222 protein-coding genes and 3 pseudogenes are annotated in these 225,872 nt (G+C 64.2%); 128 read left to right on the top strand and 97 right to left on the bottom strand.

Annotated features, from left to right (window positions below):
* Positions 1-78: 78 nt before the first annotated feature.
* The 5 genes from LHJ54_RS01115 to mutM all read right to left on the bottom strand — a co-directional run bounded on the left by LHJ54_RS01115 (position 79) and on the right by mutM (position 5,137).
* Positions 79-1,071, bottom strand: a complete 993-nt coding sequence (locus LHJ54_RS01115; RefSeq protein ID WP_373457062.1) for an isoaspartyl peptidase/L-asparaginase family protein — start codon at positions 1,069-1,071, stop codon at positions 79-81.
* A gap of 62 nt (positions 1,072-1,133) precedes the next feature.
* Entirely contained in the window at positions 1,134-1,907 is a 774-nt protein-coding gene (locus LHJ54_RS01110; protein WP_228241815.1) for a HesA/MoeB/ThiF family protein, read from the bottom strand.
* 112 nt (positions 1,908-2,019) lie between these two features.
* On the bottom strand, positions 2,020-3,477 hold the full coding sequence (dnaA, locus tag LHJ54_RS01105; RefSeq protein WP_228241814.1) for a chromosomal replication initiator protein DnaA: 1,458 nt from the start codon (positions 3,475-3,477) through the stop codon (positions 2,020-2,022).
* Positions 3,478-3,907: 430 nt separating this feature from the next.
* A complete protein-coding gene (gene rpsT / locus LHJ54_RS01100) occupies positions 3,908-4,168 on the bottom strand; it encodes a 30S ribosomal protein S20 (RefSeq protein WP_228241813.1) in 261 nt (86 codons plus the stop codon).
* A gap of 153 nt (positions 4,169-4,321) precedes the next feature.
* Positions 4,322-5,137 carry a bifunctional DNA-formamidopyrimidine glycosylase/DNA-(apurinic or apyrimidinic site) lyase gene (gene mutM / locus LHJ54_RS01095; protein WP_228241810.1) on the bottom strand — a complete coding sequence of 272 codons (816 nt, stop codon included), beginning with the start codon at positions 5,135-5,137 and terminating at the stop codon, positions 4,322-4,324.
* Between the two features lie 54 nt (positions 5,138-5,191).
* On the opposite strand from mutM, the gene LHJ54_RS01090 reads away from it, so the two are divergent.
* The 5 genes from LHJ54_RS01090 (at position 5,192) to LHJ54_RS01070 (ending at position 10,256) form a co-directional block, all read left to right on the top strand.
* On the top strand, positions 5,192-5,923 hold the full coding sequence (locus tag LHJ54_RS01090; protein WP_228241808.1) for a class I SAM-dependent methyltransferase: 732 nt from the start codon (positions 5,192-5,194) through the stop codon (positions 5,921-5,923).
* Positions 5,924-5,960: 37 nt separating this feature from the next.
* Positions 5,961-7,517, top strand: a complete 1,557-nt coding sequence (gene ubiB / locus LHJ54_RS01085; RefSeq protein WP_228241807.1) for a 2-polyprenylphenol 6-hydroxylase — start codon at positions 5,961-5,963, stop codon at positions 7,515-7,517.
* A gap of 153 nt (positions 7,518-7,670) precedes the next feature.
* Positions 7,671-9,485: a phosphopantothenate--cysteine ligase family flavoprotein gene (locus tag LHJ54_RS01080; RefSeq protein WP_228241806.1), complete on the top strand. Its 1,815-nt coding sequence runs from the start codon at positions 7,671-7,673 to the stop codon at positions 9,483-9,485.
* Positions 9,478-9,924: a dUTP diphosphatase gene (gene dut, locus LHJ54_RS01075; RefSeq protein WP_228241805.1), complete on the top strand. Its 447-nt coding sequence runs from the start codon at positions 9,478-9,480 to the stop codon at positions 9,922-9,924. The genes LHJ54_RS01080 and dut overlap by 8 nt, the downstream gene beginning before the upstream one ends.
* 2 nt (positions 9,925-9,926) lie before the next feature.
* Positions 9,927-10,256: a hypothetical protein gene (locus LHJ54_RS01070; RefSeq protein WP_228241804.1), complete on the top strand. Its 330-nt coding sequence runs from the start codon at positions 9,927-9,929 to the stop codon at positions 10,254-10,256.
* 53 nt (positions 10,257-10,309) lie between these two features.
* Here the strand turns inward: LHJ54_RS01070 and LHJ54_RS01065 are convergent, their stop codons facing one another.
* From LHJ54_RS01065 to secB, 4 genes are all read right to left on the bottom strand, one after another.
* Complete coding sequence (locus LHJ54_RS01065) at positions 10,310-10,990, bottom strand: DUF4136 domain-containing protein (RefSeq protein WP_241721415.1); 681 nt, start codon at positions 10,988-10,990, stop codon at positions 10,310-10,312.
* Positions 10,991-11,265: 275 nt separating this feature from the next.
* The gene (gene trpS, locus LHJ54_RS01060; RefSeq protein WP_228244252.1) at positions 11,266-12,288 is read right to left on the bottom strand and encodes a tryptophan--tRNA ligase; all 1,023 of its coding nucleotides are present in this window, start codon (positions 12,286-12,288) and stop codon (positions 11,266-11,268) included.
* A gap of 17 nt (positions 12,289-12,305) precedes the next feature.
* A complete protein-coding gene (murJ, locus tag LHJ54_RS01055) occupies positions 12,306-13,877 on the bottom strand; it encodes a murein biosynthesis integral membrane protein MurJ (RefSeq protein ID WP_228241802.1) in 1,572 nt (523 codons plus the stop codon).
* 24 nt (positions 13,878-13,901) lie between these two features.
* A complete protein-coding gene (gene secB / locus LHJ54_RS01050) occupies positions 13,902-14,423 on the bottom strand; it encodes a protein-export chaperone SecB (RefSeq protein ID WP_228241796.1) in 522 nt (173 codons plus the stop codon).
* Between the two features lie 208 nt (positions 14,424-14,631).
* Here secB and LHJ54_RS01045 point away from each other — a divergent pair, with 208 nt between their 5' ends.
* The 3 genes from LHJ54_RS01045 to LHJ54_RS01035 are packed head-to-tail and all read left to right on the top strand — an operon-like array spanning position 14,632 to position 17,172.
* Positions 14,632-15,291 carry a Tim44/TimA family putative adaptor protein gene (locus tag LHJ54_RS01045; RefSeq protein WP_228241793.1) on the top strand — a complete coding sequence of 220 codons (660 nt, stop codon included), beginning with the start codon at positions 14,632-14,634 and terminating at the stop codon, positions 15,289-15,291.
* Between the two features lie 34 nt (positions 15,292-15,325).
* A complete protein-coding gene (locus LHJ54_RS01040) occupies positions 15,326-16,543 on the top strand; it encodes a murein transglycosylase A (RefSeq protein ID WP_228241792.1) in 1,218 nt (405 codons plus the stop codon).
* Positions 16,540-17,172 (top strand): Smr/MutS family protein, encoded by a 633-nt coding sequence (locus tag LHJ54_RS01035; protein WP_228241791.1) that lies wholly within the window; start codon positions 16,540-16,542, stop codon positions 17,170-17,172. Before LHJ54_RS01040 ends, LHJ54_RS01035 begins: the two co-directional genes overlap by 4 nt.
* Positions 17,173-17,192: 20 nt before the next feature.
* Here LHJ54_RS01035 and LHJ54_RS01030 read toward each other — a convergent pair whose 3' ends face one another.
* From LHJ54_RS01030 to aroC, 5 genes are all read right to left on the bottom strand, one after another.
* The gene (locus tag LHJ54_RS01030) at positions 17,193-17,645 is read right to left on the bottom strand and encodes a GNAT family N-acetyltransferase (protein WP_228241790.1); all 453 of its coding nucleotides are present in this window, start codon (positions 17,643-17,645) and stop codon (positions 17,193-17,195) included.
* 108 nt (positions 17,646-17,753) lie between these two features.
* A complete protein-coding gene (gene katG / locus LHJ54_RS01025; RefSeq protein ID WP_228244251.1) occupies positions 17,754-19,994 on the bottom strand; it encodes a catalase/peroxidase HPI in 2,241 nt (746 codons plus the stop codon).
* A gap of 126 nt (positions 19,995-20,120) precedes the next feature.
* Complete coding sequence (ahpF, locus tag LHJ54_RS01020; protein WP_228241788.1) at positions 20,121-21,710, bottom strand: alkyl hydroperoxide reductase subunit F; 1,590 nt, start codon at positions 21,708-21,710, stop codon at positions 20,121-20,123.
* Between the two features lie 147 nt (positions 21,711-21,857).
* The gene (gene ahpC / locus LHJ54_RS01015) at positions 21,858-22,424 is read right to left on the bottom strand and encodes an alkyl hydroperoxide reductase subunit C (protein ID WP_228241787.1); all 567 of its coding nucleotides are present in this window, start codon (positions 22,422-22,424) and stop codon (positions 21,858-21,860) included.
* Between the two features lie 134 nt (positions 22,425-22,558).
* Positions 22,559-23,626, bottom strand: a complete 1,068-nt coding sequence (gene aroC / locus LHJ54_RS01010) for a chorismate synthase (protein ID WP_228241786.1) — start codon at positions 23,624-23,626, stop codon at positions 22,559-22,561.
* A gap of 213 nt (positions 23,627-23,839) precedes the next feature.
* Between aroC and ruvA the strand changes: the two genes are divergently transcribed.
* From ruvA to ruvB, 3 genes are read left to right on the top strand one after another with little or no spacing between them, the layout of a single operon-like run.
* Entirely contained in the window at positions 23,840-24,445 is a 606-nt protein-coding gene (ruvA, locus tag LHJ54_RS01005; RefSeq protein WP_228241785.1) for a Holliday junction branch migration protein RuvA, read from the top strand.
* Complete coding sequence (locus LHJ54_RS01000) at positions 24,442-24,801, top strand: hypothetical protein (RefSeq protein WP_228241784.1); 360 nt, start codon at positions 24,442-24,444, stop codon at positions 24,799-24,801. The genes ruvA and LHJ54_RS01000 overlap by 4 nt, the downstream gene beginning before the upstream one ends.
* A complete protein-coding gene (gene ruvB / locus LHJ54_RS00995; RefSeq protein ID WP_228241782.1) occupies positions 24,798-25,826 on the top strand; it encodes a Holliday junction branch migration DNA helicase RuvB in 1,029 nt (342 codons plus the stop codon). Before LHJ54_RS01000 ends, ruvB begins: the two co-directional genes overlap by 4 nt.
* Here ruvB and fghA read toward each other — a convergent pair.
* The 4 genes from fghA to LHJ54_RS00975 form a co-directional block, all read right to left on the bottom strand.
* The gene (gene fghA / locus LHJ54_RS00990; RefSeq protein WP_228241780.1) at positions 25,823-26,665 is read right to left on the bottom strand and encodes an S-formylglutathione hydrolase; all 843 of its coding nucleotides are present in this window, start codon (positions 26,663-26,665) and stop codon (positions 25,823-25,825) included. The two genes, ruvB and fghA, sit on opposite strands and share 4 nt — an antisense overlap.
* Positions 26,666-26,672: 7 nt before the next feature.
* The gene (locus LHJ54_RS00985) at positions 26,673-27,056 is read right to left on the bottom strand and encodes a VOC family protein (protein ID WP_228241778.1); all 384 of its coding nucleotides are present in this window, start codon (positions 27,054-27,056) and stop codon (positions 26,673-26,675) included.
* Between the two features lie 95 nt (positions 27,057-27,151).
* On the bottom strand, positions 27,152-28,255 hold the full coding sequence (locus LHJ54_RS00980) for an S-(hydroxymethyl)glutathione dehydrogenase/class III alcohol dehydrogenase (protein ID WP_228241776.1): 1,104 nt from the start codon (positions 28,253-28,255) through the stop codon (positions 27,152-27,154).
* 6 nt (positions 28,256-28,261) lie between these two features.
* A complete protein-coding gene (locus tag LHJ54_RS00975; RefSeq protein WP_228241774.1) occupies positions 28,262-31,459 on the bottom strand; it encodes a PAS domain-containing protein in 3,198 nt (1,065 codons plus the stop codon).
* A 295-nt stretch (positions 31,460-31,754) separates the two neighbouring features.
* On the opposite strand from LHJ54_RS00975, the gene LHJ54_RS00970 reads away from it, so the two are divergent.
* From LHJ54_RS00970 to LHJ54_RS00945, 6 genes are all read left to right on the top strand, one after another.
* Positions 31,755-32,291 (top strand): hypothetical protein, encoded by a 537-nt coding sequence (locus LHJ54_RS00970; protein ID WP_228241772.1) that lies wholly within the window; start codon positions 31,755-31,757, stop codon positions 32,289-32,291.
* Positions 32,288-32,728 carry a DUF11 domain-containing protein gene (locus LHJ54_RS12740; protein WP_228241770.1) on the top strand — a complete coding sequence of 147 codons (441 nt, stop codon included), beginning with the start codon at positions 32,288-32,290 and terminating at the stop codon, positions 32,726-32,728. Before LHJ54_RS00970 ends, LHJ54_RS12740 begins: the two co-directional genes overlap by 4 nt.
* A gap of 8 nt (positions 32,729-32,736) precedes the next feature.
* The gene (locus LHJ54_RS00960) at positions 32,737-33,183 is read left to right on the top strand and encodes a hypothetical protein (protein ID WP_228241769.1); all 447 of its coding nucleotides are present in this window, start codon (positions 32,737-32,739) and stop codon (positions 33,181-33,183) included.
* Positions 33,184-33,260: 77 nt separating this feature from the next.
* Positions 33,261-34,364, top strand: a complete 1,104-nt coding sequence (locus LHJ54_RS00955; protein ID WP_228241768.1) for a hypothetical protein — start codon at positions 33,261-33,263, stop codon at positions 34,362-34,364.
* Between the two features lie 64 nt (positions 34,365-34,428).
* A complete protein-coding gene (locus LHJ54_RS00950) occupies positions 34,429-39,438 on the top strand; it encodes a DUF11 domain-containing protein (protein WP_228241767.1) in 5,010 nt (1,669 codons plus the stop codon).
* Entirely contained in the window at positions 39,438-40,601 is a 1,164-nt protein-coding gene (locus LHJ54_RS00945; protein ID WP_228244250.1) for a hypothetical protein, read from the top strand. The genes LHJ54_RS00950 and LHJ54_RS00945 overlap by 1 nt, the downstream gene beginning before the upstream one ends.
* 10 nt (positions 40,602-40,611) lie before the next feature.
* Here the strand turns inward: LHJ54_RS00945 and LHJ54_RS00940 are convergent, their stop codons facing one another.
* On the bottom strand, positions 40,612-42,825 hold the full coding sequence (locus LHJ54_RS00940; protein WP_228241761.1) for a S8 family serine peptidase: 2,214 nt from the start codon (positions 42,823-42,825) through the stop codon (positions 40,612-40,614).
* Positions 42,826-43,032: 207 nt separating this feature from the next.
* On the opposite strand from LHJ54_RS00940, the gene LHJ54_RS00935 reads away from it, so the two are divergent.
* The 5 genes from LHJ54_RS00935 (at position 43,033) to LHJ54_RS00915 (ending at position 49,642) form a co-directional block, all read left to right on the top strand.
* Positions 43,033-46,413, top strand: a complete 3,381-nt coding sequence (locus LHJ54_RS00935; protein WP_228241759.1) for an amidohydrolase family protein — start codon at positions 43,033-43,035, stop codon at positions 46,411-46,413.
* Between the two features lie 283 nt (positions 46,414-46,696).
* Positions 46,697-48,013, top strand: a complete 1,317-nt coding sequence (locus tag LHJ54_RS00930; RefSeq protein WP_228241758.1) for an alkaline phosphatase PhoX — start codon at positions 46,697-46,699, stop codon at positions 48,011-48,013.
* A gap of 74 nt (positions 48,014-48,087) precedes the next feature.
* On the top strand, positions 48,088-48,549 hold the full coding sequence (locus LHJ54_RS00925; RefSeq protein WP_228241756.1) for a Dps family protein: 462 nt from the start codon (positions 48,088-48,090) through the stop codon (positions 48,547-48,549).
* Positions 48,546-49,169, top strand: coding sequence for a 6-phosphogluconolactonase (locus tag LHJ54_RS00920; RefSeq protein WP_228241754.1), 624 nt, complete (start codon positions 48,546-48,548; stop codon positions 49,167-49,169). Before LHJ54_RS00925 ends, LHJ54_RS00920 begins: the two co-directional genes overlap by 4 nt.
* Entirely contained in the window at positions 49,157-49,642 is a 486-nt protein-coding gene (locus LHJ54_RS00915) for an NUDIX hydrolase (RefSeq protein ID WP_228241752.1), read from the top strand. The genes LHJ54_RS00920 and LHJ54_RS00915 overlap by 13 nt, the downstream gene beginning before the upstream one ends.
* On the opposite strand, the gene dinB is transcribed toward LHJ54_RS00915, so the two are convergent.
* Positions 49,639-50,760 carry a DNA polymerase IV gene (gene dinB / locus LHJ54_RS00910; RefSeq protein WP_228241751.1) on the bottom strand — a complete coding sequence of 374 codons (1,122 nt, stop codon included), beginning with the start codon at positions 50,758-50,760 and terminating at the stop codon, positions 49,639-49,641. The genes LHJ54_RS00915 and dinB overlap by 4 nt on opposite strands.
* 68 nt (positions 50,761-50,828) lie before the next feature.
* Between dinB and LHJ54_RS00905 the strand changes: the two genes are divergently transcribed.
* A complete protein-coding gene (locus LHJ54_RS00905; protein ID WP_228244249.1) occupies positions 50,829-52,118 on the top strand; it encodes a multidrug effflux MFS transporter in 1,290 nt (429 codons plus the stop codon).
* Positions 52,119-52,138: 20 nt separating this feature from the next.
* On the opposite strand, the gene LHJ54_RS00900 is transcribed toward LHJ54_RS00905, so the two are convergent.
* The 5 genes from LHJ54_RS00900 to crtY form a co-directional block, all read right to left on the bottom strand.
* The gene (locus LHJ54_RS00900) at positions 52,139-54,046 is read right to left on the bottom strand and encodes an acetyl/propionyl/methylcrotonyl-CoA carboxylase subunit alpha (RefSeq protein ID WP_228241750.1); all 1,908 of its coding nucleotides are present in this window, start codon (positions 54,044-54,046) and stop codon (positions 52,139-52,141) included.
* Positions 54,047-54,190: 144 nt separating this feature from the next.
* Positions 54,191-55,189 carry a phytoene/squalene synthase family protein gene (locus LHJ54_RS00895; protein WP_228244248.1) on the bottom strand — a complete coding sequence of 333 codons (999 nt, stop codon included), beginning with the start codon at positions 55,187-55,189 and terminating at the stop codon, positions 54,191-54,193.
* 23 nt (positions 55,190-55,212) lie between these two features.
* Positions 55,213-55,794, bottom strand: coding sequence for a TIGR00730 family Rossman fold protein (locus LHJ54_RS00890; protein ID WP_228244247.1), 582 nt, complete (start codon positions 55,792-55,794; stop codon positions 55,213-55,215).
* 2 nt (positions 55,795-55,796) lie between these two features.
* Positions 55,797-57,353 carry a phytoene desaturase gene (locus LHJ54_RS00885; protein ID WP_228241749.1) on the bottom strand — a complete coding sequence of 519 codons (1,557 nt, stop codon included), beginning with the start codon at positions 57,351-57,353 and terminating at the stop codon, positions 55,797-55,799.
* Entirely contained in the window at positions 57,346-58,557 is a 1,212-nt protein-coding gene (crtY, locus tag LHJ54_RS00880) for a lycopene beta-cyclase CrtY (protein ID WP_228241748.1), read from the bottom strand. Before crtY ends, LHJ54_RS00885 begins: the two co-directional genes overlap by 8 nt.
* A gap of 115 nt (positions 58,558-58,672) precedes the next feature.
* On the opposite strand from crtY, the gene LHJ54_RS00875 reads away from it, so the two are divergent.
* Positions 58,673-59,587: a MipA/OmpV family protein gene (locus tag LHJ54_RS00875; protein ID WP_228241747.1), complete on the top strand. Its 915-nt coding sequence runs from the start codon at positions 58,673-58,675 to the stop codon at positions 59,585-59,587.
* A 6-nt stretch (positions 59,588-59,593) separates the two neighbouring features.
* Here LHJ54_RS00875 and LHJ54_RS00870 read toward each other — a convergent pair whose 3' ends face one another.
* Entirely contained in the window at positions 59,594-61,651 is a 2,058-nt protein-coding gene (locus LHJ54_RS00870) for a S9 family peptidase (protein ID WP_228241746.1), read from the bottom strand.
* A gap of 83 nt (positions 61,652-61,734) precedes the next feature.
* Between LHJ54_RS00870 and LHJ54_RS00865 the strand changes: the two genes are divergently transcribed.
* The 6 genes from LHJ54_RS00865 (at position 61,735) to LHJ54_RS00840 (ending at position 68,770) form a co-directional block, all read left to right on the top strand.
* Positions 61,735-63,018 (top strand): amidohydrolase family protein, encoded by a 1,284-nt coding sequence (locus LHJ54_RS00865; RefSeq protein ID WP_241721414.1) that lies wholly within the window; start codon positions 61,735-61,737, stop codon positions 63,016-63,018.
* 132 nt (positions 63,019-63,150) lie between these two features.
* The gene (locus LHJ54_RS00860) at positions 63,151-63,414 is read left to right on the top strand and encodes an XrtV sorting system accessory protein (protein WP_228241744.1); all 264 of its coding nucleotides are present in this window, start codon (positions 63,151-63,153) and stop codon (positions 63,412-63,414) included.
* Between the two features lie 89 nt (positions 63,415-63,503).
* Complete coding sequence (locus LHJ54_RS00855; RefSeq protein ID WP_228241742.1) at positions 63,504-64,901, top strand: exopolysaccharide biosynthesis polyprenyl glycosylphosphotransferase; 1,398 nt, start codon at positions 63,504-63,506, stop codon at positions 64,899-64,901.
* A 46-nt stretch (positions 64,902-64,947) separates the two neighbouring features.
* Positions 64,948-66,315 (top strand): O-antigen ligase, encoded by a 1,368-nt coding sequence (locus LHJ54_RS00850; protein ID WP_228241741.1) that lies wholly within the window; start codon positions 64,948-64,950, stop codon positions 66,313-66,315.
* A 211-nt stretch (positions 66,316-66,526) separates the two neighbouring features.
* Positions 66,527-67,501, top strand: coding sequence for a glycosyltransferase family 2 protein (locus LHJ54_RS00845; protein WP_228241740.1), 975 nt, complete (start codon positions 66,527-66,529; stop codon positions 67,499-67,501).
* Positions 67,502-67,537: 36 nt separating this feature from the next.
* Entirely contained in the window at positions 67,538-68,770 is a 1,233-nt protein-coding gene (locus tag LHJ54_RS00840) for a glycosyltransferase family 4 protein (RefSeq protein WP_228241737.1), read from the top strand.
* Positions 68,771-68,884: 114 nt separating this feature from the next.
* On the opposite strand, the gene LHJ54_RS00835 is transcribed toward LHJ54_RS00840, so the two are convergent.
* From LHJ54_RS00835 to LHJ54_RS00820, 4 genes are read right to left on the bottom strand one after another with little or no spacing between them, the layout of a single operon-like run.
* The gene (locus LHJ54_RS00835) at positions 68,885-69,769 is read right to left on the bottom strand and encodes a CpsD/CapB family tyrosine-protein kinase (RefSeq protein ID WP_228241736.1); all 885 of its coding nucleotides are present in this window, start codon (positions 69,767-69,769) and stop codon (positions 68,885-68,887) included.
* Complete coding sequence (locus LHJ54_RS00830) at positions 69,769-71,238, bottom strand: Wzz/FepE/Etk N-terminal domain-containing protein (protein WP_228241735.1); 1,470 nt, start codon at positions 71,236-71,238, stop codon at positions 69,769-69,771. Before LHJ54_RS00830 ends, LHJ54_RS00835 begins: the two co-directional genes overlap by 1 nt.
* Positions 71,238-72,488, bottom strand: a complete 1,251-nt coding sequence (locus tag LHJ54_RS00825) for a hypothetical protein (RefSeq protein ID WP_228241734.1) — start codon at positions 72,486-72,488, stop codon at positions 71,238-71,240. Before LHJ54_RS00825 ends, LHJ54_RS00830 begins: the two co-directional genes overlap by 1 nt.
* Positions 72,485-73,111 carry a polysaccharide biosynthesis/export family protein gene (locus LHJ54_RS00820; protein WP_228241732.1) on the bottom strand — a complete coding sequence of 209 codons (627 nt, stop codon included), beginning with the start codon at positions 73,109-73,111 and terminating at the stop codon, positions 72,485-72,487. The genes LHJ54_RS00825 and LHJ54_RS00820 overlap by 4 nt, the downstream gene beginning before the upstream one ends.
* A gap of 130 nt (positions 73,112-73,241) precedes the next feature.
* On the opposite strand from LHJ54_RS00820, the gene LHJ54_RS00815 reads away from it, so the two are divergent.
* Positions 73,242-74,777, top strand: a complete 1,536-nt coding sequence (locus tag LHJ54_RS00815; protein WP_228241730.1) for a tetratricopeptide repeat protein — start codon at positions 73,242-73,244, stop codon at positions 74,775-74,777.
* A 10-nt stretch (positions 74,778-74,787) separates the two neighbouring features.
* Positions 74,788-75,582, top strand: coding sequence for a WecB/TagA/CpsF family glycosyltransferase (locus LHJ54_RS00810; RefSeq protein ID WP_228241728.1), 795 nt, complete (start codon positions 74,788-74,790; stop codon positions 75,580-75,582).
* On the opposite strand, the gene LHJ54_RS00805 is transcribed toward LHJ54_RS00810, so the two are convergent.
* From LHJ54_RS00805 to LHJ54_RS00745, 13 genes are all read right to left on the bottom strand, one after another.
* Positions 75,527-76,717 (bottom strand): glycosyltransferase family 2 protein, encoded by a 1,191-nt coding sequence (locus tag LHJ54_RS00805; RefSeq protein WP_228241726.1) that lies wholly within the window; start codon positions 76,715-76,717, stop codon positions 75,527-75,529. The two genes, LHJ54_RS00810 and LHJ54_RS00805, sit on opposite strands and share 56 nt — an antisense overlap.
* Positions 76,710-77,840: a glycosyltransferase family 4 protein gene (locus tag LHJ54_RS00800; RefSeq protein WP_228241724.1), complete on the bottom strand. Its 1,131-nt coding sequence runs from the start codon at positions 77,838-77,840 to the stop codon at positions 76,710-76,712. The genes LHJ54_RS00805 and LHJ54_RS00800 overlap by 8 nt, the downstream gene beginning before the upstream one ends.
* A 31-nt stretch (positions 77,841-77,871) precedes the next feature.
* Entirely contained in the window at positions 77,872-78,759 is an 888-nt protein-coding gene (locus tag LHJ54_RS00795; protein ID WP_228241722.1) for an EpsD family peptidyl-prolyl cis-trans isomerase, read from the bottom strand.
* Between the two features lie 29 nt (positions 78,760-78,788).
* Complete coding sequence (gene epsI, locus LHJ54_RS00790) at positions 78,789-79,496, bottom strand: exosortase-associated protein EpsI, V-type (RefSeq protein WP_228241720.1); 708 nt, start codon at positions 79,494-79,496, stop codon at positions 78,789-78,791.
* Entirely contained in the window at positions 79,483-80,418 is a 936-nt protein-coding gene (xrtV, locus tag LHJ54_RS00785) for an exosortase V (protein WP_241721413.1), read from the bottom strand. The genes epsI and xrtV overlap by 14 nt, the downstream gene beginning before the upstream one ends.
* A gap of 180 nt (positions 80,419-80,598) precedes the next feature.
* Entirely contained in the window at positions 80,599-80,856 is a 258-nt protein-coding gene (locus LHJ54_RS00780; protein ID WP_228241708.1) for an ATP synthase F1 subunit epsilon, read from the bottom strand.
* A gap of 2 nt (positions 80,857-80,858) precedes the next feature.
* Positions 80,859-81,332, bottom strand: coding sequence for a hypothetical protein (locus tag LHJ54_RS00775; RefSeq protein WP_228241707.1), 474 nt, complete (start codon positions 81,330-81,332; stop codon positions 80,859-80,861).
* A gap of 3 nt (positions 81,333-81,335) precedes the next feature.
* Positions 81,336-82,808, bottom strand: coding sequence for a F0F1 ATP synthase subunit beta (gene atpD, locus LHJ54_RS00770; protein ID WP_228241706.1), 1,473 nt, complete (start codon positions 82,806-82,808; stop codon positions 81,336-81,338).
* Positions 82,809-82,829: 21 nt separating this feature from the next.
* Complete coding sequence (locus LHJ54_RS00765; RefSeq protein ID WP_228241704.1) at positions 82,830-83,171, bottom strand: hypothetical protein; 342 nt, start codon at positions 83,169-83,171, stop codon at positions 82,830-82,832.
* A gap of 22 nt (positions 83,172-83,193) precedes the next feature.
* Positions 83,194-84,096 (bottom strand): F0F1 ATP synthase subunit gamma, encoded by a 903-nt coding sequence (locus LHJ54_RS00760; RefSeq protein WP_228241702.1) that lies wholly within the window; start codon positions 84,094-84,096, stop codon positions 83,194-83,196.
* Between the two features lie 108 nt (positions 84,097-84,204).
* The gene (gene atpA / locus LHJ54_RS00755; protein WP_228241701.1) at positions 84,205-85,734 is read right to left on the bottom strand and encodes a F0F1 ATP synthase subunit alpha; all 1,530 of its coding nucleotides are present in this window, start codon (positions 85,732-85,734) and stop codon (positions 84,205-84,207) included.
* 26 nt (positions 85,735-85,760) lie between these two features.
* The gene (locus LHJ54_RS00750; RefSeq protein ID WP_228241698.1) at positions 85,761-86,318 is read right to left on the bottom strand and encodes a F0F1 ATP synthase subunit delta; all 558 of its coding nucleotides are present in this window, start codon (positions 86,316-86,318) and stop codon (positions 85,761-85,763) included.
* Between the two features lie 133 nt (positions 86,319-86,451).
* A complete protein-coding gene (locus LHJ54_RS00745) occupies positions 86,452-87,963 on the bottom strand; it encodes a serine protease (protein ID WP_228241697.1) in 1,512 nt (503 codons plus the stop codon).
* Positions 87,964-88,079: 116 nt separating this feature from the next.
* Here LHJ54_RS00745 and LHJ54_RS00740 point away from each other — a divergent pair, with 116 nt between their 5' ends.
* Positions 88,080-89,132 (top strand): bifunctional transcriptional activator/DNA repair enzyme AdaA, encoded by a 1,053-nt coding sequence (locus LHJ54_RS00740; RefSeq protein WP_228241696.1) that lies wholly within the window; start codon positions 88,080-88,082, stop codon positions 89,130-89,132.
* Between the two features lie 238 nt (positions 89,133-89,370).
* On the opposite strand, the gene LHJ54_RS00735 is transcribed toward LHJ54_RS00740, so the two are convergent.
* Positions 89,371-90,198, bottom strand: coding sequence for a flagellin (locus tag LHJ54_RS00735; protein ID WP_228241694.1), 828 nt, complete (start codon positions 90,196-90,198; stop codon positions 89,371-89,373).
* Between the two features lie 205 nt (positions 90,199-90,403).
* On the opposite strand from LHJ54_RS00735, the gene LHJ54_RS00730 reads away from it, so the two are divergent.
* The 11 genes from LHJ54_RS00730 to LHJ54_RS00680 all read left to right on the top strand — a co-directional run bounded on the left by LHJ54_RS00730 (position 90,404) and on the right by LHJ54_RS00680 (position 100,209).
* Positions 90,404-91,678 (top strand): sigma-54-dependent Fis family transcriptional regulator, encoded by a 1,275-nt coding sequence (locus LHJ54_RS00730; RefSeq protein ID WP_228241693.1) that lies wholly within the window; start codon positions 90,404-90,406, stop codon positions 91,676-91,678.
* Positions 91,675-92,037: a flagellar hook-basal body complex protein FliE gene (gene fliE / locus LHJ54_RS00725; RefSeq protein ID WP_228241690.1), complete on the top strand. Its 363-nt coding sequence runs from the start codon at positions 91,675-91,677 to the stop codon at positions 92,035-92,037. The genes LHJ54_RS00730 and fliE overlap by 4 nt, the downstream gene beginning before the upstream one ends.
* A 3-nt stretch (positions 92,038-92,040) precedes the next feature.
* Positions 92,041-93,609 (top strand): flagellar basal-body MS-ring/collar protein FliF, encoded by a 1,569-nt coding sequence (fliF, locus tag LHJ54_RS00720; protein WP_228241687.1) that lies wholly within the window; start codon positions 92,041-92,043, stop codon positions 93,607-93,609.
* Positions 93,610-93,621: 12 nt separating this feature from the next.
* Positions 93,622-94,620: a FliG C-terminal domain-containing protein gene (locus tag LHJ54_RS00715; RefSeq protein WP_228241686.1), complete on the top strand. Its 999-nt coding sequence runs from the start codon at positions 93,622-93,624 to the stop codon at positions 94,618-94,620.
* 190 nt (positions 94,621-94,810) lie between these two features.
* On the top strand, positions 94,811-95,380 hold the full coding sequence (locus LHJ54_RS00710; RefSeq protein WP_228241684.1) for a hypothetical protein: 570 nt from the start codon (positions 94,811-94,813) through the stop codon (positions 95,378-95,380).
* 100 nt (positions 95,381-95,480) lie between these two features.
* Positions 95,481-96,158: a flagellar type III secretion system pore protein FliP gene (gene fliP, locus LHJ54_RS00705; RefSeq protein ID WP_228241682.1), complete on the top strand. Its 678-nt coding sequence runs from the start codon at positions 95,481-95,483 to the stop codon at positions 96,156-96,158.
* Between the two features lie 14 nt (positions 96,159-96,172).
* Positions 96,173-96,445, top strand: a complete 273-nt coding sequence (locus LHJ54_RS00700; RefSeq protein WP_228241679.1) for a flagellar biosynthetic protein FliQ — start codon at positions 96,173-96,175, stop codon at positions 96,443-96,445.
* Positions 96,442-97,224 (top strand): flagellar biosynthetic protein FliR, encoded by a 783-nt coding sequence (fliR, locus tag LHJ54_RS00695; RefSeq protein ID WP_228241674.1) that lies wholly within the window; start codon positions 96,442-96,444, stop codon positions 97,222-97,224. Before LHJ54_RS00700 ends, fliR begins: the two co-directional genes overlap by 4 nt.
* Positions 97,221-98,351, top strand: coding sequence for a flagellar biosynthesis protein FlhB (locus LHJ54_RS00690; protein ID WP_228241672.1), 1,131 nt, complete (start codon positions 97,221-97,223; stop codon positions 98,349-98,351). Before fliR ends, LHJ54_RS00690 begins: the two co-directional genes overlap by 4 nt.
* 30 nt (positions 98,352-98,381) lie before the next feature.
* Positions 98,382-99,809 carry a flagellar filament capping protein FliD gene (fliD, locus tag LHJ54_RS00685; protein WP_228241671.1) on the top strand — a complete coding sequence of 476 codons (1,428 nt, stop codon included), beginning with the start codon at positions 98,382-98,384 and terminating at the stop codon, positions 99,807-99,809.
* A gap of 1 nt (position 99,810) precedes the next feature.
* Complete coding sequence (locus LHJ54_RS00680; protein ID WP_228241670.1) at positions 99,811-100,209, top strand: flagellar protein FliS; 399 nt, start codon at positions 99,811-99,813, stop codon at positions 100,207-100,209.
* Here LHJ54_RS00680 and LHJ54_RS00675 read toward each other — a convergent pair.
* The 6 genes from LHJ54_RS00675 to LHJ54_RS00650 all read right to left on the bottom strand — a co-directional run bounded on the left by LHJ54_RS00675 (position 100,206) and on the right by LHJ54_RS00650 (position 105,076).
* Positions 100,206-100,850 (bottom strand): sigma-70 family RNA polymerase sigma factor, encoded by a 645-nt coding sequence (locus tag LHJ54_RS00675; RefSeq protein WP_228241669.1) that lies wholly within the window; start codon positions 100,848-100,850, stop codon positions 100,206-100,208. The genes LHJ54_RS00680 and LHJ54_RS00675 overlap by 4 nt on opposite strands.
* Entirely contained in the window at positions 100,847-102,892 is a 2,046-nt protein-coding gene (locus tag LHJ54_RS00670; protein WP_241721430.1) for a flagellar biosynthesis protein FlhA, read from the bottom strand. The genes LHJ54_RS00675 and LHJ54_RS00670 overlap by 4 nt, the downstream gene beginning before the upstream one ends.
* A 53-nt stretch (positions 102,893-102,945) precedes the next feature.
* Positions 102,946-103,782, bottom strand: a complete 837-nt coding sequence (locus LHJ54_RS00665) for a transglycosylase SLT domain-containing protein (RefSeq protein ID WP_228241665.1) — start codon at positions 103,780-103,782, stop codon at positions 102,946-102,948.
* Between the two features lie 108 nt (positions 103,783-103,890).
* Entirely contained in the window at positions 103,891-104,226 is a 336-nt protein-coding gene (locus LHJ54_RS00660; protein ID WP_228241663.1) for a flagellar protein FlgN, read from the bottom strand.
* Complete coding sequence (locus tag LHJ54_RS00655) at positions 104,223-104,513, bottom strand: flagellar biosynthesis anti-sigma factor FlgM (protein WP_228241662.1); 291 nt, start codon at positions 104,511-104,513, stop codon at positions 104,223-104,225. The genes LHJ54_RS00660 and LHJ54_RS00655 overlap by 4 nt, the downstream gene beginning before the upstream one ends.
* Positions 104,514-104,575: 62 nt before the next feature.
* Positions 104,576-105,076, bottom strand: coding sequence for a flagella basal body P-ring formation protein FlgA (locus LHJ54_RS00650; RefSeq protein WP_228241660.1), 501 nt, complete (start codon positions 105,074-105,076; stop codon positions 104,576-104,578).
* Between the two features lie 181 nt (positions 105,077-105,257).
* Here LHJ54_RS00650 and flgB point away from each other — a divergent pair, with 181 nt between their 5' ends.
* The 16 genes from flgB (at position 105,258) to LHJ54_RS00570 (ending at position 118,769) form a co-directional block, all read left to right on the top strand.
* The gene (flgB, locus tag LHJ54_RS00645) at positions 105,258-105,611 is read left to right on the top strand and encodes a flagellar basal body rod protein FlgB (RefSeq protein ID WP_228241659.1); all 354 of its coding nucleotides are present in this window, start codon (positions 105,258-105,260) and stop codon (positions 105,609-105,611) included.
* Positions 105,612-105,613: 2 nt separating this feature from the next.
* A complete protein-coding gene (gene flgC / locus LHJ54_RS00640) occupies positions 105,614-106,015 on the top strand; it encodes a flagellar basal body rod protein FlgC (protein ID WP_228241657.1) in 402 nt (133 codons plus the stop codon).
* The gene (locus LHJ54_RS00635; RefSeq protein ID WP_228241655.1) at positions 106,012-106,287 is read left to right on the top strand and encodes a flagellar hook assembly protein FlgD; all 276 of its coding nucleotides are present in this window, start codon (positions 106,012-106,014) and stop codon (positions 106,285-106,287) included. The genes flgC and LHJ54_RS00635 overlap by 4 nt, the downstream gene beginning before the upstream one ends.
* Positions 106,288-106,306: 19 nt before the next feature.
* On the top strand, positions 106,307-107,122 hold the full coding sequence (locus LHJ54_RS12735) for a flagellar hook-basal body protein (protein WP_228241653.1): 816 nt from the start codon (positions 106,307-106,309) through the stop codon (positions 107,120-107,122).
* Positions 107,123-107,127: 5 nt separating this feature from the next.
* Complete coding sequence (locus LHJ54_RS00625; protein WP_228241651.1) at positions 107,128-107,871, top strand: flagellar basal body rod protein FlgF; 744 nt, start codon at positions 107,128-107,130, stop codon at positions 107,869-107,871.
* Positions 107,872-107,896: 25 nt separating this feature from the next.
* On the top strand, positions 107,897-108,685 hold the full coding sequence (gene flgG / locus LHJ54_RS00620) for a flagellar basal-body rod protein FlgG (protein ID WP_228241650.1): 789 nt from the start codon (positions 107,897-107,899) through the stop codon (positions 108,683-108,685).
* A 2-nt stretch (positions 108,686-108,687) separates the two neighbouring features.
* Positions 108,688-109,338 (top strand): flagellar basal body L-ring protein FlgH, encoded by a 651-nt coding sequence (locus LHJ54_RS00615; protein ID WP_228241646.1) that lies wholly within the window; start codon positions 108,688-108,690, stop codon positions 109,336-109,338.
* Positions 109,335-110,441: a flagellar basal body P-ring protein FlgI gene (locus LHJ54_RS00610; RefSeq protein ID WP_373457043.1), complete on the top strand. Its 1,107-nt coding sequence runs from the start codon at positions 109,335-109,337 to the stop codon at positions 110,439-110,441. The genes LHJ54_RS00615 and LHJ54_RS00610 overlap by 4 nt, the downstream gene beginning before the upstream one ends.
* Positions 110,438-110,737 carry a rod-binding protein gene (locus tag LHJ54_RS00605; protein WP_228241643.1) on the top strand — a complete coding sequence of 100 codons (300 nt, stop codon included), beginning with the start codon at positions 110,438-110,440 and terminating at the stop codon, positions 110,735-110,737. Before LHJ54_RS00610 ends, LHJ54_RS00605 begins: the two co-directional genes overlap by 4 nt.
* The gene (locus tag LHJ54_RS00600) at positions 110,737-112,071 is read left to right on the top strand and encodes a flagellar hook-associated protein FlgK (protein ID WP_228241642.1); all 1,335 of its coding nucleotides are present in this window, start codon (positions 110,737-110,739) and stop codon (positions 112,069-112,071) included. Before LHJ54_RS00605 ends, LHJ54_RS00600 begins: the two co-directional genes overlap by 1 nt.
* A complete protein-coding gene (locus LHJ54_RS00595) occupies positions 112,068-112,973 on the top strand; it encodes a flagellar biosynthesis protein FlgL (RefSeq protein WP_228241641.1) in 906 nt (301 codons plus the stop codon). Before LHJ54_RS00600 ends, LHJ54_RS00595 begins: the two co-directional genes overlap by 4 nt.
* Positions 112,974-112,994: 21 nt before the next feature.
* Positions 112,995-113,858 (top strand): flagellar motor stator protein MotA, encoded by an 864-nt coding sequence (gene motA, locus LHJ54_RS00590; RefSeq protein WP_228241639.1) that lies wholly within the window; start codon positions 112,995-112,997, stop codon positions 113,856-113,858.
* 3 nt (positions 113,859-113,861) lie between these two features.
* Positions 113,862-114,701: a flagellar motor protein MotB gene (locus LHJ54_RS00585; RefSeq protein WP_228241638.1), complete on the top strand. Its 840-nt coding sequence runs from the start codon at positions 113,862-113,864 to the stop codon at positions 114,699-114,701.
* A gap of 219 nt (positions 114,702-114,920) precedes the next feature.
* Positions 114,921-116,438 (top strand): oligosaccharide flippase family protein, encoded by a 1,518-nt coding sequence (locus tag LHJ54_RS00580; RefSeq protein ID WP_228241636.1) that lies wholly within the window; start codon positions 114,921-114,923, stop codon positions 116,436-116,438.
* Positions 116,439-116,518: 80 nt separating this feature from the next.
* Entirely contained in the window at positions 116,519-117,760 is a 1,242-nt protein-coding gene (locus LHJ54_RS00575) for a glycosyltransferase (RefSeq protein ID WP_228241634.1), read from the top strand.
* Between the two features lie 199 nt (positions 117,761-117,959).
* Entirely contained in the window at positions 117,960-118,769 is an 810-nt protein-coding gene (locus tag LHJ54_RS00570) for a hypothetical protein (protein ID WP_228241633.1), read from the top strand.
* A gap of 78 nt (positions 118,770-118,847) precedes the next feature.
* On the opposite strand, the gene LHJ54_RS00565 is transcribed toward LHJ54_RS00570, so the two are convergent.
* Positions 118,848-118,988, bottom strand: coding sequence for a hypothetical protein (locus LHJ54_RS00565; protein WP_228241630.1), 141 nt, complete (start codon positions 118,986-118,988; stop codon positions 118,848-118,850).
* Between the two features lie 95 nt (positions 118,989-119,083).
* Entirely contained in the window at positions 119,084-119,359 is a 276-nt protein-coding gene (locus LHJ54_RS00560) for a hypothetical protein (RefSeq protein ID WP_228241628.1), read from the bottom strand.
* A gap of 5 nt (positions 119,360-119,364) precedes the next feature.
* Here LHJ54_RS00560 and LHJ54_RS00555 point away from each other — a divergent pair, with 5 nt between their 5' ends.
* From LHJ54_RS00555 to LHJ54_RS00485, 15 genes and pseudogenes are all read left to right on the top strand, one after another.
* Complete coding sequence (locus LHJ54_RS00555; RefSeq protein WP_228241626.1) at positions 119,365-119,934, top strand: zinc ribbon domain-containing protein; 570 nt, start codon at positions 119,365-119,367, stop codon at positions 119,932-119,934.
* A 67-nt stretch (positions 119,935-120,001) separates the two neighbouring features.
* Positions 120,002-120,313: a hypothetical protein gene (locus LHJ54_RS00550; protein WP_228241624.1), complete on the top strand. Its 312-nt coding sequence runs from the start codon at positions 120,002-120,004 to the stop codon at positions 120,311-120,313.
* A gap of 197 nt (positions 120,314-120,510) precedes the next feature.
* Positions 120,511-121,986 carry an amidohydrolase family protein gene (locus LHJ54_RS00545; protein WP_228241616.1) on the top strand — a complete coding sequence of 492 codons (1,476 nt, stop codon included), beginning with the start codon at positions 120,511-120,513 and terminating at the stop codon, positions 121,984-121,986.
* On the top strand, positions 121,983-122,738 hold the full coding sequence (locus tag LHJ54_RS00540; RefSeq protein ID WP_228241615.1) for a hypothetical protein: 756 nt from the start codon (positions 121,983-121,985) through the stop codon (positions 122,736-122,738). The genes LHJ54_RS00545 and LHJ54_RS00540 overlap by 4 nt, the downstream gene beginning before the upstream one ends.
* Before the next feature lie 148 nt (positions 122,739-122,886).
* A complete protein-coding gene (locus LHJ54_RS00535; RefSeq protein ID WP_228241614.1) occupies positions 122,887-123,342 on the top strand; it encodes an META domain-containing protein in 456 nt (151 codons plus the stop codon).
* A gap of 44 nt (positions 123,343-123,386) precedes the next feature.
* Positions 123,387-123,608: pseudogene (locus LHJ54_RS00530) on the top strand (transposase); the annotation flags it as partial.
* A gap of 808 nt (positions 123,609-124,416) precedes the next feature.
* Positions 124,417-124,698, top strand: coding sequence for an ArsR/SmtB family transcription factor (locus tag LHJ54_RS00525; protein ID WP_373457042.1), 282 nt, complete (start codon positions 124,417-124,419; stop codon positions 124,696-124,698).
* Positions 124,695-125,164 (top strand): annotated as a pseudogene (locus tag LHJ54_RS00520) (ArsI/CadI family heavy metal resistance metalloenzyme). Before LHJ54_RS00525 ends, LHJ54_RS00520 begins: the two are co-directional and overlap by 4 nt.
* A complete protein-coding gene (gene arsC, locus LHJ54_RS00515) occupies positions 125,161-125,568 on the top strand; it encodes an arsenate reductase (glutaredoxin) (protein ID WP_228241613.1) in 408 nt (135 codons plus the stop codon). The pseudogene LHJ54_RS00520 and the gene arsC overlap by 4 nt, the downstream one beginning before the upstream one ends.
* Positions 125,569-125,593: 25 nt before the next feature.
* Positions 125,594-126,628 carry an ACR3 family arsenite efflux transporter gene (arsB, locus tag LHJ54_RS00510; RefSeq protein WP_373457041.1) on the top strand — a complete coding sequence of 345 codons (1,035 nt, stop codon included), beginning with the start codon at positions 125,594-125,596 and terminating at the stop codon, positions 126,626-126,628.
* A 152-nt stretch (positions 126,629-126,780) separates the two neighbouring features.
* The gene (locus LHJ54_RS00505) at positions 126,781-129,153 is read left to right on the top strand and encodes a heavy metal translocating P-type ATPase (RefSeq protein ID WP_373457040.1); all 2,373 of its coding nucleotides are present in this window, start codon (positions 126,781-126,783) and stop codon (positions 129,151-129,153) included.
* A complete protein-coding gene (gene cueR, locus LHJ54_RS00500; protein ID WP_228241609.1) occupies positions 129,150-129,542 on the top strand; it encodes a Cu(I)-responsive transcriptional regulator in 393 nt (130 codons plus the stop codon). The genes LHJ54_RS00505 and cueR overlap by 4 nt, the downstream gene beginning before the upstream one ends.
* Before the next feature lie 43 nt (positions 129,543-129,585).
* A complete protein-coding gene (locus LHJ54_RS00495; RefSeq protein ID WP_306437033.1) occupies positions 129,586-129,855 on the top strand; it encodes a hypothetical protein in 270 nt (89 codons plus the stop codon).
* Positions 129,856-130,152: 297 nt separating this feature from the next.
* Entirely contained in the window at positions 130,153-133,143 is a 2,991-nt protein-coding gene (locus tag LHJ54_RS00490; RefSeq protein ID WP_228241607.1) for a TonB-dependent receptor domain-containing protein, read from the top strand.
* 22 nt (positions 133,144-133,165) lie between these two features.
* On the top strand, positions 133,166-133,972 hold the full coding sequence (locus LHJ54_RS00485; protein WP_306437032.1) for a DUF4198 domain-containing protein: 807 nt from the start codon (positions 133,166-133,168) through the stop codon (positions 133,970-133,972).
* 486 nt (positions 133,973-134,458) lie between these two features.
* Here the strand turns inward: LHJ54_RS00485 and LHJ54_RS00480 are convergent, their stop codons facing one another.
* The 3 genes from LHJ54_RS00480 to LHJ54_RS00470 are packed head-to-tail and all read right to left on the bottom strand — an operon-like array spanning position 134,459 to position 135,719.
* Positions 134,459-135,031, bottom strand: a complete 573-nt coding sequence (locus LHJ54_RS00480) for an RNA polymerase sigma factor (RefSeq protein ID WP_228241605.1) — start codon at positions 135,029-135,031, stop codon at positions 134,459-134,461.
* Positions 135,028-135,465 carry a periplasmic heavy metal sensor gene (locus LHJ54_RS00475; protein ID WP_228241604.1) on the bottom strand — a complete coding sequence of 146 codons (438 nt, stop codon included), beginning with the start codon at positions 135,463-135,465 and terminating at the stop codon, positions 135,028-135,030. The genes LHJ54_RS00480 and LHJ54_RS00475 overlap by 4 nt, the downstream gene beginning before the upstream one ends.
* Positions 135,462-135,719, bottom strand: coding sequence for a hypothetical protein (locus LHJ54_RS00470; protein ID WP_228241603.1), 258 nt, complete (start codon positions 135,717-135,719; stop codon positions 135,462-135,464). Before LHJ54_RS00470 ends, LHJ54_RS00475 begins: the two co-directional genes overlap by 4 nt.
* 547 nt (positions 135,720-136,266) lie before the next feature.
* Here LHJ54_RS00470 and LHJ54_RS00465 point away from each other — a divergent pair.
* The 5 genes from LHJ54_RS00465 (at position 136,267) to LHJ54_RS00445 (ending at position 141,982) form a co-directional block, all read left to right on the top strand.
* Positions 136,267-138,186: a copper resistance system multicopper oxidase gene (locus LHJ54_RS00465; RefSeq protein ID WP_228241597.1), complete on the top strand. Its 1,920-nt coding sequence runs from the start codon at positions 136,267-136,269 to the stop codon at positions 138,184-138,186.
* A complete protein-coding gene (locus LHJ54_RS00460) occupies positions 138,183-139,277 on the top strand; it encodes a copper resistance protein B (RefSeq protein WP_228241596.1) in 1,095 nt (364 codons plus the stop codon). The genes LHJ54_RS00465 and LHJ54_RS00460 overlap by 4 nt, the downstream gene beginning before the upstream one ends.
* A gap of 16 nt (positions 139,278-139,293) precedes the next feature.
* A complete protein-coding gene (locus LHJ54_RS00455; RefSeq protein WP_228241595.1) occupies positions 139,294-139,683 on the top strand; it encodes a copper resistance protein CopC in 390 nt (129 codons plus the stop codon).
* 64 nt (positions 139,684-139,747) lie between these two features.
* The gene (locus tag LHJ54_RS00450; protein ID WP_228241593.1) at positions 139,748-140,647 is read left to right on the top strand and encodes a CopD family protein; all 900 of its coding nucleotides are present in this window, start codon (positions 139,748-139,750) and stop codon (positions 140,645-140,647) included.
* Between the two features lie 111 nt (positions 140,648-140,758).
* Positions 140,759-141,982 (top strand): DUF418 domain-containing protein, encoded by a 1,224-nt coding sequence (locus LHJ54_RS00445; protein WP_228241591.1) that lies wholly within the window; start codon positions 140,759-140,761, stop codon positions 141,980-141,982.
* 4 nt (positions 141,983-141,986) lie between these two features.
* On the opposite strand, the gene LHJ54_RS00440 is transcribed toward LHJ54_RS00445, so the two are convergent.
* Together LHJ54_RS00440 and LHJ54_RS00435 are read right to left on the bottom strand one after the other, a co-directional pair.
* Positions 141,987-142,475 carry a hypothetical protein gene (locus LHJ54_RS00440; protein ID WP_228241590.1) on the bottom strand — a complete coding sequence of 163 codons (489 nt, stop codon included), beginning with the start codon at positions 142,473-142,475 and terminating at the stop codon, positions 141,987-141,989.
* Between the two features lie 243 nt (positions 142,476-142,718).
* Entirely contained in the window at positions 142,719-143,051 is a 333-nt protein-coding gene (locus LHJ54_RS00435; protein ID WP_228241587.1) for a four-helix bundle copper-binding protein, read from the bottom strand.
* Positions 143,052-143,300: 249 nt separating this feature from the next.
* On the opposite strand from LHJ54_RS00435, the gene LHJ54_RS00430 reads away from it, so the two are divergent.
* From LHJ54_RS00430 to LHJ54_RS00420, 3 genes are all read left to right on the top strand, one after another.
* On the top strand, positions 143,301-145,823 hold the full coding sequence (locus LHJ54_RS00430; RefSeq protein ID WP_228241585.1) for a TonB-dependent siderophore receptor: 2,523 nt from the start codon (positions 143,301-143,303) through the stop codon (positions 145,821-145,823).
* Positions 145,824-146,187: 364 nt separating this feature from the next.
* A complete protein-coding gene (locus LHJ54_RS00425) occupies positions 146,188-147,201 on the top strand; it encodes a pyridoxal-phosphate dependent enzyme (protein WP_241721411.1) in 1,014 nt (337 codons plus the stop codon).
* Positions 147,198-148,511, top strand: a complete 1,314-nt coding sequence (locus LHJ54_RS00420; protein ID WP_228241583.1) for an APC family permease — start codon at positions 147,198-147,200, stop codon at positions 148,509-148,511. Before LHJ54_RS00425 ends, LHJ54_RS00420 begins: the two co-directional genes overlap by 4 nt.
* Before the next feature lie 53 nt (positions 148,512-148,564).
* On the opposite strand, the gene LHJ54_RS00415 is transcribed toward LHJ54_RS00420, so the two are convergent.
* Positions 148,565-149,524, bottom strand: a complete 960-nt coding sequence (locus LHJ54_RS00415) for a LysR substrate-binding domain-containing protein (protein ID WP_228241581.1) — start codon at positions 149,522-149,524, stop codon at positions 148,565-148,567.
* Positions 149,525-149,739: 215 nt separating this feature from the next.
* On the opposite strand from LHJ54_RS00415, the gene metC reads away from it, so the two are divergent.
* Positions 149,740-150,966: a cystathionine beta-lyase gene (gene metC, locus LHJ54_RS00410; protein ID WP_228241579.1), complete on the top strand. Its 1,227-nt coding sequence runs from the start codon at positions 149,740-149,742 to the stop codon at positions 150,964-150,966.
* 321 nt (positions 150,967-151,287) lie between these two features.
* Here the strand turns inward: metC and LHJ54_RS00405 are convergent, their stop codons facing one another.
* The 3 genes from LHJ54_RS00405 to LHJ54_RS00395 all read right to left on the bottom strand — a co-directional run bounded on the left by LHJ54_RS00405 (position 151,288) and on the right by LHJ54_RS00395 (position 154,343).
* A complete protein-coding gene (locus LHJ54_RS00405) occupies positions 151,288-152,580 on the bottom strand; it encodes a glycosyltransferase (RefSeq protein WP_228241577.1) in 1,293 nt (430 codons plus the stop codon).
* Between the two features lie 462 nt (positions 152,581-153,042).
* Complete coding sequence (locus LHJ54_RS00400; RefSeq protein ID WP_228241575.1) at positions 153,043-153,252, bottom strand: hypothetical protein; 210 nt, start codon at positions 153,250-153,252, stop codon at positions 153,043-153,045.
* Positions 153,253-153,578: 326 nt separating this feature from the next.
* Positions 153,579-154,343: a glutaredoxin gene (locus LHJ54_RS00395; RefSeq protein WP_228241574.1), complete on the bottom strand. Its 765-nt coding sequence runs from the start codon at positions 154,341-154,343 to the stop codon at positions 153,579-153,581.
* A gap of 71 nt (positions 154,344-154,414) precedes the next feature.
* Here LHJ54_RS00395 and LHJ54_RS00390 point away from each other — a divergent pair, with 71 nt between their 5' ends.
* The 15 genes from LHJ54_RS00390 (at position 154,415) to LHJ54_RS00320 (ending at position 166,201) form a co-directional block, all read left to right on the top strand.
* Positions 154,415-154,816, top strand: coding sequence for a MerR family transcriptional regulator (locus LHJ54_RS00390; RefSeq protein ID WP_228241573.1), 402 nt, complete (start codon positions 154,415-154,417; stop codon positions 154,814-154,816).
* A 202-nt stretch (positions 154,817-155,018) separates the two neighbouring features.
* Positions 155,019-155,309: a hypothetical protein gene (locus LHJ54_RS00385; RefSeq protein ID WP_228241571.1), complete on the top strand. Its 291-nt coding sequence runs from the start codon at positions 155,019-155,021 to the stop codon at positions 155,307-155,309.
* 322 nt (positions 155,310-155,631) lie between these two features.
* Positions 155,632-155,961, top strand: a complete 330-nt coding sequence (locus tag LHJ54_RS00380) for a hypothetical protein (protein WP_228241570.1) — start codon at positions 155,632-155,634, stop codon at positions 155,959-155,961.
* A 36-nt stretch (positions 155,962-155,997) separates the two neighbouring features.
* The gene (locus tag LHJ54_RS00375; RefSeq protein WP_228241568.1) at positions 155,998-156,234 is read left to right on the top strand and encodes a hypothetical protein; all 237 of its coding nucleotides are present in this window, start codon (positions 155,998-156,000) and stop codon (positions 156,232-156,234) included.
* A gap of 78 nt (positions 156,235-156,312) precedes the next feature.
* Positions 156,313-158,202 (top strand): copper resistance system multicopper oxidase, encoded by a 1,890-nt coding sequence (locus LHJ54_RS00370; RefSeq protein WP_228241566.1) that lies wholly within the window; start codon positions 156,313-156,315, stop codon positions 158,200-158,202.
* Positions 158,203-158,795: 593 nt separating this feature from the next.
* Positions 158,796-159,566: a copper resistance protein B gene (locus LHJ54_RS00365; RefSeq protein ID WP_306437031.1), complete on the top strand. Its 771-nt coding sequence runs from the start codon at positions 158,796-158,798 to the stop codon at positions 159,564-159,566.
* Positions 159,567-159,583: 17 nt separating this feature from the next.
* Positions 159,584-160,090: a DUF4440 domain-containing protein gene (locus LHJ54_RS00360; RefSeq protein WP_228241565.1), complete on the top strand. Its 507-nt coding sequence runs from the start codon at positions 159,584-159,586 to the stop codon at positions 160,088-160,090.
* Positions 160,087-160,740 (top strand): DUF2231 domain-containing protein, encoded by a 654-nt coding sequence (locus LHJ54_RS00355; protein ID WP_228241561.1) that lies wholly within the window; start codon positions 160,087-160,089, stop codon positions 160,738-160,740. The genes LHJ54_RS00360 and LHJ54_RS00355 overlap by 4 nt, the downstream gene beginning before the upstream one ends.
* Before the next feature lie 10 nt (positions 160,741-160,750).
* Complete coding sequence (locus tag LHJ54_RS00350; RefSeq protein ID WP_228241559.1) at positions 160,751-161,239, top strand: DUF305 domain-containing protein; 489 nt, start codon at positions 160,751-160,753, stop codon at positions 161,237-161,239.
* 2 nt (positions 161,240-161,241) lie between these two features.
* Positions 161,242-161,766, top strand: coding sequence for a DUF411 domain-containing protein (locus LHJ54_RS00345; protein WP_228241557.1), 525 nt, complete (start codon positions 161,242-161,244; stop codon positions 161,764-161,766).
* A 31-nt stretch (positions 161,767-161,797) separates the two neighbouring features.
* Entirely contained in the window at positions 161,798-162,568 is a 771-nt protein-coding gene (locus LHJ54_RS00340; protein WP_228241555.1) for a DUF4198 domain-containing protein, read from the top strand.
* Positions 162,569-162,615: 47 nt separating this feature from the next.
* Positions 162,616-163,395: a DUF305 domain-containing protein gene (locus tag LHJ54_RS00335; RefSeq protein ID WP_228241552.1), complete on the top strand. Its 780-nt coding sequence runs from the start codon at positions 162,616-162,618 to the stop codon at positions 163,393-163,395.
* Between the two features lie 383 nt (positions 163,396-163,778).
* Complete coding sequence (locus LHJ54_RS00330; protein WP_228241551.1) at positions 163,779-164,468, top strand: ferritin-like domain-containing protein; 690 nt, start codon at positions 163,779-163,781, stop codon at positions 164,466-164,468.
* A gap of 303 nt (positions 164,469-164,771) precedes the next feature.
* A complete protein-coding gene (locus tag LHJ54_RS00325; RefSeq protein ID WP_228241549.1) occupies positions 164,772-165,482 on the top strand; it encodes a PepSY domain-containing protein in 711 nt (236 codons plus the stop codon).
* Entirely contained in the window at positions 165,479-166,201 is a 723-nt protein-coding gene (locus LHJ54_RS00320; protein WP_228241547.1) for a PepSY domain-containing protein, read from the top strand. Before LHJ54_RS00325 ends, LHJ54_RS00320 begins: the two co-directional genes overlap by 4 nt.
* Positions 166,202-166,242: 41 nt before the next feature.
* Here LHJ54_RS00320 and LHJ54_RS00315 read toward each other — a convergent pair whose 3' ends face one another.
* Genes LHJ54_RS00315 through LHJ54_RS00285 form a run of 7 tightly spaced genes read right to left on the bottom strand, consistent with a single transcriptional unit; the run spans position 166,243 to position 175,036 of the window.
* Positions 166,243-167,577 carry an MFS transporter gene (locus LHJ54_RS00315; protein WP_228241545.1) on the bottom strand — a complete coding sequence of 445 codons (1,335 nt, stop codon included), beginning with the start codon at positions 167,575-167,577 and terminating at the stop codon, positions 166,243-166,245.
* 22 nt (positions 167,578-167,599) lie between these two features.
* Positions 167,600-168,049: a YqaA family protein gene (locus tag LHJ54_RS00310; protein WP_228241537.1), complete on the bottom strand. Its 450-nt coding sequence runs from the start codon at positions 168,047-168,049 to the stop codon at positions 167,600-167,602.
* A gap of 22 nt (positions 168,050-168,071) precedes the next feature.
* The gene (locus LHJ54_RS00305) at positions 168,072-168,695 is read right to left on the bottom strand and encodes a transmembrane anchor protein (protein WP_228241529.1); all 624 of its coding nucleotides are present in this window, start codon (positions 168,693-168,695) and stop codon (positions 168,072-168,074) included.
* Positions 168,696-168,727: 32 nt separating this feature from the next.
* Positions 168,728-169,450, bottom strand: coding sequence for a HupE/UreJ family protein (locus LHJ54_RS00300; protein WP_228241527.1), 723 nt, complete (start codon positions 169,448-169,450; stop codon positions 168,728-168,730).
* 17 nt (positions 169,451-169,467) lie between these two features.
* Positions 169,468-172,638, bottom strand: coding sequence for an efflux RND transporter permease subunit (locus tag LHJ54_RS00295; protein WP_228241524.1), 3,171 nt, complete (start codon positions 172,636-172,638; stop codon positions 169,468-169,470).
* A gap of 14 nt (positions 172,639-172,652) precedes the next feature.
* A complete protein-coding gene (locus tag LHJ54_RS00290) occupies positions 172,653-173,891 on the bottom strand; it encodes an efflux RND transporter periplasmic adaptor subunit (protein WP_228241518.1) in 1,239 nt (412 codons plus the stop codon).
* Positions 173,888-175,036: a TolC family protein gene (locus tag LHJ54_RS00285; protein ID WP_228241515.1), complete on the bottom strand. Its 1,149-nt coding sequence runs from the start codon at positions 175,034-175,036 to the stop codon at positions 173,888-173,890. Before LHJ54_RS00285 ends, LHJ54_RS00290 begins: the two co-directional genes overlap by 4 nt.
* Before the next feature lie 285 nt (positions 175,037-175,321).
* Here LHJ54_RS00285 and LHJ54_RS00280 point away from each other — a divergent pair, with 285 nt between their 5' ends.
* Positions 175,322-175,639, top strand: a complete 318-nt coding sequence (locus tag LHJ54_RS00280; RefSeq protein WP_228241513.1) for a hypothetical protein — start codon at positions 175,322-175,324, stop codon at positions 175,637-175,639.
* On the opposite strand, the gene LHJ54_RS00275 is transcribed toward LHJ54_RS00280, so the two are convergent.
* The 4 genes and pseudogenes from LHJ54_RS00275 to LHJ54_RS00260 all read right to left on the bottom strand — a co-directional run bounded on the left by LHJ54_RS00275 (position 175,618) and on the right by LHJ54_RS00260 (position 178,193).
* A complete protein-coding gene (locus tag LHJ54_RS00275; RefSeq protein ID WP_228244240.1) occupies positions 175,618-176,226 on the bottom strand; it encodes a cation transporter in 609 nt (202 codons plus the stop codon). The two genes, LHJ54_RS00280 and LHJ54_RS00275, sit on opposite strands and share 22 nt — an antisense overlap.
* Before the next feature lie 60 nt (positions 176,227-176,286).
* Positions 176,287-176,727, bottom strand: a pseudogene (locus LHJ54_RS00270) (c-type cytochrome); the annotation flags it as partial.
* Between the two features lie 182 nt (positions 176,728-176,909).
* Positions 176,910-177,545 (bottom strand): cation diffusion facilitator family transporter, encoded by a 636-nt coding sequence (locus LHJ54_RS00265; protein ID WP_120717221.1) that lies wholly within the window; start codon positions 177,543-177,545, stop codon positions 176,910-176,912.
* A 33-nt stretch (positions 177,546-177,578) separates the two neighbouring features.
* A complete protein-coding gene (locus tag LHJ54_RS00260; protein WP_228241512.1) occupies positions 177,579-178,193 on the bottom strand; it encodes a class I SAM-dependent methyltransferase in 615 nt (204 codons plus the stop codon).
* Positions 178,194-178,347: 154 nt separating this feature from the next.
* Between LHJ54_RS00260 and LHJ54_RS00255 the strand changes: the two genes are divergently transcribed.
* Positions 178,348-178,746: a helix-turn-helix domain-containing protein gene (locus tag LHJ54_RS00255; protein ID WP_120717219.1), complete on the top strand. Its 399-nt coding sequence runs from the start codon at positions 178,348-178,350 to the stop codon at positions 178,744-178,746.
* Positions 178,747-178,869: 123 nt separating this feature from the next.
* On the opposite strand, the gene LHJ54_RS00250 is transcribed toward LHJ54_RS00255, so the two are convergent.
* Positions 178,870-179,085: an AlpA family transcriptional regulator gene (locus tag LHJ54_RS00250; RefSeq protein ID WP_228241506.1), complete on the bottom strand. Its 216-nt coding sequence runs from the start codon at positions 179,083-179,085 to the stop codon at positions 178,870-178,872.
* Positions 179,078-179,569 (bottom strand): hypothetical protein, encoded by a 492-nt coding sequence (locus LHJ54_RS00245; RefSeq protein ID WP_228241503.1) that lies wholly within the window; start codon positions 179,567-179,569, stop codon positions 179,078-179,080. The genes LHJ54_RS00250 and LHJ54_RS00245 overlap by 8 nt, the downstream gene beginning before the upstream one ends.
* A gap of 370 nt (positions 179,570-179,939) precedes the next feature.
* Between LHJ54_RS00245 and LHJ54_RS00240 the strand changes: the two genes are divergently transcribed.
* The 18 genes from LHJ54_RS00240 to LHJ54_RS00155 are packed head-to-tail and all read left to right on the top strand — an operon-like array spanning position 179,940 to position 197,602.
* A complete protein-coding gene (locus tag LHJ54_RS00240) occupies positions 179,940-180,254 on the top strand; it encodes a hypothetical protein (RefSeq protein WP_228241501.1) in 315 nt (104 codons plus the stop codon).
* 29 nt (positions 180,255-180,283) lie between these two features.
* Positions 180,284-180,571, top strand: coding sequence for a type IV conjugative transfer system protein TraL (traL, locus tag LHJ54_RS00235; protein WP_057883310.1), 288 nt, complete (start codon positions 180,284-180,286; stop codon positions 180,569-180,571).
* Between the two features lie 13 nt (positions 180,572-180,584).
* Entirely contained in the window at positions 180,585-181,151 is a 567-nt protein-coding gene (locus tag LHJ54_RS00230; RefSeq protein WP_228241499.1) for a type IV conjugative transfer system protein TraE, read from the top strand.
* Positions 181,148-181,969 (top strand): type-F conjugative transfer system secretin TraK, encoded by an 822-nt coding sequence (locus tag LHJ54_RS00225; RefSeq protein WP_228241497.1) that lies wholly within the window; start codon positions 181,148-181,150, stop codon positions 181,967-181,969. The genes LHJ54_RS00230 and LHJ54_RS00225 overlap by 4 nt, the downstream gene beginning before the upstream one ends.
* Positions 181,969-183,276, top strand: a complete 1,308-nt coding sequence (locus LHJ54_RS00220) for a TraB/VirB10 family protein (protein WP_228241495.1) — start codon at positions 181,969-181,971, stop codon at positions 183,274-183,276. The genes LHJ54_RS00225 and LHJ54_RS00220 overlap by 1 nt, the downstream gene beginning before the upstream one ends.
* A 1-nt stretch (position 183,277) precedes the next feature.
* Entirely contained in the window at positions 183,278-184,138 is an 861-nt protein-coding gene (locus tag LHJ54_RS00215; protein WP_228241494.1) for a DsbC family protein, read from the top strand.
* On the top strand, positions 184,135-184,710 hold the full coding sequence (locus LHJ54_RS00210; RefSeq protein WP_228241493.1) for a hypothetical protein: 576 nt from the start codon (positions 184,135-184,137) through the stop codon (positions 184,708-184,710). The genes LHJ54_RS00215 and LHJ54_RS00210 overlap by 4 nt, the downstream gene beginning before the upstream one ends.
* Positions 184,707-187,268 carry a type IV secretion system protein TraC gene (gene traC, locus LHJ54_RS00205; RefSeq protein WP_228241489.1) on the top strand — a complete coding sequence of 854 codons (2,562 nt, stop codon included), beginning with the start codon at positions 184,707-184,709 and terminating at the stop codon, positions 187,266-187,268. Before LHJ54_RS00210 ends, traC begins: the two co-directional genes overlap by 4 nt.
* Entirely contained in the window at positions 187,265-187,657 is a 393-nt protein-coding gene (locus LHJ54_RS00200) for a hypothetical protein (protein WP_228241488.1), read from the top strand. The genes traC and LHJ54_RS00200 overlap by 4 nt, the downstream gene beginning before the upstream one ends.
* Complete coding sequence (locus LHJ54_RS00195) at positions 187,650-188,030, top strand: TrbI F-type domain-containing protein (protein ID WP_228241487.1); 381 nt, start codon at positions 187,650-187,652, stop codon at positions 188,028-188,030. The genes LHJ54_RS00200 and LHJ54_RS00195 overlap by 8 nt, the downstream gene beginning before the upstream one ends.
* Complete coding sequence (locus LHJ54_RS00190; protein ID WP_373457061.1) at positions 188,030-188,536, top strand: S26 family signal peptidase; 507 nt, start codon at positions 188,030-188,032, stop codon at positions 188,534-188,536. Before LHJ54_RS00195 ends, LHJ54_RS00190 begins: the two co-directional genes overlap by 1 nt.
* Positions 188,533-189,165 (top strand): type-F conjugative transfer system protein TraW, encoded by a 633-nt coding sequence (traW, locus tag LHJ54_RS00185; RefSeq protein ID WP_228241483.1) that lies wholly within the window; start codon positions 188,533-188,535, stop codon positions 189,163-189,165. Before LHJ54_RS00190 ends, traW begins: the two co-directional genes overlap by 4 nt.
* Positions 189,162-190,175, top strand: coding sequence for a conjugal transfer pilus assembly protein TraU (traU, locus tag LHJ54_RS00180; RefSeq protein WP_057883302.1), 1,014 nt, complete (start codon positions 189,162-189,164; stop codon positions 190,173-190,175). The genes traW and traU overlap by 4 nt, the downstream gene beginning before the upstream one ends.
* Positions 190,172-190,921: a type-F conjugative transfer system pilin assembly protein TrbC gene (gene trbC, locus LHJ54_RS00175; RefSeq protein ID WP_228241481.1), complete on the top strand. Its 750-nt coding sequence runs from the start codon at positions 190,172-190,174 to the stop codon at positions 190,919-190,921. The genes traU and trbC overlap by 4 nt, the downstream gene beginning before the upstream one ends.
* Positions 190,918-192,642 carry a conjugal transfer protein TraN gene (locus tag LHJ54_RS00170; RefSeq protein ID WP_228241476.1) on the top strand — a complete coding sequence of 575 codons (1,725 nt, stop codon included), beginning with the start codon at positions 190,918-190,920 and terminating at the stop codon, positions 192,640-192,642. Before trbC ends, LHJ54_RS00170 begins: the two co-directional genes overlap by 4 nt.
* Positions 192,643-192,689: 47 nt before the next feature.
* Positions 192,690-193,448: a conjugal transfer protein TraF gene (locus LHJ54_RS00165; protein ID WP_228244239.1), complete on the top strand. Its 759-nt coding sequence runs from the start codon at positions 192,690-192,692 to the stop codon at positions 193,446-193,448.
* The gene (locus tag LHJ54_RS00160; RefSeq protein ID WP_228241475.1) at positions 193,438-194,886 is read left to right on the top strand and encodes a conjugal transfer protein TraH; all 1,449 of its coding nucleotides are present in this window, start codon (positions 193,438-193,440) and stop codon (positions 194,884-194,886) included. The genes LHJ54_RS00165 and LHJ54_RS00160 overlap by 11 nt, the downstream gene beginning before the upstream one ends.
* Positions 194,887-194,899: 13 nt before the next feature.
* A complete protein-coding gene (locus LHJ54_RS00155) occupies positions 194,900-197,602 on the top strand; it encodes a conjugal transfer protein TraG N-terminal domain-containing protein (protein WP_228241474.1) in 2,703 nt (900 codons plus the stop codon).
* A 7-nt stretch (positions 197,603-197,609) separates the two neighbouring features.
* Here LHJ54_RS00155 and LHJ54_RS00150 read toward each other — a convergent pair whose 3' ends face one another.
* The gene (locus LHJ54_RS00150; RefSeq protein ID WP_228241473.1) at positions 197,610-197,819 is read right to left on the bottom strand and encodes a hypothetical protein; all 210 of its coding nucleotides are present in this window, start codon (positions 197,817-197,819) and stop codon (positions 197,610-197,612) included.
* A 130-nt stretch (positions 197,820-197,949) separates the two neighbouring features.
* On the opposite strand from LHJ54_RS00150, the gene LHJ54_RS00145 reads away from it, so the two are divergent.
* The 4 genes from LHJ54_RS00145 (at position 197,950) to LHJ54_RS00135 (ending at position 199,831) form a co-directional block, all read left to right on the top strand.
* A complete protein-coding gene (locus LHJ54_RS00145) occupies positions 197,950-198,558 on the top strand; it encodes a thermonuclease family protein (protein WP_228241472.1) in 609 nt (202 codons plus the stop codon).
* Positions 198,555-198,689: a hypothetical protein gene (locus LHJ54_RS00140; RefSeq protein ID WP_277754005.1), complete on the top strand. Its 135-nt coding sequence runs from the start codon at positions 198,555-198,557 to the stop codon at positions 198,687-198,689. Before LHJ54_RS00145 ends, LHJ54_RS00140 begins: the two co-directional genes overlap by 4 nt.
* The gene (locus tag LHJ54_RS12730; RefSeq protein ID WP_373457039.1) at positions 198,686-198,889 is read left to right on the top strand and encodes a hypothetical protein; all 204 of its coding nucleotides are present in this window, start codon (positions 198,686-198,688) and stop codon (positions 198,887-198,889) included. The genes LHJ54_RS00140 and LHJ54_RS12730 overlap by 4 nt, the downstream gene beginning before the upstream one ends.
* Positions 198,890-199,195: 306 nt before the next feature.
* Positions 199,196-199,831: a S24 family peptidase gene (locus LHJ54_RS00135; protein WP_228241471.1), complete on the top strand. Its 636-nt coding sequence runs from the start codon at positions 199,196-199,198 to the stop codon at positions 199,829-199,831.
* Positions 199,832-199,971: 140 nt separating this feature from the next.
* Here LHJ54_RS00135 and LHJ54_RS00130 read toward each other — a convergent pair whose 3' ends face one another.
* The 4 genes from LHJ54_RS00130 to LHJ54_RS00115 form a co-directional block, all read right to left on the bottom strand.
* Positions 199,972-203,436 (bottom strand): DNA methyltransferase, encoded by a 3,465-nt coding sequence (locus LHJ54_RS00130; protein ID WP_228241469.1) that lies wholly within the window; start codon positions 203,434-203,436, stop codon positions 199,972-199,974.
* Positions 203,437-203,775: 339 nt separating this feature from the next.
* The gene (locus tag LHJ54_RS00125) at positions 203,776-204,525 is read right to left on the bottom strand and encodes a hypothetical protein (protein WP_228241468.1); all 750 of its coding nucleotides are present in this window, start codon (positions 204,523-204,525) and stop codon (positions 203,776-203,778) included.
* A 141-nt stretch (positions 204,526-204,666) separates the two neighbouring features.
* A complete protein-coding gene (locus tag LHJ54_RS00120; RefSeq protein WP_228241467.1) occupies positions 204,667-205,089 on the bottom strand; it encodes a hypothetical protein in 423 nt (140 codons plus the stop codon).
* On the bottom strand, positions 205,090-205,926 hold the full coding sequence (locus LHJ54_RS00115; RefSeq protein WP_228241466.1) for a deoxycytidine triphosphate deaminase: 837 nt from the start codon (positions 205,924-205,926) through the stop codon (positions 205,090-205,092). It abuts the gene before it with no gap.
* A 98-nt stretch (positions 205,927-206,024) separates the two neighbouring features.
* On the opposite strand from LHJ54_RS00115, the gene LHJ54_RS00110 reads away from it, so the two are divergent.
* Genes LHJ54_RS00110 through acpS form a run of 3 tightly spaced genes read left to right on the top strand, consistent with a single transcriptional unit; the run spans position 206,025 to position 208,137 of the window.
* Entirely contained in the window at positions 206,025-206,681 is a 657-nt protein-coding gene (locus LHJ54_RS00110) for a DUF6088 family protein (RefSeq protein ID WP_228241465.1), read from the top strand.
* Positions 206,678-207,745: a nucleotidyl transferase AbiEii/AbiGii toxin family protein gene (locus tag LHJ54_RS00105; protein ID WP_241721410.1), complete on the top strand. Its 1,068-nt coding sequence runs from the start codon at positions 206,678-206,680 to the stop codon at positions 207,743-207,745. Before LHJ54_RS00110 ends, LHJ54_RS00105 begins: the two co-directional genes overlap by 4 nt.
* The gene (gene acpS, locus LHJ54_RS00100) at positions 207,742-208,137 is read left to right on the top strand and encodes a holo-ACP synthase (RefSeq protein ID WP_228241459.1); all 396 of its coding nucleotides are present in this window, start codon (positions 207,742-207,744) and stop codon (positions 208,135-208,137) included. The genes LHJ54_RS00105 and acpS overlap by 4 nt, the downstream gene beginning before the upstream one ends.
* Here acpS and LHJ54_RS00095 read toward each other — a convergent pair.
* The 6 genes from LHJ54_RS00095 to LHJ54_RS00070 are packed head-to-tail and all read right to left on the bottom strand — an operon-like array spanning position 208,119 to position 212,591.
* A complete protein-coding gene (locus LHJ54_RS00095) occupies positions 208,119-209,012 on the bottom strand; it encodes a nucleoside triphosphate pyrophosphohydrolase family protein (RefSeq protein ID WP_228241458.1) in 894 nt (297 codons plus the stop codon). The two genes, acpS and LHJ54_RS00095, sit on opposite strands and share 19 nt — an antisense overlap.
* 9 nt (positions 209,013-209,021) lie before the next feature.
* Positions 209,022-210,182, bottom strand: a complete 1,161-nt coding sequence (locus LHJ54_RS00090; RefSeq protein ID WP_228241457.1) for a nucleotide kinase domain-containing protein — start codon at positions 210,180-210,182, stop codon at positions 209,022-209,024.
* 7 nt (positions 210,183-210,189) lie between these two features.
* Positions 210,190-211,041 (bottom strand): thymidylate synthase, encoded by an 852-nt coding sequence (locus LHJ54_RS00085; RefSeq protein WP_228241456.1) that lies wholly within the window; start codon positions 211,039-211,041, stop codon positions 210,190-210,192.
* Positions 211,031-211,918, bottom strand: a complete 888-nt coding sequence (locus LHJ54_RS00080; protein WP_228241455.1) for an ImmA/IrrE family metallo-endopeptidase — start codon at positions 211,916-211,918, stop codon at positions 211,031-211,033. The genes LHJ54_RS00085 and LHJ54_RS00080 overlap by 11 nt, the downstream gene beginning before the upstream one ends.
* Positions 211,915-212,280, bottom strand: coding sequence for a helix-turn-helix domain-containing protein (locus LHJ54_RS00075; RefSeq protein WP_228241454.1), 366 nt, complete (start codon positions 212,278-212,280; stop codon positions 211,915-211,917). Before LHJ54_RS00075 ends, LHJ54_RS00080 begins: the two co-directional genes overlap by 4 nt.
* Positions 212,277-212,591 (bottom strand): hypothetical protein, encoded by a 315-nt coding sequence (locus LHJ54_RS00070; protein WP_228241452.1) that lies wholly within the window; start codon positions 212,589-212,591, stop codon positions 212,277-212,279. Before LHJ54_RS00070 ends, LHJ54_RS00075 begins: the two co-directional genes overlap by 4 nt.
* Before the next feature lie 48 nt (positions 212,592-212,639).
* Here LHJ54_RS00070 and LHJ54_RS12725 point away from each other — a divergent pair, with 48 nt between their 5' ends.
* Entirely contained in the window at positions 212,640-212,774 is a 135-nt protein-coding gene (locus LHJ54_RS12725) for an excalibur calcium-binding domain-containing protein (RefSeq protein WP_373457038.1), read from the top strand.
* A gap of 6 nt (positions 212,775-212,780) precedes the next feature.
* Here LHJ54_RS12725 and mobF read toward each other — a convergent pair whose 3' ends face one another.
* The 4 genes from mobF to LHJ54_RS00050 all read right to left on the bottom strand — a co-directional run bounded on the left by mobF (position 212,781) and on the right by LHJ54_RS00050 (position 219,285).
* The gene (gene mobF, locus LHJ54_RS00065) at positions 212,781-215,687 is read right to left on the bottom strand and encodes a MobF family relaxase (RefSeq protein WP_228241450.1); all 2,907 of its coding nucleotides are present in this window, start codon (positions 215,685-215,687) and stop codon (positions 212,781-212,783) included.
* A gap of 44 nt (positions 215,688-215,731) precedes the next feature.
* Positions 215,732-218,065 (bottom strand): type IV secretion system DNA-binding domain-containing protein, encoded by a 2,334-nt coding sequence (locus LHJ54_RS00060; protein WP_228241447.1) that lies wholly within the window; start codon positions 218,063-218,065, stop codon positions 215,732-215,734.
* Positions 218,055-218,384, bottom strand: coding sequence for a hypothetical protein (locus LHJ54_RS00055; RefSeq protein WP_228241445.1), 330 nt, complete (start codon positions 218,382-218,384; stop codon positions 218,055-218,057). The genes LHJ54_RS00060 and LHJ54_RS00055 overlap by 11 nt, the downstream gene beginning before the upstream one ends.
* Positions 218,385-219,063: 679 nt before the next feature.
* Complete coding sequence (locus tag LHJ54_RS00050; protein ID WP_120717187.1) at positions 219,064-219,285, bottom strand: hypothetical protein; 222 nt, start codon at positions 219,283-219,285, stop codon at positions 219,064-219,066.
* Positions 219,286-219,634: 349 nt separating this feature from the next.
* On the opposite strand from LHJ54_RS00050, the gene LHJ54_RS00045 reads away from it, so the two are divergent.
* Entirely contained in the window at positions 219,635-219,901 is a 267-nt protein-coding gene (locus LHJ54_RS00045) for a DUF6437 family protein (RefSeq protein ID WP_228241443.1), read from the top strand.
* 69 nt (positions 219,902-219,970) lie between these two features.
* Here LHJ54_RS00045 and LHJ54_RS00040 read toward each other — a convergent pair whose 3' ends face one another.
* The 8 genes from LHJ54_RS00040 to LHJ54_RS00005 all read right to left on the bottom strand — a co-directional run bounded on the left by LHJ54_RS00040 (position 219,971) and on the right by LHJ54_RS00005 (position 225,575).
* Positions 219,971-220,369, bottom strand: coding sequence for a single-stranded DNA-binding protein (locus LHJ54_RS00040; protein ID WP_228241442.1), 399 nt, complete (start codon positions 220,367-220,369; stop codon positions 219,971-219,973).
* A 270-nt stretch (positions 220,370-220,639) separates the two neighbouring features.
* Positions 220,640-220,912, bottom strand: coding sequence for a hypothetical protein (locus tag LHJ54_RS00035; RefSeq protein ID WP_228241440.1), 273 nt, complete (start codon positions 220,910-220,912; stop codon positions 220,640-220,642).
* 137 nt (positions 220,913-221,049) lie between these two features.
* A complete protein-coding gene (locus LHJ54_RS00030; protein ID WP_228241438.1) occupies positions 221,050-221,646 on the bottom strand; it encodes a hypothetical protein in 597 nt (198 codons plus the stop codon).
* A 227-nt stretch (positions 221,647-221,873) separates the two neighbouring features.
* Positions 221,874-222,812, bottom strand: coding sequence for a DUF2493 domain-containing protein (locus tag LHJ54_RS00025; RefSeq protein WP_228241437.1), 939 nt, complete (start codon positions 222,810-222,812; stop codon positions 221,874-221,876).
* Positions 222,813-223,085: 273 nt separating this feature from the next.
* The gene (locus LHJ54_RS00020) at positions 223,086-223,814 is read right to left on the bottom strand and encodes an RES family NAD+ phosphorylase (protein ID WP_228241435.1); all 729 of its coding nucleotides are present in this window, start codon (positions 223,812-223,814) and stop codon (positions 223,086-223,088) included.
* The gene (locus LHJ54_RS00015) at positions 223,786-224,163 is read right to left on the bottom strand and encodes an antitoxin Xre/MbcA/ParS toxin-binding domain-containing protein (protein WP_228241434.1); all 378 of its coding nucleotides are present in this window, start codon (positions 224,161-224,163) and stop codon (positions 223,786-223,788) included. The genes LHJ54_RS00020 and LHJ54_RS00015 overlap by 29 nt, the downstream gene beginning before the upstream one ends.
* 32 nt (positions 224,164-224,195) lie before the next feature.
* Entirely contained in the window at positions 224,196-224,630 is a 435-nt protein-coding gene (locus LHJ54_RS00010; protein ID WP_228241433.1) for a hypothetical protein, read from the bottom strand.
* A gap of 12 nt (positions 224,631-224,642) precedes the next feature.
* Complete coding sequence (locus LHJ54_RS00005; protein ID WP_228241432.1) at positions 224,643-225,575, bottom strand: ArdC family protein; 933 nt, start codon at positions 225,573-225,575, stop codon at positions 224,643-224,645.
* Positions 225,576-225,872: the final 297 nt, after the last annotated feature.

Raw genomic sequence — 225,872 nt, 5'->3', positions numbered from 1 at the left:
CGGGATGTCCACAATAGGTCGGAACCGGACTATCTGCGTTCATAACCGAGGCTGCAAGGAATAAGCAGCCGCCGCTCGTCACTCATCCCCATACACCGCCACCATCGCCGCATCGCCCTGCCGCGCCACGCCGCGGTACATGCCCGGCGTGTTGAACGAAAAGGCGGCCTCGCCATCCGCCGTCAGCCCAATGACCCCGCCGCTGCCGCCCAGCTGGAGCGTCTCCGCCTGCACGGCATCCGCCGCCTGCTGCACCGGTTCGCCCGACAGCCGCACCCGCGCACAGATCTCGTGCGCGACGTTCATGCGGATGTAGAACTCGCCCGCGCCGGTCGCCGATACGGCGCAGGTTGCATCGGCATAGGTGCCTGCGCCGATCAACGGGGCATCGCCGACCCGGCCCCAGCGTTTTCCCGTCACCCCGCCGGTGGAGGTCGCGGCGGCGAGGTTGCCGGCGCGGTCGCGCGCCACCGCGCCGACAGTGCCGAACTTGTGGTCGGGGTCGAACGCCAGACCCGATTGCGGCAGTCCAGCCTGCTGCGCCGCCCGCCAGCGTTCGAGCTGTTCCCGCCGTTCAGGGGTTGCGAACCACTCCGGCCCGGCCTGCTCCAGCCCTTGGCTCCGCGAGAACGCGTCGGCGCCATCGCCGATCAGCATCACGTGACCGCTGCGATCCATCACTGCGCGGGCGAGGCTGATCGGGTTACGGGTTGCCGTCACGCCGGCCACCGCGCCTGCTGCGCGGGTGCGCCCGTCCATGATCGCCGCGTCCAGCTCGTTCGCTCCCTCAGCGGTGAACACCGCGCCGCGCCCGGCGTTGAAGTTGGGGTCGTCTTCCAGCACACGCACCGCCGCCGCCACGGCGTCGAGCGAAGTGCCGCCGCGCTCCAGAATGGCAGAACCGGCGGCGAGTGCCTCGTGCAACGCCCGGCGCACGGCCCCGTCGCGTTCCGGCGTCATCCGCTCCCGCTCGATCACGCCAGCGCCGCCGTGGATCACAAGGGTCCAGTCCTCAGCCATCGCTGGCGTGGCGATTAACGCCGTCAGCAGCGCCAGCGCGCGGCGAAACATCTGCATCTGTCATTCTCCCCCAGCATCGGCGCGGCCATTGCAGCACAGGCGGGGGCAGGGCGCTAGCCCCTCCCGGCGCATCCCCGGCAAGCGGGATCCTTGGCAATGCGCACGCTGCGCATTCCGGGAGCGATTCCGTCAAGGATATGCAACCGGCCCCACTGCGGGTCGCCAAAGTTCATGCTGACGCCCGTCAACAGCACGCGAATCGCTTGAAGCGCGGCAAACGTCCCGGTCCAGCCGGCCATGGCGCCCAGCATCCCCTCGTCGGCGCAGGTGTCGCAATCCTCCGCGTCGAAGGCATCGCCCACGAAGCAGCGATAGCAGGGCTGGTCCGGCAGATGGCCGGCGAAGGCGCCTACCTGCCCCTGAAACCGTCCCACGGCGGCGGAAAGGAGCGGCGTGGCGGCGGCAACGCAGGCGTCGGCTACGGCCAGGCGCGTGGCGAAGTTGTCGGTCCCGTCCAGCACCAGGTCGGCACCGGCAAACACCGCGGCATCGTTCGGGCCGACCCGTGCGTCGCTCACCTCGGCCTCCAGCTTGGCATCGAAGTTGGCCAGCCAGCGCCGCGCCGCCACCACCTTGGAATAGCCCACGTCGCGTTCGGTGAAGATTGTCTGCCGCTGAAGGTTGGTGTGGTCGACCACATCGCTGTCGATCAGGGTGAATCGGCCCACGCCCGCGCCGGCGAGATATTGCAGCACGGGCGAACCGATGCCGCCCAGGCCGATCAGCGCGACATGCGCCTGCGCCAGCGCGAACTGCCCCGCGCCGCCGATCTCCGGCAGGACGATGTGACGGGCGAACCGGTCGAGGCGTTCGGGGGAAAAGCGCATGGGAAAACTGTTGGCAGCCTGTGGAGCGGCTGTCGACGGGTCTGTTGCCCGGTCGCGGCCATACTGTCGCGACACGGCGCGATTGGCAGGGATTGACGCGCCCTGTTCCCGGTCAGCTTTCCAGCTGCCGCAGCAGGCTCCTCACATCGCCATCCATGTCGGCATCGCGCACGCGCAGGTCTTCAATCAGGCGGACGGCGTGGATCACGGTGGAATGGTCCCGTCCGCCGAACTTGCGGCCGATTTCGGGATAGGAGCGGGGGGTCAGCACCTTGGCAAGATACATTGCCACCTGCCGCGGCCGGACAACCGCGCGGGCGCGGCGTTTCGACGACATCTCCGTACGGTCGATGCGGTAGAATTGGCACACGGTGCGCTGAATCTCGTCAATGGTGATCCGGCGGCGGTTGGCCGACAGAATGTCCGACAGCTGCTCGTCGGCAAGCTGCAGGGACACTTCCTGTCCGGTCAGCTGGGCATAGGCGATGAGCTTGTTCAATCCGCCCACCAGCTCGCGCACGTTGCGTGTGATCGTGCGTGCCAGGTAATCGATCACGTCGTCGGGAACGTTGAGCGGAGCAAAGCGGGTCAGCTTCGATTCGAGAATGGAGCGCCGCAATTCGATGTCGGCTTCCGCCATGTCGGCGACGAGGCCCATCGACAGGCGCGACAACAGGCGTGGTTCCACCCCGTCGAGCGCCTGGGGCGCGCGATCGGCGGCAAATACCAGCCGCTTGCCCTCAGCCAGCAGCGCGTCGATCGTGTAAAGCAGTTCTTCTTGTGCGGAAGCCTTGCCGATGATGAACTGGATATCGTCGACCAGCAGCAGGTCGAAAGAGCGCAGGCGGCTCTTGAATTCCAGCGTCTGGTTCGATTTCAGCGCCTGCACGAATTCGATCATGAACCGCTCTGCCGAACAGTAGAAGATGCGGGCGCGCGGGTTGGTCTGGAGAAAGGCATGGCCGATGGCGTGCATCAGGTGCGTCTTGCCCTGACCTGTGGCCGCTTTGAGATACAGCGGGGCGAACTGCGGCGGTTCGGGTGCGGCCATCCGCTGCGCCGCGTTGCAGGCTAGGATGTTCGCTTCGCCGGTTACGAACGCGGCAAACGTCAGCGACGGGTCGAGCCCGATGGCGAAGTTGAAGGCGCTTTCCCCGGCTGTGCCGCGAATCGGAACGACCCGCAGATCCCGTGGCGCGGTGTCCGATCCGGGGGTGGTGGATGCCAGCTGAAGTTCGGCCATCTGGCGCCGCTTGGGATGAACCCCGATCTTTACATGCCGCACCTCGCCCCGCGCGATCTTCCATGCGAGAGACAAGCGATCGTGAAACCGGTCCTGCACCCAGTTGGCGGAAAAGTCGGTCGGCAGGTACAGTTCAAGAGTACCGGTTTCGCGGCAGAAGCCGCCAATCTGGATGGGCTTGATCCATTGGGCGTGCAGCTGCTGGCCCAGATCCTTGCGCAGACCAAGGCTGATGTCCGCCCAATCCGCCGCCAGGCTTTCCGCGTCGGCCGCATCTGTGCTGGCGGGGTCCTGTCCAGCGGCCTCCTTCCAATGTTCGTTAGCCATCCTCATACATCCCCCACAAGCTGTCCTCACCGGCGCACCGTCATGCGCCGATTTCCATCAGGCGCGTTGAAGGGTCCAAAAAGCTTCGATTTTACCGAAGTTTCCAGCTGCCCGAATGATGTGCCGGACGCGTCATCTGCCGCGTTCCGAAGCTTGTTTTGGTCCGCTGTTTGATTCCCGGCAAGAGGCCAACCGGTAAAAAAACTGAAATAAACCGGCTTGACTCGGTGAGACCCGCGGCGATCAATTCAAGCACATATTTTTGTTCGATTTTCCACAAATCCGCACATGCGAATCGTTGCCGGCCGGGGGTATTTCGCGAGCAACCCCGGCTCGTCGAACCGTTAACCACCACAGCAAAAAAGCCGGCGCGCAGGCACCGGCTTTCAGGATCTCAGGAGCAATGCTGCGCGCTGCGCAGCCCCGCCGCTCAGAGCGCGGAGACGCGCTTGGACAGGCGCGACATCTTGCGCGATGCAGTGTTCTTGTGAAGCACGCCGCGGGCCACGCCGCGCGCGAGTTCGGGCTGCGCCGAACTGAGCGCTGCCTTAGCCTGTTCCTTGTCGCCCGAAGCGATCGCGGTTTCCACCTGCTTGAGGAAAGTGCGGATGCGGCTGACCCGTGCCGAGTTAATTGCGGCGCGGGTCTGGTTGCGGCGGATGCGCTTTTCGGCTTGCGGCGTATTGGCCATGTTGGTCCTTCGTCACGGGCCGCCGGCAGCGGCCGCTGTCATCTATGCTAAAATCTGGCTGACGTGGCGGGTTAGCGCCACAAAGCGCGCCCCTTACCCAGTCTGGTTACTGGCGTCAAGGATCGCCGCCGGCGATCGCGGCGCGGGTTTGCATCATCGCTGACACCGTGGGCAGTACCACGTGCTGCGCCCGCCCTGCGCAAAACGGCGGATCGCGCCGCCATCATCGCGGTGGCACGGCAGCCCGGTGCGTCCGTAAACATCGAACTGCTTGGCGAAGTAGCCGAGGCTCCCTTCAGGTCCGGCAAAGTCGCGCAGGGTCGAACCGCCTTCGCGAATCGATTGTTCCAGCACCTCCCTGATCGCGGGAACCAGTCGCCGCAAGCCGGCCAGCGACACCCTTCCGGCCGCGCGACCTGGATGAATGCGCGCCCGCCAGAGCGCCTCACAGACATAGATGTTGCCCAGGCCCGCCACGATCCGCTGGTCCAGCAGCAGCAGCTTAATCGCCTGCCGCCGTCCGGAGAAGGCCGCGTGGAGGTGTTGCGGGGTGAAATCCGCGCCCAGCGGTTCAGGACCCATCGCGGCGAAGGCGGGCCATGCCTGCAACTTGTCCGTAGGTACCAGATCGACGAACCCGAACCGACGCGGATCGTTCAGTGCGAACAACCGTCCCCCGGCGAACAGCAGCAGGTGATCGTGCCGGTCCGGCTCGGCCGGGTCGATCCGCCAGCGCCCGCTCATGCCCAGGTGAAAGATCAGCGTATCATCGCGGTCGGTGTGGATGAGGCCGTATTTGGCCCGCCGGTCCAGCGCAGTTATCCGAGCGCCGGTCAGCCGCTGGCCCAATCCGTGCGGAAATGGAAAGCGCATGTCGGGACGGTTCAGCACCAGCCGGTCCACCCGTTCCCCGTGCAACCGGCGGGCAAGGCCGCGGACCGTTGTTTCAACTTCGGGCAGTTCCGGCATGAAAGCGGCTCTATCACCCTTTGCCCGCGCCGCAATTGCCCGTAAGGCACCTGCATGAACGAAAAGGTATCCTTCGGCTATGCCGAGGTCGCGCCGGAGGAAAAGACAGCCCGCGTGGGCGCTGTGTTCTCCAGCGTGGCCAGCCGCTATGACCTGATGAACGATGCGATGTCGGGCGGAATGCACCGCCTGTGGAAGGATCGCTTCGTTCAGCGCGTGAAGCCGCGCGAAGGGGAACAGATCCTCGACATGGCGGGCGGCACGGGCGACATCGCCTTTCGCATGGCGCGGCGCGGGGCGCAGGTGACGGTCGCGGACATCAACCAGGAAATGCTGGATGTGGGCCTGGAACGCGCGGCGGAACGCGGGATGACCGGGCTTGTCTGGAGTCGCCAGAATGCCGAGGAGCTGAGCTTTCCGGCCGCCCATTTCGATGCCTACACCATCGCCTTCGGCATCCGCAACGTGACCCACATCGACCGCGCCCTGGCCGAAGCGTACCGGGTGCTGCGTTTTGGCGGCCGGTTCTTTTGCCTGGAGTTCTCGACCGTCACCTGGCCGGGGTTCAAGCAGGCGTACGACCTGTATTCGGACAAGGTCATCCCGCGGCTGGGCGGCGCGCTGGCCGGGGACGAGGCGAGCTATCGCTACCTTGTCGAATCGATTCGCCGCTTCCCGTCCATGCCCCGGTTCGAGCAAATGATCCGCTCGGCCGGTTTTACCCAGACGCGGGTGGAGCCGATCATGGGCGGCCTGGTCGCGATCCATTCAGGATGGAAGGCGTGAGAGTCGCCACCCCTGCCGCCGCAAGGGCGGTGAACCCGTGACACAGCCTGCGACCCACATCTGGCGGTTGCTGACATGGGGCCGGACCCTGGCCCGCCATGGCGCACTGCGCGGGATCGAGCGGGATCCCAACACGCCGGGGCCGGTCAAGCGGCTCGCCCGGGTTGCCCGGATCGGCACGCGGCAGCCCAAGGTGCCCGACTATGCCGGCGCGTTCCACGACATCGGCCCTGCGGCCATCAAGCTGGGCCAGACGCTGGCCACCCGGCCCGACCTTGTCGGAGATGAAGCGGCGCGCAATCTCCTCAGCCTGCAGGACAGCCTGCCGCCGGTGGATTTCGCGTTGATCCGCAAGAGCGTGGAGGAAAGCTTCAACCGGCCTCTCGACCAGCTCTATGCTGACTTCGATCCGCAGCCGGTGGGCGCCGCCTCCATCGCCCAGGTTCACCGGGCGGTGACGACCGACGGACGGCAGGTCGCGGTCAAGGTGCTGCGACCTCTGATTCGTGAACGATTCAAGCGCGACATCGGCACGTACCAATGGGCGGCCGCTCATCTGGAGGCGTTCGGCGGGGAAGCAGCCCGGCTGCGCCCGCAGCTGGTGATCGCCAATTTCAAGCGCTGGACCGAACGCGAACTGGACCTGCGCCGCGAAGCCGCCTCCGCCAGCGAATTGGCCACGGCGAGCCGGGCGATCGACGGCTTCCGCGTACCGGACATCGACTGGGACCGGACCACCGGCAAGGTGCTGACGATCGAGTGGATCGACGGCATCAAGATCAGCAATATCCCCGCGCTGCAGGCAGCCGGGCACGATCTCAAACTGCTGGCGAGCCGGATCGTCCTCACCTTCCTCAATCAGGCGATCACCGCCGGTTTCTTCCACGCCGACATGCACCAGGGCAATCTGTTCGTGGAGGCCGACGGCACCATTGTCGCGATCGACTTCGGCATCATGGGGCGGATCGACCGGCAGGCGCGGGTATGGCTGGCCGAGATCCTCTACGGCCTGACCACCGGCAATTACCGTCGGGTCGCCGAAATCCATTTCGAGGCGCAGTATGTGCCCTCCTATCACTCGGTGGATGAATTCGCGACCGCCCTGCGCGCCGTGGGCGAACCCATGCGGGGCAAGCCGGTCAGCGAACTGTCGGTCGGGCAGATGCTGGACGGGCTGTTCGCCATCACCCGCGATTTCGACATGCAGACGCAGCCACATCTGCTGCTCTTGCAAAAAACGATGGTGATGGTGGAAGGCATCGCGACCCAGCTGGACCCGCAGATCAACATGTGGGACGTGGCCGCGCCCTTCATCCGGGAATGGGTTCGCGACGAACTGGGGCCCGAAGCGGTGCTCGCCCGCCGCATCCGCGCGGATGCGGAAACGTTTCTGCGCCTCCCTGGCCTTCTGCGCCGGCTGGAAGAACGCTATCCACCCAAGGGCGGCGCGCCCGAACCGCCGCCGCTGCCCAAGATCGACCTGATCTGGGAGCGCAGGCGCGGCCGGGACCGGCGCTGGGGCGGTTATCTGCTCGCGGCCATCGGCGGCGGAGCGCTCGCCTGGCTGGCGGCGCTGCAAGGGGTGATCGGCTGATCAACGCGCAGGCAAGACCAGACAGTCACGCTCTTTGCGCTTAATTAACCCTGATCTGCCAAGACGGCACCTCGTTTCGCGTGCGCCGCCGACCGGCTGCGCAACGCGCTGGCATCGAGGGACAGGGGGCGCTAGCAAGCGTCGGATGGCTTTATGGGTTTCAACAACACGCCTGACGCGTTCAATGATGCGCAGCCCTACGGTGTCGGCTTGAGCGGGGATGCGCCTCGCATCCTGCTGGTAGTCGGCGGCGGGATCGCGGCCTACAAGGCGTGCGAGCTGGTCCGGTTGATGCGGCGCAGCGGAGTGGGGGTCACTTGCGTGGTGACCGCGGGCGGGCAGCAGTTCGTCACGCCAATGGCGCTTGCCGCATTGTCGGAAAACATGGTCTACACCAGCCTGTTCGACTTGAAGGACGAGAGCGAGATGGGCCACATCCAGCTTTCACGGCAGGCCGATCTGGTGGTCGTCTGCCCTGCCACCGCCGACCTTCTGGCCAAGATGGCTGCGGGCATCGCGGACGATCTGGCGACCACGCTGATCCTCGCCACGGACAAGCCGGTGATCGCGGTTCCGGCGATGAACGTGCGCATGTGGCAGCACGAGGCGACGCAGCGCAACGTCCGCTGGCTGGCAGAGGCCGGAGTCGAAGTGCTCGACCCCGACGAGGGCGCAATGGCCTGCGGCGAATTCGGGCCGGGCCGCCTGCCTGAACCGGCGGCGATCTGGTCCGTGCTGGCTGCGCGGCTAGGGCTGGAGGTGGACTGGCCCGGCGTCCCGGCAGTGCCTGAACAACCTGTCTGGGCGACGTCAGCGGGCAATGGCGCGATGCCGCAGACAGAGAGCGAGGCAGAGTACACGCTGGACGATCTGGCGGCGGAGGCTCTGGAGCCCGAACCCGAGCCGGAGGATGAGGAGCGGCCGCAGCGCAGCACGCTGACCAATCTTCTGTCCGCCATCATTCCTCGTTCGACACCCCGGCGACAGGCAGTCGCCTATGATGACGATGCCGCCTTGCCAGAGCTGGGGGAGGAGGCGGACGAATGGGCGGATGCCGTACCGCCTCAGGATTTCAGCGACGAGGCACCGGCTGAGCCCGACCTTTCCAGCCCGCTGCTGGCTCGCAAGGGGAAAGCGTCGGCCGCCCCGCCGACCGATCCCGCCGCGCTGAACCATCTTGTGAATACCGGTGCCGGACCAGCGATGCCGGAGCCGGTCGAAGGCTGGCAAGAATTCGCGCCGCGGCACCCTTCCGACCCGCTGGCCGGACAGGCGGAGTTCGACCCGGATCCCGACCACCGGCCCCTCTACGGCCGCCACGTGCTGGTCACGGCCGGCCCGACCTGGGAACCGATCGATCCTGTCCGCTATCTGGCCAACCGTTCTTCCGGGCGACAGGGCTTCGCCATTGCCGCAATGGCGGCTTCGGCGGGTGCGCGGGTGACGCTGGTTGCGGGACCGGTGGCTCTGCCGACGCCACTGGGGGTGGACCGGATCGACGTGGAATCGGCTGAAGAGATGGCCGCCGCCGTCAAGAAGGCATTGCCGGCCGACATCGCGTTCATGGTTGCGGCAGTGGCCGACTGGCGTCCCAAGACGGTGGAGCCACGAAAGATGAAAAAGCGCGGTTCAGCGCCGCCCGCGCTGATGTTGACGGAAAATCCGGATATCCTTGCCACCGTGGCTGCGTCCCGCGACCGGCCGCCGCTGTTGATCGGCTTCGCCGCCGAAACGGAAGAGGTTCTGAAGAACGCGCGCACCAAGCGCAAGCGCAAGGGCGCGGACTGGATCGTCGCCAATGACGTGTCCACCGACGTCATGGGCGGCTTGCGCAACACGGTTCACATCATCTCATCCGAAGAGGTGGAAAGCTTCGACGAGATGCCCAAGGAGGATGTCGCCCGCGAACTCGTCCGCCGCGCCGCCCAGGTATTGAACGAAGGCGGGGAATACGTGCACGATGACTGATGCGGTGCCGGTCAGGGTGCGGCGGCTGCCGCATGGGCAAGGCCTGGCGCTGCCCGCCTATGCCAGCACCGGAGCGGCCGGCATGGATGTGCTGTCGGCGGAAGAGCTGGTGCTGGCGCCCGGTGCCCGGCACGCGGTGGCGACCGGTCTCAGCATCGCCATTCCGGATGGCTACGAGGTACAGGTACGCCCCCGCTCCGGCCTCGCTCTGAAGCATGGCATCACGGTTCCCAACACGCCGGGTACCATCGATTCCGATTATCGCGGCGAGTTGAAGATAATCCTCATCAACCACTCGGCCGAACCGTTCGCGATCCGGCGCGGCGACCGGGTCGCGCAACTGATCCTTGCGCCGGTGACACGGTTGCGCTGGGAAGAAACGGACGATCTGGGAACCACCGCGCGAGGGGAGCGGGGCTTCGGCTCCACCGGCGTGTAGCGGTGGGGACGGGCGGCCTGGCTGGTGGCAGCCTCCTCCTGGGTGCCGTCCTGCTGGTGTTCTGGATCGTCATTCTCGTGTGGCTCAGCCAGCGGCTGCTGCGGATCGTGGCGCACGGCACCGGCTGGCGGCCGACCAGCTGGCGTTCCGTTCTGCTCACTTTCGTGACCCTGCTGGCAGCGGTTCACTTCGGCAACTGGATGATTACCCTGCTGGATGACCAGATTACCGGACAGCCGTTTGCAGCACCGGGGTTCCCGCCGGCATTCCTGATCGGTTCGATCGCCATCGGGGTGGGGGTGGCTGCGGCGCGGCTGCGCGGCCGCCCGTGACACCGGACGCGCGCGCTCTCACACCCGCCACCGCAGCGGGTGTGGGAACAGCGTCAGTTGACCCGGCGGACCGTCGTGCGTTCCGGCGCGATCGAGATGCGCAGCGTTTCCCCGGAGTTGCCCGGGAAGTCGGTGAACATAGCTTCGACCAGATTCGGGACGAGATAGGGCAGCCGATTCGAGCGTGATACGGCCTCGGCACGACCTTCGAAAAGGCGCTCTCCGCCCGGCCGCTCGATCTGCAACTCTATACCGCTGGTGAAGACGGTATAGCTGCGGATGTCGGGTCCGCCAAAGAACGGGTCATGGAACCCGAATGCCCACGGACTGCCATAGAACCCGAGCCGCGAGCGGTAGAAGGGCGAATAGCCGTACCACGGTCCATAGAACGGATCGCGGAAACCGGGTGTCGACTGAACCACCGTGCGGCCGTCGTTCACGCCGTAGTTGAACCGGACGAGCAGGCTGGCGTTTTCGGCAGAAGCGGCTTGCGTATAGCCAAGCTGGCGCATCTGCTGCGCGACGTACTGAGCGTATTGCGCAAATTCGAGGCCGCCGGCCAGCGCCGGATCGCCCGGTACCACGGCGAAGGTCTCACCCTGCGGAGCGGGCAGCTGTGTCTGGAAGCGTGACACGTCCGCGTTGAAGGGTGTCGCACAAGCAGCCAGGCTCGCCAGAAGCAGCGGCACGGAAGCCAGTTTCGCCGTGCGCATCAAAGATTGAAACTTCAACATCAGCTTTCTCCGCCAGATAATCCGTGCTGCCCATCTGCACGACGCACGCTCGCCATCGTTGTTCCGTTTACTACATGGGATGAGGTGAACCGCTTTTGAATAGCAGGCAAAGATTGTGCCATTTCCGTCGGATGGTCGGTTAGTCGCCGCTCACCACGCGCCTGGAGCCGCCCGTCCGCAACGCTGGTCTGCAGATCCAGCGCGGGGGACGGCCGGTGGCGTGCGCTGCCCATTCAGCAGAACCGCCGCGCGGCCTGTGTTCACCGGCGAACGCTTCAGGACGCGGTGCGCAGCAGCCCCAGCGCTTCGTAGGTGGCATCGAGCGTGGGGTGGGCGATTTCACGCGCCCGGCGCGCTCCGTCCGCCAGGATTTGGTCCAGCGCCCCCTGATCGTCCAGCAGGTCGCGCAGCCGGGCGGAGATCGGCGCAAGCGTGGCGACCAGCAGGTCGCCGAGGGCCGGCTTGAAGCTGCCGAACCCTTGCCCGGCAAACTCGCGGAGCACATCGTCTGCCGCGCGGTCGGCCAACGCGGCGTAGATGGTGACGAGATTCAGCGCCTCGGGCCGCTGCGCCAGCCCGGCGGGTTCTTCCGGCAGCGGGTCGGCATCGGTTTTCGCCTTCTTCACCTTGCGCATGATCGTGTCCGCATCGTCGGTCAGATTGATGCGGCTCATGTCCGAAGGGTCGGATTTCGACATCTTGGCGGCCCCGTCCCGCAGCGACATGATACGCGCGGCGGCAGGCGGGATTATCGGCTCGGGCAGGGTGAAGACCGGCGCCCCTTCCGCGGCGAAGTCGTTGTTGAACTTCTGCGCGATGTCGCGGGCCAGCTCCAGATGCTGTTTCTGGTCCTCGCCCACCGGAACATGGGTCGCCTGATACAGCAGCACGTCGGCGGCCTGCAGCACGGGATAGGTGAACAGCGCAACCGACTGGCCTTCGCGGTTCTTGCCGGCCTTGTCCTTCCACTGCGTCATGCGGCTGAGCCAGCCCATACGTGCGGTGCCACCCAGCAGCCATTGCAGTTCGGCGTGGTGGGGTACCTGCGCCTGGTTGAACAGGACCGACCGCGCGGGGTCGATTCCGCAGGCGAGCACGGCCGCCGCCATCTCTCGCGTGGCGCGGCGCAGCTGCGCCGGGTCGTGCGGCATGGAAATGGCGTGGAGATCGGCGAGGAAGAACAGGCACTGCCCATCCAGCCCGAGACTGTCCTGCATCCTGACCCAGTTGCGGATCGCGCCCAGATAATTGCCCAGATGAAGATTGCCTGTTGGCTGGATGCCGGAAACTACCCGCATGGAAAATGTGTCCTCTGTCATGCCTGGCGCTGCCTTAACTGGTTGATCGTCTGGCGGTTCAGTACGCCCAGCATTGCCGCCACCGCGCCGAAGGTCGCCGCCCCCGCGACGACGATCGCTGCAATCGCGAGCAGCCGCTGCGCCGTGGCGGCCGTGAACCAGGGGTCGAGCACCGGCATCAGCAGCCACAGCACCGCGCCCATCATCGCCGCGGCAATCAGGATGCGCGCCATGCGGCCCAGCACCACGGGCGGCAGGTGGAACAATCCGCGCCGCCGCAGAATGCCATACAGCAGCGCGGTGTTGACCCACGCGCCGAGTGATCCCGAAATCGCGAGCGCCACAACCCCGATGCGGGGGACCAGGATGAGGTTGAGCGCCACCGTCACCGTCAATGACGCGGCCGCGGTGTAAACGGGTGTGCGGGTGTCCCGCCGGGCAAAGAAATTGGGGGTCAGTACCTTGACCAGCACATAAGCGGGCAGGCCGATGACCAGTCCGCTGAGCACGGCGCCTGTCACGAGAGCGTCGCTGAGCGTGAAGGCACCGCCCACGAAGAACACGCGCGTGAATGCGCTGCCGCTGATGAACAGGGCGATGGCGGCGGGTACGGTCAGCAGCATGGCGAGTTCAACCGCGTTCGATTGCAGGCGGCTCGCGCCGTCAGCGTCACCGGCCGCGACAAGCCGCGACAGAGCCGGCAGGATGGCCGTGCCCAGTGCTATGCCGATGATGCTGAGGGGCAACTGGTTCCAGCGGTCGGCCATGGCCAGATAGGTGATGCTGCCTTCCGGAAGGGTGCCAAGGAAGAACAGGTCGATGAACCGGCTGATCTGGTACACGCCGGCGCCGAACACCGCTGGCAGAACCAGAATGCCGAATTCGCGCACGCTCTTGGTCAGCCGGGCGCGGCGCAAGGGGATCCGAAAACCCGCCCGCCGCATCCAGAACGACAACCAGACCAGTTGCAGCAGTCCGGACACCGCTACGGCCACCGCCAGCATCAGGCCGGTTGTTTGCCGCATCTCCTCGCTTTGCGCCTGCAACGCGCCCCACAACAGCGCGAGCAGGAGGCACAGGTTGAGCAGGATGGGTGCCGCCGCCGCCGCCGCGAAGCGCGAGAGGGAATTGAGCACCGCCGCCACCAACGTCGCCAGGCTCATGAACAGAAGGTACGGAAACGCGATCCGCGCCATCAGCACGGCGTGGGCAAAGGTGTCGCGGTCGGCCAGCAGATCGTCGCTCGCAAACATGGAGAGCACGCGAGGCATCGCGACCATCATCACCGCCCCGAACACCAGCAGGACCGGGAGCAGGATGGCGAGTATCTCGCCTGCGAACCGGCGCGCCGGTTCCTGGTTCTCTGGATCGGTCATGTGCCGGTTGAACAGCGGCACGAAAGCCGACGCGAACGCTCCTTCGGCGAACAGGCGGCGGAAGATGTTGGGCAGCTGAAACGCCAGCTGCCATGCATCCGCCACTCCTCCGGCGCCCAGCACCCGGGCCAGCAACACGTCGCGGGCAAAGCCGAACACCCGGCTGACTGCTGTGAGCCCGCCTATGGTGCCAACGTTCTTTAGAAGGCTCATCGCAGAGCCGTCACATGCTTGGCGTCAAGCGTGGCCGACCGGCTGATCGCCCTGCAGTCCCTGCTGCTGGCGCTGCTGCAGCTGCTGGATGTAAAGGCCGTTGAAGTCGATCGGCTCCAGGATCAGCGGCGGGAAGCCGGCGTTCTGCACTGCGTCCGCAATCACCTGCCGCGCGAACGGAAACAGCAGCCGCGGCGCTTCTGCGTAAAGGAAGGCGTGGGCCTGTTCATCGGGAATGTTGCGCAGTCCGACCAATCCGCAATAGGCTAGCTCGATCAGGTAGAACTCGCCGCTGTCCGCCTTGGCGGTGGCGTTCACCTTCAACTCCACCTCGTGCACTTCATCGCTGACCTTGTTGGCGGCGATGTTGAACTGCAGGTCCACCTGCGGCTGTTCCTGCCACTGGTAGCACGCCGGCGCGTTCGGATTTTCCACCGAAAGATCCTTCACATACTGCGAAATGATCCCGGCGGCCGGGCGGTTGTCCGCGCCATTGGCGGCAGTGTCGGTGTCCAGATCGGTGAGGACGTTGCCTTCTTCGGCCATACTTCGGATACTTCCTGACAAGCTGTTTGGATCTTGCGAGCAGCCCCTATGCGCGCCACCAGGCAAGGTCAATGGACCCGCGCACGCATCCGCCGGTCAGCAAGCTGTTGCTCAATCGCGATTCGCTCCTATTTAAAGAAAGAAACACCGGCAGCGCGGGAGTCGGCTCTTTGCTCCGCGGACCGGTGACGAACAGGTGCGCGCTTATATGATAATCGAAATCGTCATTCTCGCCATGATCGCAGCCTTTCTGGGCCTGCGCCTGTATTCCGTTCTGGGCCGCCGGGCGGAACATGAGGAAGAGGTCGTGCCGCGCCGGATGGATCAGGCGGATGCCGCGCCCTCAATGCGGGTGGCGCAGCCGCAGCAGGCGAAACCCGCTCCGCGCACCGTACTCGAGACGGAAAACGCCGCTCCGGCGGCGGAGGCCGGCATCCGCGCGATTGCCGCCGCCAGCCCGAACTTCGACCTGCTGGGCTTTCTGGAAGGAGCGAAAAGCGCATACGGCATGACGCTCGAGGCGTTCTGGGCCGGTGACAAGGACACGCTGCGCGACCTGTGCGCCGCGGATGTGTATCAGGGGTTCAGCGATGCGATCGACGCCCGTTCGCAAGCTGGCGAAACGCTTGATAACCGGCTCATCAGGATCGAGGATGCGATGGTCAAGGATGCCGAGCTCGACGGGCGGACGGCGAGCATCGTGGTCCTGTTCACCGCCGACATCGCCGCTGTCACCCGTGACCGGGATGGCAAGGTGATTGCCGGATCGCTCGACGATGCCATTGAAAGCCGCGATCTGTGGACTTTCACCCGGCAGATCGATTCGCCCAATCCGGCCTGGCTGCTGAGCGAAACCGACGTCGATTGAGTATCCTGCCCGCGCACGGTAATGTGCGGGCGTGATGCGCTTTTTCCTACCACTCGCCGCTGCCCTGTCTCTCGCCGCCTGCGGACGGGTGGTGCCCCCTGCTCCGGCGCCCGCGCCGCCCCCCGTCGCCGCAACGGTGCCAGCACCGGCCGCGCCGGTCCCGCTCTCGCCAGCCTTTACTCGCGCGATCGAGGCGCCGCTGGCGCCGGGCCGGCGGGTCGTCGACCTTGCCCTGCCACCGGACGCGGCGAGCCGCGCGCTCGCCTCGTTCCGCGAAAGCTGCCCGGTGCTGCTGCGCCGCGACGATCAGAGCGGTTTGACCCAGACGGCTGACTGGCGCCCCGCGTGTTCCGCCGCCGCCTCTTGGAGCGGCCGGGACGCGGCCGAATTTTTTGCGACGCATTTCGAAACGGTGAAGGTTGCCGACGGTCAGGCGTTCGCCACCGGCTATTTCGAGCCTGAGATCGCGGGCAGCCGGGTGCCGGTGCCTGGCGGCATGGCAGTGTACGCGCTGCCGGACGACCTCGTCCGCGCCTGGCCGGAGGGCACTCCGCCGGAACAGCGGGAGGGCCGCGCACCGCTTGGCCGGTTCGATGCGCAGGGGCGGTTCACCGATTATCACGACCGCGCCGCGATCGAAGACGGCGCGCTGGCCGGCCGTGGTCTTGAGCTGGCCTGGGCGGTCGATCCGGTGGAGCTGTTCTTTCTTCAGATCCAGGGATCGGGGCGGCTGCGGTTTCCCGATGGTTCGGTGATGCGCATCGGGTATGCGGGGCAGAACGGCCATGGCTATGTCGCCATAGGCCGGGTCATGCGCGACCGCGGACTGCTGGGGGATGCGCCGGGGCAGTATGCGCCGTCGATGCAGGGCATCATGGCTTACCTGCGCGACCATCCGGTCGAGGGGCGCGCCCTGATGCGCGAAAATCCCAGCTGGGTGTTCTTCCGCGAGCTGACCGGCGACGGGCCGCTGGGTTCCATCGGCATACCGGTGCGACCCCGGGCCAGCGTCGCGGTCGATCCGCGCTTCGTGCCCTATGGCGCGCCCGTGTGGCTTAAGGTCGAGCGGGACGAGGCAAACGGGCTGTGGGTCGCGCAGGATACCGGTGGCGCGATCAGGGGCGCCAACCGCTTCGACACCTTCTGGGGCGCGGGCGAGGACGCGCGCCGGATCGCTGGCGAGATGAGCGCCAGCGGCGAAGCGCTGATCCTGCTGCCCAAGGGAACACTCGACCGCCTTCGCCAGCGATGACGACGCCGCGCAGGCTGACCGCGGAGGAGGCGGCGCTGTGGGCCAAGGTGGCGCGAACGGTTCAGCCGCTTCAGCCTTCCCGCTCGGCGCGCAGGATGGGTGACCGTGCCACGCATGACGGCGGGGTGGTGGAGCCGCTCGGTCCCGCGCCGCGCGCCGCAAAGCCACCTGCTCCGGCAACCGCAGCCAAATCTGCTCCGCTGCGCTCTGCACTGCTCCGCGAGCCTGCGGCTGCCCCCGTTCCTGCCGGACGCCTCCCGCTGCCCCAAACGTCAAGGGACGATCAGGGCGGGCTCGACTCGCATTGGGAGCGGCGCATCCGTGGCGGCGGGCTGCAACCCGACTTCACCCTCGACCTGCACGGCACGACGTTGGACGGAGCGTACCACCGCCTCAACGATGGGCTGGCGCAGGCGCGGGCGATGGGTGCGCGGGTCGTCCTGCTGATCGCCGGCAAGCCGCGGCCGGTGGAGGCGGCGGACCGGGGGGAGCGGCGCGGCGCCATCCGCGCCAAGGTGCTCGACTGGCTGGCCGCCGGGCCACACGCCAGCCACATTGCCGCCATCCGCCGCGCGCATCCCCGGCATGGGGGTGAGGGGGCGTTGTATGTGGTTTTGCGGCGGGGTTAGGCACCAGCCACAGCGTGAAGTCACAAGGCGACGGAAAACTCATCCGTCGGGCTGAAGCCCAGCCGCCGATACAAGGGGGCGGAACGTTCCCCTGCATGCAGCAGAGCGCGGCTGCAACCGTTGCTGCGCAGATGCTGCGTACAGGCCGACACAAGCAGACTGCCCAGGCCTTGGCCCCGGAACACCGGTTTCACGTAAACGCTCCAGATGTAGCCGACAACAGGGGCATCGACCGTGCGAAATGCTGGAAAAGCGCGCGGCACGATGTGACAACAGGCCGTGCCTGCCGGTTCACCGTCCACTTCCGCAAGATAGGCAGCAAGACCGCAGTGCTGACGGGCATGGCCCAAGAACCGCTCAGCCTCGGCACGCCAGTCGCCCCGGATGTCGTTTTCGGCAACCCCCATCTCGCGCCAGTGCATGCCGTAATTATCTATCAGCAGCGCATCGTCCAGAGTGAGCTTGATCTGCATTAACTGACCCTCTGTTCACCACTTGTGCCGCGATCCGGGACTATCAAACAAAAACCCCCGGCATTGCTGCCGGGGGTGGTTGCGACCCGAAGTTGCCTATTCAAACGATCAGGCCTGCGATGGTTCCGGGCGCTGCATCTGGTGATACTTGGCCCAGCTCACATCGAAGCGGTCGGCGTTCATCACCTTGGTCCAGGCCTTCACGAAGTCGGCCACGAACTTTTCTTCGTTCCCGTGTTCGGCATAGACTTCGGCCACTGACCGCAGTTGCGAGTTGGACCCGAAGATCAGATCGGTGCGTGTCGCTTCCCACATGGGTTCGTTGGTCTCGCGGTCGCTGCCGATGAAGGTTTCGTCGGCGCTTTCGTCCACCACCTTCCACGCGGTTTTCATGTCGAGCAGATTGACGAACCAGTCGTTGGTCAATTGCCCCAGCCGGTCGGTGAACTGCCCTGCCTTGCCCGCCTTCGCATGGTTTGCGCCCAGCACCCTCAGGCCACCGACCAGCACGGTCATTTCCGGGATCGACAGGTCGAGCAGATTGGCCCGGTCGAGCAGCATCTCTTCGGTCTTTACCGAATGCTTGGTGGACAGGTAGTTGCGGAATCCGTCGGCCTTGGGCTCCAGCGGTTCGAAGCTTTCGCCATCGGTCCACTCCTCGGTTGCATCGCCGCGCCCGCCAAGGAACGGCACCTCGACGGTGAAGCCGGCGTCCCTGGCCGCCTTCTCCACTGCCGCGTTTCCGGCCAGGACAATGGCATCGGCCATCGACATGGCGCCGCGCAGCTCGTCGATCCTGGCCAGCACCCGGCCAAGCTCCTCCGGCTCGTTCACAGCCCAGTCCTTCTGCGGAGCGAAACGGATGCGCGCCCCGTTGGCGCCGCCGCGGTGGTCGGACTTGCGGTAGGTAGAGGCCGACGCCCACGCCGCCTTGACCAGCTGTCCCACGGACAGGCCGGCGTCCAGAATCTTGGCCTTGAACGCGGCAACATCATCATCGGACGGCTTGACGCCTTCGGGCACCGGATCCTGCCAGATCAGATCTTCCGCCGGAACTTCCGGCCCGAGATAGCGGACCTTTGGCCCCATATCGCGGTGGGTGAGCTTGAACCAGGCGCGCGCGAACGCGTCCTTGAACGCTTCGTGGTCATTGCGGAAGCGTTCGGAAATCTTGCGGTATTCCGGGTCCAGCTTCAACGCCATGTCCGGCGTCGTCATCATCGTCGGCACCCTGACACCGGGCTTGAAGGCATGCGGCGCCTTGTCCTCCTCGCGCTGATTGATCGGCTGCCACTGCTTTGCCCCTGCCGGGCTTGTCACCAGCTCGTAATCGTAGTCGAGCAGCAGGCGGAAGTAGTTTTCGGACCAGGAAATCGGCGTGTTGGTCCACGGCCCCTCCAGCCCGGAAGTGATGGCATGTTCGCCCGACCCGCTTTCGTATCCGCTGGTCCAGCCCAGCCCCTGGAAGGCGATGTCCGCGCCTTCGGGTTCCGCCCCGATCAGCGAGGCGTCGCCCGCGCCGTGGCACTTGCCAAAGGTGTGGCCGCCAGCGGTCAGAGCGACCGTTTCCTCGTCGTTCATGGCCATCCGGCTGAACGTCTCGCGCATGTCGCGCGCCGACAGCAACGGATCGGGATTGCCGCCCGGACCTTCAGGGTTGACGTAGATCAGGCCCATCTGGATCGCCGCCAGCGGGTTTTCCAGCTTCAGGTCCAGGTCCGGATCAATGCGGGTCTGCACACCCTGGTTCACCCACTGATCCTCGGTGCCCCAGTAAACGTCCGTCTCCGGCTCATAGACGTCCTTGCGGCCGCCGCCGAAGCCGAACACCGGCCCGCCCATCGACTCGATGGCGACATTGCCGGTCAGGATGAACAGGTCGGCCCAGCTGATGTTCTTTCCGTATTTTTGCTTGATCGGCCACAGCAGGCGCCGCGCCTTGTCGAGATTGGCGTTGTCCGGCCATGAATTGAGCGGGGCAAAGCGTTGCTGCCCGCTCGACGAACCACCGCGCCCGTCGGCCGTTCGATACGTACCGGCCGCGTGCCACGCCATGCGGATGAAGAACGGGCCGTAATGCCCGTAATCCGCCGGCCACCACGGCTGGCTGTCGGTCATCAGCGCGTGCAGATCGCGCTTCAGCGCATCGTAGTCGAGCGTGTTGAACGCTTCGGCATAATCGTAATCCTCGCCCATGGGATCGGCGGACTTGCCGCCTGACGTCAGGATTTCGAGTTGCAGCGCATCGGGCCACCAGTCGCGGTTGTTGCGGCCAAGCAGGCTGCGCGCCTTGCTATCGCCGGTGAAGGGGCATCCGCCGCCGGGCATTGAGCCAGTTGCTACGTCCATCATCCATCTCCTTCTTTTCCCGGCTCAGAACCGGATTTTGGAGGAATGATGGCCCAGCCGCGGTGACCTGTCCAATCGATTAAGTGCGGCAATTTAATCGGCTCAGCCGTTTGGCGAACGGCCTGTTCAGGCTGCCTTGGCTACCTCGTCGACCGGTTCCGTGCGGATAAGATAGTCAAACGCCGACAGCGCCGCCTTCGACCCTTCGCCCATGGCGGTGACGATCTGCTTGTACGGCACGATTGTCGCGTCGCCGGCGGCGAACACGCCCGGCAAGTTGGTCGCGCCGCGCGCGTCGGCAACGATCTCGCCATGGGGGGACAGTTCCAGACCCGATCCGTCCAGCCAGTCGGTGTTCGGCACAAGGCCGATCTGTACGAACACGCCTGCCAGTTCCAACCGGTGCTGCTCGCCATTTGCGCGGTCCTTCCACACCAATGCCGTCACCCGCGACCCGTCACCCAGAACCTCGGTCGTCTGCGCATTGGTGAGAATGTCGACGTTTTTCAGCGAGCGCAGCTTTCGCTGCAGCACCGCGTCAGCGCGCAATTGGGTGTCGTATTCGATCAGCGTGACGTGTCCGACGATGCCGGCAAGGTCGATGGCCGCTTCCACGCCCGAATTGCCGCCGCCGACAACCGCGATCCGCTTGGCCTTGAACAGCGGCCCGTCACAGTGGGGGCAGTAAGCGACACCCTTGTTGCGGTATTCCGCCTCGCCGGGAACGCCCAGGTTGCGCCAGCGCGCACCGGTGGCGAGGATGACGCTTCGCGCTCTCAGCGCGGCACCATTGCCCAACCGGACCGTGTGCAGGCCACCGGCCTCGCGCGCAGGTTCCAGCGCCACGGCCGGCGCCAGGTTCATCAGGTCGACACCGTTCTCGCGCACCTGTTCCAGCAGAGACGCAGTCAGCTTCGGCCCCTCGGTGTACATGGTGCCCGGCAGGTTCTCGATGCCCAGGGTATCGTTCAACTGCCCGCCGAAACGTTCGGCGGCAATGCCGGTGCGGATGCCCTTGCGCGCGGTATAGACCGACGCGGCGACGCCAGCCGGCCCCCCGCCCACCACAAGCACTTCGAAAGGCTCCTTGTCGGCCAGCTTGGCAGCGGCTTTATCCTGCGCACCGCTGTCGAGCCGGGCGAGGATCTCGGCCAGTTCCAGCTTGCCGTTCCAGAACGGTTCGCCGTTGAGGAAAGTCGCGGGCACGGCCATGATGTCGCGCCGTTCCACCTCTTCCTGAAACGTGCCGCCTTCGATCAGCGTGGCCGTGATGCGCGGGTTTTCCAGCGCCATCAGGGTCAGCGCCTGCACAACGTCCGGACAATTGTGGCACGACAGGCTGAAATACATCTCGAAATGAAGGTCCCCCTCCAGCCCGCGCACCTGTTCGATCAGGTCGGCATCGACCTTGGGTGGATGGCCGCCTGCCCAAAGCAGGGCAAGAACGAGGGAGGTGAACTCATGACCCAGCGGAAGACCCGCGAACCGGACCCACTTTTGCGCGTCGCTGGCGCGCCGGATCACGAAGCTGGGGCGACGCGCATCCGTCCCGTCGAACCGGGCGGTGACGAGATCGTGCAGCGCCGCGATCTCCTCCAGCAATTCGCGCGTCTGCACCGATTTCACATCCCCGCCAAGCGACGCGACCAACTCTACCGGTTCGCGCAAATTCGCGAGGTACTGTTTCAGCTGCTGCGTGAGATTGGCGTCCAGCATGGCGCGCTCCTTCAGGATAAGCAAAAAGGCAGAAGACCCGGAGCGTTGAGGGGGGAGGGTGCTCCGGGCCTTCCAGCGACCCGGAGCAACTCCGGGCTCTTGGAGCGGGCGGCAGGGAGAGTCCGCCCGCCCGATTCGATCAAAAGATCAGATCTTGCCGACGAGATCGAGCGAGGGGGCAAGCGTGTCCTCACCCTCTTCCCAGGCGGCTGGGCAAACCTGACCAGGGTTGTTGCGGACATACTGTGCCGCGCGGATCTTGCGGACCAGTTCGTTGGCGTTGCGGCCCACGCCCTCGCAGGTCTGCTCGACCAGCTGGATCACGCCGTCTGGGTCGATCACGAAGGTCGCACGGTCGGCCAGACCGCTGTCCTCGCGCAGCACGCCGAAGTTCTTGGCCAGTGTGTGCAGCTGGTCGCCAAGGAAGGGAAAGTTCAGCTTGCCGATCCGCTCGGACGTGTCGTGCCAAGCCTTGTGCGCGAAGTGGGTGTCCGTGCTGACGGCATACACCTCCACGTCCAGCTTCTGCAGCTGCGCATAATGTTCGCCCAGATCTTCCAGCTCGGTCGGGCAGACGAAGGTAAAATCCGCCGGATAGAAGAAGAACACAGCCCAGCGGCCGCGCACATCCTCGTCCGTGATCTGGAAGAAATCCTTGCCCGCCTGAAATGCGGTGGCGTTGAACGGTTGCAGCTGTGTGCCGATGATACCCATGAAAAACGTTCCTCTGGATGGTGTGAATCTCGAGAGCCACAAATAGGTATTGCTGCGCCGCGGCAAAGTCCTTTGTTGCGATTGCGAACATCGGAATAATCAATCAAGCGGGCGAAACTTCCGGCAAGCGGCTGCTAACCGCATTGCGCCCGGTGCAGCAGCATATGGTCGGCCAGAGTGAACGCCATCATCGCGGCGACGACCGGCGTGCCACGGATACCCACGCATGGGTCGTGCCTGCCCCTTGTGCGCACCTCGGTCGCCGATCCGTCGCTGGTAATGCTTTTGACCGGAGTGAGGATGGAACTGGTCGGCTTGAACGCGGCACGGACCACGACCGGTTGCCCCGTGCTGATGCCGCCGGCGATTCCCCCGGCGTGGTTGGCGAGGAACTGTGGAGCGTCCCCGCCAGGACGCATCGGGTCGGCATTGTCCTCTCCGCGCAGGCGGGCAGCCGCAAAGCCGTCGCCGATCTCCACCCCCTTGACCGCGTTGATGCTCATCACGGCGGCGGCAAGGTCGGCGTCCAGCTTGCCATAGAGCGGCGCACCCCAGCCGGCCGGCACGCCCGTCGCGGCGCATTGCACCACCGCGCCCAGCGATGATCCGTCCTTGCGCGCCCGATCAAGGGCATCGGCCCAGCGGGCGGCTGCACCCGGGTCGGGGCAGAAGAAGGGATTGCGGGCAATCTCGTCAGTATCGAAACGTGCGGGATCGATGGCATCGCCGCCGATCTCCGCCACCCAGACGGTGATGGTCACCTGCGGGATGACCGCCCGCGCCACGGCCCCGGCGGCGACACGCACGGCCGTTTCCCGGGCGCTCGACCGCCCCCCGCCGCGATAATCCCGCAGGCCGTATTTGGCGTCATAGGTGTAGTCGGCATGCCCGGGACGATAGGTCCGCGCCATGTCGGAATAATCACGCGGCCGCTGGTCGGTATTTTCGATCAGCAGGCTGATCGGCGTGCCGGTGGTGCGCCCTTCGAAGGTGCCGGACAGAATACGCACGCGGTCAGCCTCCCGCCGCTGCGTGGTGAACCGGCTTTGCCCCGGCCGCCGGTCGTCGAGGAACGGCTGGATGTATTCTTCCGACAGGGCGATCCCCGGCGGGCAGCCATCCACCACGACACCAATCGCCGCGCCGTGACTCTCCCCCCAGGTGGTGAAGCGGAGCGCCCGGCCAAATGTGTTCCAGCTCATGCGCCTCCTTTAGGACAAACCCGCCCGCTGTCGAGACGCCGGACGCCAGCTTCCCTACGTGGGCAAAACATGGCAACGAGAGGTGATGTTCATCTGCCACCCCTTCCCAATACCGCCCTGCGCAAGAGGGTTTGGCGGCTCCGAACTTTTTGCCTCAGGACCGTGTAACATCCGGTCCATGTGTTCTGCACCAGCGACGAACGGAGTGTCCGCGTGATCGCGCGGCTGTCCGGCCGGCTGGAGGAGGTCGGCACCGATTGGGCGGTCATCGACGTCGCCGGGGTTGGCTACCTCGTCCACTGTTCGGCCCGCACTCTCGCCGCGCTGGGCGAATTGGGGGAAGCGTGCCGGGTGCACACCGACCTGCAGGTGAGCGAAAACGACATGCGCCTGCTCGGCTTTGCCGACGCGGCGGAACGCGACTGCTTCCGGCTGCTGACCGGTGTGCAGGGGGTGGGGTCGAAAGTGGCGCTGGCGATCCTGTCGGCGCTGTCGGCGGGCGAGCTGCGCGATGCCTGCGCCAGCGGGGACGCGGCCATGGTGGCGCGGGCGAACGGCGTGGGGCCGAAGCTGGCCGGCCGCATCGTCAACGAACTTCGCGACAGGGCCGGCGCGCTGCCGGGCGGCGGCGCGGGCGGGGCGGCGGGCGCGCCCATGCGGGTGAGCGGCGCGAGCGCCGATGCCGTTTCCGCGCTGGAAAACCTCGGCTTCAAACCCGCCGTCGCGGCCCGCGCCGTGGCGGAGGCGCAGGGCGAGCTGGGCGAAGGCGCGGGCGAGGGGGAGCTGATCCGGGTGGCGTTGAAGAGGGCGGCGGGGTGAATTGGGAAAAGGAGATAGATGAGTGGGCTAACGTAATCAAAAATACCATGGCCTTCGCGGTTCGACTAGGCGAAATACTCGCTTTAGCAGTTTTCTTCCAAGCTGCTGCCTTTGTCTCTAATAGCTTCGTGGTGGAATGGCTGTCAGCCGTCCTCTATTTAGCAGCTTTGGTGCACCTCGTTGTGAAGCCTGCAGCTTTCATAGGAAAAGTAATTGGCGCGAAATTTGAAAGCCGACCTCTTGGGAGAATAGCGGCTTGTCTATTCCTTTTCCCTGTGGGTTTCCTCGGCGCGTTAGCTGCAGATGATCTTCGGCGCGGTGTGGATGACGTCGTTAAATTAGAGTTGATTAAATGACCCCCCTCCACACTCCTGAACGCCAGCCTGAAGACCCCGACACCGCGCTGCGTCCGAAGTTGCTGGCCGAGTTCGTCGGGCAGGAAGCCGCGCGGGAGAACCTTGCGGTGTTCATCGCCGCCGCGAAGGCGCGGGGCGAGGCGATGGACCACACGCTGTTCTTCGGGCCACCCGGCCTTGGCAAGACGACGCTGGCGCAGATCGTCGCGCGCGAACTGGGCGCGGGGTTTCGTGCGACCAGCGGTCCGGTGATCGCCAAGGCGGGCGATCTGGCCGCGCTGCTGACCAATCTCGAACCGCGCGACGTGCTGTTCATCGACGAGATCCACCGCCTCAATCCCGTGGTCGAGGAGGTGCTTTACCCGGCGATGGAGGACCGCGCGCTCGACATCATGATCGGGGAAGGGCCATCGGCGCGGTCGGTACGGATCGACCTGCCGCCCTTCACCCTCGTCGGCGCGACCACGCGGCAGGGGCTGCTGACGACGCCGCTGCGCGACCGGTTCGGCATCCCCGTCCGCCTGACCTTCTACACCGAGGACGAGCTGCTGCGGGTGGTGACGCGCGGCGCGCGGCTGCTGAACCTGGCGCTGGACGAGGGCGGCGCGCGCGAAATCGCCCGCCGCTCGCGTGGCACGCCGCGGGTGGCCGGACGGCTGCTCAGGCGGGTGCGCGATTTTGCCGATGTTGCGGGCGCGGGGACGGTGACGCGCGCGGTGGCGGACGCGGCGCTGACCCGGCTGGAGATCGACCGGCTGGGGTTGGACGCGATGGACCGGCGCTACCTCACCATGATAGCCACCACCTACAAGGGCGGGCCGGTGGGGGTCGAAACGCTGGCCGCCGGCCTGTCCGAACCGCGCGACACCATCGAGGATGTGGTGGAACCCTATCTCATCCAGCTTGGCCTGCTGGCCCGCACCGCGCGTGGGCGGGTGCTGAATGACGACGGCTGGCGGCACCTGGGGCTGGATGCGCCGCGACCGATCGCGGGGCAGCGTGGGCTGTTCGACGGCGGCGGTTAGCCGCCCAACCGCTCCGCATGCCATGCCACATGCTCGGCCATGAAGGTCGACACGAAGTAGTAGGAGTGGTCGTAGCCCTCGTGCAGGCGGATCTGCGCCGGCATTTCCGCCGCCTCGCAGGCGGCGGCGAGGCGGTGGGTTTGCAACTGTTCCACCAGGAACTGATCGGCCAGCCCCTGATCGACCAGCAGGTGCGGCAGGCGCGCCCCGTCCTCGATCAGGGCAACGGCGTCATATTGCCGCCATGTCGCCTCGTCAGGACCGAGGTAGCGCGCAAACGCTTTCCGCCCCCAAGGCACCTGACTGGGCGCGACGATTGGGGAAAATGCGCTGACCGACTGGAAGCGTCCGGGGTTGCGCAGGGCAATGGTCAGCGCGCCGTGACCGCCCATGGAATGGCCGGTGATCCCTTGCCGAGCCATGTCGACGGGAAAGGCGTCTGCGATCAGGTCGGGCAGTTCTGCTTCGACATAAGACCGCATCTTGTAATGCGCGGCCCACGGCATCTCCGTGGCGTCGAGGTAGAAGCTGGCCCCGTGACCAAGCGCGTAATCCTGCGAATCGTCGGGCACATCTTCGCCGCGCGGCGACGTGTCCGGCGCGACGAAGATGATGCCGTGTTCGGCGCAGGCCCGCCTGTATTCGCCCTTCTCCATCACATTGGCATGGGTGCAGGTGAGGCCCGACAGATACCACAGCACCGGCAAGCGCGCGCCCGGCGCGTGCGGCGGCACATAGACGGCGAAGGTCATCGGCGTTCCGGTGTTGGCGGACTGGTGGGCGTAAACCCCTTGCACACCGCCGAACGCCTTGACCTTGGAAACCGTCTCCATCGTCATGGACGGGTCAGCCCTGCGGCCGGTACATCGCGCAGATCTTGTTCCCCGCGGGATCGCGGAGATAGGCGAGGTACAGCTTCATCCCGGCCCCTTCGCGAATGCCCGGCGGGTCTTCGATCTCGGTTCCGCCGTTCGCCTTGCCCGCGTCATGCCAGGCGTTTGCCTGCTCCTCGCTGTCGGCGGCAAAGCCGATGGTCGACCCGTTGCCGCAGCTTGCCGGCTGGCCATCGATCGGTTTGGTCAGGAGGAAAATGCCGCCCTTGTGCAGGTACATCACGCGGTCCTTGGGATCGACCATCCCCTCGCGCCCGCCCAACGCCTTGAAGCACGCGTCGTAGAAGGTTTTGGAAGCCTCGATGTCCTCGGCCCCCAGCATCACGTGGCTGAACATTCCTCTCTCCTTGCTATCGAAGCCGGCTTGTTGCCCGCCTGCGGAACCATCCTTGAGGGAAACCGCGGCGCTGAACAAGCTGAAGGTGAGCAGGGTCAGTAAATCACCACCGCCCTGATGCTCTCTCCGGCATGCATCAGGTCGAAACCCTTGTTTATCTCGTCGAGGGTAAGGCGATGGGTGATCATCGGGTCGATCGCAATCGTCCCGTTCATGTACCATTCCACGATGCGCGGCACATCGGTGCGCCCGCGCGCGCCACCGAAGGCGGTTCCCCGCCAGTTGCGGCCGGTCACCAGCTGGAACGGGCGGGTGCACACCTCGCGCCCGGCCTCGGCCACGCCGATGATGACCGAGGTTCCCCAACCCTTGTGACAGCATTCCAGTGCCTGGCGCATGACATCGGTGTTGCCGGTGCAGTCGAACGAATAATCCGCACCGCCGTCCAGCATCTCCACGATCCGGTCCACCACTCCCCCCTGCCGGGCGTCGATGAAGTCGGTCATGCCGAAGCGGCGGCCCCACGCTTCCTTGGCGGGGTTGAGGTCCACGCCGACGATCCGGGCGGCTCCGGCAAGCCGCGCGCCCTGAATGACATTGAGCCCGATGCCGCCCAGACCGAAGACGGCAACATTGTCGCCCGGCTGCACCTTGGCCGTGTTGATGACCGCGCCAACCCCGGTGGTGACACCGCAACCGATATAGCAGGTGGTGTCGAACGGCGCATCCTGTCTGATCTTGGCCACAGCGATTTCGGGCAGGACGGTGAAATTGGAAAAGGTCGAGCAGCCCATGTAGTGATAGATCGGCTCTCCCCGATAGCTGAACCGGCTGGTGCCGTCGGGCATCACGCCGCGACCTTGTGTCGCGCGGATGGCGCTGCACAAGTTGGTCTTGCCGCTGAGGCACATTTTGCACTGCCGGCACTCTGGCGTGTACAGCGGGATGACGTGATCGCCCGGCGCGACAGAGGTGACGCCCGGCCCCACTTCGCGCACAACGCCGCAGCCTTCATGACCCAGTATGCTGGGAAAGATGCCTTCGCTGTCATGCCCGTCCAGCGTGTAGGCGTCGGTGTGGCAGATCCCGGTGGCCATGATTTCCACCAGCACCTCGCCCGTCCTTGGCCCGTCGAGATCGACTTCGACGATTTCCAGCGGCTGTCCGGGCGCAAAGGCAACGGCGGCACGTGTCTTCATGGTTATCTACTCCGCCGGGGCATGTTGAAGGTCGAGCGCTTTTGCGATGGCGGCGCGCAGCATGTCTTCGGTGAACGGCTTCTCCAGCCGGGCGGCGATGTGCCGCCCCTCGCCATCGGCAATTTCTGCATAGCCACTGGCAAGGATCACCGGAATATGTGGCCAGCGCTCCTCGATCTCGCGGGCCATTTCCACCCCCGTCATCTTGGGCATGGCCTGATCGGTGATGACGAGATCAATGCCTGGATCGGCGGAAAGGATGGCCAGCGCGTCCGGTCCGCTGGCCGCTTCCAGAACGGTGTGGCCAAGATCTTCCAGCAAGGCGACGGTTCCGAACAGGACCAGCCCGTCATCATCCACCGCCAGGATCCTGAGGCTTTCCTTGCCGGCAGAGGCCACGGGGCTGGGCTTGTCGGTCGGCAGGGGGTTCGTCTCCTCATCTGCAACGGGCAGAAACAGGGTCGCGGTTGTGCCTTGCCCAATGGCGCTTTCCAGTTGAAATGCACCGCCCGACTGTCGGGCAAGGCCGTGGATCATCGACAGCCCCAGCCCGGTTCCCTTGCCAACGCCCTTGGTGGTGAAGAATGGTTCCAGCGCCTGGGACAGTGTCTGTTCGTCCATGCCGGTGCCGTTGTCCGCGACCTGGATGCGCAGATACGCGCCGGGCGCAAGATCATGCATCTCTTTGACTTCGGCCCGGTCAACCGTGATGTCCAGCCGGCCCCTCCCGTCCTCCATGGCATCGCGCGCGTTTAGCGTGAGGTTGAGAAGCGCCATTTCCAGCTGATTGGCATCCACCAAGGCATGCGGTGTGTGCCGATCAGTGCGCAGTGTAACGACAATCTCGGGACCGATCGACCGTTCGATGAGGTCGCGCATGCCATTCACGAGGCCAACCACATCGACTGCCCTGGCATCCAGTTCCTGCTTGCGCGCGAACGCCAGCATTCGCTGTGTCAGGCTGGCACCCCGTTCCGTCGCCTTGACCGCATTCTGCACCAGGCCAATCATACGCGGATCACCCTGGGGCAGCCGCCGCTCAAGCAGGTTCAGGCTCGAGCGGATTGCCATCAGCAGATTGTTGAAGTCGTGCGCCACGCCGCCGGTCAGCTGTCCGATCGTTTCCAGCTTCTGGCTTTGCCTCAGCGCCTGTTCCGTCGCGGCGAGAGCCTGTTCCTGCTCACGCTCGGCGGTGACATCCCGGCCGGTGCCATAAACCCGGCCTTCCCGGAACGAAGCGGTCCAGCCGATCCGCCGCCACGAACCGTCCTTGTGCCGCATCCGAAACTCGTAGGGAGTTACCAGGGGCTGTTCGAACACCTGGTGAAACTGCTTCAGCGTTTCCGCCACATCATCAGGATGCGTGAGGTCGAGAAACGGTTTCCCGATCAGCTCGTCGAACTCCCATCCCAATACATTCTGCCATGCCGGATTGACTGCGGCCAGTCTCGTGTCCGGCTCGACCATCACCATCAGGTCGAGCGACTGGTTCCAGACCTGATCACGGTTGGCGACCTCGTGGGCAACGCGCTGCTCGAGCTGTTCGTTCATCTGGACAAGGGCCTGTTCCGCGCGCCGGCGTTCGGTCAGGTCCTGCATCGCGCCGATCATGCGCAGGGCGCGGCCGCTCGCATCGCGGATAACGAAACCCCTGTCCAGCACCCAGCGATGGCCACCGTCCGCCGTCAGAAACCGGTATTCCGCGCTCCAGCGCGTAGCCGTTCCGTCAATCGCGGCGTGGATGCTGGCGTCGATCTCGTCGCGATCATCGGGATGCATGTGATCGATCCACCAGTCGCCGGTCGGCTCGATCTCATCCAGGCGATAGCCGAACAGGGTCTGAACCGCTTCATTCCAGCGCACGGTGTTGGCGGTGAGATCCCAGTCCCATATGGCATCATTCGTCGCCTTTGCCGCCAATCGGTAGCGTTCCTCCACTTCGCGCAGGCGGCGCTCCGACTCCAGCCGTTCGGTTACGTCCACTTCGGCGACGACGCCGGCGATGACCGCACCAGTGTCGTCACGGACGGGAGAGGCGGAGTTCAGAAAGAAGCGCCGTTCGCCGTTGTCGAACCGCACGTTCTCAACCAGCTCGGCCTGCACGGTTTCGCCGTCCCTGAGCGCGCGTGACATGGCCCAGTCTTCAGCCTTCAACCTTTGTCCGGTCTCCGGGTTGTAGCCTTCCCAGTCTCCGTATTGTTCCCAGCTGACCGTCTCCGGCGGCATTCCCCAGATCGCCCGGTTCGCGGCGTTGTCGCGCATAACACGGCCGTCGGCGTCCGCGATTATCACGCCGACGGGCATGGCATCGATAACAGCATCCAGCAGCGCCTCGCTCTGCCGTCTGGCCCGCTCTACCTCGCGCCGTTCTTCCACATCCAGAAGCACACCGGAAAACTGCTGAGCCTGACCATCAGGTGCAAGGTCCACCCGGCCGTTCGCCTCGATCCAGTAGTACCGCCCGTCGGTCCGCCGCACCCGGTACTGGTGGGCATAAGGCCCGCCACGGGCTATCGCTTCCGCGATGGCCACATTCAGACCCGGCTTGTCGTCGGGATGAACTGTATCGGTGATTTCCTCGAGGCTCAGTCCCTCGCGCCCCCGCGCCGGATCAAGCCCGAAGGCGTGGGCAAACGCCTCGTCAACCGTGAAGCGGTCAACCACTAAATCCCAGATCCACGTGCCGATGATGGCGCCCGCATCCAGAGCCATCTGCACCCGCTGAGCATCGGTGCGCGCCCGCGTCTCGCTTTCGCGCAGCGCGCGTTCCGCCATGATCTGTCCGGTGATCTCCTGACAGGCGCAGAAGAATCCGGTGACCGCTCCGCCATCACCGCGGACCGGCGTGTAGGAGAAGGCAAAGTGAGCCTCTTCCCGGAACCCCTTGCGTTCCATCCACAGCTCGATGTCGTCCATATGCACAGGCTCGCCGCGCTGTGCCTGTTCGACGATAGGTTCCAGGTCGGATCGGATTTCGGACCATACATCCAAAAAATCACGACCCAGCGCCGCCGGATGCTTGTCCGCCAGGATTTCAACGTACGCGTCATTGTAGATAAGGGTGCGGTCGGGTCCCCAGGCGAGGAACATCGGCTGACTGGAACCCAGCATCACATCGATAAGCGTCCGCAACGCCTGCGGCCAGCTTTCCGGCAAGCCGAGCGGTGTTGCCGACCAGTCCAGTTCAGCAATCAGGGCCGCCATGCCTGCCGCTGATTCGGGTGCCGCACTAACCCGATTTTGGTCCTCTCCAGTCACCGTTGATGTACCGCGAACTGGAACGCCGCACCCCCGCGGGTTCGACAGCCATTGGTTTCGGGAAAAAAAATCCGCCTCATCCTCGCAGGACCCCTTAACGGCTAAGTCACCGATTCACAAATCCTTTGCCGGGCAGAAAAACAGAAGTCGATACCGCAACTCCGGTCGCCCATGCTGCGGGATAAATTTAGGTTAAACGCCCTAAGTGGTTCGTTAACTACTTGGGCGTAGAGGGAGCGCAATGGACACCGCCCTCTTCTCCCGCCGCGCCATCGCCGCCTTGGCCTGCTCTGCCGCCCTCGCTTCACCGGCCTTGGCAGCAGGGATCGATGCCGGAACGCTGATCACCAACACGGCATCGGCCACCTACAGCACCGGCGGAACGGCGGCGACCGTCAGTTCGAACACGGTAACCGTGTTGGTGGACGAACTGCTGAACGTGACGGTTACTTCCAATGACGCAGGGCCAGTAACGATGGCCGGTTCCGCGGTGCTGTCGTACACCGTGACGAACACCGGCAACGGTCCCGAAGCCTTCGTCCTGACGGCCGATCCGGCGGTTGGCGGCAACCCCTACAACACCGTTGTCACCGGACTGGTCCTCGACAGCAACAACAACGGCATTTACGATCAGGGCATCGACACTCCACTGGTGAACGGCGGCAGTTCAACCGTCCTAGCCGCCGACGGCACGCAGGTGGTTTTCGTACTCGTCAACGCGCCGGCAGGCGTTGCCGATGGCAGTGTCAGCCAGGTGCGCCTGCGCGCGACGCGGTGACAGCCACTGGCGCACCGGGCACGACAGTTGCCGGAGCCGGGCAGGGCGGCGGGGCAGCGGTGGTCGGCACCACCGGAGCGAGCGGCAGCACGGCAGGCGCCGTCACCGCGAGCGTGGCTGGCGTAACACTCGTCAAATCGGCAACGATCACGGATCCGTTCGGCGGAACGCGGCCTGTGCCAGGCGCCACCGTGTCATTCCAGATCGTCGCCACCGTCAGCGGCAGCGGCTCTGCCGCGGGACTTGTCATCAACGACCCGGTTCCTGCCGGCACGACATACCGCACGGGAACCCTGCGGCTTGATGGGGCCAGCCTGACCGATGCCGCCGACGGAGACCCGGGCAGCTTTGCGGCAGGCGCGATCACCGTCGCCGCCGGCAATGTTCCGGCAAACTCCACGCGAACAGTCACCTTCGACGTCACCATCAATCCATGAGCCGCGCCATGCATCTTCTTCGTTCCGTCGCCACCTGCGTTGCAGCAGCATTCGTCGCCGTGCCCGCACTGGCGCAGGACAATGTCGCACTCACTTCCGAAGTGCATGTGGTGCGCGTGGTTGACGGCAAGGAGCAACTCGACCCGCCGGCCAGCGTGCTTCCGGGCGATCGCCTCGTGTTCACCACCCGCTACCGCAACGCGGGGAGCGTTTCGGTGGACAATTTCGTGGTGACCAATCCGCTGCCGGCACCGGTGGTTCTGGCCAGCGACGGCGCCTTCGCGGTTTCAGTCGATGGCGGCAGGACCTTTGGTCCACTTGCCGAACAACGGATCACCGAAGACGGCGCCGCGCGCGCCGCAACGACCGCCGATGTCACCCACGTGCGCTGGAACTTGCCCAGCATCGCGCCGGGTGCAGGAGGAGAGCTGAGCTACTTCGCGACCGTTCGCTAGGACACTCGCACCGGTTACGCCGCTACGCCCCGCAGGCGGCTGAGGTTTATGCGGAGCTTAGAACAGGGTAAAACTACATGACGCGCACAAGCAACTGGCTTGCTGCGGTGAGCACGCTGGCGTTGGCCATCGCGCCCATCGCGGCGCAGGCATCGCCTGTCGGCACTGCCGCCAACACCGATATCACCAATACCGTGCAGGTCGACTTCAGCGTCGGCGGGGTGGCCCAGAACCGGATCACTGCCAGCGACACTTTCAAAGTGGACCGCAGGGTCAATGTCACGGTCGCGACGACCAACACGGCAGCCGTGTCGGTAGCACCGGGTCAAACGAACGCCGTGACAACCTTTACCGTCACCAACAACTCGAACGCGACGCTCGACTATCTGCTGGCAGCGGCAAACCAGGCGAATGGCGCGGCGACGTTCACCGGCAACGACAATTTCGATGTGACCAACATCCGCATCTTCCGCGAAACGGGCACGACCGCCGGATTCGACGCAAGTGACCAGCTCGTCACATCGCTGACCGCGATGGCATCCGGCGACACGGTCACCGTCTATGTCGTGTCGGACATGATCATCGCGCCCGGCACTCCGCCGACGCTTCCGGTCAACAACGACATTGCGACCGTCATCCTGACCGCGACGGCGGCATCGGGCGGCACCGCGCTGACCCAGACGCCCGCAGGCACCGCCAACGGCGCCAACACGGTGGAAACGATCTTCGCCGACGCGGCGGGTCCGGCGCCGGGTGACGCGGTTCGTGACGGGCGCCACTCCGCCCGCAGCGATTACCGCGTGTCGGGCGCGCAGCTTACTGTCAACAAGTACAGCCGGGTAGTCAGCGACGGGATCGGAACAAGCAACTTCCGCTCCGTGCCCGGCGCGGTGGTGGAATACTGCATCGTCATCAGCAATGCGGCGGGCGCGGCAAGTGCGGCCAGCGTCGCCCTGGCGGACGTGGTGCCGACGGCGATGACCTATGTGGCCAATTCCGTCTTTATCAACAACGCGATCAGTGGCGCCTATACCTATACGGCCGCGACGGGTTGTACCGGCGGAACCGCCGGAACGGACGCGGCGAACTACAACGCCGGAACGCGAACAGTTGCCAATACCTTCGCCACTATTCCGGCCAATGAGTCGCGCTTCCTGCGCTTCCAGGCAACGATCAACTGAGCGGGTCGGCCGGGTGTAATGCACGGCCTGTTGGAGGATGCGCTTCAACCTACCTTTCGGCTGGATGGCAGCGGCGCTTTTCGGAGCGCTGCTGCTGTTGCTGGGCCTGGGAACGGCGCACGCGCAGACCATCAGCAACATCGCCGCGGCGCGCTGGACCAGCGAGGGGCGTACGCTGGAGGTGCAGTCGAACCGGGTCGCGTTCGAAGTGGTTCGGCAGGGCGCCCAGATCGAAACCTTCAGCCTGGACCGCGCGGCCGGGCGGCCGGTCGCGTGGCGCACTCCTTTGTGCGGAGCCGCGCCGACAGCTTTGCCTGATGTAACTGTCCACAGCGCGGCGGCCATCTCGCTGTCGCCTAGCGCGGCGTTCCGCGTCGGACAGACGCTCTATTTCTCGATCACCGCGCCAGAGGCCAACAAGGATCCAGCGGCTATCGACTTCCTGCGGGTCACGCTTGAGAGTGGTAGCGATCGCGAGGAATTGACCGTTTACGAGAGTACAATCGCCAGCGGCGTGTTCATCGGCGGGATCGCTACCACCGGCGGCCCTGCGGTTCCTGGCGACTGCCGCCTGAGTGTTTCGGAAGGCGAACCTGTCCGCGTGGCGGGTTTCCTGGCCAGCGGCGCCGAACCGCTCGCGCTAGCCCGCATTGCTTTTCGTGCCCCCGTCAGCAACTTCGTGTTCGACAGTGTAACCGGTCAGCCGGTGAGCGGGGCGCGCGTTTCGCTGGTAAACGCGGCAACCGGTCAGCCGGCACAGGTGTTCGCACTGGACGGGGTGACGCCATGGCCATCCGTCGTCACAAGCGGCGAGACCGTGACCGACGCCGCCGGGAATACAGCGGCGCTGTTGCCGGGCGAGTACCTTTTTCCGATTGTAGCCCCCGGCAGCTACCGCCTTATTGTCGAGCCGCCGGCGCCGTATGTCGCACCGTCCGCTGTTCCGGCCGCGGCGTTGGCCGCACTGGCCCGGCCGGCTGGCGGCAGCTTTGCCATAGTGGACGCTTCGCTCGGCCGCAGCTTCGTCGTTTCCGGTGCCGAACCGCTGCGCGCCGATATCCCGCTCGACCGGCAGAGCGACACAGCCGTTCTCTTGAGCAAGACCGCATCGCGAGCGCGCGCGCTGCCCGGTGACACGGTGTTCTTCACCGTCACGCTGCGCAACCCTGACACGACGCTGTTCAAGCGCGGAGTCGTTTTGACCGACACTCCGCCGGCGGCGCTGCGGTTGCAGCCTGGCAGTATCCGCGTTGACGGACAGCCGGCGGGCGAGTTGGCTAGCATCGCGCCAGATGGGCGTCGTTTTGTCATAACCCTGCCGGCCCTGGCACCTGCCGCTCAAGCGCGCGTGACATATGCCATGACCGTTCGCGCCGACGCAGCGGCAGGCGAAGCGGTGAACGAGGCGGAAGTGGTGGACGCCCGCGGCGCGCGCACGATCGCACGCGAGGCGATTCGCATCGAGCGGGACGTGATCGCGGGCCGCATGACCATCGTGGGCCGGGTGACAGCCGGTGCTTGCGAAGCCGCAGACCGGCCCGGAGTGCCAGGCGTTCGGGTGATGCTGGAGGATGGCAGCTTCGCGATTACCGACGCGGACGGGCGGTATCACTTCGAAGGTGTGTCACCAGGCACCCATGTCGTTCAGGCGCAACCACAGACCCTGCCGACTGGCGGTCGGTTTGTTGATTGCGCCCGCTCCACTCGCGTTGCTGGCGCCGCTGCCTCGCGCTTTGCCATTGGGCAGGGAGGCAGTCTCGTGGTGGCCGACTTCGCTGCGGTCATACCGGATTGGCAACCGCCTGCGATCCGCGGGGCAGGCGACGGTGAGCAAGCGCCCGCCGCGTACGACGCGGCCGCTCGCCGCGCCAGCGGAGCAGACGTCGATTGGCTTGAGATGGGCAGTGGCCCGGCCGCCATTCTGTTTCCCGAAGCGGACCACAACCCCCGTGTGCCGGCCATTCGGGTGGCAATCCGCCACCAGCCCGAGCAGAACATAGAGTTGAGCGTGAATGGCAAGGCAGTGGACCCGCTGTCATTCGACGGAGTAAAAACCAGCGCCGACGGCACCTTCGCCGTGAGCGTCTGGCGCGGTGTCGCTTTGCCAGCCGCCAGAACACGCCTGCGCGCCATTGTCCGTGCCGCTGATGGCGCTGTTGCCGCCGAGCTTGATCGGGACGTCTTTTACACCGGCGCTCCGTGGCGTGCACAGATCGTCCCCGAGCGGTCGCGGCTTGTGGCGGACGGTTCCGGTCGGCCCGTTGTGGCGGTCCGCCTGACCGACCGGCAAGGGCGCCCCGTTCGTTCAGGCGTGTCGGGCAATGTCCTTATCAACGAACCATTCGAGAGCGCTGCGGCCATCGACCGGAGACAGTCTGGCGCGTTGACCGGGCAGGTTTCCGCCGCTCCAGGATGGACGGTCGCGGGTGATGATGGGATGGCGCTGGTGGAGCTTGCGCCCACCATGGTCAGTGGCCCGCTCCACCTGCACTTCCAGTTTGCCGATGGCGACCTGGTCCGTGAGCAGGTGCTGGATGCCTGGATCGTGCCCGGCGATCAGGACTGGACGCTCATCGGCCTCGCCGAAGGCAGCGCGGGCGCGCGCAGCATCGCGGATGCGATGGAGCCGGGCGCGAACTTCGCCAGCGCGCCGGGGAATGATGCGCGGGTCGCCTTCTACGCCAAGGGGCGGGTTCTTGGCCGCGCTCTGTTGACGGTAGCGTTCGACAGCGCAAAGGGCGCAACAGACCAGCGGCTGCTGGGAACGATCGATCCCAACGCGTACTACACCGTGTTCGCTGACGGCTCCGCGCGTCGTTTCGACGCGCCGTCCCGGGACAAGCTTTACGTCAGGGTGGAAGCCGCCACCTTCTATGCGCTGTACGGCGACTTCGTTGCCGCGTTCGACCAGACGCTGCTCGGCCGCTATGTCCGCACCACGACGGGCGTAAAGGCAGAGGGGTTGTTCGGCCAGGTGCATGTGCAGGGCTTCGCCGCCGAAACGACCGGCAGCCATCGTCGCGACGAAATGCAGGGTAACGGCCTGACCGGGCCCTATCGCCTGTCGAGCCGCGCAATCCTTGCGAACAGCGAGCGGGTGGTGATCGAGGTGCGCGACCGGCTTCGCTCGGAACTGATCCTGTCACGGCGCGAGCTGGTCCGGTTCGTGGACTATGACATCGACCTGCTGTCCGGCACTGTCCGCTTTGCAGAGCCGGTCCTGAGCCGCGATTACGACCTCAATCCGCGATTTATCGTCATCGACTATGAAACCGATGCGCTGAACGGCACCGGCCGCTGGAACGCGGGCGCGCGGACCACCTGGACCTCGGCCGGCGAAGCACTGCGGATCGGCGCGACCGGCTTCACCGACGCGGGGGACGGTGCCCGGACGACGGTTGGCGCGGTGGACGTGCGTGCCCGGATCGGTGCTGCGACGGAAGTGCGGGCCGAGCTGGCGGCAAGCGAGCGTGACGGCGAACAGTCGGCGGCATGGCTGGTAGAGGCCGAACACCGCACCGGCAGCCTCGACGTGCTGGCCTATGTGCGCTCTCTCGATGCCGGATATGGTGTTGGTCAGCAGAACGGCGCGGAAGTCGGTCGCCGCAAAGCAGGGGTGGATGCCCGCTACGCGCTGACGCAGAACCTGGCTGTTGTCGCCAGCGCCTGGCACGACGAAAGCCTTGTCGATGACAGCAGGCGCCGGGCAGCGCGCGTGCTGGCTACTTACCGTGCCGCAGATGCCGATATCCGGTTCGGCGTGGCGCACCTGTCGGACACCTACGCCGATGGAACCCGCGGTGCCACGACGGCACTGGAGGGCGGCTTGACCAAGCGGTTCCTCGACAATCGGCTGGAGATTGACGGTACCGCGACTATTGCTCTGGGCGCAGCAGAGTCCGTCGACCTGGCGAACCGTTACCGGCTGGGCGCGCGCTATGCGGTCACATCGGACGTGCAGCTGATCGGCACCTACGAGATCGCTCAGGGCGAGGAGTTGACGGCGCGGACTCTGCGGGGCGGACTGGAAATGGGGTTGTGGACGGGCGGGCGGCTGGTTTCCACGATCGGAACCCAGGACCTGGCGGAGATCGGCGGATCGACCTTTGCGGCCTTTGGCCTGTCGCAAAGCCTGGCCGTGTCGCGGAACATCACGCTCGATGCGACGCTGGACATCAACCGCACGCTCGACCGGCCGGACGCCGCGCACGTTCTCAACCCGCTGCATCCGGCAGCTAGCGGTGGATTCCTGTCGCAAGACGGCGCTCTGTTCGAAAACTTTGCAGCCGTGACCGTCGGCGCGGGCTGGCGGCATGATCGCTGGGCCGCGACGGGCCGGGCCGAGCTGCGCGATGGCGAGTTCGCCACCCGCGCCGGAGTGACGGCAGGCCTGCTGCGCCAGCTGGGTGAAGGCCGGGTGGTTGGCGCAGGCGTGACCTGGACCCGCGCCGATGCGGATGAGGGGGCAGAGACAGAGATACTGGACGCGGCGGTGTCGCTGGCCGTGCGGCCTGCGGACAGCGCCTTCGCTTACCTCGGCAAGCTGGAATACCGCAGCGACCGGGTGGCGGATGCGGTGCAGGGCGCGGTGGGACCCGCTGGCCAGGTTGCTTTCAATGTGACCGGAGACGCGATATCGCGGCGGCTTGTGGCAAGCCTGTCAGCCAACTGGCTGCCACTTGGAAGCGCGGAGGGCGGACTGACGGAACTGGCAGAGATCGGAGTGTTCCTGGGCGGACGCTACAATTTCGATCAGGTTGCCGACTTTTCTTTCGAAGGCAGCTCTCTTTTGGGCGGCCTGGATGCGCGGATCGCATTGTCACCGAAGATCGAGGTGGGCGGTTCGGCCAGTGTGCGCGGGCATCTGACGGATCGCACGACCAGCTTCGCCGTCGGCCCGCATGTGGGGTTTGTTCCGGTGCCGGACGTGCTGCTGATGGTGGGGTATAATGTCGCGGGCTTCCGGGACCGGGATTTTGCCGCCGCGCGCCATACGGACAAGGGGTTCTTCGCTTCCGCCAGAATGAAGCTGGATGCAGACAGCTTCGGCTTTCTCGGGCTGGGCCGACGGTGATGCGGCGGGTTCGCGAAATTGGGTTTGCGGTAGCGGTCCTGTGTCACGCGGGAGCTGCGCATGCGTCGTGCGACAGCGCGAACCAGTTCCGCTTCAGCTTCGCCAACCAGACCGCGCGGTCGCTCAGCTACAACTCTACCTACACCTACACCGCCACAAACGGTCTTGGGATCAGCCAGAACTTCAGCGTCGCCCTCTTTCAGAATGGCTTGTCCAGCACAACGGTGGCCGGTCAGGTCCTGCCGGCGATCTCAAACCTCGTGTCGGGTGCAACGACTCAGAACAGCTTGGTGGTGGGCGGGATCCTGTCGGCGCGCACGGCGACCATCACCAGCAACACCCGCGTGATGCGGGTGACGCTCAACTTCCCGCAGCCGGTCCGCACCGTGTCGCTCAGCCTGTTCGACGTTGATTTCGCGACCAACGCATTTCGCGACTGGGTGCATGTGGTGGGCAATGACGCAGGCGGAAACGTCTATACGCCGGTGATGACCTCGCCCGCCGGCAACGGGAACCAGACGGGGCAGCCGGTATCTGCCGCCGCGTCCAGCGTGTTGTTTCAACAGGGCGGCACCAATGCGCGGGAGGCGACCGGAAGCGGCAACTCCGGCAACAATTCGGACACCGGCACGATCAACGTGTCCTTTGCCCAGCCGGTAACCTCCGTCGTTTTCAGCTATGGGAATGCTCCCCTGCAAAGCGGCGAAACGGCGACGGGACAGCAGGCGGTCGGCATAAGCGGCGTCAGCTATTGCCCGATGCCGCAGATCGCGGTCAGCAAGAGTTCGACGCCGGTGACCGGAAGCCTGGGCGCTTACAACCTGCCGGACAACGAAGTTATCTATACTCTCACCGTCACCAACACTGGCGGCAGCTCGGTCGATGCGGCCTCGCTGCTGCTGCTCGACCAATTGCCCGCAACGCTGGATTTCCGCAACCAGCCATTCGACGACACCACCACGCTGCCGGTGAAACTGACCGCGACCGGCGCAGTGACCCTGACGGCGAGCAGTGTCACGTACCAGCAGCGAGGCGGTTCGACCTACACCTATACGCCCACCGCCGGTTTCGACCCGCAGGTCGGCGCCCTGCGCATCGTGCCGCAAGGGGAACTGGGCGCCAATGCTTCACTGATGCTGCAATTCCGCGCCCGCATCCGGTAGCGGCGGTCCGCTACCAACGAGCGCCGCCCAGAGCGGCCGACCAGCCTGCGAGCGCCGCTGTCCCGCCTGTTCCAGGCTGGAAGGTGGCGGACACATGAACGAGTCCGAGTGGGCTACTGCGCGAATAGCCGAAGGTCATCTGCGGATCGAAACGGCCGCGCAGGTTAGCGGCGGCGTCGTGATGAATCAGGGTGCGGGTCAGTCGATCAAAATTTGCTGGCATGCGGAACGAAGCCTGACCGGCCGTTATGGCGAGCGGCTGAGAAAGCTTTGCCCAAAGGAATCCATCCGCCCAAGCGGCACGCGCAGTCAGGTTGAACTGTCCGCTGGCCACTGCACTTACTTCCCGGAGCAGCAGGTCGTCGGCCAGCTTGATGCGGGAAAGGCCGACAAATGCCTCTGCATCCAACAGCCATCCCGCTCCTCCTGTCTGCGCGCCGCCGGCCAGGAACACAGTTTGCGCACCATCGCCGAAGCGCAGCGGACCGCTACCCACGGGGGTGCCGAATACCGCCCCGGCTTCATCTGCCAGCCCGGTCTGAATATAGGCGGACTGGCCACTCAAGCGGGCAGTGACGGCATGAATGCGCCGGTTGTGCGACCGCCCGAAATGCGTCTCCACCGAAAGCAGGTGATCCTGCAGCGGCAAGAGAATGCCCACACGTTTGCTGGCGCCGTTGAGGTAGGGGTGCCCGTCACGATCGCGCCGAATAGTTGCGAAGGCGGTTGGCCTGCCACCCGTTGGGAGCCGGAATGCGCCTGCTGCAAAGCGTTGCGGCTGAGCGGCAGGCCATGTCTGCGACTGCATCAGCGGTGCGTCCGCATCACCCGTCAGCCAGGGCGATGTTTTCAGCTGTGCAGTTGCCGGGTCGATAGCTGGCGCGGCGGGCCGCAATTGCACCACCGATCCCGACAGATCGGCGGCAAAATCGCGCCCGAACCGGTCAAGGAGAACCGCGTGGCCTAAGCTTGCCCGGATGGCGGCGGCACCGAAGGCGTTGCTGATCAACATGTGCGATCCACCCAGTGCCCTTACCGTCCTGCCGTTCGACAGCACGGGATCGACGGGAGAGAGTGCGGCCTGCACGTCGATCAGCCCGGCTCCGTAGATCGGATCGAGGCCCGGTGCCCCCAGATCGCGCGCTGTGCGAAGGATGATGTTGCCCGCGTCCGCACCGGTCAGCTGCGGCCATTTCGACATGATCAAGGCCGCCAAGGCGCTGGCCTGTGGAGCGGCGGAACTTGTCCCGGAAAAGCGGATGATCGCACCATCGGAACCTTGGGTGATGTTTTCCCCCATGGCCATCACGCAGCGATCCATGACGCTGCCGCAGTGATTGGCGTAAGGTGCGACTATCACGCCGTCACCGTGCTGGACCAGCGCCGACACGAACAGCCAGCTCGATCGGTTCGTCTGCGTCACTTCGGCCAGCTCAGTCGGCTCCGGCGCGCCGCCGTTGCCGGTGGACTGCACCAGCAGCCCACCTTTGCTGCCGAAATAGTCAACGGCAGCGGCGAAGTCGGACGGCGCGTCGCCGCGGTTGCTTCTCCCGATGGAACGGTTCACGATCAACACCCCGTGATCGGCGGCATGGCGCAGGGCCGAGGCCATGCCTTCGCCCAGCCGTGCCGAGCCATCCGGCAGCACGTAATCCACCCGCAGCGACACCACCTTCGCACCGGGCGCCACGCCCTGTATCCCGAGACCGTCATTGCGCCCCGCTATGATGGCCGCAACCGGGGTTCCGTGATCTGATCGGGCATCTCCGACACTGCCTCTCGCCATGCGGCCGCCGGCAACGTCATGGATCGTGCCGAAATCCCTGCTCAAGCCGGAAATCTGGCCGGCGAGTTCAGGGACTTCGGCAATCCCGTTGTCCATCACGCCGACCAGCACTCCTGTACCGTCGTACCCTTGGTTGAGCGCGTACAATGCGCCGATGACTTCGGCTGCGAAGTAGTTGGCGCGGTATTCCTCGTCATCGGCTGCCGACCGGCGCTGCTGCGGAGCGGCGGGAACGGCAACGGGCTGGCGCGGGTCCGGCACTGCGACAGCGGGCGCAGGGGGCGCAGCTATGGCCGGCGTTGCCGTCGAGGGCGGCAGTGGCGGGGGCGGCATGGCGGCGGGCCGGTCCCCGCCGCCCCCGCCACAGGCGGACAGCGCGAGAGCGGCGGCTCCGCCAAGGCAGGAGCGCGGATGCGGGATGGCTACGTGATCAGGCACCTCAAACCTCCGCGGTGGCAGACAGCTGCTCCAGGCGCAGCGCCGCCATCCAAGCGGCAGAGCTTCAACAAAGCGCTGCGCCTGCCATCCGTATTGTTGCGGCGGTGCCAATGACTGTGGCCGAGCGAGCTATTGTTGCCTTGACCGCAGCGGACGCCGCTCTAGGCTGCGCGGGATCAACGTCTGGTCGAGAGAAGAACAAGCAACATGAAAACATCTCTTTACAGCGCCCTGGCGCTTGCCCTGTGCGCACATGCGGCCCATGCCCAGCAGAGCCAGCCGCTGCCGCCCGTCGCAGAGACGCAGACCACTGAAGACGCCATCATCAGCCAGAACGCGCAGACGCCCGAGCCGCCTGCTCTGGTAGGAACCGCTGCCGCGCCGACGTCCGCCGACCAGACCAAGTGGGACGTCAACAATCCGCGCGGCCTCACCTTGCGCGAAGTCGCGATCGACACGGACGAGGGAACCTGGATGAACGTGGATGTGTCGCCGGATGGGCGAACCATCGCGTTTGACATGCTCGGCGACATCTACACCATGCCGATCACCGGCGGCGCGCCAACGCGGATCGCCGACGGCCTGGCTTACGAACATCAGCCCCGCTTCTCACCGGACGGGCGACGGATCGCCTTCACTTCGGACCGGGGTGGCGGCGACAACATCTGGGTGATGAACGTCGACGGGTCGGACAAGCGACAGGTGACGAAGGAGGATTTCCGCCTCCTCAACCAGCCGACCTGGTCGCCGGACGGCCGGTTCATCGCGGCCAAGAAGCACTTCACCACCGGCCGTTCGCTGGGCACTGGCGAGGTGTGGCTGTACCATGTCAGCGGCGGGGCCGGCGTACCGCTGGTCAAGCGGGCAAGCGAGGTGCTGCAAAAGGAACTGGGCGAACCGATCTACGCGCCCGATGGCAACGCCATCTATTACGTGCGCAACACATCGTCCGGTCCGATCTTCGAGTATGCGCAGAATTCACGCAGCGGCATTTTCGACATCGAACGCTATGATCTGAATACGGGAACGGTGACGACGGCGGTTTCGGGGGCTGGCGGCGCGGTACGGCCCACCCCTTCGCCAGATGGCAGAGCGCTCGCCTTCGTGCGGCGCGACAACAACGTTACCAGCCTGTATGTAAAGGATCTGGCCACCGGTGCCGAGCGCAAGATCTTCGCGCCGCTGGACCGCGATGTGCAGGAAACCTGGGCAGTCACGGGGGTTTACCCGAACATCGCCTGGACGCCTGACAATCGCAGCCTGGTGTTCTGGGCGGGAGGCAAGCTGAACCGGGTGAACGCCGATGGCCGCGCACATTCGGTCATCCCCTTTCAGGTACGCGACACACGGGTCGTTGCCGACGCCACACACCCGGCGGTGGAGGTCGCGCCGGACACGATAACCACGCAGATGCCCCGCTGGGCCAGCGTTTCGCCCGATGGACGCACAGTGGTTTTCGAAAGCCTGGGCAAGCTGTACACGAAGCCTGCAGCCGGAGGCGAGGCCCGGCGGCTGGTGACGAACTCCGGCGATGCAATGGAGGCATGGCCAAGCTGGTCGCGCGACGGGCGCAGCGTGGTGTTCGTGTCGTGGACGGACGCCGGGCTCGGCGTGGTGAAAACCGTTCCCGCGCGTGGCGGCAACGCAACCGCTGTTACGCAGACGCCGGGACACTACGCCAATCCCCGTTTGTCCCCCGACGGCCGGACCATTGCATTCGAACAGCGCGAAGGCGGCTATCTCACCGCCGCGCGCGGGGGCGGCAACCCCGGCATCTATCTCGTCGATGCGAACGGCAGCAATCAGCGCCGTTTGCCCGTCAGCGGCACCAATCCGCAATGGGGCGAGGGCAGCGGCCGCCTGTTCTTCATCGGATCGGACGCGGGCAAGGCGCGGCTTGTCAGCACTGACCTTGCCGGGGGCAACGAGCGGGTTCATGCCACCGGCGAGTTGGTCAACGACTTCTCCGTGTCGCCCGATGGACGCTTCCTGGCGTTTCGCCAGAACTATCAGGCGTTCGTAACACCGCTGATGCCCGGTACGCAGGACGTGGCGCTGTCCCCCGACAGCACCGCGCTTCCGGTGACGCGGGTGAGCGACGACGGCGCGGACTTCATCAACTGGTCGAGCAACGGACAGCGGCTGCACTGGAGTCTCGGTCCGACGCTCTATACCGCCGCCGTGGAACAGCTGTTCCCGTCCGCCCCCGCGCCTGCCGGTGCGGCTGCACCCAAGTTCATTCCCCCGACGACCGGAAACTCCCTGGCGATGACCCTGCCGGCGGACAAGCCGCGCGGCGATGTACTGCTGACGGGTGCGCGCATCATCACCATGTCGGGCGCCGATGGCGGAGTCATCGAAGTGGGCGACATCCTGATCCAGGGCGACCGCATCGTCGCCCTGGGCGCTAGTGGCACCCTGACCGTCCCAGCCGGCGCAACGCGGGTCGATGTAGGCGGCAAGACGATCATGCCCGGCATTATCGACGGCCATGCGCATGGACCGCAGGGCGCGGATGACCTCATCCCGCAGCAGAACTGGTCCGCGATTGCCAATCTGGCGCTGGGCACGACAACTATTCACGACCCCTCCTCCAGCGCCAGAGAGATCTTTCCGGCCGCTGAAATGCAGCGCGCCGGGACGATCCTTGCGCCGCGCATCTTCTCCACCGGAGAGATCATCTATGGTGCCAAGGCAGCACGTGTGTATGCCGAGATCGACAGCTACGAAGACGCGCTCGACAGCGTGCGCCGCCTGAAGGCTCAAGGCGCGCGGTCGGTCAAGAACTATAACCAGCCGCGCCGTGACCAGCGCCAGATGGTCACCGCCGCGGCTCAAGCCGAAAACATGCTCGTCGTGCCGGAAGGCGGTTCCCTGTGGACCATGGACGTCAGCCTGATCCAGGATGGTAACTCCACCATCGAACACAATGTGCCGGGCGAGGTGTTCTATGACGACCTGCTCGACCTGTGGACGCAAACGAAGGTCGCCTACAACCCGACGCTGGTCGTCGCCTATGGCGGGCTCGCCGGCGATCCGTACTGGCGACAGCACACGAACGTCTGGGAACATCCCATACTGCGGCGGCATGAGCCCACCGCCCTGCTGCTGGCCAACAACGTCCGGCGCTCAATGGCTCCCGAAGAAGACTACATCGACGATGAAGCTGCCAGAGAGGCGCTGAAACTTGCGCGCCGGGGCGTCGACGTTGCGATCGGCGGGCATGGACAGCAGGCCGGCCTCGCCGCGCACTGGGAAATCTGGAGCCTGGCACGCGGGGGTGCTACCCCGGTCGAGGCGCTGGCCGCGGCGACGATCATGCCGGCGCGCGCTTATGGCTATGACCGTGACATCGGCTCGCTTGAAGTGGGCAAGCTCGCCGACCTGGTGGTGCTGGACGCCAACCCGCTGGAGAACATCCGCGACACGGACAAGGTGCACAGGGTGATGCTGGGGGGAAGGCTTTATGACCCGCTCACCATGAACGAGGTGACGACCGGAGATCGGCGGCGTGCACCATACTGGTGGGAAACGGAAGGCAGCGGTGATGGCGCGGGCGCGCGGATGACGCGCGGGCATGGGCACTGATCACGCCGCGCAACGGGCCGCGGACAGGGCGGGAGGCTGCGTGCCGCCCGCCTTCGGGCAGCATACCGGAGCGGGACGACCGTGCCGCTTCAAAGGTTTGCAGTGGAGGCCGCGCACCTGGAGCGAACAGCGTCACCAGACTTTCATGTTCCGCCGCTAGAGGTGTCCAGTATTACATCCATCGTCCGCAACATTGCTGCCGACGACGCTCTGGAAATCCGGTGCGCGGCGACGGGAACAGCTTGGCGACGCTGGTGCAGCAACAAGCTCAGGACCGACCAAGATGTTGATTTCTCCTGCTCAGACTCGCCGCCGCTTCCTCGGGACAGCCGCGGCTGCCTTCGGCGCGCTGGTCGCCAGCGGATGCCGGATGGCGCGCTCCGGGCCGCTGGTGGCAGATGCTAATTTCTATGGCCCGCTCATGCCCGATCCCGCTGGCGTGCTCGATCTGCCGGCCGGCTTTACCTACCGGGTTCTCTCGCGTCTGAACCAGCCGATGAACGATGGCGAGCGGGTGCCCGACAAGGCCGACGGCATGGGTTGTTTCGACCTTGGCAGCGGCAGGATCGCGCTTGTACGCAACCACGAACTCAGCGCACGGGACCAGGCAGGCGGAACTTTGGCGAGCGGCTATGCAACCGCCGCAGATGGCCGGGTTCTGCCTGGCGGCACGACCACCATCGTTCTGGACGCCAGCACTCTGGCGGTCGAGCGGCAGTTTCGCAGTCTGGCTGGCACCATTCGCAACTGTTCGGGCGGGGTGACGCCATGGGGCAGCTGGCTGACCTGTGAAGAGCCGGGCGGATCGGTTTTGTCACAAGCTCCCGATCACGGGTACGTTTTTGAAGTGCCCGCTGCCGCCACCGGTCTGGTCGATCCCGTCCCGCTCAAAGCGATGGGCCGCTTCAATCACGAGGCCGCCTGCGTCGACCCCGTGACGGGCATCGTCTATCTGACCGAGGACCGGGATGACGGCGTCCTTTACCGCTTTGTGCCCCGCGCCCCCGGCCGCCTCGCTGAAGGGGGACGACTTCAGGCGTTGCGCGTCACCGGAGGGCTGGCCGACAGCCGGAATTGGGGGGCAGCCGTGCTGCCGGTCGGACAGCGGCTGGAAGCACGATGGATTGACCTTGACGATCCCGAGGCGCCGAAGGACGACCTGCGCCTTCGCGCCGCGGCGCAGGGTGCGCTGCTGGTCGCGCGGGGCGAAGGCATTCACTGGGGCACCGACGAGTTGTACATCTGCTCCACCAACGGCGGAGCCGCAGAGTGCGGGCAAATTTTCAAGCTGGTGCCGGGCAGGGGTCAGCGACCGGATATGCTTGAACTGTTTTTTGAGTCGACCAGCCCGGTGCAGTTCAATTACGGCGACAACCTGACCGTTGCACCGAACGGACACCTGATCGTTTGCGAAGACCAGTACAGCGAGGCGGTGGACAATCACCTGCGCGGCATAACGCCAGCGGGGCTGCCCTATACGTTCGGCCGCTTGCGCATGCAGACCGAATTGGCAGGCGGGTGTTTTTCGCCTGATGGAAAATGGTTCTTCGTCAACGCCTACAGCCCCACGCTGACTTTGGCGGTAACCGGACCTTGGTAACCGGGGCTCGGGGGGAAACCGCCACTGCTGCCATTCGTTGAAAGTCATAGACGATCACTAACGGGGAAAAGATCATGGGATCATCCGGCGATAATTCGAAAACCGCCTTGGTGCAGGCGCTGAATGGCGCGCTGGCCGACCATCTGGCGCTCTACGTGAAGACTAAGAACTTTCACTGGCACGTGTACGGTCCGCGCTTTCGCGACCTGCACCTTCTGTTCGACGAACAGGCAAAGCAGCTGATCGGGCTGGTCGACATCATCGGTGAGCGGGTGCGCAAGAACGGGGAAAAGACGCTTACTTCGATTGGTTCTGTTGCCGCGCATACCCGTATAGCCGACGAGGATGACGCCGAACTGCCGCCGCAAAAGATGGTGGAGGAGCTGGTGACGGCGAACCGCAAGCTGCACGAGCGGCTGGTCGAAGTGAAGCTGGCCAGCGAAGAGGCCGATGATTACGCCACCAACGGCATGGTCGATGACTGGATCGATCAGACGGAAGAGCGGATCTGGTTCCTGTCGCAGAACCTGAAGTGAGCGCGACGCCGACCATTGTCGAAAACGCTTCTTCCGATCAGATTGCCGACTGGCTGAGCGAGCGGATCGGGCAGCGGCTTGCCAGCCGCTCAGCACCTGTGGCGATCACGGTTCCAGGCGGTGCGACGCCGTTTCCCATTCTGGAGCGGCTGGTGGAGCGGGGGGTTGCGATGGATCGTCTGCTGGTCTGGTCCAACGACGACAGGGAAGTCGCAGAGGACCATGAGGCCAGCAATACCGGGCGGATCCGCCGCCTGCTGGAACCGGCGGGAGCGGAGGTGGTGACGCTTTCGATCATGGAGCAGGTGCCGCGGTTCGACCTCGTCTGGCTGGGTATGGGGGCAGACGGCCACATCGCGTCCCTGTTTCCGAACACCGATCCCACGGTGGACGATACGCAGCGCATCCGGCGGGTCACGCCCGACCCGCTCCCACCGGACGCGCCGTTCAATCGGATCACCCTGACCCTGCCCGCGCTGCTCAACAGTGACGAAATCGTTTTCGTGATCAAGGGCGAGGACAAGCGCGCCGTGTTTGACGCGGCGGCGGCAGGTGAAAACGACCTGCCGGTCGCTCGCCTGCTGGCGGCCGCAACGCAGCCGGTCACATGTTTCGCCTGATCCCGCGACCGCTTCACCGTTTGCTGCTGCGGGGCGCGGATCGCGCTCGCCGGGTGGCCTTCCGCATCCTGCGACCTCACCTGCGCAGCGTATCGGTTATCGGCACCACGCCAGATGAGCGCCTCTTGCTGGTCCGTCTTACCTATGGCGCGCGCAAGTGGACCTTTCCTGGCGGCGGGATCAGGCGCGGCGAGACGCCGGAGAGCGCCGCCCGGCGCGAATTGCGGGAAGAGACGGGCTGCGAGGTCGATGGCCTCCGCCTCGTCTGCAGTTTCGAGGAACAGGTGCTCGGCACTAGCTCTACGGCGTGGCTGTACACCGGCAACCTTTTATCCCTTCCCAAGGCAGATGAGCGGGAAGTTGCCGAAGCGCGCCTGTTTCCGCGCCATTCACTCCCCGAACCGCTCAGTGCCCGCACGGCCCGGCGGCTGGAACTGTGGCGCCAGGACCGGGGGCGCGAACGCCAAAGCTAGAGCAGGGAAAGCTGCGCTGCCCGTGCGGACTTCTCCTTGCGGGTGCCCGGCTCTACGCCTTCCAGCGACGACAGTGTCATCCCCATCAGCCTGACTGGCAGCGGCAGGGGCAGCATCTCTTCAAGCAGTGCGTGGCCGATGGCGGTGAATTCCGCCTTGCCAGTCACGAGGTGCGACAGGGAGCGGGCGCGGGTCACGAGCTGGAAGTCATTGTACTTGAGCTTCAGCGTTACGGTCCGCCCGCGCGCGCCATTGCGTTCGATGCGTTCCCACACAATGTCAGCGATCTGGTCGAGCGTCGCATGGAGAGTGGAGCCGCCCGAAAGGTCTTCGCCAAAGGTGCGTTCGCCGCCTACGGATTTGCGAACGCGGCTGGAACGAACGGGCCGGTGGTCGACACCGCGTGCCGCATGGAACAGGTATTCGGCGAAGCTGCCGAAATTGGCGCGCAGAAACGGCATGTCCTTTCCGGCGAGGTCCGCTCCGGTCCGGATGCCGAGCCGATGCATCTTCTCCTCTCCGCGCGGACCTACGCCGTGAAAGCGGCGAATGGGCAGGCCCTGCACGAACGCGGCACCTTCGCCCGGCCGGATGACACAGATGCCGTCGGGCTTGTTCTGGTCGCTGGCCAGCTTGGCGAGGAACTTGTTGTAGCTGACCCCGGCGCTGGCGGTGAGCTGCGTTTCGGCGCGGATGGCGCGGCGGATCAGCTGTGCGATCTGTGTCGCAGATCCAATCCCCTGCTGGTCGTGGGTAACGTCCAGATATGCCTCGTCCAGGCTCAGCGGCTCAATCTGGTCGGTGTATCGCTCGAAGATGGCGCGTATCTGCACCGAGACCGCGCGATAGACGTCGAACCGGCTCTTGCAGAACACAAGATCGGGGCAAAGCCGTTTGGCCGTCACCGACGGCATGGCGGAACGCACGCCGAAACGCCGCGCTTCGTAACTGGCAGCAGCGACGACCCCCCGCCCGGTCGACCCGCCTACGGCGACGGGCAGGCCGCGCAAGGCGGGGTTGTCGCGCTGCTCGACGGAGGCGAAGAAGGCGTCCATGTCGATGTGGATGATCTTGCGCAATGCTGCGTTCGCCACCACTTCCGCCTCGACCGCGCTCATCACCGGAACACTTATAGAACAAGGTCGCACCTGATGGAACAGGGTGGGGCAGGGAACATTTTGTGCAGATGCTAACACGGGCGGCGCCGGACAGATCAGCCAACTCCGTTTCGCCGCGCGGGGGCATTGGAGAGCGATCGCTCATCTTCATGATGGCGTTCCTGATGGCGTTGAATGCTTATGGCATCGATGCGATGCTGCCCGCGCTGGACGAACTTGCGGCCGATCTGGGCGCGGCGGGGAACAGCCGGCAATTCGTGATCGGCGCCTACCTCATCTCGGCAGGTTTAGGCGCCCTGGTTCCCGGGAGTTTTGCCGACAGATACGGGCGCCGGCCGGTGCTGTTCGTCGGTTTGTTCGCCTATATCGCATTTTCCGCTGCCTGCTCGGTGGTGGAGGATTTCACCACCCTGGTTGCGCTCCGCGCCCTACAGGGTTTCAGTGCCGCCGCGATCATCGCGTTGCCGCCTGCCATCATCCGTGACCGGGTTGGCGGGGACAAGATGGCACGGATGATGAGCACGATCTTCGTCATTTTCCTGATCGTGCCAGCGATCGCGCCAACCATCGGGCAGGGTATCGTGCAGGTAACCGGCAACTGGCGCTGGATCTTCGTCAGCATGGCGGCGGCCGGCTGCGTCATGGCAATATGGGTATACCGCGAACTGCCCGAAACGCTGGAGGAGGCGAACCGCCAACCTATCCGGGTGGGCATCATAGCGCGCAACATGACCCACTCCGTCACCCTGCGCGAGACGATCGGTTACACGCTTGGCAGTGCGCTGGTGTTCGGGGGACTGTTCGGGTTCATCAACTCCTCGCAGCAACTGATCGGTGAATCCTTCGGCGCGGGAGACAAGTTTCCCTACATCTTTGCCTTCTGCGCGGCGTGCATGTCGATTGCCAACCTCGCCAACAGCCGCATCGTGGAGCGGTTCGGCGCCCGGCGGGTCAGCCACACCGCGCTGTTCGCCTTCATCGCCGTGGCGGGGGCGCAGCTGTTCTTCGCAATGGACCCGGATGAAACCCTGTGGACGTTTGTCCCGCTGATGGCGGCGAACATGGCGCTGCTCGGGTTTATCGGGGCCAACTTCGGCTCAATCGCCATGCAGCCGTTCCACCATATCGCCGGGGCGGCGAGTTCGGCGCAGAGCTTCCTGCGCCTGACCACAGGCGCGGCGCTGGGCGCCCTCATCGGCTTCCTGTATGACGGAACCGCGCGCCCGCTGGCGTCGGCGCTGCTGATTACCGCGGTCGCCAGCCTCGTCTTTGTGTTGTTCTCCGAACGAGGCGAGTTGTTCGGTGCGCCTGATCCGGACGATGTGGAGGACGGGGTCGAGGGAGCGCCGGTACGCTAAACGCCAAGCCGGTGCGGCTTCTACTCCGCGGACGGTACCACCACCGCCAGCAGCGCCTCGACCTGCACCTGGCTGCCTTCGGCCGCCTTCAGTTCTGTCACCGTCCCATCGAAAGGCGCGGTGAGGGCATGCTCCATCTTCATCGCCTCGAGCACCATCAGCCGCTGCCCGGCGGTAACGTCCTGCCCTTCCGCGACGTCGACTGCGATGACCTTGCCCGGCATCGGCGCGATAATAGCGCCGTCGGCGGCGGAGGCTTGGCCGGTCCCGTGCTTGGCTAGCGAAATCGCATACCCTTCGCCGTTTTCGAACCAGGTGAACCCGGTATCGCTCCGCTCAAAGCCTGTTCCATGCGGCACCGGAACGGACGCCATGTCGTCGACCCAATCAACCTCATGGGCCAGTCCATCGACATAGATCGTCGTGCTGCGTTTGGGGTGGGCGTTCAGTCGGATGCCCTGCATCCGCTCACCGCCACCGAACCACGTAGGGGTGGCGCGTTGAAAGTCCTGCCGGAGAAGCTTCATCGCGTTCGCGAGAGAAGTTCGTGACAGCGGCGGCTTATCGGCAAGTTCTGGATGGTTGCCCAGCAATGCCGTAGTCATCGTCCCAGCCACGAACGCATCAAGCGCCAGTACGCGATGCAGGAAGGCCGCATTGGTCCTGACAGGCTGGATGCGGATGTCGGCTATAGCCGCCTGCAGAGTTTGGATCGCCTCTCCGCGATCACTTTCTCGCACGATGACCTTGGCAATCATGGGATCGTAGAACGGAGTGATCTCGTCGCCCTGACGAACGCCCGTGTCGATACGGGTGTCATCGCGGTGTGTCGGGACATCGAACGTCTCGAGCGCGCCAATGCTTGGCAGGAAGCCCGTTGCCGGGTCTTCCGCATAGAGCCGCGCCTCGATGGCGTGGCCGTTGATCGACAGCTCCTCCTGCCGCTTGGGCAGCGGCTCGCCGCTTGCGACCCGTAGCTGCCATTCGACCAGATCGACCCCGGTTATTTCCTCGGTGACGGGGTGTTCGACTTGCAGCCGGGTGTTCATCTCCATGAAGAAGATGCGGTCGGCGCGCAGGCCTTCGCTGGCATCGGCGATGAATTCGATCGTGCCCGCGCCCTCGTAATCGACCGCCTTGGCCGCGCGCACGGCGGCGGCGCAGATGGCCTCGCGGGTGGCTTCGTCCATGCCGGGGGCGGGCGCTTCCTCGATGACCTTCTGGTGGCGGCGTTGCAGGGAGCAGTCGCGCTCGAACAGGTGGACCACGGTGCCGTGGCTGTCGCCGAACACCTGCACCTCGATATGGCGGGGCGAGGTGATCCACTTTTCCAGCAAAACCTCGTCGTTGCCGAAGCTTGCGCGCGCCTCGCGCCGGCAGGACTCCAGCGCGGCGTCGAACTCGGCGGCGCTATCGACCTTGCGCATCCCCTTGCCCCCGCCGCCCGCGACCGCCTTGATGAGGACGGGATACCCTATGACCTCGGCCTCCGCCGTAAGCCGTTCGGCCGACTGGTCCGCGCCGTCATAGCCCGGCGTCACCGGTACGCCAGCGCGGCGCATCAACTGCTTGGCCGCGTCCTTCAACCCCATCGCGCGAATGCTTGCGGGCTTGGGGCCGACCCAGATCAGCCCCGCGTCGATCACGGCCTGTGCGAAGTCGGCGTTCTCGGAGAGGAAGCCATAGCCCGGATGGATCGCATCCGCGCCGGTCTGCTGCGCCGCCGCGATGATCTTCGCGCCCACCAGGTAGCTCTCGGCAGCGGGCGAGGGACCGATATGGACCGCTTCGTCCGCTGAACGCGCGTGCAGCGCCTTGGCATCGGCATCGGAATAGACCGCAACCGTTGCAACGCCCATCGAACGGGCAGTGCGGATGATGCGGCAGGCGATCTCGCCCCGATTGGCGATGAGGAGTTTGCGGATCATTCCGTGCCACTAAGGAGGTGCGACGGAAAAGAAAACCGCCCGCCGCAGGAGCCCAGTGGAACCCGGACGGGAGGAAGTATCGGCGGCCCACAGCGCGACACAGGCATGCGACTGGCTCAGCCCGTCAGCGTGATTACCGCAGGCTTACCAGCCCTTCATCGGCTGCAGCTTGTCCCGCGTCCATCGGGGCATTGGTTCGGGCCGCTCGGGCCGGTTCCACAACGCCTCCACGAACGCCGCCGCCACATGGCCCAGCTTTGCCGGCTTGCTTACCACCACACGCCGGTCCCATGCGTTCTGTCCGCGGGCGAGCACCTTGTGGCCGATCGCGCCGTAAATCCGCGCGGCGGACAGCACGGCCCAGCGTTGCCGGAACTTGAGCTTTCGCGCGCCATACCGCGCCGCCGCGATGTGCTGGTCCATCATGCCGATCATCCGGGGCATGATGGAGGCGAGCACGAAGCGGTTCTCCGGACGGGCGTGCTGACCGGGAGCGAGATCCGCCTCTGCCAGCCATTCCTGCGGCAGATAGCAACGGCCCGCCGCATCATCCTCCACGATGTCGCGGGCGATGTTGGCCAGCTGGAACGCCAGGCCGAGATCACACGCCCGATCATAGGTGTCGAAATCCTCGCCCGGCACACCCATGACCCGCGCCATCATCACCCCCACCGCACCCGCGACGTGATAGCAATAGCGCATGGTGTCACCCTCGGACCGGGGCTGCCAGCCGGTCGCGTCCAACGCGAACCCGCCGATCACGTCATCCACCATCTCGCGCGTGATGCCGCATTCCGCGGCAACCACGCCCAGCCCGTCGAAGGCGGGATCGGCGGTCGGCAACCCATCGAGCGCGCGGCGGGTCAGAACGCGGATGGCCTGCACCCGGTCTTCCTGGTTCTTGGCGTTGCCCAGTGTCCCGCCCATGTGCTGATCGTCGGCGATGTCGTCGCACCGGCGGCACCAGGCGTACAGCAGCCAGACCTGTTCGCGCGTAGGCCGATCGAACAGTTTGGAAGCGAGTGAAAAGGATCGCGAACCTTCCTTGATCGCGTCCTCCGCCTTCCAGATCAGCGCATCCCGGTCGCGCCCACCGCCTGCACGGGCAGGGGTTTCGCGCAGCACACGCGAGGGCGCGAGCATCCGGGGGGTGCCGGCCGGGGTATTCACAGTTCGCTCGCCTCCATCTGGAAGATCGGCCGGTGCGGTTGGTGTGCGGCCATGCGGTCCAATAGCTCGCCCAAGCTGTCCGCCACCTTGATGATTTCCTGATGAGCGGGGCGCACGAACCCCACCTCGGCCATGTGCCGGTTGAAGGCGATGAGGTGGTCGAAGAAGCCGAACGTGTTGAGCAGGCCGACAGGTTTCGAGTGATAGCCGAGCTGCGCCCAGCTTACCGCTTCCCACAATTCATCCATGGTGCCCACGCCGCCGGGGAGCGTGATGAAGCCATCCGACAGGTCGGTGAACAGCTTCTTACGCTCGTGCATGCCGCTGACGAGGTGCAGTTGGGTGCAATCGGTGTTGGCCACCTCGCTGCCCGCCAGCGCTTCGGGAATGACGCCGATGACCTCCCCCCCGGCATTCAGGGCGCCGCCCGCCACCGCGCCCATCAGGCCCAGCCTGCCGCCGCCATACACCACCCCGATGTTCCGGCGCGCGAGTTCGGCCCCCACGTCGCGCGCAAGCATCATGTAGCGTGCATCGGCTGGCGTTGCCGAACCGCAGTAAATGGCAAGACGCCGCATCGTCATTGAACCAGATCCTCCACCATCAGCTTGGCCGTCGCCTTGGCGCTACCCACTACGCCGGGAATACCTGCGCCTGGGTGGGTTCCTGCACCAACAAGGTAAAAATTCTCGATAACGCTGTCCCGGTTGTGACCGCGGAACCACGCGCTCTGCCACAGGACCGGCTCGAGCGAGAACGCGCTGCCGACGTGGGCATTGAGATCCTGCGCGAAATCCTTGGGCGCGTAGGAGAACTTGGTGACGATCCGTTCGTGGATGTCCGGGATGAGGCGGCGGCCAACTTCGTCCAAAATCCGCTTTTCCAGCACGGGGCCGACCTCGTCCCAATCGATCGTCAGCTTGCCCATATGGGCCACCGGCACCAGGGCGTAGAACGTGCTCATCCCCTCCGGCGCCATGGACGGGTCGGTGACGGTCGGATGATGCAGATAGATCGAGAAGTCTTCCGGCAGAACGCCATGGGTATAGATATCGTCGAGCAGCCCTTTGTAGCGCGGCCCGAACAGGATCATGTGGTGCGGGATACCCGGCCAGGTTCCTTTGAGGCCAAAGTGAACCACGAACAGGCTGGGGGAATAGGTCTTGCGTTTCAGAGTGCGGGCGTAGGATTTGCCGCGTTGCGTATCGCCCAGCAGGTCGCGGTAGGAATGCATGATGTCCGCATTACTGGCAACGGCATCGAACCGCTCCTTCCAGCCCGAGGCGGTTTTCACCTGCTGCGCGCGGCTGCCCAGAGTTTCGATAGAGACCACCGGGTCGCCCAGCCTGAAGGTGCCGCCCAGCCGTTCGAAATGACGGATCATGCCGGCAACCAGCCGGTTGGTGCCGCCCTTGGCCCACCATACGCCGCCATCCTTTTCAAGCTTGTGGATGAGGGCGTAGATGGCGCTGGTCTTCATCGGATTGCCGCCGACCAGCAGCGTGTGAAAACTCAGCGCTTCGCGCAGGCGTTCATTCTCCACGAAGCTGGACACCATCGAATAGACGGAGCGGTAAGCCTGGTTCTTGGCCAGCGCGGGCGCCGCCTTGAGCATGGATTTGAAGTCGAGGAACGGCACGTGACCCAGCTTCACGTAACCTTCACGCCAAACCTCCTCCGAATAGGCCAGAAACCGCTGATACCCGGCGTTGTCAGCGGGGTTCAGCTTGGCGATCTCGGCATGCAATTGGGCTTCGTCGTTGGAGTAGTCAAAATTTGTCCCGTCCGGCCAATTCAGCCGGTAAAACGGTTTCACTTCAATCAATTCGACATCTTCGGCCATGTCATGCCCAGACAGCGCCCACAATTCCCGCAGGCAGTCGGGATCGGTGATGACGGTGGGGCCAGCGTCGAAGGTGAACCCGTCCCGCTCCCAGAAATAGGCGCGACCGCCCGGCTTGTCGCGCCCTTCGACCAGCGTGGTCGCGATGCCCGCACTCTGCAGCCGGATGGCCAGGGCAAGGCCGCCGAAGCCCGCCCCGATGACGCAGGCACGCTTGCGGGAAGAGGTGTCGTTCGCCTGACTGGCGCTGTCCGGCGAGCGGCTGATGCGGGTGGCCGCGAGAGTGTCAGACATGAAACTGTTCCGATCTATCAACTAGGGATGGGGCGACTAGGGGTGGGGACTGACTGGCTATGGCCTGGAGGGCGCGTGTAATCCGCACCGGCGGCTTGCCCGCCAGGACGCGGGCACGGTCGGGCCATGTGGACCGGGCGGCATAGAAGCGTTCGATCAGCGGCTCCGACAGACGATAGAAGCGCTGGAACACGCGATACCGTTCTGCCGGGTTGGCCGCGCCAAACAGCATTTGGCCCAGCAGGCGGTAGAAACCGGTCGCGTGCCAGTGCCGCTGCGCTTCCCTTTCAAGCAAGCTCGCCAATGAAACATCCTCCCTGTCGACAGCCTGCGCGACGAGATTGGCGATGCGGACCGCCTGGGGCAGGGTGTAGCTCGTCAGAGGATGGACGAAACCCCCGCGAGCACCGGCAACGGCGACCCCGGAGGTGCGCTGCGCCGCCTGGAAGGCCGCGAAGTCGCCGCCGGTTATGACCGGCAGGACACCAGTTTCTTCATCCAAGGCCCGCCCCGACCAGCCGTGTTCGCCCACGTAGTCGGCGATGCGGACCCGTAGTGCGGCTTTGTCCAGCCGGGGTGTGTCGGCGTAGTACGTGTCCTCCAGAAACAGCCTGTCAGGGCCGAGCGGCAGGAGGTACATGAAACGATAGGCGCCTTCCTGTGCTACCGTTGCATCCATGATGACGGGGCCGACCAGTCCGTGCGGGCGGTCAAGCTGCCATTCCTGGCCCAGGAACACCTGCCAGCCGCCAGTCAGCTGCGGCGCGTCCTTCAGTCCACGGCAGTCGATCACATGACGCGCGTTGATCCGTTCGCCGTCGGCCAGGGATAGGCCGGCGGCATCCAGGCTGGCAACAGGACGATGGGTCAGGATGCTGCCCTGGTTCAGTTCCCGCTCCAGCGTACGGGCGAAATCCTCGCTGGCAAGCGAGTTGTAGCTGGCGCGCAAGGTGCGGCGGTAAGCCGGGAAATGTACCTCGTAGCTGCCGGGCCACGAGGTGACCGGAAAGACGCCGATCAGCCCCTCTCCGGCTGGGTCAATATCGCTGCCGAACCAGCTCCAGCGGTGCTTGCCGCCCAACCGGTCCCCGCCTTCGATCAGCGCTATGTCGAACTGCGGATGACGCCGGGCGACAGCAAGCGCGATCAGCCCGCCCGCTAACCCCCCGCCGGCAATCGCGACATCCACACTGCGCTCGGTCATCGCTATGGCAAGTAGGGACGAAGCGGGCGAAGGGCAATCGGCAGCGCCGCCGGATTGACGCAGCGGGGCGGAACAAGCCATCAGCCGCTCGGTTGTTGAACAAACTCGGACGGGGATGAAGATGATGCGGGCGATCGGTTGGACATTTTGTGTTGGCGGCCTTGCCCTTGGGCTTGCATCGCCAGCATCGGCGCAGGACGCGAGCGTTCCTGGGACAACCGCGGATGTACCCAACGAGGCACTGGCGCAATTGCCCGGTGACACCGTGTTCGACGGAGATTACCTGACCGTGGGCTTGGGCGCAGCTTACGGGGCAAGCTATTCCGGGTCGGATGATTATATCGTCTCGGTTCTGCCGCTGGTTCAGGGCAGCATCGGTGATGTCGATCTCAACCCGCGTCCAGCGGGGCTGGCGCTGGACTTCATCCCCGACACGGCGACGGGGCCGAACTTCTCCCTAGGTGTCGTCGCCCGGCTGAACCGGGACCGGGTCAACCGCATCAAGGACGAGGTCGTCGCCGCCTACGGGGAACTCGACACCGCTATCGAAGTCGGCCCAACAGCCGGGATCAGCTTTCCCCGCCTGCTCAACCCGTTCGACAGCCTCAGCTTCAATGTCGATCTGGGGTGGGATGTGCTGGGTGCCCACAATGGCATGACCATCGCACCGTCCATCTCCTACTTCACGCCGGTCAGCCGCGCGGCGGCCGTGTCGCTTTCCCTCAGTACGAAGTATGTCGATGACGACTATGCGCAGTATTACTACTCAGTCCCCGCCGCCAACCCCGCCGTGCCTTTACAGTCCCTGCCGGCCTTCGATGCCGGCGGCGGGTTCGAGGATGTCGGCGTCAATCTCCTCGTCGGTTATGATCTCAGCGGCGATGTGACCGATGGCGGCCTGGCGCTGGTTGGTATCGGCGGGTATTCCCGGCTGCTGGGCGACGCCAAGCGCACGCCGTTCACCAGCATCCGGGGCGATGCCGACCAGTGGTTCGTCGCGGTCGGCATCGGATACACCTTCGGACTGTAGCGCGCTTTACTCTGCTACAGCTGCTCCGGCCAGGTTGAGAGCAGGACGCGGCGCGGGCATTGGGGCAGACCGGTTGCCGGTCTTGAGATAGGTGTCGAACCACTGCATCATCCGGGTGTTGTAGTCATACCGCGCGGCAGCCCTGACCAGGCCGTGCCCTTCGCCCGGATACAGAACCAGCCGCACCGGTGTTTCCGGCTTTCGCACCTTGATGTTGCGGTACAGTTCGTAGCTCTGACTGGGCGCCACCCGCGTGTCCTCTGCCCCGTGCATGATCAGGATGGGTGTTTCGGCCTTGTCCACATGGTAGACGGGCGACACTTCCAGCATGCCCATCCAGTTCTCCCACGGCCATTTGCGGGCGTGAACGTTGTACATTTCCATGGGAATGTCGGTCGTGCCGAACTTGCTGACCTGGTTCGATATGCCAACGAACATGACCGAGGCGGCAAACTCCTCGGACTGCGCGGTCGCGCCCCAGGCGCTCGCATAGCCGCCATACGACCCGCCGGTGATCCCGGTCCGGTTCGGGTCCGTCACTCCGGCTGCGACGAGCGCCCGCTTGCCGTCGACGATGTCGTCGAACTCCTTGCCTGCATAATCCCCCTGATGCTCCTTGCTGAAGGCGGTGCCATAAGCGGTCGAGCCGCGATAGTTGGGATAGAACACGGCGTAACCGGCCCCGGCGCCGACCTGCCCGGGACTGGAATAGCCCGTCAGCCAGCCATTTGAATCGTGTGCTTCGGGTCCGCCGTGGATAGTCATGATAGTCGGTGCGCCGCCCGCCGGCACTCCGCCAACCGGTTCGATCAGGATGCCTTCGATCTGTTGGCCGTCCCGCGCGGCATAGGTGATGACGCGTTGCCGTCCGAAAGTGATCTCGGACAGCCACGGGTTGTGCGCGGTCCAGCGGGTGAAGCGGTTTCCGTTCACCACGAACAGTTCGCCCGGATGGGTCGGGGTGGTCGCCTCCACCGCCAGGGTGCGTCCATTCGCCTTGATATCGGTCAGGATCAGATCACCGGCATCCACTTCACCCGCCACGGTGCCGTTGGGCCGGTAGTAACGCAGCAGTGACTGCGCGCCCCGGTGGATAATGGCCGCGAGACGGCCATCGGGCAGCCAATGTGCGTCGATGGCTGCTTCCGGCGCGCCCGCGTTCAGCGCACGGAATTGTCCGGTGGCCACATCCACGAGGTGCAGGGTCGTATCCGCCGGATCGTTCACGTCGACCGCCGCAATCATCGACAGGGTCCGTCCGTCTGGAGAAACCTCCACGTCTCCCAATTTTCCGGGTGTTTCCACTACCCGCAGCACCTCACCGGTTGCCAGATCGACGATGTGCACGCGCTTGGCGACAAAGCTGTCGTCGACGCTGGGGGTAGGCGCGCTGTCGATGATGCCGGTGCGGCCATCGGGAGTGACCTTGAAGGCGCTGACGTAGCCGGGGACCGTTATGGGTGTGGGCTGCGCATCGACCGTATCCCCCACCCGGGCCGAGAACATCCGGTTTAGCCGGGCCTCCTCTTCGTACACAATCGCGGTGAAGCCCTTGTCCGCTTCGGCTCTGCGCGCGCTGTCTTCGGCCGGCCCGGCCAGCAGGAAGACGCGGCTGCCGTCCGGTGCCCAGGCGTAAGAGCGAACATCGGCGTCGCCCACTGCCGCCAGCTTGCGGTAAGCCCCGCCATCGGTCGGGATGCCCCAGACCGCGCGCTTTTCATCGCCTTTCTTCCACAGGAAGCTGATCGTGCGCCCATCGGGTGAAAAGTCGATGGCCGCCACGCTCATATCCTGCGGCAGAAAGGTGCGTATCGCATCGGGAGCGGTGGCAAGCTTGAGCTGCTGTGCGGGCGTGCCATCCTTCTCCCCCGTCGTTACGTTCGGCAACCGGGTGGTGGTGAACGCGATGGAGCGCCCGTCAGGGGACACCGCCATGGTGCCCACGCTCTCCAGCCTGGCCACGTCTTCTGCCGTCATGGGCCGCGCGTGCAGCGGCAGGGCCAGCGCAGCGGTGGCGAGCAGGGTCGCGCCTAAACGCAACGTGGCAGAAAGCGTGGTCGACATACAGGCAATCCTCTCTTGCTATGATCTTTCCGCTCGGCTCTAACTTGCCGCAAAGCGGGGCGCAACGGGACGAGGAGGTGCGGATGAGCGGCAGGGTGAAGCGGATGGCCGCGATCGGCGCGGGACTGGCGGCCTTGCTGACCGTCCCCGCCGCAGCGCAGCGGCAGGCAATCGTTGCCGGCAATGTGATCGTCGACGCGGAGCGCGGCTCCATCGGCCCCGGAGTCATTCTGGTGGAGGATGGCCGCATCCTCAGCGTGACGCCAGGCACGGCGCCGCCGGCAGGCGCCGACGAGGTAATCGACCTGTCCGGGCGAACGGTGCTGCCGGGCCTGATCGACCTGCATGTCCACCTAACGGGCGATCCGGGTGGTGACTTCTGGAAGGAAGCGGTGGAGCCGGAAGAATGGGGCGTGGTGGTCGGCGCCAAGAACGCGGCGCTGACGGTACGTGCCGGCTTCACCACCGTACGCGAGGCCGGCAGCGGCGGAGAAACCGCTTTCGCATTGAGGCGCGGCACCGCCGAAGGACTGATCACCGGCCCCCGCATCATTGCCGCCGGCCCGGCGCTGGCGATTGTCGGCGGGCATGGCGACGTGTCCGGCTTCCGCCCGGAAGTGAATGCCGTCCTGTCGAGTGGCTACGCCTGCACCGGCGCGGTCGAATGCGCGGCCAAGGTCCGGCGGGCTGCGCAGAACGGGTCCGACGTGATCAAGATCACAGCGACGGGCGGCGTGCTGAGTCAGCAGGGCCGCGGCTTGGAGGCGCACTTTTCCGACGCTGAAATGCGCAGCATAACAGATACCGCGCGCTCGCTGGGTCTCGCGGTCATGGCCCATGCGCATGGCGCGCGCGGGATCGAGGCAGCCGCCCGGGCCGGCGTGTCCTCTATCGAACACGGCACATATCTCGACAAGGCGGCCGCCGATGCCATGCGCGAACGCGGCGTGGTGCTGATCCCCACGCTGATGGCGTTTCAGGGTATATCCGAACGCCTTGGCCAGGGCGTTTATACTCCCGTGGTAGAGGCCAAGGTGCGCGAGGTGGCCGAAACGGCGCGGGTATTCATGACCCGCGCGATGCAATGGGGGGTGCCGATTGCGTTCGGCACCGATGCCGGGGTGTTCGACCACGGCCGCAACGCAGGCGAGTTCCGGTTGATGATGGCGCAGGGAATGAACAGCCGGCAGGCGCTCGCCAGCGCTACCACCTCCGCGGCAAAGGTGCTGGGCATGGAAGATGAACTTGGCCGGCTGGCGGTGGGCTATTCGGCGGATATCATCGCAGTTGCCGGCGACCCGCTGGCGGACGCCACTGTGCTGGAACGGGTGGAGTGGGTGATGGCCCGCGGCCGGGTCGTCGAATAGCCCACGCCTTTCCCGTTAACCTTCTGTTGAGCGACAGCCCTCTTTTGGGGCTGGCTAACACTGCCTAAAGACTTTCGTGCAAGACGGGCGTAATAATGGCCACGTATCATCGGCAAGGGTTGAGGGAACACAGTGGAGACATTCTGGGACTGGATTACCGTGTTCTGTTTCGCGGGACTGGTGACATTGATGCTGCAACGCTCCAGTGAAGAGGTGCTGCGGGACAAGCTGTGGCAATATGCTCCGCCGGCGGTTGGCTGTGCGGTGGCAAACTATCTCGGCAACGAGGGGCTCGAAGCTGGAACGGCTGGCTTGCAGGTGCTCGCCGGAGTGACCCTGATCGGGGTTCTGATTTACATCTTCGTGGTTCTCAAGGTCGAACTGCCGAAGTTCTGATTTCGTGTTGGTCTTTGTATGATTTGGATCAGCTTTGATGCGCCGGTGCGGGTGCGCCAACTTACGCCCAATGATCGATCGGATCGCGTGTGAACATCGAGTCCAATTTTAAGGCCAATCCCAAGTTCGAGGCTGAATCGGCCGAGGTCAGGGGCATGGCTGCGCGTGACAAGCGTGCGGTGCTTTACGCCGCGTCGGTGTTGCTTGATGCGCTGGCTCTGGTGCTTGGCTACTTCACGTCACTGCTGTTCAGGCTCAGCGACAATCTGCTCGTCGGCAACTATTCGGTTCTGACCGTGGCGCTGCCGGTGTTCCTCATGTTCGAGATCGCGCGCGAGGCACAGTGCGTCGAATGCCTGCAGAGCCGGTCCATCGCCACGCGGCGGTCGCTGGGCGCGCTGGGCGCGACGGCATTGGTCATGCTTGGCGGGATATTCCTGTTCGACGTTGACGATTTCAGCCGCCTCGGATTCATCATCACCTTCGCCGCTGCGGCCCTGTACCTCACACTTGGCAAATTCGTCCTGGATGCCATCCGCAAGAGCTGGCTCGGCGGAGAGGTCACCGCCACTGCGCTGGTGCTCGACGGAGTGGAGCTTCCGGCGCGCAGTGCGCATCACACCAGCATCGATGTGGCCGCGCTGAACCTGTCGCCATGCCTGCATCATCCGGCCCGGATGGATTCGCTGTCGCGGTTGATCCAGCCGTTCGATCGGGTGATCGTGGCCTGCACTTTCGAGACGCGCGCCACCTGGGCCATGTTCCTGCGCAGCCACGACGTCGGCGGCGAGATCATCATGGATCGCGACATCCTGCATGGCGCAGTTGCGATCGGGGAATATGCCAGCCAGGATACCTTGGTTCTCTCCAGGGGTCCGCTCAGCCTTGCCAGCCGCATCCAGAAGCGATGCTTTGATCTCCTTATCGCCGGACTGGCCGTGCTCGCGTTGTCTCCAGTGCTGCTCGCGACGGCGGCTGCGATCAAGCTGGACAGCAGAGGCCCGGTGTTCTTCCGGCAGGTGAGGGTTGGGCAGGGCAACCGCCAGTTCCTGATCTTCAAGTTCCGCTCGATGCGCGCCGAACAGGGGGATGCGGCGGGCAACCGGTCCACCGGACGAGATGACGACCGAGTCACGCGGGTGGGGCGGTTCATCCGCAAGACCAGCATCGACGAGCTGCCGCAGCTTTTCAACGTGCTGCTCGGTCATATGAGCATGGTCGGTCCGCGTCCGCACGCGCTCGGCTCCCAAGCGGGCAAGTCGCTGTTCTGGGAAGCAACCAACCAGTATTGGCTGCGCCACGCGCTGAAACCTGGAATAACCGGACTGGCGCAGGTGCGCGGCCATCGCGGAGCGACGGAACGCGAAGAGGATCTGCAGGCGCGGGTGCGGGCCGACATCGAGTATCTGTCAACCTGGTCGCTTTCGAACGATTTCGTTATTCTGCTGAGAACCTTGCGGGTGGTGGTGCATCCGAATGCCTACTGATCTGCCTGGAACGCGTTCAGTGGCTGCAGAAGTGCGCGATTAAGGCATGCGTTACGTCGGCATCCTGATCGTCCTGCTGTCGATTCCCGGCCTGTATCTGTGGCTGCGGTCTTCCCGCAGAAATTACAGTTATGCGTATTTCGCCATCGGACTGCTTCCGTTCGTGCAGACAGCCGTCAACCTCGACGCCTCGCTCTGGAATATTGGCGGTTTGGGTTATGCCAAGGGCCTGGTCGTCACCCTGCTCGACACGCTGTGTCTCGCCATTCTGGCAACCAGCCGTTTCAAGATACTGCGCTTGCCATTCACGGGCCTGTTCGCGGCCTATATCGCCGCGACGTTCCTTTCGATTTTTCAGGCGCCCGGCTTTTTTGAATCCTTCAGTTTCACTTTTCAGCTGCTGCGCGCCTTTCTGGTCTTCATCACCGTGGCAACGGTGATGCAGCAGAACGGCGCCCTGCAACGGATCGCCAGCGGTCTGGCCGTTGGCGCCATCATCCAGGGGATAGTCGCGATCAGCCAGCGGCTGAGCGGCGATTTTCAGGCGAGCGGAACCATGGGGCACCAGAACCTGACGGGCATGGCGCTGCACTTCGCCACGCTTCCGCTGCTTGCGATGCTGCTCGCCGGAAACAAGTCCAAACTGTACCTATTTGGCGTCGCCGGCGGACTTGCGGCGGTCGCCGCAGGTGCCTCGCGCGGCTCCATTGCGGCGCTTGGGGTGGGTCTCGCGGTGCTCGTCCTTTGTTCTGTCTTCCGGCATGCAACAAGCCGCAAGTTCGGTTTGATCGGTATCCTTGCGGTGCTGGTGGCAGCTGCATCGCCGGTGCTGTACCAAGGATTGGCCAAGCGGTTCGACAACGTCGCCGAAGTCTCGCAAGTGGACGAGGAGCGGCAGGCGTTCGTCAGAGCGGCAAGTGCGATGTTCAGTGACTACCCGCTTGGGGTCGGCGCAAATCGGTACACCTTTGTGGGGATCACCCAAGGGTATTCCGCGCGCGCCGGCGTTACTTGGGCGGGTACAAGCCGAACCGCCGTGGTTCACAACCTCTACTGGCTGACTGCAGCGGAGCTCGGCTGGCTGGGGCTGCTGACGCTTCCTCCGCTCCTTCTTCTGATCATCATCCGCGGCTTCGCTTTCGCCTTTACTCAGCGGCGCGATCCGCGCGGCGACGTGGTCCTCGGTTTCACCTGTGCGGTGCTGGTGACCGCCTGGCAAAGCTTCTATGAATGGGTGTTCGTACTCAGCAACATGAACTACATGTTCGCCATAGCCATGGGCGTGATCGCCGGCTCCATCGTGCAGCGAAAGCAGCAACGGGCGGTGCCCAAGCGGGCGGTGCAACCCCCCGGGATCAGAACGAGTGCGCGCCAGCCGGCGCTTGCGGCTGCCTTGCCCGCGAACAGGCGTTGATAAATGGCTAGTAGCCTTATCTGTGCGACAGCGGCCAGCGACACTGTTTCAGCGTTAGCCGCGCAGCCGAGTGCCTCAAGGTTCTGGAGCCGCAGCTTTTTCGCCGTGCAACGCCTCGTCCCGCCCGACTTGCTTACCGTAAACGTTGAGGCGGCTCGGCTCGACTTTCTTCAAAGGCGAGGTTGCGGAGCGAAGTCGGGGATGTTTACGCGTGGCTGAGCGGTTGATTGGCATCGTGGCCATTGGCCGAAACGAGGGTGAGCGGCTCAAGGCGTGCCTCCGCTCCCTGCCGCCCGGGCTGCCTGCCGTCTACGTCGACAGCGCCTCCACAGACGGCAGCGCGGACTTTGCGCGCGCCATGGGAGCGCAGGTTGTCGACCTCGATCTCACGCGCCCCTTCACCGCGGCGCGGGCGCGCAACGCCGGATTTGAACGGTTGTTGCGCACTGCGCCTGAAGTCGAACTGGTGCAGTTCATCGACGGCGACTGCGAGTTGGAAAGCGGGTGGATCGACGCCGCCGCAGAGCGTCTGCGGCACGTTCCCGCACTGGCCGCGGTCTGTGGCCGGCGTCGTGAAAAGTTTCCGGACCGGTCCTTCTACAACGCATTGTGCGACCGCGAATGGGACACGCCGGTAGGGCTGACAAATGCCTGTGGTGGCGATGCTCTGTTCAAGGTTCCGCCGCTGCGTCAGGCGGGAGGGTTCGATCCAGCGCTTACCGCTCACGAGGAACCGGACCTGTGCAGCCGGCTCAGAGCCGCAGGGTTCCTGATTGAGCGATTGGATTTGCCGATGACGCGGCACGATGCCGACATCACCAGCTTTCACCAGTTCTGGCGGCGGAACACCCGCGCCGGATATGGCTATGCCCAGGTCGCGGCCAAGCACCGCGGAGCGCGCGATAATCCGGCGCGCGACTTGCTTCGGCGAACGGTCCGCTGGGGATTTATCCTGCCTGCCCTGTGCCTGCTTGCGAGTGTCGCTTTTGCGCCATGGGGCTTGCTGACCTGGGGCATTTTTCCGCTTCAGATCGCCAGGCGCGCTATTCTGGGGCGGCTGGGCTGGCAAAGGGCTTCGGTCGAGCTCCTGCAGAAATTCGCAGAACTCAAGGGCGCTGTGGTCTGGCTCAACGACAGAGTCAGAAACCGTCAGCGCGATGCTGTTCAGTACAAATCCGCCGGGTAGCTGGCCTTGCCGCTGCCACAACCTCGGCGAAGCATCGTGGCGCGTTCCGCCGAGCAGGCCCGTTCCAACGTCGCACCCAAAGGCAACTGCGCTTTGTCATCGATTGCATACCTGACCAGCGAATATCCCGCCATCTCGCATACCTTTATCCGGCGCGAAATCGCTGCCCTGCGGCGACAGGGGCTGACGATCCAGCCATTCAGTGTGCGGCCCGGCCATCTGGACTGGGGCGAGGATGTGCCCGCGATCCTGGGGCAGGGCAAATGGCGAGTCATTTTTCTCGCGCTGCTGGCCCTGATCAGAAGCCCCATGGCGGCTGCGCGATCTCTCGTCCTTTCGCAGCGCCATCGGGAGCAGGGACTTCGCGGGTGGTTCTGGAGCCTCTTCCACCTGGCTGAGGCGCTGGCGCTCGCGACGATGCTGCGCCGGACCGGGACAACCCGCCTGCATTCCCACTTCGCCAACAGCGGCGCGACCGTGGGCATGATTGCCGCGGATCACCTGAGCTTGCCCTGGAGCCTCACCTTGCATGGTATTTCGGAGACCGACGCGCCCGCCGGTGCGCTGCTGCCTGACAAGGTGCGGCGGGCGGAATTTGTCGCCTGCGCCAGTTGGTTCATGCGCGCTCAGGCGATGCGGTCGGTGGAGCCGGAGCATTGGGGCAAGCTGCACATTGTGCGTTGCGGAGTCTCCCCCGCTGCCTCCGCCGTTCCTGCCGGATCGGTGCGACGCCTGGTCACGGTGGGACGGCTTTCGGCAGAAAAGGGCTACCCTGGGCTGTTCGAGGCACTGTCAATGATAAGTGACAAGATTCCCAGCCTGACCCTTGAGGTGATCGGGGATGGTCCCTTGCGCGAAGCGTTGCAGGCGCAGGTGCAATCCACGCGATTGACGCATGCGGTCACTTTTCTGGGCGCCTTGCAGGAAGAAGACACGCTGCGGATCATCGCCGCAGCCGACGGCTTTGTCCTGCCAAGTCTCATGGAAGGTCTTCCCGTCGTGTTGATGGAAGCGATGGCGGCAGGGAAGCCGGTGATTGCTCCCGCCGTCGCCGGGATCCCGGAGCTTGTCCGGGACAATGATACCGGCCTGCTGTTCCGGCCCGGCGACTGGCGGCAGCTGGCAGAGCAGATGCACCGGCTCTGCACGGATGATCTACTCGCCAGCAATTTGGCGCGAAACGGCAGGCGCAAGGTTCTGGATGAATTCACGATCGACGAGGCGGTGGTTCCACTGAAAGCCTTGTTCGAGAACCGCGTCGGCATCTGATCGGCTGCCGGTCGGCCGATAACAGGTTCTTCGCCGTCGAACGGCGACCAAACGGCCTGCATCCTCGATACCTTGAAGATCGACTTGCAAGGCGGATAGGCCGCAGCCTAGCCGTCAGGAGTGATCATAATAACGGCTGTACGCGCCACCAGAGCCGTAGCCGTAGGAATCGAGAACTCCGCCCTTGTAGCGGTTCAGCACGGTTCCAAGCGGTACAGCCGGCTTCAGCAGGTCGATCGCGTCCCTGACCTGCCGGGCCGTGGTCTTTCCGCTTTCCACGACCATAACGTAACCATCAAGCGATTCCATCAGGATCATGGCGTCGTCATTGGCGAACACGGGAGGCAGGTCGACAATCACAATCGCGGTTTCCGCCTGCGCGCGCAACCATCGCATCAGGTTGGCGTAATGATCGCCCGACAGAAGTACGCTGGAATCGCCCGTTGTCGGTTTGGCCGGAAGAACCACCAGCGGCAGACCTTCGACACTGACGAGCGACTCTTCGATGCTGCCGGACGTGCCTTCGAGATACCTTGTGACGCCGGAGTTGACTGTCATGCCCAGTGTTTCCGCAACGCTACCGCGGCGCAGGTCGAGATCGGCAAGGATCACCGGGACGTCCTTGAGCCGGGCGATCGCAGCGGCAAGGTTGATGGAAAGGAGCGACTTGCCAGCGGTCGGTGCGGGCGAGGTGATCCCGACCATGCGCATCTTTTGCAGCTCAAGCTGCTTCATGAACCGCGTCCGCATCAGGTTGAAGGGCCGGGAACGCAGGTCTCTGCTGTCGAAGGCAACGATATGGTTGGCTTCCAGCACGTCGGGGTCTGGAGTGAAACGATTGGCGACTGCGCCGCCCATGATGTCGTTCACGGTCATGTTCGGGGTTGTGCCTGCTTTCTCATGTCCATCAAATGCACTGCCGTCACCGCCCTCGCCAACAGCGGAGAAGGTGGTGGACCGGCGGCCCAGATCGGCGTCAAGGCCGAGAGGTCCGCTCATCAGGCTTCTGCCTTTCGTCCAAACCGCGGTAGGCGAAAGAAGCGGGAGACGCCGCCGCCGCTGGCTCTGCGGCCCGGCCGGGCCGTCAGCACAGGCACTACCGCCAACGGTCCTTCTCCGGTGATCGCGGCCAGGCTGTCGGGATCGCGGATCGGCCTGAAGAACAGTTCTACCGCCATAGCGAGCGCAAACCCAAGTCCGAGACCGCCCAGAATGCAGATCGCCAGGATAAGCGGACGGTTGGGCCAGATCGGTTCATCCGGCACGACTGGCGGCTCGACCACGGCGAGGCGTTCGGCAATCTGCTCGTCCTCTGCCTTCACGCCGGCTCTTGCCATGGTCAGACGTTGCTGGACGTCCTGATACTGCGTGTTGAGGCCGCTCAATTCCTGCTGGATGTTGGCCATCTGCTGCTGCACCAATGGGCCGCGGGACTGCGCCTGCATCCGGGCGCCGGCGATCGCCTGCTCACGCGCCTGGGCTGCGCGCAGGGCGGCGATCTGCGAATTGTTGAAGGCGATTTGCCGGTCGATGGAGTCGGTTGGCGTTGCCCGCTGGTTCTCCGCCGAAAGTTGCCGTGCCTGCGCCAGCAGACGCTTGGCGATCGCCACGTCAGGGTGATCCTCGGTGTAGACCGCGCGAAGGCTGGCAAGTCTGGCTTCGGCGGCAAGAACGTTGGGATCGCGATTGTCCGCATTGCTCAGCGCCGTTTTCTCAGCCGCGAGTTGCACATTGTCGCGCTGAAGCTGGGCGATCTGGAACTCGTAATTGCCCGCTCCCCCGCCGAATACAGGGGCGGCGGCGCCGGACAAGACGCCGCCATTGGCCGCGGTGATCGCAGTCAGTTCGCCTTGAAGCTGCGCAATCCGCTGCTCAAGATCGGCCGACTGATCGCTGAGGAACTGAACAGTGTTGGTGGCCTGTTCCACGTTCCCACTCGAATCGAGCTCCAGTATCCGGTCCATCAGATCCTGGGTGACCGCCTGAGTGGCGCGTGGATCGTTGTATTCATAGGCCAGGCGGAACGCGATGGTCCGGCTGTTATTGCCGCCACCTCCGGGAACCTCCACGGTTGTCGGCTCGAGCGAGATCGCCTCGCGCATACGTTCGATCGTCGCGGATAGCGGTTCCGAACCCCGGGCGCTGGCATACAGGCCATGGCGTTCGATCAGGCTGATGAGGTTGGGGCGGCTGATGACTTCGGCACGAATGCGCGCAATGCGCCGGTCGACCACTTCGCCGCCCGTGCTGGCGATCGCCTGATCCTGGATCTGCGGCGATTCCACAAGCATGAGGGCCGATGATTCATAAAGGGGCCGGATGAGGAGAATGGCGGCCACGGCCGCCAGCACGCCGATCACGGAAGGAATGATGATCCACCAGCGCCGTTCGCGCAGGATGGTCGGCAATTGCGCCAGCATATTGCCGATCCCCGGCCCCTGCGGTTCATCTTGGAAGGTCTGGTCCATCAAATCTGTCTGCCGAAAGTGTAGCTGATGCCGACGTAGCCGCGCCAGTTGGCGTCCCTGTCGGAGAAGAGATCCGACTGGATCTGCGCATAGGAAGCGGTTGCGAAGGCCGACAGCCGGTTGGTCAGCACGCGGCGGTAAGCCGCACTTACGCCATAGAACTCGTCCTGGTTGCTCAGCGCGCCGGGCACCAGCAGCGGCGTTATGATCCGGTCGCTGCGGCGGTATGTCGCATCCAGCCGCAGGGTGTCGCGAGGCCCAAGGGTCATGTCGTAACCAATGACTACGGCCGTCGAGTTGGAAAGGCCGCTGAACGTGGTCGGACGTGCCTGCCGCTCTGCGGTCAGGCATAATGTTCCCCGGGGGTCGCGGCGGCAACCATTGACAGAGAACGCCAGTGAAGTGTCGCTGATCTTGCCGCCCAGACCGTCATCCACCTCGGAGAACGAGGCGCCGACACGGGCGCTCCAGTTAAGGCGAGGGGATACCTGTTGCTGGATGCCGATCATCGGCGTGACGTTGATGGAGTCGCCCGCCACCTGACCGAGGAAGTCAGACCGCGACAGCGCGACGTCGCCGCTCAATGTCGTCCGCTCGTTCAACCTGCGGCTGTATCCCAGCACAGCGTCCGCAACACGGTAATCGAAACCGATGTCTCCGGATGTTTCGCTCTGCCTCACTGACACGCCAAGGGATGCGCTGTCCCGTTCGGTCAGCCGACGGCTGGCGGAGCCGGTCACGCCATACGAGGTAAACCGCGCCCTCGCTCCGGCGATGGTCGGGTCGATGATCGGGATGATTGGTGAAGCGCCGGGTTCCAGCCCGGTGAGGTCCGGACGTCCGAAGATGAACGCATCCTGCGCTGCGGAACGGCTGGTCTGAAATGTCGCCCCGGCACCGAGCTGCGTCCGCTCGTCCACGCGCGTGGTGCCTTGCGCGCCGAGCAGCACGTCACCCGTGGTTTCAGACCCGTTGAAGAAGTGCCGCAGCCTGGCGTTGCCGTAGATGTTGAAAGTAGTCCGGCCGTCGATGATGGAGATGTTCGGGGACACATCGACTTCGCCTGCGACAGATGCGCCGCTGGTTGTTCCGTCTTCGAGAAGGAACGGGTTGTTCTCGACGCCGATGCCGGTCGACACGCGAACTTCGCTGCGCGTCTGGGCACCTGCGGGGGCGCAGAGCCCCACACCCACGCACGTCGCGAGCAGAAGGCTGCGCCCGAACTTTCCTGCGGCTGTGTGGCCGGTCATGGTACGATCACCGTGTCTCCGCTTTCGATCCGGATCAGGTTGGCTCGCTGTACGTCGGAGGTGCTGACGCCGCTCCTGAACAACGGGGCCATGCGGACACGCAAGGTGCGCACCGCGTCACCGGCTTTGCGAATGATCACCACATTGTCGAGATCCGCGAACTCGTTGGGGCCGCCAGCGAGGCTCAGCGCTTCGAGGACGTTGACATAGCGACCCGGCTGAAAACTGCCCGGCGACTGAACGCGGCCCATTACGGAAAACTGGAGACCCGTGGGCGCAACGGAGACGGTGATCTGCGGCACTTCTCCGCGGTACTGGTCTCTCAGTCCCGCGCGGATGCGTTCTTCCACCTGCTGCGGCAAAAGACCCTGCACCCTGAATTGCCCCACCAGCGGGAAGGCAATGGTGCCGTCGGGCAGGACGTTGACGGTGCGCTGAAGGCGTTCTTCGCCCCACACGTAGATTTCAAGACTGTCGCCAGCATTGATCCGGTAGGCGGACTCCTGCGGAGCGGCCTCGGCGACTGGGGCCTGTTCCTGCGCCATCGTTGCCGCAGGCGCGCCGAAAAAGGCGGTGAGCGCAGCCAGGGCTGCATAAAGATATTGTTTAGCCGGCATGTGCATGGTGTATCTGCGTCCCCATAATGAGCCCACCTCAGTGTAGCGCCCCTTATCAAGGCTTGTAAGTGTGACAACCCAACTGCTTCGCCGCGTGTCTTTTCGGGGCGTTCGTCTCCTTGCTCTTACCTGTGCCATGAGCGTCGCGCTAGGGGCTTGTTCTGACAAGGCACAGCAAGCGGCGGAGGCGGGCGCTCTGGCGGAAGCATATTTCCAGGGCGGCAACCTGCCAGAAGCGCGCCGCGCCATCGCCGAAGCATTGCAGCACCGGGATGACATAGTCGACCTGCACCTGCTGCGCGGGCGGATAGAGTTCGCAGCGGGGGACCCGCAGGCCGCATTCGCGGCCTATTACAACGCCCTGGCGCTTGATCCCCTCAACAACGAGGCGTTGCAGGCGGTATCCCAACTGGGCATTTCCACCGGCAACATCGCCGATGCGGAAAATGCGACCGACCGGATCCTGGCAATTTCACCTGCTGACCCGAACGCGCTGCTGGTCAAGGGGATCATCTCGCTGGCTCGCCGGCGTTTCGAGGAGGCAACCCAGTACGCCGATCAGGTGCTGACGGCACGGCCCGATGACGAACATGCCCGCGTCCTGAAGGCGCGCAGCCTGTTTCTGCAAGGCCGACGGGGCGAAGCACTTGCGGTTGTCGGCGGGGCATCGGGGGAGGGCCCTATCACCGAAAGCGTCGCCATGACCCGGCTGGAGATATTCCGCCAGACCGGTGACGCCGCGGGGATGCAGCGGGAGTTTACCAGGCTGCGCAACTTGCGACCGTCGGACAGTGCCCTGCGCATCGACGAGGCCAATTTCCTGTTCAAGCGAGGTCAGCCGCAGCAGGCAAGCGCCCTGGTGGTCAGGACGCTCAACCAGACAGATGAGGAGAACGCGCAAGGCAATGTGACTACCGCGGCAATAGCGCGGCAAGTGGTCGACCTTTGGCAGCAGTACGGCCATGACGGCATGGCGCCGGCGGATTGGCGAAGCGTCGCGCAGACCGCGCCGCTCGCGGCACGCGAGATCGTCGCGCGGTATCTCGTCAATGCGCGCGCCATGGAGGCTGCCCAGGAGATGATCGGATCGCTGGAGGGTGCCACCCAGGAGGCGCTCACGGCCCGGTTGCAGATCGCGCGCGGCGATACGCAGGCGGGGCTGGCGGCCGCTGCGGCGGTCTTGCAGAGAGATGCGACGCAATGCGACGCACTGATCGCCACCAGCGAGGCGCAGCTTGCGCTGGGTGGCGTAAAGCGGGCGGTGCAGGCCGGTCAGCAAGCCGTCGCAGAGTGCCCCGACCGTCCCGAAGCCTACCTGGCCGCAGCCTTTGCCTATGACGCGTTCGAGCGTCCGGCAGGGGCTGACAGAATCTTCGGCGACGCGGTGAAGGCGAACCCGCAGAGCGTCGAACTTGCCTCGGCCTACTCACGCTGGCTGATCGCCAAGGGGCGTGAGCGGGAAGCGGTTGCCATTCTGCGTCGCTATACCAGGAATACGCCAGCATCGCTCAGGGGCTGGCAGCTTTACGGTGACTTGTGCCGCCGCACTGATCGCGCCTGCGCGCGGGAGGCGAAGGTTGGGCGAAGCCGGGCAGCTTCCATTTACGGCGTCGATTTGCCACCCGGCCAATTGCGGCCCAATGGCCTGTTCGGCCGGTTCATTGAACGTTAGCGGAGAAGATATGGCTGGGCAGCGGGTCGAGTTCCTGGGCTTCCATTTCGACTGTTTCAATCAGAGCCAGGTCATCGAGGCTCTGGAAATGACGGTTCGCCAGGAACAGTTCGGCTATGTGGTGACGCCAAACGTCGATCACGTGGTGGCGCGGCACCGCGACAGCGGTGACGCTGCGGTCGCGGATGCCTACGCGAACGCCAACCTCACACTGTGCGACAGCCGTGTCCTGCAATTGCTGGCCCGGTGGTCCGGCCTCCAGCTGCCGCTGGTCACGGGCAGCGACCTCACCCCCGCCCTGCTGCGCAAGCTCGACGAGGGAGGTACGGCGCGCGTTGCCGTGATCGGCGGCGATGCAGCCCTGCTGGCGGCACTGCGGCAAAGATATCGCGGTATCGCGTGGGTTCAGCATGTGCCGCCCATGGGCGTGCGCCGCGACCCGGTCGCCCGCAGCGCGATCGCCGAATTCGTCGAAAAGGAGCGGGCCGACTTCGTCCTGTTTGCCATAGGCGCGCCTCAGAGCGAAATTGTCTGCGCCGTCATCGCGGAGCGCAACCGGGCCCGTGGGGTGGCGCTTTGCATCGGCGCGTCGCTGGAGTTCGTGACCGGGATGAAGCGGCGCGCACCAAAGCTGCTGCAAACGGTCCGGCTCGAGTGGCTGTTCCGCCTGGCGGCCGAACCCCGGCGGCTGTGGCGGCGTTATCTCGTGGAGGGGCCGAAAATCTTAAGCATCTGGCTCAAATGGCGGCTCAATCGCTCTCGTCCAGCCGCCTTGTCCGCGTCCAGCCGCCGTGGTTCCGCCTGAGAAAATCTAGGTAAAGCGGAATTTTCCAGAGGATATAGAGTGGAGCTCTGGCAAGAATGCCGGCTGGCAGTGTGCTGCGGCCTTGGCGCATCCACGCCAGCGCGACTGCCACCAGCGCGCCAGCCAGGGTCAGGAACAGCAGCGCTGCCGGCACCCATTGGCCAGTGAAGAGGCTTATCGAAGTTGCCGCCGCGAGGCAGACAAGTGCCAGCAGTAGGAGCAGCGCCAGCGGCGGCACCAGCAGGTGGATCCCCAATGCCGTCCGATGGCGCGAGAAGCCGGCCACCCCGCTCAGCAGCATCGGCATCGCCTGAGACCTGGCGGTGTGCAGAAAGCCGCGTTCCCACCGGCCGCGCTGCGTTCTTGCGGCCTTGTCCGGCGCCGCAGCGCTCAGAACGCGTGCCTGTTCGACCAGCGTGACCTTCACACCTTCCCGCGCAAGATCCAGGGCGAGCTGCATGTCTTCGACCAGATGATCGGTCGCCAGCCTTGCGCCGGCGAACGTCGGCCACGCGAATGCCATGCCTGTACCGAACAGCGGAATGCCTCCGCCGATCCGCTGCAGGCCGCGCGCCCGGACAAGGTTCTTCACCAGCATGGCGAAATTGGAAATCTGTGTCACTGCGGAGGCGTTGTCATCGCTGGTCAGCAGATTGCGGGCCTGCACCGGCGCCTGTCGCGATACCGCCTGTTGCGCCAGCACGAGCACGCTTGCCTGATCCGTCCGGCAGTCCGCATCCAGAACGACCACTGCCTCCGGCCTTTCGGCCACGGGTCGCCGGGCAAGGTGGTCGCGGCCATGGGCGAGCGCGTAACCCTTGCCCCGCCGGCTGGTATCGTGACGCTCTGCCACCTCCGCTCCAGCCCGCCGTGCCACGGCTGCCGTGCTGTCGGTGCAATTGTCCGCCACCACCAGGACCTGCAGCCAGTCCGGCAGCGGCTGGAGCGTGTCCAGAGTACCGGCGATCCCGGCCTGTTCGTTATGTGCAGGGATGAGCACGGTTGTGCGGGGTGGCCGGTTTCCCGTCGGCGGCTGGCTAGCAAGCGGTTTCAGGCCGGCGCCGACCTCAAGGGTGAACCACAGCAGCAGCGCCGCCGGTAATCCTGCCACCAGCCATGCAAGCGCGTCAAGCATTGCGGAACCGCTGCCTGCGCGCAGTGACCGTCTGGTCCAGGAAATCGGCGTATTGCTGCGCCACGGCAGCCCACCTGAACCGATGCAGGTCCGTGGTCGGTTCGCCGCCCCCGGCCAGGGCGCGGCGGAGATGGTTTACCAGCTGTCCTGCGTCTTCGGTGTCGCACAGATACGGTGCGTCGCCAAGGATCCAGCGGGTCAGATCGGACAAGTGCGCGACTACCGGCAGACCGCAGGCGGCCGCTTCCAGGTAAACATTGCCGAAGCTTTCCCATTTCGACAGGTGCAGGAACACGTCGGCGGAACGGTAAAGGTCTGGCATCCTGTCCGCCAATACGGTCAACCGATAGTACCGGCCCGGCAGCAGGCGAGCGGCGAGCAGATCGGCCTCCTGTCGAAGCGGCCCGTCACCCGCCACTACCAGCGCAGCGTCCGGCAATTCAGCCACCGCCCTGATGCCATCAAGCACGCGTTTGGTGTCGATGAAGGCGCTGACCATCAGCACGATCGGGCGGTCCTGCGGCAGGCCCAATGCCGCGCGCGCCCCCGGTCCTGGCGAAAAGTGGTCGAGATCGATGCCATTCGGGATCAGCGTGCAGTTCCACCGGTCGACGTTTCGTTCAAGATACGCCGGATTGGTGCAGACCAGCCCATCGCAGGCGAACAACCGGTACTCGGCAGTTCGGGCAAACGCCGGCCAGTCGCCGTTCTGCGTGACGAAGATGTTGGCGGTGGCGCTTTTGCGGCCACCGTGCCGCAGGGCCCAATTGGTATAGGGGTAGGCACAGGTCAGTGTGGCGTCAAAGCTGGCGATATCTGTCGCACGGCCGAGCCGGGCGGCGAAAATCGCATCTTCCCACTGCGTTTCGTTTCGGAAACAGGGGATGGCGGGCAGGCGTTCGAAGCGTTCGCGCGCGACCACCGGGATATGAACGAAATCGTAGGCGGTGCCTGGCCGCGGGCGACCGCTGCCGGCCACCGTCACGCTGGCGCCGGTGCGGGCGAGTTCCTGCGCGACCGAGAGCAGGGCAGTTTCGGCACCCCGATCGACGCGGTGGAATCCGGACAAGGCGAACAGCAGGCGAATGGAGGCAACCTTCCCGCCAGAAGCAGCGCACGGCATCGGAACGCCGGCGCCGCCTGGAAAGAGCGGGTCAGCCCGGCTGGCGCGCCGGGTTTGCCGCTGTTGTTCCCGCCGCCGCCGGGGTGGCGGAAGGCGTGGAGTTGGCGGCAGGAGGTGCAAAGCCCGGCTGATACTTGATCTCTGCCGTTTGCTTGGCCTGCTGCAGCCGGTTCAACAGTGCCTTCTCGACATTGGCGTTGCGTATTGCCTGCAGTGCAACCGGCCGGGCGCCGTCGCCTCCGATCGGCTGCGCCGCCGTATCGGTGATGACCGCCACCGTCACCATTCCGCCTTCAGGCGTGATGAAGGGTTCGCCGGCCGGCAATCGGCGGATCTGCGCAAGGCGTTCTTCGCCCAGCTGTGCGCTGTCCATCTGCGCCGGGCCGCGTTGATAACGGATACCCAGGCTGTCGAGCGTCGCCGCCACTTCAGCCATCGAGCTGTCATTCTCCAGCGCCCGCAGGGAGTTGACGTCCGAGGGAAGGGGGAACTGAATCCGGTCCAGGGTGAAGATGGTCCGGCCCGCGAAAATGCCCGGGTTCTGCTGCACATAGGCGTCGATCGCACGCTGGTCAGGAACTGCGGCAGAGCGTGCCTGCCGCTGCTGCAGCAGCTGTACAAGGAGCGCATCTTGCAGTTGGCGGCTGCGCACCAGATATTCTGGTGACTGGTCCAGCCCTTCGGCCTTGGCCTCCTGTGCGAGGAGCCGGCGTTCAATGATCCGCTGCAGCGCGGTTTGTTGCAGCCGCTTCTGATCGACGCCTTCGGGCAAGTTGACGCCGGCGAGCTCCGCGTTGATTTCTTGCAGCGTGATTTCCTCGCCATTCACCACTGCCGCGACCTGGCCGGTCGGCTCCTGATCGCAGGAGGCCAGCAGCGCGGTTCCTGCCAGCAGGGTCGCGATTAGGATCTTTTTCATGGAATAGGTTCCCGTCCGTCAGATAAAAGTCAGGCCACCAACAGCCTGCGAAGGCGCGGCGGCGCGGCCGCGATGAAGCCGTTGGTGAATTCCTCAAGTTGCGCCAGCGAGGCATCGGCGTTGCGGTTGAGCACCGACACGCGCAGCATCATCCCGTCCGGAATGTCACCGGCAAGGTTGGCGCGCACCACCGCGAGCCGCTGTTCGGCCCAGCTACGGGGATAGGCGGATCCAAGCCGCGTGAAATAAGCGACTTGCTCCGTGCGATCCGGACCGACCGCGGTAAAGAAGTTGGCGGGGATTTCCTGTCCGCCTGCGTCGAGGTAAACAGGGCGTGTCGCGCTGAGATTGAAGCCGCCGACCGGGTAGCACACTTCCGGCCGGTGCACCTGCAGAACACCGTCCTGCTTGTTGTTGTAGGCAAGCAGCAGCATCACCGTATCTTCACCCGGAGCGGTGTAGGCGCGAGTGACGAGGTTGTCGTACAGACGGTCGCTCAGCGCGTCGGGTGGCGGAAGAACGACTTCACTGGCCGTGATGGACTGCCAGTTTCCGAAACGCCGCGGCACGAGCGATTCGAACAGCTTCTTGTCCATCGGCGGGGCGACCACTTCCGGCTGGCGCGCGAAGGCGACGCCGGATGCCCCGAGGAGAACGCCGCCGATGATGAAGTTGCGCCGGCTCAGGGCGGGCGAGCCTTTCCTGCTGTCCTGGTCCAGATTGTCAGCGCGCGCCATTGGCCAATTCCTTGCTGTTGTCCGCCTGCGCCCAGCGGGCCGCCCGCTTCCGCCAAATCGGGCGGATCAGTTCGTCGAGTGCGAACATCGCGCCAAGGGCCGCCGCAAACATGAACAGGCCGGCGAAATTATGGAGGAAGCCCTGTGCCGCAGCTTCACCGGCGTGGTAGGTCAGAAGGATGAGGATCAGCACGCGCAGGAAGTTTGCGAACAGCGCGACAGGAATGACGAGGAGTGTGAGCAGCAGCGCATAGCGCCACTCCGCCTGGTGCCGCAGATAGACGTAGAACAGCGTTATCGCGGTGAGCGAGATCAGCGAGTTGAGGCCGGAGCAAGCCGCCGCGACCAGAAGTTCATACTGGCCGATGAAGATGCGCACGCCTTCGCCGCCAATGGGATAGCCAAGCAGGCGCAGGAACGAAACCGACCATTCCGACAGCGCCATCTTGAGCGGCAGGGTGAGGGCGGCGACCACCGTTTCAGGGGGAGGAAAGGAAAAGGCGAGGTAGAATAAGGGGAACCAGAGAAGCCGCACCACCCGCTCGCCCACGAAGCTGTAAAGCACCGTCAGAAGTCCGCCATACATGATGTAGCCTTCGATCTCGACGATCTGGGTCACACGGGCGAAAATGAACAGCGGGACGAATATGGCGAGCAGGATCGCCACGTGCCATCCGGGTGCCGGGCGCGCCAAGTGCTTGACCGGCTGCCACTCGCGCCAGAGCAACCAAAGGCCGGTAGCCATGATGATAGGGCCGTGCGCGCCCTCTTCCCCGCTCCATCCCGTTTGCGCCACAAACATCATGGTCGGGATGATGAAGGCCGCCAGGGCGATCAGCAGCACCAGGCGGTCGAGCGTCAGCAGCTGTCTCAGCCGCGGCCCCATGCCCGCGTTCGTTGTATCTGCCGCTAAAGTTGCCATCCATCCATCGCTCTGCGCCCGGCAGGCGGCCGAACACGGCTCCGCTCCGGCAGGCTGTTTATGATCGGCATCCTACCGGTTGCTGACGACGACTACAACGATTTTCGCGACGGATGGAGCGCCTGTCCTGTTACGAGGCTGTTTTCCGGGAAGTGCTTAACAGCGGGAATCCGGTCGATCTCAACCGTCCACGTGCTCGGCGAGAACCGTGAGCCCTTTTTCGCCCACTTCCGCAAAGCCGCCGCGCACCGCGATCACCTCTGGCTGCGCGCCTGCGGTGCGGTAAACCTGTACCTGTCCGTCACGAATGGTGGACATGAAGGGGGCGTGCCCTTCCAGAACCCCAAACTCCCCATCCGTGCCGGGGACAACAACCATGTGCACCTCCTCCGAGCGGACGAGGCGGGCGGGAGTGACGAGTTCAAAGTGAAGGGGCATGTTCAATCCTTTAGATCGGGCGCGTCTATAATCGCGAGGGAGTGGCTGTCCAGCCGGAAGGCCAGAATGACCGATACCCCGCCGCCGATGGCATATCCGGCGAGAAACAGGATTTCGGCCCACACGCTGCGGTGTATTACGTGCTGAAGGCCGATGAGCGGGATTATCGCTACAACAGCCATGCTGAGGATAAACAGCGCAACAATACCACGCCGTTTGCCGCGCAGGATTTGCACGAGGCAGCCGAAGTTAAGCGCGATAAAGGGCAATGCCACTGCATAAAGCCACAAGGGCTGCCTGGGGCTGCCGAAATGCTGCGCAGCAAGTGCCGCAAACCCGGCATCGAACGCGCGCCAGTGCGGCACACGCCAGCTGTGGATGTAGAACGCCGAGATGAGGAAGTAGCAGGCTATCCCGGCCAGACAGAGCCAGTGGAGGAGGCGGTCGGCACGAGCGCGGTCCTCCTCCTCCTCCATCTGTTACGCGCCTTCGGCCATCTTTTTCGCCTTGGCCACAGCCTGGTCGATGCCGCCGACCATGTAGAAGGCGGATTCCGGCAAGTGGTCGTATTCGCCGTCCACGACTGCCTTGAACGACTTCACCGTGTCTTCCAGCTGCACGAACACGCCGGGGATCGAGGTGAACACTTCGGCCACGTGGAACGGCTGGCTGAGGAACTTCTGGATCTTGCGCGCCCGCGCGACGGTCAGCTTGTCCTCTTCCGACAGCTCGTCCATGCCCAGGATGGCGATGATATCCTGCAGGCTCTTGTACTTCTGCAGGGTTTCCTGAACGCGGCGGGCGGTCTCGTAGTGCTCTTGCCCCACGACGCGTGGTTCCAGCACGCGGCTGGTCGAGTCGAGCGGGTCCACCGCCGGGTAGATGCCCAGTTCCGAGATCGCGCGGCTCAGCGTGGTGGTCGCGTCCAAGTGCGCGAACGAGGTCGCCGGCGCCGGGTCGGTCAAGTCGTCGGCTGGCACGTAGATCGCCTGAACCGAAGTGATCGAACCCTTGTTGGTCGAGGTGATACGTTCCTGAAGGTTGCCCATGTCGGTCGCCAGCGTGGGCTGATACCCCACGGCCGACGGGATGCGGCCAAGCAGCGCCGACACTTCGGATCCCGCTTGCGTGAAGCGGAAGATATTGTCCACGAAGAACAGCACGTCCTGTCCTTCCTCGTCGCGGAAGTATTCGGCCATGGTCAGGCCCGACAGCGCCACGCGCGCGCGCGCGCCCGGGGGTTCGTTCATCTGGCCGAACACCAGCGCCACCTTGGACCCTTCGGAGGTCGCGTTGCCGTCGGCATCCTTGGCGATGACGCCCGCGTCCAGGAATTCGTGATAAAGGTCGTTGCCCTCGCGGGTGCGTTCACCCACGCCCGCGAACACGGACACGCCGCCGTGACCTTTGGCGATGTTGTTGATGAGCTCCTGAATGAGGACGGTCTTGCCCACGCCCGCGCCGCCGAACAGGCCGATCTTGCCGCCTCGCGCGTATGGGGCGAGCAGGTCGATAACCTTGATGCCGGTGACAAGAATACTGGCTTCGGTGGACTGATCCACGAAGAGCGGTGCCTCCGCATGGATTGGTGCTGAAATGTCGGCGCCGATCGGGCCGCGTTCGTCGATGGGCTGTCCCACGACATTCATGATGCGGCCCAGCGTCTTGGGGCCGACCGGCACACGGATCTGCGCACCCGTGTTACGTACTTCCTGCCCGCGGACCAGGCCTTCGGTCGCGTCCATGGCGATGGTGCGCACGGTGTTCTCGCCCAGGTGCTGCGCCACTTCGAGCACCAGCGTGTTATCGCCGTTGCGTGTTTCCAGCGCGGTCAGGATAGGCGGCAAGTCGCCTTCGAACTGCACGTCCACGACCGCGCCAATAACTTGCGAGATGGTGCCGTTGTCCGAGATGTTGGGGTTGGTTCGAGCGATGTCAGGTGCGGTGGCCATGTTGGATTTCCTAAGGGCTGATCAGCTTGCGGCGCAGACTTCGGCGGGATTGGACAGGGTCCAGGCTCCGTCGGCTGCAACAAGGGTTGCGCGGTTACGTAGGTACTCGTCTTCGCCCAGACCATACTCGCACACCACTTCGGGCGACCCGAGACCGGCGCGGCGGCATACCGCCACATTCACGGGCGGCGCGTCAGGGCAGGCCTCAGCGTAGACTTCGCTAAAGACCTCCAAGGCGGGCGGCGGGAGATTGGCGGTTGGCGAGGCGACTGTGGCCGTCGGCGCCGGCTGCGGCGCGGGCGCGGGCTCTTCGCCGCAGGCGATAAGAGACAGGAGCAGGGGCAAGGCGATAAGCTTGTTCATTACTAAGGTTGTCTTCCTGGGATTACAGCGCCTCGGCGCCCGCGATGATTTCGATGAGTTCGGTGGTGATCGCGGCCTGCCGGCTGCGGTTGTACTGAATGGTCAGCTTGTTGATGAGGTCACCGGCATTGCGCGTGGCGTTGTCCATTGCGGTCATGGACGCGCCCTGTTCCGATGCGGCGAGTTCCAGCAGGGCGCCGAATACCTGCGTCCGAATATACCGGGGGAGCAGGTCGGCAAGGATTTCTTCCTCGTTCGGCTCGTAATCCACCACGCCCGCGACCGTTTGCGATCCGGCGTTCGGACGGCCCGCGTCAACCATCGAAGGCGCGGGCGCCGGGACGGGAATAAGCTGCTGCACCACCGGCTCTTGTGCCAGGGCCGACTTGAACACCGGAAAAACCAGTTCGGCCACGTCGAACTTGCCTGCCCCGAACATGGCCAGAAGGTCGTCGGCAATGCGTTCCGCCTCGGCGAAGCCGGGGTCGCGCACTTCGCTCGTATCGAAATGCTTCTCTATGCGGTCGGCGTAATCCCGCTTGATTGGTGCGCGACCTTTCTTGCCCACGAGGTAGAATTCGACCTCCTTGCCTTGAGCAAGCAGCTCGCGAGCCCTGACCTTGGCAGCCTTCACGATGTTGGCGTTAAGGCCGCCGCACAGACCCTTGTCGGTATTCACCACCACCAGCAGGTGTCGCCGGTCGCTGCCAGTACCCCGCAGCAGCAGAGGTGCGCTGTCACCGGCCACCTTTCCGGCCAGCGAGGCCATGACGGAGGACAGGCGCTCGGAATAGGGGCGGGCAGCCTCGGCCGCAGCCTGGGCACGGCGCAGCTTGGCGGCTGCGACCATCTGCTTGGCCTTGGTGATCTTCTGGGTCGACTTGACCGAGTTGATCCGGCCCTTGAGTTCCTTGAGCGATGCCACTCCTGACTTCTCCTAATTCGTTCGCCCGGCGAAAGCCGGATCGCGCGATTGCCGCAAATTGTGTGGCTCAGCGCGATGCCGTGTGTCGCCGGTACGAGCCTTTGTCGATCAGGCGAACTGCTTCGCGAACGCGTCCAGCGCCGCGACTGTGCGGTCCCGGATTGCGTCGTCGAAGTTCCGGCTTGAGCGGATGTCGTTCAGCACGTCACCATGCTCGGCGCGCATGAAGCTCAGCATTGCCGCTTCGTATTCGTTGACGCGATTCACCGGAATTGCATCCAGGTATCCGTTGGTGCCGGCGAAGATCGACACAGTCTGCTCCTCGAACGGCATGGGGCTGAACTGCGGCTGCTTCAGCAGTTCGGTCAACCGTGCGCCGCGGTTGAGCAGCTTCTGCGTAGCCGGGTCGAGGTCGGAACCGAACTGCGCGAAAGCAGCCATTTCGCGGTATTGTGCCAGGTCCAGCTTCATGGAACCGGCGACCTTCTTCATCGCCTTGGTCTGTGCCGCGCCACCGACGCGCGACACGGACAGGCCGACGTTGATCGCGGGACGGATGCCCTGGTAGAACAGACCTGTCTCCAGGAAGATCTGGCCGTCGGTGATGGAGATCACGTTGGTCGGGATATAGGCCGACACGTCGCCCGCCTGCGTTTCGATGATCGGTAGCGCGGTGAGCGATCCGCCACCGTTCTCGTCCGACATCTTGGCCGCGCGTTCCAGTAGGCGGCTGTGCAGGTAGAAGACGTCGCCCGGATACGCTTCGCGGCCCGGCGGCCGGCGCAGCAGCAGCGACATCTGGCGATAGGCCACGGCCTGCTTGGACAGGTCGTCATAGACGATAACCGCGTGCATTCCGTTGTCGCGAAAGAATTCGCCCATGGCGCAGCCGGTGTAAGGCGCGAGGTATTGCAGCGGAGCGGGTTCGGACGCGGTGGCGGCGACCACGATGGAGTATTCCATGGCGCCGTTTTCCTCCAGCGCCCGGACGATCTGCGCAACGGTCGAGCGCTTCTGCCCGACGGCGACGTAGATGCAGTAAAGCTTCTTGGACTCGTCCTCGCCGGCGTTGTTGGTCTTCTGGTTGATGAAGGTGTCGAGTGCCACCGCTGACTTTCCGGTCTGGCGGTCGCCGATGATCAGCTCGCGCTGACCGCGGCCGACCGGCACCAGCGCGTCGATCGCCTTGAGACCTGACTGCACCGGTTCGCTGACCGATTGGCGCGGAATGATGCCGGGCGCCTTCACCTCGACGCGGCGGCGCTCGCTCGAGATGATCGGACCCTTGCCGTCGATCGGATTGCCCAGCGCGTCGACCACCCGGCCGAGCAGCCCTTTGCCGACCGGCACGTCCACGATCGTGTTGGTCCGGCGCACGGTGTCGCCTTCCCCGATTTCCGCGTCGGAGCCGAAGATCACGGCACCGACATTGTCCGCTTCAAGGTTGAGGGCCATGCCCTGAACCCCATTTGCGAACTCGATCATTTCGCCGGCCTGCACATTGTCGAGACCGTGAATCCGGGCAATGCCGTCGCCAACCGACAACACTGTGCCAACTTCACTTTCCTGAACCTCTGTGCCGAAATTGGCGATCTGGTCGCGGATGACCTTGGAGATTTCTGCGGCGCGGATTTCCATGTTTGTACTGCCTTTATGTTTGCCGGTCAGGCGTGAGCCATGGCCTTGGCAAGCGTGTTAAGCCGGGTGCGGATCGAACCGTCTATGCGGCGCGATCCGATGGTGACGACCAGCCCGCCGAGCAGGTTGGGGTCGACGGACGACGAAAGCTTCACGGTGCGCCCTTCCCGCTGGATCAGCTTCAGGCGCAGAGCGGCGAGCTGTTCATCCGAAAGGGAGTGGGCGCTGACGACATGCGCGGTAATTTCTCCCCGCTGCGCGGAGGCGATATCCCTGAAAGCGCGAATGATCGCGGACAGTTGCGCCAGGCGGCGGTTCTGCGCCAGAATGCCCAGGAACTTTCCGGTGAGGGGGTTTAGCTCCATCACGTCAGACACCGAACGCAAAGCCTGCTGCGCAGCGCCGCGCGACACCTTGGGGTTGGTCGTGAGCGCCTTCAGCTCGGCCGATTCGCGCATGGCGGCGGCCAGTTTGTCGAGGTCGGCTTCGACCGCCGATACGCTGCCCGCCTCAACGGCGAGGTGGAACAGGGCCGACGCATAGCGCCCTGACAGGCTGGACCGGATACCGGCGGAAGTCTCCACGCGAACCTCTTCAAACGAAGATTGAGTGAACAACGGAAACGGACAGGCGCTCAGGCATAGCCCAGCGCTGATCCGTACCGTCTGGCTGGCGCGCGCCTATCAAAGCACCGCCTGCTTTGCAACCGTATGCCGTTCAAGACGGGTTGCAGCGATACACCAGGCGTTCGTTGGGACGCGCCGGCAATTTGTCTAGCAGCGCCTGCTGCGCGCGCGCCAGCGCCTCGTCTCCACCTTGCGTTCCGCAGGCAGGTGCCTCGATCCCGCCCCGCAGAGTGCGCAGGTCGCGCAATGCCGTCCGATCCAGCAGATAGCGTTCGGTCACCAGCGTTCGGCTGTCCGGGCGGAAGCTTTGCACCGACACCAGCTCTGCATCGTCGGGCACCAGCACGCGTTGCCAGATGCCGTCACCGGCGCTGGCGTATTGCGTCCGCCCGTTGACGCATCCGTCCGGACGCCAGCCGAACGCCACATCGCCGCCGGTGGTGCCGGTTATCCGGCTGCGGTCAACTTCGAGACGGCAGACAAACTGACCCTTGGCCGCCGCCCTTGCGGCCTCGCTGCCAGCATCGGGGAGGGGGTTACCCGAACCCTCCAGCATCGAATTGACCCGCTCGTCTATTGCTTCCAGGCCAGGACGGGTAAGCCAGGCGGCACAAGCGCCGAGCAGTGCCGCGCCTGCCAAGCCTGTACCGACCAGCCGGTTGCGTTGCCCGTGCTCACCCCGCCCCAATTGCCACGCCGCCGTTGCCGCACCGCAGGCGAGCAGCGTCAGCAGAAACGCGGCGGCCATGTGGTTCTCCCGCTCCTGAAGAACCGCCAGCTGCGCCTCCAGTTGCGCACGTTCGCGCCTGGTCCGCAGCGCTTCTGCCGCAGTGGCGCTGCGGGCCTCGGCCGCGTCGGCCAGCGCCTGTGCCCGGTCTCGCTCCTCCGCCTCTATCTCGGCGAGCGAGCGGCATGGCAGATTGGTCACCTGCGCCTGGACGCCATTGCTGCGCAGGAACGGCAGCAGTTCGCGCGCTGACACCGCGAAGAAGAACTCCGCCCCGGCGCCCCCGTCGGTGCCGAACGAGTTCACGCCGACCACTCGTCCGCACGTATCCAGCAGCGGACCACCGGAATTGCCCCGTGCGATGGGCGCGGTGTGCAGGATCGTGTCGTACTGCCGCGCCGGCCGCGAGCCTGACAAATACCCCCGACTCTTGACCGGCGGCTGTGACCGGAGGATGTCCTGCAGCTCCAGGCCCTGGGCCTGATCGACGTTCTGCGGATAGCCCACTGCCACGACCTCGCCGCTACCCGCCGCCGCGCTGCTGGCAATCGGCAACGGCGGGAGCCGCAGGCTGCCGGTGATCTGCAGGAGGGCAAGATCGTTCCGCTCGCTCACTGCGACGACCCGGGCATAGACCGCCGCCTCGCCATCCGCGGGCACAACTCCCACGCGCAAGGCGTCGTCTTCGAGTGCCTCGCCCAGGACATGCGCGTTGGTGACGACGCGCGTCGGCGTGACGGCAAAACCGGTGCCGTGACTGACCGGATAGATTTCCTGCCCGTCGCTGCCGATTACCACCACGCGGACCACGCCGCGCGCCGCCGCGTCGATGTCGGCCGGATCCGCCGCCAGCGGAAGCGACAGCAGCAAAGCCATTGCGGCCGTCAAGAAGCACAAGGCCCGTCCCATCTCCCTGCCGCTTTAGGCGCGGACAGGCTTTGACCGCAAGAAGCGGGATGCGAGGCTGCTGCAAAGGTTCTAGATGTGACCGGATGACGAACGATCGCCAGTTTGATGAGGAACGCGCGTGGCAGGCCGTGCTGGCGCGGGATCGCCGGTTCGACGGGCTGTTCGTCACCGGGGTGCTGTCCACCGGCATCTACTGCCGGCCAAGCTGCGCCGCGCGTCATCCACGGCGGGAAAACGTCTGCTTCTTTGCCACCGGTGCACAAGCAGGTGCGGCAGGTTTGCGGCCGTGCCGGCGCTGCGCACCGGACGGGGTTGCCTTGGACGAGGCGGCAGTGGCGGCGGTGATCGCGCGCCTCAAGCAGGGTGGACGCTGCAACCTTGCCGAACTTGCGCGCCTGACCGGCTATTCCGCGCCGCATCTTCAACGCATCTTCCGGCGCGCAACCGGCCTGTCACCTGCCGCCTACGCGCGCGCCCTGCGCGAGGAACGGGCCATTGCCGCGCTTGCCACGGCGGATCAGGTTGACGAGGCGATCTATGCCGCCGGTTACGAGGCGCCAAGCCGATTTTACGCGGCGATGAAGGAGAGGTTGGGAATGGAACCGCATGTCTGGCGCAAGGGCGGGGCGGGGCAGATGATCCACTGGGCCGTAATGGACACCACCCTTGGCCCCATGCTGGTCGCCGCGACGGAGCGGGGGGTCTGCCGCCTGTCCTTCGCGGAAGACGCGGAGGATCTTGCCCGCTGCTTTCCCAATGCCGACCTGCGCCCTGCGGGGGAGTCGTTCCGCGCGTTGTTCGCGGAGGTGCTCGCGGCGGTAGAGCAACCCGGCAGCGCAGCGCACATCCCGCTTGACGTGCAGGGCACGGCTTTCCAGCAGCGGGTATGGCGCGCGCTGCGCACCATACCGCCGGGTGAAACCCGCTCGTACGGCGAACTTGCAGCGATGATCGGCAGTGCCGGGGCAAGCCGCGCGGTTGGCAGCGCAAACGGAGCGAACGGCGTGGCCGTGCTGATCCCGTGTCACCGGGTCGTCCAGGCCGGCGGAGCGCTGGGCGGCTATGCCTATGGCGCGAAGATCAAGGCGGAACTGTTACGGCGGGAACGGGTCGCGCGGTCACCTTCTTCATCCTGATTTGGGCACGAAGCGAAGACGCAAGGTGCCGGGTCCGATGCGACCGGAGGCTGGCGCGGGGCAGCTGGACCTGACACCCTGCACGCGGATGATCGCGAGAGCGACGGACAGTGAGTAGGGTGCTTCTATTCAGGCCCCGACGATCTGAGCCGAAGCTGCATCACCAGCAACTCCGTTGCACAGGGACCGTCGGGCGCGGCAGGGTTTCCCGCCGCCGTGCCCGACACTCGTTCATCGTTTACCGCAGCAGCGACAGCACGTTCTGCTGGCTCTGATTGGCCTGGGCGAGCATGGCGGTCGATGCCTGGCTCAGGATCTGCGATTTGGCCAGTGCCGTGGTTTCCGCCGAATAGTCCGTGTCCTCGATCTGCGAACGGGCATCAGCCAGGTTGATTGCGTTGGACGAGAGCGAGTTCACCGCCGACTCCAGCCGGTTCTGCCCCGCACCCAGCGCTGCCCGTGCACTTGAGATGGAGTCGAGTTCGGTCCCAACGGTTGTCAGGAGGGCGTTGGCCGCTGTCGCGGTTGATACATCGTAGGAACCCGCTGCTCCGCCCGACGCGGCAAGGCCGGTCAGATCGGCCATCGCCAAGTCAATCGTATCCGCGGCGTTGGCCCCCGCCTGGATGGTAACGTTTGCGGTGGTGCCGTCGAAGATCTTGACCCCATTGAATTCACTGTTGGTGATGACCTGGCCGATCTGCGCGGTCAGTTCGTCCACTTCCTTCTGCATATAGGCGCGGTCGGTCGCGTCCTGGTATGTGCCGGATGCGGATTGCGTGGCCAGTTCGCGCACCCGTTGCAGCATGTTCGACACCTCGTCCAAGGCGCCTTCCGCCGTCTGAGCCAGGCTGATGCCGTCGTTGGCGTTGCGAATACCCTGGTTCATGCCGCGGATCTGCGCGGTCATGGAGGTTGCGATCGCGAGGCCGGCGGCGTCATCCTTGGCTCCGTTGATGCGCTTTCCGGTGGACAGACGCTCCATCGCCGTACCCTGAAGCCGCTCTGCCTGGCTGGCGGCGTTGGACGCCTTCAGGGCGCCGATGTTGGTGTTGATGACGGACATGAGGTGCTCCTTTGAACTGTGGCTGTCAGCCGGACGGAATGTCGTGGCCGATGCGGCTAAGAGCGTCAGGAAGTGCAGCAGTTTAAGCCCCCGCAACGTGGTTAACGTCTCTCTGCGTAGTTGTGCGGAATGGGCGGTGGGCCGGCGCGCAGGTAGATCACGTCTCGCGAATGATCGCAGGACAAGCAGGGTAAGGGTCGCCACTATGCCGCAAGTTACAATGCAGGAAGGGGTGGAGCGAGCGCATGCTCCGCTCGCCACGACAGCTGGCGTGATGCTCGCCAGACAGACCGGCTGGCGCAACATCTTTGTTTGCGACGCCGCTGCCCCCCTGCCGGCTTGCAGGGCCGACGACCTCGTCATCCTGCTGCAGCGGGGAGGGACCAGCCACATCGACCGGGAGGGCGGCAATCGCGTGGCCCTGACCTACGCCGACGCATCCTGCGATCTGGCGCTGCCGGCACTCCTGGCCGCGGCTGCGCCCCCGCAGGCCCCGGTGATGCACGACCCGGAAAGCCTGGCTGTCCTTTGTCTCGCGGAACGCATTGCAGCGACCGAAATACCGGTACTGATCGGCGGCCCAACCGGCGCCGGCAAGGAGGTGGCGAGCCGCTTTATCCACCAAGCCAGCGGGCGCGCAGACGGACCCTTCGTGGCCGTTAACTGCGCCGCGATGCCGGACACCATGCTCGAAGCCATGCTGTTCGGCCACCGCAAAGGCGCGTTCACGGGCGCCGCCGATGCAGGCGAAGGGTTTTTCCGCGCCGCGGATGGCGGCACCCTGTTGCTCGACGAGATTGCGGAAATGCCGCTCGGGCTGCAGGCTAAGCTGCTTCGCGCGCTGCAGGAAGGGGAGGTGGTGCCACTTGGCGCCACCAAGCCGGTAAAGGTGGATGTACGGATCATCGCGTGCGCCAACCGCGTGCTGGCACAGGAGGTTGCGGAGGGCCGCTTTCGCGCCGACCTGTACTATCGGCTCAATGTCTTTCCGCTGCACCTGCCCGCCTTGCGTGAACGCCCGGCCGATGTTGCGCCGCTCGCGTTCGCCATGCTGCTGCGACACCGGCCAGCGTCCGGCCCGCGGTGGATAAATAAAGCGGCCATCGCCCGTCTGCGTGCCCACGCGTGGCCGGGCAACGTACGCGAACTGGAAAACGTTATTCGTCGCGCTCTCGTCTTTGCCCAAGGAAGCTCGGCCATCGCTGCCGAGCACATCGTGTTCGACAACGCGGCACGCATGCTCGACGCTTCCGTAGTGGCGTGGCCCGGGCCGCCGCCCGCTCCGTCTCCCGATGATAGCGTTCGCCTGGCCCATCTTGTCCGTCAGCAAGAGGTCAAAGCCATTGCCGCAGCCCTGGTTCAGACGGGCGGCAATCGTCAGCGGACCGCACGCGCCTTGGGCATCTCGGAACGAACTCTCCGCTATCGCCTGGCCGCCATGCGGGAACAAGGGTTGGCCGTGGCAGGAGGCGCACGATGAGTATTGGCGGCATCGGTGCGGGCAGCGGCTTGCCAGACGCGCTCGCCCTGCGTCAGCAGATCGTCGAGCAATCCGATGTTCTGCGGTCCTTGAACGGGGTGAAGGCAGGACAACAGGCGCCCCAGCCGCCGGCCATAGGCGGCGGTTTTGCCGACGTGATGAAACAGGCGGTGGCGAATGTGAGCGGGGTGCAGGACAAGGCATCGGACCTTGCCGCAGCTTACGAGCGGGGTGACGGCACGGACATTGCCCAGGTCATGCTGGCGCGGCAGGAAGCGGGCATCGCCTTCGAAGCAACCCTGCAGGTGCGCAACAAGCTGCTTTCCGCCTATCAGGAAATCATGCGGATGGGGATCTAGGGCATGACCCAGATCGCTCCAGTCGCAACACCCGGCCTGCCTGTTCTCTCCAGCCTTGCCGCCTCGCCGGCGGGCCAACGGCTCAGGACATTCATCGCCCAGCCAGCGGTCCGCCGCAGCCTTCCCGCGTTCATCGGCATCAGCGGCGTGGCGCTTGCTGCCGTTGTGTGGATGGCGGTCACAGGACCCGCGCAGCGCGTGCTTTATGCCAGCTTGTCGGATGCAGAGCGGGCGCAGGTGGTCGCCTCGCTGGACGGAGCGGGCGTCCCGTACACCATCGATCCAGCCGGGGGAGCACTGACTGTCAGCGAAGCGGATTTGTACCGCGCCCGCATGGTTGTTGCGAGCGACGGCGCCCTGACGCCCGACGCGGGGGCGGACCTGCTGGACACGATCCCCCTCGGCTCCAGCAGGATGCTGGAAGCCGAACGGCTACGCATGGCACGAGAGCGCGAACTGATGCTGACGATCCTGGAGATTGACGGGGTAGAGGCGGCACGTGTGCATCTTGCGGTGCCAGAGCGGTCCACCTTTGTCCGCGAACAGGCGCCTCCAACCGCCTCGGTCATGCTGCGGCTCGGCCGTAACCGTACCCTGTTGCCGGAACAGGCCCGGTCCATCACAAGTCTGGTGGCGGCAGCCGTTCCGGGAATGCCGCCGGATGCCGTCCGGCTGGTCAATCAGCATGGACAACTGCTGGCGGCGGGTGATGACATCGGTGTCGAAGCCACCCATCAGGTGTTCCTGGAACGCAAGTTGCGCACGCAAATCGCGCAATTGCTGCTGCCGATACTGGGGGACGGCAACTTCACCTCCGAAGTGCAGGTGCAGCTAAGCCAGGAAGAAGTCACGCGCGCGGAAGAAAGCTTCGACAAGGATGGGGCCGCGCTGCGCAGTGTCGACGAACGGCAGGTGCAGCAAGCCGAGCGGCCCAGTGCCGAAGGAGTGCCGGGCGTTCTATCCAACACGCCGCCTGAAGGTGCCACCCTGACCGCTGCGGGAGCCGAACCCGACACTCAGACGGAAGCCATTCCCCTGCACGAGGAAAGCAGCATCAAGCGGGCGTTCGAGGTCGGCAGGCGCGTTTCTGTCACAACGCAGCCTCCCCGTGCGTTGCGGCGCCTGTCCATCGCGATCGCGATCGACCCGGATGCGCTCGCCCAGGCTAAACCGCTATCTCTGGAACAGGTGCAATCGTTGGTGGCCGCTGCTGCCGGGGCAGACCCGCAACGTGGTGACCAAGTGGTTGTCTATGCAAGCTCTTTAAGAAACGAAGTCGTCGAACTGCCTTTTTGGGAGAACAAGTTCTTCCAACGGACGATTACCTTGGCTCTGGCAACCTTGGCCGCTCTCCTTTTCTATCTCCTGGTGATGCGCAGGTTCACGAAACGCGCAGCAGTTGAAGAAAGCGAGGGGGCCGGCAGCGTCGATCCGGCCGGCGACGTGGCTGCTCCTCTGGAGCAATCAAGCAGGGAAAGCGCAGTTCTGAAAGAACAGGTGGCTTACATAAACAACCTGGCCAAGAACAACACCCAAGACTTCCTTTCTCTCGTCAGACACTCAATCAAGTAAGCGACAGCGGCTATGGATATTTTGATAGGGTCGAACGCAGATGCTACAACATCGGCCGCAATCGCGCTGCTGGTGCTTGAAGAAAGCGTCGCAGAAAACATACTCAAGCAACTGACCGCAAGCGAGTTGAAGACAGTATGCGTGGCAATGCAAGGGTTGACTGACATTGATGCGACCAGCGTGCTGCGTACTGCAAGCCAGTTCATAGAAGATCATGACCGGCTGAGATCCGGCACACTCTTTCCTGCGGCACAACATGATTGGTACGCGTCGGTCGATGAAGATACCGCGTACGATGTTCTGGAAGATCTGAACGGGAAGCAGCCGCGAAGGTCCTTGACCCTTCCCAACTGGGTCCATCCAGCAAAATTGTGGCAAGTATTCAGCTGCGAACCCGTCCGTGTCATCGCAAATCTTCTTCTGGCGCTGGATGGCGACACCGCCGCGCTGGTTTTCGCGAGCATCCCCAACGAGAAGCGGGCAGCTGTTGTCGCGGATCTGCGCTTGCTCGATGTGGCGCACGAAGCAGTATTCGGCGTCCTTGACGAGTTCATTGCAGAGCACGCTGGTGCACGCAGGCCTGTGGTGAACCGGAAGGGATGGGAGCGTGCAGGCAATATGGTCCGGCGCCTCCCGGGCAAAGATGGAGCGAAATTCATCAGTTCCCTCGAAGAACTCGATGACGCGATCGCTGCGGAGCTAAAGGGCCAGATCGTGAGGGCTGACACCGTTTTCGACTTTTCCGGGGATGCGCTGAAGGTAATCGTAAGCGAGGTTCCGACCGAGATTCTCGCCAAGGCTCTTCACGGCCGAAGTTCTGCGCAGGTGGAGAAAGTGCTTTCCTTGCTCCCTACCCGGCTGGGCAGCGACATCAGGGAAGAGCTGGACGCCAAAGGCACGGCCCCTGGTCGCAACCCGGAAAACATTGGTCATGATGAACTCATGGCCGCAGTATGGCGCCTGTTGGCCGAGAACAGGATCAGTCTGAGCCAGCTGTCAGCCCAGGGTTGAGCCAGTCGAGCAGGCGAGGGTTACACCGGGCGCCTGATCAGCAAGGTCGCCTTGCGCTTTGCACCACTGTGATCCTTCCTGCTCCAATTGCGTGCTTCGCCAATAGGTTCAAAGTGGTGGTAGATGGCCTAGAAACACAAGGTAAACACTTTTAGGTGCTGCTTAGGCAGACTACCGGAAGAAAATCACCATGTCAGAAGTCGAAGCAAGGAACTTGGCGCCTGTTGCCTATTATGGCGCAACTCAAGACTTTCGTGACAACAAGCTGTACATCAAGTGCTTCGTCAGCAGCATTATAGACAGTGTCACCGACCTGCTTGGCGCACATTACGGTATTCGCATCGGTCAACTGCGGCTGACTGAGGTCGGCAGGCAAAAGTCCACATCGTTGAGTTATCTGAGGACGCTTTCTGAAAACGATGTCTACAACCTGCGCTTTGCTGGCCAGGGCTTGGCTAAACTGGTGATGGACGCCAGGTCGCGAGCGTATCTTGCCGCTGCTTTCTTTCAGGAAGATCTGTTCGGTCTGGACACCGATACCTACGAGAAAAGTCGCGTTTGCCGCACGCTTTGCCACCGGGTCGCAAGGCACCTCGGGCGCAAAGCTCTGGCGGGCGGCATCAAAGCGTACCGCGTTAGAGCCGGCTCCAGTGCGGAGTGTGTAGCGCACGATGCATCCGCAGCCTCGGACCGGCAACTGTTCTTGAGGTTCGGGGCGCAAATTGAAGGTCGGGAAACCGCCTTTTGCCTGGTGCTGTAATCAACGATTCTTGAACGCTGCCAGCTTCCCGGCCGCACCAGGCGGTTCTCCCACATTTTCCGATGACCAGCGATCACCCCTTTAGCAGGAGGCACTTGCCATGACTTCCATTACTGTGGCGGGCACTATCAACGAAGTGGCAAACCAGGCCCCGCTGAACCTGTCCATCCAGTTGCTGATCGTGATGGGGTTGCTGACCATCCTGCCAGCTTTGGTTCTGATGATGACAAGCTTCACCCGGATCATCATTGTTTTGTCCATTCTGCGGCAAGCCCTCGGCTTGCAGCAATCCCCACCCAATCAGGTTCTGGTGGGACTTGCCCTGATATTGTCGTTCTTCGTCATGTCCCCCACGTTGACGCAGGTGAACGAAACCGCGCTGAAGCCCTACACCGCCGGCACTCTTCCGGCCGAACAGGCGGTGGGCAAGGCGGCAGATGCATTTCACGGCTTCATGATACGGCAAACCCGCAAGGCGGATCTGGCCATGTTTGCCGACATAGCCAAGCATCCGCCGTTCGCGAGCGAGGCCGACGTGCCGTTTTCCATTCTCCTGCCGGCGTTCGTCACCAGCGAACTTAAAACCGCCTTTCAAATCGGCTTCATGCTGTTTCTTCCGTTCCTGGTCATCGACCTGGTGGTTTCCAGCGTCCTCATGTCGTTGGGAATGATGATGCTGTCTCCAATGCTCATCTCGCTTCCGTTCAAGCTGCTGCTGTTTGTTCTGATCGATGGGTGGAGCCTGCTGATGGGGTCGCTGGCGATGAGCTTCTTGTGAACGGATCACAGCAAATGGACGCCAGCGCCCCCCTCCTTGCCCTTGCCGACCGGATGCTGTGGACCACCGGCCTTGTCGCTGCGCCGGTTCTGATGGCGGCTTTGGCCATCGGTCTGGTGGTCGGGATCATCCAAGCAGCGACGTCGGTGAACGAGCAGACGCTGACTTTCGTGCCCAAGCTCGCGGTCGTGGCTCTGGTGCTGGTGCTGTTCGGCAGCTCGATGCTTGCACTCATCAGTGATTTCGCCATCGAGATCTTTGCTGAAATCGCGGTCATAAGGCAGTGACGGTCAACGACTGGGGCTTCGGCAATGTCGAGGCTGAACTCTTCAAGCTGATTTTCCTCATGGCAAGATGCGGCGCAGCGCTGCTTGCTGCGCCCATCTTCGGCGCGATCAGCGTGCCGCTGCAGCTTCGTCTCGTGCTTACCGGGTCCATGGCTGTATTCGTCATGTTCTGGGTGCCGGTTGTCACACCAGCGGCGCTGCTATCAGTTGGGGGCTTGCTGGCGCTAGCGGGCGAAGTGGTATTGGGTTTTGCCCTTGGCCTGGTTCTGCAGATTGCTTTTGCCGCACCTGTGCTCGCGGCAGAGGTCATTGCCGGCAGCATGGGGATTGCGATGGCCACGGCCGTTGATCCGGGCAGCGGCAGCCAGTCCGGTGTGCTGGGACAATATTTCAACCTCGTTCTGACCTTGATCTTTCTCGGTCTGGGCGGGCACCTGCTATGGCTGCGACTGGTGATCGAAAGTTATCGGGCGCTGCCCCCCGGGGGTGCGGCCCTTGGGGATGGCGCGCTGCTGCGGATTGTCGGCTTTGCCGGGGAGATGCTGGCAACAGCGGCGGCGATCGCGCTGCCGGTGGCGCTGGCTCTGCTGCTGGTGCAAATCGTGACCGGCGCGCTCAGCCGCTCGGCTCCCGCGCTCAACCTGTTCGCGCTCGGCCTGCCGGCGGGCGTGATGGCGGGCCTGGTCGCTTTGATAGCGGCAACCCCGTTGCTGCATGATCAGCTGGTCACGCTGTCTGTGACCATGATCGAACAAACCGGGAGCATGCTTCAGCAATGAGCGAGGAGGCGGGCGAAAAATCACTGCCGCCCACACCCAAGCGGCGGCAGGATGCGGCGCGGCGCGGCGATGTGCTGCGCTCTAGGGATTTGGCGACCGCAGTGGCATTCGGCACAGGCGCGGCTGGCCTGCTGGTGGTTGGGCCGTGGATGGTTGGCAGCCTGCTTGGCGGTGCGCGGCGCGCGATGGTTTTCGACACGCGCGATCTCGCCGGCTTCGATGCCGCGCGGGCGATGCTGCCGCCGCTGCTCACCGTGATGCAGCCGCTTCTGCTTCTGGGCGGTTCGGTGGCACTTGCCACCCTGGCAGTGCAGCTTGCCTGCGGAGAAGGCCGCTTTGTTCCGGCAAACCTGTCCTTCAAGGTCGCACGACTCGATCCGCTGGCAGGCATGCGGCGGATGCTTGGCCTGCATGGGGTGGTTGAATTGGGTAAAAGCCTCGTCAAGCTGCTCGTGCTCCTGTCGTTCGCCTGGGGGTGGGGCATCGGTCACCTGGCCAAGCTGTTCGCCATCGCCCGCAGCCCGCTTGAAGCCCAGGTTGCGATCGCCTGGCACGCGATCGGCGCCCTGCTGCTCTACCTCTCGGCAGGGCTCGTGCTGGTCGCTTTTATCGACTGGCCGATCGAATGGCTCCGGCGGAACAACCGGCTGAAGATGACGCAGCAGGAAGCGCGTGACGAACACAAGGAGACAGAGGGCAGTCCGGAAAAGAAGGCTGCGGTGCGTCAGCGCCAGCGCAGCATGGCGCGAGGCGGCGTCATCAGGGCCGTGAACGAAGCGGACCTGATCCTGGTCAACCCGGCGCACTTTGCCGTGGCGCTGGTTTACGACACGGCCCGTGCCAGCGCGCCCGTCCTGCTGGCCAAGGGTCGCGACGGCAGGGCGCTGGCGATGCGCGATCTGGCGGCAGAGCTGGGCAAGCCTGTGCTCGAATATCCGGCTCTCACCCGCGCTGTGTATTTCACCACACAGGAACACCAGATGGTCCGCGAAGAGCTCTATGCCGCGATCGCCACGGTGCTGGCGTTTGTCATGGCCCTGAAGCGCGGCGAGCGTCGCAAACGGCCGCAGGTCCACCTGCCACCCGCGTTTCGCTACGACGCGGCTGGCAAGGCGCAGATCGCTTAATCTGCGTCACCTGCCGCCGTTCTGCTCCGCATGGGCAATGGTGCAACCTCCATCGTCGGCATGCTGGGCGCAGGCAGCGGCGTGGACATGGTCAAGCTGGCGGGCGACCTGTCCGCAGCACGGTTCGCGGCGCAGGCAAAACAGCTGCAAACCCGCAGCGAGCGCCTCGAAACCCGCATCTCGGCGGCGGCCACGCTCAAGGGACAGCTGTCGCAGCTCGTCGCTGCCCTGGGACAGCGGCTGCGCAGCGGCGATCTTGCCCCGTCTGCCATCGTGAGCAATCCGGCGGTGGCCCGGGCCGAGACCTCTCCGGGCAGCAGGGCCGAGGGCAGCTATTCGCTGGAAGTGACGGCGCTCGCCGCGCGGCAGGTTCTCGCCAGCAAAGCCTACCCCTCGTCCGATGCAAGGGTCGGTGCTGGCGAATTGACCATCCAGTTCGGAACCGTGCTCGGCGACCGGTTCGATCAGGATGCTTCGGCCGCGCCGCTTCGAGTAACCCTGACGGCTGATGACACCTTGGCCACTCTTGCGGGCAAGATCACGCGGCAGGGAACCGGCCTTGCCGCATACACCGTTCAGACGCAGGCCGGTGCACAGTTGGTGATCAAGGGGCCGGAGGGCGCGGCACGGGGTTTTACGATCGCGACCGGGGGCGGCGATGCGGATGCCCAGCCGGGCGAGCTTGCCTATCTGAACTGGTTTCCGCAGCAAGACACAGGCCAACTCAAAGCCGCCGCCGCCGACGCAGCGTTCATGCTCGACGGGGTCGCAATGACCAGTGCCGCCAACGATGTCACCGGTTTGCCCAATGGCCTGGTCCTGACGCTGACCGGCACGAATTCAGGCGTGCCCGCGCAGATCAGTTTTGCGCGCAAGACTGATGAGATCCGCACCGTCATGACCGACATGGCGGCCGCCTTGAACGAAATCGCCGCGCAGTTGCAGGACAATGCGCGCCCCGTCGGCGGAGAGCTGGGCAATGACAGCGGTGCACGGGCGCTCAAGCGCTCTCTGGCCGCTCTCCCCGGTGCTGTGGTGATGCCCAATGCCGCGCCCGGCGTTCCGCACACGCTGGGCGAGCTTGGTCTAATCCACAACCGGGACGGAAGTTTCCGCCTTGATCTTGAGCGTTTGAACCGGACGCTCGCGGCCGATCCGCAGGGTGCGGCTGCCATGTTCACGCCGGGCCTGTTCGGGGTGTACGCCACCATGGAGAAGCTGTCCCGCAACATAGCCACAACAGCCGATCCGGGCTCGCTTGGAGGATCCATCGCCCGTTACCAGCAGCAGAAGGCGCGCATTGGCGACCGGCTGGATCTCCTCCAGCAGCAGCAGGACGCACTGCGCGCACAACTGGCCGGTCGCTTCACGCAGGCGGACCGGCGGGTCAGCGCGAGCCAGAATACCTTGTCGTTCCTGCAGAACCAGATCGCCGTCTGGACCCGCTCGGACCGCTGAAATGCTTCAGGTGATTTCTCCGGCAGAAGCTTATCGCCGGGTCGAACTAGACGCGCTGGTGCTGGGCGGCGATGCCCGCCAACTCATCAAGCTGTGTCTGGCTGAAGCTGTTGGTTCGCTGGACCGGGCCTTGCTGTGGCATGACAAAGGAGACCGCAGGCGGCGCAACACCGCTTTGGCAAAAGCGATCAGCGGCATCCACGCGCTGCGCATGGGCATTGATCAGCAGCACCCCTTGGGTGGCGCGTTGCTTACCCTGTATGGCAGCGCGGCTGCACGGCTCACGAGAACCCTGATCCGATTCGACGCGGGTGCGGTAGCCGAAGTCAGCGCCGACCTTGCTGAGTTGGCTGACGCGTTCGGCATCACCTGCCCGCGGCAGGCGGACCGGACGCTTTAGGGCACCTGCATCCGGTCCCGGACCTTGGCGAGTGCCTGCGCCTTCAACTGGTGCACTCGAGGAACGCTCACATCCAGGACGGCAGCGATTTCCGAGAGGTTCATCTCCTCCAGGAAATAGAGTTGCAGCACCAGTTGCAGCCGCTCGGGCAGGGCGCGCAGAACCGCAGCCAGCTTTACCGCGTCCTGCGCTTCGCTGAGCCGGGCAAAGGCGTCCGGCGCCCGGTCGGCGAAGTACTCGCTTCTGTCATCGTATTCGCGGTCCAGAGATGTCAAGCGCATCGACGGCTTTGCTTCGCTACGGCGCGCGCCACCGGGGTCATCCCGGCGGCTGCGAGCGGTGCTGCCCCTGCTGCCCGGTACCGCCTTGCGCAGCGCATCGATCATCGCCCCGCGCACGCGCAACTTGGCGTAGGCGGCAAAGCCGTCCTCTGTCGGGCGTGCATGCCGCCGGGCGCATTCCAGAAGCGCGATGGAACCGACCTGGATCAGGTCGTCGAGATCGGGCCCGCCCCCCATGCCGCCGTGAATATGCCAGGCGGCCTTGCGGACCATCGGCATGAAGCGGCGCAGACGGTCTTCAACGACAAGCTTGTCGCAATAGGCGTGGGCGACGGTAAGCTGGGAATGATCGATTTTCATGCGGGCAGTACTTCCTGGCCGGGGCGGGTTGCGGGCGGATTGGCGTCGCTGGCGACGGCGCTCACGGTGGCGATGATCTCCACCGCCTGGCGTGGCGGCAGTTCGGCAATCGAGATGACGAGACAGCCAGGCGCGCGCGTGCGCAGGAGGTCGGCCACCACTCGGCGAACGGGCGGTTGCACCACCAGCGCGGGGGAACGCCCCTGCGCCAGCCGGTCCGCGATCTCGGCCACCTGTCGGCCGATCGCCTGCGCGTGATGGGCCTCCAGGACGGGGTGTCCCGTGACGGGTTCGCGCGGACCCGCAAGGATGGCTGCTTCCAATTCTGCGGCGAGGGTCAGGACCGGGAGCGTCTCGCCCGGCGCGCACACCTGCGCGACCAGCCACTCGCCAAGGTCGGCACGCACACGGTCGACGACCCGGTCGAAGTCCTGGGTGATCTGCAGGGCCAAAGCGATGCTGGAGAGAATGGGCAGAGGATGACCCAGTGTGATTCCGTCGGCCAGCAGGGTGCGCAGCAGGCGCGTCAGCGCCGCCAGTGACAGCGGATCGGGCGTCAACGCCTCCACCAGTCCCGGTGACTGGTTGCGCACCGCGTCGAGCAGCGCCCGCACCTCCTCCGGCCCCAGCAGGGATGGGCCACGCTGGCGCAGCAGATGATTGAGGTGCGTTGCGATCACTGTTCCCGGGTCAACCGCCAGAAACCCTTCGGCAATCGCATGATCGCGTTCCTGCGGCGCGATCCACAGGGCGGGGCAGCCGAAGCTGGGGTCGACCGCTGCGTCCCCGGACAGGCCATGGTGCTGCCCCGCGTCTCCTGTGTCGATAGCGAGCAGCCGGTCAGGGCGCAAAGTTGCGGCTCCGACCGGTATGCCGCCCAACAGGATGCGGTAATCATTGGGGGCAACGGTAAAGCTGTCCCGCAGGCGGAAGCGGGGCACAACAAAGCCGAACTCCTGCGATAATTGTTTGCGCACTCCCGTGATCCGGGACACCAGGGGAGAGCCGCGCGCTTCGTTGACCAGATGCACCAGGCCATACCCCAGTTCGATGGTCACGAGCGTCTGGTCGCTGACTTCTTCGATGCCGATTTTCTCGGGCGATATGCTTTCGGCTTCCTCGACGGGCGCAGGGCGCTCTGCCCGCTTCCTCAGCGTGCGGTAAAGCCAGAAGGCGAAGGCGCCGGCGGGCAGGAAAATGGTCTGCGGCATGGCTGGAATGCAGCCCATGGCCAACAGCACACCTGCCACCGGCAGCCAGCTGCGCGGATCGGCAAACTGGCCGCCGATTTGACCGGCCAGATCATCCTTGTCGGCAACGCGGGTCACGATCATGGCTGCGGCGATCGACAGCAGCAGGGCGGGAACCTGCGCCACCAGGGCATCGCCAACTGCCAGAGTGACGTAAACTTCTGCCGCTTCGCCTGCGGACAGACCGTGGCTGATCATGCCGAGGCAGAATCCCGCAATGATGTTGATCCCCAGGATCAGCAACCCGGCGATTGCATCGCCCTTCACGAACTTGGACGAACCATCCATGGCCCCGTAGAAATCGGCTTCCGTGGCTACCTCTGCACGGCGTCTGCGCGCTTCATCCGGGCTCATCAGCCCGGCGGCGATGTCGGCGTCGATGGCCATCTGCTTGCCCGGCATGGCATCCAGGGTGAAGCGGGCGGAAACTTCGGAAACGCGCCCCGCGCCCTTGGTGATTACGACCATGTTGATGATGAGCAGGATGATGAACACGAACAGGCCGACGGCGAAGTTGCCCGCGATCAGGAACGCGGCGAAGCTTTCGATGACCTGTCCGGCGGCTGCCTCGCCCTCGTGACCGCTGACCAGCACAATCCGGGTCGAGGCAACGTTCAAGGCCAGGCGCAAGAGGGTGGCGAACAGGAGAACCGAGGGAAAGGCGGAAAAGTCCAGCGGCTTGGCCGCGTTCATGGCTGTCATGAGAATGGCGATCGACAGGCCGATGTTGAACACGAACAGCGCGTCCAGCAGCAGCGTCGGGATCGGCAACACCATCAGCACGATCAGCATGAGAATGCCCAGCGGCAGCGCGAGTGCGCCAGGGTTTGCGAAAAGCCGGCGGGTCACAGGCCAAACGCCTTCAACTTGCCATAGGCGGCACGCACATGCGCGGGTGCGGCACCGCCACCACCACCATTTCCAAGACCGAAGGTCTTTTCCAGAAGGGCGGCCATCGATGAACCGGAGGCCGTCGCTCCTGGCGCAGAAGCGGCTGGGCCGCCCGCAACCGGCCGCACACGGGACCGGGTGGCAGGGGGCAAGGGAACGTCGCTGGTGCCGGAGGAGATGCTTCCTTCGCCCATAGCGCGGCCGACCTTGTCGCGGATCAGATCCATCACTCCGCCAAGGGTCCGCGCCGCGCCATCCGCATAGAAAATCCCGCGGTTGGCTGCGGCGGCTTCCGGCAACAGGGCAGCCGCCGACGCAAACGGGTTTGCTTGCAGTGCGGTAAGGAAGCTAGTGGCGCCTCCCGCGCCCAGGAAATGCGCAAGATAAAGTTCGGCCGCGTCCGGTTCCCGGCCGAGGACAGGCAGCAGTGCGGCGCGGTTGTCCTGCGCGAGCGCGCCCGCCATGACCGATGCTACCGCAGGATTGTGGCGCAAACCGAAAATCTGCTGGCGCAGCGCCGGATCGGTGACGAAATGGCGGCCGCCTCGCTGGTGTATTGCAGCGCTTGCCCACTCCATGCCGTGCGCGGCGCCGTGCCGGTCCAGCGTGGCGAGCCAGGTGCTGTCGATAAACTGGAAAAGTCCGGTAGCGCTGGACGTTGATGCCTTGGCGTCAGGGTCGAGCCCGGATTCCAATTTGGCCTGGGCCAGCAGGTAATTGAAATCAGTACCCGTCGCCCGCGCGGCCTGCGCGATGGCCGCTTGTGTACGCGTAGCGGAAGAGTGGGCCATTGCGGGCGAGGAGACATAGGGTGACGGCAAGATGGTGCTTCCGGATTGGCTCGATGCCAACGGTGGAGCAAACCTCGTGCCAAAGGCCCCGCTCGTGTGTCCAGCGGATCACGCGTCAGTTGAACGCCGCCGCATGCCGCCGCCTTGACGACTGTAAAGGCGGGTCGTTTCTCCGGTCAGCGCATCCAGCCGCGCTGTGACATTTGCTGCCATGAGGTTGCGCATTCTGCGGTTGGTTTCATTCGCCTGCCGGGCTGCTTCTGCAAGCAGGCGGCACTCTTCGTCGAGTCCACAGGCTTCCTTGAGCATGGCGCACAACGCCGTCTTGTTCTGGGTAGCCAGGGTCAGTGCGCCGATGTCAAGGGCGGCAAGCGCCTGCCGCTCGTCCTCCAGCACGGCAAGCATTTGCCGCAAGGCGTTGGCGAGGCCAGAGGAGGCGGTCACGGGTAAAGCTCCAGCAGATCCTGGGCAGCGATCATCGCTTGCGCCGTGGCGAGTGGTTGCAGCTGGTAGGATCCGTTTGCCAGTGCGTCGCGCACGGAGGCAATGCGCGCGGTGTCGATCGGCGAACGGTCGTGGTTCTGCTCAATCTCGATGGACACGCCAGCGCCGCTGTCATGTCCTGCCATCTGCTGAAGCGCGGCTCGCGCGGCGCAACCGCCAGTGAGTTGAGGGTCGCGGGGTTGCAGACAGGGCGCGGCCAGATTGGGAGGTGACGACATTACCCGCATGAGCACGTTCCTGTTGCCTGGTTCGGTCTGGAGAACGTGCGCATGGCCATTTTCTTAAGCGTTCATTGCACTCCTTCTGCCACCACGTGTCCGGCGCTCTGCACTCGTGCACGCAGCACGCCCTTGCTACCGTCAGGCCGGACGTTCACAGTGGCGCCTGCCTTGCCGGCGGTCAGAGCGCGACCAGTCGCCGTGATCCCGAAACCTCGGCCGGTAAAGTGAATGGTAACTGCATCGCCCGGCGCCACGGCAGCCGGCCCGGAAACTGCAGCGGCTTGCCCGGACGCGATCGACACGAACAAGCGCCACCCTCCTGCATCGGGGCAAGTCGCCGTGACGGTCCTGCCGCGCCGGTCATGCCAGCCCAGGAGAAGCGCCTGGCGGCATGGCGCAAGCCGCAGGCGGCTGTCGATGGGGCCTACATCCGCCGTTCCGACACCGGCGAAGTTGGCCACAGTGGCCGTTATGGCTTCGGGCAGAGTAAACGCCTGATCCCGGCTGTGGCCCGGTTGGGCGACGGTCAGCATGACGGCCGCGAGGAAGGTAGTGCAAACGATCTTCATGGGTGAACTCCTGTAGCTTACCATGACGACGGCGCTCGCGCGGGATTAACCCGGCGGCCAGAACCTGCCGCAACCGGCAAATCGTTGCCTGCCCTTGGCCCGTCACCACGGCTGCCTCCGTCGTCAGCGGAATTGGCACACTCTGTGCTTAGCCAGCGCCAGCAGGCTCTTTGCGACGGAGATGACACGGATGAGCGGGATTTTCGGCATACACGGCGCGGCGCTGGAACTGCGTTCACAGCGCATGGGGGTGCTCACCTCAAACATCGCGAACGCCTCCACGCCCGGATACAAGGCGCGTGATATCGACTTTGCCGCCGCGCTGCGGCTGCAGATAAACGGAATGACCGGGCAGCGGGCTGCCGTCGCGGCGACGCGCTACCGCGTGCCGACCATGCCTGCGCTGGACGGCAACACCGTCGAATTGGGCGCCGAACAGCTCGCCTTTGCCGAGAACGCCGTCGCCTACAGCGCGACCTTGTCCTTTGTTCAGGGTCGGGCCGAACGGCTGACCCGCGCGATCAGGGGCGAATAACGATGCCCGATCCCGTCAATCTTTTCACCACCGTGGGGCGCGGCCTGTCGGCGCAGATGGTCCGCATGAACGCCGCCGCTTCGAACCTTGCCAATGCTGGCACTGTCGCCGGTTCGGAGGCAGCCTCCTACCGCCCCATGCGCCCGGTGTTCAGCGAAGAATACGACCGGCTGAGCGGCCTATCCACCGTGCGTGTAGAGGGCGTGTTCCGCTCCGCGGCCGCCCCGATCAAGCTGTACGATCCCGATCACCCGATGGCCGATGCCGACGGAAACGTGTGGCAGGCGCCGATCGATGAAACGGCCGAGATGGTCGAGGTGATGGAAGCGTCTCGTCATTACCAGAACCTGGTGGAAGCCATGCAAACCGCCAAGCAACTGATGCTGGAAACCATGAGGACATGATGAACCTGAACGCAATCCTTGCCGACACCGGCACGCTGTCTCGTCCCGCTGCCGCCCGGTCTTCCAGCATGGGGCAGGATGACTTCCTGCGGCTGATGATCGCACAGCTGCAACAGCAGGATCCGACCGATCCGGTCGATAACAAGGCGATGCTGGCGCAGATGGCGCAGTTCTCTGCCCTCGCCGGAACGGCTGAGACGAACGCCACGCTGCAGGACATTGCCGCCAAGATCGATGCGCTGATCGCGGCGCGAAACCCCGCCACCCGCTAAACAGCAGAGGAACAGTTCCGTGTCGTTTTACACTTCCCTCAGTGGCCTCAGGGCCGCGCAGACCGACTTGGGCGTCATTGCCCACAACATCGCCAATGCCGAAACCACCGGCTTCAAGAAATCGGATACGCAGTTCGCCGATCTGGTCGCGGGGGGCGCGGCGTCCGACCCGCGCATGATGAAGGGCATCGGAGTGGCGGTTTCCGCAATCGCCCAGAACTTCACGCTTGGCGCGGTGGAGCAAACGGGCAACGTCACCGATCTGGCCATAACGGGCGACGGGTTTTTCGCCGTGCGCGGCGGCGAAAGCGGACAGACCGCATTTACCCGCAACGGTGCTTTCATGCTGGATCAGGGCGGCTTCCTGCACGATGGCGCGGGCAACCGGCTGCAGATGATTGCCACCGATGGCAGCGGGAACCCGGGTGCGTCTGGCGCAACGGCCGACACCCGCCTGCCGCTGGTCAACGCTGCGGGCGCCGATCTTGCGGGCGTGACCATCGGCAAGGACGGAACGATCAGCGCGGCGTACGCGGATGGCGCGGTCACGAACGTGGGACGGGTGGCACTCGCCAGCTTCACCAGCCCGGTCGGCCTGCGTCCGCTCGGCAATTCCAAATGGGAGGCGACCGGACTGTCCGGTGCGCCCCAAATCGGGTTCCCCGGCGCGGGGCGAAACGGCACCCTGTTGTCCGGCGCGCTTGAGCGGTCGAACGTGGATCTCGCGGAAGAGATGATCGGCCTCATTTCCGCGCAGCGCAACTTCCAGGCGAACGCGAAGGCGATCGATACCGCGTCGCAGCTGTCGCAAACCATCATCAACCTGCGGACCTGATCGCGGTGGACCGCATGATATACACTGCGCTGACGGGAATGAGCGCGGCCATGAACCGGCAGCGGGTGATCGCCAGCAACTTGGCCAATGCGCAAACGGCGGGGTTCAGGGCAGAAACCTTTACCGTCACCCCGTTCGCGCTGAAAGGCGCGGGACTGGACATTCGGACCTTTGCGCAAGGCACCGTACCCGGAGCCGACATGCGCGCCGGAGCGCTGATCGAGACGGGCAATCCGCTGGACATCGCGCTGGGCGGCGATGCGCTGCTGGCGCTGCAGGCGTCCGACGGGGCAGAGGTCTATACAAGGCGGGGCGACTTGCAGGTGGCGCCGACCGGCGTGCTGGAAAACGGCGACGGGCGCCCCGTTTTGGGCGATGCAGGTCCGATCACTGTGCCCTTGGGCCGCGAGATCAGCGTTACAAAGGACGGTGCTGTCATGGCGGGCGACCCCGCCGCGCCGGACATCCCGCCACAGGAAGTCGGGCGGATCAAGCTCGCCAGTCCGCAGGGCAGCGCGCTTGCCAAGGATCTGCACGGCTTTCTGCGGGTGCCCGACAACGGGATCCTGCCCACCGACCTGACGGCGCAGGTGACGGTTGGCATGCTTGAAGGGTCGAACGTCGACACCGCCGCGGTGTTGGTCGAAATGATCGAGGCGCAGCGCAGCTTCGACAATCGCGCCAAGCTGTTTTCCACCGCCAGCGAATGCGACCGTGCAGGTTCGCGGCTGATGAGCCTCAATGGCTGAACTCGATAGCGAAAGGTCAGAACCTATGCCAATTTCCGCACTGCATGTCGCCCGCACCGGGCTGGAGGCGCAGGACGCCCGGATGCGTGTCATTGCCAACAATCTGGCTAATATCGGCACGACCGGGTTCAAGCGCGATCGCGCGAATTTCGAGACTCTGATGTACCAGGACAACCGTGTGGCGGGACAGCGTTCCTCCACGGAAACCGCCTATGCCACCGGGCTGAACCTGGGCACCGGAGTGGCCCTTCAGGGCACCAGCCGGATCGCCACCCAAGGGACGCTGGATACAACCGGCAACGCCTTTGACCTCGCCCTCGACGGAGACGGGTACTTCCAGATCGCGCTGCCTGGCGGCGGGCTGGCGTATTCTCGCGCGGGCAACTTCACCCTGTCGGCCGAAGGGCAGATCGTAACCGCGCAAGGTTATCCGCTGGAGCCGGCGGTGTCGGTTCCGCAAGGAGCGCAAAGCGTCACGATCGCGCCCGACGGCACCGTCAGCGCGGTGCTGGCGGGAGAAGCGGAGCCGACGGAGCTTGGCCAGCTCACCATTGCCCGCTTCACCAATGCGGCCGGATTGCAGGCCAGCGGCAGCAATCTGCTGCTGGAAACCGCCGCCAGCGGCCCGGCGGAGATTGGCGTGGCGGGTAGCGAGGGCCGCGGATCCATCAGGCAAGGAATGCTCGAGGCTTCAAACGTCAACGTGGTGGAGGAAATGGTGGCCATGATCGAGGCGCAGCGAGCCTACGAAATCAACACCAAGATGATCAGCGCCGTGGACGACATGCTGCGCAACGCGAACCAGGCGCTGTGACGATGCGCTGGCTTGGGACCAGTCTCGCTGCCTTGTTGGCCGCCTGTGGCGGTCACAGCGGCCCTCCGCCAGGCTTCGCGCCCGTCCTGCCGCCCGCTCCAGCGGCAGAGCCGCCGGGCAATGGCGCGATCTTCCAGGCGGGTGCGGGTTACGCGGCCTTGCACGAGGGCAGCCGCGCCCGGCGGGTTGGCGATACGCTGACGATTCTGCTGGCGGAGAACATCGGCTCTGCCAAAACAGTCAGTGGCCGCACGGACCGTGCCGGCTCCGCAGCGATCCTGCCGCCGGCTGCCGGACCGCTGAACTTTCTCGACCCCGAGGCTCTTAAGGCTGCCGCCTCGGCGTCGTTCAAGGGAGGAGGTCAAGCCGCGCAGCGCAGCACCCTGTCCGGCGCGGTTGCCGTCACCATCGCCAGCGTCCGGCCAAACGGGACCGCGCTGGTCGTAGGGGAAAAGCAGATGTTGCTGAGCCAGGGGGAGGAATGGGTGCAGTTTTCCGGCATCGTGCGGCTTGCCGACATCGATTTTGACAACCGTGTGCTGTCCACCAGCGTCGCTGATGCGCGCATCGTGCATTCGGGCAAAGGCGCGCTGCAGCAAGCAAGCCGTCCCGGCTGGCTCAGCCGCTTCTTCGGCCGGATCAGCCCGTTTTGACCCGCTCCGTGCGATTCCTGCTGCACCTGGTGGTCGCCGCGCTGGCTGGTTGTGCCATCCCCTGTGCGGCAGAGCGGGTGCGCGACCTTGGCACCTTTGAAGGGGTGCGGGCGAACCAGTTGACCGGCTATGGCATCGTGGTTGGCCTGCAGGGCACTGGCGATGACAACCTTTCCTACCTCACCCAAGCCGCCAAGGGGGTGACTCACCGGCTGGGCCTGCCTCTGCCGCCCGGAGTCGCTCCCGGTCTCAAGAACGCCGCCGCCGTCATAATCACTGCCGAGCTGCCGGCCTTTGCGAAGCCGGGGCAGCGGATCGACATCACTGTGTCGACGCTGGGCAAGGCCAAGTCGCTGCGCGGAGGAACGCTGGTCCTGGCGCCTCTGGTCGGGGCTGATGGAGAGATCTATGCCATGGCTCAGGGCAGCGTTGCGGTGGGCGGGCTTGGTGTTTCGGCGCGTGACGGGTCGCAGGTGTCTGTCAACGTGCCGACGGTGGGCCGGATCGCCGGCGGTGCCACGGTCGAGCGCAGCGTCGCCAGCGGGTTCGATCTTGCGCCGGTCGCGCGTTTCAACCTTCACGGTTCCGACTTCCTGACAGCCTCGCGCATCCGCGATGCCATCGAAGCGCGCTTCCCCGGAACCGCGCGCGTGCTGGATGGTGTGACGCTGGAACTGGTGATGCCATCTGGCAGTGACGCGCGATCAGCCCTGCTGGCGGAAATAGAGATGCTCGAAATCGCTCCGGCTCAGGTGCCGGCGAGGGTCATCATCAACAGCCGGACAGGAACCGTGGTGATGAATGGTGCGGTGCGCCTGTCGTCCGCCGCCATCAGCCATGGCAAGCTGGTGGTCCGCATTTCCGAGGATCCGGCGGTTGTGCAACCCGCGCCATTGTCTGCCGGCGCCACCACCGTGGAGCAGGCGAGCGGCATCGCGGTCAACGAAGCGGGCGATCGGCTGACCGTTGTGGAGGAGGGCGCCAACCTCGCTGAAATCGTTGACGCGCTCAACGTGCTGGGTGTCGGTGCTGCCGATCTGGTGGTCATCCTGGAAGGCTTGAAGCAGGCGGGCGCACTGCAAGCCGAGCTGGTGGTGATGTGACGCCGCCACCCATCATCACCTCTGCCGATCCCGGCCCAGCGCCTGCCCGTGCCACCTTGCGGGAAGCTGCGCAGGGGTTCGAAGCTTACCTTGTGCGGCGCATGCTGGAGGCGGCGCGGGCGGGCGGGTCTGCCGGCGCTTTGACGAGCGGTCCGGGAGTGAGCCAGTTCACCGCCCTGAGGGACGAGCATCTGGCCGATATCGCGGCACAGCGGGGCACCTTCGGCATCGCCGCCGCGCTGGAGGCGCAGCTTGCCCGGCACGTGCCGGCCACAAAGGAAGGCGGGGCAGACTGATGCCGACCGCGCTTATCACCATCGCGAAAAACGGCGCCATTACCGCTCGCACCGGACTTGAGTTGACCGGCCACAACATCGCGAATGTCTCAACTGCGGGCTACACGCGCCGAACAGGAGCGGCGGCGGAAGTTGCCGGGACGGGCGGCATCGGCCTGAATGGCGCAGGCGCCCCTGGCGGAGCCCTCACCAGCGCCATCGTGCGTGGCGGCGCGCCGTTCCAGCACGCGGAGGTTCGCCGTACCGGCAGCGATCTGGCCCGAGCCGAGGCAGAATTGAAGGGTCTTGGCCAGGCGGAAACGGTGATCGAGCAAAGCGGGCTTTACCCCGCCATGACCCGCTTTGAGGCAAGCGTCACCCGGTTAATGGCCGATCCGGTGAGCGGTGCCATGCGTGCGGATGCGCTGGAGCAGGCGCGGGGGGTTGCGCAGCTCTTCAACCATGTGGCCCGCGGGCTCGACGCCGCGGCCGACACCGTTCTCGCAGAGGCGGCAGCCGGCGTTGCCGAGGCGAACCGGCTGGCGGCCGAGGTGGCGCGCACCAACGTCCAACTCGCCAAGGTCCAGGAGGGAGGCGCGGGGAAAGCCGCGCTGCTCGATCAGCGGGACCAGCTGCTGGGGCGCCTGGCCGAATATGCGGCGATCACCTGCGAGTTCGACAATCTTGGCCGCACGACGGTTCGCGCCGGTGGCGCAGGCGGACCGCTGCTTGTCGCGGGCACGCAACACGGTGCCCTGGTCGCCGCGCAGGACAGCAGCGGGGTTGTGCAGTTCGCGGTAGATGGGGAAGAGGTGTTGCTTGGATCGGGCTCGCTGGCCGGGCACGCACAGGCGCTGGAGCGGCTGCATCAGGTCGCGACGGAACTGGATACCATCGCTGCACGGCTTATCGCCGCCGGAAACGCGGGGCAGGCCGGGGGAGTCACGCCGGACGGCAGCGCCGGACCGGCGCTGTTCGCTGGCGTGGGCGCGGGCGACATCGCACTGGCGCTGGCAAGCGGCGATCAGCTCGCCACAGCTCCGCCCCCGAGTGCGCCAGGCAGTCGCGACAGCGGCAATGTCAAGGTTTTGCGCGATGCCTTGGCAGGACCGGTGGAAGACGTGGACCGGCTGCTTTTCACGCTGTCCAGCGCCGTGGGCGGCCGCGCCATCCTGCGTGACGGGTTGCGCGGACTAGCCGATGCAGCACAGGCCTCCTGGCTGAACGGGGCAGGGGTGGACCTCGACACCGAAGCAGTCAACCTCCTGCGTTTCCAGCAGGCGTTCCAGGCCAATGGCAAGGTCATCCAGACTGCCGCGCAGATTTTCGATACCATGTTGAGGATCGCACAATGAGCGTCATCGGGAACCCGACGATCGCCTTCAATTCCCGTTCAGCCGGGCAGATGGCGGCGCTGCGCAGCGCTGCGGAACGGTTGCAGGAACAGATCGCCACCGGAGAGCGGCTGACGCGGTCGTCGGACGACCCTGTCGCCGGCGCCTTGTTGCGACGCCTTGGCCGGAGCGACCGTCTCGCCGCGGTCGAGCGGGAAAACGCCGGCCGGGCCGCCAGCAATCTGACACTGGCAGGCGAAGCCCTAAGCCAGATGGCCAGCGATCTTGTTCGCATTCGCGAACTGGCCGTTCAGGCGACAAGCGGGACGCAATCGGTCGCGGCGCGGCAGGCCATCGGCGTGGAAATCATGCAGTTGCGCACCGGCATCATCGCTTCGGCAAACAGCAAGGACGCGGCGGGCGGCCCGCTGTTTGCCGGCACAGCCGGCGCTCCGGCCTACGTCCTGTCCGCGACGGGTGAGGCAATCTACATGGGTGCTCCCGATCCGGGCACACTGCGCCTGGACGATCAGGAAGAGATTCCAAGCGGGGTAGTAGGCCCGCAGTTCATGACGTTCTCCAGCGGCGGCGCACAGGTCGATCTGACCGGCTTGCTGAAGGAACTGAGTGATCGCCTTCAGGCAGGAATGACGGCTGATTCCGCCATCCTCACGCAGCTTGATGACGCACTTGGAACAATTTCGCGCACCCAGACGGTCGTTGGCGCGCGCCTCGCTTACCTTGACACGGTGCGTGACCGCCTCCTGACAGCAGAGGTGGCCCGCGCGCAGAGCGCCGCTGATGCGGGCGGAGTTGATTTCGCCACGTCCATCGCCCGTCTGCAGGAAACGCTGACCGCGCTTGAGGCCGCGCAGGCCGGGTACGCGCGTCTCTCTTCGCTGACCCTGTTTGCCGCACTTTGATCGCTGGAGTTTGCTCGCACCATGTTTCCTGCCGTCGGTATCCTCATCCTTCTCGTCATGGTGTTCGGCGGCTTTGCGCTGACCGGCGGCGCGCTTGGGCCGGTGCTGTATGCCGTTCCGCACGAGATGATGATCATCGGCGGTGCGGCCATCGGCGCGCTGGTGGCAGGCAATTCGATGCATGAACTAAAGGCGCTGGGCCGCGGATGCCTGAAGGTCTTCAAGGGACCGGGTTACACGCGGCAGGATCATATCGACGCCATCGCGCTGTCTTCGAAACTCATGCGACTGCTAAAGACGGAAGGGCCGGTCGCACTGGAGCAGCATGCAGAGGAGCCGGAAACATCCGCCATCTTTGCCGCCTATCCCCGTATTCTGGAGGATGTGGCGCTTCTGCATCTGATAGCCGATACGCTGATGCTGCTTATCGTGTCGGCAGGCGCGCCCGAGCCACATGCAGTGGAAGAAGTCATGGACAACGCAATACGCGCGCACTTTCATGACATGGACGAACCCGCCCACGCCTTGCAGAACCTGGCCGATGCGTTGCCGGCACTTGGCATCGTTGCCGCTGTGCTGGGGGTGGTAAAGACGATGGGCTCCATCGACCAGCCACCGGCGGTGCTGGGAGGCATGATCGGTTCTGCGCTGGTGGGGACCTTCCTCGGGGTCCTGCTGGCCTATGGCGTGGTCGGCCCGCTCGCCAGCAGGCTCAAACAGATCAACGCTCATGATCAGCAGATATTTCAATCGGTAAAACAGGTGATGATCGCTTCGCTTCACGGGTATCCGCATGCTCTGGCAGTGGAGGGCGCGCGATCCGGCCTGCCCCACGCGGTGCGTCCGCGGCTCGTCGAGCTGCTCGACGCTCTCAAAGGGCGCTGAAGCATGGCGACCGGATCGGACGCACCTGTGCGCCCCCTCATCGTGCGCAAGATCACCGTCCAGGCCGCGCCGCACCATGGCGGTGCGTGGAAGGTCGCCTACGCCGATTTCGTGACCGCGCTGATGGCATTTTTTCTCCTGCTCTGGCTGCTGGGTGCGACGGACGAGAACAAGCGCAGAGGGCTGGCGGATTACTTCACTCCCACTCTGGTGAAGACCAAGGAGGAAAGCGCCGGGGCCGACGGATTGCTCGGCGGCAGCTCGATTACCGACGTGGACTCGTACCCAAACGCCGCCGGGCAGACGGGTACTCGCACGATCACCATACCGCGCGATGCGAGGGGTGGCCCCAAGGAGGGGGCTAGCGCCGCAACAGCCGCCGTGGGGCATCAGGCGATGCAGGAACGGATCGAAGCCCGGCTGGAGGCGGACAAGGGCCTGCGTCGCCTGCTGAGGCAGGTGCGGGTGGTGCCTTCGCCTGAAGGAGTGCGGATTGATCTGGTGGACGATGCCGATTTCTCGATGTTCACACTGGGCACCGCCAGCCTTGTCCCCGACGCCCGGCTGCTGCTTGCCGGCATTGCCAAGGCGGTCGCGGCTGAGGAAGTGCCGCTGGTCGTGCGCGGGCACACCGATGCGCTGCAATGGCAGAGGTCGGGCGAGGGCAACAACTGGTCGTTGTCGGCCGGGCGCGCCGAGGCTACCCGCCAGGCGCTCATGCGAGGCGGCATTGGGGAAGGCCGGTTTCACCGCATCGAAGGCGTGGCTGACCGCGAACCTCTGATACCGGACGACCCGCTGGACGCGCGGAACCGGCGAATGTCGATTGTGCTGCTCGATTGAGTGCGCAAGACGCCCATCCTGAGCGTTTCGAACGGCGTCGCTGACCCTCTTTTCACCGATCCCGCGGCCGAACGTATGCCCCGCTGCTGGCGCGGCCGCAAAAATTCGCGCAAGAAGGTTTGCTGCCCGGACAAGAACCGCTAGGTGACTGGCCGCTGGTACAGGACGGGTCGCGCCTACCCTCGCGCCGGACATGCAATCGGAAGTGATCTTTTCAACATGAGCGGTGCCAAGCATTCCGTCATCAAAGGAGTGGCCTGGGTCGGGGTCGGCCGCGTGGTCGTGGCTCTGATAGGTTTGGTAAGTACGGTCGTTCTTGCTCGCCTGCTTTCGCCAGAAGATTTCGGGCTGGTGGCAATCGCGGCGGCGGCAGCGGCGATCATCGGCATGCTGACGGACCTGCCGCTGTCTCAGGCATTGATCCAGCACGACGAACCCGGCGACGAACATCTCCATACGATCTGGACGTTCGGCCTCATCAAGGGCGCCGTGCTGCTGCTTTTGATCGGCGGGTCCGCCCCCTTCATAGCCGCCGCCTATGGCGACGCGCGGCTGCTGAACCTGGTGCTGGCACTGGCGTTCACGGCGGCGCTTGGCACGCTCCAGAACCCCGCACTGGCAGTTTTTGAACGTGGTCTTGTGTTCTGGCAGGCCGTCATGCTGGACCTGGCGGACAAATCTGCCGCTTTCGTCGCCACGGTCGCGGTTGCCTATATCTATCAGAGCTACTGGGCGCTGGTAGTTGGCGTGCTCGTAGCGCAAGTGGTCCGCGTGGCCATGTCTCACGTTCTAAAGCCATACCGGCCCCGCCTTTCTCTGGGTAAAGGGAAGGAGCTGTTATCCTTTTCGATCTGGCTGACCTTGCGCAGCTGGATATATGCACTGAATTGGCGGGCCGATCCGCTGATCCTGGGTCAGTTCATCCGACCCGGCCCGCTTGGCCTGTACACCATGGCCGACCGTCTGACTTCGATGTCGGTGGGGCAAGTGGTGGGTCCGGTGTCCCAGGTTCTTTTCCCTGCCCTCTCCCGCTTCAAGAAAGATCTTGCGCGATTACAGTCTGCATATCTGCGGATGCAGGCGATGTCCTGCATACTGGCGTTCCCCATCGGCGCCGGCTTCGCCATACTGGCCCAGCCCATTGTGCTGCTCGTCCTGGGAGAAAAATGGCTGCCTGCCGTGCCGGTTATCCAGGTGCTGGCATTGCTGGCAGCCTCGCTGACCATTCAGCTTATCAGTCCATTGGCAATGGCCGTCGGCGAAACGAGAGCGCTGTTCCGGCTTGAAGTCCAGCTTGGCTTGGCGCGTCTGCCACTGCTCGTCGGTGGTATTCTTCTTGGCCAGGTGAGCGGACTGGGCATGCTGATGGGCGCAGTGCTGGGCCGGGCCGCGGCGCAAGCTGTCATGACGATCTGGAGCATGTATCTGGTCAAGCGACTGAGCGGATTGCGGCTGCGGGATCAATTCAACTCGATCGGGCGACCTGCCTTGGCCAGCCTTATCATGGTGTTGGCAGTTGGCGGGGCGCTGTGGCTGGCTGGGCCGCTGGACACGAGCCTTGCCGGCTATGGCAGCCTTTTCGCTCTCATCCTGTGGGGCGGGGTGGTGTACGCCGGCGCGCTTTTTGCACTGTGGCTTGCTACCGGTCGCAAACCTGGAGCTGAAGAAGAGATGCTGGCCATGGCGCTCGCCGGAGCGCGACGGATCAAGGAGAGGCGCGCCGTCACCCTCGATTGACCTTCGCAGCTGGCGTTGGAGAGGGCGCACAATCGAGGCGAGACAGCTATACCCTGCATCTGATTGCTTCTGGCCAGCGGTTGACCCCGAAAACTCTTCTGCTGGAGGGTAAGCTGCTTGCGCCCGGCGAACGCCTCGATACGGTCTGTGCAATGGATGTGGAAGCCATCCCGGCGCAGGACCAGGTGCTGGCAGTCATCGTGCCGGACCTGTTTCACGCCACGCAAACCTTCTTTCACGAGCACATCGCCAACATCCATCCCGGTCGAACGGTGGTGGTTCACCTGTCATCGAACAGTAATCGCGCGTTGACGGATGTGCCGGTGCTGGAGGTGCCGCTGGTCCCTCGCTGGCCGGCTCATCGCAGCGGCCTCGCCGGAAAGCTGGCAGGCTTTGCGAACAATATCGGAACCAGCCGGCTGAACCACCAGGACCGGCAGCGCATCGCCAGCTTCTTCAAAGAGCATGGCGTCACTCACCTTCTGGCGGAATTTGCCACGTCGGGCGTGCTCATCCTGCCGGTCGCGGAGCGGCTGAGGCTGCCGCTGACCGTCCTCAGCCATGGCTGGGACATCAACATTCTGGGTGAAGGTCGGGTGTGGCGCAGCCGCTATGCCAAGCTCTTCGGATCCCACGCACAGTTGGCGGCCGTGTGCGAGTTTTTGCGCGGCAGGATGGTGCGGATAGGTGCCTCGGCGGAAAAGATCAGTCTGATCCCCTGCGCAGTGGATGCCGGGTCGTTCGAGCCGGTCCTGCATGGGCCTGAACCTGCCCGCGTGGTCATGGTCTGCCGACTGATCGAACAGAAAGGCCCGCTCCAGGGTCTGCGTGCATTCGCACTGGCGCACCGCGAGCGGCCCGAGCTCACCCTCGACATTGTTGGCAATGGCCCGCTGAACGCCGCGCTTCTGTCAGAAATCGACCAGCTCCAAATCGGTCCGGCAGTTCGATTTCACGGCGACCTCGCTCATCGAGACACCCTCAAGGTTGTGGCTCGAAGCCACATTTTTATTCAGCATTGCATGACCTTGCCGGGCAAGGGAATAGAATCGCAGGCGATCTCCTTGCTCGAAGCGATGGGGCACGGCCTCGTCCCCATCGTCACCCGGCACGGGGGCATGGCCGATCATGTCACTAATGGCGAACGGGGCTGGCTGGTCGAGGAAGGCGACGAGGCGATGATGGCACGGCAGATCGTCGCGATGGCCGATGATCCGGTACGGCGGCAACAATTGGGAGTCGCCGCCCGCGACTACGTCCTGAAGTTCTTCAGCCGCGCGACCATCTATCCTGCGATGCGCCGCACCTTGGGGCTGCGATGAGGCTCGGATCTGTTACCGCCGGCGCCCTTGCGTGGAGCGGGAGCAAGGCTGCGTTTCGCGATGGAGCGATTCCGCAGTGGTGCCTGATCGTCGCGTCCATCGAAGCGCTGGGCGCCAAGCGCCGCGCTGCCTTCCCATGCATCTTACGCCTCTTCATCAACCCTGTCGAAAGTGACGCTTCGAGCAACCCAGGAGGCCTATGAGCGCACTTCCTCATCTTCATTCGCTTTGGGTCGGGCCAAGGCTCGATTATCTGGAGCGCCTGTGTCTGGCCTCCGCGCAGGCGATGGGGCATCGCTTCACCTTGTGGAGCTATGATCCGTCCAATCTGCAAGGTGTGCCGCCGGGAACCGATCTGCGCGACGCGGCCGAGGTGATGCCGCGCGAACGCCTGATCCGGTACCGCGACTCCGGATCAATCGCGCTGGGTGCCAATCTGTGGCGGATCGAACTTCTGGCGCAGGGGCTGGGTTGCTGGGTGGACATGGACTTCATCTTCATCAAGCCTCTCCATGACAGCGACGGCTATATGTTTGGCTGGGAACATGAAGGCTGGCTCAACAACGCAGTCATGCTGGCCCCTGCAAAATCGCAGATGGTGCGGGACTTGCATTCCATTCCGAGACCCAACCGGCGCCCGCCCTGGTTCGGACCTCGCCGGTCGCTTCAGTTCTACTGGTCGCGCCTGCGCCACGGCAGAATGGAGTTGGAGGATTATCCCTGGGGTACGTTCAGCGCCGGCCTGCTGACCCATGTGGTTCGCAAGAACAAGCTGGAACCCCATGCCTGTGCGCCTGAGGTATTCTACCCCATCCGCTGGAAGGATGCGCGTGAGGTGTATGGGCCCGCTGAGCAGGTGGAAGAGATGCTGAGCCCGCAAACGCGTGCCGTCCATCTGTGGCATTCGCGCCTGCAAGGCCTGAGCGAAACTCCACCTCCGAAAGGCAGCTACATAGAAAAGATGTGCAAGGAGTTCGCCGTGGACACCCGCGAAAGTTCTGCCGTGTAGCTGACTAGCTGGCGGTGGGTGAGAGCCTGCGGACGAACTCTCTCGGAGTAACCCTGCGCAGTCTTGCGGCAGCCCGGGTCACACCAATCCGAAATACCGCTCGAAGAAGCCCGCCAGCTTGTCCAGCGCGGACTGCTTCTTTGTCGCGTGTCCGTTGTTTTTCGAGAACCTCGATACCGGCGGGATGATCTTGGTGATCGCTGTGCCTGTGGTCGCCATAGGGCTTGAGCAGCACGGTGCCCTCGGCATCCTTGTTGCCGAACAAGGCTAGCGCGTCGTTGGTCGCCTGTTCCAGATCACGGAACGAGACGATGTTACCGTAAGCCCTCGCGGTACACCGCGATTTGGATCAGTTCGCAATCCTCACCGTCGAAGGTGTGGCAACGGCGGTCAAAGATGTCGATGTGGATGTTGGGCGAGGCGAAACATTCGCGCAGCGCCGTCCTGAATGCGTCGAGAGCGGCCGGATCCTTGTTCAACGGCTGATCGGCGGCGACAATGAAACACGCCCACGAACGCGCACGGCGACGTTCGTCGGTGTAACGGACCTCCTCGGCGCGGCGGAAGCGGTCCGGATGATTGAGAAACATCCAGAATGCGCTGTCAGGCCATCATCACGCCTGAGCTGTGGGATCAGGTCCATGCCATCCTGCAGGAAAGCCCCCGGCAGCGCGCGGCCAACACCCGCACCCATACGCCAGCGCTGCTGAAGGGGCTCATCTTCACCGATCGCGACATCGCCATGACGCCCACGGTCACCAAGAAGGGCAGCCGCCGTTACCGGTGCCACACCTCGATGGACGCGATCCGGAACCGGGCCTGCGAAGGCCGCGACAGCTTTGTCAGGCTCAATGCCGGGTTGGTCGAGGGTGCTGTCGTCCAGCACATCCGGTCGCTGCTGCGCACGCCAGAGATCGCAGCGCGGGCAATGGAGGCAGCCCGCCAGAATGCCCCGTACATCGACGAGCAGGATGTGGTTACCGCGCTGGCGGGCTTTGACGGGCTTTGGGAATCGCTGTTCCCGGCCGAGCAGGCCCGCATCGCCCGGCTGCTGATCGAGCGGGTCACGGTCAGCGCCGAGGGCCTCGCGGTCGACCTGCGCACCGAAGGCCTCGGATCGGTCATCCGAGAAATGGTCACCCCCGCGCGGAAACAAGCAGCATGAGCGCACCCACCACCATGCTGGTGTTCATCCCGCTCACCTCCGCAAACGCAACGGACGGCCGAAGATCGTGCCGCCAGCCGAAATGGCGCCTGACACCGGCGGCGTGGACCCGCATGTGCTGAAGACGGTCGCCAAGGCGTGGAGCTGGCGGCGGGAGCTAAAGAGCGGCGCACCGGCAACGATCGAGGATATCGCGCAGGCCGAAGGCATCTCCGACCGCTACGTCGGGCGCATGCTGTGGCTGGCCTATCTGGCACCAGCCGTGCTGGATAGGCTGCTGATCAGCCGCGTGCCACCCGCTGTTCTAATCAAAGACATGGTGACGGGGGCGGAATTGCCGTGGGCGGAGCAGTATGCAGTAGTGTTGGAAAAAGCGTGATCAAATCATCCAATCGCATCGAGTAAGGCATCGCCCTATACTACGACCAGGACTGTTCTCCCGTTCGAAAGCTTCTTTGACCTCCAAGCCGCTCAATTATGGTTGAAATCGTTTGTCATCACGGATTTTTGTACAGCCTAGCGTTTCGCGGTATGATCCCATAGCCGTTCACGATTCGCCAGCAGGGGGAGAATGACGTGGGCTTGGAATGTTGCCAGCATCACCAAATCGACGATAGTCCCGGCGCGGATTTCATCAACCCCTGCCTTTGCGGTTCGCCCAGAACGCATGCCGCTTTTGCCCGGATCGAAGCCGACATTTCGCGGCGCGAGATGCTGGGCGGCACGGCAGCAGTGCTGGGAATGTTTGCCGGTTTCGGCCTCGCCCCGCATTACGCCCGCGCGCAGACACCCGGGCGACCCACGGTACTGACCAACCTCAGGTTCTTCGACGGGAACAATCCCATGATGCACGCCGGGCGCGAGATTGTCGTCGAAGGTGGGCGCATCGCCGCGATCGTTAACGCCGGGACCGGCCCGCAGGACGCCACCCGGATCGATTGCGGCGGACGCGCGGTCACACCGGGGCTGATCGATTGCCACTGGCACGCAACGCTGGTCAGTGTCAGCCAGGTTGCGGCGCTGACGCAAGATATCGCGCTGGTCCACCTGGTTGCCGGACAGGAAGCGGGCGCGACCCTGATGCGCGGCTTCACCACTATACGCGATACTGGTGGCCCGGTGTTCGGACTGAAGATGGCGGTCGATCGCGAGGTTTTGCCCGGCCCGCGCATCTTCCCTAGCGGCGCAATGATCACCCAAACTTCAGGCCACGGCGATTTCCGCTTTCTCAACACCCTGCCGCGGATGGACAGCGATCCGGCCGACTACACCGAACGCACCGGCGTGGCAGCGATTGCCGATGGCGAGGCCGAAGTGCTGCGCCGCACCCGCGAACAGCTGATGAAGGGTGCATCCCAGATCAAGATCATGGCCGGCGGCGGGGTTACCTCGCTTTATGACCCGCTCGACACCGCTCAATTCCTTGAGGAGGAAATGCGCGCTGCAGTGCGGGCGGCGGCGGACTGGGGTACCTATGTGTGCAGTCACGTCTATAACTCCGACGGCATACAGCGCGCATTGCGGGCAGGCGTGAAATCGATCGAGCATGGCCACTTGGCCGATCCCGCCACGATCCGCATGATGCGCGAAGAGGGCGCTTGGTGGTCGATCCAGCCCTTTCTGAACGACGAGGACTCCAATCCGCGCCGTGACCCCATCCAGCGGGCCAAGGCAGAACAGGTGGCGCGCGGCACCGTGCGTGCCTTTGAGCAAGGTCGCGCTCAGGGGGTTAAAATGGCGTTCGGCACGGATATTCTGATGAACCCCGGCAGTTCGCGCAATCAAGGCCGCCACCTCGCCAAGCTCACTCGTTTCATGTCGTCCTATGATGTGCTGCGGATGGCAACCGGCGCGGCGGGTGAGTTGCTCAGCCTGTCGGGCGAACGTGCGCCCTATCAAGGCAAACTCGGTGTAATCGAGCAGGGCGCGCTCGCCGATATTCTTGTGTGGGACGGCGATCCGACCACCAGCCTTGATTTCATCGGAGACCCGGACGCCAACCTCAAGCTGGTGATGAAGGGTGGGCGTGTTTACAAGGAGGCACTGGCATGACCCGTTACCGTTGGCCCATGGCGCTGCTTCTGGCTACCCTTCCCCTTCCGCTTGCAGCGCAGGAACCTGCGGACCGAGCAGCCAATGCTGACAGGTGGTCGGGGCAGGTGACGATTTATGCCTGGGGTGCGGGCGTGGGCGGGGATTTTACCCCCTTTACCGGCGGGCCGACGCTGTCTTTCGACAAGGCACTGGGCGAGGTGCTGAAGGATCTCGACGCTGCGTTCTTCGCTACCGGGCTGGCACGCAACGGCGACTTAGTTCTGTTGACCGATCTCACATATACCAAGAGCTCGAAAGACGGGTTGCTTCCACCCGGCATTCCTGCGGCAGGGGAAGTCTCGATCCGCTCACTGTCGCTGCTCGGCGGGAAGCGGTTTCAGGCGAGCGATGCAACCACCATAGATGTGCTGGGCGGCATTCGAGCATGGAGCCTTGACGGCAAGGTCAACGTGCCACTCGCTGGACTTGCGCTGGCACCGAAAGAAAGCTTTGTTGATCCCGTGGCTGCCGTGCGTCTCAACAGCCGGATCGCTCCACGCCTGTCGTTTCTCGCCTATGGCGACGTTGGCGGTTTCGGGATTGGCTCGGACCTGACTTGGCAGGGGGTCGCCACACTGAACTACCAGGCAAGCAACGCGGTCTACCTGTCAGCGGGCTACCGTCATCTCTACCTAGACCGGCAATCGGGAGGAGCGAGCTTTGCCGGGAGCCTAAGCGGCCCGTTGGCCGGAGTAACCTTGGCGTTCTGAACGAACTACCTCAGGTCGCATAGTTCGCTGGGTTATCGGCCACCGCCTCCGGACACGACAACACCGCCATCACGCCGGAAACAACGATCCACGAACAATCAATACGGACTACTCTGTGGAGGTAAGTCAATTGATGGAGAGAGAAGCGATGAAACACAGGAAATCAAGCCCAATCACCCTGGCAGTTGCTGCAGCGGCTTTGGCGGGGTGCTCGACCCTTCCGGAGCTTCGCACTCCGCTGTCCGGCTCCACCTGGCGCCTTGTTGAAATGCAGAGCAGTGACGATGCTCAGGGGACAACCCAGCCAGGCAATCGCGATCGCTACACGATCAAATTCAACGCCGATGGCAGCGCTTATCTCCAGCTTGACTGCAACCGCGGTCGAACGGGCTGGGAAGCATCGAGAACGGGCGCCAGTTCCGGCACGCTGACCTTCAAGCCGCTGGCTTCGACGCGGGCCCTTTGCCAGGATAATGGCCTGGGCGAGCGACTTGCACAGCAACTGGAATACGTGCGTTCCTACGTTATCCGCGATGGACAGCTAAACATGAGCCTGTACGCCGATGGCGGCATCTTGGTTTGGGAACGAACAGGTCAGAATTGAGGATATCCGCTGATCTCAGCTTTACCCCGAGCGACGCAAGTGAGGTCGCGTCCACCGATCCGCTCGAAAGGGTCAACGAGGAGATCAAGCGAAGGGCCGACGTCATCGGCATCTTCCCCAACGATGCCGCCGAGGTCTGCCTGGTCGGCGCGCTAGCGCTGGAGCAGAATGACGAGTGGGTGGTATCCCGCCGCTACATGACTATGGAAAGCTTCGGCTCCGTTACCCAAAATCCCATTGTCAGACTGCCAGCCATGGCCGCCTGACCCGAACTCGATCCTGCCGTGGCTCGACGGTTGCCAAGACGCCCCGGGGAACACGGTCAGCACCTTTGGTTCTCTACCCACTCGCCTGCCGAGATTGGCCTCAAAAGGTACAGTCGAAGTTGGTCAGAGAAACCTCAGGAACCCGTCACTTTTCGAGACCGAACCTTTTCCGGCGAGGTTCGGGTGACAAGAGACAAAAGCCGTTCAGAGATCGATTTTGGCGGTTCCGGCAGTCTCTGAAGTTCAGGCGTCACCGTCAAAACCGCGCGGAAGCTGGGGATTTCTCGGCCCCGTAAGGCCCATCTCATTCATTCGCATTGAGATGTTGGCGGAGAGGGTGTCAGCTCCGACATCGGGCTATGTAATTGTTTGCACTTATTTTTCTTCGATCACCCCTAAAGCGTCCCCACAGCTGTCCCCACACGTTCGACGCGATGGTCAGAAGAGGCATCCAATTTGATATGACTTCCAGTTCTATAACAGACGCTTCTGCGATGTGGCTTTCTCGAAAGGTCCGCAAAAGGCCCGCAAAAGGCGTATAAGGTATTGGTTCGATGCCTTTTTAAGGACTCAAGAACACTTTTTGACCCTTTTTTCCGGCGATCGATGGTGGCCGCTTTGCGGCCTTAGCGGATCGCGAGCCTTGGCACCAAAAGAGCGAAGTCGCACTCTCCTTTCGAGATTTATCGAAATATCTCTTGACCAGTAAGTTCAACAACAATATTTCGATTTTCATGGAAATGAATTCAGCCGCTGCGTCGAGGCGCTTGGTGCTCTTGCGCAGGAGCATCGCCTGGCACTGTTTCGCTTGCTGGTTCAGGCCGGGGATGACGGTATGCCCGCGGGTGTCATTGCCGGAACGCTCGGGGTTCCCAACTCGTCTCTGTCGTTCCATCTGGCCCACCTCACGCGCGCAGGGCTGATCCAACAGCGGCGAGAGGGACGCTCGCTCATCTACACGGCCGACTATGCGGCGATGAACGCGCTGGTCGGCTACCTCATGGAGAATTGCTGCGGCGGTGCGGCCTGCGCGCCGGCGGCACACTGCGGCGAGGATGCCGCGCAGCCTCAGGAAAGGATTTCCGCATGAAGCGTCTGCATGTCCACGTCAGCGTCGCCGATCTGAGCGTGTCCATCGGGTTTACTCGACGCTGTTTGGAGCCGAGCCGACCGTGATGAAGGATGACTATGCCAAGTGGATGCTGGAAGACCCCCGCGTCAATTTTGCCATCTCCTCGGGCGACCACGCTGCCAAGGGCATTGAGCATCTCGGCATCCAGGCCGAAAACGGCGAGGAACTGGCGGAGGTTTATGGTCGGCTCCAGGCAGCCGATCGTCCCGTCCTGGAGGAAGGCGCGACCACCTGTTGCTACGCGAAGTCGGAAAAGAGCTGGATCGCCGATCCGGACGCCATCGTCTGGGAAGCCTTTCTCACCAATGGCGACGCCACAGTCTACGGCGACAGCCCCGTACTGGCCGCTCTTTCCGCCAATGCCGCCGATGGTGCATGCTGCGCTCGGGCCGTGCCCGCGCAGACGGTGAGCTGCTGCGGATGAGCGTCACCATCTACCACAATCCGGCTTGCGGGACGTCGCGCAACACCTTGGCGCTGATCCGCGCAACGGGGCTCCAGCCCGAAGTGATCCACTATCTGGAAACTCCGCCAAGCCGGGAGGAATTGGTTTCGCTTATTCGACGCATGGGCATCGGCCCGCGCGATCTGCTTCGGGAGAAAGGAACACCGTTCGCCGAGCTCGGTCTGAGGGACCCCTCGCTCACCGACGACCAACTCATCGACGCGATGATGGAGCACCCGATCCTGATCAACCGCCCAATCGTGGTGGGGCCGAAGGGGGCAAGGCTATGCCGACCGTCCGAAGAGGTTCTCTCGATCCTCGATTGGACACTCGACGCGGATTTCGTGAAGGAAGGCGGCGAGGTTGTGCTGGCCAATGGCTGATGCTGGATTGGCGGCGCGGCCCGCAATGTCGAAGTTTGAGCGATATCTTTCAGTATGGGTGCTGCTCTGCATCGTGGTCGGCATCGCTCTGGGGGCGGTCGTTCCGGGCGCGTTTGCGGCGATAGCCGCTGCCGAGATCGCGCGGGTCAACCTGCCCGTTGCGGTGCTCATCTGGCTGATGATCATTCCCATGCTGCTCAAGATCGATTTCGGGGCGCTCGGGTCGGTTCGCCAGCACTGGAAAGGCGTCGGCGTCACCCTCTTCATCAACTGGGCAGTGAAGCCGTTTTCGATGGCGGCGCTGGGCACCTTCTTCATCGGCTGGCTGTTCGCGCCCCTGCTCCCCACCGGCGAGATTTCTTCCTACATAGCCGGTCTCATCATCCTGGCCGCCGCGCCGTGCACGGCGATGGTCTTCGTCTGGTCGAACCTTTGCGAAGGCGAGCCCAATTACACGCTCAGCCAGGTCGCGCTGAACGACCTCATCATGGTGTTCGCCTTCGCACCCATCGTCGGATTGCTGCTGGGCGTAGCGTCGATCACCGTGCCCTGGGACACGCTGATGCTCTCAGTTGTGCTTTATATCGTGATCCCGGTCGTGATCGCGCAGCTGATGCGCGGGCGCGTCCTGGCAACGGGCGGACAGCCTGCGCTCGACGGATTGCTTGGCGTGCTTGGGCCGATCTCGCTCGTCTCGCTGCTGACGACGCTTGTCTTGCTGTTCGGCTTCCAGGGTGAGCAGATCCTGGCCCAGCCATTGGTCATCGTGCTGCTCGCCGTGCCGATCCTGATCCAGGTCTATTTCAACGCCGGCCTGGCTTACTGGCTCAGCCGCAAGTTCGGTGTGGCCTGGTGCGTCGCCGCGCCCGCCGCGCTGATCGGGGCGTCGAACTTCTTCGAGCTTGCCGTCGCCGCCGCCATTTCGCTATTCGGCATCAACTCCGGAGCAGCGCTGGCCACTGTCGTCGGCGTGCTGGTGGAAGTGCCGGTGATGCTTTCGGTCGTCGCCATCGTGAAGCGGTCGCGCGGCTGGTACGAACGACATGAAGCGCTCGCTTAGTCAAATGCGGACCTGCGATTACGGTCCATAGGAACGCGGCACCAGCACCATCTCCATCCCAGTTCTACCGCCACTGGCGGATCCGCTTGACCCTGACATGATGTCAGACACCATAAGGTTGCGCAAACCGATTCGTTTTGAAGGAGCCGGACATGCACGAGAACCATCATCAGCACGAATGCACGCATGGCTCCCGTGCGACGCCGCAGGGCGAACACGAAGGCGGGATGACGACAGACCCGGTCTGCGGCATGAAGGTGGATAGCCGAACCAGCTCTCATCGGTTCGAGCACGACGGAAAGCCCTACTGGTTCTGCAGCGCGAGTTGTCTGGCAAAGTTCAGCGCCGATCCGGAGCGCTATCTTTCCGGCCCGACATCGGGAGCGACGAAGGCCGATCTGTCGGACGTGCCTGCCGGCACGATCTGGACTTGCCCCATGCATCTCCAAATCCGCCAGGACGGTCCCGGCACCTGCCCCATCTGCGGCATGGCATTGGAGCCCCTCGAGCCGACGCTGGAGGAAGGCCCGAACCCCGAACTCATCGACATGACGCGGCGCTTCTGGGTGAGCGCCGCATTCAGCGCCCCGCTTGTCGTTCTTGTCTTCCTCATGGAGATACTCGGCTGGCACGTGATGCCCATGCGCACGTCCCAGTGGGTGCAGCTGGTACTCGCGGCGCCGGTCGTCCTGTGGGGCGGCTGGCCGTTCTTCGAGCGATTCTGGCAGTCGCTGCGAACACGCAACCTCAACATGTTCACATTGATCGGGCTCGGGGTAGGGGTCGCCTTTGGCTACAGCCTGGTCGCGACTGTCGCGCCGCAGATATTTCCTCCCGCGCTCCGAACGATGGGCGGCATGGTGCCGGTCTATTTCGAGGCTGCTGCCGTCATCACGACGCTCGTGCTGCTGGGCCAGGTTCTCGAGCTGCGCGCCCGCTCTGCTACCGGAAAGGCGATCCGCGCATTGCTCGGCCTGGCACCAAAGACGGCGCGCAAGGTCAATTCCGACGGCAGCGACGAGGACGTTGCGCTGGACCTTGTGCAGGTCGGCGATCTGCTTCGCATCCGCCCCGGCGAGAAGGTGCCGGTCGACGGTGTCGTGGTCGAAGGCAGGAGCTCGATCGATGAGTCGATGATCAGCGGCGAGCCCGTTCCTGTCGCAAAGAGCGAGGGCGACCGGGTCACCGGCGCCACGGTCAACGGAACCGGCGGTCTGGTCATGCGGGCAGACCGCGTCGGCCGCGACACCATGCTCTCCCAGATCGTCCGGATGGTTGCCGATGCACAGCGTTCGCGCGCACCGATCCAGGCTCTCGCGGACAAGGTTTCCGGCTGGTTCGTTCCCGGTGTCGTGCTGATCGCCATCGCCACCTTCATCGTGTGGAATTTCGTGGGGCCCGAACCGCGCGCCGCGCACGCACTGGTCAATGCGGTAGCGGTTCTCATCATCGCGTGTCCGTGTGCGCTCGGTCTCGCGACGCCGATGTCGATCATGGTTGGAACCGGCCGGGGGGCGACATCCGGTGTGCTGGTCAAGAACGCCGAAGCTCTCGAGCTGACGGAAAAGATCGACACTCTGGTTGTCGACAAGACGGGCACCCTGACTGTCGGCAAGCCGAAGCTGATTAAGGTTCAGCCGGCAGATGGTTTCGACGAAAGCGAGGTTCTCCGTCTGTCCGCGGCGCTGGAGCGCGGGAGCGAGCATCCGCTGGCAGCGGCGATTGTGGAAGGCGCGAACGACCGGGGGATCGTACTGCCGGAAAGTTCCGATTTCGCCTCGGTAACCGGCAAGGGCGTAACCGGGCAGGTGGATGGGCGCCAGGTCGCATTGGGCAACGTCGCCCTCCTCGCAATGATCGGAGCGAACACCGGCCCGCTTGAAAGCCAGGCAGACCGGCATCGTTCAGAGGGCGAGGGCGTCATGTTCGTCGCTATCGATGGACAGCTCGCCGGTGTCGTGGTGGTCGCGGACCCGATCAAGGACAGCGCGGCTGAGGCGGTCGCGGAACTTCGCGAGAGCGGCATCCACGTCGTGATGATGACCGGCGACAACCGCCGGACGGCCGAAGCGGTCGCCCGCCGCGTTGGCATCGAGGATGTGATGGCGGATGTCCTTCCCCAGCAGAAGCAGGCAAAGGTAGAAGAGCTTCGTCGCGTGGGGCGGCGCGTGGCGATGGCCGGAGACGGCATCAACGACGCCCCGGCTCTCGCGGCTGCCGACGTCGGTATTGCCATGGGCACGGGCACCGACGTGGCGATGGAAAGCGCCGCGATCACCCTGGTCAAGGGCGATCTGCGGGGGATCGTCCGCGCGCGCAAACTCAGCCGCGCGACCATGGCGAACATCCGGCAGAACCTGTTCTTCTCGTTCGTATTCAACGCCGCCGGGGTGCCGATCGCGGCCGGGGTTTTGTACCCGTGGTTCGGTCTCCTGCTGAGCCCGATCATCGCTGGTGCGGCGATGGCGTTCAGTTCGGTGGCGGTCATCGGCAACTCGCTGCGCTTGCGGAGCGTCCGTTTGTGAAGATAGGCGAAGCCTCGAGCGCGTCCGGCGTCAGCCAGCGGATGATCCGGCATTACGAGAAGGTGGGTCTGATCCCCGCTGCCGCGCGCCGGGACTCCGGGTATCGGGACTATGATGCGACAGACGTTCACACGCTCGCATTCATCGGGCGGGCTCGCGACCTCGGCTTCGGGATCGAGGAAATTCGGCAGCTGCTGGGGCTCTGGCAGGATCGCGACCGCGCCAGTGCGGAGGTCAAGGCGCTCGCCCTGGCCCGGGCGGCCGACTTGAAGGCCAAGTCCCGGCAGCTGGATTCGATGCGCCGATCGCTCGAGCGCCTGGCCACAGAGTGTCACGGCGACCAAATGCCCGATTGCCCCATCCTCGATGACCTCGAGGCCGTCGGGTGATGTCGGCGAAATTAGTTCCACTGACCAAAGCGGGAGCTGATCGGTGCAGAACGACACCACTCTCGTACGCGCCGTTGCCCTTGTCGAGGCGACTGCTGCGGGCACACAACCGACCCCGCTGGTTAAAGCCTTCTTCGACGAGCCAACTTTCACCGCAACTTATGTTGTCGACGACCCCTCGACCGGCGGGGCCGCGATCATCGACAGCGTGCTCGTTTTCGACCAGGCGTCAGGGTGTATCAGCTATAGCTTCTCCGAGGCCGTCATCGCCCACGTGGAACAGGAAGGTCTGACGATCGACTGGCCCTGCTAGAAACCCAGCCAACGCCGAAATCTTTCCGCCGCCGCCGCGATGGCTCGCAGTTCGACCGATTGCTGCAGGCCGCGCGAGGCCACATAGGCATCATCAAATGCCCGGCCAGACGCTGCCGGATGACGTTCTTTAGCAAGACGTGGCTATGATCGACCCAAGCCGCCGCTAATAAAATCGGGTTAAAATGCCACCCGACATCGGGTCAAGATTCAAGGCCGGTTGACAGGAAGGGCTTCCTCGTTGAGGAAATCGAGAGAGGCCCGGTAGCGGCCTGAAAACTCGCCAGGGGGCAATAACTTGGTCAACATCACTTATCGCAGCCGTGTTCTCAGCTCATCGATCCTCAAGGGCGTCTCTCTCCTTTCGGCCGCAGCGCTGGTGACCACGCCCGCCGTGGCGCAGGAAGCGGTTGCGGCGCCTGCGGCAGACCAGGAGCCGCCTGCCGAGGCGGCCGATATCGTCGTGACCGGCTCGCGCATCGCGCGCAAAGACTATGTAGCCAACAGTCCGATCGTCACGGTCACGCAGGAAGACATCAAGGCGACGGGCTCGACGAATATCGAAACACTGATCCAGGAGCTGCCGCAGTTTACGCCCTTGGGGAGCGCTTCGTCGAACAGCCCCAACGTCGCGGGCCAAGCTCAGGTGCAGTTGCGCGGCCTCGGTGCGATCCGCACCCTCGTGCTGCTGAACGGGCGTCGCGTCGTATCCTCAAGCGCCTCTTCGGTCGTCGACCTGAACCTATTCCCGACGGCTTTGATCTCCAGCGTTGAGACAATCACGGGCGGCGCCTCATCCACCTATGGTTCGGACGCTGTGGCCGGGGTGTTGAACTTTCAGCTTAACAGGAAATTCGAAGGCGTTCAGCTCGACGCGCTGTCCGGCGTCTCTGACCGTGGCGACGCAGCGAGCCAGGCCGTCAGCCTGACGGTGGGCCGCGACATCGCGGCCGGCCGCGGCAACGTGGTGCTGTCGCTGGGCTACTCCAACCGAGAATCGGTCCTCAACGCGGCGCGCGACTTCTCGTTGATAGGGGGCTTCGCCGGCACGTCGCCCCTCGGTTCCACCGTGTTCGACGCGAACAACCTTCCGTCGGTCGCCGCAGTCAGCGCGGCCGTGCCGGGCGCCGTTCGAGGGAACACTTTCGGCTTCAATAACAACGGCACGCTGTTCGCCTACCAGGGAGCCCGCGACTACATCAGCCCTGGCGGGGTCGGCTATGAGGGCTTCCGAACGCCGGGCCCGCTGCAGCAGACCGATTTCACCTATGCGACGGGTGATCGAAACTACATGATCATACCGCAGGAGAGATACAACGTTTACGCTGCGGCGAACTACGAGATCAGCCCGTTCGCGAACGTTTATGCCGATTTCCTGTTTTCGCAGTTTGACGCGAACAACCAGCTAGCCTCCAACCCCGCCACGGGTCCCACTACCGGCTTTCGTATCCCGGCGGCTAACCCCTTCATCCCGGCGGAACTCCGGGCGGTCCTGAATTCGCGCCCCAATCCTGCTGGCACCTTTCGCCTCGACAAGCGCTTCAACGAACTCGGCCCGCGGCGGCAGAACGAGAGCTACGACGTTTATCAGATCACGACGGGTCTCCGCGGCCGACTGCCCGGCGTTCGCGACTGGACCTATGACGCATATCTCTCCTACGGGCGCGTCGACAACAGTACGACCTACACGGGCTACCTATCACGCTCGGCGGTCCAAAGTCTGCTGAACGCGCCCGACGGCGGAGCTTCGCTCTGCGCCGGTGGCTTCAACCCGTTCGGTGAGAAGCCATTGAGCGACTCCTGCGTCGCTTATGTCACCCGGGTGCCCACGAACACCACAGAGAATGATCAGCGCATTGCTGAAATCAACCTGCAGGGTGGGCTCTTCAACCTTCCAGCCGGTCAAGTCCGGGCGGCGGTTGGTGCGACCTATCGCGAACAGAACTACAACTTCGTCCCCGACCCGTTGGCGTTGGCCACCTTCACGCTGAACGGAGTCACGGGCCCCGAGTTGGCGGGCCTATCCAGCCAGCCGCTTTCGGGATCCGAAAAGGTGCGTGAAGTCTACGGTGAACTCCTGATCCCGCTCCTGCGCGATCTGCCGCTTATCCGCAGCCTGGAAACGAACCTTGGCTACCGCGTCTCAGACTACGACACGATCGGCAGCGTTAGCACCTACAAGGCGGATCTGAGCTGGGAGATCTTCGAGGGACTGCGGGTTCGCGGCGGAATCCAGCGCGCCGTTCGCGCGCCATCGCTTGGCGAGCTGTTTGCACCGCAGAGCCTGAGCTTTCCTAACATCGGCGTGCCCGTCTCTTCGGCGGGCGTTCGCCAGTTCTCTGGCGATCCGTGCGACATTAGAGGCGCATACCGCGCACCCGGCGCAGCTAATGCCAGCCAGGTACGGGCCCTTTGCGTCGCGCAGAACGTTCCGGTCCAAGTCGTCGATTCCTTCACCTTTTCGAACTCGCAAGCTTCTGGGCTCACCGGTGGCAACCCGCTTCTCAAGGAAGAAACCGCCGACTCATTCACGGTCGGCGCAACGTTGAGGTCGCCGTTCTCCAGTCCGTGGCTTACAGGTCTGTCCGCGTCGATCGATTACTACGACATCACCATCAAGCAGGTGGTCGGCACCCTCGCCACCACGGAGCAGCTGCGTCGCTGTTTCAACGAGAACGGCACGTCCAATCCGACCTACGATCCTAACAATTTCTTCTGTCAGCTGTTTGGTCGCGATCCGAATTCGGGACAAATTACGAGTTCGCTCGAGACAAACGCCAACTTAGGCACGCTCAAGACTAGCGGCATAGACTTCCAGGTTGACTGGACCCTCACGCTGGCAGACGTCGGTGGGCCGAATTGGGGCTCACTCGCCCTCAACTTCATAGGCACGAAGCTAGAGGAGTGGCAGCGTCAGGACATTCCCGAGGGTCCGTTCACCGATCGTAAGGGGACTATCTCGAATGCCTTTGGCCTGACTTTACCGGAGTGGAAATTCCTGGCAGGCATAAACTGGAACTACGATCCCTTCACCCTCGGCGTGAGATGGCGCTACATCGACTCCGTCGAGAACTTCAACAACCGTGCCCAGGTTCTTAACGCCGTCAACTACTTCGACCTCAACACCTCATTGAAGGTGAACGACTTGATGACGCTTCGGGCTGGGGTCAACAACCTCACGGATCAGCAGCCTCCAGTGTACTCCCCCTCAATCGCCGCCAATACCGACCCATCCACTTACGACCTGGTGGGCCGCCGTTACTACGTCGGTCTAACCGCACGCTTCTAAGCTCGATGAAAGGTTCAGACTGATGAGAAGATCTTTAATGAGGGTCGCGGTCGGGGGTCTAGGGCTCCTGTTTTCCGGAAGCGCAGCTGCGCACGACTTTTTCCTTGTGCCAGAGGGGTTCGTAGGAAAGAGCGGGCCACCGCTTATTGTTCACGCCACGTCCTCGTCGGACTTTCCGGCGCTGAACGTCGCATCACCGCAAACGCGAGTCGCCGAGGTTCGCGCGGTGGTCGGCGGCCGTCCGGCTGCCGTCGAGGTGCGAGAAAAGGGCGCCAAATCTCTGCTCCTTGCCGTCTCTAGCGATACGCCGGGAATGGGTGTGGTGACGCTCCAGACAATTTGGGGTGAGTCGAGCTGGAAGCCCGAGATGGTTGACACGTACCTGGAAGAGCATCCGTTCAAAGGCGACGAGGTCGCAACAGTGCGCCGCCTCCTTCCCAAGGGGGCGACGCTCCAAATTCGCTCGCGCCGGCTGGCCAAGACGCTCGTATGCGTCCAGGTCTGCACGCCCCCGACGCAGGCTGCGGCGGGACTTGAAGTCGAGCTCGTCCCGGAGTTCGATGCGGCCGGCACTTCGCCGGTGAGGGTCCAGCTCCTTCGGAACGGGCGTTCGCTGGCAGCGCATCCCGTCACAATGAGGACCGCGCATGATAAGCGGCAGAACCTTCTCACTGACAATGAGGGGTGGGTGCGCCTCCCCGCCGCGATGTCGGGGCCGGTGATGCTCGTGGCTGCCACGCTGGATCCTCCGACAGAGCCTGGCGGACGCTTCACCACCAACAATGCCTCCTTTACATTTGAGGCGGGGCAAAACCGCGCGGCGGATTGATCCGCTGCAGGCACTGCCGATAGGCGGAGGCAATCCTTGGGCCTGGCAATCGCAATGTCGATGGCCATGACTGTCTTTGCGCCGGTCGGAAGTGCGAACCCCATTCGGTCGGACCCCAGGACAAGCGCACGCTGATGCGATGCGTGCCGACTGGCCCAGTGCTCGCTGGAATAAGAGGTTGCTCGCGGGTGAGGTAGGAGCTCAGCGGCGAACCCATGCCTGTCGGGAACATCGTTCACGCGCGGAAACTGAGCCGCGCGACCATGGCGAAGATCTGGCAGAACCTGTTCTTCTCAATCCTGTTCAACGCCGCGGGGGGTCCGATCGCGATCGGGGTTCTATACCTATGGTTCGGTCTCCTGCTGAGCCCGATCATCGCAGGTTCGGCGATGGCGTTCAGTTCGGTGGCGGTCGTCGGCAACTCGCCGCGCTTGCGGAGCGGAGCCGGCCCGTGCGTTCGACCTTATGGACGTCACCGTCACCCATCTATACGCCGCGCACGTCGCTCGCCCGTAAGGTACTGGAAACTTTCTCACGTGCTCGCGCCAACCGCGTCTCGACCGCCTTTTCGCTAATGCCAAGCAGTTCAGCGGTTTCTGCTTGGCTCATGCTCTCGACGGCACGCAACAACAGAACTTCCTTTAGCCGCAAGGGCAAGTCGGCGATGGCGCGCGATACAGCGGCAAGCTCGGCGCGCGCTTCGGCGACGCGGTCGGGCAATGCGGCATCATCGACTACCGCAGTCTCGAAACCTGCTGGGACCCCGAGTTCGAACATCCGACGCACAGCGCGCCGTCGCGACCAATCGCGGCACTTGTTGACCGCTATGCGCGTCAGCCACGCTCCGAACGGACGCGACGGGTCGTAGCGTGACAGCGCACCGAACGCAGACACGAACGTCTCCTGCGTGATGTCGAATGCCTCCTCCGCGCTGCCGGTCGCATTGCGCGTCAGCCGCCAAATTGCGGGTCGGTACCGCTCGACAAGCGCCCGCTGGGCCGAAGCTTCGCCAGACTGGCAACGCTCAATGAGCGTTCGGTCGTCCTCTGCCGAACTCACTTTGTTTCGGCGGTCAGCGACCTATTAACCGCTGCATCGAACTTTGCGGCTTGATCAGGACGCAGGATCGCTCGCACCGCAAAGATGTGCTCCAACGTCACCTTTTGCACCGCCCCCATCGACTGATGCGATGCGTCGACCGCAGCGGCCACGCGCGGACCGTACACGTGTTCGGCCGCGATGGCTTCCGCGAGCCGGGCGTTGTCTGCGCGCAACTGCGCCTCGCGCTTTTGGTGCGTGGCGGCAAAGGTCTTTTCGATAGCGTCGAGCTTGGCTTGCTGCGCCGCGTCGAGGTCAAGGCGGTCATGCAACAGCGCGTGCAGTTCGCTCCCCGTGTGCATTGGCTGCGGCAGCATTGCGCGACCGATGTAGACACCGAGCACCGCGGCGATCAGGGCCACTACGGCGATTAGGGCTATGCGCCGCAGGGTCATCCCCGTCCCAGCTGCACGAGTGGGGTGAGCGATGCTTGCGGACCGAACGGCACAACCGGTGCGGACGGCGCCGTGGGCGTTAGCACACTGCCCGCCACCCCGATCATCAGCGCCGCGACCGCCGCTGTCGTGAGCGCCGTTCGTCCTTGCCGCTGTTCGCGACGGGCACGCATCGCAAGTTGCAATCCGTCAATTCCCGACAGATCGGGGAGCGGCTGTGCTTTCAGCCGTTCGAGATAATCATCGAGTTCCATATCGCGTCTCCTGGTGATCTATACGCGGCTCGGTCGTCTACCCCTCATCTAAATGATGCTGCTGCCGCGACTCTAAGATCTCGCAAGGCGAACATGCGGTTGATCAGCCCCCGGGTCCCAGCGATTCCCGGCCAGCGTTGTACCTCGGCGATTGTGACACCCCGCCAAGCTGCAGACCAGATATGTTGATCAAGATTGCGAGCATCGCTGGCCTCCCTTCGGCAGACCGCGAGGCCATACATTTCCGGCGGTGCTAGTGGCAGCTGATGTTCGCAGGCTCCAGGCGTCGAACCAAGTCGGGCTGTGATTCTCAGCACGGGACGCGCAGGGCGGTTCCCGCAGCGAAGGACTGGCGCACGTGACCTCGATCCTTCAACGCCAGCGGAAAGAAACGTGCCGCTGGGCTGTGTGTCGTTACCTTAGGACGTCAGATGGTCTTAATGACTGATGGTCTCGCCGGCGACGGTCCGAGGGGCGACGCCGACATCGCATCATCGACTCTATAAAAAGGTTGAGGGAAGGCCGCGCGGCGTGCGTAAGGGCTAGCATGAGCAATACTACCCTTTCACGACGTCGCCTAATTGCAGGGCTCGGCGCGGTTTCGGCTTTCAGCACCATGCCCGCCTGGGCGCAGGGACACAGCATCGGCGGGCATGGCATGTCGCGACGTGGCGCCGCGACCATTCGCGCAGGCTTCGACGAAGTGCAGGGCGAGGTTATCGATCTTGCAGTACGCGATGGCTTGCGCATCATCGAGGGTCGCCGCAGCATTGGTCGTGCGGTGAACGGCAGCGTACCGGGCCCGCTGATCCGGTTACGCGAAGGTCAGAGCGTCAGGTTTAACGTCGCTAACCACCTGCGCGAGGACACTTCGATCCATTGGCACGGCCTCCTCGTGCCGTTTCAGATGGACGGCGTCCCCGGCGTCAGTTTCCCAGGGATCAAGCCGAATCAGACCTTCACGTACGAGTTCCCGGTGCGGCAGGCGGGGACTTACTGGTATCACAGCCATTCGGGGCTGCAGGAACAACAGGGGCATTACGGCCCACTGGTCATCGATCCGGCGGGCGCCGAGCCGGTCCAATACGACCGCGATTATATTCTGTTGCTCAGCGACTTTACCGAACTCGACCCGCATTTCATCATGAGCCGCCTTCGGACCGGCGAGGGGTATTTTAACCGACAGCAGACGAGTTGGACCGATCGCTACAAGCTCTCGGGTGCGGAGCGCCGGATGTGGGCCGAGATGCGGATGCCACCGACCGACATCATGGACATCGGCGCGCCAACCTACACTTTCCTCGCCAACGGGCGCGGGCCGACCGAGGGTCTTGAATATCTGTTTCGCCCCGGCGAGCGCATCCGCCTCCGCGTCATCAACGGTTCGGCGCAGAGCTTTTTCAACGTCCGCATCCCGGGTCTCCCGATGACCATCATTGGTGCCGACGGTCAGAATGTCCGGCCGGTTGAAGTCGACGAGTTCCAGATCGGCACTGCCGAGACGTACGACGTCATTCTTCAGCCCGGCAGCGCCGAGGCCTACGCCATCGTCGGCGAGTCGATGGATCGCTCGGGGATGGCGCTGGCGATGCTGGCAAGCCGTCCCGGTGCACGCGCGACCGTGCCGCCTTTACGCGATCCGCCGCTGCTTACCATGGGCGACATGGGCATGGACCACGGGTCCGGTGGGATGGACCATTCCGCAATGGGCCATGGGAACATGCCCCAGCCTGAATCGACCGCAAACAGCGCCAGTGCGGCGAGAGTCGATCACGCCGCGATGGGACACGGCGCGCCCGCTGCAGCCGGTGCTGGTGCAGCGGCAGCAGATCACGCTGCGATGGGCCACGGCGGATCGCCGGGTACGGCCGCAGCCGCGATGGGTGCGATGAGTATGGACGGCATGAACATGCGCGATACCTCGTTGCTGCCACCCGACGTCAAGGTCGGACCCGGCATCGACATGGTGTCGATGTCGCCGGTCGATAAGACCGGCGATCCGGGCCTGGGACTGCGTGATGTACCCCACCGCGTGCTCAACTATCGCATGCTGGCCGCCCTGGAGCCGAACAAGGATACGCGCGAGCCATCGCGGCTCCTCGAGCTGCACCTCACCGGTAATATGGAACGCTACATGTGGTCGTTCGACGGTCGCATGTACTCGGCCGTGAGTGACGTGCCGATCCGCTTCGCGTGGAACGAGCGGGTGCGGGTCAAGCTCGTCAACAACACCATGATGGGCCATCCCATCCATCTGCACGGGATGTTCTTCGAGATCGTCAACGGGCAGGCTCCGGCGCATCAACCGCGCAAGAACGTCATCATCGTGCAGCCGGGCGCAAGCGCCACTTTCGACCTGACCGCCAACGAGCCGGGCGACTGGGCCTTCCACTGCCACCTCATGTATCACATGCACGCTGGGATGATGCAGACGGTGACGGTGGTCGGACCGGAGGGCGCGGCATGAGTATGCACGCCTCCCTATCGCTCGCCGCGCTGGCCACTGCGCTGCTCGGGGCACCTGCATCGGCGCAGCATCAGGGGCATTCTATGCCCATGCAAATGCTATCCCAAGCTCCAACGCCCCCGCCGGGGCCGACGCCTGCCCCAACACCGGTGGATCCGCACGCGGGGCATGCCATGCCTGTCGAGTCCGCTGCGCAGCCCCCCGCAAGCGACCCGCACGCCGGCCACGTCATGCCAGCCACGCCTGCGGCTGCTGCCAATTCCGGCGAGGCCATGGAGGGCATGGATCACAGTGCCATGGGCCATGGTACCATGGCCGGCAGCACCGATCCGTCTCCCGGACCCGAGATGGAAACGCCGCCGCCCCCCGAAGCCGGAAGCGGCCCACCGCGCGCCGCGGACGCGATCTGGGGCGCCGACGCGATGAGCGAGGCGCGCGAGGAGCTTCGGCGCACCCATGGAGACTTCAATGTATTCTGGTTTCAAGGGGACCGGCTCGAGGTTCACGCACGGAAAGGCGCGAACGACTATATCTGGGACTTTCAGGGTTACTATGGCAGCCCTACAAGTCGGTTTTGGTTCAAGAGCGAAGGCGAAGGCTCGTTCGGCGAACGTGTCGAAGACGCTGAGTTTCAAGCGCTCTATTCGCGGGCGATCTCGCCCTTCTGGGACCTGCAAGCTGGGGTGCGGCAAGATGTTGCCGGGCCCGACACCACTTACGCCGTAGTGGGGGTACAGGGTCTTGCACCCTATCTCTTCGAACTTGATGCTGCGCTGTTCGTCTCGCACCGCGGCGACATTACCGCGCGGATCGAGGCCGAACTCGACCAGCGCATCACGCAGCGCCTGATCCTTCAACCTCGCGTCGAAGTGAACCTGGCCGCCCAAGACATTCCCTGGTCCGGTGTCGGTGCGGGTCTTGATAAGGTCGAGGCAGGCGTGCGGCTGCGCTACGAGATTATCCGCGAGTTCGCACCCTATATAGGAATCGAACAGAACTGGCGGATCGGTGGCAGTGCGGATTACGCCCGTGCATTGGGCGAGGACCCAAGCGTGACCAATTATGTCGTCGGTATCCGTTTCTGGTTTTGAACTGAAGGAAGACATCATGAAGCTTGTTTCTCGTTTTGCAGCCCTGGCGCTGCTCGCAGCACCGTTCACCGTTCCAACGGCGGCGCTTGCGCACACGAAAGTCGTCGCCTCGACCCCGGCACAGGGCTCGACCGTCGCGCGCCCGCGAGTGGTCACGCTGACATTCAGCGAAGCCCTGCTGCCGCCCACGGCAGCTGCGAGTATCGTGATGACTGCGATGCCGGGTATGGCCAACCACAGCCCGATGATCATTCGCAACTTTGCCACCGCTTGGTCGAACGGCAATCGGACGATGACCCTTTCGTTGCGTCAGCCGTTGCGCGCGGGCACGTACGAAGTGCGTTGGCAGGCCGCCGGCGCTGACGGCCATCGCATGAAGGGCGTCGTCAACTTCGTGGCGAGCTGATCCTCAGGTGGAGGCCTGGCTAGAACCAACTCTGCGCTTTGTGCAATATGCGTTGCTGCTGGGATTGTTCGGCTGGGCCGCGTTCCGCGTGATTGGCCTAAGGGCCGCGGACTGGCTACCCGCGCGAAGCGGCGCGATAGCAAACATCGCCGCTGCGCTCGCACCGGTCGTGTCGGCGGGTCTCATGCTGTTGTCGATTGCGGCGATGATGGGGCAGCCCTTGGCTGCGTTGGAATGGTCGACGATCGAGGCGATGGCGCTCGGCACTGGAATGGGCTGGGCATTCTCGGTGCGGACGGCGTTCCTGATCGCAGCGGTGGCAGCGCTTCTTGCGGCACGCGCCAGCTGGCGTCTGCCGATCGCCGCCGCGTGTTTCGGCGCGGCGCTGATGACGCTTGGCTGGAGCGGACACGCAGCGGCGACCGAGGGTGCGCTGGGCTCGCTTCACCGTATCAGCAACGGCGTGCACCTGCTCGCGGCCGGCTTGTGGCTCGGCGCTATCGGCTGGTTCTTGCATCTGTCTATCAACGCCCATCGCGAACCGGGGCATATCTCGGCACCGCCGCTGCTGACCATCATGCATCGGTTCGCCCCGCTCGGGGTGGCGTTGGTGACCATTGTCGCAGCCTCGGGACTGCTCAACGCCCAGCTGATTTTCGGTCTGGAGAATAGCCCCGTCACACTGACGACCACCTACGGCCTGCTGCTTGCGGTCAAGATCGGGGCTGTTGCCGCCATGCTCGCGTTCGGCGCGCGTAACGCGCGGCTGAGCCGGCAAATGGTTTCCGCAAACGTGGCGGCCGACCCGACCGAAGACGCCGCGTCGGCCGAGGATATCGAGCCAATCGAGGCCGCAGCGCTACCGGCACTTCGTCGAAGTCTGACGATGGAGTTGTCACTCGCGCTCGTCGTCATTGGACTGGTGGCGGTGTTCGGCATGTTGTCGCCGATGATGATGACCTAGTGCCCTGCTCGTCTGCAACTGGAGTATCGACGGTGGGCGTCATCATGTCGAGCTGACTGGCCCGCATGCACTTAGCCGTCTAGCTGGAAACCCTCAAAGGGGGGGCGAGACATGGGTAGCGCGACGACGATCGATCGAGACGGCCCAGCGCAATCGCGCATCGATAGCCTAGATGCGGCGCGTGGCCTCGCGGTCTGCGGCATTGTGCTTTTGAACATCTACAATTTCTCCATGCCTCCAGCCGCCTATTTCAACCCATTGGCCTACGGCTACACTGGGCCGGAAACGATGGTGATCTGGGCTATTGAATCGATCCTCGCCCAAGACGCCTTTCGCGCCGTATTCGCAGTGCTGTTCGGAGCCGGAGTCGCGATCCTTTTCGAGCGCGGTACGACATTGCGCGGGCATCTGGCGCGGATGCTGGTGCTGCTGATTATCGGATATTTACACGCGGTTCTGCTCAACAACGGGGACGTGCTGCGGCTCTATGCGCTGACGGGTCTTTTGCTCCCACTGCTGCTGAGACTTTCGCAGCGTGGACTGCTGGTCGCGATTGGTTTGCTTGCGGCGCTGCACCTAGGAGGGCTCGGCTGGTTCATGTGGGGCTGGCTGCGCTATTGGTGGGACGTTCAGCACGGTATGGGCGATCCCGCAGCTCTGGCGATGTGGCAGGCCGAGTTCGGCGCTGAACCAATCTCTCTCGAGCGAGGACTTGCGGAAGGTCGCGAGACCTTGGGCGAGCGAATTGCCCGGCGCGCTTTCAACTGGCAGGGGCCGCTTGTCATCTTCCTCGTCTTTCTGCCGCAAACGCTGGCGGCGATGCTGCTGGGGGTTTGGAGCTGGCGCAGTGGTTTGCTACGCGGCGACTGGGACATGCTCCGCTCGCGACGCTTCGCGCTCCGCATGGCGCTCATTGCTTTGCCGCCGATGATCGCACTGTGCTTCGCAGCCTTCTGGAGCGGCTTCGCTGGGCCAGTCGTCGGGACCACCGCGCTCGTTTGGAGCCAGCCGTTCGCGATCATGCTCGGTCTGGCTTACATCGCAGCACTGTTTGCCCTGTGCGGGGCGAGATCGCTTCGGACTGGCCTAGGTGGTCGCCTTGCCGCGGCAGGACGCTTATCGCTAACAAACTATGTCGGTGCGAGCGTCGTCATGGGGGCCTTGTTTCACAGTTGGGGGCTGGGGTGGTTCGGATCTGTAAGCCGCGTCGAGGCGACGCTCATCGCGCTCGGGGTAATCGCACTTATCCTGACCGTCTCGCCGCTATGGATATCGCGGATCGGCGGCGGCCCGTTCGAACGATTGTGGCGGGCGGGCACGCGGATTTTGGCCTGACATGTCAGGCCTGAGGTCGTCCTACTGGCTTGTATTGCCCAAACCGGTGTGGCTTGGGAGGGCATGAGGTTATGTTACTACGATGAGGGGGGCAGCCAAGCAGTTCCTTTCGGCATGGCACGGCCGACTTCGACTCGGCGATCGCTGGGCCATGTGGCGAGGCGACATTGGCGATGGGGCCGTCCACCGCCACTTTGCCGCGCAAGCGGTCATCTCCGATCGACCGAGGTAGCGGGATGAGCGCCACCGAGAGGTAGACGCTTGCTTCGTAGGCAATCCCGTAAATCAGATCACGAGCGGCATCGCCGCGGTCACAGTTCCAAACCGGTTCGTAGGGAATGATGCGCTCTACCGCGAACGAGGTGGCGATCGCGGCAAGCAGCAGCGGCAGCAGCCAGAACCACGCTGCCTTCGAGGCCACAAGCCACACTGCCGCGCCATTGTAGGCCAGCAGTATCAGCGGCGCATACAATACCTTGAGGACCGGGCGCACGTCATTTGCCTTCCGAAAGGGACGCACCCGGATAGGCCCCAAGGGCGATGCTTGGCTGGAACGCTCCGGCTAGAAACGCGGGCGGCAACGCATTCGCTTCGTTCGACCCCGGTTTTCGCTCGAACACATTGGACGGGTGGCCTCTCCATAATGAGTTCACGAGCGCATTTTCGCACGCACAATCCCGAAAACCGCCGATCACATGACGGGGGCGCGGACGGCCTAGCCGCCCGCGTCAGGGAGTTAGGCGGCCATCTTGTCGCAGGCGTCGGCGCATCTGCGGCACGCCTTGACGCACTCCTCCATCCCGTCAAGGCCTTCGCAGCTCGCCGCGCACGCGCGGCAAATCTCAGCGCATTCGCGACAGATATGGTGATGATGGGCTGATTCGCGAGCCATGAACTCGATTGCAACTGCGCAAATCTGCGCGCAATCAGCCATGATCTTCATGTGCTCTGGTGTGGCGTGCCGTCCGCCCATCTCAAGGCAATGATTCATCGCCATACTAAGGCAGGTCACATGGCATTCGTGGCAGGCGTCCATGCATGCCTTCATGACGGGATCGATCTGGTGCATCGTTGGTCTCCGTGAAATCCCGTCCACAGAGACGTCCATGGCGGCTGGGCGGCTTCCGTGCAACTTCTCATGCAATCCCGGCAGACATCGCCCCATGGGCTGAACCTATCACATTTTGTAATGACCTATTCGAAAAGTGGTATGACGTGGAATTTATTCTAGGCAAAGATAGTTCCAGAGTTACTCTCGGCGCGGGAATGGGGCCGCGTCATCCCTCGGAGATGACGGATCACGAGAGGGAGAGGCTTGATGGTGACGCGCAACGCACGCAAGGCAATCTTGGCCACGGCTTCGGTTGGCACCCTTGGACTCGCAACGCCGGGGGTCGCGCAACAAGCGGACTCGATTCAAGCGGAACAACCCGGCGCCACCACCGATGAAGGTGACGCGATCATCGTGACCGGCACGCGCCGCAACGATTTGACCGCCGCTGAATCGTCCATTCCGATCGATATCATCAGCTCGGCTGAGTTGCTCAATCAGGGGTCTTCAGACGTAAATGATATTTTGCGCCAGCAGGTACCGGCGCTCAACGTTCAGCGGTTCACCAGCAACGACGGGTCGGTCTTTACCCGGCCCTACAGCCTCCGGGGGCTCCCACCCGATCAAACCCTGGTCCTGGTCAACGGGAAGAGGCGCCATCGCGGCGCGACGGTTCAACTGTCCAACATTCCCTACATTAGGGGGTCGCAGGGTCCGGACCTTGCAACCATCCCGTCGATCGCGATCGGGCAGCTCGAGGTGCTGCGCGACGGCGCGTCGGCCAATTACGGATCGGACGCCATCGCCGGTGTATTGAACTTCCGCCTGCGCGACGACAGAGACGGGGCGACCATCATAGCCCGATACGGTCAATTCTATGAGGGGGACGGAGAGGATTACCTGCTCCAGGGCAACATCGGATTGCCATTCACCGCGGGCGGTTTTGTCAACATCAGCGGCGAGTACACAAACTCGGCAATCACCTCACGACAGAACCAGCGCCCCGATGCGCAAGCGCTGATCGACGCGGGGGTGCAGGGGGTGCCGGTGCCTGCGCAGCGCACTGGAAACCCCGACGCCGAAGCCGCGCGGCTGTTCGTCAATGCAGGGCTCGACCTCACTGACACGATGAAGTTCTACGCCTTTGGCAACTATAGCTGGAGCGCCGGGACGACCGCCTTCTTCTATCGTTATCCAGGCACGAACCCACCGTTCGCTTTCCCCACCAACTCGCTCTTCAACAGCGTTCCCCTGACTCAGACGCCCGGCGGACCCCGCTTTAGCTTCCGGACCCTGTTTCCGGGCGGCTTCTCGCCTGACTTCCATGCCACCATACGCGATGCTTCACTAGTTGGGGGCCTGCGCGGTAACCTGGTGGGTGATCTTACCTACGACGTTAGCGCTTCGCACGGCCGCAACAACGTGGTCTATCGGATCTCCAACACGGTCAACCCGTCGCTCGGTCCCAATTCCCCGACCGAATTTCGGACCGGTGAACTCGAACAGCGTGAACTCAACTTCAACCTCGACCTGGCCTATCCGATCGAGGTCGGCTTCGCCGAGCCGCTCAACCTCGCCGGCGGGCTGGAGTGGCGCCGAGAAACCTGGGAGGTCACCCCCGGAGAGCTCGCATCGTACCAGGTCGGGCCATTTGCCTCGGTGCTTGAGCCCGACACGCCCGATCCCACGGACAGAGTGGGACTGCCGGCGGGATCGAGCGGATTTCCCGGCCTTGGCCCATCGCAGGCTGGGACGTTCTCGCGCAGCAATTGGGCCGCCTACACTGCTCTCGAAGGCGACATCACCGACTGGCTGAGCTTCGGTCTTGCCGGCCGCTTTGAAGACTTTTCAGACTTCGGTTCGAAGCTGACCTGGAAAGTAAACGCCCGGGCAGAATTCTCGGATGCGATTGCGGTCAGAGGCTCGGTGAACACCGGCTTCCGTGCGCCCACTCCGGGACAGTCAAACGTTTCATCCACTTTCGCAAACATCAACGCACTTACAGGCCAGCCATTCATCACCGGCATCGTCGCCCCGACAAACCCGGTCGCGCTCTTGTTCGGAGCCCAGCCCCTCAGGCCCGAAGAATCCTTCAACATCGCCGCCGGCGTCGTGTTGACCCCGGCCAATCGGCTGACCTTCACGATCGACTACTTCAACATCAAGGTGGAGGACCGCATCGGTCTGTCGGGCGGGTTCACGCTCACGCAGGCCCAGCGTGACCAGTTGGTCGCCGCGGGCATTCAAGGCGGCGGCGACTTTACCACCATTCAGTTTTTCGGAAATGCATTCGACAGTCGCAGCCAGGGTGTGGACGCCGTGCTCACCTATGGCTTCAACCTCCTCGACGGAAGTGCGACGATCAGCGCCAACGCCAACTATACCAAGACCCAGGTGACCAGGGCCGGGCCGCTGATCACGGGTGATCGCGAACGTCTGCTCGAGCTGGAGGACTTTGTGCCCGACTGGAAGGGCAATCTGGCATTCGACTACAAGGGCGACCGGCTCGGGTTCTCGACGACAGCCAGCTACTATGGGAAATGGACCGACTTCGGTCCCAACCTGGCGAACGATCAGACCGGAAGCGCTGAGATCCTGGTGGACGCGGAGGTGTCGTACCGTTTCACCGATGTCTTCAGCCTCGCGGTGGGCGGGAGCAATATCTTCGATAATTATCCGGATCGTGAGATACGCGCGTCGCAGTTGATCAACGGGTTCAAATACCTTCGCTTCTCGCCCATCGGCTTCAACGGCGGGTTCTGGTACGTGCGCGGAACCGCGACGTTCTAGGACGCGCCTTCATGGAACCCGAGGTCCGCCGACGACCCGCGGCGTCAAAGGCGCAAGTCTCCATCGTACCCTTCTGCGGGCTCGAAGCATGCGCATGCGGATGCTCGGGTCGCAGATCGCGGCGGCCGGGTGCCCTGTCCGCGAGAAGACAGACTCTTCACACTAAGGCATGAATACATTGACCCTCTCGACCCAGTCTCGATCACGGCAGCGCCATGCGCTCAATCCCGAACTCGCGGGCTTCGAGTGCATCAGCTGCAGCCTACAACTGGAGATCGCGGACTTTCCCGAAGGTTGTCCCTCCTGTTTCGCGCGGGGCGAGCCATCGACCGTGAGGTCACGATTTCGCACGCCGCCGAGCGCGGTGGCTGATCCATCTCGCCAGCGGATGCAGCGATATGAAGCCTGGATGCCCTACGCCTCGTGGATTTCGCTGGGCGAAGGCGGAACGCCCTGCACCAGCATTCCTGCCCTTGCCGACCAGCAAAGGGTCCGGGCCATCTACATCAAAAACGAAGGGCTCAATCCGAGCGGCTCCCACAAGGACCGAACAAACTGTCTTGTGGTGACCCGCGCCCTCGACATCGGCGCGACCGGGGTCGTTGCCGCCTCAAGCGGCAACGGGGGCGCCTCGCTGGCGCTCTATGCGGCGGCCGCAGGCTTGCCCTGCCGCATCGTCGTGACGCCCGCGCTGTCACCGATCTTCCGGCGGGCGATCACCGTCACGGGAGCCGAAATCATTGAGGTGTCAGATAGTCTGGATCGGTGGCGCCGGGTCGCAGACATGTCGAAGAGTGCAGGATGGTTCGCCGCGACGAACTATCTCGATCCGCCCGTCGGGAGTAATCACTTCGGCCTGCAAGGGCTTAAAACCATAGCCTACGAGATGTTCGAAGAGTTCGGGCCCGACCTTGTCGACGTGATCGTCGTTCCAACCTCGAGAGGGGATTTAATCTGGGGCATCCATGAAGGATTCCGCGATCTTGCGGGGCTAGGGCTCACCCGCGTTCTGCCTCGCCTCTACGCTGTCGAGCCGTTTGCAAGAATCAGCGAGGTGCTTGCAGGAGCGCCGGTGACGGGGTCATTCCCTGGGACTACCGCGCTTGCGTCCATCGGGGGCTCGACCGTAACCTATCAGGCGGTGGCCGCAATCCGCGCGAGCCGTGGAGGCGCGGTTGTCGTTGACGACCAAGCCGTTGCGCGGGATCAGGAGCGTCTCGCGCGCCAGGGCTGTTTTGCAGAGTCTTCCTCGGCGGCCGGGCTTAGCGCGGTGGACCGACTGCGGGCCCAAGACCGGGTTTCGAGTGAAGAGACAGTTGCGCTGATAGTCACTTCGACCGGGTACAAGGATACACCTCCAGGCGAGGCCTGGTCATGAACGCCCCGAAGAACCCGGATTCCCTGCTGCGCCGCGAGATTGGCCGTATCGGAGTCGCCACAATCGCGATGAACGGTGTAATCGGTTCGGGCATTTTTGCCCTGCCTGCCGTCGCAATCGCGAACGCCGGCTACTTCAGCCCCTGGGTCTTCATTCTGTGCGGGGTGCTCATCATCTGCGTAGCGCTCGCGCTCGCTCGGGCGGCAAGCTTCTTCGACATCACCGGCGGGCCGATCGTCTATACCACGCACGCGTTCGGTCGCTACGTCGGCTTTCAGACCGGCTTGCTCATCTATGTGAGCCGCGTCGCCGCCATTGCCGCCAGCGCCACGCTGATCGTCAGCTACGGCGCCGCGATCTGGAGCCCGCTTGCGAGTGGTTTACCGAAGATCGTGGCGATCGCCGGCTACGTCTTCCTCGCCACGATCCTGAATGCGGGGGGCGTGCGGACCGGAATGATCGCGGTCTATCTGGTCAGTATCCTGAAGCTCTTGCCGCTGGTGCTGCTGGTCCTCGTGGGCGTGCCATCGATCGAGTGGGGGCTCATCGCCGGCGCGGATGTGGTCGATTCAGGAACACTCGGAGAGACGATGCTCGTCTTGATGTACGCGTTCATCGGCTTCGAGTTCAGTCTCATCAACGCAGGCGAGACCCGCAACGCAAGGGCCGCGATCCCCAGGATGCTCGTCACGACCGTGGCATCCGTTGCAATCTTCTACACGCTCATCCAGCTAATCGCGGTGTCGGTCGGGCCTGACCTGGGTGACAACGAAGCGCCGTTGGTCGTGCTTGCTGAAAGGCTTATGGGACCCCTTGGCGCAGTCGCTCTGGGCCTTGGAGTGGTCTTTTCGGTCGGCGGCGGAAGCCTGACTTCCTTCGTGACCGCCCCGCGCCTTACCTTTGCCCTGGCTCGAGACGGCAGCCTGCCGGCCTGGTTCGGGCGCGTGAGTGAACGGACCGGTGCACCCATCAATTCGATCATGTTCTGCGGAGTGCTCTGTTTTGCCCTGGCGATCAGTCAGGGATTCGTCTGGCTTGTGACTCTGAGCACATTCATCCGCCTGGTGGTCTATCTCCTGTGCATCGGGTCGCTTCCACGAATCGAAAGAACGCTTCCAGAAGAGAAGGACCAGTTCAAGCTACCCGGGGGGCTGGCTATCCCGGCGGTGGGATTCCTCCTCACGCTCTGGCTGATCAGCCACTCGACGCTTCAGAACTTTTCGATCGCAGCCGTAATCGTTGCAGTAGGGACGCTGGTGTTCTGGCTGTCGACCCGAAGCAACGCCGGAGCGGAGGTGATGCCGCGATGACCGGTGCGCACGCTGAGAGCCGAGTAGCAAACGGATGTCGCCCCGGTAGAAAATCATGGTGCGTCAGGATGGGAGAGAGAGGTGGCAGGCGCCCCTGTCGGTGCCTCACCGAAGGCACCTTGAGCGATCAATTCGTCCCGCTTTTCGGACATGAGCTCAATGAACCGCACCGCCGTTTGCGAGAGCGGTCGGAGCAAGGGTGTGTGCAGCATATACTCGAATTCGATGCGTGGCTTGAACGGCCGAATGACCAGGCCCTGCCGGACGAAATCCGCCGCAGCGGCGGGATTGATGATCGAGCAGCCCACGCCCTCCATGACGAGACCGCAGACCGTCATCGCATATTGGGTCTCGACGACCAGATTGCGCTCGACACCGGCATCCTCGAACACGCGGTCGATCCTTCGGCGGGCCTGGTCGCCGGACATAAGCGAGATGAACGGCTCACCGGCAAGGTCCGCCGGCTCGATGACCTGCCGATCCGCGAGATGGTGGCCAGGGGGGAGGACGCAAGCCCCTGCGGATCGCAGAAAGGTCGTCGAAGAGACACCAGAGATTTCGTGGGCTCGCGTCGCCAGACCAACGTCGAATTGCTGATTGGCGAGCCATTGGCGCACGGTCGACGAGCTGAAGGTATACAGCCGGATGGAAACGCCGGGATGGCGCTTGCGGAACTCACCGATCACGCCCGGCAGGAAACTGAACGAAAGCGCAGGCAGCGATGCGATATGAAGACTTCCTGTCGCCAGATTGCGGATGCTGTCCGCGGCGCGCTTGAGCCCCTCGACACCGACGAAGCTGCGCTCGACCTCGTGGAAGAAAAGCTCGGCTTCCGGAGTGACGGTCAGAGCACTGCCCTTCGTCCTGACAAACAGTTTGAAGCCGAGGGAATGCTCGAGGTCGGCCACGAGTTTGCTGACCGCCGGTTGCGACAGGTGCATTGTCTGGGCCCCGTGGGTGATCGAACCGGTGGTCATGACCGCACGGAAGGCCTCGAGCTGTCGCAAGTTCATCCTAGCCCCCTCCGGTCATTCCCGATGCTTATAGCCTGCACGGCGCACGGTGCTGCAAGGAATGAATCGACAATGCCGCGCGAGAGCTGGGTGGACCGAGCCAGGTCCCGAAAAACCGTCGCGCATGACCCCATTTCGCCAACATGCGGCCAAAAGGCTCCGTGCGAGCACCCAGCGGTGCTGCGTGCAGAGGCGCTGATTACGGAACAATCTCTATGAATGGTCGGAAACTCTCAGGCGCAGAATCGCGGGCTGAACCCGGAGAGGCATCGCTCGTCACCGAGTTAATCCACTCCAATTCTCCATCCGCGAGAGCCGCGGGTCTGCTGAATCCGCCCGTCCATCGCGCCTCGACAATCACATACGACACCGTCGAGGACTACATCGACCGTCACACGCGAATTTACGACGAGGTGATCTATGGCTTGTACGGGACTGAAACGACTCTGGCGCTCGAAGCAGCGATCGCAAAGCTCGAGCGGGGCTATCGAACAGTCGTCACCTCATCGGGGACGGCAGCGATCGCGCTCGCCCTCTCCGCCTTTCTGAAAAACGGTGATCATGTTCTCGTCATCGACACAGCTTACCGGTCAACTCGCCGGTTCTGCGACGAGATCCTGAGCGGAGCGGGCGTTGAGGTGTCCTACTTTCCTCCCGACGCCGCGAACGGGATCGAGGCGTATATCAGGCCCAATACCCGTGCGATTCTCCTTGAGACGCCCGGCTCGCTCACCTTCGAGATGGCGGACATCGGTGCCATCGCTTTGGTTGCGCGTGCTCGCGAAATCGTGACCATCCTCGATAACACCTGGGCGACACCGCTCTTTTTCCGCCCAATCGAGCATGGAGTCGACGTATCAATAGCGGCGGCAACGAAGTATCTCTCCGGGCATTCGGACGTGATGCTGGGGGCAATGACTGCCGCCAGCCCGGAAATCTTCCGCCGGCTCAAGGATGCTGCCCGGCAGTGGGGCAACTGCGTTGGTCCCGACGAGTGCTACCTTGTTCATCGCGGCCTTCGCACGCTCGACGTTCGCCTTGAACGGCACCAGCGCAACGCGATGTCGCTCATCGCATGGTTGCAGAAACAGCCCGAGGTGCGCCGCGTCCTTTACCCTGCCCTTGCGGACGATCCGGGATACAGCATCTGGACCCGTGACTTTGCGGGCGCGAGTGGCCTGTTCGGCGTCCTCCTCGATCCTCTGAGCACCGCCGAGGTTTCTGTACTGTTCAACAACCTCAGCTTCTTCAAATTGGGAGCGAGTTGGGGTGGCTTCGAAAGCCTCATGGTCCCGGCCTGGCCGCCGCCGGTACGCAGCTGCATGAAAGTCGACGAAGGCTACCTGATCCGAGTGCATGCCGGACTCGAATCGAGCGACGACCTCATCGCCGATCTCGAACTGGCCTTTGCCCGACTGCGGCATCGATCCACGCGAGAATGACATTGGGCCGACCACGTCATTCCAAGGCCGAAGCCGGTTGCGCTTCCGTCGTGAACCGGTTTCAACGCTCAGCATCGCAGGAGCCAAGCCAGCGGGCCTCGGCCATCCAGACTACCACTGCGGATGTCCTTGCCGCCTCAAATTGATTAGAAATCAACGCGACGTTGCGCCTTTTACCAAGGCAGACAATTCGGAACTGGCCTGTCGATATCAACTCCTACGGACACGGTTCCTTTCGCGGCGATGTACAGAGCAAGCGAAATGCCGAACTCGACAATCTCCCGTCACACCGAAGGCTGCAGCCAAGGGACTCCAAGGAGATCAAGCCGTACCCCGCAGCAGGCGGGTCATGGGCATGCGGACCGGGCCCCGCATCACCCGCGCCCGCGCCTTGGCGAGAGCCGCCGGGTAGATGCTGCCAAACAGCCGGTCGAATGTCGCCGACCAGTCGTATTGGCTCTCGACCAGCAGCCGGCCAGCTCGTCCCGCGCCTTCCCAGTCGTCCCGCCACAACGCGGCGACATTGGCCGCCATCGCCGCCGCATCGCCGATCGGTCCGAGCAGACCGGTGCCCGGCGGTACGCGCGCAATCATCTCGCCGCCCGCAACCCCTACGACGGGAAGACCGCAGGCCTGGGCTTCAATCACCGAAACGCCGAATGTCTCGGTTGGCATTGCCGAGACGTAGATGTCGCTCGACGCGAGTGCGCGAGCCAAGGTGGCGCGATCCTCGATGAAGCCCGGGAACACGGCCGGCAAACCCGCCGCGCGCGCCTTCAGGTCATCGGCGAGCTTGCCATGGCCGATCAGCAGCATCGCCGCATCGAGTTCCGGGGGCAACAGGCGAAACATGTCCACCAGCACATCGGCCGCCTTCTCGTTGTCGAGGCGGCCGGAGTAGACGAGCAGAGGGCCGGTTTGGGTCAGCCCCAGTTCGCGACGGAATGCCGGGTCCGCCTTGTCAGGGTGGAAAAGACTGGTGTCGACCCCCAGCGGCAGCACGTCGGCGGAAACCTTCATCCGCTCCAGCATCGGCAGGCTGGTGCTGCCGACCGAATAGACCTTGTCGAACTCGCGATAGGTGATTTCGCCGTAGCAACAACTCAGGAAACGAAAGAACCTGCCCGCCATGGGTCCCATGAGATCGCTGGCGACGCGATAGACATGCGCCTCGGGAAAATCGGTGTGATACCCGGCGACCAGCGCCGTGGACGGCACGGCGCGGCGGTGCCGGATCGCGACCCAGGGCAGGATCCATGGGCACATCGATTCAACAATATCCGGTCGGTAGTGCGCCAGCACTTCGCGCACCTTGTCCTTGCGCAGGATGAAGCGGTAATTGGGGCTGCCCCGCACCGGCTCGGCGCCGATTTCGCACCAGATCGTCCGCCCGTCTTCGACAATACGGTCCTCAGGCCCCGGCACAATCTGCAGCAGACGATGGTCGCATTGCTCGGTAACGTAGCGCCGCTTCTCGGCTAGATAGACACCGATGCCGCCGCCGCCGTGCGGCGAATAGCTTTGCGTGAGATCACAGATCAGCAGCGGCTCATTGCCCGACATCGCGAAACGCACCCTTTCGTCGCCTGGGCGGTCGTACGGACGCAGCTTCATCGATATGATTGAAGACTTGCGACTGAGCTCGCCGTTCCCGATTTGCCCAGCGCCTCTAACCGTCTCTCGCGATGCTGGAAAGCGAACGCTCGCACGATCTACGGCTTGCCGGGGCCAAGCCTGGGGTTACCGCGATCGGCGTCAGCCGGGATGAGGCAATGGCCGCCTCAATCGCGAAATCCGCAGTAAAGAACGGTGCCGAGCGCGCGTCTGAGGGAGGCAGGCCGTCGGCCGCGGCCCGACCGGCTCCAGTTGCCCGCACGCTGTCCAAGGGCCCGCGCGCCCAACTAACGACCGCGCCGGGGCCGACTGCTTCCGGTACGACCTGTCTGCCAAAGCACAGAGCGGCCGGCCATTGCTAAAGCGAAGTGATGCGCTTGGATTAGCCCATCGCTGCTTTCTGCTGGTTGAGGATCAGTCGCAGGGCCGCCGGTCTGTTCGGCGGCCCCGACTTCCCGCATTTCAGGCTCTGCTGTGATTACCACGCGCGATGGTGTTGACGATCGTGGCGCTTTTCGAGGCGATCATGGATCTGGCGTTCTTGTCGCTGCAGGCGTCGATGTAAGCGACGATCCTGTTTCCTGCTGATCCCGTAATAATGCGCAGCGTCGTGTTCTCGCTCCAGTCGGTGATCTGCGCGATGATGCTGGCGCTCCAATTGCCGATGCTCACGATACTCGCGATCGGCGCGTCTGTTATCGTCCGCAGCAGCGGGCACGGCGACACCGACGGTGAAAGCCGAAAGGACTATCAAACTAAGTTTCCGCATGGCTCATCTCCTTGATATCAGAGTTTGTAAGCCAAGCGGCTGAACCGGTCATGATTCGCATGCTCGGGTCCCGTTCATGCGATCAAAGACGCACGCCAGTTAAATCGGCGAAAGCAAGCTTTTGATAGCGGCTTGTTTCAGCGCCGTCCGCCGCGCAGATGGAAGGTGCCGAAGCGTTAGCCCGGTCCAATTTCAGACTGACAATAGTTACGCCACCTGTGCCCGCAGGTCAGTGGGCGAGGTTTTGAGCCGAACTCACAATCATCCAAATCGCCATCGCGATCATCATGACATTCTCGGTCAGCGACACAAAGCCCAGCGGCACCTTGCTGCTACCGCCGACGCATGCGCATTTGATATCGCGCTTGTCGATATAGACAGCTTTGAAGACCGAAATCGCGCCGATTGTCCCAATGAAGAGCGCGACGGGCACTGACAGCCAGGTCAGCGCGCCCGCGATCATCAGTACACCCGCACCGGCTTCGGCGAAGGGATAGATGTAGGAATAGGGCACCCAGCGTTTCGCGAGCAGATCGTAGTTCAGGAACATGCTCGAAAAGCTTTCGATGTCCTGCAGCTTGAGAAGCGCCAGCACACACATGCTGAATGCGATGAACCACTCGCCCGCTCGCAGTGTGAAAGGCGATCCAAAGACCGCGTAGCTCGCCGCGAGAGCCATGAATGCGGTCATGGCAAAGACCGCGATCACAGGCCGGTAGCTGGTGGCATTCGGATCGCGCACCGTCTTGCCGAAGAAGCGCCGCAGATCGTCATAACCGCCGACCCGCTCGCCGCCGATGAAGACCTGCGGGGTCGTCTTGACCCCATGCTCGGTTTTGAAAGCGTCGGTTTCTGCACGCGTCGTGAGCCAGCGATCAGCAACCGCAAAGCCTTGACGCTCAAGCAGGTCCTTAGCCTTGATGCCGTAGGGACAGACATGATCCGTCATGACCATACGATGCAAGGTGGCCTGTTTGGTGGGGGCGGTTGCCATGATGATGCTCCAATTGTTTCGTGAACGCGCCCAAGCTATATAGGGTCCGTACCATAGTGCGGAGTCAAGCGATGAATGACCTCACCATCGGATTGCTGGCCAAAGCGGGTGGCGTCGGTGTTGAAACCGTCAGGTTCTACCAGCGTCGCGGACTGCTCGCCGAGCCTCAGCGACCTTCTGAAAATGGCGTGCGGCGCTATGGCGTGGATTACGTCCGAAGGCTCCGTTTCATACGCAGGGCACAAAGAGCCGGCTTCAAGCTGATCGAAATTCGTGAGCTACTGGCGCTCGATGCCACCCAAGACAGGGACCGCATCCAGACGCTGGCCACTTGCAGGATCGAAGCGCTTGACCAAGAGATTGCAGAGCTTCGGGCGGCGCGTCAGGCGCTGGCCTCCTTGGCCGTTGCGTGCAAGGCCGGGTCGCCTGGAGCGTGCCCGATCCTGACCGCCTTCGACGTCCAAACTCCATGACCACCACCTCCGGAAGCGCGAAGGTCTTCGCGGCTTTGCCGCCTGTTGTGGTGCCGGTGTCTTCCGTTGCAGACTTGACAATCGGGAACTTCTTGGCTCGCTTGTGCCTTAGGGTTGGGACGCTCCTGGCCGGGAGGATCGTAGACGTGCCGCGTCAGTCCTCAAAGTCTCGGCCCCCAAAGTTCAGGAGGCATGCGAAACGATGAGTTCGAGACCTGTTTCGGAATGGCTCCGCCCGTCCACGCTGCGCGACGAAAAGCTGTCAGCTGAACTTCATCGGTTCGACCCGTACGATATCATGGGCTACGTCGCGTTCGCCGCGGCGTTGACCAATATGATAGGCAGCATTTCAGGTGCCAATGTCGCCTACGACATGTTGCTTTCGATTTCGCTGGTGGGGGGCCTCTTGTCGTACATCAACTTTCACGGCGTGTTGAGCAAGGCCGCGCTTGTGCTCACGTTACTCCAGCTTGTATCTCTGCAATTCGCTTGAATCGTGCCACATGTTCTGCATGTCATTTACGCAGGCAGGCGAGTGCCAAATGCGCTAAAGGGTCGTCGATCCTGCTCTGCGTCTCAGCGCTGAGGCACTCCGCAACCACGAGGCACCCACCAGCCTGAATAGGTCGACATCCCTGCTGGTGCCGGTGCAGGTGCCGCGTGCCGGCGGTGCAATTGCCTCACCGGTCTGATCACGGACTGCTGGAGCAGCGAGGGATCCGGGCTACACAAGCGGACTGCGATTGGTCGGCCTTCTCCTGCGAGCCATAAGAAAAATTGACCCCCTTCCAGCACAGGCGTAGGACACCGCTGCAATGCTTCGCCGACTCCATCTCATTCTGGCAGCGCTTGCCATGCTGGTCGCACCGCTGGCGATGCAGTCTGGCATGGCCATGGCGGCCATGCCGATGGATCATCGCGAAATGACGAAGTCGGGGCATTGCGGCGACGAGGACTCCAGCAGCAAAGACCAGCCCGGCGCGATGACACAGTGCTGTGTTGCGATGTGCTCGGCCGTGGCTCCGCTCGGCGCCGCGTCGCTCGAGCCGGTCATGTATCACGCCCCGCTGCTGTTCGGCCTCCGTTCGACCGAGCATCGGGCTTTCCTGGCCAAACTTCCCACACCGCCTCCAAGGCTCGCGTGAAATCGCCCATCTTTCGATTTCACGGAGTTTAGGAACATGAACAAGCTGATGACCGCGGTTGCGCTGGCGATCGCTCTTCCGGGCGTCGCGCACGCCCAGGCCGCTCCCGCGGAGAAGCCGAAGATGGAATGCTGCGAGAAGATGAAGGACAAGTGCGCATGCTGCGACAAGATGGCGGCCAAGCCCGCCAGCGGCACCGACGCGCCTTCGAACCCGCACGCAGGCCATGACATGACACCCGCGGCCCCGGCCGACGGGCACGCGCACCACTAGGTCCGATCGACTGCCAGCGGGGGCCGTGCTCCCGCCGGCAGGCGATCGTCTTCACGCCAGTGAGCCAAGGAATCTTCGATGAATGAACTCGTCCTCGGACGGCGTGCGCTGCTGCGCGCCGCCGCCGTATCCGGCGCAGGCCTGGGCCTCGCGCATGCCCTGCCCGCATGGGCGCAGACCGGCTCACCGGGCCTATTGTCGACGCTGCCGACCCTTACTGGAGAAGACATTCGGCTCAGGGTGGCGCATAGCCCGTTTACGGTCGGCGGCCGTACGGGCCATGCCATCACCCTCAACGGCGTGTTGCCTGCCCCCCTCATTCGATTGAAGGAGGGGCAGAATGTCCGCATTCATGTCGAGAACACACTCGACGAGGACACGTCCATTCACTGGCACGGTTTCATCCTGCCCTTCCACATGGATGGAGTGCCAGGGATCAGCTTCCCGGGAATCCTCGCGAAGAGCTCGTTCACCTATGAGTTCCCGGTCGTACAGAACGGCACCTACTGGTATCACAGCCACTCGGGGCTCCAGGAGCAGTTGGGGCATTACGGGCCCATCATCATCGATCCGAAGGAACCGGATCCGGTCGCCTACGACCGCGAGCATGTGATCGTGCTCAGCGACTGGACCTTCATGCATCCCCACACGGTGATGGCAAAGCTCAAGCAGCAGGGCGGATATTTCAATCGGCAGCGGCAGACACTCGCCGGACTGATCGGCGGCGAAGAGGGCCTCGCGCGCACCATGCCGCTGTCGGAGCGGCTCATGTGGGGCGAGATGCGGATGGACCCAACCGACATCTCCGATGTCACCGGCTCGACCTACACCTTCCTTATCAATGGCCATGGCCCGGCCGAGAACTGGACCGGTCTGTTCCGCCCCGGCGAACGGGTGCGGCTGCGCTTCATCAATGCCTCGGCGATGACCATCTTCAACATCCGCATTCCCGGCCTGCCGATGACGATCGTCAACGCCGATGGTCAGAACGTCCGCCCCGTCGAGACCGACGAGTTTCAGATTTCGGTCGCCGAAACCTACGACGCCATTGTTACGCCAACCGAGGACAAAGCTTTTACCCTGGTCGCCGAAGCGATCGACCGTTCCGGGATGAGCCGGGCGACCCTCGCACCCCGAATGGGCATGCAGGCGCCGGTACCCCCTCTTCGTGCAAAGCCCGTCCTGAGCATGAAGGACATGGGCATGGGCGGAATGGACCATAGCGGCATGTCCGGGATGGACCACGGCTCGATGGGCGGCATGGATCACGGGACATCAGGCGCGACCTCTTCTTCCGGCTCGATGGCGGGGATGGATCATGGTGCGGGAAGCACAGCCGCCCAAGAGACGATGGCCGGGATGGATCACGGTGCGGGAACGGCGGCGATGGACATGAGCGGCATGAACATGCGCGACAAATCGCTGGTGCCGCCGAATGTGAAGGTCGGCGTTGGCGTCGATTCCATCGCCATGTCGCCCGTCGACCGCACGGGAGACAGGCCACTCGGGCTGGAAGAGGTCGAGCACCGCGTGCTCACCTATCATCAACTCTCGCCGTTGACGCCGTTCCACGATACCCGCGCCCCAACCCGCAGTGTGGACATCCATCTTACCGGCAACATGGAACGCTTCATGTGGTCGTTCGATGGCAAGAAGCTCAACGAAGGCGCCGAGCCGATCCGCTTTGCGCGCAACGAACGGGTTCGGGTCAATCTCATCAACGATAGCATGATGAGCCATCCGATCCACATTCACGGCCATTTCTTCGAGGTGGTTACCGGGATGCCGGGCGGCAACCCGGTCAAGCATACCGTCAACGTGATGCCGGGCGGGATAGCGAGCTTCAATCTTACCGCCGACGCGCCCGGCGACTGGGCGTTTCACTGTCACCTCCTCTTCCACATGCACGCGGGCATGATGAACGTGGTGAAGGTCCGGCCGATGGACGATGCGGGAGAAGCGGCATGAAGCGCCTTCACCTCGCGCTGGGCGCCTCGACGCTTGCGTTCGCCTGCCCGGCGATTGCGCAGCAGGCCGAACATCAGGGCCACACTCCAACTTCCGCTGCTTCAGCCACGCCCGCGCCGGCCGCGGATGCGGCCTGCCTGCCCGAGCATGCGGCAATGGGCCATTGCACTCCGACAAAACCGGCTCCGCAGGCGGCATCGACACCGGCGCAAGTCGCTGATGCTGCGTGCCCGCCCGAGCATGCGGCGATGGGCCATTGCACTCCAACAAGACCGGCTCCGCAGGCCGCACCCCCGGCGGCGCCAGCCGCTGAAGCTGCGTGCCCGCCCGAACATGCCGCGATGGGCCATTGCACTCCGGCCAAACCGGCTCCGCAAGCCGCACCGCCGCCGACGCCGACCGCTGACGCTGCGTGCCCGCCCGAGCACGCCGCAATGGGCCATTGCGCTCCGGTGAAACCAGCTACGCAGGCCGTGCCGGCGCCAGCCGCTGACGCTGCGTGCCTGCCCGAACACGCCGCCATGGGCCATTGCACGCCGGCAAATGCGGGGTCGCAACCTGCCGATCCGCACGCTGGCCACGCCATGCCCGGCATGGCGACTGCAGATGCCCCGCCGGTGGCGCCGGCTCCCCCGGAGGCGTTCTCCGGGCCGGAGCATGCCGGCGCGACAATCTTCGATCCCCAGTTGTTCGAGCGTAAGCGGCAGGAGGAGCTGATCGCGGAGCACGGCGGCTACGTCACCTGGTTGTTCCTCGCCGATCAGCTCGAATACCGCGTCAACGACGGGCGCGACGGCTACAAATGGGATCTACAGGGCTGGTATGGCGGCGACTACAACAAGCTGTGGCTCAAGTCCGAAGGCGAAGGCTCATTCGGCGAAAGTCCTGAGCAGGCGGAGGTCCAAGCGCTCTATTCCCGCGCGCTCGATCCGTGGTTCAATCTCCAGGTCGGTGTCAGGCACGATTTCCGTCCCGATCCCGAGCGCACGCATCTGGTCCTCGGTATCCAGGGGCTTGCCCGCTACTGGTTCGAGGTCGACGGCTCGCTTTTCCTCTCGAACAAGGGCGACCTGACCGCCAGGTTCGAAGCTGAATATGACCAGCGCATCACCAACAAGCTGATCCTCCAGCCCAGCATTGAATTCGACCTGGCGGCGCAGGATGTTCCCGAACTCGGTATCGGCGCCGGTCTGTCGACAGCCGAAGTCGGACTCAGGCTCCGCTACGAGTTCGTGCCCGAATTCGCGCCGTATATCGGCGTCGAATATGAGCGGGCGTTCGGCAACACCGCCGACTTCTCCCGCGCGGCGGGCGAAAATGTGGGTGGCTGGAGCTTGGTGACCGGCGTGCGGCTCTGGTTTTGATCATAGGGAGAAAGCGAATGAAGCTCCTAATTTTGCTGGCGGGGGCGGCTTTGGCGACGCCGCCGGCACTGGCTCATCCGGAAAGACATCAACCGGCTCCAGCCGCCGCCGCCGCGACCCAAGTCCCGCAAGCCGACGAGGCGTCCGTTAAATCGATCCTATCGCGATACAAATCGGCGATCGAGCGCCTCGACGCCACCGGCACCGAACGGCTGTTCACCGCCGATTCCACCATCTTCGAGACGGGCGGGGTCGAAGGCAGCTACGCCAACTATCTCGCCCATCACCTCGGGCCAGAGCTTAAGGAATTCAAGAGCTTCGCTTTCTCGGACTACAAGGTCGAGGTGCGCCTGGAAGGCCCCGTCGCCCTGGCCACGGAAAGCTACAAATATCGCATCGAGACCACGAAGGGTGAGGTCGTGGAACGCCTCGGCGTTGCTACAAGCGTACTCAAGAAGGAGAACGGCCAGTGGAAAATCCTGTCCATGCACAACTCCGGGCGCAGCCCGAGGCCCTCCGCATGAGCGCGCTGTCGCCCCGCCTTGGGAAATTCTGGCGACTAATCCTGGCTGTCGTCGCCGCGTTTGCCCTCGCGAACCTGTTCGTCACGCCGGCGGTGGCGCACGAGGAACACCGTAAGCAGCAGGCAGCCGCCGAGGCGCGCGAACGTCAGTTGGCCGGCGGCGCGGCGGAAAGCCCGATGGGGCACGAAGCCATGGAAGGTATGGTGATGGAGATGGACCGCTCCAATCTGCCCTTCTTCGAACGGCTGTTCGGCTGGATCGGACGATTGCACCCGGCACTCGTCCACTTCCCAATCGCCTTTTTCCCGGCGGCTCTGTTCACCGTGATCGTCGGCCGAAAGCGGCCCGCCTTCGCTGCGCCTGTGCAGTTCCTCGTCGTGGCCGGCGGCATCTTCGCGCCCGTGGCGGCCGCAGCCGGTTGGCTTGCCGCCGTGGGCTCGGACCCCGATCCGATCCTCAACTATCATCGCTGGATCGGGGTGGCGGTCGGGATCGTTGGCGCGGGTCTTGGCGTTTGGGCATGGAAACGGCCGTGGGAGGACCGCGGTGCGGGTATGATCCTCGCGTTGACGATCATGACCGTCGCGATTGTAATTCAGGGATTCCTGGGCGCCGCGGTGACGCATGGGTTCGAACATCTGATGTTCTGAGGACACAAATATGCAACAAGGTCTCGAAAATCATCAAGCCATGTCGCCAGGCATGCAGGGCGATCACTACCGCATGCTGGCCGTCAATCTCGGACTCAGCCTGCTGGTGATGTATGTCGCCATGTTCGCGATGATCTGGAGCTTCGGCGAATTCATCCAGAACGTGAACTTCCTCTACATGGCGCTCGTCATGTGGGCGCCAATGGGCGCGATCATGTTGGCTACGATGGGCAACATGTATCGCAACCGCAGACTCAATGCGGCGCTCTATGTGGCCTTCGCGGCGATCTTCATCCTTTCGCTGCTCGGCATCCGCCAGCAGAGCCTGGTTGGCGATAACCAGTTCCTGCGGTCAATGATCCCGCACCACTCGGGCGCGATCCTGATGTGCGAGCGTGCACAGATTAGCGACCCGGAAATTCAGCAGCTCTGCGAGGACATCGTCGTCTCCCAGGAGGCGGAGATCGCGCAGATGAAGGCCATGCTGGAGAGGAAATGACCATGGCCGAAAGCCTACCCTCGCTGAGCCGGCGCGCGCTCGTTGCCGGGCTTGCCGGTCTGGGCGGGCTCGTCATCACGGGATGCTCTCGATCGCCGGAGCCGGGTCAAGCGCAGGTTGACGCCTTGGCCGATTCTCAGGCTGCTCCGCAACGCGCATCAATGACGGTCTACCGCGATCCCAGCTGTGGCTGCTGTAAGGCGTGGGCGGAGATTGCCGGAGAGGCTGGCTATCGGGTTTCGGTTGTCGACCGGCCGGACATGTCAGCGATCAAGCGCAAGCTCGGCGTTCCGGAGGAACTGGCTTCCTGTCACACAACCGTGGTCGGCGGCTACGTGATCGAGGGGCACGTTCCGCTGGCGGAAGTTCGGCGCCTGCTTGCAGCGCGTCCAGCCGGGATCAAGGGTATTGCGGTGCCGGGCATGCCCCGCGGCTCGCCCGGAATGGAAATGCCGGACGGTTCGACCGATCCGTTCGAGGTAATGGCGTTTGGCCGCGACGGCGAGGTTTCGGTTTTCCGCGCCTGACAGCCGCCCCGCGCAGAAGATGGAGAGAATTATGAGAAGGATATTTGTTGGATTGGGAACCGTGCTTGCGGCGTCTCTGGCGCCTGCGGCATCGGCGCATGATTTCTTCCTGTTGCCGGTGCAGTTCAGCGATGACGCAAGAGGGCCTGTGGCGATCCAGGCTACCGTCGGCTCCAGCTTCCCGAAGCCCGAGACTGTCGTCACGGCCGACCGGGTCGAGCAGCTGACCGCCATGGGGAACGGCGAACCCACGGTGCGGGTCGCAGGTGCGGGACCCGCTGCGCTCAACCTCGAGGTGGCCGGCGCCACGCCCGGCTTGCTGGTGACCGGAGTCGGGACCAAGGCTCGCGACGTCGATTACGCCGAGGATCGCATCCCTCTCATTCTCGGCGAGTATCGCGTTCTGCCCGGCGCTGCCGCGGCGGTGGAGGCCTTGTCCAAACCGCGCACCTGGCAGGTAGTGTCGCGGCGGTTCGCCAAGACGTTCGTGTGTGTCGCGAGTTGCACGGATCGCTCGGCGGCAGACCGGTCGTTCGGCGCGCATCTCGAGTTTGTCGGCAGTCGCTCGTCTGCCGATCATTTCCGGCTGCTCGCCCACGGCAAACCCTTGACGAATTATCCGATCGACCTGGTCGGGTCGGACGGCGCGCGGCAGCACCTCACGACCGACGCTCAGGGGGACATCCATCTCCCTGCGGGGGATCGCGGCGCGATGATGCTTTTCGCCGCGAAACTGGAACCTCCGACGGGGGCGGGGCGCTTCACGCTCGATCTTACCTCACTGACATTCAGTAGGCCGTGACGACACATTCCCGAAGGAGAAGAACGATGCAAAGAGTCCTGCTTGGCATGAGCGCAGTCGCGCTGATCGCCTCCCTCTCGGCCTGTGCCGATAACGACGGTCCGGACCAGAATGCCGGTGCAACCGCAAGCGCCGACGATTCGATGGCAATGAGCGGACCCTTCGGGGAATCCGAGATGCGCATGGACGAGGCGATCATGACCGCCGTCGGCGTCAACGCCGCGGACAGTTGGGTCCGCAAGATAATCGAGCACCACAAGGGCGCGGTCGAGATGTCCCGCATTGTCCTGGCGCAGAACCCATCGGCCGATGTGGGAATGATGGCGCAGCAGACGATAGACAAGCAAACCAGGGAGATCGCCGAGCTTGAAAAGCTGATCGCGAGCGGCACCCCCAATCCGGCCAGCGGGGAGCTGTATCGCCCCGCGACCATGCAGATGCATGAGGCGATGATGGGTGCGAAGGGCGCGGACATTTCCGAGACCTACCTGCGCAAGATGCTGGCGCATCATCAGGGCGCCGTCGCGATGTCCGATGTGGCTCTTGCGAACGGCGCGAGCGGTGCCGTCCGTGCGCGGATTGAAAAGACCAAGGCCGACCAGCAGAAGGAAGTCGCCATGGTTGAAGCCATGCTCCGCGGCGAGCCTATGACTGCTTCCGCACCAGCCGCGCGAGATCCTGTGGCGTCGGCGCCAGCCGCGAGACCTGCGGCTCCGAAACCTGCCCCGGCGAAGCCGGCGCCGGCCAGACCCACGGCGGAGCCCGCCGCGCAGCCTGAAGCGACGCCCACTTGCCTGCCCGAGCATCGGGAGGCGGGACACTGCTGAGCTTGCTTAGCGCCCCCGGGAGCACCTCACCGGGGGCGCCGTCTTGCAACTATTGGAATGTTGCCAACCAAGCCAACTCGAGGCAACGGGCTTCGTGCGATACGTCGGCTTGGCCACCGCCCAAGATGGCCATTTTTGATGAAGTACGTGGGACTGCGCTGCGAAGCGGGTGTGCTCACGATGCCGGTCAAGGAGCCGCGAACGCTTCGTCTTCGCTGCCATGATCGAGAGGCCCAGCCAACGCGTTTGTCGAGCTGGACCGCTATCTCGACTGCAGCGCAGCGGCAGCACCGGTTGCCCTATCGAGCTTGGAGGCTCGCACTGTCACGCCAGCCATTTTGCGACAGTTCAGGCACAGTGCCTCGCGCCAGTAAGGGAATAGTATGTTCGCCTGGTTCGCTCGTCGGTATCTCGACGTCCTTGGCTCGATCTACATCTACAACGAGCATCGAGGCTACACGGCAATCGACCGCGTACTCGAGGCGGTCCGGAAGCGCTACCCGACCGATCGAGCGCTAAACGCCGCAATCGAGCGACACCGGGCCGACGAGCGAAAACACTACAACATGTTTCGCAGGTGGTTCGAGCTGCGCGGAGTTATGCCACTCGCTTTGGACCGCGCGTTTGGCCACATCGATCGCTTCATCGAGATCGTGTTCCGAAAGTCAATCGACGAGCTAGACACACAAGCGGTCATTGATAGCGACGAGCTTTTCGAGCAGCTTTGTCGGGTCATCTCGCTTACTGAACGCCGCGGCTACCGAACAGTCGAGGCGTTGCTCAGAAATCCCATCGTTCTCAAGGACCCGGTGCTCACGAAGATCTTCCGGATCATCCATAAGGACGAACCCAGCCATTGGGCCCCCTATGAAGGCTGGCTGAGCCAGCATGGGCGGGAACGCTCCACTTTTCGGGAAAAATTGGTCGATGGCGTCGTTCACTCGGAATTGCTGATATTCAAACTGCCGTTTGTTTTTTTTAACCCGTGGCTGAGGCGGCGAACCGACTGGGCGGACGCGGGAGAGGTGTCTACCCGCCCCGGTTGTCCCTGGTTTCTCCTGACGCATTCATGATCGATCAGTTGCCAGGCTAATTTCTCTCTATGCTGCGCTTGTGAAGCTCCCAAGTACAAACGTCCAAGGGCGAGAGCGAGCATGTGTCGCGTCGTGGGGTCGATCGTCTTCGGCCCCCAAGGCAGGCGGAAATTCGGAGCGCATGTGACTGTCGGCTTGGAGTCCGATCTGCGTTTGAGCGTTCACGAATAAAGGGTTAGCGATGCCTTGCGGACAACTATGGTGACATGGGCATGTCGTCGGAAACTGTAATTGCGTCGGTCGGAGAGCCGCGCGAAAGCGATCGAAAGGGTGGGCGCTGACGTGACATTTCGCTTCCCGGTCCTGGCGCGCAAGACGCACAAATGGTTCGGGCTCTTCATCGGCCTGCAGGTGGTGGTGTGGTCGCTGAGCGGCGTCTACATGACAGTGGTCCACATCGACACGATCCACGGCGACCATCTCGTTCGCGAGATGCCCAGTCCGGGCATTGAGGCGGGCGGTTTGCAGGATCCGCTGGCGCTCGCCGCCCGGGAAAAGGCGACCGGCATCAGGCTGGCGTGGGTCGATGAGCGCCCGATCTATGTCACCGAAGGGCCCGCGGGCGAGCGCGCCTTCGCGGCAACCTCGGCTGTGCCGCTGGACTCGCCGAACGAGCAGGCAATCAGAGCCCTGGCATCGTTTTACTACACCGGGTCCGAGCCCATCGCGTCGGCCGAACTCATCACCGAGGTGCCAGGGGAAATCCGCGGACGGAAGGCGCCGTTGTGGCGCGTCGAGTTCGCTCACTGGAACCGGCCGACCTTCTATCTCTCACCGGTCACCGGCGAGCTTCTCTCGCGGCGCCACGAGCTGTGGCGCGTATTCGACTTCGTGTGGATGCTCCACATCATGGACTACGACGAGCGCGAGAACGTCAACAATCCGCTGCTGCGCGCCTTTACCTGGGGAGCGGTGCTGATGGCGCTCTCGGGCATCTGGCTGCTGTTCTACGCCTTCCCCAAGCGCAAGAAGAAGGGAGGTCTAGTCCAATGACAGTCAAGTCGATCTGGCTACGCAGGATTCACAAGTGGGTGGGTTTGGTCATCGGCCTGCAGTTCGTGCTGTGGACGATCAGCGGCGCGGCGATGGCGCTGCTCGACATGGAGACGGTCGCCGGAGGTCCGCGCCCGGAAGGGATCGAAGCCGCACTTTCGGGCGAGGCGACGGGTTGGAGGACGATTGTCGACCAAATCGACTTGGAGAAGGTCGAGGGGCTGCGGCTGAAGACGCTGCTCGATCGGCCGGTCGTCGAAGTGCGCACCGCCCGATCGACCCGGATGTTCGATGCCCGCACGGGTGAACAGGTGAGGATCACCGCGGCCGCCGCCCGGACCATCGCGCAGTCAAACCATCCCAGTAAAGCAAGTCCCGGCGCGGCGAAGCTTCTCACCGAGCGATCGCTGCCGGTCAGGGAGCACGAGCCGCCGATCTGGCAGGTCGAGTTCGCCGACGAGGACGCGAGCACCTATTACGTCTCGGCCACGACGGGGGCTGTGCTCGAGCGGCGGAACGACACCTGGCGCTGGTGGGACTTCTTCTGGATGCTCCACAACATGGACTATTCAGACAGAACGAGCTTCAACCATCCGCTGATCATCACAGCCGGCATGGCAATGGCCTGGCTCGCCGTAACGGGCTTCTGGCTGCTGTTCCGGACGATGTGGCGGCACGACTTTGCCTGGCTGCGTAGACGCCGCACCCGGCAAGCCTGACGGCACCCCCAGAGGTGGCCGCCGGAACCAGGGAGTGGGTTTCAATTTCTCTGCGGCCATTCCATGTGCAGGTCGTCGATCACATAGGGGTGCCGGTGGGGACCGGCGCCGTGGCCGGCAAGATGGGGATGGCCCGCAGGCAGGTCGGCATGAAGGTGCTCGACCGCTTCGGGATCGATGACCGGCCACTTCCACAAGCCCGCGATCAACCCGATCACGGCCATGGCGGCCAGCATCGCGGAAGCCGCCGGCATACCGAGAAGCGCACCGGCTTGTCCTGCCACCGGATAGGCCAGAAGCCAGCAGACATGGCTCAGCGCGAACTGGGCCGCGAACAGCGCCGGACGGTCCGCGTCGTTCGAGGAACGGCGCAGCAGACGCCCACCGGGCGTGACGCACAACGAGTAGCCCGCGCCCATGATGAGCCATCCCGCCAGCAGGAACGGCCACATCGCAGCGGGTGGCAGCGCCGGAGTCGCCACGGCAAACGCGAGCAACCCCGCGCACAGCACGCCCGACCCGATCAGCATCGTGGTCCGCTCGCTCAGCCTGCGCAGGACGGGCGGCAGCACCAGCGCGACCACCATGGAGCCGCCGCCATAGGCCGCCAGGGCGAGCGCCACGTCCTGCTGCGAGCGGCCCATCTCGCTTACGATGACCACGGTGTTGACGATCACCATCGCGCTGCCTGCCGCGGCCGCGAGAGTCACGGCTAGCAGACCGACAAGCCGGGGGGTCTTGAGATAGATGCGCACGCCGCGAGTCGTCTTGCGCCACGCGCTTTCGACCGCGCGGGCTGCCGCCTTGCGGTGCGGCAGAGCCGAGGTCACGACCAGCAGCGCTGAGATGACAAAGCCCACCGAAGTTCCCGCAAACAGCCAGTGGAAGCTGATGACGGTCAGCAGCAGCGCCGCCAGCATCGGGCTGAGCAGGCTTTCAAGGTCGTAAGCCAGTCGCGAGAGCGAGAGCGCGTTGGTGTATTCCTCCTCGTCGGGCAGGATCTCTGGAATGGTTGCCTGGAAGGTGGGCGTGAAGGCGGCCGAAGCCGATTGCAGCAGGAAGATGAGCAGATAGACCTGCCACACCGCATCGACGAAGGGCAGGACGAGCGCGACGCCGGCGCGCACCAGATCCATGGTCACCAGCAGACTCCTGCGGGGCAGGCGATCGGCGTAGGCGCCCACGACCGGCGCGATGCCGATATAGGCGACCATCTTGATCGCCAGCGCCGTTCCCAGCACCGCGCCGGCATCGGAGCCTGCAATGTCGTAGGCGAGCAGACCAAGCGCGACGGTCGCCAGCCCGGTGCCCACCAGCGCGATGACCTGCGCGAGGAACAGGTGGCGATAGGTGCGATTGGCAAGAACTTTCAGCATGGCGCGTTTCCTAGCTTCTGCATCATGCCAGCCAGTTCATGACCGCAAACGTCAGCGCCAGGTAGCGCCCGCCCTTGGCGAGTGTCACGACGAGCAGGAAGATGGTGAAGCGCATCCGCAGCACCCCGGCGACCACGGTGAGCGGATCGCCGATCACCGGCACCCATGACAACAACAGCACCGCTGGGCCGAAGCGCGCAAACCAAGCCTCGGCTCGCGCCATTGTGGCGGGAGACGCCGGGAACCAGCGCTTCTCCCGATGATGCGCGAAATAGCGCCCGAGCAGCCAGTTGACGGCGGAGCCCAGCACATTGCCTGCCGTCGCCACCGCCAGCAGCGCGGTAGTATCGAACCGCCCCGAAACCAGCATCGCCCCCAGCAATAGTTCGGACTGCGCCGGCAGGATCGTCGCCGCGACGAAGGAGGCAGCGAACAGTCCGGCGTAACCGGCGGAGAGAGTTTCGGGGATCATCTCCCGGCATCTGAACGAGCGATCAGACGACGCGCTTGATTTCGGTGTAGGCTCCTTGGGTGCGCAAAGTGACCGTAACCGGCCCGTTACCGCGATTGCGCCAGAACCAGCCGTGCTTGCCGTCGAACGGCGCTACCAGCTTGCCGCGCTCGCCGGCAGAGTTGGTGCCCTTGTCGTAGCCGTGGTAGTCGATCCCCGGCGCATCCGCATGGGTGTCGTAGTTGACCGCGCCGCCCGAGACCGACCAGTCGTAGGTCAGGGTCGTTCCCTCGGCCATCGTCGCCTTGATCTCGGCGCCCTGACCGGGCGTGAGCGTCAGCTCGATTACGTCGGAGCGGGCGTCGGTGGCCGCGCCGACAACCCCGGACTTTGTGGCTACGGCGGCAGTGGCAGCAGGAGCGGCCTCAGCCGCCACTGCGGTGGCGGCGCGGTCGGCGGCGGCTTCTTGGGCCAGCTGCGCCTTGATCTCGCCCATTTCGGTAAAGCCGAGCGCACCGCCAATGCCGGTCGGGTCGATCGCGTATTCGGCGGGCAGGACGACCGTTATCAGCAGCGCGCCCGCTACTGCCGCAGCGATTGCCGTTGCCCGGACGAGCTGGCGCGAGTTGGGAAGGTCGTCGATGTTGGGACGTTGCGAATTGAACATGGTGGGAAACTCCGAAATCAAAATTGGGAGGATCAGCTGACGGCGTAACCGGCGAGCTGGTAGCCAACGAGCATGAAGCCCGCGGTCATCACGATCACGTTGGCGGCAAACGCGTGGCGCATGAAGCTGGAGGTCCGCCGCCAGTAGCCCATCACCACAAGAATGCCCGCGAGCGCCAGGAGCTGACCGATCTCGACCCCGACGTTGAAAGCGATCAGGTTCTCGACCAGGCCTTCTTGCGGGATCTGAAACTCGAGGATCTTGGTCGCGAGGCCAAAGCCGTGGAAGAACCCGAACACCAGCGTCGCCGCCTTGGTGTTGGGCTGGACGCCGAACCAGCGCTGGAAGGCGCCGAGGTTGTCGAGCGCCTTGTAGACCACCGACAACCCGATGATCGCATCGATCAGATAGGCGTTGGCGCTGATCCCGGTGAGCACGCCGAACAGCAGCGTGGTCGAATGCCCGATGGCGAACAGCGTCACATAGATGCCGATATCCTTCAGCCGGTAGAGGAAGAAGATTACGCCGAACAGGAACAGCAGATGGTCGTATCCCGTGACCATGTGTTTGGCGCCGAGGTAGATGTAGGGCAGGATCTGCACCCCGCTCATCTCCTGGATATAGCCCTTGTCGCCCTCGGCGACATTGTGCGCCCAGACCTCGACGCTCGTACAAAGCAAAAGAAGCAGGAATGTCGCGGCCGCGAGGTAGCGGCGCGGGACATGGGCAGAATTGAACCTAGCTAGGGTCGTCATAGTCAGACTCCTGGTACTCATAAGGATGGCGCTGGCAGCGGAGATTGCCGATCGCGTTCAGCGAATTCGCGGGGTTCCTCATCACGGTCTTGCCGATGCACGAGCCAGTAGAGCGCCGGCAGCACCAGTAGCGTGAGGATCGTGGACGAGACGATCCCGCCGATCACGACTGTCGCGAGCGGGCGCTGGACTTCGGAACCCGCGCCGACATTGAGCGCCATCGGCACGAACCCGAGCGAGGCCACCAGCGCCGTCATCAGAACCGGCCGCAACCGGGTCAGTGCTCCATGCCTGATCGCCTCGAGCAGACTTTCGCCGCGGATGCGGAGATCGCTGATGAACGACAGCATGACGACGCCGTTGAGCACCGCCACGCCCGACAGCGCGACGAAGCCGACGCCTGCCGAGATCGAGAACGGGATGCCGCGCAGCGCGAGCGCCGCCACGCCGCCGGTCAGCGCCAGCGGCACGCCGGTGAACACGATCGCCGCATCGCGCCACGATCGGAATAGCGTGTAGAGCAGTCCGAAGATCAGCAGCAACACCAGCGGAACGACGATCGACAACCGGGTCGCGGCCGACTGCAATTGCTCGAACGTCCCGCCGTATTCGACGTAGTATCCGTTGGGCAGTTCGACCTCTTCGCCGATCCGGGTCTGGAGCTCGTCGATGAAGCTGCCGAGGTCACGGTCCCGCACGTTGGCGGTGATCACCGCGCGGCGCTTGCCATTCTCGCGGCTGACCTGGTTCGGCCCCGAAGCGAGCGAGATGTCCGCGAGCTCGCCGAGCGGCACCGAGGCTCCGTTGGCGAGCGGAACCGGCAGGTTCTGCAAACCATCGAGATCGGTCCGCAGGCTTTCCGGCAAGCGCACGACCACCGGGAAACGCCGGTCGCCGTCGAACACCTGTCCCGCGTTCTGGCCGCCCGTGGCGGTCGAGACGATATCCTGGACGGTTTCGACGCTGACACCGTAGCTCGCGAGCATCTCGCGCCGGGGAACGATCGACAGCACCGGCAGCCCGGTGACCTGTTCCAGCTTGACGTCAGCCGCCCCTGGTACCGAGCCCACCACTTCCTCGAGGGCCTGCCCGCTGGCGATGAGCTGGTCGAGATCGTCGCCGAACAGCTTGACAGCAACATCTGCGCGAACGCCCGCGATGAGCTCGTTCATGCGCATCTGCACCGGCTGGGTGAACTCGTAATTGTTGCCGGGAATTTGATCAACCGCGGCATTGAGCTCGGCAACGAGCTTTTCGCGCGGCTTGCGCGGATCGGGCCAGTCCTCGCGCGGCTTCAGCATGATGAAGTTGTCCGCCACAGACGGAGGCATGGGGTCGGTCGCGACATCGGGCGTGCCGATCTTGGCGAACACCCGCTCGACTTCGGGAAACTGCCTGATGCGCGATTCCAGCGCTGTCTGCATTTCTATGGATTGCGACAGACTGGTGCCCGGAATTCGCAGCGCGTGCATGGCGATGTCGCCTTCATCGAGCTGGGGGATGAACTCCGAGCCGAGCCGAGTCGCGCCCGCGCCAGCCAGCGCAACCAGGAGCAGGGCCCCGGCAACCACCGGCCTGGGACGGGCGAGCACGCGATCGAGCAGTGGCGCATAGCGGGTGGATATCCACCGCATCACGCGGTTTTCCTTTTCCTCCACCTTGCCGGTCACGAACATAGCAACGGCGGCCGGGACCAACGTAAGCGAAAGGATCATCGCCGCCGTCAGCGCCAGCACCACGGTGATCGCCATCGGGTGGAAGGTCTTCCCCTCAATGCCTTCGAGCGCAAAGATCGGCAGATAGACTGCCGTGATGATGATGATCCCGAATATGCTCGGCCGGATCACTTCGGCGCTGGCCGATGCGACCAGGCCGAAGCGTTCCTCGCGGTCGAGCAGCCGGCCGAGGCGATGCTGTTGCTCGCCGAGCCGCCGCAGACAGTTCTCGACGATGATGACCGCCCCGTCGACGATCAGCCCGAAATCGAGTGCGCCAAGGCTCATCAGATTGGCGGAAGTGCGCGTGGCGAGCATGCCGGTCAGCGTCATCAGCATCGCGATGGGAATCACCGCCGCGGTAATCAGCGCGGCGCGCAGATTACCCAAGAGCAGGAACAGCACGACGACGACCAGCAGAGCGCCCTCGGCGAGGTTCTTCTCCACCGTCGCGATCGTGCGGCCCACGAGTTCGGTGCGGTCGTAAAGCGGGTGGGCAACGACGCCCTCGGGAAGCGAGGCGGTGATCTGCTCGAGCTTGTCGGCCGAGGCCTGCGCGACCACGCTGGGGTTGCCGCCGGTGAGCATGAGCACCGTGCCGAGCACGATTTCCTTGCCGTTCTCGGTCGCGGCCCCGGAGCGCAGCTCGGAGCCGATGCTGATCTGCGCGACATCGGAGACACGGATCGGAACTCCGCCGCGCGTTGCGATGACGATGCCGCCCAGGTCTTCCTCGTTCGCCGCCTGGCCCGGTACGCGGATCAGGATCTGCTCGCCGCCGCGCTCGACATAGCCGGCGCCGCGATTGGAGTTGTTGCGTTCGAGCGCCGCAACCACGTCCGATAGCGACAGCCCCATCGCCGCGAGCTGCATCGGGTCGGGCGTGACATGGTACTGCCGCTCGTAGCCGCCGACCGTGTTGACCTCGGCGACACCGGGAATGGTCCGCAATTGCGGGCGCACGACCCAGTCTGACAGGGTCCGCAGGTCCATGGGCGTCCATTCACTGCCGTCGGCCTTTCGTGCGCCGGGTTCGGGTTCGATGGCGAACATGAAGATCTCGCCGAGCCCCGTCGCGATCGGCCCCATCTGGGGCTCGATCCCTTCGGGAAGCTGCGACTTCACCTGCTGGATGCGCTCGTTGACGAGCTGGCGGGCGAAGAAGATGTCGGTTCCGTCCTTGAATACGACGGTGACCTGGCTGAGCCCGTAGCGCGAGATCGATCGCGTATAGTCGAGGTTCGGAATGCCCGCGATCGCGGTCTCGATCGGGAAGGTGATCCGCTGTTCCGATTCGAGCGGCGAGTAGCCTTCGGCCTCGGTGTTGATCTGGACCTGGACGTTGGTGATGTCCGGCACGGCGTCGATCGGCAGCCGGGTCGCGCTCCACACCCCGATTGCGCTGAACAGGGCGACGAGCGCGAGGACGAACCAGCGCTGACGGATGGATAGTCCGACGATGCGTTCAAGCATGGCGAGGGTTCCCCTTAGTGGTCATGGCTCGCGCCGGACTTTTCGACGTCGGCGCGCACGAGGAAGGAGCCCTTGGTCACGTAAGGCGTGCCGGGTTCGATGCCGGAAAGGACTTCGGTGTATTCGGCGCCCTTGCGGCCCAGCTCGAGCATCCGCACTTCGTAGGTGTCGCCGTAGCGGGCGTAGACCACCTGGAAGTCGCGGAAGGGCTGAATGGCCTCGGTCCGCACCGCCAGCGGGACGGTCTGCTGGTTCACCTCAAGCTTGCCCCGCAGGGTCATCCCCGGCCTGATCCAGCCGCCCCGGTTGGGTATCGCCGCGCGGATCAGCGCGGTGCCGGCTTGCGCATTGCCTTCGGGCAGATACTCGCCGAGCGTGGTCGCGCCGACCGCGCGTCCGTCCTGCGAAGCAACCTCGACGCGCATTCCGGGGCGCACGATCCCCAGGTCCTTGGGGAAAATGTTGAACACCACCGTGGTCGCTGCGGGATCGGTGATCACATAGAGCGGCTGGTCGCCGGTGAAGTTGCCCGGGTTGCCGGGTCGCTCGGCCACCACGCCGCTTACGGTCGAATAGACCGGATAGGTCTGGAGGCTTTCCGACGATTCCACCCGCGCCAGCAGCTCGCCGCGCCGGACATAATCGCCGACATCCTTGGTGACGGAGACCACGCGGCCGGGAAACTGGCCTCGGATTTCGGATCGCGCCGAGGGGTTGAGCTGGACGGTTCCGAACAGCTCGCGCGCGTCGCCGATGGTGGCGGGGCCGACGGTCGCGACCTCGATCCCGCCCTGCCGGGCGGCCTCGGGGGTGATGGTCGTTCGGCCTTCGTAGCTGTCGTAGGTCCAGCGGCTGCGCTCGCCATCGACCACCGCTATCACTTCTACATCGAAGCTGTGCGGCTCACCCACCACGCCGTTCCCGACTAGATAGTCCTTTTGCGGTGTGAAGCGGAAGCGGTCCATCTGTCCGCCGAGCCGGCGCAGCACGATCTGGAGATCGACCTTGGCCGGGTCCAGCGGCTTGCCATCGAGATAGGGATAGACCCGGTATTGCGGGTCCTGTCCGGCTTCGTAGATCGTGACCTCGACCGCCAGCTTGCCATCGGTCAACAGACGGCCTCCATGCGGCCCTTCGGGCGCCTCCGCTTCTTCTGCTTGCTCCGCCATTTCGGTTTCTAAAGACCCGCATGCGGCGAGCGGGAGCGCGATCAGCGCCAGCGGTGCGACGCGGGTAAGGAAATGCTTGGTCATGGCACAGTCTCCACGGCCACGTCGAAGCGGCCGGTCAAACGATCGAGTTCGGATTGGGCGTCGCGCCAGGCGATCATCGCTTCGACCCACTGCTGCTGGACCTCGATGATGGCGTCGGCCGCGGCCTGGATATCGGAGAAGCGGAAGCCCCCGCGGTTGTAACCTTCGCGCACCTGCGCCAGCGTCTTCCGGGCCTGCGGGTAGACCTTCTCGATCAGGCCGTCGGCACGTTGCGAAGTGGCCTCGGCCTGCGCGCGAAGCGAGACCAGCCGGCGCAGGCGCGCCAGCCGGTCCGCTTCGGCCTCGGCCTCCAGCCTGCGGCGCTCTGCCTGGGCGCGCTCGATATTGCCCTGATTGCGGTCGAACCGGCCAAGCGGGAACGAGACACCCGCAACAAGCGCGACGTCGTTCGTTTCGCGCAGGAAGCGCGCCCCGCCGCTGACGGTGTAGTCGGGCGTAGCCCTCGACTGCTCGACCACGACTTCCGCGCTGGCGCGGGCAAGGGCCGCTTGGCGGACTGCGGCGTCGGCGGACGCGAGATCGCCGCTCACAGGCGGCTTAACGATTCCCTTCGCGATATCCAGCCCGGCGCCGCTTCCGCCCCAATAGGATGCGAGCAGATTGCGCGCCGAAGCCGCCCGTGCCCTTGCCTCGTCGAGGGCGAGCTCAGCTGCCGTCACGCGAGCCGAGGCGGCCGTTTCCACGAACAGCGGATCCTTGTAGCCGCGCACCCGTCGCAGCGCTTCGGTCTGTAGCGCCTTCTCGGTGGTGAGGCGCTGCTCGGCGATCCAGACGAGCTGATCGGCGATCTGCGTATCGATGAAGGCGCGCTGGACCTGCTGCCCGATCTGCAAGCGCGCGAGCCGGCTTTGCGCTTCGGCCAGCTCTACACCGCGCGCGGCAAAGGCCATCCGCGCCGCGCGCTTCCCGCCGCGCTCGATCGGCTGCGAGTAGGTGACGGTCACCTCGGGTTGTTCGAGCACGCTGTAGTTGCCGGTCCCGGCGAGGTTCTCGGCCTCGACCGCCACGGTCGGATTCAGACGAAAGCTCGCCTGGCGGGCGCTGGCCCGCGCGGCATCGACGCTCGCCTCGTTGGCGGCGAGTTCGGGCGCGGCCGCGACAGCTCTGTCGACCGCCTGTTCCAACGTGAGCGGCTCAGCCGCCAGGGGGCCTGTAGCAAGCCCGGCAACTCCCGCGAGGAGAGTTGCAACGATTCCAGATCTCATCGGGGATGTCTCCTGACGCCCGGATGCAAGTCGCGCGGAAGCCTCCGCGCAGCGAATGCAGGGGTGTCAGGCTTTTGGAGGGTCTAGCGGTGGAGCAGCAGCGCCGAGCCGGAGGAACGAGACTTCCGATGCGAAGAGGATCGGCTTGCCCGGGTCGTTGTTCAGTTCGGCCTGCGGCAGCTGAGGCGCCGGGGCAGACGGACAATGATGGTGACCTTGATCCGCATCGAGGTCAGCGGAGGGACCGTTCCGGTCGTCCTCGCCACCGCCATCGTGCGAACCGTGCACATGACCGTGGCTCGCGGCATCGCTCCAGTGCACCGTATCCCCATCATGCGCGGCGACCGGTCCGGCATGAAGGCTGGACAGGACCATCGCAAGGAGGCCGAAAAGGGCGATAAGCGAACGCACGCGGTGCTCATTAGCGTAGGCCATGCGCAATGCATAGTGCGCGTCAGCGCGACGGCCGAAGGTGTCATTACGCTCCGATCGGAGAGCGGTCACGACGACATTCCCGGGTGAGTCGCGGCCAGCTCGTCGCGTGCCTGCCCGAACACCTCGATGCTGCCCCAGATCGCAAGGGTCGCCATGATGACGGCGACGAGCAGATCGGGCCAGGCCTGACCGGTGCCGAAGACACCGAGCGCGGCGGCAAGGACGGCGCAGTTGCCGATCGCATCGTTGCGCGAACAGATCCACACCGAGCGCATGTTGGCGTCGCCCTGGCGATAGCGGAACAGCAGGAGCGCGATCGCGAGGTTGACCAGCAGCGCCAGCATGCCGATCAGCCCCATCGTCTGGGGTTCGGGGTTCGCGCCGACGATAAGGGCAAAGATCGCGTAGCCGATCACCCACAAGCCGAACGCGAGCATCGTCGCCGCCTTGACCAGAGCGGCTTGTGCCCGCCAGGCCAGCGCCATTCCCGCAACCCCTAAGCTGATCGCATAATTCGCCGCGTCGCCGAGGAAGTCGAGCGCGTCGGCCTGGAGTGATCGCGAGTCGGCTGCGATGCCGGCAACGATCTCGACGAGAAACATTGCCGCATTGGCCAGCAGGGCGATCCACAGGATCGCGCGCCAGCGCGGATTATTGTGCGCCTTCTGGTTCAGTTCCGGCGTCTGGCAGCAGGATTTGTTTGGATACGCGTAGCGGCCAACGTGGAATGCGAGCGCCCATCGGTCATCAGGGCTGAGCTGTGCAAAGGAGGGCATGGCCGTGCCTTCGAGGCCCTGCTCGATGACCTGATAGAGGCCGAAGAGGCTCCGTTCACGCGCTCTAGCCTCGTCGGTGAAGTCGATCGGAGGCGGGTCCATGCCGCCCGCCGCCGAACCTCGCCCGTCGCCCATCGATCCATGGCAGCTGGCGCAGTTCTGAGCATAGAGCGTTGCGCCTCGGCTGAGATCGGGCAGGTTCGACGGGGCGAGCGGCACCGGGTAAGCAGCCAAGAGGACTCTTCCCAGCTGCCGGGCCGACGTGGCGATGCTTTCCGGGGCCGCCTTCGCAGCGATATCGGCCTCAAGTCGCTTTGCTCCTTGCAGCAGGTTTGCCCGCGCTTCGGTTGGCGCTAGCTCGCCGAGGCGCTGGCGCACGCTCGCGGAGAACTCCACCATCTCGACGTATTCGGCCTCGTTCACCACTCGGCCGTCAGAGACCGCACCTGCGTAATCGACTGCGATATAGTCCAGAAGACGCCATATGGTCTGAGCCGGCGCCGTCTGCGCACGGGCCGGAGCGGCGAGGACGCAGCCGAGCAGAAGCGCGAGGGCCAACGCCCTGAGGTAGCGGAAAGTCGTCATGCCTTCGCACGCAACTCGCCGCCAGCGTCTCGGATGATCTCCCACGCCGACTGCAGGAAGATCACGGCAATTACGGCAGCCACGATGATGTCGGGCCACGCGCTGTCGAGGAAGAAGACGAGCGCAGCTGCCGCGATTACCGCCACGTTGTTGATCGCGTCGTTGCGCGAGAACAGCCAGATCGCTCGGGCTTGTGCGTCGCCACCGTCCCGGAAACGAGCGAGGATCAGGGCCGCGGTCACGTTCACGATCAGCGCTGCGATGCCGATGCCCCCCATCAGCTCGGGCTCCGGCGGAATGGCGTTCAGAGCGCGCCAAATGGCCATGGCGATGACGGCGAGGCCGAGCGCGCCGAGAAAGAGCCCCTGTGTCATCGCTATTCGCGCCCGGGTGGATGCCGCCCATCCGAGAGCGAGCAGACCGACGAAAGTGATCGAGCCGTCACCGAGAAAATCGAGCGCGTCAGCTTTCAGCGCCTGGCTGTTGGCGATGAATCCGCCGACGATCTCGACGAGGCCAAAGCCCACATTGAGGATGACCACCCACCACAGCGCGCGGCGGTACGCGGGATCGGTTTGGGCCCGCTTGGTGTCGCCGGTGCAGCCGCAGCCGTCTGATTCGTTCGCTTCCATTGCCGGTCCCTACAACCTCCAGCCGCTGGAGGATCAAGCCCTTTCTGCGAACGTGTCGCAATTGTTTTGGATTGGCCTTATCGCCTTGAAGAGGCTGATCGCACCGGTGGCGGTCGGCACGACGGCTTGAGGTGCGACGGCGGCCTCATCATAGTCGGAAAGGATGCTCTCCAACGCCCCGTCTGCGTTTGGCTGGGTGTCTGCCGGGCCGTCGATCGCCTGGACCGTCAGGCGGAACAGCGCACGCATCAACGCGCCGCTTTGGTGAGCGTAATCCGCGATGTGGACTTCGCCACCCGGCCTGATGCTGGCGAACATCGCCGCCACACCCTCTCGTTTGCCCGCGAGCGGCACCTGATGGAAGACCAGGCTCGACACGGCCTTGTCGTAGCTTCCGCCAAGACCGGCGACGTCCCGAGCAAACCCTTGCCGCCAGGCGATCTCGATGCCAGCGGCCTCGGCCTTCTTCCGAGCTAGTGCGAGCACGTGTGGGTCCGGATCGATCGCGGTAATCCGTGCTCCCGGCGCCGCTCGCTTCAACATCAGCGCGAATGTACCGGTACCGCAGCCGACATCGATGATCGTCTCGTTGTTGTGCGGCGCGACCTGTCGAAGAAGTTCGCTCCGCCAGACGGTCTCACGCGTCAAGAGTCGGATCGCCAGGTCATAGGCACGCGTTAGCCCCGGTCTTCCCAGTGCGGGAGTGAAATGGTTGCTATGCATCTTGCGGGCGTCTCCACTCCGGCCTTGGCGGCGGCTCTTCGTTCTCCTACATCCTCCAGTGACTGGAGGATCAAGCGGAATGTCGAAGATGTTGATGATAGGCGATCTTGCCGCCGCAACCGGAACGAAGGTCAACACGATCCGCTTCTATGAAGAGATCGGGCTGATGCGCCGCGCAGCGCGGACCCAATCAGGCCGGCGGACTTACGGTGCGGGTGATCTGGAACGACTGCGCTTCATCCGGCACGCAAGGAAGCTAGGGTTTGAAACCCAGGAGATCCGGTCGCTGCTCGCGCTGAGTGACGATCCTGAAAGACCATGCGACGAAGTGACGCAAATCGCGGTGCGGCACCTCGACGATGTGAACGAAAAAATCGCCAGGCTCGCGCTTCTGCGCGATGAACTCGAACAAATCGCTCGTTCCTGCGCGGGCGGATCGGTTTCAGAATGCCGGATCATGGATAGCCTTGGCGCCTAGCAGCCCGCCCGCCATCCAGATTGCCTGCGTACACACGGAGATGACCGCCGCCGCGGGGCAAGCAGGAGCGGAAAAGCCGACTCATTAAGCTGAGCCCGCTGTCCCAGTCGACGTTATGGATGATCATTCTAGTCTCGCGGAAATCCAGTGCTCGATTTCATCTTCTGGCCACGCCACCACATAGCCCCCAAGCTGGACCGGTTTCGGAAACCTGCCCTCGGCCATCCAGCGGTAGATCGTCGACCTGCCCAGTCCGACCCGGTGCTTGACTTCAGGGAGACGGATAAGGCGCGGGACCTTGCGCGGCTTAGGCGCTGCAGGATCGATCGCCTCACCCATGATGGCCTCCCTGGCTCGAGGGGAAACCGTCACCAAGCAGCGCATCCCTGCGTTCGAGTTCCTCGATATGGTCGGACAGGAGCCGGGCGACGCGGTGCGCCGTGCCCTTGGCCCAACGCGGCCTCACATTGTGGACCTGGTTGCCCAGGACGCGTTCGAGCGCAGATGGCAGCTCGCCGGTGAAGTCCTCGAAGAACTGCGCGAGATCCGATTGCAGCCAGGCAATAGCATGATCGCCGCTGCTGACGAGGAACAGCAGGATGTGGGCCTGGGGGGTAACGCCGCTCGCGGCAAGAATGCGCAGGGCCTCGCCCAGGCTGGCGGAGCGCTCGCCTGCCAGAACACGGCGCAGGGCATCCTTATGAATCTGCGCGACGCGCGCAATGTCGCAGCGCGTCCGGCCGCTGGCTTCGACTGCTGCGAGCAGCAACTGGGCGAGGTCTGCGCGAACCTGCTGTTCGGCAAAGAGCGCCATGTTTGTCATCGACGAATCCTTTCGCGAGTTGGTGATCGACTCGAGGGCTAGCCGCGAAGGAAGGCTGTAGGAAAACGAAAAGAACAAGAAGAGAACATAGAGGAAGGATCGAATCAGCTTCCTATGATGATTCGCGCAGATTCCGGCTGACGGATCGCAATGCGCGGTAGACCGCGCGCAGAAGGCAGCCAGGTTGGCGCACCTGGTCGCCCGACCAGCGCGAAACCCGACCCGGTCCCTCGTCCACGTCGCTTTTCGCTTGGTCGATGGGGCCGAAGCGCACTCGGCCATTTCCTACACCCCAGCTTCGCGGCGAGGAATGAACATACAGCGAACACGCTCGCTGGTTCGATGTTCAACTTTGCCGGAGTTCCTCCCGATGATCACCAAGCCGCTCAGCGCCGCCCGTCCCCGGGGCCGCGACTATATTCTTCCCGCCATTGTAGCGCTCGCCTGCGCCGGTGCCGCCTATGCGGGCGCCGACACCACCTTCGATCCGGCGCTGCAGAAGTTCACCGACTTCCTCGAAGGTTCGGGCGGCAAGATCATCACAGTCATGTCGCTCGCCGGCGGCCTCATCGCGCTCGCCTCGGGGCGCTTTGCCCTCGGCCAGGTGGCGGTGCCGGTGGGTGTCGGGATCGGCGTCGGCACCGGCGTGCCGATCGTCACCTCGGTCGTGACCGCGGTCATCTGACAGCGGTCAATCGGCAGGAGGGCGGCATCATGGCCGACAGATACCTTGTTCCACGGCGGCTCGACGATCCGGAGCTCATCGGCTTCTGGACCATCGACGAGTTTGCGGGACTTCTCGTCCCGTTCGCCTGGGGCATTCTTGCGCAGCACATCATCATCGGCACGGGCCTATCGGTCGTGACCTGGTTCGCCCTGCGGAAGGCGAAGGCAGGCAATGCTGGGTCGAAACTGGTGCATGCTGCCTACTGGTATCTGCCCGGGAGCTTCCTGGGATTGAAAGCCACGCCGCCCTCCCATTGCCGCCTGCTGGCAGGCTGAGGGGAGGACCGACATGCAGACCGAATTCGCGCATGCGCAGGCACAGCGATATCTCGCCCAGCGCAACCGCTTCGCAGGGCTGAGCGCCATCCTGGCAGCGACCAGCGTGCTGGGCATCGGAGCAGCGATCACCCGCGACGAACAGGTGGTTCTCGTGCCGGTTACCGCCGAGACGCTGACGGTCTCGAGCGGCGGGATCGATATGCATTACCTCGAGCTCGTCACCCGCGACACCGCGTTGATGCTCCTGAACCGCTCGCCCGAAAGCCTCGACTACTGGATGGAGCAGATCCTGAAAGTGGCCGATCCGACGGCGCACGGGCGCCTGAAGGCCGATCTCGTCAAGATCGTCGACGAGCAGCGCGGCTCGGACGTCAGCCAGGCCTTCGTGATCCGCTCGATGCTGGTCGACACCAAGAGCCTCTCCGCAAGCGTCACCGGCACGCTCAAGACGTTCGTCGGAGCGCACGTGATCGCGAGTCAGGAACGGACCTTCCGCTTTGCCTGGGCGAAGCGCGGGCTTTCGCTCGGACTTACGGGCTTCGAGCAAATCTCAACAGACGAGGAGCAGCCATCGTGAGCCTCTTTTCCACGCCGCTGAGCGCGGCGCTCGCCGGGACCGGCCTTGCCTGTTTCTGCGTCGGCGCGAGCCGGGTTCCCGACAGCGGGCTGCGTGCGATCGGCGCGGCCTTCGTGGCGGCATCGTTCGCGCTCACCGCGGTCCCCGCGCACGCCGACCAGTTCGTCGAGGCGGCCGACAACGCGACGATCGACTGCGAACTCGCACGCGGCGAGCTGACGCGCATCGCATTGGTCGAGGACGGCTTTGCCAATGTCTCGAAGATCGCCAGCGGCTTTCCCTACAACGACTTCCAGGTGACCCACGAGCCGGTCCGCGGCGACATCTACATCTCGGTGCCGCCGCAGTTCGCCTCGGACAAGGTTAGCTTCTTCGCCACCAGCAAGGCCGGCTACGTCTACCGGTTCGCCTGCCGCCTCGGCGGCGCAGAGGCGGGCCAGCTGTTCATTACCAATCCGGCGCTCGTCCGCCGCGAGGCGGCCGACTGGGAGCAGGAAAGCGGCCAGAACGAAGCCGCCATCCGCCTGATCGAGGCGATGGCGACCGACGGCGTCCTGCCTGGCTTCTCGGCCCGCGCCGAACTGTCGCGGCCGCGCCGCACCGGCGCCATCGAAGTTCAGCAGGTTGCGCAGTACGACGGGGCGGCGCTGACCGGCCAGCGCTTCCTCATCCGCAACATGGGCAAGGAGCCGATCGCGCTCGGCGAGGAGCGTGAGGCACCCGCCGGCGCGCTCGCCTTCGCCTATGGCCGCGACACGTTGCCTCCCGGCGAAGCGACCAGCGCTTTCCTTGTCTTCAACACTGGAGGGCTCGACTGATGGCCGACGCATCCGAAACGACGCACGAACGCGCGCCGCACGACAGCGGTCATGCCGAAGGCCGGCGGACCCTCAACACCCAGATCGCCAGGCGGCAGAAGCTGCTGCTCGCAGGGCTGGGCGGTCTTGTCCTGATCGGCGGGTCGTGGATCGTCTTCGGCGGCGAGGATGATGGTGGCGCCGCGGCCGAGGGCGCGGCGACCATCGACACCGGCGGTCTCGTCAACCGCAATCTTTCCCAGCGCGAGTTTGTCGCCACCTACGGCAATCGGCTCGACGCGCAGGGCCGCGCGATCAAGGATCTGCAGGAAACGCAAGTGCCGCGGCCCGCGATCGAGCAGGAACTCGAGGCGCTGCGCTCCGAAAACGCGCAGATGCGCAGCGACGGACAGACGGCGATCGACGCGATCTCGGCCGAGAATGCCGCCTTGCGCGGCGAGCTGCAGCAGGTTCGCCAGGCCGAGCCGGCGGCACCGGCCGCCCCACCGCCGACCTATGGGCCGGGGGTCACGCCGCCGAAGCCGCAACAGGGGCCGCAACAGGGCGACGCGCTTGCGTCCGGTCCGCAGAGCGGAGGCCTCAGCACGCTCAGCTTCGGCGAGGCGGGCGAGGCAAAGAGCCGCCCGGCGGCGGAACGCACGCCCGTACTGATGCTCGAGGCGAGCCGCGACTACCTGCCGCCCAATTCCTATGCCCCGGCGCGGGTGATCGTCGGGGTCGACGCCTCGACCGGCGTTGCCAGCCAGACCGATCCGCTGCCGGTGGTGCTGAGGATCACCGGTCCCGCTCGCTCGGTCGTCAGCGGCAAGCGGCTGCTTACCACCGACCTTACCGGGTGCCTCGTCAACGGCGCGGCGCGCGGCGACCTCTCGGCCGAGAAGGTCTACGTCAAGCTCGCGCGGATGACCTGCGCGCAGCCCGGCGGCCGCTACGCGGTGAGTGAGGTCAAGGGGTTCATCGCCTTTGCCGGCAAGTCGGGGGTGCGCGGCCGCGTGGTCAGCCGCGAAGGCAGTCTCGTCGGCCAAGCACTGCTCGCCGGGATCGTCGGCGGGTTCGGGCGCGGCTTCTCCGCCAATGCCAACGGCATCTTCACCGGACAGGTCGGCGCCAATGGCCAGCGCGAGGCGCTCTCGCCGACCGACATTCTTGCCGGCGGTTTCGGCCAGGGCGCGGGCGACGCCGCCGACACGGTCAGCCGGTACCTCATCGAACGCGCAGAACAATACCAACCCGTCGTCGAGATGCCGACCGGCATCGAGGTCGAGATCGTCTTTCTCGACGGCGCCCATGTCAGGAGCACCAAGTAACATGAATTTTTCCCACGCCCGCCCGGGCCTGAAGGCCCGCGCCGCCCATGTCGCTCTGGCGATGACCGGCGCCGCCACGGTGCTGACGCTCGGCGTCGCCGCGGTCACCGCGCTTCCAGCCAACGCCGCCGGTCTTGCAAGCGACGTCGCCGCCGCGCTCAAGCTGCGCCTGCCCAAAACACCGGTCGACGCGCTGACCTGCGACACCCTCGGCCCGTGGTGTGAGGTCGTCTCGGGCGACACGCTGTTCTATATCGACGAGACCGCGCGCTACCTCTTCGTGGGTCGGCTCTACGACATGGAAGAGCGGCGCGACGTCACGGCGGCACGGCTGCTCGAACTCAATCCCGATCTTCTCGCCGCGGGCGGCGCCCGGGCACATTCGGAACAAAACGAGACCGTCTCGGCGGAAGCGGCAAAGACGGTCGATCTTGGGAGCCTGCCCGCCGAGGGCGCGATCCGCTGGGGCAACCCGAAGGGCGCGAAGCTGGTGGTCTTCTCGGACTTCCAGTGCGGCTATTGCCAGCGCCTCGCGGGCGAACTCGTCAAGGCAAAGGTCCAGGTCGAGGAGCGCCCGATCTCGATTTTCGGCGCGGCGAGCCGCCAGCTCTCCGAGACGGTGCTCTGCGCGAAGGATCCCGAAAAGGCGCTCCACGCCGCCTATGCCGGCAAACTGGAGGCCAACGGCAAATCCTGCGCCAAAGCCAAAGCGCTCGATGCCAACGAAGCTTTCGCGAAGGCCAACGGCTTTGCCGGTACGCCGGTCATCGTTCGCGCCAGCGACGGCGCGGTACTCCACGGCTTTCGCGATGCCGAGACGCTGCGAGCATTCGCCGCGGGAGAAAAGGCGCCGCGGTCATGAGCGCACCCATCCGTAACCTCGCCTGCGGGATTGTCGCGGCATCGCTTCTCGCCGGCTGCGCGACGCTCGGCGGCAACGTCGAGGGCAACTTCGCCTGCCGCGCGCCCGAAGGCACCTGCGCCCCGACCTCGCTGATCGACGCGCAGGCGACCGGCGTGGTTGCCGGTCAGGAGACGCTGCCCGTCTCTTCCGCACAGGGCCGGACGTCCGTGGGTCGCAGTCTGCGCATCGTGCTCGCCGCGCACCGCGACGAAGCCGGACGCGAGCACGAGGCCCGCGTGGTCCAGGTCGTGCTGCCCGAGCCCGCTGCCGAAGGTTGGCGCCAGCCGAGCGGAACCGGCGAGCTGCTGCGCGCGATCGGCCAGGCGGTCGCCCGCGCGCCGGAGCCCGAGAACCTCCAAAGTCCAAACCTCCCCGAATTGCCGGACCAGCTGTTCCTCCCCTCGCAGCCAGGTCCGGCGATACCCGGCGCAGACGCGCCGGAACCCGGGGCACCCGGTCGTAACGCCTCCCCCGGCCGGGTGCCCCTTTCGCTTTCCGAACCAGCCCCAGAACAAGGAGACCAGCAGTGAGCTTTTCGCTTGGCGCCGCGCGCGACGCGGTGCTCTCCGGCCTGTTCGCCGACACCGACCGCGCGGAACATGCCCGCGCGGCGCTGATGCTCGACATGCTGTCGGACTGGCTGCCCTACCGGGTCTATGACGAGCGTACCGGCCTCTACCGCAACCGCGCGTCGAAGGGTTTCGTGCTCGAGGTGACCCCGCTCGTGGGCGCGGACGAGCGCACCGGCGAGATCCTCGGCCAGTTCTTCTCCGAAGGAATGCCGGCGGGCGCGTGCCTGCAGGTGCTCAATTTCGCTTCGCCCAGGATCGGTTCGGTGGTCGGTCCCTGGTTCGCGCCGCGCTACGAGCAGGGCGGGATATACGAGGCGATCGCGCGGGCGCGCACGCAGCGCCTGTACGATCTGGTCTGGCAATCGGGTTCGGCGCACGCGCCCTTCCACGCGCGCGCCACCCGGCTGATCCTGTCGCTGGGAGTCGCCGTGCCAGGCAACGCGAGCGATGCCGAACTCACCGAATGCCGCGAGGGCCTGCTCGGCATGCTCCATTCGCTGGGATTGCACGCGGCGAGCCTAGAGCCGCACGGTCTCCTCGCGCTGATCGACGAACTGACCTCGCCGACCACGGCGCGCGAGCCCGACCGGATAGACTGGAACCGCCACGAGACGCTCGACGTCCAGGCGATCCGCCGCGACATCGAACTCGAGGTCGCGGACGACCGCCTGATCCTGCGCACCGAGCGCTTCCGCGAGACCGGCCGCGACCGGAACGGCGTGCCGCAGATCGGCGAATGCTATCCCGACCGCTTCGACCTGCGGCATTATGCCGTGCGCTCGACGCCCGAGCGCTGGGCGCCGTGGGAATGCGCGCGGCTGATCGGCGACATGTTCACCGACAAGCTGCGTTTCCCGTGCCCCACGGCGACTATGCTGTGCCTCGTCTATCCCGACCAGGAAGCCGCCGCCGCGCGCGCGGGCTACAAGTTCATGCGCACGACCAGCCTGTCGGATACGAAGAGCGCGCGCTTCCTGCCCAGGCTCGGCGAGCAATCGGCCGAATGGCGCCATGTCCAGGCAGAGCTCCAGGCGGGCAAGAAGCTGGTCAAGCTGTTCTACGGCCTGACCACGATCTCGCCGCTCGGCCAGGGGGACACGCACGAGCGCGTGGTCAAGGCGATCTACAAGGCGGCGGGCTGGGACCTCGCCGACGAGCGCTTCCTCCAGCTCCAGGGGCTGATCGCCGCCTTCCCGCTGAGCCTCGCCGACGGGCTCGCAAGCGACATGGCGAGACTCAAGCGCCTCAAGACCATGCTCTCGACCACCGCGGCGAACATCGCGCCGATGCAGGGCGAGTATCTCGGCAGCGACATCCCGCATCTGCTGCTCGTCGGACGGCGCGGCCAGCCCTTCTTCTGGTCGCCCTTCGAGAATCGCGCGGGCAACCACAACATCGCGATCTGCGGCAAGTCGGGCTCGGGCAAGTCGGTGCTGTTGCAGGAACTGTGCGCGGCGCTGCGCGGCGCGGGCGCCAAGGTCGTGGTGATCGACGACGGCCGCAGCTTCGAGCACTCGGTCAAGCTCCAGGGCGGGCGTTTCGTCGAGTTCACGCTCGCCTCGGGCTTCTCGCTGAACCCGTTCTCGATGGTCGATGATGCCCGCGCCCAAACCGATGAGGATTACCGGCTCGACTGCTTCGCGATGATCAAGGCGATCGTCGGGCAGATGGCGCGTCCGAGCACGGCGCCCAGCGATACCGAGCGCGGCCTCATCGACCGCGCGATTACGCAAGTCTGGGACAGCCTCGGCAGCGGCGGCAGCATCGACGATGTCGCGCATGCGCTCCACTCGACAACAAACGAGGCCGGCAAGGAACTGGCGACCGCGATCGGACCGTTCTGCCGCGGCGGCAGCTATGCCGGTTTCTTTTCCGGCAAGGCGAGCTTTGCCTTCGAGGACGATTTCACGGTCTTCGAGATGAGCGACCTCGCCTCACGCGAGGAGCTGCGGAGCGTGGTCCTCTCGGCGATCATGTTCATGACCGGTCAGGCGATGACCCGCTCTTCGCGATCGACGAAGAAGCTGCTGCTGATCGATGAAGCCTGGGCCATGCTCAAGGGCGGCTCGATGGGCGAGTTCGTCGAGACCTATGCCCGCACCGCGCGCAAGTACGGCGGCGCGCTCGCGACCGCCACGCAATCGCTCAACGACTACTACAAGTCGGACGGCGCGCGCGCCGCGCTCGAGAACAGCGACTGGATGCTGGTGCTCCAGCAGAAGGCCGAGACCATCGCCGATTTCCGCAAGGAAGCGCGGCTCGACATGGACGACCGCACCGAGACGCTGATCCGCAGTCTCAAGCGCTCGGGTACCGAGTACAGCGAGATCTATATCAAGGGACCCGAGATCGAGGCGGTCGGCCGGCTCGTGCTCGATCCGTTCTCGGCGACGATCTTCTCGTCCGATCCCGACAACTATGCCGCGATCCACAAGCATGTCGCCGACGGCATGCCGCTCGACAAGGCGATCGGCCATGTCGCGGGGGTCGCCGGTTCGTTTGGGGGAGCCGCATGATGGCCCTCGACTACGAAACGCCGCTCGATCGCATCGCAAGCGGGCAAAGCCGAGCAAGGCAGATCGATACGAGGTCGCTGGCGCAGGGCACGTGCCTCGTGCTGATCGAGGCGGCGGGATTTGCGATGAACATCGTGCTCGTCGTGCTCGGCCTGCCGCTGTTCGTGTTCCTGTTCCTCGCGGGGTGGGACCTTGGACTGCTGTTCGCACAGCTCGGCAATCTTGCCGATCACTACCGGCTCGCCGAGCCCACCGCCCGGCACTTCTTCAGCCAGGACCTCAAGGTCGCGTTCCTGTTCGCCGCGGGCGGGTACGCGCTGATCCGCCTGCCGGCCTTCCTCCGGCGGCTCGAGCGCCGCCTCGCCGAAGGAGACAGGCGCCATGACTAGATTGCGGCTCCCCCACCCCAGGCTGGCCCTCGGCATCCTTGCGACGCTCGGACTTGCCGGCGCATTGCTCTGGGCCGCCTGGATCACGCGCGAGATAACCACGGATGCGAGTCCGCGGATCGTCACCGTCCGCCTCGCAGAGACCATCGGCAAATTCGTCGATGAAGCGGCTCGCGCCGATGCCGAGCCGCAGGCGGTGCAGGCGGCGAGCCTTGCCTACCTGCAGGCCGCCGAAGCCTCGGTCGCCGAAATGGGCCGCGATGGACGGGTGGTGCTGGTTGCCGAGGCGGTGCTCGCGGGCGCGGCGGAGGACGCCACGCCCGAGCTCGAGCGGCGGATTGCCGGTAAGCTCCAGCAGGAGCCGCGCCGATGATGCGTCCTGCCATTCACTGGCGCCGCCCGCTGATCCTCTGCGCGCTGTTCGCCTTGCCGCTGGCCTGGGCGCCGCTCGACGCCTTCAGCAAGGACCACGCTCTGCTGCTCAACGCGAGCCCGAGCCTGCCCAACTGGGCGTTCTGGCTGGACAAGCGCGCACCGATCGAGCGCGGCAGCCTGATCTTCTTCGAGCCGCCGCCGAGCACGCTGGTCGAGACCCATTTCGGACCCGACCCGCAGATGTTCGGCAAACGCGTGCTCGGTCTGCCCGGCGATGTTGTGAGCCACGAAGGCATGGACGTGTTCGTCAACGGCGAGAAGATCGCGACGCGCCTCAGAACGACCCGCCTCGGCATTCCGCTGAGGCGCGGTCCCGCAGGAACGATCCCAGCAAACTGCTACTACACCGGCACGGATCATCCGCGCGGGCTCGACAGCCGCTACGGCGCGATCGGCTTCATCTGTGCAGGGCAGATCCTCGGCAGCGGGAGGGCGATCCTGTGATCCGGCTCGCGCTTGTCCTGACCATCGCTCTTGCTTTGCCGGCTGCAGCGCAGGCGCGCGACTACGGCCAGCAGGGCGCGGTCTTTCCGGTGATCGAGCGCGATCTGCTCGAGCAGATCCAGTCGCGCCTCGTCGCGATGGAAAAATCGGGAGAGACCGCGAGGCTCAACGACCAGTTGAAGCGACGCACGGCGGCGCGCGTCAATCGCCCGGACCCGGTTGCCGGGATCGCGCGCGCGATCGACGATCGCAGCTGGTCGTTCGATCCGACGATCACGCTCGCCGCCGATATCAGGGGCGCGAAGGGCGAGCTGATCCATGCCGCGGGCACCCGGGTCAACCCGCTCGACAGCGTTGTATTACGCGCCGACCTCCTCTTCCTCGACGGCGACGACGCGGCGCAGGTCGCCTGGGCGCTCAAGCAGGACCGGCAGGCCAAGTTGATCCTCATCAGTGGCGCGCCGCTCGAGCTGATGAAGGCCCGCCAGCGCCGCTTCTATTTCGACCAGGGCGGCAAGCTCACCGAGCGCTTCGGGATCAGGGCCGTGCCCGCGCGCGTGCGCCAACAGGGCCGACTGCTCGCCGTGAGCGAGATCGCGCTTTCCGCGAAGAAGGAGCCAGCGCGATGAGAGCCCTGCGCAAATTCGCCGCCGCACTGCTCGCTGCCGTGTCGCTGGCTCTGGCGGCGCCCGCCGCGGCCGATGCCGGGCCGGGCAAGTGCACCGGCAGCTTCGTCAACCCGATCACCGATATCTGCTGGTCGTGCCTGTTCCCGATCTCGGTCGGCGGGCTAGAGATCTGGCCCTCGAACCGGCCCGATCCCGACAATCCCGACCTGCCCGTGTGTCTGTGCGGCCTGAGGCCAGGCATCGCGATGGGGTTCTGGGAGCCGGTGCGGCTCGCCGATGTCAGCATGAAGCCCTGGTGCTTCGTAAACCTTGGCGGAATGAAGCTCGATCCCGGCTTCGACATCGGCTTCCGTTCGATCTCCGGGCCGTCGGCGATCGGCGGGGCGAGCCAGTACTATTCGAGCTGGCACGTCCACTGGTACGCCTATCCGCTGATCTACTGGATGGAGATCGTCGCCGATTTCCTCTGCCTCGAGCCCGGTTCGATCGACATCCTCTACATCTCCGAGATCGATCCGCTGTGGCAGGACAGCGAACTCACCGCGATCATCAATCCCGAGGCGGTCCTGTTCGCCAATCCGCTGGCGCTGGCCGCCTGCGCCGCCGACTGCGCGGCGGCGACCGCCAAGCTACCGATCGACGAGATGTTCTGGTGCGCGGGCTGCCAAGGCTCGATGTACCCGATGAACGGCAATGTCTCTGCCTCCATCGGGCACGTGCAAGCCTCGCGGCTCGTGCTCTCGCGCTTCGCCTACAAGCTTCACCGCGAGCTCGTCTCGTGGGGCACGATGGGCTCGAAGGGCCTGTGCGGCAAATACCTGATGCCGGTGATGCGCAAGCAGCAATACCGCTTCCAGGCAACTAATCCCAATCCGGCGACGAGCGGGCGCTACGCCTGCCCGCCGATCGGCACCTCCACCACGCTCCAGGAGCCCGGACAGGTCGTCCCCGCCATCGGCGAGGACATGGGTTACCTCGTCTGGCGCAAGAGGAACTGCTGCGCGCTATGAACAAGACCCTCCTCCTTATTCCACTGGCCCTTGCGCTCTCGCTTGGCGGTCTGGCGCTCGCGCAGAGCGCATCGGACGACCTCGATCTCGATGCGATCCGTGCGCGCGCCTCCGAGCACGCCGGCGATGCCGAAGCGCTTGCCACCGCGGTGCGCGAGCGGGCCGACGTGCTCGCCGAGGACGCACGCAGCACGCAGGACGCCGCGAAGGCCAACCGTGCGGCCTATGCCCAAAGCGTCGGAACCGACCTCACTGATGGTCCACTCGATTTCGACGCCATGGTTCGAGCGCAGGCGCAAGCCGAGGCGGCATCGCTGGGCGAAGGCCCGCGCTTCATCGCTTTCGCCTCGCTGTCGATGCCGCCCGAGGCGCTCAAGGCGCTGGTGCGCGACATGGGCCGCGCGGGCGGAGTCACGGTGTTGCGCGGCTTTCCGCAAGGCGACAGCGAAGGCTTCAAGAAGCGCCTCGCGGCGATCTGGAGCGACGGCCGTGAAGCGGGCTCGCTCGGCATCGATCCGCGGCTCTTTCGCGCCTTCGACATAAGGGCGGCACCGAGCTTCGTCATGCTCAGCACCGATTTCAGCCCGTGCGACGGGTTCGAGTGCACGAGCGCGGTCCCGCCGCACGACCGGATCGCGGGCAATGTCAGCGTCGCCCATGTGCTCGAAACCTTCGCCGGAGGCGGCGGCCCCGGCGCGGCGCTTGCCAGCCTCCACCTCGCCCGCCTCGAAGGAGACCGGCCATGACGCGGATGATTGCCGCTGCGCTCGCCCTGCTTGCTGTGCCGGGCGCGAGCACCGCCCAGACCACCGAGGCGGCCAGGGCCGACGGCAAGCAGACAGCAAGCGACCTGCTCGAAAGCGCGCGCGACGCGGCTTCGGCGCCGGTCGATGCAAGCCGCGTACCCAATTACGATCCGCAGGCGACGCGCGGCCTGCAGGACCTGGCGCAGAGTCCCGACCAGATCGAGGCCCGAGCACGCGCCTCTGCAACGACGAACCCGGCGCTGCGCACGATCCGCGACAGCATGGCCACACGCGCCGAGTTCGACGCGCAGGGCATCTCCGACATGCTCGCGCGGAGCCGGACAATCAGCGAGGCCCCGCTCGATTACACCAGCGGCATGGCGGTTGGGGGCGCGCAGGGAACCTGCGTACCGCTTCCTCCCGGCGCCGGATCGGCAGGGACCTACTTTGCGACCTGCAATACCGGCACGCGGATCGACCAGAGCGCCGGCCAGTGCAGGGTTCCGCTCGTCGCAAGCGTTACCCGGCGGCCGCAGTATCACTACCTTTGCAGCAGGTTCGGCGACTTCAACAATTCGGGCGAGCCAGTCTGCGAAGGCTTCGCCGGCGCGAGCTGCCGCGCGACCGGCCAGCGCGAGGGCCGCTGCCTGCAATGGTTCGACAACGGGCACACACGGTTCTGCTCGGAACCGGGCGAACCGCTGACCGAGATGACCTGCGACGCTCCGGTGTCGGGCTGGACCCCCTATGCAGTCACAAGCGCGACGGACGTTTCTGCCGCCCCCGACGAGAGCCAGTGCACCGGTTTCGCGAGCAACGGCGATTGCACGCTCGACGCGGAAATCTGCACCGACAGCGATCCGCAGACGCGGATAGTGGACGGCGTCGCGGTCACCCGGCCCTGCTGGGCCTGGCAGCGCAGCTATACCTGCGTAACCCGCAGCGCCGCCAGCGACTGCTCTGCGCTCGAGGACCAGGGAAGCTGCCGCTTCGTTCGCGAGGAGTGTCTGAGCGGCGACGAAGCATGCGAGACCTGGGAGCGCGTCTACGAGTGCCCGTTGCCGGCCAGCGAAGCGGATGGCACGCAATATGTTTGCGACGGCGACGTCTACTGCATCGACGGCTCGTGCGAGACGATCGAGCGCAAGGCGAACGACGAGTTCAAGGATGCGGTAACCGCGCTCCACGCGATGAACGAAGCGCGCGGGCAGTTCGACCCGCAAACGCTGACGCTGTTTCGCGGAACCCGCAACACCTGCTCGTCCAAGGTCTTCGGCGTGCTCAACTGCTGCAAGGGCAAGGGATTCCCGCTCATCCCCGGGATCAGCCTTCTCGTGGCGCTCGGCTGCGACCGCGAGGAAGTCCTGCTGCACGAGCGCGATGCGCAGGGGCTGTGTGCCTATGTCGGCACCTATTGCTCCGACAGTTTCCTCGGCGTGTGTCTGACCAAGAAGAAGGTCTACTGCTGCTTTGAGTCCAAGCTCTCGCGGATCCTGCAGGAGCAAGGCCGGCGGCAGCTGCCCAAGCCCTGGGGCAAGCCGAAGACCGAGACCTGCACGGGTTTCACGCTCGACGAGTTCGCGCGGCTTGACCTCAGCCAGATGGATTTCTCCGAAGTCTATGCCGAGTTCGCCGACGCCGCGCGGCTGCCGGACGAGCTCGAGACCAGCACCCTCATCCAGCAGAAAATCCAGGACTACTACGCAAGGGAAGTACAGTGATGCGCAGCGCCTCCAAATTCGCGCTCTGCGCGGCTGCAGGCTTGTTCATGGCTGGCCCGCTGGCGGCTCGGGACGCAGATCCCGCAAGCGACGCGGCCGACGCCCTCTACTGCGGGGAGCGCAAGCTCGGCTACTGGTTCTACTGCGTGAGGCCTGCGCCCGCGCCTCGTGAGACAGAGCCGCAGCCGCAGGCCGCGACAAGTGCCGCGGAAGAGCTCGACGCGATCACGGGGACCTTACGCGAACTCAAGGCGCAGGCGATCCTTCGCCCCACGCCCGACAATGTCGCCGCCTACATCCGCTTCCAGCGAGAACAGCTCGACCGCGCCTCGCTGTTCTCCGACGTCTGGCAGCGCGCGCTGTGGCAGGACCCGGCGCTCGACTATACGCTCGAACGTCCCGTGGGCGCGCTGGCCAAGAAGCAGTGGCAGGACACGCGCGCGGCCGAGCGCGACCTCGCGATGGCCCGGCTCTCCGAACGCTACGGCCTGTTCTATTTCTTCGCCCAGACCTGCGGCGCCTGCGAGGTCATGAGCCCGATCGTCAAGGCGGTCGCCTCACGCTGGCGCATCACCGTGCGCGCGATCTCCACCGATGGCGGGCCATCGCGGCACTTCCCGAACTACAGTGTCGAGAAGGGCCAGCGGCCGCGCATGGGGCTCGAGCCCGGGATCACCCCGGCGGTGGTCCTGTGGGACAGCGTCGGAAAGCGCCCGATCCCGATCGGCTACGGCGTTCTCTCGGCCGACGAGCTGCAGGACCGCATCTATCTCCTCACCTCGAAGGAAGCCGGACATGATTACTAGGCTCAGAACCATTGCGCTTGCGCTGGCCGCCACGAGCATGGTCGCCGCCCCGCTTGTCGCCCCCGCATCGGCAAACGTCGGCGACAGCATGGACCGGTTCATGGACGACATGGGCGGGGCGGCGAACGTCACCGGCCCGAGCGCCTTCGAAGGCCAGTCGGCGGGCTACTACAGCATGGGCAATGTCTGGACGCGCTTTCCGCAGAAGACGACCAACATCGCCAATCTCCAGCTGCCGCGCGCGCGAGCCGGGTGCGGCGGTATCGACATCTTCGCCGGGTCTTTTTCCTTCATCAACGCCAGCGAGATGGTCGCGCTGCTGAAGGCGGTCGCCAACAACGCGGTCGGCTTCGCCTTCAGTCTCGCGATCGACACGATCTGCCCCGAGTGCAACAAGATCATGCAGGAGTTCAGCCAGAAGGCACAGCTCATGAACGAGCTGTCGATCAACTCCTGCGAGATGGCGCAAGGCCTAGTTGGGGGGATCTGGCCCAAGGGCGATCTCGCCGACAAGGCGATCTGCGAAGCGATCGGCAATTCCGAAGGTATCTTCACCGATTATGCCGCGGCCAAGCATGGCTGCGGCACCCGGGGGCAGCGCGCTTCGACCAGCGAGAACGGCGGCGAGGACTTCGCGGACGTCAATCCCGGCGTCGCGCGCAACTACACCTGGCATGTCCTCAAGCAGAGCGCCTTCTTCAATCCCGGGGGCACCTTCGACCGCGAGCTTGCCGAATACGCGATGACGCTGATCGGCACGGTGATCTATGTGCCGCCCAAGGACGACGAGCCCGGCAAGTTCGTGCCCTTTGCGGGCGACGCCTCCTCGACGCTGGTGACCGCGCTGCTCGACGGGACGCAGGGCCAGAGCGTGCGCGTCTTCCGGTGCGACGAGCCCGACCAGTGCCTCAATCCGAGCTTCCAACAGTTGAGCCTTGCCAGCGCGAAGGCGATCCGCCCGCGCGTCGCTCTGATGATCGGCAACATGGTCGAGGCGATCCGCACCGACACCGCGATCGGCGAGGCCGAAAAGGAACTGCTCCAGGTCGCGTCGCTGCCGCTCTACAAGATCCTCACCGTGCAGGCGGCGTTCGGACGCGGCATGGCGACCGACGACCGCGCGACGCTCGCCGAAGTCGCGAGCATCGATTTGCTCCACGCGATCCTCGAGCGGATCGTCTCCGAAGCCGGCCGTTCGATGGCCAGCTTCATTGCCGCCGACGAAGCCAAGCTCGCGCTGTGGCGCGCGCAGGTGGCGGAGGTGCGCAGCCAGCTCGCGCACCGGCAGGCCAACGGGCAGGCGCGGATCACCGCGATTGTCCAGATCATCGAGAAGACCGCGATGATCGAGAACATGCTCGCCGCCTCGATGTCACCATCGATGGCTGCGGCGCTCGACTGGTCGCGCGGGCTGCAGTCGCGCTCGATCGTACCGTAAGGGATCAAGGCAAGTGGTCGAGATATTCACGGTCGGCGGCGGCGAATACATCGTCAACGTCCTGAACGCAGTCGCCGCCTGGACCGGTGCGGGCGGCTACAAAAGCCTGATTCAGGTCGCGCTGGTCATGGGCATGGCGCTTGCCGTGATCGTGCTCGCCTTCAATCAGGACTGGCGCGCCTGGCTCAACTGGTTCCTCGGCGCGACGCTCATCTACATGTGCCTGATGGTGCCGCGGATGGACGTGCACGTCACCGACCGCGTCAATCCGGGACTCGCTCCCGCCACGGTCGCAAACGTCCCGCTGGGGCTCGCGCTCATGGCGAGCTTCACCAGCCAGGCCGGCGACTATCTCACGCGTTCGGCCGAACTCGTCTTTGGCCTGCCCGACGATCTCAACTATTCGAAGAACGGCATGATCTACGGTGCGCGGCTGCTTGAGGCGACGCGCTCCCTGCGCATCAACGATCCCGAGTTCGCCGCCAATTTCGACGAGCATGTCCGGCAATGCGTGTTCTATGATCTGCTGCTCGGCCGCTACTCTTTGAAGGAGCTGTCGCAGAGCAGTGACATCTGGGCGACCATCGCGCCGGGCAGCGCGGCGCGCGCACAGAAGTTCGTCACCCGCCAAGGCGACGACAGCGTCACCGCCTCGATCGTCACCTGCCGCGAAGCCTATACCGCGCTCTCTAACCAGTGGGCGGAACTCATCGACGAGATGACGCTGGTCGCCGGCCGCCAGCTCTACCCTCGCCAGACCGAAGCGCTCGCCAAGGCCAAGCTTCTCGCCGACCTGCCGGTCGCCTATCAGTATCTGAGCGGCGTCTCGCAAAGCGCAAGCGCGATCTTCCGCCAGGTCCTGACCATCAATGCGATGAACCAGGCTATGCACGGCTTCGCTGGCGCGAGCGGCACGACCAGCGTCGACGTCTTCGCCCAGACCCGCGCCGACATTCAAACCGAGCGGACGTATTCCTCGATCGCGCACAATGCCATGAAATGGGTGCCGATCCTCAACATCGTGCTGACCGTCGTGTTCTACGCGCTGTTCCCGGTTCTCTTCCCGCTGTTCCTGATGCCCAGGAGCGGGCCGCTGGCTCTCAGAGGCTACGTCACCGGCTTCTTCTATCTTGCCGCCTGGGGACCGCTGTTCGTCATCCTGCACATGATCCTGATGTTCAAGGGCGCGAGCGATGTCGCCGCCGCGAGCGGCAGCACCGGGCTCAGTCTGGCGACCTTTGGCGGAATGAGCGACGTCAACAGCGATATCGGCGTGCTTGCCGGCTATCTCGTCGCCTCGGTGCCGTTCCTCGCTGGCGGCGTCGCCAAGGGCGCCATGGCCATCTCCACCCAGGCGACCTCCTACCTTAATCCGAGTCAGAACGCAGCTGAGGAAGCCGCACGCGAGGCGAGCACAGGCAACGTCTCGCTCGGCAATTCGAACATCGACAATTCGAGCGTGTTCTCGCGCCAGTTCGCACAAGGCAACCTTGCCCCCAATATCGCCTATGGCGCGGGCCAGACGCGCAGCTTCGGCGACAGCGGCACGCAGACGACCAGCTTCCCCGGCGCCGAGTTCGCGCATGTGCCGACATCGAGCTATCCCTTCAGCCCGACGCTGGGACAGGATTTCAGCGGCAGGCTCTCGACCATGGCAAGCCAGAGCCGCGGGCAGAGCGAGACCTTCTCCAACCTTGCCCAGCAATCGACGAGTTCGGCGGTCACCCGATTCCACGAACTCCGCGACGCATGGTCGGCGAGCCGCTCGAACGAGAGCGTCAGCGGAACCGCGAGCAGCGACAGTATCGGCAGCGTGTTCAGCCAGGTCGACAACGCATCCCGCACGCTTCAGCAGCAATTCGGCCTGTCGCGCCGCGCGGCGGACGACATCACCGTCTCATGGTTCCTCAATGGCGAAGCAACAGCTGGGGTTGGAGGGAAAGTCGGTCCAGTTGAGCTGGGAGGCAAAGCAAGAGGCGGCCGCAACCAGAGCTGGACCGACAGCGACATCGGCATCGCTTCCGAGGACCGGTCGCGGCTGCTCGGCGCGCTCAGGCAGATCTCCGAGAGTCAGAACTGGTCGACCACGCGCGAGGGCTTCCTGCGCGAGACGAGTGCGAGCTCTGAAGCGCTGGTCTCGAGCAGCGCCGCGGGCGTTACCACCTCGCTCACCGAGGCGCAAAGCTACACCGTCGAGGCACGCCGCGCCGAAGAGCTTGCCAGCCGGCTCGAGAACCAGGCGAGCTGGTACGAAAGCGCCAGTGCGGCGGGATCCCTCAATCTCAGCCAGGCCTATCGCGAGTGGGGCATGGCCGAGATCGAAGTCAACCGGGACTACTACGGCCCTGCGCACTTCGATGACATCGAGTTCCAGATGAGCGTACAAGGCCAGCAATTGCAGGCGCGCTTCGTTGAAAGCTACGCGGATCGGCTGCATGGCGAGATCGCCGACGAGCTAGTCCTGCCTCCCTTTGCGCCAGTCGCACGCCCGGGCGTAAGTTCCTCCGGCGATGTGCGAGGCTCAGTCGAGTTGGGAGGCGTTCCCGGCGCTCTGCCAAGCCCATCCAGTGAGCGCGAGGCGATTGAGTGGGAGGTCGAGCGAGTTCAAAGTCGAGGCGGTCAACGCCTGGATAGCATGACGGATTATCTTGGTGGCCGCACCCGGAACGCGCGAGGCGCTTCCGCCGAAGCCGCTGATGACGTGAAAAAGTGGTAGCGGCGCATCAAAGGATGAAATCGTACAGAAGTACGAAAATCAGAAAACCGGCCAATAGCGCGAAGACGAGCAGCATAATGGCTCGACCCAACGGGTCCGCCCAGGTCTTCTTCCAGGTGTAAGCCGTCAACCGGTTTTCGGCGATGGCCCGGTCGACCTCGCGAAAGCCCCGCCAATCCTGGCCGTCGGCGCTCTGGGATTTGTCTGGATCACTCATCGACCAACTCCTTCACAAACCAGCGCCGCCGTCTCTGCTCTCTCGAAACGGCGTTGGAGAAGTGCTGCCAGCAGCTTAACCCAAATGCTTCGGAAATACGACATGCAGGACTTGGCCCTTTTCATCGGTGATGGCAGACAATCAGGATGAAACGCGCGGCCCTCATCACAACCTGTCTGGCCTCGGCATGATGTTCCGGCGCAGATCAAAGACGCAGTGCGACAGCAAACCGGGTGCGCTGAGCTTCGACTTCGGCCAGAAGTTACGTCGGCAGAAGCGGACGAAGCGCCGCTCGCTCGCGATGCTCGTTGGCGGTGGCCTGCTGGCGGGAGCTATTGGCGGGCTCGTCGGAACCAATTGGCCGGCCAGTACGGCTAGCGCGCAAGCCACAGCGGCGCACACCTTTGCCGTGTGCGGCACGATCCGAAAGACGTGCGTGGTCGATGGCGACACGATCTGGCTCGAGGGCGTAAAGATCCGCATTGCCGATATAGACACGCCGGAGATTTCCTCGCCGCAATGCAATGCCGAATACGAGAGAGGAATTCGTGCGCGCGATCGCCTCGTCGTGCTGCTCAACGGAGGCGAGTTCGAACTGCGCTCCATCGGAAACCGCGACGAAGACCGGTATGGACGCAAGCTTCGCGTCATGATCCGAAGCGGCCGGTCGTTAGGTGATCAGCTCGTATCGGAAAACCTGGCCCGCACCTGGACCGGTCGGCGGGAGTCGTGGTGTTGATGCGCGATTGGCAGACCGACGAAGAGCGCGCCGAGGATGAAGCGAACGACTGGAAACTCCATCTTGAAGCTTGGCTGATCGGGGCAGCGACTCTGTTGGCGATCGTGGGCGCTGCTGGTTGGCTGGTATGACGCTCACGCGAGATCAGGAACTGTGGGGCGTGGCGCTTTGGGTTGAGAAGGCACACGGCAATCGCGGGCCTTCTTTCATTGCCGAGAGAATAGACGCCCTTGCTCGATGCGGTGAAAAGGACGGGACTCGGCTGTGGCAGGAGGTTGCTCGCCGCTTTGACAGGCTCGCGGACCGGCAGGAAGACGATCCGTCCTCGTAAGGCCTTTTCCTTCACCGCCGCGTTCGATCCGATCGAGATAGGCATTCAACCTTTCAAGAGTGCGTCGTCTGGGGCGCCTCCCCATTCTGAGGTCGAGCACGAACCTCGGGTCACCGACAGCGCGGCGGCCGAAGCGTGTCGCGGAAATGCGGTGCTTGATGAGATGTATCTCGATCCGGTCCAACAACGTCATCGCTCCTCGCCTCGACTCACATCATCCTTGTGTTCCTGTTATGTTCCTACTAGGAAGAGTTTTGTGAGTCTAGGAAGAATCCTATACCCGACGAGAAACATAGAGGACTGACCATGGAGAATGTCAGGGAAGAGCTCGACCGGCTGATCCAGAAGCACAAATATGGTTATGCTTCGATCTCGAGGCTGCTGGGGCGCAATGCCAGCTACATCCAGCAATTCATCAAGCGGGGCTCGCCCCGCAAGCTCGACGATGCAGACCGCAAGATCCTGGCGAGCTTCTTCGGCGTCGATGAGCAGGTCTTCGGCGGTCCGGCTAACGTCGTGTGGGACGGCCTCGTTGAAATCCCCGTTCTGGATGTCGAGGCTTCCGCGGGATTCGGCGCGGTGGCGGCAAGCGAGACTGCGCAAACCCGCTTCGGGTTCGATGAGCGCTGGCTCCGTAGTCTGACGTCGGCAAAAAGCGCCAGCCTGTCGATCGTGCGCGTGATGGGCGATTCCATGGAGCCCACCCTGAGTGACGGCGATGAAGTGCTGGTCGATGCGTCCGACCACGCTTCGCGGCTGCGCGATGGGATCTACGTCCTGCGCGCTGACGACGCACTTGTGGTGAAACGCGTCGCCATCAAGCCAGGAGGCAAGCAGATTACGATCGCCAGCGACAATCCTGCATACCCGACCTGGAGCGACATGGCCCGCTCAGAGGTACACGTGGTCGGGCGGGTGATCTGGTTTGGGCGGGCGCTCTAGCTTGTACGGCAGGATGGGCCGGGACCGCCCGGTCTGACGTTGGCTCACGATCCCGAAAGCCAGCCCTTTGCAGCCTCCGCTTGAAAGATTGCCCACTTCGGCTCTCCTGATCGGTTAGCCGCTATGTGGGTAGGGAGGGCTCACGCCGCGTAGCGGCCATCCTGCAGTTTGCGCACCCGGCCCATGCCCGCCAACGCATCGAGCACCGGCACCACCGTGGCCGCACGCTTGCCTCTGAAAGCCCGCGCGACTTCTCCCGCACCGAGGGGTTTTTCCGCGCGCGCAACCACGCCCGCCACCACTACCACCTGCTCGGGCAATGCCCCGGGCCACTCGAGGATTTCGATGCCCGGCTTTTCCGCCTGGGGCAGCGCCAACGCCGCCTGTTCCGCGGGCGCGACGTATGCGGGCGCCTGGAACTCGGGCCGCAGCCAGCGAACCTTGCTCTTGGATTCCTCCGCCGCCCGCTCCTTGTTGAGCGCGACGAGCCGTTCTAGGATTTCCACGTCGGTTAGATTGGCCGGCCAGCCGTATGTCTCGGCCACCGCCGCGTCTATTTCGTCATGGTACTGCCGGATCAGCGAAACGCAGCCGCGCTCCGCCACGTCGCGCTCCTTGTCGGACAGCACCGTCCCCGCCGCCTCGGCCGCGCGCAGCGTTTCGAGCGTGTTGTAGAGTTTGGTCAACGTCAGGTCTTCGTGCCGCGCCAGTACGTCCTTGCGCAAGGCGTCGAGCTTCTCGGCCGCGTCGCGCATGCGGGCCTTGAGCGTTTCGTCGGAGGTGTCTGGGAATGGGAAGGGGTCGAAGCATTCTCCGACATTGTAATTGAGGTCGTTGCCTACGCCTTGACGCGCACCCCAAGCGATTGCCCATACCGAATGAGTTCGGCTGGAGAGCACACCCAGCCAGAATGCGTCTTCCAGTGCGATTGCGACGATTCTTGCCTCTGGAAGCGTTTCCGACGGGACGAAAATGAAGGTTCGGTGTTTCGCGGTCCTAACCGTCGCGATAAAGCGGTCGAGTCCTCGGAGCGCCTTGCGGATTTCTGATCGAGGCTCCGCGTGAATCCACCATTTATCGCGGTAACTTTGGCGCTTGTTTTCCAGTCGCGTAGGTCGAACCGAGTTGAGCAACCTGTCGTAGACACGTGGAAGCTGTTCCCGCAGATTCGCTTCAGTCCACTCAAAAGTATCGAGAACGAAACGACCCCTATCCCCACCGGCGACGTCGCGCCCGCTAAGATAAGGGCGGACGACCGACCGAGCGGCGGGTTCGTGGGTTAAGAGGTCACTTAACTCTTCGGGCTCAAGCAAGAAGCCTTGTCCTACCAGTGTCGCACCAAGCGATGCCAGGCCGCGGTTGCTCTTGAGCTGTTTTGTCTCAGTGAGCGCCGGTCCGACGCTCAGGTTCGCGGCAATTACGCCGAGAGTTCCTTGAAACTCCTCTAATCCGACCGGCCAAGATCCGGGAAGAACCTTCAACAGCCGTCCCGCACCCGAGCCTGCCCGCCCAGCAGTCAGCGCCACTCGAACGGCAGCGGAGCCCTTTTCATCCACCCAAGGATGGTCCGGGATCGCGAATGAAAGCGACAGCGGATCTTTGGCATTCAAGTGCGGGCTGAGGACCTGTCGATTGAAGGTTTGATGCAGGGAATTGGTTGTGATTAGACCAAATGCTCTGGCTTGGTGCTTCCGCACGCTATCAGCGGCCTTGTCCCACCAGTACATAACGAAGTCTGAGGATTCCGGGATGGAGGAGACGCGAAATAGCGCGTCCATATACCCGTCACCTAGGCGGTCCCGCATCCGCTTGTTTCCGATGAATGGCGGATTCCCGACGATGAAGTCTGCCATAGGCCACTTCGCCGACTTCGGGTTGACGTAGCGCCAAACCTCGACCCGCGCCGTCTCATCGGGCACATGCTTGCCGGTCATGGGGTGCCTCTTCATCGTCTCGCCGTCCCAACGCGTGACTGGCACACCGTCTTCGTCGCGCACCAGCTCGCGCCTATCCCACTCAATCAGCGCATCCCTGCACTCGATGGTCTTTACGTCGCGCAGCACCGGCGGCTCCGGCATTCGATCCTCGCCGTTCACCCGGAAGTGCCATTGGAGATAGCCGATCCACAGCACCAGCTGGGCGATCTCCGCCGCGCGCGGGTTGATCTCGATACCGAGGAAGTTCTCCGGGGTGATCGTGTGGCCGGACAGCTCGGCAAGGTAGCGCTCGTCGCCTAGTTCCTCGAGTAGCTCGAGCACTTCACCTTCGAGCTCCTTCATCCGCGCCATTGCGACGTAGAGGAAATTGCCCGTGCCGCAGGCGGGATCGAGCACCTTGGTCTGCGCCAGCTGCCCATGGAACGCCTCGACGAGCCGCCGCGCCTTCTCCCGGTCGCCGGCCTCGGCCGCTTCCATCGCTGCCGTGCGGGCGCCGAGCCAGTCCTCGCGCAGCGGCTCCATGATCGTTGGTCCGACCAAGCGCTCGACGTAGGCGCGCGGGGTGTAGTGTGCGCCAAGCTTAGCCCGCTCCTTCGGGTTGAGCGCGCGTTCGAGCAGGGTGCCGAAGATCGCCGGTTCGACCTGCCGCCAGTCGGCCTTGGCCGCCTCGATCAGCACGTCGATCTCGCCCGTGGTTAGCGCGATCGCCGTGGTGTCCTTGAACAGGTAGCCGTTGAACCGGCGCACGGTCTCGCCCGCTTCGCCTAGCGCGCCGGTAAAACGTCCTGCGTCCATCGCCTTCCAAAGATCGGTGAGTTGCGGCGGCAGGTTTTCGGGTCGGTCGCGCACCTTCGCCAGCAGCGCACTGAAGCTCTTCTTCGGGATCAGGCGCGTGTCCTCGGCGAACATCGTGAACAACAGGCGCATCAGGAAGGCGGCGACGCGGTCGGGGTTCTGCTCGCGCGCCTCAATATCCTTGGCCAGGGCGGCGAGATGGTTGGCCACCTCGCGCGTGACTCGCGCCGCCTCGGCTGAAGGGTCGAGCGACATGGGGGCGGTCCAGATCGCCGCCAGTCGCGTGCGTACGTCTTCGTCGCGCAAGTCCTCCAGCGTGTTTCGGAACCGCCGGCGGTCCGGGAACGGGACGTAAGGCCGCCCATCGCAGGCGAAGTTGGCATAGACGTCGATGCAATAGCCGATATCACTCACCAGCAGGAACGGCGGCCAGCCGTGACCTTCGGGAAGAGCACGGGCATAACCATCAGCCTGGCCGGCGGCGCGCAGCATGGCACCAGTCCATTGCTCAGTGCCGCGCTTCGCCATGCCGCGCTTGAAGCGCTCGGCGGCGGTTTGGCCGAAGAGGTCGCGCAATGCATCGCCCTGGCCCTCGTCCACCGCCTTGGTGTCTGCAGCGCTGCCCTGCTTAGCTTCGAGGATGAAGCAGTTACGTTTATAGAGGTCGATCCAGCCATTGGAGGTAGTACCGTCGATCTCGGCTTTTACCACGTGGCGCTCGAACACGTAGTCGTTGCGCACGGTATCGCTCTGCGTCGGCTGTGGCTGGTCGACGCCGAGCAGCGCGCACAGGTCGGTCACGAACAGCTGCGTGTTCGCGCGCTCATTGCCACCTGAAACCTGCCACTTGGCGATGAATTCGTCAGCGTCCATTTGCCCTCCGTGAGCACATTGGGGGTAGGCTTCGGAAAAGAAAAGGGCCGACACCGACGGCAATCGGCGCACAGCATCGCGGCTGATTTAGGCCGACTCCGGCCTGTCCGGTTATAGTCGGTACAATTAGCGAAGCTGCCGTTCGATCGTAGGAACGCCAAGGTCAGCAGCCGCTGGCAGAGCTGTCGTTCGAGGCACTGCGATTGGCCCCTGAAACCGACCGTTAGTTCACGCGGCGAATTTTGCTCCTCCTGAGCCGGTTGTAAACTGGCACTTTCGGTGCGGGGCACCGGTTAAGGAGCCGCCCTCCGTCCTAGCTCGATATGGGCGAATTTGAATTTAGTCGGAAGCCGACGCGTCAAAGTGAATGGTCGAGATATCTGGAGCCGGAAGTGGCGCTCCGATGATGTCGGCGAAAATTCGATCAGGAATTTGGCGAAGAAAGGTGGGGACGTCGGTCGCGCCGAGCGGAAATTGCGGATTGAGGTTAGGCACGGCGAAGCCCGGCGACGAGGCGTTCCCTTCATACCGCACCAGGCCGTCAAAGCAGCTAAAGCACACCGCACTGACGTGGCGCTCGCCATAATGCTGGAAGAGCGCATGGGAGAGCAGTCCCGCGCGTCGGCGGACATGCGGCAACATTAGGTCGGCAGGGGCGATTTCATCGAACTGTACGGCTATGAACGCCGGTCGTTCGCCTGAGAACTGGCTCGCTGCTTTGCGCATCGCCGCGAGAAGAGGCTTGGAAGGATCATCGTCTTTCTGGCTGCGCATCACTATCAGGCATCCGCCGTCTTCGGTGATGGCGCCGGCGGCATGACAATTTTGCCCCCATCGTTGGCGGCAGATTGCGCTCATGCCTGCCTGGTCAGCCATGACCTCGTTTCGCAACTCTTGATCGAGAGCAATCCTCGTGACGGTGAACGATGACTCCGCAGCATTATCGGCTTGTCCATTCAGCAGCATGTCCATCGTTGACCGGCGCAGTGGCCTTTGAGCCTGCAGATTGGCGGATAACCGGTCCTCGAGGTCGATAAGGAGAACTTCGCTGCGCGACTGTTCGATCGGGCTCGAGAAGGCAGGGGTCATCGCCTGAATAAAGCGATAGAAGTCCTTGCGGTGGATTTTCCGCCCCGCGTCGGCAGAGATGCTCTTGCATTCGACTTCACCACTGACCGTGGCGCGGGAAAATGCGAGATCGCATTGGCCTGTGTTGTCGAGATCGGGAAATTAAAGCTCGAAGCCATCGATCGCGAGACGCTGTGCGATATCCATCTCGAGATAGAGGGCGGCAAGGCCGGTTTCTGCTTTCAGCGCGTCCCGAAGACGCCCGGCGAGCGATTGCTTGCCTTGGGCGCTGAGTGAGGCGTGGACTTCGACGACCGTTGCCGCGAAGTGAAGCCCGGCCCAGGCCTGCATATCGGCATATCGGGGAAGGAGCCGGCGTTCCTTGGCGAGAATATCGCATTGGTGGCTGATGGCGAGTTCGAGCCAGTGATAGTCGGCCACAATCTTCGATCGGTATGCAGACCGTTGCTGTTCCGCATCGAGTTGGTCGGCGCGCTTGAACCAGCGCTCGCGACCTACAAGAGCCAGAAATTTTGAAAGGTAGGGCGCGAGTTCGTCAAGCGTCGCCGGCCTCAGCAATTGCATCTATCGAGCAGTGCCGTCGGCTGCGGGTGTGGGGCTTCCGGGGGCGCCGGCGTCATTCGCTTGGGCAGGATCGGGTGTAGGTAAGCTGCCGCCATTCTCGATGCCCGCCTGAACCTCAATGGCCGTCGGCGGGGCGAACAAGCGCTGAAGTCCCCCCTCGCGGACCCAATTCGCGAGCATCGCGCCGACGACTAGCATGAGAATGAGCGCGATCACGCGGTAATAGGTTTGCTCTCGTTCGATGGTGTGGATGCGGCCGGTCAGATCCTTGTCGACGTCCTTGATCTTCTTGTTAATGCCGGCAAGCGACTGCAGTTCTCCCGAGATCCCCGGGATCAAATCCGGAGGGAACGTGAGTTGAACCGCGGTCTTTCGTCCGCGCTTCGTCTTGCGATCGAGGTTCGATAGCCAGAGAAGAAACATCGGCTGGCCCTGCCGCAGATGGACCGGTACCGGCCCCGCGTTGTAAACCGAGAAGATAAGGCGCCCCTTGAAGCCCGGGTCGACGTGGAAACCCGATACGTTGATCAGGCCGCGCCATTTGATTTTCGCCTTGATCGAAATGAAGCCCAGCGCATCGTCGGGAATCTCGACGATTTCCTCGGTCAGGAGAAAGCCGAACTGACCGGGAGGAATGGTGAAGGCTTGGTTGTCGTTGAGCTGACGGATTGTGACGCTCTGCGGGTCTTCGGTCTGGTCGTTGGGCGAAACGTAGACCTCCCGACCCATGTGCAAGGTGTAGGCCGAGCAGTCTACACAGTCCTCGTCGAACGGCGTTATGAGACTCGAGAGACGCTCTGCCAGCGTTTCCCCGCTCCAGAATCCGACCGGCTCCATTTTGCCCCCATTTGTCAGAAATACGCTACACGAATCTGACAAACCAACTTTCCGATTTGTCAGAACGGTGTATACATGCATCTGACAAAGGAACCAGCATGCGCGGACCCGGCCTCGACCTCAAAGCCGCTATAACGGACCGGATGGCCGACGGCAGCAACCCGTCGGTTTGGACCCCGCGCGACTTTCTCGATCTCGGATCACGGGAGGCTGTTGATCAAGTTCTTCATCGCCTGGCACGCAGCGGCGATATACGACGCATCGCGCGCGGTCTCTACGACAAGCCGCAGCGCAACAACCTCACCGGCAAGCCGACCCATCCTGACCCTCGCTCGGTCGTCGACGCCTTGGCACGCCGCGACCAAGCTCGAATTCTTGTCGACGGCATGACCGCGGCGAACGATCTTGGCCTGTCGGACGCAGTCCCGGCGCGGATCGGGGTTCACACCGATGCCCGCCTCAAACCAATCAAGCTCGGCAACCTGCAGATCGACTTCAAGACGACCGCGCCGAGCCGTCTCTATTGGGCTGGCCGTCCTGGCATGCGCGTCGTGCAGGCATTGCACTGGCTTCACGATGCAGGAGGCGATACCGACCCGGCTGTTGCCAAGCGCTTGCGCAGCCTGTTTGCCGATCCTGACCATGGTGCAGCGATTGTCGACGATCTCTCAACCGATCTGCTCGCTCTTCCAGCATGGATGCAACAGATCCTGCGCGACACGATGCCCAGTCGCCGAAAGCCACCTCGCTCATGACGATGAACACTGCCTATGCTCAGGTTCTCGCTGCCACCGTGAACGACAGGCGCGATCTGTTCGTTGGTGCAGGACAGCGCCTGGGCACTGCGCCCCAGAACATCGAGAAGGATTTCTGGGTCTGCTGGACGCTTGATGCATTGTTCAATGGGCCAGCATCGCAGGGGCCCCGCTTTCTGTTCAAGGGTGGAACGTCGCTTTCCAAAGGCTTCGGCCTCATCGAACGTTTCTCCGAAGACATCGACATCACCGTGTTTCGCGAGGACATTGGCGAGGAAGCCAGCGTCGAAGCGCTGGAAGCAATGTCGGGAAAGCAGCGCCAGGCCAAGCTCGATGCGATCAAAGGCGCGTGCCAAGCGTTCGTCGCCGGCGAACTTCTCGCCCAACTCTCGACAACGCTCGCCGAGGCGGTGGCAGCGGCAGACGGAGAGACCGCCGCCGGAAGAGTCGAGCTCGATACAGACGATGAAAGCCGTCAAAGCCTGCTGCTCTGGTATCCGAGCGCCACAGAAGCGTCAGATGGCTATATTCGCAAGGCCGTAAAGATCGAATCGGGCGCCAAGTCCGCGCTCGATCCGCACGCGCAGCACACCATCACGCCCTATCTCGCCCCGGACCTACCGGACCTTGATCTCACAGTCGCCGATGTGACGATCGTAAATGCGGAGCGGACCTTTTGGGACAAGGTGGTGATCCTGCACGGGCTGCGACGCTGGTTCGACGCACGCCAGGTCCTGCGAGCAGGAGGACAGCGTGTCTCGCGCCACTACTACGACGTACATCAGCTGATAGCCGCCGGAGCGGGAGCCGCGGCGCTCGCCAATCCGGATCTCGGCCGCGATTGCGTTGCACATGCCCGAATGTTCTTCAACAGTCGCGATCTCGATCTCGCTCATGCCCAACCAGGTAGCTTCTCGCTCAATCCGACCGACGCAATGACCGTCGACTTGCGCCGCGATTACGACGCCATGGCGGGCATGATTTTCGGGGAGGTGCCGTCCTTCGAGGCCGTGCTCGCCAGTGTCGATGACCTTGAGTGCACCTTGAATGGATCGCCCTCGTGATTCTCGCACACGGCATCGACCTCGTCGATATTCCCCACACCACTGCTTTACTGCACGATCCGACCGATCAGTTTCTGACTCGCTGTTTCACGACCCAGGAACAAGAAGCGGTCGGGGCTGGGCAAGACCGTGCGGCGCGTCTGTCCGGTCGGCTCGCCGTCAAGGAAGCGGTCATGAAAGCGCTCGGCACGGGCTTTGCCGAAGGCGTTGGCTTCCTCAGCATCGAAGTTGTCAAGCTGCCCTCGGGCGCGCCCACCATTGTGCTGCATGACGAGGCGGAGCGCCGGGCCGCTGCGCTCGGTATCCAATCCTGGCTGGTGAGCACGGCACACGAAGGCGATATAGCGGTCGCCAGCGTGATCGGTCTCGGCGATCAGGGTGCACCCAGATAGCGGATCGCACGTGCGTCGAGGTCGACGAAAATTTCGCCGCCCTTATTGGCGAGAACCTGGCGCCACACCGCAAATCCCTCAAGGATAGCGCGTTCCCAGTCGGCCGCGGTCGCTTGCCCCACTTCGAGATGCGAGGTCATGCTTTGGATCGTGCGAAGCAAGCCGTAATCGACCTCGCTGATGCCTTCGAGGAAGCTGTGGACGCGCGCATAATTAAATGCCAGCGCGGAGACGCCTTCCTCGATGATGCGCGCGCGGCCACCGTCCTCGACTTCTTCGAGCAACGGATGGCTCTTGCGCTTGCGCTTTAGGAACGCCCGCAGGTTCGGCGACCAACCAAGGAACGCGGCATAGGCAAGATGGAAAACGTCGTGAAAGCGATAGCCGTCGGGATCATAGGAATTGTCACCGAGCAGGCACCCGATCTCTTCCCCGTCGACCGACATCCGGACCTTCGGACGCTCACTCGAACCGGGCTCTTCGGCCAGTCGCACAGTCATCTGACGAGGGAACCGCTCGGTATCGGGAAATCCGGAATCGAGCTGCGGGGCTTCGCTACTGGCAGGAGCAAAGCGTGCCTGCACCTTGTCGAGGTTCTGTTGCGCAATCAGCCCCAGATCCAGGTCGAACTTGCTGGCGACGTTGGCAATATACCAGAGAAGATCGCCTAGTTCTTCACCCACACGATCCTTGAAGAGGCGGTGCGCTTCCCCGTCGCGAAGGTGCTTCTTGTATTCGCTGAGAAGCTGGCCGGTTTCACCAGCCAAACCAAGCATTGGCACGATCAACGCGTTGAGGACCGCATCCTCGCTAGAGCCCGGGACCTGGTCGGTCAGCAGGGCCTGCTCCTGATATGTCTTGAAGTCGATTGCCATATCCTGCCCTTAGCCGTCTTCTGCTTCACACTTCAAAGTCGCGGGCCGCGAACTTTCAAATGCTTCATTCGGCATCGCGCCGGCAGCGATTCGATCATTGATCTCCCATTTGGGCGGATACCAGAATTCGATCGGGTTTGCTTGCGGAGCAAACTTTTGCTTGATGCGTGTACGCCCAGTCCACCCTGCGATGTCGGGGTGCGCAACGCGGGCGAATTTGTCGACTTCGCAAAACAGGTTTTGACAGTCGATCAACTGCAGCCGCCGGCCCCATAGCGATGGGAATTCCAGACCAAGGCGCGCGCACTCCTCCTCCTGCCTGTCTGCCATTAGGCGGATCAATTCAGCATCGCTCAGGCCGCCAGTGTCGGCGAAGCATTTGCGCAATCCATCGCGGGCGCCGGGCCCGGGGATCACAAAGTCCATTTCCGAAAAATCGGTCACCTCGCTGTAATTCACGTCGGTGACGAACTGATAGGCGAGAAAGTCGCCGATCGTCGGGAAGGCGCGCAGCAACTCGAAGCCGTCTTGCATAGTCAACGCCTCAGCGAGCTTGGCCGGTAAAGCCTTCGACATCATGAGTTCGAGCAGCTTCAGATGGTTCTGATGCTTCGCCTTGCAGCCGAATGCCGAGCTTCCCGGCGGCATGATGTAGGCTGCCGAATAGATGCGCGTGCCCTCATCCATCGCTTTAGTGAGAATGCGATCAAAGTGGTCGAAGCGGTAATCCGCGAAGCTGATAGGACCGACCGATCTTTCGAGGAGCTGCCAGGTCTCGATCTTGTTGAACAGCTTGAACAGCAGGATGCGAAACACGACCTCTTCCGGCGTGTCAGGCAGGTCCTCGCGATATATGACATTGCGGATCAGATATTGGCTGACCCGGTCGGACGCCCGGTAGGCGTTGGTGAACTTGTAGGTCGCGAGCACCCGATTGCCGGTCCACGGAGCCGGTTCGCCAAGGGCGCGGCGGTAAAAGACGCGCTGCCTTTCCGCGGCGAACCGCCAGTAGCTATCATAGACGGCAGTGGTTTTGGCGGGGGCAAGGTGGCTGGAAACGATGATCGGAGCTTTCCGCTCGGAATCGACATCAAGCCTTTGCTGGATTGCCGCAGGGATCGTGGCGGGGCGGCCGCGTTTGCGGCCGTTCGAGGCGCTAGATTTCGCCATAATTGAATTACGCAGCAGCCGCAGTGAGCTGGGCAGAACCCACGTCTGTCAGCGCAGCGACCGGAGAGGCTGCAATGCAAAGACGGGCCGCCTCGATTAGCGGCTTCATGGCGCCATCGGTCTTCCCGATCCGCTCCAGTTTCGCGACTCCCACGTTCACATTGAGTCGGGCAAAAGGCATTGTCATCTCATGAGCCATAAACGCGCCGAGCTGAGCGAGCCCGAGATAATTGCCATAGGCTTTGTCGAAGATCTGCTGTGTCGCATAGAACGCATTGACGACCAGTCCCGCTGCCGTCGGCACGAAGCTAACATGTTGCAGGCACGGGAATTTGAGTTGCGCACTTGCTGTATGGTCTCGGGCAGGATCGAAAGTCGTAGCTTGCGCAAGGGAATCTCTTACTCCACCTCGCTTATTCCATTCGCTCAATATCCACTCCAGCTGATTTCCATCGCAAGGACCGCTGCCGTACATCGTCAACCGTTCGAAATAGAGGCCACGGCTGTTTGCCTTGTCCCTTGCACGGTAGAATGGAAAGGACCAACCATAGTACTGAAACAGTTTGGCGCGGTCACCCTGAGCCATGACCCACAGCCGCTCGGGAAAGATCGTGAACGCAACATCCTCGACCTTTGTCTTCCCCTTGCGGTGGAGCAAGGCGTCCAGTGATCGCCGAACTGCTGGATCTTCGGGAATGGAGTAGTCGGCAGGAAAACCATCGACAGTCAGCACGAGCGGTGCGACTTCCACACCGGAATGCTCCATTATATAAAGTATCAACCGGCTATAGGTTTCGGATATACTGCGACCTTCAATGAGCAGCGGAACGCTCGGCTTTGAGCTGGTCTTAGTCATCATCGTCATCCTCCAGATGGCGGAACTCAGCGAGCCCGACATATGCGGTTCGCGCGACGCGCCCGAACGCGGCCCAGTCGCCGCCCGGGCGGTCGAGCCTCACCAAGCCCGGACGCTTCGCTTCAAACAAGCGCCCATGGGCAAGATCACCAATCGCAGTAACTGCGTTGCCATGAGCGATAGTCCCTGTCGGCAGCAGGAGCAGGTGCCCCACTTCCGCGTCGATAGCAGCTGCGCCCCAATGTTCATCGGCAACGATGAGCGGCTGCGGCGTCAGCGCGCCGAGAATCTGGGCGCGTAGCGACTGTGGCGTGATCTTGCGCAGCTCGTCAGCCCGCGAGCGACCGATCATCGCCTCACCCCACAGCAGGTGCGTGACCAGCGTTGAGTACCCGACCCCAAACTGGCAGGCGATGCGATAGATCTCCGCAGGCGTCGCGGTCTCCGGCTTGAGCCCGCGGAGGGCAAAGGCGTTGCGAAGCCCCAGCGTTGGCATGAGCGTGTAAGCGGCAAAGGTGTCGGCGCTATACTCTTCCGGTATATCCCAGGGTCGGACGGTCTGGTTTTCGCGCAACTCGTCGATTGAGGAGCCGTGCCCGAGCGCATGATGGCCGAGCTCGTGGGCGCAATTGAAGGTGCGGCGGACCAGCGGACGCTTGCTCGACAGGTGGATGCGCGGTGGCGAGCCGCGTTGGTACATGCCTTCCATGTCGATGTCGTTGAACCGTACGCGTACGCCGTGCGCCTCAGCCACTGAATAGATGCAGATGGGGCTGACGAGGTCCTTACCTGCCTTCAGGCGAGCCGAGATCGCTGCTTTCATTGCCTTGTCGGCTAAGGCGCGGCGGTGGTGCATCATCGGCTTGGCAAGCGCTTTCATCGGTTGGGCTCCTTCTCGTCGTCGTCCGACTTCATCGCGGCGATGAGTTTCAGGAGGCGGTTCAGATCGTCGGGTTTGAGTTTGCTGAGTTCGCGGGCGGCAAGCTGCAATTTTGGATCGTCGGTGGCGGCACGTTCGGGCGCCTCGCCCAGCAGCCACGCCACCTTGGTATCGTAGAGGTCGGCCAGCTTGGCGAGCTCATGCGCGGCGATGCGTCGGTTGCCGGCTTCCATTTCCGAAATGGTAGGGCGGTGCATGTTCATCAGCTTAGCAACCTGTCCCTGTGACAGCCCGGCAGCCTCGCGCGCTGCCCGCAATCGGGAATGGATCGTTGCCGACTTCAGCGAAGGATTGTCATTCATTCTGCCGCAGTCCCTTCGGCTTCCTCGGCCTCTTGCGCCTCGAGGATCTTCAGGACGAGCGCGACTGACTGATTGATTGCTAGGGGCTCCTTGCTCTCCTCATCGACGAAAATGTTGGCCTCGCACGGGATGGATTTGCTGAGCGCGATGCCCAGCATGCCGGCTGCAACCGGCCACACCTTGCTGGTGAACTTCGGAAGTGTTTCAACCGGCTTAGTGGCACCATCGATAGCGGGACATTCTTCGCCGCTGAGGGACTGCACGGTCTGCAGCACCTCAATCAGCTTGGTTCTGACAACATTGGGATCCATCACGACTCTCCGGCTCTTACGGGTGGTAAGATATGCTTACCACCCGGGATGTCAAGAGGCCCTTGTTCGCAGTGTCGCAGCTACCTGGGCTGGCGGAAGACCGGCGCCGACCAGGTCCGGCGGGGGCAGCCCGGCTACGGGAGCCACTTCGATCGCGACAATAATGGCATAGGCTGCGAGTAGCCGCTCCTAAATCTCGATATCGATTGGCCGGGCCTTTTCGCGAGACAGTTCACGCTCGGTATCGCGCGCCGGCTGCTCGGTACAGCTCTTCGAAACTCCTTCGGCTGCGGCATCTCGCAATCGTTCCGTCACGTCCAACGCCGAGGCTTTCTCGCCTCTGTTGCGCGCCACCGCGCCTCCCAACTTCGCAGCACTGTCGACCACCAGCGTCAGATGATCGCGCAGACGTGTGACGGTGACCAAAAACGTCTTCTGGTTGGAGAGATTGCGCTCGCGGCTGTCCATGACGGCAATGCCCCGATCGGATGTCAGCCCTTGCGCCATGTGCGCGTTGAGCGCGTAGGCGAGATCGATCCGCTTCAGCATCGGGTCTCCCTCTTTCAGCTGGAGCTGCTCGCCCTTGGATGTCTCAATCGTGACGCGATCACGTTCGATTGAAATAACCGTGGCGCGGTCGGCATTGAACAGTCCGCGTCGGTGATCGTTGCGCGTCCAACGAATCCGATCTCCGCAGTGAACCTCGAGCTCGCGCCGCTCGAATAGTGCCAGATTGTCATTCTTGCCGGTTCTTCGGATCCGTGCGGGCCGCAGCGAGTGCTGACGGCCGCCATCGTCCTGCAGCCGAACGACACCTGTCTCATCGATGCCGCGAACGGCGTATTCGCCGCGCTTGAGCCCCAAGGTGCGCTCGGCCTTCGCGACCTCAAGCACCATACCGGGCCGGTAGGCAGCGAGGTAACGCAATTCCTCGCGGGTGAAGTTCACGCGGTCGAGCACCTCTAGCGCGATATTCTCCGGGCCGATTTCCCCGTTCGCTTGCAGGCCGCGTTGGACTGCTTCGTTGACCGCAGAGCGAATCCTGCGGCCTGAGGCATAGATGGCGGTGAGCTCGCGCTCAGAAGGCGGCAACGAGAGCCAGCGTTCCGCCGCGACGATCGCTCCATCGCCTTCGGCTTCAACGGTGTGACCCTTGAGATGGTCCAATGCCGATCTTACGAGACCCGCCTGCGCGGCCGCCTGCGCCTGGCGCAGTACCGGATCGCGGCCACGCTGATTGGTGTTCATCTCGGCCTTGGCGATGCCGCCCTGCTGGAGCAGCGCGAAGGGCTTGCCGGCATCGACCGCGCCCAATTGCTTGCGGTCGCCCATCAGGACCAGGCGATGGACGCCGGCCAGGTTGGCGATGCGGATCAGCTGTTCCTTGTCGGCGTTCGAAACCATCGAGGCCTCGTCGAGCACGAGAACATGGTTCTTCAAGGCCGCCTTCGCTTCGGTTTGGCGCTGGCCATTACCTGGCTCGTCGATCAGCTTGCCCCAATCCTTGAGGAAGCGGGCGAGCGTCTGCGAGCGGATGCCCGTGTCGCTCTCGAGCATCTGCACCAGCGTGTTCTGCACCGCGAGCCCGATCACCGGATGGCCCTCTTCGCGCAGCACTTCGGCCACCGGCTTCAACACGCTCGACTTGCCCGCGCCGGCGACGCCCTGAACGGCGATCGTCCGATGGACCGAGGCCAGGATGAGCCGCGCGGCACCGAGCTGCCCCTCATTGAGCTTGAACCCATGATTGATCTCGGCCGAGGCCTGAACGCGGCTTTCGGCTTCGTCGCCCGCAATGCCGGGCTTGATCGCGCCGTTGCCTTCGGCCGCCCAGGCAAGAATGCGCGTCTCCACTTCAACCGCCTCGCAATTCGTGACCCAGCCCCTGTGCTCGCCTGTCCCCTCCAGCAGATGTCCCGAGCGAACCAGCGACCGAACGGCGGCTTCGACATGGCCGATCGTCGTCGGCAGCCCGAAATCGAGCGCGGCCTTATAAAGCGCATCGCGTTCGAACCCGGCCTCGCGCTGCGAGAGATGGCGCACGCCCGAGGCGACCGCCTGCGCCGCCGCGATGGCTTCGGGACCTTTCTTCAAGACATGGCTCGGCACCAGCGGGTCAGGCTCTTCGCCCGAAATGCGCGCGGCAAACTCCCGCAGGCGAGCGATACCGCGCTCGATCAGCGTAGCCGGGCGCGCGGCCTCTTGCTCCTGCCGCGCGGCTCGAAGATGCGAAGCTTCGACCAGCGGCTCGAGGTCGAGTCCGATCTCCTTCGCCGCCTGATCCCAGCGAACGGCGAGCGCACCGCGATCCTCGATCGACTCCTTCTCCGAACGAGTGACAAGGGCGGCAATCCGTCCTGCCTCCAGTCCCGAGCCGCGCCGCGCATCGAGCACCTCTTGGCGCCGCGTCGAGAACGCCATCAGTTGTTCGCGGCTGATCCCGCGCGCTTCGAAATTGCCGTGCTTGAGCGCCGGCCCGGCCTCGTAGCCGAGCTTTTCGACGCTCGTCCGAAAGCGCGCCATCGCAATCGAATTGAGGAGCGTGTTTAGGGACCATAGCCGGTCGTTCTTGAGGGTGCGCCAGGCGCCGTCGGGTCCGCGTGTAAGGTTGGCGACGACCGCATGAAAATGCAGATTGGGTTCTTGGTTGCGGTTGGTATCGTGCTGGAAGAGGCCGATGGCGAGGTTGCCGGTCGCGACCGTGCGCACCTGCCCTTTCTCGATGAGCCGAGTTTCGGCGGCATTCTTTTCCGCCCAGGCGAGCGTCTCGATGACAGCCTCGCGGTAGGCCTCGACGATCCGCTCGTCCTTGCCGAGGAGAGCCAGCAGCGACCAGCTCTTGGGTAGCGAAAAGGTGAGGTCGGTGCCCGGCCGATGCCACTGGCCGGGATTGCCGACGCTCGATCCGTCGGGCAGCTCGCCGCGCAGCAACGCATCGAAAGCTTTGGTCTCGACGCGGCCCTTCAGGCCCAGCAGATCGGCGCCTTTGCCGATCCACTGGCCCGAACGGTCGGCATCGGCTCTGGCGTAGTAGTTGTCGGCGGCGAAGTAGCTCGCCGCGGCCGACGGCGAGCGGACATTGGCGACAGAGAGCATCGGCGGCGGATCCCGTTTGGCCCCTCAAGCCTCCCGCCAGGCGATCAGATATCGGGCCCGATATCGCCCAAGTCGCGGTCCTGCTGTTCGCGCGCGGCGCCTCCCAGCAGCGCGCGCTGCTGATCCTCCTGTTGCCGGTGGTCGGCGCGGTTACGATCGCGTGCCGCATCCTGTGAGGCTTGCGGATCAGGGACATCCGGGCGCGACGGCTTGTCCGTCAGGCCGGCGGGTTCTCTCTGGCTCTCCCTGGCTTCGCCGAGCGGCAATTCGGATTGCGCGTGTGTGCCGGCTTCTGGCTTGGCGCTCGACCGGGATGCAAGGCGCGTATCGATTGCAGGATCGGTGGGCAAGGATGCCTTGGCCGTGGCTTGCTTCCCATTCTTGCCCGATTTCGACGCGATCGACTGCGCCGCGCGATTGCTCCGCAAAGGTGCCTTCTGCGGTTCAACCGATAGGCGATCCTTTCGCGCCAGACGGCGCGACTCGCCGCCCTCGTCGTCGCTCCCTGCGCGATGCTCCGCATTTCCCCGAGTATCAGAACGATTACTGTCGCTGCGGTGTGCTGGGCCGGTTCGCGATGGCGTCTCACGCGCGATGAAACCCTCGGCGACACGAGGCCAGCCGCGCGGGATCAGCGTGACCGGCGCTGCCGGAAATCCATCCGGAAACTTGATGAAGCCCGACAGGCTGGGAAGCTCCATAAACTCGTCCGGTAGGAGCAGGGGAACGACCTGTCGGCGGGGCGTCAGGCTGACCGCGTCGCGGGCGTTGTTGTAGCCATAGCTGTAGCCCTCTTCCATTTCGCGGACCTCGCGGTGCCCAACGACATCGGAGCACCAGGTCGCGGTTTCGCGGTCGGCGGTGGCGAGGATCAGCTTGGTCCTGGCAAGCGAGGACAGGGTCATCGCCATATTCTCGCCGTAGACCTCTTTGAGCTTGGCGAAAGCGTGCACACCGGTGACGATCGCGCCGCCAAAGTTGCGCGCGGTCTGCAGGCCCTTCTCGAGTGACGGCAGGCGGTGCAGAGCCCCCAGTTCGTCGATCAGGAACCACAGTTTGAGGTCACGCGTGCGCCGCCCGGTCATCAGCGTGTTGATCGCGGTATCGAGCCACAGCGTGAGCAATTGCGAGAGCACGCTCATGTCGACATAGCGCGCTGAAAGGAACAGCAGCGAGCCCGGTTCGCATGTTCCCCGAACCCACCTTCGGATCGAAAACGGCTCTCCGTCCGAAGGCAGCATTTGCATCGCCTTGGCGTTGACGTTGAACACCGCACGCACCGATTCCGCCATCTTGGCAGCGCTCGGCGTGGTGATCGGCCCCGCCATCGTGTCCTCGAGCAGCTTGTGCAGATCGGACAGGTCGGCGTTCATGAGCTCGTCGGCGAGCGCCTGGTTGCTGCCCCGTCCTTCCGCGGCGAGCTTTATGCAAGTCTCGACGAACATGGTGCGCGCGGCGAGCACCCAGAACTGCTCCGAGCCGCCCCCGTCGTGGGGCACGAGCGATTCAGCGGCGGAATGGAATTCGGCGCGCGAGGTGCAGTCGTTGAACACGCTCCACGCCGGGCAGCGGGCGTCGAGTGGGTTGAGAATGACGTCGCGATCCGCCTCGTAAAAGGTCTCGATGAAGGCCCCGGTGAGGTCGAATATCACCGCGCGCTCGCCCCGCTCGCGGATTTCGTCAACGAGATCGGTGAGGGCCACGGTCTTGCCGGTACCGGTGGTCCCGACCAGCATCGCGTGGCTCTGCTCGCGTCGCCACGGCCAGCTCACGCCGCCGAGATGCGCGGGGACATACAGCCCCGCTTCGCGCAATGATGCGCGACCGGCCAGACGCCATGCCCAACCCATTTCGCTGCCGTATTCGCGCGCGCGTTCGCGGGCGTTGTGCCGGGCGATGTCGCTCTCCAGTTCGGGCAGGCTAGCGAGCGAAGAGCCGCGCACATGCTTCTTCTGTTTCGAGCGCTCGCCGAAGCGTTCGGCAATCCACCAGAAGGCGATGAACAGCGGGACGAGGACCAGGCTTGCAACCAAGAACGTACTCCGCAGGGCCTCCCCGAATGCGGCGACCGCGGCGCGCATCGGCGGGTACTGGGTGACGACCGACATGGGAAAGGCGGCGGTCTCGCCGTTGCCCAGTTTGAGGTGCACGAGCTTGGCGGGATCGAACTCCATGAAACCGTAGGCGGAGGCGTAGAGATGCATCCACAGGAGATAGACCTCCTGCTCGCTGAGCGAGGATTGCACCTCCCACCAGCCAAGGCCGAGAATGACGAGCACGGTGACAAGCAGCGGTCCCTTGAGGCCCGCCGCAAACATGAAGCCGAAGTGGCCCAGCAGCTGGCTACCGCGGGTGAAGTTGACGAGATTATGCTTCATGCTCGCCTCCCTTGCCGGAAGCCGGAATGAGACCGAGCCGCTCCAGCCGGCGGTGATAGGCAGCCAGCGTGCGCTCCCTGAGAGACTCGTCGGCATGGTGGGTTAGCAGCGCGTCGAGCGCGACTGTGGCGAACACCCTCTGCCGCTCCGGATCGGCCCCGGTGGGGCGCAGAAGAGCATCGTTGTCACGGGTCCAGGCGGCGACCAGCAGGTCGCGCACGACGATGCTGACGCTGACCTGCTTGAGGCGCGCCTGCGCCCTGATCCAGTCCGCGATTAGCGGCGGAACATAGCTCTGCAGACTTTGATGACGTTGCACGTTTCCAAGCTCCTTGAACGATAAGGAACCTGGTTCACCCTGCGGAAGGCGAGGATCAGACTAAATCACGGGCAGCCTGTAGGAAAACGGAAAGTTCGCCCATCTGTTCAAGGCTTTATGGCAGAGTGATTTACCCGCAACTTGCGAATCCGCTTCATGCATCACCGGCAAATCAGTTGCTGCATCTCGCGAAATCAAGATCTATCCCATTGAAGAGACATTGAAACATCCGGCAGCACCGCTGCGTACGGTGTGCCCACTGTTCCCCATTGCGCGGCCAGTGCCAGTTGCCGAAGACGCTGTGTTTTTGAGGGCATTTGCCGCCTTTCGCCTAAGGAGCGTGAGCTATCCCTCGTCGGCGAGATTTCAGGCAGCAGGAAATGAGTTCGGCCCCGGCCCGACAAGAGATCGCACCTGCGAAAGAGGCGGCGGCAAAGGATCATGTGCGAAGCGGCCGGAACGGGGTCTGTCGTTTCGGCCCGCGCGCGCTGGTCCGACCCGCCGCCGGTTCGCAAGTGCGCGCGGGGCCCGGAACAAGAAGATCGCGCCCTCAGGAGCGCATTGCCAGATGCGCGGGACAGAGCGCGTCCACAGCCCCGCTCCGCATCCCCGAACCATCGTCCGGCGAGCATGAAAAAAGGGCGAAGAACCGTCGCCGGTTCCCGCCCTCTCTTCATCCTCAGAACTCGTCGAGCATTCCCCCGCGCACGGTGTGGACCACCCGGTTTGTCAGATGCGCCGGCAGGGCGTTGTAGTCGCCCTCGTCGAGCGCGAAGTAGCCTAGGGTCTCGTCCTCGACGATATGCTGATCGAAGTAGCTGTGCAGCGCGCGCCGTTCGGCAACCGCCAGTGCTTCGAAGTAGCTATCCGCGTTCGACGCGATTGGAGCAAGTGAAGCCATGATATCCTCCTGTTGTCTGTCCTTGAGACGACAGGAGGTCGGCCGATGGTCTTGCGGATCCCGGGTCCAGGATCGCCCTCCGGGCGACCGCGTCAGCGGCGGTGGGGGCAACGATTTTGTCGGACCGAAGCGAAGCGAAGGGGAGGCAAAATGGTGGGGCCCCGCCGTCCTTGACGCGGGAGCCGCAAGTCCATCACCATGGACGATCCGTGAGCCAGGACCATTCCTCACCTCTCGAATGAAGGGAGGGCCGATGAGAAGCGCAAAAAAACTCTTTCCTACACCCCGATGAGCCCGGCAGACTGAATGGTGGAGGCATCAAAGAGGGGACGAGGAAAGGACCCCACGAATGCCCACGAAGCGAAGCGCGGTCGATGCGCTCAGGAAGCTCGAAGCCGACCGGCAAGCTCTCGACGAGCGGCAACGCGAACTGGAAGAGAAAGCCGCTCTAGAGCTGGGGCAACTGATCCTCGGATCAGGTATCGAGGCGTTCTCGAGGAAGGGCCTCAAACAGGCCAGCGAGATGCTCGGCAAGCTCGGTGAAGCCGAAGCGCTCCGGCGGCTGGGAAGCGAACTAGCTGCATCCGGTCGCAACGGTACGCCCGCTGCTTCCTGAACAACACGAGAAGGAGCCCTGCCGCGCTTGCGGCAGAGCCCCTTCTCGGTCGCCGGTTAATCGATGACGTCAGTCGATCTCGGGCGCGTCGCGGTTGTCTCCGTCGCCATACCTGGCGTTGCCGCGCGAGAGGAAGTCGACCTTGTCGGCGAGGATCTCGCAGCCGTAGCGCTTGACGCCATCCTGGTCTTCCCACTGGGTGTAGTGAAGCCGGCCCTGGACCGAGACGAGCTGGCCCTTGGTGCAGAACTGCCCGACGGTCTTGGAGAGGCCGTTGAAGCAGGTCACCCGGTGGAATTCGCTGTCCTTGGCGGTGTAGCCGTTTTCATCCTTGTAGGTCTTGCCGTCCTTGTCGCGCAGCGGTCGGTCGGTGACGACGGTGATGCCGGTGACGGAGGTTCCGCCCTTGGTCTCGCGGGATTCGGGATCGCGGGCGAGACGGCCGGTCAGGATTACGAGATTGGTCATGTGACTGGTCCTTCGGTCTGCCAAACCGGAAACCATTTTCCGGCTTGCGAACATCCAGAAGAAGCAGGGCATGGGAGGACTGCACCGCAGGGCGCGCCCGCGCCCAAGGGAAACGCTTTTGCAAGGGGTGGTGCGGGCAGGCAGCGCAGCTGCCAACACGGCCCGAAGGCAAAGGCGTTGCCGGCCTCAGCTGACCTGATTCAGGACTGTTCGCGAAGAAGCCGGATTGGGTTCGGGTGGCCTGGCGAAGGCGCACGCGGCGCCGCTCTCCTATCCGCCCTGCCCCTCACCCTCGCTAGCCGCCAGCAGGTCCATGAAATTGCGGGCCGCCTCCCGATCGTCAGCATCTTTGAGCGCCGCCTCAAGGTCAGGCGCAGAGCCAAGCATGTAGAGCAGCGCCCACAGGGCAAAGCGCTTGCCGCGGTCCTTTTCGAGGCCGAGATCGACCTGGCAGCGCTCCAAACCCGAGGCCAGCACATCGGGACTCACCGCTGCAAGATCGGTGGATGAGAAGTATCGTTGGAGCAGGTCGTCGAGGTCCATGAGGAAGACATAGCGTCATTTCCCGGAGTCTGAAGCCAGGGCATTCGGGACAGCCATGTGAAGTGCACGACAAAGTCGCGGGATGGCCGGCGAGCCGTGGTCGCTGGATGCGCGGCTTCGCCAAGACCAACCAGTCTCTAGGCGGCGAGAGCCTGCGCCGGAACTATGCGCGCAGCCTCACGATCGGAAAGGAGGCGCGAGGCATCGTCCATCACAGCATTGATCCATTCAGGGCACCAGCTGTCGCAGAACTCGTCCTCGCTGCGAACCTCGGACCCGAACAGGCGCTCCAGCTTCCATAGGAGCGCGGAGCGATCCGGCGCGGGCAAGAGAAGCAGGTCGCGCTCCCGATCGCACATCATGTTGCAAAGTCGCTCGACCTCGTCGCTCGCTGCGTCATACCCCAGTCGTTCCTGCGCGGCCTTGTGATCGAGCCATGCCTGCCGGACCTCGGCGGCTTTGGTGCGGAACACAGCGGATACGTGATCGTCCCATGCATGCAGATCGTTGGCTGGGACCTGATAACGGGTCTTCTGTCCGCTCTGTGCCACGACCTCGAACCAAAGGTCAGGCCGAGGAGAGATTCGGTCCAGTTCATCCGCAAGCGGCTGCCAGACGACTGTATCGAAGCGCTCGAAATCGGAGCGTGCCGATTGGTAGGTCGACATCGCGTCATCCCAAAGATGAGTTGCGGTCGGGCCGCGAACCGCGACGATCGTTGCATGCATGTTCATTCAATTTGCTCCTGCTTCCGGCGCTCCTGTGGTTGGCGCTGCGAAAGAGGAAATGAGGACGGCGGATTGCAATCGGGTTTCCGAAATGGCGCAACAGCGGGTGAATTGCCTCGCGCTCAAGCTGCCGGTGCGCACAAGGGACTCTTGCGCGCCGGGGCCACTCCAAAGATGCGGGACACTCAGGCAGCGGTCTCTTGGCCGCCACAACGCATTCGAAGGGCGTGACCTCAGCCAGCGCCAGGCTTGGTCCCCAGCAGACCGCGGCGATCGACCACGGTGATGCGGCGTGTCTTGGCTTCGATGACGAGACGCTCGGTGACGCCATTGCCGGGAAAGGCGATCACGTAGCGGGGGGCCATCGCCAGCATCTGCTCGTTGCGCTTGAACCCGGCCCGGGCACCCAGCCTACGATCGAGACCGAAGGTCAGTTGCTGTACCTCGTGGCGTTCGGCCCAGGCGGCTGCAAGCCGATCGGCGCCCTTGCCGTCGCCGCCATGGACGAGGAGCATATCGGGTACCTGCTCGCGCACTCGGTCGAGCGTGGCCCAGATGTTGTCCGCATAGCTCGTCGCCTCCTCGGTCGTGGCGAAGCTCGCGCGTCCTCCCGCGAAGACCACGGCGGTGCCTTCGGGCGTGAGTGCGGCGCGCCGACGTTCTGAGCGGACCTTGAGGAAATCGCGCGCATCGATGACCGCAGAGGTGAGGTTCTTTCCGTGCGCTACGCGCGACCCCGTCATCGGCTTCCAGGACGCCCCGGTCTCTTCGCGGTACAGCATCGCCGCGACCTCGCGCATATGCTCGAAGGCGAGCATGCTGGCTTCGGCTGCCTGTGCGCGCTCGACTTGCTCTTCGAGGTTGCTCGAGTGGACTTCCGAGCCATCGGCCGCGGAAAGCAGCGCGCGGATCTCGTCGCTCGCGCGATCGACCTGCGCGGACTTGCGGGTCGCCGCGCGGTGGAAGAGATTGACGAAGCCCCAGGCGATGTCCTCGGCGTTGGCCTCGAGCGCGGTGTCGGCGAACAAGGCGAACAAGTCGGACCAGACGGCCGCGAGGGTTTGCTCGCTCGCCTCTTCGGCGGGAAAATCTGTTTCGTTGAAAGGTGCGGGTTGAACCGAAAAGCCGGCCAGATCGAGTCCGGCAAGTTGGGCGGTGAAGCTGTCGTACATGGGTCATTTCCTCCTGAGCGAAGGCGACTGCCGCAGGAGAAGAGAGACGAATCCTGCGGCCTGTTCGCCGGGCCCTGAAGGGACCGGGTCGAGGGGGCCGCCGCACCGCGCAGCGGGAAACCCCGCAAGGCAAGGCTGGCGCGGGCCACACGGGCCGCAGCCTTGCGCGGGTTGCGGCGGAACCGGACCGGTCCAGGGCCCGCGCGAGCGAACGGGGCATGCAGGAATTCTGGCTCCGGCAGGCCGTGCAAAGAGGGATAGTGGAGCCGGGCTTCAGCCGAGCGAAGGCAGCCCGAACTGCTCGGCCGTGAATTCCAGCACCTCGCCCGAAGGAAACGCGGCCAGTGCAGTGAGGCGCCGACCTTCGAGGCGCAGGTGCCAGCCGCGTCCGTGATCGGGCTGGGCCTTGGCAAAGCACGCGGGATCGAACAGCGCGAGATTGATCCCCTGTGGATCGCGCGCCGACGGCGAGCGGATCGCCTGCCCGCCCGCGGCACGAGCAGCCTCGGCGAGAGCCTGACACGCGGAATAGTCGACCGGATCGACCCAGCGTTTGCTGTCGCGCGACAGAGGCGGCCGCGTAGTGTCGAGCGCGCGGGCAATGGAGACGGGAATCGAGAAGCTCAGATGCTCGCTGGTGCGGTTGCCGGGGACGAACCCGGGTGAGCGGCTGATGAAGCGGAGCCGCCAGTAAGCGGTTTCGGTGATCGCGGTCTGCTCGGCCTCGCTTGCGTAGAAGATGCCGGGTCGCTCGTTCGCACGCCGAAAGCGGCTGGCCACGCCGTGGCCGTAGCGAAAGGGCGAGGCGAGAAGGTAGTGCAGGCCGCGCGCTGCCTTGGGCAGATCGGGCTTGGCCGCATCGGCAAGTTCCTCGAGCCGCTTCTGGTCCGCGAGAGTTGCGGCAAGGCGATTGGTCGAGATGCGATGCTGCGCCTCGACGACACGCCAGACGGTCCTGCGGTAACGGCGCAGCTCAGACGCGAGCGCGGTGGGCGTCCACATAGTCGCAAACCGTCATGAGACCCTTGAAGCTGTCGATCAGGTCAAGAGGCCGCGCCTCGAGGTCGAGATTGGGAGTCGCGAGCCAGGCTCGCGCAGCCATATCATCGCTGCCGAGCAGCGCATCGAGCGAGCGGAACAGGCGCAGCAGAAACTGGCCAGCTTCGAACGACTTGCTGGCCGGATCGAGCTCGGACCTGCCCGAGCGCAAACGCGAGACGGTGGCCTGAGACAGCCCGAGAACCGCACCCAGCTTGGCATTGGTCAGGCCCCAGAACTCCGCAATTCTAGCGATTGCGGTGGTCAGGACCTTGCCATCTCCCTCCTCGACTTCAGCGGCTCTCGTTGCCATCAGCGCATCCTTTCATATGCACGATATAGCAGCTAGATGCGCATTTGAACAGACCTGGGTTCAAAGATCGCCTCGCCGCTCGAAAAGCGCCCAATCATGCGGATCTCGCCGAATATCGCTTCAAAGCGGCTCGCCACCTGCGAAAGCCAGCGCTGTGCCCGTCCGGACCGCGGGTGATTGGCATCGGCATCCCAGTAACCACCGTCGTCGCGCTCGGCGAGCCAGACGGCGACAAGCCCACAATAGGTAGAGACCCCGCAATCAGCAAAGGCATTGCGCAGCAGGATGCGGTCTTCGCGGCCGCGCCACCCGTCGCAGGGTTGAAGAGAGGGGAAGGTGCTGCGCGCAGTCTCGATGACCTCCTCGACCAGACACTCGTATTCCCATTCCCAATCATCTTCGTGTCCATTCTCTAGGGTACGGAAGGCGACGACTGCGCCGGGCGGATAGCTGACGGAACGTCCCATCACCCACTCCCCTCAAGCCGCTTCGGCGAGATCGGCTGCCGCAGCCTCGCTACCGGCACCCGAACGCCCTCCGAGCCTCAGGATGAGGCTCGCAGCTACTTCCGCCTTGGCGGCTGCCGTGAGCATGGCTCGATCATCGGATTTCAGGAGCTCGAGCCAATGCGCGATGTAGCTCGCATGATGGTCGAGATGCGCAACCGGCAGACCCAGCTCGGCGCCCAGGATCGCGGCGGACAGCTCGGCCACCAGTTCCTCGGCCGCGTAAGATTCGCTTCCAAATCGGTTCTTGAGATCGCGACCCAGACGTGAGCCATGCCCGGTCCAGTGCGAGAGTTCGTGCGCCAGCGTTGCGTAGTAGTGATCGTAGCCATCGAACAGCGTCGCCGGCGGCATCGTAATCCTGTCCAGGACAGGCTCGTAGTAGGCTTCGGCCCCCTGATGCCGAAGTTTGGCCCCCACGCTTGAAAAGAAAGCGTCGAGCCGCTCTTCCCGTCCCGCAGGCTCGACTGGCTCGAACTCAGGCTTCGCGCGATACATCTCGGGCAAGCCATCGCACTGGTCGGCGTTGAAGACCGCGTATGCCTTGAGGACACGTCGCTTCTCGGTGCCTTCTTCGCCATCATCGCCTTTGATCTGCTTGTCGTAGCTCTTGTAGAAGATCGCGATCGTCGACTTCTCGCCCTTGCAGACCTGCCCACCAAGCTTCTGGCACTGCCGGTACGTCATCCAGTAGGGTGACATGAACCCGGCAGCCTCCGCGATCATCCAGAGCCAGAAGGTGTTCATGCCTCGGTAGGGCGTTCCGCAGCTGCGCAGAGGTCGTGATACTGGAACCCCGCGCCATGGCTTTATCCATGGCTTGGTTCCCTGCTCGAGTTTCTCGATAATCGCAGCGGTTATTTGCGCGGCGGGGGTCGGCCCGCCGCGGCGTGTAAACTTCGACATGAGGTGTCTCCTGATTGCCAGGACGAGACCGTCCCGGGGCAATCAGAAGGAGCCCTCTTTCCTCTCACCGAGGTAAGTGGCGGCTTCGCGCCCTAATTTCGCTCATTCTAGATGTTGGCGCCGTCGCCTCTAAGCTGCCGTTGGTTCAGCCTAGAGTCGATGGCAGCAAAGCGCCCCAAAAGCAGCCATAAAGTCAGGCGAGGACAAACCTGAAAGCTGCCGTTCCAAAGTTTCGTCTGATTGAGGAAAATAAGCCTTCAATCGCAGTAGGTCGAAAAATTTTCTTCACGGTGCGTT

The sequence above is a fragment of the Porphyrobacter sp. GA68 genome (genome assembly GCF_022605525.1).
Lineage (GTDB): Bacteria > Pseudomonadota > Alphaproteobacteria > Sphingomonadales > Sphingomonadaceae > Qipengyuania_B.
The sequence above is the reverse complement of the archived record's forward strand: the minus strand, read 5'-3'. Positions and strand labels throughout refer to the sequence as shown.

Bases quoted from the DNA above. Each gene is read 5' to 3' on its own strand.
- LHJ54_RS00675 (WP_228241669.1), bottom strand. From the start codon at position 100,850: ATGAAAATCGATCATTCCCAGCTTACCGTCGCCCACGCCTATTGCGAC.
- LHJ54_RS00345 (WP_228241557.1), top strand. From the start codon at position 161,242: ATGGCCGAAAGCCTACCCTCGCTGAGCCGGCGCGCGCTCGTTGCCGGG.
- LHJ54_RS00650 (WP_228241660.1), bottom strand. From the start codon at position 105,076: ATGAAGATCGTTTGCACTACCTTCCTCGCGGCCGTCATGCTGACCGTC.
- LHJ54_RS00050 (WP_120717187.1), bottom strand. From the start codon at position 219,285: ATGGCTTCACTTGCTCCAATCGCGTCGAACGCGGATAGCTACTTCGAA.
- LHJ54_RS00335 (WP_228241552.1), top strand. From the start codon at position 162,616: ATGAGCGCAGTCGCGCTGATCGCCTCCCTCTCGGCCTGTGCCGATAAC.
- LHJ54_RS00215 (WP_228241494.1), top strand. From the start codon at position 183,278: ATGAATTTTTCCCACGCCCGCCCGGGCCTGAAGGCCCGCGCCGCCCAT.
- LHJ54_RS00350 (WP_228241559.1), top strand. From the start codon at position 160,751: ATGCAACAAGGTCTCGAAAATCATCAAGCCATGTCGCCAGGCATGCAG.
- LHJ54_RS00040 (WP_228241442.1), bottom strand. From the start codon at position 220,369: ATGACCAATCTCGTAATCCTGACCGGCCGTCTCGCCCGCGATCCCGAA.
- LHJ54_RS00220 (WP_228241495.1), top strand. From the start codon at position 181,969: ATGGCCGACGCATCCGAAACGACGCACGAACGCGCGCCGCACGACAGC.
- LHJ54_RS00240 (WP_228241501.1), top strand. From the start codon at position 179,940: ATGATCACCAAGCCGCTCAGCGCCGCCCGTCCCCGGGGCCGCGACTAT.
- LHJ54_RS00470 (WP_228241603.1), bottom strand. From the start codon at position 135,719: ATGGAACTCGATGATTATCTCGAACGGCTGAAAGCACAGCCGCTCCCC.
- LHJ54_RS00445 (WP_228241591.1), top strand. From the start codon at position 140,759: ATGGGTAGCGCGACGACGATCGATCGAGACGGCCCAGCGCAATCGCGC.
- rpsT (WP_228241813.1), bottom strand. From the start codon at position 4,168: ATGGCCAATACGCCGCAAGCCGAAAAGCGCATCCGCCGCAACCAGACC.
- LHJ54_RS00210 (WP_228241493.1), top strand. From the start codon at position 184,135: ATGAGCGCACCCATCCGTAACCTCGCCTGCGGGATTGTCGCGGCATCG.
- LHJ54_RS00310 (WP_228241537.1), bottom strand. From the start codon at position 168,049: ATGATCCCCGAAACTCTCTCCGCCGGTTACGCCGGACTGTTCGCTGCC.
- flgG (WP_228241650.1), top strand. From the start codon at position 107,897: ATGCCAATTTCCGCACTGCATGTCGCCCGCACCGGGCTGGAGGCGCAG.
- dinB (WP_228241751.1), bottom strand. From the start codon at position 50,760: ATGAGCGCGGTCGAGGCGGAAGTGGTGGCGAACGCAGCATTGCGCAAG.
- LHJ54_RS00420 (WP_228241583.1), top strand. From the start codon at position 147,198: ATGAACGCCCCGAAGAACCCGGATTCCCTGCTGCGCCGCGAGATTGGC.
- LHJ54_RS00150 (WP_228241473.1), bottom strand. From the start codon at position 197,819: ATGAGTGATCCAGACAAATCCCAGAGCGCCGACGGCCAGGATTGGCGG.
- LHJ54_RS00125 (WP_228241468.1), bottom strand. From the start codon at position 204,525: ATGACCCCTGCCTTCTCGAGCCCGATCGAACAGTCGCGCAGCGAAGTT.
- LHJ54_RS00935 (WP_228241759.1), top strand. From the start codon at position 43,033: ATGAAAACATCTCTTTACAGCGCCCTGGCGCTTGCCCTGTGCGCACAT.
- LHJ54_RS00245 (WP_228241503.1), bottom strand. From the start codon at position 179,569: ATGACAAACATGGCGCTCTTTGCCGAACAGCAGGTTCGCGCAGACCTC.
- LHJ54_RS00115 (WP_228241466.1), bottom strand. From the start codon at position 205,926: ATGGAGCCGGTCGGATTCTGGAGCGGGGAAACGCTGGCAGAGCGTCTC.
- LHJ54_RS01030 (WP_228241790.1), bottom strand. From the start codon at position 17,645: ATGCAGATCAAGCTCACTCTGGACGATGCGCTGCTGATAGATAATTAC.
- murJ (WP_228241802.1), bottom strand. From the start codon at position 13,877: ATGAGCCTTCTAAAGAACGTTGGCACCATAGGCGGGCTCACAGCAGTC.
- LHJ54_RS00130 (WP_228241469.1), bottom strand. From the start codon at position 203,436: ATGGACGCTGACGAATTCATCGCCAAGTGGCAGGTTTCAGGTGGCAAT.
- LHJ54_RS00105 (WP_241721410.1), top strand. From the start codon at position 206,678: ATGACGATGAACACTGCCTATGCTCAGGTTCTCGCTGCCACCGTGAAC.
- LHJ54_RS00700 (WP_228241679.1), top strand. From the start codon at position 96,173: ATGGACGCCAGCGCCCCCCTCCTTGCCCTTGCCGACCGGATGCTGTGG.
- LHJ54_RS01110 (WP_228241815.1), bottom strand. From the start codon at position 1,907: ATGCGCTTTTCCCCCGAACGCCTCGACCGGTTCGCCCGTCACATCGTC.
- LHJ54_RS00540 (WP_228241615.1), top strand. From the start codon at position 121,983: ATGACCCGTTACCGTTGGCCCATGGCGCTGCTTCTGGCTACCCTTCCC.
- LHJ54_RS00195 (WP_228241487.1), top strand. From the start codon at position 187,650: ATGACTAGATTGCGGCTCCCCCACCCCAGGCTGGCCCTCGGCATCCTT.
- LHJ54_RS12730 (WP_373457039.1), top strand. From the start codon at position 198,686: ATGACGCTCACGCGAGATCAGGAACTGTGGGGCGTGGCGCTTTGGGTT.
- LHJ54_RS00430 (WP_228241585.1), top strand. From the start codon at position 143,301: ATGGTGACGCGCAACGCACGCAAGGCAATCTTGGCCACGGCTTCGGTT.
- LHJ54_RS00885 (WP_228241749.1), bottom strand. From the start codon at position 57,353: ATGTCTGACACTCTCGCGGCCACCCGCATCAGCCGCTCGCCGGACAGC.
- LHJ54_RS00975 (WP_228241774.1), bottom strand. From the start codon at position 31,459: ATGGCGGCCCTGATTGCTGAACTGGACTGGTCGGCAACACCGCTCGGC.
- mobF (WP_228241450.1), bottom strand. From the start codon at position 215,687: ATGCTCTCTGTCGCCAATGTCCGCTCGCCGTCGGCCGCGGCGAGCTAC.
- LHJ54_RS00360 (WP_228241565.1), top strand. From the start codon at position 159,584: ATGAAGCTCCTAATTTTGCTGGCGGGGGCGGCTTTGGCGACGCCGCCG.
- LHJ54_RS00200 (WP_228241488.1), top strand. From the start codon at position 187,265: ATGATGGCCCTCGACTACGAAACGCCGCTCGATCGCATCGCAAGCGGG.
- LHJ54_RS00830 (WP_228241735.1), bottom strand. From the start codon at position 71,238: ATGGACCAGACCTTCCAAGATGAACCGCAGGGGCCGGGGATCGGCAAT.
- LHJ54_RS00560 (WP_228241628.1), bottom strand. From the start codon at position 119,359: ATGTTTCTCAATCATCCGGACCGCTTCCGCCGCGCCGAGGAGGTCCGT.
- LHJ54_RS00865 (WP_241721414.1), top strand. From the start codon at position 61,735: ATGAGCGGCAGGGTGAAGCGGATGGCCGCGATCGGCGCGGGACTGGCG.
- LHJ54_RS00870 (WP_228241746.1), bottom strand. From the start codon at position 61,651: ATGTCGACCACGCTTTCTGCCACGTTGCGTTTAGGCGCGACCCTGCTC.
- LHJ54_RS00435 (WP_228241587.1), bottom strand. From the start codon at position 143,051: ATGCACCAGATCGATCCCGTCATGAAGGCATGCATGGACGCCTGCCAC.
- LHJ54_RS00005 (WP_228241432.1), bottom strand. From the start codon at position 225,575: ATGTCGAAGTTTACACGCCGCGGCGGGCCGACCCCCGCCGCGCAAATA.
- LHJ54_RS00385 (WP_228241571.1), top strand. From the start codon at position 155,019: ATGAGTTCGAGACCTGTTTCGGAATGGCTCCGCCCGTCCACGCTGCGC.
- LHJ54_RS00300 (WP_228241527.1), bottom strand. From the start codon at position 169,450: ATGACGACCCTAGCTAGGTTCAATTCTGCCCATGTCCCGCGCCGCTAC.
- LHJ54_RS00020 (WP_228241435.1), bottom strand. From the start codon at position 223,814: ATGTGGACGCCCACCGCGCTCGCGTCTGAGCTGCGCCGTTACCGCAGG.
- traL (WP_057883310.1), top strand. From the start codon at position 180,284: ATGGCCGACAGATACCTTGTTCCACGGCGGCTCGACGATCCGGAGCTC.
- LHJ54_RS00615 (WP_228241646.1), top strand. From the start codon at position 108,688: ATGCGCTGGCTTGGGACCAGTCTCGCTGCCTTGTTGGCCGCCTGTGGC.
- LHJ54_RS00930 (WP_228241758.1), top strand. From the start codon at position 46,697: ATGTTGATTTCTCCTGCTCAGACTCGCCGCCGCTTCCTCGGGACAGCC.
- LHJ54_RS00250 (WP_228241506.1), bottom strand. From the start codon at position 179,085: ATGGGTGAGGCGATCGATCCTGCAGCGCCTAAGCCGCGCAAGGTCCCG.
- LHJ54_RS01045 (WP_228241793.1), top strand. From the start codon at position 14,632: ATGATAATCGAAATCGTCATTCTCGCCATGATCGCAGCCTTTCTGGGC.
- LHJ54_RS00295 (WP_228241524.1), bottom strand. From the start codon at position 172,638: ATGCTTGAACGCATCGTCGGACTATCCATCCGTCAGCGCTGGTTCGTC.
- LHJ54_RS00535 (WP_228241614.1), top strand. From the start codon at position 122,887: ATGAAACACAGGAAATCAAGCCCAATCACCCTGGCAGTTGCTGCAGCG.
- LHJ54_RS00960 (WP_228241769.1), top strand. From the start codon at position 32,737: ATGCATCTTCTTCGTTCCGTCGCCACCTGCGTTGCAGCAGCATTCGTC.
- LHJ54_RS00570 (WP_228241633.1), top strand. From the start codon at position 117,960: ATGAGCGCACTTCCTCATCTTCATTCGCTTTGGGTCGGGCCAAGGCTC.
- LHJ54_RS00375 (WP_228241568.1), top strand. From the start codon at position 155,998: ATGAACAAGCTGATGACCGCGGTTGCGCTGGCGATCGCTCTTCCGGGC.
- LHJ54_RS00710 (WP_228241684.1), top strand. From the start codon at position 94,811: ATGTCAGAAGTCGAAGCAAGGAACTTGGCGCCTGTTGCCTATTATGGC.
- LHJ54_RS01035 (WP_228241791.1), top strand. From the start codon at position 16,540: ATGACGACGCCGCGCAGGCTGACCGCGGAGGAGGCGGCGCTGTGGGCC.
- xrtV (WP_241721413.1), bottom strand. From the start codon at position 80,418: ATGGCAACTTTAGCGGCAGATACAACGAACGCGGGCATGGGGCCGCGG.
- LHJ54_RS00145 (WP_228241472.1), top strand. From the start codon at position 197,950: ATGGCAGACAATCAGGATGAAACGCGCGGCCCTCATCACAACCTGTCT.
- LHJ54_RS00290 (WP_228241518.1), bottom strand. From the start codon at position 173,891: ATGACCAAGCATTTCCTTACCCGCGTCGCACCGCTGGCGCTGATCGCG.
- LHJ54_RS00170 (WP_228241476.1), top strand. From the start codon at position 190,918: ATGACGCGGATGATTGCCGCTGCGCTCGCCCTGCTTGCTGTGCCGGGC.
- LHJ54_RS00745 (WP_228241697.1), bottom strand. From the start codon at position 87,963: ATGGCTTTGCTGCTGTCGCTTCCGCTGGCGGCGGATCCGGCCGACATC.
- LHJ54_RS00730 (WP_228241693.1), top strand. From the start codon at position 90,404: ATGCCGCAAGTTACAATGCAGGAAGGGGTGGAGCGAGCGCATGCTCCG.
- metC (WP_228241579.1), top strand. From the start codon at position 149,740: ATGAATGGTCGGAAACTCTCAGGCGCAGAATCGCGGGCTGAACCCGGA.
- LHJ54_RS00980 (WP_228241776.1), bottom strand. From the start codon at position 28,255: ATGAAGACACGTGCCGCCGTTGCCTTTGCGCCCGGACAGCCGCTGGAA.
- LHJ54_RS00765 (WP_228241704.1), bottom strand. From the start codon at position 83,171: ATGAACAAGCTTATCGCCTTGCCCCTGCTCCTGTCTCTTATCGCCTGC.
- LHJ54_RS00895 (WP_228244248.1), bottom strand. From the start codon at position 55,189: ATGCTCGCGCCCTCGCGTGTGCTGCGCGAAACCCCTGCCCGTGCAGGC.
- LHJ54_RS00365 (WP_306437031.1), top strand. From the start codon at position 158,796: ATGGCGACTGCAGATGCCCCGCCGGTGGCGCCGGCTCCCCCGGAGGCG.
- LHJ54_RS00455 (WP_228241595.1), top strand. From the start codon at position 139,294: ATGAAGCTTGTTTCTCGTTTTGCAGCCCTGGCGCTGCTCGCAGCACCG.
- LHJ54_RS00665 (WP_228241665.1), bottom strand. From the start codon at position 103,782: ATGGCCCACTCTTCCGCTACGCGTACACAAGCGGCCATCGCGCAGGCC.
- ruvB (WP_228241782.1), top strand. From the start codon at position 24,798: ATGACCCCCCTCCACACTCCTGAACGCCAGCCTGAAGACCCCGACACC.
- ahpC (WP_228241787.1), bottom strand. From the start codon at position 22,424: ATGGGTATCATCGGCACACAGCTGCAACCGTTCAACGCCACCGCATTT.
- LHJ54_RS00060 (WP_228241447.1), bottom strand. From the start codon at position 218,065: ATGAAGCATAATCTCGTCAACTTCACCCGCGGTAGCCAGCTGCTGGGC.
- aroC (WP_228241786.1), bottom strand. From the start codon at position 23,626: ATGAGCTGGAACACATTTGGCCGGGCGCTCCGCTTCACCACCTGGGGG.
- LHJ54_RS00340 (WP_228241555.1), top strand. From the start codon at position 161,798: ATGAGAAGGATATTTGTTGGATTGGGAACCGTGCTTGCGGCGTCTCTG.
- LHJ54_RS00580 (WP_228241636.1), top strand. From the start codon at position 114,921: ATGAGCGGTGCCAAGCATTCCGTCATCAAAGGAGTGGCCTGGGTCGGG.
- LHJ54_RS00390 (WP_228241573.1), top strand. From the start codon at position 154,415: ATGAATGACCTCACCATCGGATTGCTGGCCAAAGCGGGTGGCGTCGGT.
- LHJ54_RS00970 (WP_228241772.1), top strand. From the start codon at position 31,755: ATGGACACCGCCCTCTTCTCCCGCCGCGCCATCGCCGCCTTGGCCTGC.
- LHJ54_RS00075 (WP_228241454.1), bottom strand. From the start codon at position 212,280: ATGAATGACAATCCTTCGCTGAAGTCGGCAACGATCCATTCCCGATTG.
- LHJ54_RS00010 (WP_228241433.1), bottom strand. From the start codon at position 224,630: ATGGGACGTTCCGTCAGCTATCCGCCCGGCGCAGTCGTCGCCTTCCGT.
- LHJ54_RS00090 (WP_228241457.1), bottom strand. From the start codon at position 210,182: ATGGCGAAATCTAGCGCCTCGAACGGCCGCAAACGCGGCCGCCCCGCC.
- LHJ54_RS00370 (WP_228241566.1), top strand. From the start codon at position 156,313: ATGAATGAACTCGTCCTCGGACGGCGTGCGCTGCTGCGCGCCGCCGCC.
- LHJ54_RS00800 (WP_228241724.1), bottom strand. From the start codon at position 77,840: ATGCCGTGCGCTGCTTCTGGCGGGAAGGTTGCCTCCATTCGCCTGCTG.
- fliD (WP_228241671.1), top strand. From the start codon at position 98,382: ATGGGCAATGGTGCAACCTCCATCGTCGGCATGCTGGGCGCAGGCAGC.
- motA (WP_228241639.1), top strand. From the start codon at position 112,995: ATGTTTCCTGCCGTCGGTATCCTCATCCTTCTCGTCATGGTGTTCGGC.
- fliE (WP_228241690.1), top strand. From the start codon at position 91,675: ATGAGTATTGGCGGCATCGGTGCGGGCAGCGGCTTGCCAGACGCGCTC.
- LHJ54_RS00255 (WP_120717219.1), top strand. From the start codon at position 178,348: ATGTCGAAGATGTTGATGATAGGCGATCTTGCCGCCGCAACCGGAACG.
- LHJ54_RS01080 (WP_228241806.1), top strand. From the start codon at position 7,671: ATGGGTTTCAACAACACGCCTGACGCGTTCAATGATGCGCAGCCCTAC.
- LHJ54_RS00835 (WP_228241736.1), bottom strand. From the start codon at position 69,769: ATGAGCGGACCTCTCGGCCTTGACGCCGATCTGGGCCGCCGGTCCACC.
- LHJ54_RS00820 (WP_228241732.1), bottom strand. From the start codon at position 73,111: ATGCACATGCCGGCTAAACAATATCTTTATGCAGCCCTGGCTGCGCTC.
- LHJ54_RS00380 (WP_228241570.1), top strand. From the start codon at position 155,632: ATGCTTCGCCGACTCCATCTCATTCTGGCAGCGCTTGCCATGCTGGTC.
- LHJ54_RS00600 (WP_228241642.1), top strand. From the start codon at position 110,737: ATGCCGACCGCGCTTATCACCATCGCGAAAAACGGCGCCATTACCGCT.
- dut (WP_228241805.1), top strand. From the start codon at position 9,478: ATGACTGATGCGGTGCCGGTCAGGGTGCGGCGGCTGCCGCATGGGCAA.
- LHJ54_RS00110 (WP_228241465.1), top strand. From the start codon at position 206,025: ATGCGCGGACCCGGCCTCGACCTCAAAGCCGCTATAACGGACCGGATG.
- LHJ54_RS00320 (WP_228241547.1), top strand. From the start codon at position 165,479: ATGACAGTCAAGTCGATCTGGCTACGCAGGATTCACAAGTGGGTGGGT.
- LHJ54_RS00330 (WP_228241551.1), top strand. From the start codon at position 163,779: ATGTTCGCCTGGTTCGCTCGTCGGTATCTCGACGTCCTTGGCTCGATC.
- LHJ54_RS00815 (WP_228241730.1), top strand. From the start codon at position 73,242: ATGAGCGTCGCGCTAGGGGCTTGTTCTGACAAGGCACAGCAAGCGGCG.
- LHJ54_RS00955 (WP_228241768.1), top strand. From the start codon at position 33,261: ATGACGCGCACAAGCAACTGGCTTGCTGCGGTGAGCACGCTGGCGTTG.
- LHJ54_RS00810 (WP_228241728.1), top strand. From the start codon at position 74,788: ATGGCTGGGCAGCGGGTCGAGTTCCTGGGCTTCCATTTCGACTGTTTC.
- LHJ54_RS00190 (WP_373457061.1), top strand. From the start codon at position 188,030: ATGCGTCCTGCCATTCACTGGCGCCGCCCGCTGATCCTCTGCGCGCTG.
- LHJ54_RS01090 (WP_228241808.1), top strand. From the start codon at position 5,192: ATGAACGAAAAGGTATCCTTCGGCTATGCCGAGGTCGCGCCGGAGGAA.
- LHJ54_RS00465 (WP_228241597.1), top strand. From the start codon at position 136,267: ATGAGCAATACTACCCTTTCACGACGTCGCCTAATTGCAGGGCTCGGC.
- LHJ54_RS00670 (WP_241721430.1), bottom strand. From the start codon at position 102,892: ATGCTGATCGTGCTGATGGTGTTGCCGATCCCGACGCTGCTGCTGGAC.
- arsB (WP_373457041.1), top strand. From the start codon at position 125,594: ATGTCGAAGTTTGAGCGATATCTTTCAGTATGGGTGCTGCTCTGCATC.
- LHJ54_RS12725 (WP_373457038.1), top strand. From the start codon at position 212,640: ATGTCAAGAGGCCCTTGTTCGCAGTGTCGCAGCTACCTGGGCTGGCGG.
- LHJ54_RS01065 (WP_241721415.1), bottom strand. From the start codon at position 10,990: ATGTTGAAGTTTCAATCTTTGATGCGCACGGCGAAACTGGCTTCCGTG.
- LHJ54_RS00080 (WP_228241455.1), bottom strand. From the start codon at position 211,918: ATGAAAGCGCTTGCCAAGCCGATGATGCACCACCGCCGCGCCTTAGCC.
- LHJ54_RS00635 (WP_228241655.1), top strand. From the start codon at position 106,012: ATGATGAACCTGAACGCAATCCTTGCCGACACCGGCACGCTGTCTCGT.
- LHJ54_RS00875 (WP_228241747.1), top strand. From the start codon at position 58,673: ATGAAGATGATGCGGGCGATCGGTTGGACATTTTGTGTTGGCGGCCTT.
- crtY (WP_228241748.1), bottom strand. From the start codon at position 58,557: ATGACCGAGCGCAGTGTGGATGTCGCGATTGCCGGCGGGGGGTTAGCG.
- LHJ54_RS00265 (WP_120717221.1), bottom strand. From the start codon at position 177,545: ATGGAAGCGAACGAATCAGACGGCTGCGGCTGCACCGGCGACACCAAG.
- LHJ54_RS00900 (WP_228241750.1), bottom strand. From the start codon at position 54,046: ATGATCCGCAAACTCCTCATCGCCAATCGGGGCGAGATCGCCTGCCGC.
- LHJ54_RS00015 (WP_228241434.1), bottom strand. From the start codon at position 224,163: ATGGCAACGAGAGCCGCTGAAGTCGAGGAGGGAGATGGCAAGGTCCTG.
- LHJ54_RS00160 (WP_228241475.1), top strand. From the start codon at position 193,438: ATGATTACTAGGCTCAGAACCATTGCGCTTGCGCTGGCCGCCACGAGC.
- dnaA (WP_228241814.1), bottom strand. From the start codon at position 3,477: ATGGCTAACGAACATTGGAAGGAGGCCGCTGGACAGGACCCCGCCAGC.
- LHJ54_RS00655 (WP_228241662.1), bottom strand. From the start codon at position 104,513: ATGCGGGTAATGTCGTCACCTCCCAATCTGGCCGCGCCCTGTCTGCAA.
- fghA (WP_228241780.1), bottom strand. From the start codon at position 26,665: ATGACGATGGAGACGGTTTCCAAGGTCAAGGCGTTCGGCGGTGTGCAA.
- atpD (WP_228241706.1), bottom strand. From the start codon at position 82,808: ATGGCCACCGCACCTGACATCGCTCGAACCAACCCCAACATCTCGGAC.
- LHJ54_RS00120 (WP_228241467.1), bottom strand. From the start codon at position 205,089: ATGCAATTGCTGAGGCCGGCGACGCTTGACGAACTCGCGCCCTACCTT.
- mutM (WP_228241810.1), bottom strand. From the start codon at position 5,137: ATGCCGGAACTGCCCGAAGTTGAAACAACGGTCCGCGGCCTTGCCCGC.
- LHJ54_RS00415 (WP_228241581.1), bottom strand. From the start codon at position 149,524: ATGAACTTGCGACAGCTCGAGGCCTTCCGTGCGGTCATGACCACCGGT.
- LHJ54_RS00095 (WP_228241458.1), bottom strand. From the start codon at position 209,012: ATGGCAATCGACTTCAAGACATATCAGGAGCAGGCCCTGCTGACCGAC.
- LHJ54_RS00045 (WP_228241443.1), top strand. From the start codon at position 219,635: ATGCCCACGAAGCGAAGCGCGGTCGATGCGCTCAGGAAGCTCGAAGCC.
- LHJ54_RS00740 (WP_228241696.1), top strand. From the start codon at position 88,080: ATGACGAACGATCGCCAGTTTGATGAGGAACGCGCGTGGCAGGCCGTG.
- LHJ54_RS00395 (WP_228241574.1), bottom strand. From the start codon at position 154,343: ATGGCAACCGCCCCCACCAAACAGGCCACCTTGCATCGTATGGTCATG.
- ahpF (WP_228241788.1), bottom strand. From the start codon at position 21,710: ATGCTGGACGCCAATCTCACGCAGCAGCTGAAACAGTACCTCGCGAAT.
- secB (WP_228241796.1), bottom strand. From the start codon at position 14,423: ATGGCCGAAGAAGGCAACGTCCTCACCGATCTGGACACCGACACTGCC.
- fliF (WP_228241687.1), top strand. From the start codon at position 92,041: ATGACCCAGATCGCTCCAGTCGCAACACCCGGCCTGCCTGTTCTCTCC.
- LHJ54_RS00070 (WP_228241452.1), bottom strand. From the start codon at position 212,591: ATGGATCCCAATGTTGTCAGAACCAAGCTGATTGAGGTGCTGCAGACC.
- LHJ54_RS00555 (WP_228241626.1), top strand. From the start codon at position 119,365: ATGCGCTGTCAGGCCATCATCACGCCTGAGCTGTGGGATCAGGTCCAT.
- LHJ54_RS00825 (WP_228241734.1), bottom strand. From the start codon at position 72,488: ATGACCGGCCACACAGCCGCAGGAAAGTTCGGGCGCAGCCTTCTGCTC.
- LHJ54_RS00915 (WP_228241752.1), top strand. From the start codon at position 49,157: ATGTTTCGCCTGATCCCGCGACCGCTTCACCGTTTGCTGCTGCGGGGC.
- LHJ54_RS00135 (WP_228241471.1), top strand. From the start codon at position 199,196: ATGGAGAATGTCAGGGAAGAGCTCGACCGGCTGATCCAGAAGCACAAA.
- LHJ54_RS00905 (WP_228244249.1), top strand. From the start codon at position 50,829: ATGCTAACACGGGCGGCGCCGGACAGATCAGCCAACTCCGTTTCGCCG.
- arsC (WP_228241613.1), top strand. From the start codon at position 125,161: ATGAGCGTCACCATCTACCACAATCCGGCTTGCGGGACGTCGCGCAAC.
- LHJ54_RS00595 (WP_228241641.1), top strand. From the start codon at position 112,068: ATGAGCGTCATCGGGAACCCGACGATCGCCTTCAATTCCCGTTCAGCC.
- trpS (WP_228244252.1), bottom strand. From the start codon at position 12,288: ATGCGGGTAGTTTCCGGCATCCAGCCAACAGGCAATCTTCATCTGGGC.
- LHJ54_RS00945 (WP_228244250.1), top strand. From the start codon at position 39,438: ATGCGGCGGGTTCGCGAAATTGGGTTTGCGGTAGCGGTCCTGTGTCAC.
- LHJ54_RS00925 (WP_228241756.1), top strand. From the start codon at position 48,088: ATGGGATCATCCGGCGATAATTCGAAAACCGCCTTGGTGCAGGCGCTG.
- LHJ54_RS01040 (WP_228241792.1), top strand. From the start codon at position 15,326: ATGCGCTTTTTCCTACCACTCGCCGCTGCCCTGTCTCTCGCCGCCTGC.
- flgC (WP_228241657.1), top strand. From the start codon at position 105,614: ATGCCCGATCCCGTCAATCTTTTCACCACCGTGGGGCGCGGCCTGTCG.
- LHJ54_RS00035 (WP_228241440.1), bottom strand. From the start codon at position 220,912: ATGGACCTCGACGACCTGCTCCAACGATACTTCTCATCCACCGATCTT.
- LHJ54_RS00165 (WP_228244239.1), top strand. From the start codon at position 192,690: ATGGCTGGCCCGCTGGCGGCTCGGGACGCAGATCCCGCAAGCGACGCG.
- LHJ54_RS00085 (WP_228241456.1), bottom strand. From the start codon at position 211,041: ATGATGACTAAGACCAGCTCAAAGCCGAGCGTTCCGCTGCTCATTGAA.
- fliP (WP_228241682.1), top strand. From the start codon at position 95,481: ATGACTTCCATTACTGTGGCGGGCACTATCAACGAAGTGGCAAACCAG.
- LHJ54_RS00805 (WP_228241726.1), bottom strand. From the start codon at position 76,717: ATGCTTGACGCGCTTGCATGGCTGGTGGCAGGATTACCGGCGGCGCTG.
- LHJ54_RS00405 (WP_228241577.1), bottom strand. From the start codon at position 152,580: ATGAAGCTGCGTCCGTACGACCGCCCAGGCGACGAAAGGGTGCGTTTC.
- LHJ54_RS00280 (WP_228241513.1), top strand. From the start codon at position 175,322: ATGATGGTGACCTTGATCCGCATCGAGGTCAGCGGAGGGACCGTTCCG.
- LHJ54_RS00565 (WP_228241630.1), bottom strand. From the start codon at position 118,988: ATGGCGACCACAGGCACAGCGATCACCAAGATCATCCCGCCGGTATCG.
- LHJ54_RS00690 (WP_228241672.1), top strand. From the start codon at position 97,221: ATGAGCGAGGAGGCGGGCGAAAAATCACTGCCGCCCACACCCAAGCGG.
- LHJ54_RS00230 (WP_228241499.1), top strand. From the start codon at position 180,585: ATGCAGACCGAATTCGCGCATGCGCAGGCACAGCGATATCTCGCCCAG.
- LHJ54_RS00460 (WP_228241596.1), top strand. From the start codon at position 138,183: ATGAGTATGCACGCCTCCCTATCGCTCGCCGCGCTGGCCACTGCGCTG.
- LHJ54_RS00890 (WP_228244247.1), bottom strand. From the start codon at position 55,794: ATGCGGCGTCTTGCCATTTACTGCGGTTCGGCAACGCCAGCCGATGCA.
- LHJ54_RS00305 (WP_228241529.1), bottom strand. From the start codon at position 168,695: ATGTTCAATTCGCAACGTCCCAACATCGACGACCTTCCCAACTCGCGC.
- epsI (WP_228241720.1), bottom strand. From the start codon at position 79,496: ATGGCGCGCGCTGACAATCTGGACCAGGACAGCAGGAAAGGCTCGCCC.
- LHJ54_RS00485 (WP_306437032.1), top strand. From the start codon at position 133,166: ATGAGAAGATCTTTAATGAGGGTCGCGGTCGGGGGTCTAGGGCTCCTG.
- LHJ54_RS00585 (WP_228241638.1), top strand. From the start codon at position 113,862: ATGGCGACCGGATCGGACGCACCTGTGCGCCCCCTCATCGTGCGCAAG.
- LHJ54_RS00030 (WP_228241438.1), bottom strand. From the start codon at position 221,646: ATGAACATGCATGCAACGATCGTCGCGGTTCGCGGCCCGACCGCAACT.
- LHJ54_RS00850 (WP_228241741.1), top strand. From the start codon at position 64,948: ATGCGTTACGTCGGCATCCTGATCGTCCTGCTGTCGATTCCCGGCCTG.
- LHJ54_RS00355 (WP_228241561.1), top strand. From the start codon at position 160,087: ATGAGCGCGCTGTCGCCCCGCCTTGGGAAATTCTGGCGACTAATCCTG.
- LHJ54_RS00950 (WP_228241767.1), top strand. From the start codon at position 34,429: ATGGCAGCGGCGCTTTTCGGAGCGCTGCTGCTGTTGCTGGGCCTGGGA.
- atpA (WP_228241701.1), bottom strand. From the start codon at position 85,734: ATGGAAATCCGCGCCGCAGAAATCTCCAAGGTCATCCGCGACCAGATC.
- LHJ54_RS00475 (WP_228241604.1), bottom strand. From the start codon at position 135,465: ATGACCCTGCGGCGCATAGCCCTAATCGCCGTAGTGGCCCTGATCGCC.
- LHJ54_RS00775 (WP_228241707.1), bottom strand. From the start codon at position 81,332: ATGGAGGAGGAGGAGGACCGCGCTCGTGCCGACCGCCTCCTCCACTGG.
- LHJ54_RS00780 (WP_228241708.1), bottom strand. From the start codon at position 80,856: ATGCCCCTTCACTTTGAACTCGTCACTCCCGCCCGCCTCGTCCGCTCG.
- LHJ54_RS00715 (WP_228241686.1), top strand. From the start codon at position 93,622: ATGGATATTTTGATAGGGTCGAACGCAGATGCTACAACATCGGCCGCA.
- trbC (WP_228241481.1), top strand. From the start codon at position 190,172: ATGAACAAGACCCTCCTCCTTATTCCACTGGCCCTTGCGCTCTCGCTT.
- LHJ54_RS00795 (WP_228241722.1), bottom strand. From the start codon at position 78,759: ATGAAAAAGATCCTAATCGCGACCCTGCTGGCAGGAACCGCGCTGCTG.
- LHJ54_RS00680 (WP_228241670.1), top strand. From the start codon at position 99,811: ATGCTTCAGGTGATTTCTCCGGCAGAAGCTTATCGCCGGGTCGAACTA.
- LHJ54_RS01115 (WP_373457062.1), bottom strand. From the start codon at position 1,071: ATGTTTCGCCGCGCGCTGGCGCTGCTGACGGCGTTAATCGCCACGCCA.
- flgB (WP_228241659.1), top strand. From the start codon at position 105,258: ATGACACGGATGAGCGGGATTTTCGGCATACACGGCGCGGCGCTGGAA.
- katG (WP_228244251.1), bottom strand. From the start codon at position 19,994: ATGGACGTAGCAACTGGCTCAATGCCCGGCGGCGGATGCCCCTTCACC.
- LHJ54_RS00735 (WP_228241694.1), bottom strand. From the start codon at position 90,198: ATGTCCGTCATCAACACCAACATCGGCGCCCTGAAGGCGTCCAACGCC.
- LHJ54_RS00315 (WP_228241545.1), bottom strand. From the start codon at position 167,577: ATGCTGAAAGTTCTTGCCAATCGCACCTATCGCCACCTGTTCCTCGCG.
- LHJ54_RS00025 (WP_228241437.1), bottom strand. From the start codon at position 222,812: ATGTACGACAGCTTCACCGCCCAACTTGCCGGACTCGATCTGGCCGGC.
- LHJ54_RS00985 (WP_228241778.1), bottom strand. From the start codon at position 27,056: ATGTTCAGCCACGTGATGCTGGGGGCCGAGGACATCGAGGCTTCCAAA.
- LHJ54_RS00505 (WP_373457040.1), top strand. From the start codon at position 126,781: ATGCACGAGAACCATCATCAGCACGAATGCACGCATGGCTCCCGTGCG.
- traU (WP_057883302.1), top strand. From the start codon at position 189,162: ATGAGAGCCCTGCGCAAATTCGCCGCCGCACTGCTCGCTGCCGTGTCG.